Annotated in this window: 227 protein-coding genes, 4 pseudogenes, 2 riboswitches and 1 other annotated feature (1 of these 234 running past the window's edge); of the genes and pseudogenes, 17 read left to right on the top strand and 214 right to left on the bottom strand. The window is 43.7% G+C overall.

From position 1 onward, the window contains the following. Positions 1-28: 28 nt before the first annotated feature. Positions 29-586 (bottom strand): annotated as a pseudogene (locus G4P54_RS09030) (AAA family ATPase); the annotation flags it as partial. A 636-nt stretch (positions 587-1,222) separates the two neighbouring features. Between G4P54_RS09030 and G4P54_RS09025 the strand changes: the two are divergent. After that, positions 1,223-1,990, top strand: coding sequence for an N-acetylmuramoyl-L-alanine amidase (locus tag G4P54_RS09025; RefSeq protein WP_167872405.1), 768 nt, complete (start codon positions 1,223-1,225; stop codon positions 1,988-1,990). Positions 1,991-2,050: 60 nt separating this feature from the next. On the opposite strand, the gene G4P54_RS09020 is transcribed toward G4P54_RS09025, so the two are convergent. The 9 genes from G4P54_RS09020 to G4P54_RS08980 all read right to left on the bottom strand — a co-directional run bounded on the left by G4P54_RS09020 (position 2,051) and on the right by G4P54_RS08980 (position 8,901). Continuing rightward, positions 2,051-2,671, bottom strand: a complete 621-nt coding sequence (locus G4P54_RS09020) for a hypothetical protein (protein WP_167872404.1) — start codon at positions 2,669-2,671, stop codon at positions 2,051-2,053. A gap of 49 nt (positions 2,672-2,720) precedes the next feature. Then, entirely contained in the window at positions 2,721-3,710 is a 990-nt protein-coding gene (gene nrdF, locus G4P54_RS09015; protein ID WP_014113879.1) for a class 1b ribonucleoside-diphosphate reductase subunit beta, read from the bottom strand. 17 nt (positions 3,711-3,727) lie between these two features. Then, entirely contained in the window at positions 3,728-5,830 is a 2,103-nt protein-coding gene (gene nrdE / locus G4P54_RS09010; protein WP_024715968.1) for a class 1b ribonucleoside-diphosphate reductase subunit alpha, read from the bottom strand. Beyond that, positions 5,790-6,182 carry a class Ib ribonucleoside-diphosphate reductase assembly flavoprotein NrdI gene (gene nrdI, locus G4P54_RS09005; protein WP_024715969.1) on the bottom strand — a complete coding sequence of 131 codons (393 nt, stop codon included), beginning with the start codon at positions 6,180-6,182 and terminating at the stop codon, positions 5,790-5,792. Before nrdI ends, nrdE begins: the two co-directional genes overlap by 41 nt. A gap of 243 nt (positions 6,183-6,425) precedes the next feature. Then, the gene (locus G4P54_RS09000; protein ID WP_024715970.1) at positions 6,426-6,656 is read right to left on the bottom strand and encodes a hypothetical protein; all 231 of its coding nucleotides are present in this window, start codon (positions 6,654-6,656) and stop codon (positions 6,426-6,428) included. Between the two features lie 81 nt (positions 6,657-6,737). Next, positions 6,738-7,010, bottom strand: a complete 273-nt coding sequence (locus G4P54_RS08995; protein WP_167872403.1) for a YmzC family protein — start codon at positions 7,008-7,010, stop codon at positions 6,738-6,740. A gap of 173 nt (positions 7,011-7,183) precedes the next feature. Continuing rightward, positions 7,184-7,405 (bottom strand): RNA chaperone Hfq, encoded by a 222-nt coding sequence (gene hfq / locus G4P54_RS08990; RefSeq protein ID WP_003221097.1) that lies wholly within the window; start codon positions 7,403-7,405, stop codon positions 7,184-7,186. 39 nt (positions 7,406-7,444) lie between these two features. Next, on the bottom strand, positions 7,445-8,389 hold the full coding sequence (miaA, locus tag G4P54_RS08985; protein WP_024715972.1) for a tRNA (adenosine(37)-N6)-dimethylallyltransferase MiaA: 945 nt from the start codon (positions 8,387-8,389) through the stop codon (positions 7,445-7,447). A gap of 98 nt (positions 8,390-8,487) precedes the next feature. Next, the gene (locus G4P54_RS08980) at positions 8,488-8,901 is read right to left on the bottom strand and encodes a YmaF family protein (protein WP_167872402.1); all 414 of its coding nucleotides are present in this window, start codon (positions 8,899-8,901) and stop codon (positions 8,488-8,490) included. A 90-nt stretch (positions 8,902-8,991) separates the two neighbouring features. Between G4P54_RS08980 and G4P54_RS08975 the strand changes: the two genes are divergently transcribed. From G4P54_RS08975 to ebrB, 3 genes are all read left to right on the top strand, one after another. Beyond that, positions 8,992-9,291 (top strand): inner spore coat protein YmaG, encoded by a 300-nt coding sequence (locus G4P54_RS08975; RefSeq protein WP_024715974.1) that lies wholly within the window; start codon positions 8,992-8,994, stop codon positions 9,289-9,291. Positions 9,292-9,432: 141 nt separating this feature from the next. Beyond that, the gene (ebrA, locus tag G4P54_RS08970; protein ID WP_167872401.1) at positions 9,433-9,750 is read left to right on the top strand and encodes a multidrug efflux SMR transporter subunit EbrA; all 318 of its coding nucleotides are present in this window, start codon (positions 9,433-9,435) and stop codon (positions 9,748-9,750) included. 13 nt (positions 9,751-9,763) lie between these two features. After that, positions 9,764-10,117, top strand: coding sequence for a multidrug efflux SMR transporter subunit EbrB (gene ebrB, locus G4P54_RS08965; protein ID WP_167872400.1), 354 nt, complete (start codon positions 9,764-9,766; stop codon positions 10,115-10,117). Between the two features lie 11 nt (positions 10,118-10,128). Here the strand turns inward: ebrB and G4P54_RS08960 are convergent, their stop codons facing one another. The 3 genes and pseudogenes from G4P54_RS08960 to G4P54_RS21250 form a co-directional block, all read right to left on the bottom strand. Next, positions 10,129-10,581: an OsmC family protein gene (locus G4P54_RS08960; RefSeq protein WP_167872399.1), complete on the bottom strand. Its 453-nt coding sequence runs from the start codon at positions 10,579-10,581 to the stop codon at positions 10,129-10,131. A 73-nt stretch (positions 10,582-10,654) separates the two neighbouring features. After that, on the bottom strand, positions 10,655-11,362 hold the full coding sequence (locus G4P54_RS08955) for a poly-gamma-glutamate hydrolase family protein (RefSeq protein WP_024715978.1): 708 nt from the start codon (positions 11,360-11,362) through the stop codon (positions 10,655-10,657). Positions 11,363-11,612: 250 nt separating this feature from the next. Beyond that, positions 11,613-11,844, bottom strand: a pseudogene (locus G4P54_RS21250) (hypothetical protein). Positions 11,845-12,074: 230 nt separating this feature from the next. Here G4P54_RS21250 and aprX point away from each other — a divergent pair. The 3 genes and pseudogenes from aprX (at position 12,075) to ymzB (ending at position 14,737) form a co-directional block, all read left to right on the top strand. Further along, a complete protein-coding gene (aprX, locus tag G4P54_RS08945) occupies positions 12,075-13,403 on the top strand; it encodes a serine protease AprX (protein ID WP_167872398.1) in 1,329 nt (442 codons plus the stop codon). 111 nt (positions 13,404-13,514) lie between these two features. After that, positions 13,515-14,302 (top strand): annotated as a pseudogene (locus G4P54_RS21555) (MBL fold metallo-hydrolase). A 78-nt stretch (positions 14,303-14,380) separates the two neighbouring features. After that, on the top strand, positions 14,381-14,737 hold the full coding sequence (gene ymzB, locus G4P54_RS08940) for a protein YmzB (RefSeq protein ID WP_024715981.1): 357 nt from the start codon (positions 14,381-14,383) through the stop codon (positions 14,735-14,737). Between the two features lie 151 nt (positions 14,738-14,888). On the opposite strand, the gene G4P54_RS08935 is transcribed toward ymzB, so the two are convergent. After that, positions 14,889-15,506, bottom strand: a complete 618-nt coding sequence (locus G4P54_RS08935) for a TetR/AcrR family transcriptional regulator (protein WP_024715982.1) — start codon at positions 15,504-15,506, stop codon at positions 14,889-14,891. Positions 15,507-15,625: 119 nt separating this feature from the next. On the opposite strand from G4P54_RS08935, the gene G4P54_RS08930 reads away from it, so the two are divergent. Continuing rightward, positions 15,626-16,183, top strand: coding sequence for a hypothetical protein (locus G4P54_RS08930; protein ID WP_024715983.1), 558 nt, complete (start codon positions 15,626-15,628; stop codon positions 16,181-16,183). Between the two features lie 137 nt (positions 16,184-16,320). Beyond that, complete coding sequence (locus G4P54_RS08925; protein ID WP_167872397.1) at positions 16,321-16,776, top strand: regulatory YrvL family protein; 456 nt, start codon at positions 16,321-16,323, stop codon at positions 16,774-16,776. Positions 16,777-16,837: 61 nt separating this feature from the next. Here the strand turns inward: G4P54_RS08925 and G4P54_RS21245 are convergent, their stop codons facing one another. After that, positions 16,838-17,047 carry a CPBP family glutamic-type intramembrane protease gene (locus G4P54_RS21245; RefSeq protein ID WP_240939751.1) on the bottom strand — a complete coding sequence of 70 codons (210 nt, stop codon included), beginning with the start codon at positions 17,045-17,047 and terminating at the stop codon, positions 16,838-16,840. A 1,267-nt stretch (positions 17,048-18,314) separates the two neighbouring features. Here G4P54_RS21245 and G4P54_RS08915 point away from each other — a divergent pair. Together G4P54_RS08915 and G4P54_RS08910 are read left to right on the top strand one after the other, a co-directional pair. Further along, the gene (locus tag G4P54_RS08915; protein ID WP_338083798.1) at positions 18,315-18,590 is read left to right on the top strand and encodes a hypothetical protein; all 276 of its coding nucleotides are present in this window, start codon (positions 18,315-18,317) and stop codon (positions 18,588-18,590) included. A gap of 286 nt (positions 18,591-18,876) precedes the next feature. Beyond that, on the top strand, positions 18,877-19,143 hold the full coding sequence (locus tag G4P54_RS08910) for an LCI fold-containing protein (RefSeq protein ID WP_167872396.1): 267 nt from the start codon (positions 18,877-18,879) through the stop codon (positions 19,141-19,143). A gap of 655 nt (positions 19,144-19,798) precedes the next feature. Here G4P54_RS08910 and G4P54_RS08905 read toward each other — a convergent pair. From G4P54_RS08905 to G4P54_RS08295, 123 genes are all read right to left on the bottom strand, one after another. After that, a complete protein-coding gene (locus tag G4P54_RS08905; protein WP_240939749.1) occupies positions 19,799-19,969 on the bottom strand; it encodes a hypothetical protein in 171 nt (56 codons plus the stop codon). Positions 19,970-20,668: 699 nt separating this feature from the next. Beyond that, positions 20,669-22,552, bottom strand: coding sequence for a DNA mismatch repair endonuclease MutL (gene mutL, locus G4P54_RS08900; protein ID WP_167872395.1), 1,884 nt, complete (start codon positions 22,550-22,552; stop codon positions 20,669-20,671). A gap of 15 nt (positions 22,553-22,567) precedes the next feature. Then, positions 22,568-25,144, bottom strand: coding sequence for a DNA mismatch repair protein MutS (mutS, locus tag G4P54_RS08895; RefSeq protein ID WP_167872394.1), 2,577 nt, complete (start codon positions 25,142-25,144; stop codon positions 22,568-22,570). Between the two features lie 133 nt (positions 25,145-25,277). Further along, the gene (gene cotE, locus G4P54_RS08890) at positions 25,278-25,823 is read right to left on the bottom strand and encodes an outer spore coat protein CotE (protein ID WP_003231833.1); all 546 of its coding nucleotides are present in this window, start codon (positions 25,821-25,823) and stop codon (positions 25,278-25,280) included. Between the two features lie 253 nt (positions 25,824-26,076). Continuing rightward, positions 26,077-26,508 (bottom strand): regulatory iron-sulfur-containing complex subunit RicA, encoded by a 432-nt coding sequence (gene ricA / locus G4P54_RS08885; protein ID WP_167872393.1) that lies wholly within the window; start codon positions 26,506-26,508, stop codon positions 26,077-26,079. 1 nt (position 26,509) lies between these two features. Further along, a complete protein-coding gene (gene miaB / locus G4P54_RS08880; RefSeq protein WP_024715989.1) occupies positions 26,510-28,039 on the bottom strand; it encodes a tRNA (N6-isopentenyl adenosine(37)-C2)-methylthiotransferase MiaB in 1,530 nt (509 codons plus the stop codon). Between the two features lie 144 nt (positions 28,040-28,183). Further along, positions 28,184-29,362, bottom strand: coding sequence for a glycine C-acetyltransferase (locus tag G4P54_RS08875; protein WP_167872392.1), 1,179 nt, complete (start codon positions 29,360-29,362; stop codon positions 28,184-28,186). A gap of 13 nt (positions 29,363-29,375) precedes the next feature. Beyond that, complete coding sequence (gene tdh, locus G4P54_RS08870; RefSeq protein ID WP_167872391.1) at positions 29,376-30,419, bottom strand: L-threonine 3-dehydrogenase; 1,044 nt, start codon at positions 30,417-30,419, stop codon at positions 29,376-29,378. 266 nt (positions 30,420-30,685) lie between these two features. Next, positions 30,686-30,946, bottom strand: a complete 261-nt coding sequence (gene spoVS, locus G4P54_RS08865; RefSeq protein WP_003154135.1) for a stage V sporulation protein SpoVS — start codon at positions 30,944-30,946, stop codon at positions 30,686-30,688. A 199-nt stretch (positions 30,947-31,145) separates the two neighbouring features. Beyond that, positions 31,146-31,940 (bottom strand): 2',3'-cyclic-nucleotide 2'-phosphodiesterase, encoded by a 795-nt coding sequence (ymdB, locus tag G4P54_RS08860; protein ID WP_024715992.1) that lies wholly within the window; start codon positions 31,938-31,940, stop codon positions 31,146-31,148. 69 nt (positions 31,941-32,009) lie between these two features. After that, positions 32,010-33,572, bottom strand: a complete 1,563-nt coding sequence (rny, locus tag G4P54_RS08855) for a ribonuclease Y (protein ID WP_003221010.1) — start codon at positions 33,570-33,572, stop codon at positions 32,010-32,012. A gap of 274 nt (positions 33,573-33,846) precedes the next feature. After that, complete coding sequence (locus G4P54_RS08850) at positions 33,847-35,022, bottom strand: serine hydrolase domain-containing protein (RefSeq protein WP_024715993.1); 1,176 nt, start codon at positions 35,020-35,022, stop codon at positions 33,847-33,849. A gap of 168 nt (positions 35,023-35,190) precedes the next feature. Further along, positions 35,191-36,237, bottom strand: coding sequence for a recombinase RecA (recA, locus tag G4P54_RS08845; protein ID WP_024715994.1), 1,047 nt, complete (start codon positions 36,235-36,237; stop codon positions 35,191-35,193). A 171-nt stretch (positions 36,238-36,408) separates the two neighbouring features. After that, entirely contained in the window at positions 36,409-37,659 is a 1,251-nt protein-coding gene (locus G4P54_RS08840; protein WP_167872390.1) for a competence/damage-inducible protein A, read from the bottom strand. A gap of 18 nt (positions 37,660-37,677) precedes the next feature. After that, on the bottom strand, positions 37,678-38,259 hold the full coding sequence (pgsA, locus tag G4P54_RS08835) for a CDP-diacylglycerol--glycerol-3-phosphate 3-phosphatidyltransferase (RefSeq protein ID WP_167872389.1): 582 nt from the start codon (positions 38,257-38,259) through the stop codon (positions 37,678-37,680). Between the two features lie 49 nt (positions 38,260-38,308). After that, positions 38,309-39,217, bottom strand: a complete 909-nt coding sequence (rodZ, locus tag G4P54_RS08830) for a cell shape determination protein RodZ (protein WP_167872388.1) — start codon at positions 39,215-39,217, stop codon at positions 38,309-38,311. A gap of 18 nt (positions 39,218-39,235) precedes the next feature. Further along, positions 39,236-40,027 (bottom strand): DUF3388 domain-containing protein, encoded by a 792-nt coding sequence (locus G4P54_RS08825; RefSeq protein ID WP_167872387.1) that lies wholly within the window; start codon positions 40,025-40,027, stop codon positions 39,236-39,238. 129 nt (positions 40,028-40,156) lie between these two features. After that, positions 40,157-40,414, bottom strand: coding sequence for a DUF3243 domain-containing protein (locus tag G4P54_RS08820; protein ID WP_024715997.1), 258 nt, complete (start codon positions 40,412-40,414; stop codon positions 40,157-40,159). Between the two features lie 80 nt (positions 40,415-40,494). Then, positions 40,495-41,223: an elongation factor P 5-aminopentanone reductase gene (ymfI, locus tag G4P54_RS08815; protein WP_167872386.1), complete on the bottom strand. Its 729-nt coding sequence runs from the start codon at positions 41,221-41,223 to the stop codon at positions 40,495-40,497. Between the two features lie 53 nt (positions 41,224-41,276). Continuing rightward, positions 41,277-42,563 carry an EF-P 5-aminopentanol modification-associated protein YfmH gene (gene yfmH / locus G4P54_RS08810; protein ID WP_167872385.1) on the bottom strand — a complete coding sequence of 429 codons (1,287 nt, stop codon included), beginning with the start codon at positions 42,561-42,563 and terminating at the stop codon, positions 41,277-41,279. Beyond that, on the bottom strand, positions 42,560-43,840 hold the full coding sequence (yfmF, locus tag G4P54_RS08805; protein ID WP_024716000.1) for an EF-P 5-aminopentanol modification-associated protein YfmF: 1,281 nt from the start codon (positions 43,838-43,840) through the stop codon (positions 42,560-42,562). Before yfmF ends, yfmH begins: the two co-directional genes overlap by 4 nt. Before the next feature lie 174 nt (positions 43,841-44,014). Continuing rightward, positions 44,015-45,226: a bacillibactin exporter BcbE gene (bcbE, locus tag G4P54_RS08800; RefSeq protein WP_167872384.1), complete on the bottom strand. Its 1,212-nt coding sequence runs from the start codon at positions 45,224-45,226 to the stop codon at positions 44,015-44,017. A 137-nt stretch (positions 45,227-45,363) separates the two neighbouring features. Then, a complete protein-coding gene (locus tag G4P54_RS08795) occupies positions 45,364-46,089 on the bottom strand; it encodes a GntR family transcriptional regulator (protein ID WP_024716002.1) in 726 nt (241 codons plus the stop codon). 133 nt (positions 46,090-46,222) lie between these two features. After that, the gene (gene spoIIIE / locus G4P54_RS08790) at positions 46,223-48,583 is read right to left on the bottom strand and encodes a DNA translocase SpoIIIE (protein WP_167872383.1); all 2,361 of its coding nucleotides are present in this window, start codon (positions 48,581-48,583) and stop codon (positions 46,223-46,225) included. Positions 48,584-48,713: 130 nt separating this feature from the next. Further along, a complete protein-coding gene (locus tag G4P54_RS08785) occupies positions 48,714-48,929 on the bottom strand; it encodes a YlzJ-like family protein (RefSeq protein ID WP_167872382.1) in 216 nt (71 codons plus the stop codon). Beyond that, positions 48,926-49,663 (bottom strand): translocation-enhancing protein TepA, encoded by a 738-nt coding sequence (gene tepA, locus G4P54_RS08780; protein WP_024716005.1) that lies wholly within the window; start codon positions 49,661-49,663, stop codon positions 48,926-48,928. Before tepA ends, G4P54_RS08785 begins: the two co-directional genes overlap by 4 nt. Before the next feature lie 116 nt (positions 49,664-49,779). Continuing rightward, positions 49,780-51,447, bottom strand: coding sequence for a ribonuclease J2 (gene rnjB / locus G4P54_RS08775; protein ID WP_024716006.1), 1,668 nt, complete (start codon positions 51,445-51,447; stop codon positions 49,780-49,782). A 177-nt stretch (positions 51,448-51,624) separates the two neighbouring features. After that, positions 51,625-52,497, bottom strand: a complete 873-nt coding sequence (gene dapA, locus G4P54_RS08770; protein WP_024716007.1) for a 4-hydroxy-tetrahydrodipicolinate synthase — start codon at positions 52,495-52,497, stop codon at positions 51,625-51,627. Positions 52,498-52,527: 30 nt separating this feature from the next. Beyond that, a complete protein-coding gene (dapG, locus tag G4P54_RS08765; protein ID WP_024716008.1) occupies positions 52,528-53,742 on the bottom strand; it encodes an aspartate kinase in 1,215 nt (404 codons plus the stop codon). A 91-nt stretch (positions 53,743-53,833) separates the two neighbouring features. Beyond that, positions 53,834-54,874, bottom strand: a complete 1,041-nt coding sequence (gene asd / locus G4P54_RS08760) for an aspartate-semialdehyde dehydrogenase (RefSeq protein WP_167872381.1) — start codon at positions 54,872-54,874, stop codon at positions 53,834-53,836. 125 nt (positions 54,875-54,999) lie between these two features. Then, positions 55,000-55,602, bottom strand: coding sequence for a dipicolinate synthase subunit B (gene dpaB, locus G4P54_RS08755; RefSeq protein WP_167872380.1), 603 nt, complete (start codon positions 55,600-55,602; stop codon positions 55,000-55,002). 2 nt (positions 55,603-55,604) lie between these two features. After that, entirely contained in the window at positions 55,605-56,498 is an 894-nt protein-coding gene (gene dpaA / locus G4P54_RS08750) for a dipicolinic acid synthetase subunit A (protein WP_167872379.1), read from the bottom strand. Positions 56,499-56,659: 161 nt separating this feature from the next. Further along, on the bottom strand, positions 56,660-56,917 hold the full coding sequence (locus tag G4P54_RS08745; RefSeq protein WP_014664003.1) for a YlmC/YmxH family sporulation protein: 258 nt from the start codon (positions 56,915-56,917) through the stop codon (positions 56,660-56,662). A gap of 77 nt (positions 56,918-56,994) precedes the next feature. Further along, positions 56,995-58,224 (bottom strand): M16 family metallopeptidase, encoded by a 1,230-nt coding sequence (locus G4P54_RS08740; protein WP_167872378.1) that lies wholly within the window; start codon positions 58,222-58,224, stop codon positions 56,995-56,997. Between the two features lie 39 nt (positions 58,225-58,263). Beyond that, positions 58,264-59,223, bottom strand: coding sequence for a polysaccharide deacetylase family protein (locus G4P54_RS08735; protein WP_167872377.1), 960 nt, complete (start codon positions 59,221-59,223; stop codon positions 58,264-58,266). A 117-nt stretch (positions 59,224-59,340) separates the two neighbouring features. Then, the gene (gene pnp / locus G4P54_RS08730) at positions 59,341-61,458 is read right to left on the bottom strand and encodes a polyribonucleotide nucleotidyltransferase (RefSeq protein WP_024716014.1); all 2,118 of its coding nucleotides are present in this window, start codon (positions 61,456-61,458) and stop codon (positions 59,341-59,343) included. A 173-nt stretch (positions 61,459-61,631) separates the two neighbouring features. After that, positions 61,632-61,901, bottom strand: a complete 270-nt coding sequence (rpsO, locus tag G4P54_RS08725; RefSeq protein WP_003154182.1) for a 30S ribosomal protein S15 — start codon at positions 61,899-61,901, stop codon at positions 61,632-61,634. Between the two features lie 156 nt (positions 61,902-62,057). Further along, entirely contained in the window at positions 62,058-63,008 is a 951-nt protein-coding gene (gene ribF, locus G4P54_RS08720) for a bifunctional riboflavin kinase/FAD synthetase (protein WP_167872376.1), read from the bottom strand. An 18-nt stretch (positions 63,009-63,026) separates the two neighbouring features. After that, positions 63,027-63,956, bottom strand: coding sequence for a tRNA pseudouridine(55) synthase TruB (gene truB / locus G4P54_RS08715; protein WP_167872375.1), 930 nt, complete (start codon positions 63,954-63,956; stop codon positions 63,027-63,029). Positions 63,957-64,039: 83 nt separating this feature from the next. After that, on the bottom strand, positions 64,040-64,393 hold the full coding sequence (gene rbfA, locus G4P54_RS08710) for a 30S ribosome-binding factor RbfA (protein WP_009967251.1): 354 nt from the start codon (positions 64,391-64,393) through the stop codon (positions 64,040-64,042). 16 nt (positions 64,394-64,409) lie between these two features. Then, positions 64,410-64,688 (bottom strand): DUF503 domain-containing protein, encoded by a 279-nt coding sequence (locus tag G4P54_RS08705; protein WP_114150544.1) that lies wholly within the window; start codon positions 64,686-64,688, stop codon positions 64,410-64,412. After that, entirely contained in the window at positions 64,685-66,835 is a 2,151-nt protein-coding gene (gene infB, locus G4P54_RS08700) for a translation initiation factor IF-2 (RefSeq protein ID WP_167872374.1), read from the bottom strand. Before infB ends, G4P54_RS08705 begins: the two co-directional genes overlap by 4 nt. 19 nt (positions 66,836-66,854) lie before the next feature. Next, positions 66,855-67,157, bottom strand: a complete 303-nt coding sequence (locus G4P54_RS08695; protein ID WP_024716019.1) for a YlxQ family RNA-binding protein — start codon at positions 67,155-67,157, stop codon at positions 66,855-66,857. Between the two features lies 1 nt (position 67,158). Beyond that, positions 67,159-67,434, bottom strand: a complete 276-nt coding sequence (rnpM, locus tag G4P54_RS08690) for an RNase P modulator RnpM (RefSeq protein ID WP_064813803.1) — start codon at positions 67,432-67,434, stop codon at positions 67,159-67,161. 13 nt (positions 67,435-67,447) lie between these two features. After that, complete coding sequence (nusA, locus tag G4P54_RS08685) at positions 67,448-68,566, bottom strand: transcription termination factor NusA (RefSeq protein WP_024716021.1); 1,119 nt, start codon at positions 68,564-68,566, stop codon at positions 67,448-67,450. Positions 68,567-68,600: 34 nt separating this feature from the next. Then, on the bottom strand, positions 68,601-69,071 hold the full coding sequence (gene rimP, locus G4P54_RS08680) for a ribosome maturation factor RimP (protein WP_024716022.1): 471 nt from the start codon (positions 69,069-69,071) through the stop codon (positions 68,601-68,603). A 330-nt stretch (positions 69,072-69,401) separates the two neighbouring features. Beyond that, on the bottom strand, positions 69,402-73,715 hold the full coding sequence (locus G4P54_RS08675) for a PolC-type DNA polymerase III (protein ID WP_167872373.1): 4,314 nt from the start codon (positions 73,713-73,715) through the stop codon (positions 69,402-69,404). Positions 73,716-73,823: 108 nt separating this feature from the next. After that, positions 73,824-75,518: a proline--tRNA ligase gene (gene proS / locus G4P54_RS08670; RefSeq protein ID WP_024716024.1), complete on the bottom strand. Its 1,695-nt coding sequence runs from the start codon at positions 75,516-75,518 to the stop codon at positions 73,824-73,826. A gap of 32 nt (positions 75,519-75,550) precedes the next feature. Continuing rightward, positions 75,551-76,819, bottom strand: a complete 1,269-nt coding sequence (rseP, locus tag G4P54_RS08665) for an RIP metalloprotease RseP (RefSeq protein ID WP_167872372.1) — start codon at positions 76,817-76,819, stop codon at positions 75,551-75,553. A gap of 6 nt (positions 76,820-76,825) precedes the next feature. Next, a complete protein-coding gene (gene dxr, locus G4P54_RS08660; protein WP_167872371.1) occupies positions 76,826-77,977 on the bottom strand; it encodes a 1-deoxy-D-xylulose-5-phosphate reductoisomerase in 1,152 nt (383 codons plus the stop codon). 61 nt (positions 77,978-78,038) lie between these two features. After that, the gene (gene cdsA / locus G4P54_RS08655) at positions 78,039-78,848 is read right to left on the bottom strand and encodes a phosphatidate cytidylyltransferase (RefSeq protein WP_167872370.1); all 810 of its coding nucleotides are present in this window, start codon (positions 78,846-78,848) and stop codon (positions 78,039-78,041) included. A gap of 3 nt (positions 78,849-78,851) precedes the next feature. Then, positions 78,852-79,634 (bottom strand): undecaprenyl pyrophosphate synthase, encoded by a 783-nt coding sequence (gene uppS, locus G4P54_RS08650; RefSeq protein ID WP_024716028.1) that lies wholly within the window; start codon positions 79,632-79,634, stop codon positions 78,852-78,854. A gap of 130 nt (positions 79,635-79,764) precedes the next feature. Continuing rightward, a complete protein-coding gene (frr, locus tag G4P54_RS08645) occupies positions 79,765-80,322 on the bottom strand; it encodes a ribosome recycling factor (protein ID WP_024716029.1) in 558 nt (185 codons plus the stop codon). Position 80,323: 1 nt separating this feature from the next. Then, positions 80,324-81,046, bottom strand: coding sequence for a UMP kinase (gene pyrH, locus G4P54_RS08640; protein ID WP_167872369.1), 723 nt, complete (start codon positions 81,044-81,046; stop codon positions 80,324-80,326). A gap of 145 nt (positions 81,047-81,191) precedes the next feature. Then, positions 81,192-82,073, bottom strand: coding sequence for a translation elongation factor Ts (gene tsf, locus G4P54_RS08635; protein ID WP_014663986.1), 882 nt, complete (start codon positions 82,071-82,073; stop codon positions 81,192-81,194). A 101-nt stretch (positions 82,074-82,174) separates the two neighbouring features. Continuing rightward, positions 82,175-82,915: a 30S ribosomal protein S2 gene (gene rpsB, locus G4P54_RS08630; protein WP_003220918.1), complete on the bottom strand. Its 741-nt coding sequence runs from the start codon at positions 82,913-82,915 to the stop codon at positions 82,175-82,177. Positions 82,916-83,059: 144 nt separating this feature from the next. Then, positions 83,060-83,560, bottom strand: coding sequence for a Swarming motility protein SwrB (locus G4P54_RS08625; protein ID WP_167872368.1), 501 nt, complete (start codon positions 83,558-83,560; stop codon positions 83,060-83,062). A gap of 28 nt (positions 83,561-83,588) precedes the next feature. Next, positions 83,589-84,353 (bottom strand): RNA polymerase sigma-28 factor SigD, encoded by a 765-nt coding sequence (sigD, locus tag G4P54_RS08620; RefSeq protein ID WP_167872367.1) that lies wholly within the window; start codon positions 84,351-84,353, stop codon positions 83,589-83,591. 22 nt (positions 84,354-84,375) lie between these two features. Then, positions 84,376-84,876, bottom strand: coding sequence for a chemoreceptor glutamine deamidase CheD (gene cheD, locus G4P54_RS08615; protein WP_024716032.1), 501 nt, complete (start codon positions 84,874-84,876; stop codon positions 84,376-84,378). Beyond that, entirely contained in the window at positions 84,873-85,502 is a 630-nt protein-coding gene (cheC, locus tag G4P54_RS08610; RefSeq protein ID WP_024716033.1) for a CheY-P phosphatase CheC, read from the bottom strand. The genes cheD and cheC overlap by 4 nt, the downstream gene beginning before the upstream one ends. Before the next feature lie 18 nt (positions 85,503-85,520). After that, positions 85,521-85,991: a chemotaxis protein CheW gene (cheW, locus tag G4P54_RS08605; protein ID WP_024716034.1), complete on the bottom strand. Its 471-nt coding sequence runs from the start codon at positions 85,989-85,991 to the stop codon at positions 85,521-85,523. Positions 85,992-86,012: 21 nt separating this feature from the next. Next, entirely contained in the window at positions 86,013-88,028 is a 2,016-nt protein-coding gene (gene cheA / locus G4P54_RS08600) for a chemotaxis protein CheA (RefSeq protein WP_167872366.1), read from the bottom strand. 4 nt (positions 88,029-88,032) lie between these two features. Beyond that, positions 88,033-89,103 (bottom strand): protein-glutamate O-methylesterase CheB, encoded by a 1,071-nt coding sequence (gene cheB, locus G4P54_RS08595; RefSeq protein ID WP_024716036.1) that lies wholly within the window; start codon positions 89,101-89,103, stop codon positions 88,033-88,035. 1 nt (position 89,104) lies between these two features. Next, positions 89,105-90,001 carry a flagellum location/number ATPase FlhG gene (flhG, locus tag G4P54_RS08590; protein ID WP_167872365.1) on the bottom strand — a complete coding sequence of 299 codons (897 nt, stop codon included), beginning with the start codon at positions 89,999-90,001 and terminating at the stop codon, positions 89,105-89,107. Continuing rightward, a complete protein-coding gene (locus tag G4P54_RS08585; RefSeq protein WP_167872364.1) occupies positions 89,992-91,092 on the bottom strand; it encodes a flagellar biosynthesis protein FlhF in 1,101 nt (366 codons plus the stop codon). The genes flhG and G4P54_RS08585 overlap by 10 nt, the downstream gene beginning before the upstream one ends. Further along, positions 91,092-93,125, bottom strand: a complete 2,034-nt coding sequence (gene flhA, locus G4P54_RS08580) for a flagellar biosynthesis protein FlhA (protein WP_024716039.1) — start codon at positions 93,123-93,125, stop codon at positions 91,092-91,094. Before flhA ends, G4P54_RS08585 begins: the two co-directional genes overlap by 1 nt. 32 nt (positions 93,126-93,157) lie before the next feature. Beyond that, a complete protein-coding gene (flhB, locus tag G4P54_RS08575) occupies positions 93,158-94,240 on the bottom strand; it encodes a flagellar biosynthesis protein FlhB (protein WP_024716040.1) in 1,083 nt (360 codons plus the stop codon). Continuing rightward, positions 94,240-95,019, bottom strand: a complete 780-nt coding sequence (fliR, locus tag G4P54_RS08570) for a flagellar biosynthetic protein FliR (RefSeq protein WP_024716041.1) — start codon at positions 95,017-95,019, stop codon at positions 94,240-94,242. Before fliR ends, flhB begins: the two co-directional genes overlap by 1 nt. 7 nt (positions 95,020-95,026) lie before the next feature. After that, positions 95,027-95,296, bottom strand: a complete 270-nt coding sequence (fliQ, locus tag G4P54_RS08565; RefSeq protein WP_014113798.1) for a flagellar biosynthesis protein FliQ — start codon at positions 95,294-95,296, stop codon at positions 95,027-95,029. A gap of 14 nt (positions 95,297-95,310) precedes the next feature. Beyond that, positions 95,311-95,976 carry a flagellar type III secretion system pore protein FliP gene (gene fliP / locus G4P54_RS08560; protein ID WP_024716042.1) on the bottom strand — a complete coding sequence of 222 codons (666 nt, stop codon included), beginning with the start codon at positions 95,974-95,976 and terminating at the stop codon, positions 95,311-95,313. After that, positions 95,969-96,628 carry a flagella biosynthesis regulatory protein FliZ gene (gene fliZ, locus G4P54_RS08555; protein WP_167872363.1) on the bottom strand — a complete coding sequence of 220 codons (660 nt, stop codon included), beginning with the start codon at positions 96,626-96,628 and terminating at the stop codon, positions 95,969-95,971. Before fliZ ends, fliP begins: the two co-directional genes overlap by 8 nt. A 14-nt stretch (positions 96,629-96,642) precedes the next feature. After that, positions 96,643-97,005 (bottom strand): chemotaxis protein CheY, encoded by a 363-nt coding sequence (cheY, locus tag G4P54_RS08550; RefSeq protein ID WP_003220882.1) that lies wholly within the window; start codon positions 97,003-97,005, stop codon positions 96,643-96,645. A 25-nt stretch (positions 97,006-97,030) separates the two neighbouring features. Next, entirely contained in the window at positions 97,031-98,164 is a 1,134-nt protein-coding gene (gene fliY / locus G4P54_RS08545; RefSeq protein ID WP_167872362.1) for a flagellar motor switch phosphatase FliY, read from the bottom strand. Then, complete coding sequence (gene fliM / locus G4P54_RS08540) at positions 98,154-99,152, bottom strand: flagellar motor switch protein FliM (RefSeq protein WP_024716045.1); 999 nt, start codon at positions 99,150-99,152, stop codon at positions 98,154-98,156. Before fliM ends, fliY begins: the two co-directional genes overlap by 11 nt. Positions 99,153-99,185: 33 nt before the next feature. Beyond that, positions 99,186-99,608, bottom strand: coding sequence for a flagellar basal body-associated protein FliL (gene fliL / locus G4P54_RS08535; protein WP_024716046.1), 423 nt, complete (start codon positions 99,606-99,608; stop codon positions 99,186-99,188). Continuing rightward, positions 99,605-99,820 (bottom strand): swarming motility protein SwrD, encoded by a 216-nt coding sequence (swrD, locus tag G4P54_RS08530; RefSeq protein ID WP_015383665.1) that lies wholly within the window; start codon positions 99,818-99,820, stop codon positions 99,605-99,607. The genes fliL and swrD overlap by 4 nt, the downstream gene beginning before the upstream one ends. A gap of 39 nt (positions 99,821-99,859) precedes the next feature. After that, positions 99,860-100,654 (bottom strand): flagellar basal body rod protein FlgG, encoded by a 795-nt coding sequence (gene flgG, locus G4P54_RS08525; protein WP_167872361.1) that lies wholly within the window; start codon positions 100,652-100,654, stop codon positions 99,860-99,862. 21 nt (positions 100,655-100,675) lie between these two features. Then, positions 100,676-101,098 carry a flagellar hook assembly protein FlgD gene (gene flgD, locus G4P54_RS08520; RefSeq protein ID WP_167872360.1) on the bottom strand — a complete coding sequence of 141 codons (423 nt, stop codon included), beginning with the start codon at positions 101,096-101,098 and terminating at the stop codon, positions 100,676-100,678. Continuing rightward, a complete protein-coding gene (locus G4P54_RS08515; protein ID WP_167872359.1) occupies positions 101,095-102,558 on the bottom strand; it encodes a flagellar hook-length control protein FliK in 1,464 nt (487 codons plus the stop codon). Before G4P54_RS08515 ends, flgD begins: the two co-directional genes overlap by 4 nt. Positions 102,559-102,570: 12 nt before the next feature. Then, a complete protein-coding gene (locus G4P54_RS08510; RefSeq protein WP_024716051.1) occupies positions 102,571-103,185 on the bottom strand; it encodes a MotE family protein in 615 nt (204 codons plus the stop codon). A gap of 11 nt (positions 103,186-103,196) precedes the next feature. Beyond that, a complete protein-coding gene (gene fliJ / locus G4P54_RS08505) occupies positions 103,197-103,640 on the bottom strand; it encodes a flagellar export protein FliJ (protein WP_024716052.1) in 444 nt (147 codons plus the stop codon). Between the two features lie 2 nt (positions 103,641-103,642). Further along, positions 103,643-104,959, bottom strand: a complete 1,317-nt coding sequence (gene fliI / locus G4P54_RS08500; RefSeq protein ID WP_024716053.1) for a flagellar protein export ATPase FliI — start codon at positions 104,957-104,959, stop codon at positions 103,643-103,645. After that, positions 104,956-105,708 carry a flagellar assembly protein FliH gene (fliH, locus tag G4P54_RS08495; RefSeq protein WP_167872358.1) on the bottom strand — a complete coding sequence of 251 codons (753 nt, stop codon included), beginning with the start codon at positions 105,706-105,708 and terminating at the stop codon, positions 104,956-104,958. The genes fliI and fliH overlap by 4 nt, the downstream gene beginning before the upstream one ends. Next, positions 105,701-106,717, bottom strand: coding sequence for a flagellar motor switch protein FliG (gene fliG, locus G4P54_RS08490; RefSeq protein ID WP_024716055.1), 1,017 nt, complete (start codon positions 106,715-106,717; stop codon positions 105,701-105,703). The genes fliH and fliG overlap by 8 nt, the downstream gene beginning before the upstream one ends. Positions 106,718-106,729: 12 nt before the next feature. Further along, the gene (fliF, locus tag G4P54_RS08485) at positions 106,730-108,340 is read right to left on the bottom strand and encodes a flagellar basal-body MS-ring/collar protein FliF (protein WP_167872357.1); all 1,611 of its coding nucleotides are present in this window, start codon (positions 108,338-108,340) and stop codon (positions 106,730-106,732) included. Between the two features lie 45 nt (positions 108,341-108,385). Further along, complete coding sequence (gene fliE / locus G4P54_RS08480; protein WP_024716057.1) at positions 108,386-108,706, bottom strand: flagellar hook-basal body complex protein FliE; 321 nt, start codon at positions 108,704-108,706, stop codon at positions 108,386-108,388. An 11-nt stretch (positions 108,707-108,717) separates the two neighbouring features. Beyond that, on the bottom strand, positions 108,718-109,170 hold the full coding sequence (flgC, locus tag G4P54_RS08475) for a flagellar basal body rod protein FlgC (RefSeq protein ID WP_024716058.1): 453 nt from the start codon (positions 109,168-109,170) through the stop codon (positions 108,718-108,720). Next, positions 109,170-109,559: a flagellar basal body rod protein FlgB gene (flgB, locus tag G4P54_RS08470; protein ID WP_167872356.1), complete on the bottom strand. Its 390-nt coding sequence runs from the start codon at positions 109,557-109,559 to the stop codon at positions 109,170-109,172. Before flgB ends, flgC begins: the two co-directional genes overlap by 1 nt. Positions 109,560-109,916: 357 nt before the next feature. Further along, positions 109,917-110,696: a GTP-sensing pleiotropic transcriptional regulator CodY gene (codY, locus tag G4P54_RS08465; RefSeq protein WP_024716060.1), complete on the bottom strand. Its 780-nt coding sequence runs from the start codon at positions 110,694-110,696 to the stop codon at positions 109,917-109,919. Between the two features lie 39 nt (positions 110,697-110,735). Beyond that, a complete protein-coding gene (gene hslU / locus G4P54_RS08460) occupies positions 110,736-112,148 on the bottom strand; it encodes an ATP-dependent protease ATPase subunit HslU (RefSeq protein ID WP_277348621.1) in 1,413 nt (470 codons plus the stop codon). Between the two features lie 7 nt (positions 112,149-112,155). After that, positions 112,156-112,701 (bottom strand): ATP-dependent protease subunit ClpQ, encoded by a 546-nt coding sequence (gene clpQ / locus G4P54_RS08455; protein ID WP_064813768.1) that lies wholly within the window; start codon positions 112,699-112,701, stop codon positions 112,156-112,158. Positions 112,702-112,713: 12 nt separating this feature from the next. Next, positions 112,714-113,628, bottom strand: a complete 915-nt coding sequence (xerC, locus tag G4P54_RS08450; protein WP_024716063.1) for a tyrosine recombinase XerC — start codon at positions 113,626-113,628, stop codon at positions 112,714-112,716. Positions 113,629-113,694: 66 nt separating this feature from the next. Then, the gene (trmFO, locus tag G4P54_RS08445) at positions 113,695-115,002 is read right to left on the bottom strand and encodes an FADH(2)-oxidizing methylenetetrahydrofolate--tRNA-(uracil(54)-C(5))-methyltransferase TrmFO (protein ID WP_167872354.1); all 1,308 of its coding nucleotides are present in this window, start codon (positions 115,000-115,002) and stop codon (positions 113,695-113,697) included. Between the two features lie 75 nt (positions 115,003-115,077). Next, positions 115,078-117,153 (bottom strand): type I DNA topoisomerase, encoded by a 2,076-nt coding sequence (topA, locus tag G4P54_RS08440; RefSeq protein WP_024716065.1) that lies wholly within the window; start codon positions 117,151-117,153, stop codon positions 115,078-115,080. Positions 117,154-117,339: 186 nt separating this feature from the next. Beyond that, a complete protein-coding gene (gene dprA, locus G4P54_RS08435; protein ID WP_167872353.1) occupies positions 117,340-118,233 on the bottom strand; it encodes a DNA-processing protein DprA in 894 nt (297 codons plus the stop codon). 58 nt (positions 118,234-118,291) lie between these two features. Beyond that, positions 118,292-119,194 (bottom strand): succinate--CoA ligase subunit alpha, encoded by a 903-nt coding sequence (sucD, locus tag G4P54_RS08430; protein ID WP_167872352.1) that lies wholly within the window; start codon positions 119,192-119,194, stop codon positions 118,292-118,294. Between the two features lie 28 nt (positions 119,195-119,222). After that, the gene (sucC, locus tag G4P54_RS08425; RefSeq protein WP_167872351.1) at positions 119,223-120,380 is read right to left on the bottom strand and encodes an ADP-forming succinate--CoA ligase subunit beta; all 1,158 of its coding nucleotides are present in this window, start codon (positions 120,378-120,380) and stop codon (positions 119,223-119,225) included. Between the two features lie 173 nt (positions 120,381-120,553). Further along, positions 120,554-120,835 (bottom strand): FlhB-like flagellar biosynthesis protein, encoded by a 282-nt coding sequence (locus tag G4P54_RS08420; protein WP_167872350.1) that lies wholly within the window; start codon positions 120,833-120,835, stop codon positions 120,554-120,556. After that, a complete protein-coding gene (locus tag G4P54_RS08415) occupies positions 120,832-122,565 on the bottom strand; it encodes a hypothetical protein (protein ID WP_167872349.1) in 1,734 nt (577 codons plus the stop codon). Before G4P54_RS08415 ends, G4P54_RS08420 begins: the two co-directional genes overlap by 4 nt. A 29-nt stretch (positions 122,566-122,594) precedes the next feature. Continuing rightward, complete coding sequence (gene rnhB, locus G4P54_RS08410) at positions 122,595-123,362, bottom strand: ribonuclease HII (RefSeq protein ID WP_167872348.1); 768 nt, start codon at positions 123,360-123,362, stop codon at positions 122,595-122,597. Positions 123,363-123,432: 70 nt separating this feature from the next. After that, the gene (gene ylqF, locus G4P54_RS08405) at positions 123,433-124,281 is read right to left on the bottom strand and encodes a ribosome biogenesis GTPase YlqF (protein ID WP_167872347.1); all 849 of its coding nucleotides are present in this window, start codon (positions 124,279-124,281) and stop codon (positions 123,433-123,435) included. Positions 124,282-124,425: 144 nt separating this feature from the next. After that, positions 124,426-124,773 carry a 50S ribosomal protein L19 gene (gene rplS / locus G4P54_RS08400; RefSeq protein ID WP_003220825.1) on the bottom strand — a complete coding sequence of 116 codons (348 nt, stop codon included), beginning with the start codon at positions 124,771-124,773 and terminating at the stop codon, positions 124,426-124,428. Between the two features lie 139 nt (positions 124,774-124,912). Beyond that, positions 124,913-125,644 carry a tRNA (guanosine(37)-N1)-methyltransferase TrmD gene (trmD, locus tag G4P54_RS08395; protein ID WP_167872346.1) on the bottom strand — a complete coding sequence of 244 codons (732 nt, stop codon included), beginning with the start codon at positions 125,642-125,644 and terminating at the stop codon, positions 124,913-124,915. Further along, complete coding sequence (gene rimM, locus G4P54_RS08390; RefSeq protein WP_024716074.1) at positions 125,641-126,165, bottom strand: ribosome maturation factor RimM; 525 nt, start codon at positions 126,163-126,165, stop codon at positions 125,641-125,643. Before rimM ends, trmD begins: the two co-directional genes overlap by 4 nt. A 4-nt stretch (positions 126,166-126,169) precedes the next feature. Beyond that, the gene (locus G4P54_RS08385) at positions 126,170-126,556 is read right to left on the bottom strand and encodes a YlqD family protein (protein WP_024716075.1); all 387 of its coding nucleotides are present in this window, start codon (positions 126,554-126,556) and stop codon (positions 126,170-126,172) included. Positions 126,557-126,675: 119 nt separating this feature from the next. Beyond that, entirely contained in the window at positions 126,676-126,921 is a 246-nt protein-coding gene (locus G4P54_RS08380; protein ID WP_032682161.1) for a KH domain-containing protein, read from the bottom strand. After that, positions 126,921-127,193: a 30S ribosomal protein S16 gene (gene rpsP, locus G4P54_RS08375; protein ID WP_024716077.1), complete on the bottom strand. Its 273-nt coding sequence runs from the start codon at positions 127,191-127,193 to the stop codon at positions 126,921-126,923. Before rpsP ends, G4P54_RS08380 begins: the two co-directional genes overlap by 1 nt. Before the next feature lie 105 nt (positions 127,194-127,298). Further along, positions 127,299-128,639 carry a signal recognition particle protein gene (ffh, locus tag G4P54_RS08370; RefSeq protein WP_024716078.1) on the bottom strand — a complete coding sequence of 447 codons (1,341 nt, stop codon included), beginning with the start codon at positions 128,637-128,639 and terminating at the stop codon, positions 127,299-127,301. Positions 128,640-128,652: 13 nt separating this feature from the next. Then, positions 128,653-128,985 carry a putative DNA-binding protein gene (locus G4P54_RS08365; protein ID WP_167872345.1) on the bottom strand — a complete coding sequence of 111 codons (333 nt, stop codon included), beginning with the start codon at positions 128,983-128,985 and terminating at the stop codon, positions 128,653-128,655. A gap of 130 nt (positions 128,986-129,115) precedes the next feature. Next, complete coding sequence (locus tag G4P54_RS08360; RefSeq protein WP_167873846.1) at positions 129,116-129,886, bottom strand: phosphotransferase family protein; 771 nt, start codon at positions 129,884-129,886, stop codon at positions 129,116-129,118. Between the two features lie 83 nt (positions 129,887-129,969). After that, the gene (gene ftsY, locus G4P54_RS08355; RefSeq protein ID WP_024716081.1) at positions 129,970-130,959 is read right to left on the bottom strand and encodes a signal recognition particle-docking protein FtsY; all 990 of its coding nucleotides are present in this window, start codon (positions 130,957-130,959) and stop codon (positions 129,970-129,972) included. A 19-nt stretch (positions 130,960-130,978) separates the two neighbouring features. Further along, positions 130,979-134,539: a chromosome segregation protein SMC gene (gene smc / locus G4P54_RS08350; protein WP_167872344.1), complete on the bottom strand. Its 3,561-nt coding sequence runs from the start codon at positions 134,537-134,539 to the stop codon at positions 130,979-130,981. 85 nt (positions 134,540-134,624) lie between these two features. Then, positions 134,625-135,389 carry a ribonuclease III gene (gene rncS, locus G4P54_RS08345; protein WP_024716083.1) on the bottom strand — a complete coding sequence of 255 codons (765 nt, stop codon included), beginning with the start codon at positions 135,387-135,389 and terminating at the stop codon, positions 134,625-134,627. A gap of 139 nt (positions 135,390-135,528) precedes the next feature. After that, entirely contained in the window at positions 135,529-135,762 is a 234-nt protein-coding gene (acpP, locus tag G4P54_RS08340; RefSeq protein ID WP_003154310.1) for an acyl carrier protein, read from the bottom strand. Between the two features lie 83 nt (positions 135,763-135,845). Continuing rightward, positions 135,846-136,586: a 3-oxoacyl-[acyl-carrier-protein] reductase gene (gene fabG / locus G4P54_RS08335; RefSeq protein ID WP_024716084.1), complete on the bottom strand. Its 741-nt coding sequence runs from the start codon at positions 136,584-136,586 to the stop codon at positions 135,846-135,848. After that, the gene (gene fabD, locus G4P54_RS08330) at positions 136,579-137,532 is read right to left on the bottom strand and encodes an ACP S-malonyltransferase (protein ID WP_167872343.1); all 954 of its coding nucleotides are present in this window, start codon (positions 137,530-137,532) and stop codon (positions 136,579-136,581) included. Before fabD ends, fabG begins: the two co-directional genes overlap by 8 nt. 18 nt (positions 137,533-137,550) lie before the next feature. Then, on the bottom strand, positions 137,551-138,552 hold the full coding sequence (gene plsX / locus G4P54_RS08325; protein ID WP_024716086.1) for a phosphate acyltransferase PlsX: 1,002 nt from the start codon (positions 138,550-138,552) through the stop codon (positions 137,551-137,553). A 13-nt stretch (positions 138,553-138,565) separates the two neighbouring features. After that, entirely contained in the window at positions 138,566-139,132 is a 567-nt protein-coding gene (fapR, locus tag G4P54_RS08320; protein ID WP_003221561.1) for a transcription factor FapR, read from the bottom strand. A 108-nt stretch (positions 139,133-139,240) separates the two neighbouring features. Beyond that, entirely contained in the window at positions 139,241-141,289 is a 2,049-nt protein-coding gene (gene recG / locus G4P54_RS08315) for an ATP-dependent DNA helicase RecG (protein ID WP_167872342.1), read from the bottom strand. Further along, the gene (gene sdaAA, locus G4P54_RS08310) at positions 141,267-142,169 is read right to left on the bottom strand and encodes an L-serine ammonia-lyase, iron-sulfur-dependent, subunit alpha (protein WP_167872341.1); all 903 of its coding nucleotides are present in this window, start codon (positions 142,167-142,169) and stop codon (positions 141,267-141,269) included. Before sdaAA ends, recG begins: the two co-directional genes overlap by 23 nt. A gap of 23 nt (positions 142,170-142,192) precedes the next feature. After that, on the bottom strand, positions 142,193-142,855 hold the full coding sequence (gene sdaAB / locus G4P54_RS08305) for an L-serine ammonia-lyase, iron-sulfur-dependent subunit beta (RefSeq protein WP_024716089.1): 663 nt from the start codon (positions 142,853-142,855) through the stop codon (positions 142,193-142,195). A gap of 138 nt (positions 142,856-142,993) precedes the next feature. Continuing rightward, positions 142,994-144,655 (bottom strand): DAK2 domain-containing protein, encoded by a 1,662-nt coding sequence (locus G4P54_RS08300; protein WP_167872340.1) that lies wholly within the window; start codon positions 144,653-144,655, stop codon positions 142,994-142,996. A 15-nt stretch (positions 144,656-144,670) separates the two neighbouring features. After that, the gene (locus G4P54_RS08295; protein WP_003238605.1) at positions 144,671-145,033 is read right to left on the bottom strand and encodes an Asp23/Gls24 family envelope stress response protein; all 363 of its coding nucleotides are present in this window, start codon (positions 145,031-145,033) and stop codon (positions 144,671-144,673) included. A gap of 278 nt (positions 145,034-145,311) precedes the next feature. On the opposite strand from G4P54_RS08295, the gene rpmB reads away from it, so the two are divergent. Beyond that, entirely contained in the window at positions 145,312-145,500 is a 189-nt protein-coding gene (gene rpmB, locus G4P54_RS08290) for a 50S ribosomal protein L28 (protein WP_003221548.1), read from the top strand. Positions 145,501-145,571: 71 nt separating this feature from the next. Here rpmB and spoVM read toward each other — a convergent pair whose 3' ends face one another. The 17 genes from spoVM to G4P54_RS08205 all read right to left on the bottom strand — a co-directional run bounded on the left by spoVM (position 145,572) and on the right by G4P54_RS08205 (position 163,133). After that, positions 145,572-145,652: a stage V sporulation protein SpoVM gene (gene spoVM / locus G4P54_RS08285; RefSeq protein WP_003221545.1), complete on the bottom strand. Its 81-nt coding sequence runs from the start codon at positions 145,650-145,652 to the stop codon at positions 145,572-145,574. Positions 145,653-145,722: 70 nt separating this feature from the next. Beyond that, positions 145,723-146,367: a thiamine diphosphokinase gene (locus G4P54_RS08280; protein ID WP_167872339.1), complete on the bottom strand. Its 645-nt coding sequence runs from the start codon at positions 146,365-146,367 to the stop codon at positions 145,723-145,725. A gap of 71 nt (positions 146,368-146,438) precedes the next feature. Further along, positions 146,439-147,092, bottom strand: coding sequence for a ribulose-phosphate 3-epimerase (rpe, locus tag G4P54_RS08275; protein WP_167872338.1), 654 nt, complete (start codon positions 147,090-147,092; stop codon positions 146,439-146,441). Between the two features lie 4 nt (positions 147,093-147,096). Beyond that, positions 147,097-147,993: a ribosome small subunit-dependent GTPase A gene (gene rsgA / locus G4P54_RS08270; protein WP_167872337.1), complete on the bottom strand. Its 897-nt coding sequence runs from the start codon at positions 147,991-147,993 to the stop codon at positions 147,097-147,099. A gap of 14 nt (positions 147,994-148,007) precedes the next feature. Beyond that, positions 148,008-149,957: a serine/threonine protein kinase PrkC gene (gene prkC / locus G4P54_RS08265; RefSeq protein WP_167872336.1), complete on the bottom strand. Its 1,950-nt coding sequence runs from the start codon at positions 149,955-149,957 to the stop codon at positions 148,008-148,010. Further along, positions 149,951-150,715: a protein-serine/threonine phosphatase PrpC gene (prpC, locus tag G4P54_RS08260; protein ID WP_167872335.1), complete on the bottom strand. Its 765-nt coding sequence runs from the start codon at positions 150,713-150,715 to the stop codon at positions 149,951-149,953. Before prpC ends, prkC begins: the two co-directional genes overlap by 7 nt. Before the next feature lie 6 nt (positions 150,716-150,721). Further along, the gene (gene rlmN, locus G4P54_RS08255; protein WP_167872334.1) at positions 150,722-151,813 is read right to left on the bottom strand and encodes a dual-specificity RNA methyltransferase RlmN; all 1,092 of its coding nucleotides are present in this window, start codon (positions 151,811-151,813) and stop codon (positions 150,722-150,724) included. A 3-nt stretch (positions 151,814-151,816) separates the two neighbouring features. Then, positions 151,817-153,160: a 16S rRNA (cytosine(967)-C(5))-methyltransferase RsmB gene (gene rsmB, locus G4P54_RS08250; protein ID WP_167872333.1), complete on the bottom strand. Its 1,344-nt coding sequence runs from the start codon at positions 153,158-153,160 to the stop codon at positions 151,817-151,819. Beyond that, the gene (gene fmt / locus G4P54_RS08245; protein ID WP_024716098.1) at positions 153,147-154,100 is read right to left on the bottom strand and encodes a methionyl-tRNA formyltransferase; all 954 of its coding nucleotides are present in this window, start codon (positions 154,098-154,100) and stop codon (positions 153,147-153,149) included. Before fmt ends, rsmB begins: the two co-directional genes overlap by 14 nt. Positions 154,101-154,104: 4 nt before the next feature. After that, positions 154,105-154,587: a peptide deformylase gene (gene def / locus G4P54_RS08240; RefSeq protein WP_167872332.1), complete on the bottom strand. Its 483-nt coding sequence runs from the start codon at positions 154,585-154,587 to the stop codon at positions 154,105-154,107. A 26-nt stretch (positions 154,588-154,613) separates the two neighbouring features. Then, complete coding sequence (priA, locus tag G4P54_RS08235; RefSeq protein ID WP_167872331.1) at positions 154,614-157,031, bottom strand: primosomal protein N'; 2,418 nt, start codon at positions 157,029-157,031, stop codon at positions 154,614-154,616. Next, on the bottom strand, positions 157,028-158,248 hold the full coding sequence (coaBC, locus tag G4P54_RS08230) for a bifunctional phosphopantothenoylcysteine decarboxylase/phosphopantothenate--cysteine ligase CoaBC (protein WP_167872330.1): 1,221 nt from the start codon (positions 158,246-158,248) through the stop codon (positions 157,028-157,030). The genes priA and coaBC overlap by 4 nt, the downstream gene beginning before the upstream one ends. 79 nt (positions 158,249-158,327) lie before the next feature. Beyond that, a complete protein-coding gene (gene rpoZ / locus G4P54_RS08225) occupies positions 158,328-158,531 on the bottom strand; it encodes a DNA-directed RNA polymerase subunit omega (RefSeq protein ID WP_003221520.1) in 204 nt (67 codons plus the stop codon). Between the two features lie 3 nt (positions 158,532-158,534). Then, a complete protein-coding gene (gmk, locus tag G4P54_RS08220) occupies positions 158,535-159,149 on the bottom strand; it encodes a guanylate kinase (protein ID WP_003232083.1) in 615 nt (204 codons plus the stop codon). A gap of 7 nt (positions 159,150-159,156) precedes the next feature. Then, a complete protein-coding gene (gene remA, locus G4P54_RS08215) occupies positions 159,157-159,426 on the bottom strand; it encodes an extracellular matrix/biofilm regulator RemA (RefSeq protein WP_003154355.1) in 270 nt (89 codons plus the stop codon). Between the two features lie 76 nt (positions 159,427-159,502). Continuing rightward, the gene (locus G4P54_RS08210; RefSeq protein WP_167872329.1) at positions 159,503-160,378 is read right to left on the bottom strand and encodes a YicC/YloC family endoribonuclease; all 876 of its coding nucleotides are present in this window, start codon (positions 160,376-160,378) and stop codon (positions 159,503-159,505) included. Between the two features lie 82 nt (positions 160,379-160,460). Next, on the bottom strand, positions 160,461-163,133 hold the full coding sequence (locus G4P54_RS08205; RefSeq protein WP_167872328.1) for a calcium-translocating P-type ATPase, SERCA-type: 2,673 nt from the start codon (positions 163,131-163,133) through the stop codon (positions 160,461-160,463). Between the two features lie 121 nt (positions 163,134-163,254). Between G4P54_RS08205 and rqcH the strand changes: the two genes are divergently transcribed. Then, positions 163,255-164,967, top strand: coding sequence for a tRNA modification protein RqcH (rqcH, locus tag G4P54_RS08200; protein WP_205781570.1), 1,713 nt, complete (start codon positions 163,255-163,257; stop codon positions 164,965-164,967). 39 nt (positions 164,968-165,006) lie between these two features. Here rqcH and sirC read toward each other — a convergent pair whose 3' ends face one another. The 53 genes from sirC to G4P54_RS07935 form a co-directional block, all read right to left on the bottom strand. Further along, a complete protein-coding gene (gene sirC / locus G4P54_RS08195; protein WP_024716105.1) occupies positions 165,007-165,495 on the bottom strand; it encodes a precorrin-2 dehydrogenase in 489 nt (162 codons plus the stop codon). Continuing rightward, positions 165,476-166,261 (bottom strand): sirohydrochlorin chelatase, encoded by a 786-nt coding sequence (sirB, locus tag G4P54_RS08190; protein ID WP_167872326.1) that lies wholly within the window; start codon positions 166,259-166,261, stop codon positions 165,476-165,478. The genes sirC and sirB overlap by 20 nt, the downstream gene beginning before the upstream one ends. 1 nt (position 166,262) lies before the next feature. Beyond that, on the bottom strand, positions 166,263-167,036 hold the full coding sequence (gene cobA, locus G4P54_RS08185; protein WP_024716107.1) for a uroporphyrinogen-III C-methyltransferase: 774 nt from the start codon (positions 167,034-167,036) through the stop codon (positions 166,263-166,265). A 98-nt stretch (positions 167,037-167,134) separates the two neighbouring features. Continuing rightward, positions 167,135-167,728 (bottom strand): adenylyl-sulfate kinase, encoded by a 594-nt coding sequence (cysC, locus tag G4P54_RS08180; protein WP_015252120.1) that lies wholly within the window; start codon positions 167,726-167,728, stop codon positions 167,135-167,137. Between the two features lie 12 nt (positions 167,729-167,740). Beyond that, positions 167,741-168,889 (bottom strand): sulfate adenylyltransferase, encoded by a 1,149-nt coding sequence (sat, locus tag G4P54_RS08175; protein ID WP_167872325.1) that lies wholly within the window; start codon positions 168,887-168,889, stop codon positions 167,741-167,743. A gap of 48 nt (positions 168,890-168,937) precedes the next feature. Further along, the gene (gene cysP / locus G4P54_RS08170; protein ID WP_024716110.1) at positions 168,938-170,002 is read right to left on the bottom strand and encodes a sulfate permease; all 1,065 of its coding nucleotides are present in this window, start codon (positions 170,000-170,002) and stop codon (positions 168,938-168,940) included. A gap of 11 nt (positions 170,003-170,013) precedes the next feature. After that, the gene (locus G4P54_RS08165; RefSeq protein ID WP_167872324.1) at positions 170,014-170,715 is read right to left on the bottom strand and encodes a phosphoadenylyl-sulfate reductase; all 702 of its coding nucleotides are present in this window, start codon (positions 170,713-170,715) and stop codon (positions 170,014-170,016) included. Positions 170,716-170,869: 154 nt separating this feature from the next. Beyond that, a riboswitch (SAM riboswitch) is annotated at positions 170,870-170,975 on the bottom strand. A 144-nt stretch (positions 170,976-171,119) separates the two neighbouring features. Beyond that, positions 171,120-171,752 carry an orotate phosphoribosyltransferase gene (pyrE, locus tag G4P54_RS08160; protein ID WP_338083797.1) on the bottom strand — a complete coding sequence of 211 codons (633 nt, stop codon included), beginning with the start codon at positions 171,750-171,752 and terminating at the stop codon, positions 171,120-171,122. After that, complete coding sequence (pyrF, locus tag G4P54_RS08155; RefSeq protein ID WP_167872322.1) at positions 171,749-172,468, bottom strand: orotidine-5'-phosphate decarboxylase; 720 nt, start codon at positions 172,466-172,468, stop codon at positions 171,749-171,751. The genes pyrE and pyrF overlap by 4 nt, the downstream gene beginning before the upstream one ends. Further along, positions 172,437-173,372, bottom strand: coding sequence for a dihydroorotate dehydrogenase (locus G4P54_RS08150; RefSeq protein WP_167872321.1), 936 nt, complete (start codon positions 173,370-173,372; stop codon positions 172,437-172,439). Before G4P54_RS08150 ends, pyrF begins: the two co-directional genes overlap by 32 nt. Next, positions 173,372-174,142, bottom strand: coding sequence for a dihydroorotate oxidase B electron transfer subunit (gene pyrK, locus G4P54_RS08145; protein WP_167872320.1), 771 nt, complete (start codon positions 174,140-174,142; stop codon positions 173,372-173,374). The genes G4P54_RS08150 and pyrK overlap by 1 nt, the downstream gene beginning before the upstream one ends. Beyond that, a complete protein-coding gene (carB, locus tag G4P54_RS08140) occupies positions 174,139-177,354 on the bottom strand; it encodes a carbamoyl-phosphate synthase (glutamine-hydrolyzing) large subunit (RefSeq protein WP_167872319.1) in 3,216 nt (1,071 codons plus the stop codon). The genes pyrK and carB overlap by 4 nt, the downstream gene beginning before the upstream one ends. Beyond that, positions 177,339-178,433 (bottom strand): carbamoyl phosphate synthase small subunit, encoded by a 1,095-nt coding sequence (locus G4P54_RS08135; RefSeq protein WP_024716117.1) that lies wholly within the window; start codon positions 178,431-178,433, stop codon positions 177,339-177,341. Before G4P54_RS08135 ends, carB begins: the two co-directional genes overlap by 16 nt. Further along, positions 178,430-179,716, bottom strand: a complete 1,287-nt coding sequence (gene pyrC / locus G4P54_RS08130) for a dihydroorotase (protein WP_167872318.1) — start codon at positions 179,714-179,716, stop codon at positions 178,430-178,432. Before pyrC ends, G4P54_RS08135 begins: the two co-directional genes overlap by 4 nt. Continuing rightward, entirely contained in the window at positions 179,700-180,614 is a 915-nt protein-coding gene (locus G4P54_RS08125; RefSeq protein ID WP_024716119.1) for an aspartate carbamoyltransferase catalytic subunit, read from the bottom strand. The genes pyrC and G4P54_RS08125 overlap by 17 nt, the downstream gene beginning before the upstream one ends. Positions 180,615-180,759: 145 nt before the next feature. Further along, complete coding sequence (gene pyrP, locus G4P54_RS08120) at positions 180,760-182,073, bottom strand: uracil permease PyrP (protein WP_167872317.1); 1,314 nt, start codon at positions 182,071-182,073, stop codon at positions 180,760-180,762. A 180-nt stretch (positions 182,074-182,253) separates the two neighbouring features. Next, the gene (pyrR, locus tag G4P54_RS08115) at positions 182,254-182,799 is read right to left on the bottom strand and encodes a bifunctional pyrimidine operon transcriptional regulator/uracil phosphoribosyltransferase (protein WP_024716121.1); all 546 of its coding nucleotides are present in this window, start codon (positions 182,797-182,799) and stop codon (positions 182,254-182,256) included. A gap of 182 nt (positions 182,800-182,981) precedes the next feature. Further along, on the bottom strand, positions 182,982-183,893 hold the full coding sequence (locus G4P54_RS08110) for an RluA family pseudouridine synthase (RefSeq protein WP_167872316.1): 912 nt from the start codon (positions 183,891-183,893) through the stop codon (positions 182,982-182,984). Between the two features lies 1 nt (position 183,894). Then, positions 183,895-184,359: a signal peptidase II gene (lspA, locus tag G4P54_RS08105; protein ID WP_024716123.1), complete on the bottom strand. Its 465-nt coding sequence runs from the start codon at positions 184,357-184,359 to the stop codon at positions 183,895-183,897. Between the two features lie 102 nt (positions 184,360-184,461). Next, positions 184,462-184,836: a sporulation-related RNA polymerase-binding protein YlyA gene (gene ylyA, locus G4P54_RS08100; RefSeq protein ID WP_167872315.1), complete on the bottom strand. Its 375-nt coding sequence runs from the start codon at positions 184,834-184,836 to the stop codon at positions 184,462-184,464. Between the two features lie 145 nt (positions 184,837-184,981). Then, positions 184,982-187,747 carry an isoleucine--tRNA ligase gene (gene ileS / locus G4P54_RS08095; RefSeq protein WP_167872314.1) on the bottom strand — a complete coding sequence of 922 codons (2,766 nt, stop codon included), beginning with the start codon at positions 187,745-187,747 and terminating at the stop codon, positions 184,982-184,984. A 52-nt stretch (positions 187,748-187,799) separates the two neighbouring features. Then, positions 187,800-188,026: a binding site (T-box leader), on the bottom strand. Between the two features lie 62 nt (positions 188,027-188,088). Continuing rightward, positions 188,089-188,583 (bottom strand): septum site-determining protein DivIVA, encoded by a 495-nt coding sequence (gene divIVA / locus G4P54_RS08090; RefSeq protein WP_003221468.1) that lies wholly within the window; start codon positions 188,581-188,583, stop codon positions 188,089-188,091. A gap of 93 nt (positions 188,584-188,676) precedes the next feature. Continuing rightward, positions 188,677-189,450, bottom strand: a complete 774-nt coding sequence (locus G4P54_RS08085; RefSeq protein WP_167872313.1) for a YlmH family RNA-binding protein — start codon at positions 189,448-189,450, stop codon at positions 188,677-188,679. Positions 189,451-189,511: 61 nt separating this feature from the next. Further along, positions 189,512-189,784, bottom strand: a complete 273-nt coding sequence (locus G4P54_RS08080; RefSeq protein ID WP_003221463.1) for a YggT family protein — start codon at positions 189,782-189,784, stop codon at positions 189,512-189,514. 6 nt (positions 189,785-189,790) lie between these two features. Next, complete coding sequence (sepF, locus tag G4P54_RS08075; RefSeq protein ID WP_024716127.1) at positions 189,791-190,246, bottom strand: cell division protein SepF; 456 nt, start codon at positions 190,244-190,246, stop codon at positions 189,791-189,793. Next, complete coding sequence (locus G4P54_RS08070) at positions 190,243-190,935, bottom strand: YggS family pyridoxal phosphate-dependent enzyme (RefSeq protein ID WP_024716128.1); 693 nt, start codon at positions 190,933-190,935, stop codon at positions 190,243-190,245. Before G4P54_RS08070 ends, sepF begins: the two co-directional genes overlap by 4 nt. 6 nt (positions 190,936-190,941) lie before the next feature. Further along, complete coding sequence (gene pgeF / locus G4P54_RS08065; RefSeq protein WP_167872312.1) at positions 190,942-191,778, bottom strand: peptidoglycan editing factor PgeF; 837 nt, start codon at positions 191,776-191,778, stop codon at positions 190,942-190,944. A gap of 162 nt (positions 191,779-191,940) precedes the next feature. Beyond that, a complete protein-coding gene (locus G4P54_RS08060; protein WP_024716130.1) occupies positions 191,941-192,186 on the bottom strand; it encodes a YlmC/YmxH family sporulation protein in 246 nt (81 codons plus the stop codon). 77 nt (positions 192,187-192,263) lie between these two features. After that, positions 192,264-193,550, bottom strand: coding sequence for an N-formyl-4-amino-5-aminomethyl-2-methylpyrimidine deformylase (gene ylmB, locus G4P54_RS08055; RefSeq protein ID WP_167872311.1), 1,287 nt, complete (start codon positions 193,548-193,550; stop codon positions 192,264-192,266). 84 nt (positions 193,551-193,634) lie between these two features. Further along, positions 193,635-193,736: riboswitch (TPP riboswitch) on the bottom strand. 12 nt (positions 193,737-193,748) lie between these two features. Continuing rightward, positions 193,749-194,540, bottom strand: a complete 792-nt coding sequence (locus G4P54_RS08050) for an ABC transporter ATP-binding protein (RefSeq protein ID WP_167872310.1) — start codon at positions 194,538-194,540, stop codon at positions 193,749-193,751. A 138-nt stretch (positions 194,541-194,678) separates the two neighbouring features. Next, complete coding sequence (sigG, locus tag G4P54_RS08045) at positions 194,679-195,461, bottom strand: RNA polymerase sporulation sigma factor SigG (protein WP_167872309.1); 783 nt, start codon at positions 195,459-195,461, stop codon at positions 194,679-194,681. A 139-nt stretch (positions 195,462-195,600) separates the two neighbouring features. Further along, complete coding sequence (gene sigE, locus G4P54_RS08040; protein WP_024716134.1) at positions 195,601-196,320, bottom strand: RNA polymerase sporulation sigma factor SigE; 720 nt, start codon at positions 196,318-196,320, stop codon at positions 195,601-195,603. A 62-nt stretch (positions 196,321-196,382) separates the two neighbouring features. Further along, positions 196,383-197,312 carry a sigma-E processing peptidase SpoIIGA gene (gene spoIIGA / locus G4P54_RS08035; protein WP_024716135.1) on the bottom strand — a complete coding sequence of 310 codons (930 nt, stop codon included), beginning with the start codon at positions 197,310-197,312 and terminating at the stop codon, positions 196,383-196,385. Positions 197,313-197,505: 193 nt separating this feature from the next. Next, positions 197,506-201,807, bottom strand: coding sequence for a S8 family peptidase (locus G4P54_RS08030; protein WP_167872308.1), 4,302 nt, complete (start codon positions 201,805-201,807; stop codon positions 197,506-197,508). Between the two features lie 302 nt (positions 201,808-202,109). Then, a complete protein-coding gene (ftsZ, locus tag G4P54_RS08025; RefSeq protein WP_024716137.1) occupies positions 202,110-203,258 on the bottom strand; it encodes a cell division protein FtsZ in 1,149 nt (382 codons plus the stop codon). 35 nt (positions 203,259-203,293) lie between these two features. Then, the gene (gene ftsA, locus G4P54_RS08020) at positions 203,294-204,616 is read right to left on the bottom strand and encodes a cell division protein FtsA (RefSeq protein ID WP_167872307.1); all 1,323 of its coding nucleotides are present in this window, start codon (positions 204,614-204,616) and stop codon (positions 203,294-203,296) included. A 173-nt stretch (positions 204,617-204,789) separates the two neighbouring features. After that, positions 204,790-205,155, bottom strand: coding sequence for a small basic family protein (locus G4P54_RS08015; protein ID WP_024716139.1), 366 nt, complete (start codon positions 205,153-205,155; stop codon positions 204,790-204,792). A gap of 17 nt (positions 205,156-205,172) precedes the next feature. Further along, positions 205,173-205,880, bottom strand: coding sequence for a DUF881 domain-containing protein (locus tag G4P54_RS08010; protein WP_024716140.1), 708 nt, complete (start codon positions 205,878-205,880; stop codon positions 205,173-205,175). A gap of 22 nt (positions 205,881-205,902) precedes the next feature. Beyond that, positions 205,903-206,598, bottom strand: coding sequence for a DUF881 domain-containing protein (locus G4P54_RS08005; protein WP_024716141.1), 696 nt, complete (start codon positions 206,596-206,598; stop codon positions 205,903-205,905). Further along, positions 206,595-207,386, bottom strand: coding sequence for a cell division protein DivIB (gene divIB, locus G4P54_RS08000; protein ID WP_167872306.1), 792 nt, complete (start codon positions 207,384-207,386; stop codon positions 206,595-206,597). The genes G4P54_RS08005 and divIB overlap by 4 nt, the downstream gene beginning before the upstream one ends. A gap of 129 nt (positions 207,387-207,515) precedes the next feature. Then, positions 207,516-208,427: a UDP-N-acetylmuramate dehydrogenase gene (gene murB, locus G4P54_RS07995; RefSeq protein WP_024716143.1), complete on the bottom strand. Its 912-nt coding sequence runs from the start codon at positions 208,425-208,427 to the stop codon at positions 207,516-207,518. 31 nt (positions 208,428-208,458) lie between these two features. Further along, positions 208,459-209,550: an undecaprenyldiphospho-muramoylpentapeptide beta-N-acetylglucosaminyltransferase gene (murG, locus tag G4P54_RS07990; RefSeq protein ID WP_024716144.1), complete on the bottom strand. Its 1,092-nt coding sequence runs from the start codon at positions 209,548-209,550 to the stop codon at positions 208,459-208,461. Positions 209,551-209,671: 121 nt separating this feature from the next. Further along, positions 209,672-210,772: a stage V sporulation protein E gene (gene spoVE / locus G4P54_RS07985; RefSeq protein WP_024716145.1), complete on the bottom strand. Its 1,101-nt coding sequence runs from the start codon at positions 210,770-210,772 to the stop codon at positions 209,672-209,674. A 60-nt stretch (positions 210,773-210,832) separates the two neighbouring features. Beyond that, a complete protein-coding gene (gene murD, locus G4P54_RS07980) occupies positions 210,833-212,188 on the bottom strand; it encodes a UDP-N-acetylmuramoyl-L-alanine--D-glutamate ligase (RefSeq protein WP_167872305.1) in 1,356 nt (451 codons plus the stop codon). Continuing rightward, positions 212,189-213,163, bottom strand: a complete 975-nt coding sequence (gene mraY / locus G4P54_RS07975; protein WP_167872304.1) for a phospho-N-acetylmuramoyl-pentapeptide-transferase — start codon at positions 213,161-213,163, stop codon at positions 212,189-212,191. Between the two features lie 111 nt (positions 213,164-213,274). Beyond that, positions 213,275-214,759, bottom strand: coding sequence for a UDP-N-acetylmuramoyl-L-alanyl-D-glutamate--2,6-diaminopimelate ligase (locus G4P54_RS07970; RefSeq protein WP_167872303.1), 1,485 nt, complete (start codon positions 214,757-214,759; stop codon positions 213,275-213,277). 175 nt (positions 214,760-214,934) lie between these two features. Continuing rightward, entirely contained in the window at positions 214,935-216,875 is a 1,941-nt protein-coding gene (locus G4P54_RS07965; RefSeq protein WP_024716148.1) for a stage V sporulation protein D, read from the bottom strand. A gap of 116 nt (positions 216,876-216,991) precedes the next feature. Then, positions 216,992-219,133: a penicillin-binding protein 2B gene (pbpB, locus tag G4P54_RS07960; protein WP_476693168.1), complete on the bottom strand. Its 2,142-nt coding sequence runs from the start codon at positions 219,131-219,133 to the stop codon at positions 216,992-216,994. A gap of 5 nt (positions 219,134-219,138) precedes the next feature. Then, on the bottom strand, positions 219,139-219,492 hold the full coding sequence (gene ftsL, locus G4P54_RS07955; protein ID WP_024716150.1) for a cell division protein FtsL: 354 nt from the start codon (positions 219,490-219,492) through the stop codon (positions 219,139-219,141). Between the two features lie 39 nt (positions 219,493-219,531). Beyond that, entirely contained in the window at positions 219,532-220,467 is a 936-nt protein-coding gene (gene rsmH, locus G4P54_RS07950; protein ID WP_024716151.1) for a 16S rRNA (cytosine(1402)-N(4))-methyltransferase RsmH, read from the bottom strand. A gap of 69 nt (positions 220,468-220,536) precedes the next feature. Further along, positions 220,537-220,968 (bottom strand): division/cell wall cluster transcriptional repressor MraZ, encoded by a 432-nt coding sequence (mraZ, locus tag G4P54_RS07945; RefSeq protein WP_010328053.1) that lies wholly within the window; start codon positions 220,966-220,968, stop codon positions 220,537-220,539. A gap of 125 nt (positions 220,969-221,093) precedes the next feature. After that, on the bottom strand, positions 221,094-222,713 hold the full coding sequence (gene bshC, locus G4P54_RS07940; protein WP_167872301.1) for a bacillithiol biosynthesis cysteine-adding enzyme BshC: 1,620 nt from the start codon (positions 222,711-222,713) through the stop codon (positions 221,094-221,096). Between the two features lie 70 nt (positions 222,714-222,783). Then, complete coding sequence (locus G4P54_RS07935) at positions 222,784-223,680, bottom strand: 2-dehydropantoate 2-reductase (protein WP_167872300.1); 897 nt, start codon at positions 223,678-223,680, stop codon at positions 222,784-222,786. Positions 223,681-223,839: 159 nt separating this feature from the next. On the opposite strand from G4P54_RS07935, the gene G4P54_RS07930 reads away from it, so the two are divergent. Continuing rightward, entirely contained in the window at positions 223,840-224,322 is a 483-nt protein-coding gene (locus tag G4P54_RS07930; protein ID WP_167872299.1) for an N-acetyltransferase, read from the top strand. Positions 224,323-224,375: 53 nt separating this feature from the next. Here G4P54_RS07930 and gerR read toward each other — a convergent pair whose 3' ends face one another. The 3 genes from gerR to G4P54_RS07915 all read right to left on the bottom strand — a co-directional run bounded on the left by gerR (position 224,376) and on the right by G4P54_RS07915 (position 225,822). Further along, positions 224,376-224,957: a sporulation-specific transcriptional regulator GerR gene (gerR, locus tag G4P54_RS07925; RefSeq protein WP_024716155.1), complete on the bottom strand. Its 582-nt coding sequence runs from the start codon at positions 224,955-224,957 to the stop codon at positions 224,376-224,378. Between the two features lie 145 nt (positions 224,958-225,102). Beyond that, on the bottom strand, positions 225,103-225,282 hold the full coding sequence (gene rpmF, locus G4P54_RS07920) for a 50S ribosomal protein L32 (protein ID WP_003154457.1): 180 nt from the start codon (positions 225,280-225,282) through the stop codon (positions 225,103-225,105). 21 nt (positions 225,283-225,303) lie between these two features. Then, the gene (locus G4P54_RS07915) at positions 225,304-225,822 is read right to left on the bottom strand and encodes a YceD family protein (RefSeq protein ID WP_167872298.1); all 519 of its coding nucleotides are present in this window, start codon (positions 225,820-225,822) and stop codon (positions 225,304-225,306) included. 27 nt (positions 225,823-225,849) lie between these two features. Between G4P54_RS07915 and G4P54_RS21115 the strand changes: the two are divergent. After that, positions 225,850-226,035 (top strand): annotated as a pseudogene (locus tag G4P54_RS21115) (hypothetical protein). Continuing rightward, on the top strand, positions 226,032-227,279 hold the full coding sequence (locus tag G4P54_RS07910) for a nucleotidyltransferase (RefSeq protein ID WP_167872297.1): 1,248 nt from the start codon (positions 226,032-226,034) through the stop codon (positions 227,277-227,279). Before G4P54_RS21115 ends, G4P54_RS07910 begins: the two are co-directional and overlap by 4 nt. 15 nt (positions 227,280-227,294) lie before the next feature. Here G4P54_RS07910 and ddcP read toward each other — a convergent pair whose 3' ends face one another. Then, positions 227,295-228,320 carry a protease DdcP gene (gene ddcP, locus G4P54_RS07905; protein WP_167872296.1) on the bottom strand — a complete coding sequence of 342 codons (1,026 nt, stop codon included), beginning with the start codon at positions 228,318-228,320 and terminating at the stop codon, positions 227,295-227,297. A gap of 1 nt (position 228,321) precedes the next feature. Continuing rightward, positions 228,322-229,104, bottom strand: a complete 783-nt coding sequence (locus G4P54_RS07900) for a patatin family protein (protein ID WP_024716159.1) — start codon at positions 229,102-229,104, stop codon at positions 228,322-228,324. Between the two features lie 180 nt (positions 229,105-229,284). Between G4P54_RS07900 and spoVV the strand changes: the two genes are divergently transcribed. Beyond that, positions 229,285-230,511 (top strand): dipicolinic acid transporter SpoVV, encoded by a 1,227-nt coding sequence (gene spoVV / locus G4P54_RS07895; RefSeq protein ID WP_167872295.1) that lies wholly within the window; start codon positions 229,285-229,287, stop codon positions 230,509-230,511. A 10-nt stretch (positions 230,512-230,521) separates the two neighbouring features. On the opposite strand, the gene coaD is transcribed toward spoVV, so the two are convergent. Then, a protein-coding gene (gene coaD / locus G4P54_RS07890; protein WP_024716161.1) for a pantetheine-phosphate adenylyltransferase crosses the window boundary here: on the bottom strand, positions 230,522-230,686 show its final stretch. The gene runs 321 nt beyond the window's last position; only the last 165 of its 486 coding nucleotides appear in the window; its start codon lies off the right edge, out of view; the stop codon is at positions 230,522-230,524.

The raw sequence follows: 230,686 nt of genomic DNA, 5'->3' as shown, positions 1-230,686 counted from the left end.
TTAGAAGTGGCATAAAAGTTAAAACCTTGTTCTTCACGAGTGTGTCAATCGCTTCTTTTCCAAAGTCCTTTTCGCCGCCTCTTGCCAGCGAGTAAGCTTCGTCTATAAACAAAATGCCGCCTAATGACTTTTTGATTAAATCTCTCGTCTTTTGGGCGGTGTGACCGATGTATTCCCCGACTAGATCGGCCCGCTCCGCTTCTATCAAATGGCCTTTTGAGAGGACATTCATGTCAAAGAACAGCCTGCCGATCAGCCGTGCGACCGTTGTTTTGCCTGTTCCCGGATTTCCTTTAAACATCATGTGCAGCGCTTGCTTCCCCACCTTCAAGCCTTGCTCCGCACGTTTTTGGTTCACAAAAATCCAGGCGTAAATTTCCTTGATATTGCGTTTCATTTCCTCCATCCCAACCAGTGCGCTCATCCCTTTTTCGATTTCCTTCAAGATGCCGTGCTTCGCTTCGTTTTTTTGCAATGCAGCTTGATATTCCGCCTCTGCCTCAGCATTTGTCAGCACCTGCTTTTGCCCGTTCAGAATAATGTTGATCTGTCCGTTATTTTTATAAGTCACAGCGCGCTCCAACATATTCACCTCTCTGTTCTCTCTATATGATATTCAAGCGAATGCCGTTTGTGACAAACGCCTATCATGTGTCGAAACAATTGTTTTTTCGGGAATACTCAGGAATCCTGCGCTTTCCCGAGAAATACTTTATTTCTTATTGTATTCACGGACATGGGGTGGACAAACCAAGAGATTTTATTTTTCAACAATTTGTCAGGGTCATATCGCAAAGCCTCCTATCATTATTTTTCAATTCACATTGAGAATCTCTTTTCTCACTTGATTTATCCTCTTTAACAAACAGGGTGTTCTTGCTCTGATGCCTTAGCGACATCCCCCTTCTTCTTTTTCTTCTCAAAATGAAGGTGCTTTTCTGTTAATTTACGTTCCAATTGACTGCCCATCACATGAACGCAAAGCTTAAAACCAGTAGGATCAGTGCAGTAAGAACCGAATCCATAATACTTGTAAACAGATGGACATATGCACATATTCTATTTCAGATCGCATATGCTGTCGCTTCGTGTTGATTTGTGCGCTTTCCCGAGAAATAATTTCCGCATGCGGAAGGGTTAATTCCTCATTTTTCAGACGGATGATAACCGTACAAGCAGAAGCCGTTTCTTTTCATATCCTGTAATGAGGTGATGATGAAGAATGGTTAAGATTTTTATTGATCCCGGCCATGGCGGGTCAGATCCAGGCGCAACAGGAAATGGCCTTCAAGAAAAAACGTTAACCCTGCAAATTGCTTTAGCTTTACGTACGATATTGACAAATGAGTATGAAGAAATTTCTTTGCTGCTGAGCCGGACAAGCGACAAATATGTCAGTTTAACTGACCGGACAAATGCTGCAAATAACTGGGGAGCAGATTTCTTTTTGTCCATCCATGTTAATTCCGGGGGCGGTACAGGTTTTGAAAGCTATATTTATCCGGGTGTGGGTGCTCCGACGACGACTTACCAATCGATGATTCACTCTGAAGTGATACAAGCTGTCAACTTTGCAGACCGCGGTAAAAAAACAGCAAACTTCCATGTCCTAAGGGAGTCGACAATGCCTGCTCTATTGACGGAGAACGGATTCATTGATACCCTCGCAGATGCAAATAAGCTGAAAACCAGCAGCTTTATTCAAAGCTTAGCGAGAGGGCATGCAAACGGGCTGAAGCAAGCCTTTAATCTTAAAAAGACATCCATCTCAGGGTTATATAAGGTCCAGATCGGTGCATTTAAAGTCAAAGCGAATGCTGACTCACATGCAAGCAGTGCCGAAGCTAAAGGCTTTGACACGATTGTTGTTTTAAAGGACGGGTTATACAAAGTGCAGATTGGCGCTTTTTCATCCAAAGACAATGCAGACGCACTTGCTGCCAAAGCAAAAAATGCCGGCTTTGATGCTATTGTCATTCCAGAACCATAATCTAGACGCGGACGAGCATCTCAAAAAAACCCGGCTTCTCTTGATGAGAAGCCGGGTTTTTTATTCAAGAATATCAACAACAAATTGTGACCATGTTTCCAGACGGTTATAGATATCGTCCTGTTTCAATTCAGAAATTTTCATCCATTTTCCTGCAATTTGTTCTTTCTCCTTCACTTCCACCTGTGAACCTGGCTTTAACTGAAGCGCAGAAAGAATTCCGATATGCACTTTGCCGACACTGTTTTCATCATCATTAATGAGTCCCAATGTGACAATCGCCTGTTTATCCTCTTCCTTTATTTGCAGTTCCTCGTCAAGCTCCCTGTCTGTGTTCAGCTTTAAAACTTCAGCAAATGAAGCCGCCCCGTCAATGGCGTTCATATGGCCTCCAAAACCGAGAGAAAGCTTATTGTGCAGACGCGATTCTCCGCCGCCAGCCAGCCGTTCGTAAAGAAAGACTTCCTCTTCACGCTTAATGACGACATAAGGAATCGGCTGCTTGAAATGCGGATCTTCTTCTGCGTCTCCCCTTCTCATTTCACGATAGCCTGCCTCGATCTGAGCCATGATTTCTGCTACTCTGCTATCTTCACTGTATACGCCCTGGAAGGTTAAGCTTTCTTTTTTAAACACTTCATCACGCGGGGTGACCAAGATCATTTCGTCCATTTTTCCCATGGTTACTGCGTCCTCCTCATTTGAACCTTCAAGCCGAAAAGAGCAGATATTATATCTGCTCTTTTTCGTCTCCAAAATAAAAGTCGTCGTCTTTAAGCGGCTCAACTGTCGCTTTTTTATAGCCGTTCCCCTTCATAGAGAAGAAGTCATGTGATTTTGTTTTCGTATTTAATCCGTTTAAAACGATCGGATTAATGTCTTCCTCTTCGAAATATGGATCAAATCCAAGGTTCATCAGCGCTTTATTTGCATTATAGCGGATAAATTTCTTTACATCGTGTGAGAGCCCGACTTGGTCGTATAAGTCCTCTGTATACTCAAGCTCATTTTCGTATAACTCATTCAGAAGATCGATCGCAAATTCGCGAAGCTCTGCTTTTTTCTCTTCTGTCTGCTTATTATAGATTTCCTGAGCAAGGAGGCCCACGTAGACGCCGTGGATCGCTTCATCACGAAGGATCAGGTTAATGATTTCACCGCTTTGCATCAGTTTTCCTTGTCCGTAGAAATATAACGGATAATAGAAGCCGCTGTAGAACAGGAAGCTTTCCAGATAGACGGAAGCAACCATCGCCTTGAACAGTGAAATCTCGTCATCTTTTTGAATGGCTTTGTAAAGCCCGACGATGATTTGCGCTTTTTTCTGCAAATATTTATTTTGTTTCACCCATTCGAAGACCTCGTTAATCGTTTCGGTCGGTGCCAGAGTCATGAAAATATTAGAGTATGACTTCGCATGGACAGCGTTCTCCATCATCGCCATAAAGTTCAGCACCGCTTTTCGCTGGTGGCCGTCTACATGTTCAGCCACGATCGGCATGCCCGTATTCCCCTGCTCTGTATCGAGAAGTGTAAGACCGGCAAGTACCTTCATATAAGTGTCCTGCTCATTTTTCCCGAGATACTTCCATGTGAGGAGATCGCCGTTTAAAGCAATCTCTTCCGGAAGCCAGAACTGTTTCACGTTTTGGTTATAGAACATTTGGGTAAAATCATCTTCATGCTTTGACCAGTTTGCTGCGTCATAAATTTTTGTCACTATAAACTCTCCTTTAATCAAACAACACAAGAAAGGCAGCTGTCTTGCCCAGTATCTTTCGTTCTTGCATAGTAAATGGTTTTAATTCCTCTGTGATGCGCATACAGATCGATTCGGTTTAAATCACGAGTCGTCATTGTGTCTTTTAAGAACAATGTGAAGCTGATTCCTTGATCAATGTGCTGCTGGATAGTCGCGATCATATCTACAACCTTGAACATGTCCATGTCGTAGGCTTCTTTATAGAAGAACCAGTTATTCGATGCAAGCCCAGGCATTGGGTAGTACGTTTTTGAGTTGCCATATGTTCTTTCTTCAATCCGTTCCATAATCGGCATAACAGACGCCGTGCTTGATTGAACGTATGAGATAGAGCCTGTCGGCGCAATGCATAATCTATAGCTGTGATACATGCCATGTTCAGCGACAAAGGCTTTTAGCTTTTCCCAGTCCTCTTTCGTCGGGATATGCATGCCTTCGAACAGGCTGGCGATTTTTTCGTATTTGGGCGAGAAATCAGTTGAAACGTACTTGTCGAAGTATTCACCTGTCGCATAGGTTGATCCTTCGTATTGATCAAACGTTTCACCCTTCTCTTTTGCGATTTCCGCAGAACGCTGGATGGAGTAGAAATTCACCATCATAAAGAACGTGTTTGCAAAGTCACGCGCTTCCGGACTTTCATACGCAATGCCGTTTTGCGCAAGATAGCCGTGAAGATTCATAGCGCCGAGACCGATTGATTTCATCGCTTTGTTTGCCCGTCTTACAGCAGGCGCATTGCGGATATCAGTCGTTTCAGACACGTGTGTTAAAGAGTCTGTCGCAAGCTTAACTGTCTTTTCAATTGATTTGTGCTCCATAACGTTGAGAATGTTAAGCGAACCTAGGTTGCAGGAAATATCCAAACCGATTTCATCTTCTTCATCGTAGTCTGTGTATGAAGAAACCTGAGATGCCTGCAGCACTTCAGAGCAAAGGTTAGAAAATTTCACCTTGGAAATATGGTTATTCGCATGCACTTTATTCACGTTATCTTGGAACATGATGTACGGATAGCCTGATTCAGAACGAAGCATCGCCAGTTTTTCAAGCAGTTTCCGCGGGTTGATTTTTTCCTTTTTCACCCGAGGATTGTCGACAAATTTGTCATACATTTCGTTCATGTCCATCTCATCCATGTGCTGGCCGTACTCTTTATAAATCGTGTGGGGATAAAATACGTACGCCGCTTTGTCCTCACGCGCAAGCTCAACGAACTTGTCCGGAATGACAACACCGATCGAAAGCGTTTTGACACGCACATCTTCATCAGCAGAAATCTTTTTCGTATCAAGAAAATCATTGATATCGCGATGGAAAATGTTTAAGTACGCCGCGCCGGATCCCTGTCTTTGCCCCATTTGGTCAGCATAACGGAATGCGTTATCAAGAAGCTTCATGACGCCTACAACGCCTTTTGTGGCATTTTCAACATCTTTAATGGCTTCACCTTTCGCACGAAGCTTGGACAGGTTAAGAGAAACCCCGCCGCCCAGCTTAGAAAGCTGCATGGAGATATCGATCGCTCTTGAGATGTCGTTTAAAGAATCATTTACTTCGAGCAAGAAGCAGCTCACAAGTTCACCGCGGCGTTTTCTGCCGGCATTCAAAAATGTCGGTGTACTCGGCTGATATTCCTGATTGATCATCAAGTCCACATATTCTTTTGCTTTCTCCGTGTCCCCGTTTGCAAAGAACAGCGCAACAATGGAGATCCGGTCCTCATATCGCTCAAGGATTTTTTTCTTGTCATTCGTTTTCAAAGCATAGTCATTATAAAATTTAAACGCACTCATGAAGGAAGGAAAACGAAACTTCTTAGCGTAAGCTGTCTTAAACACTTCTTTAATGTCTTCAAAAGAATAAAGGCTTAAGAATTCCTCTTCGTAGTATTGGTTTTTAATCAAATAATCCAGCTTCTCTTTTAAATCGTGAAAGAAAACTGTATTTTGATTAATATAATCTACAAAATAGCTATGTACAGCCTCTTTATCTTTATCAAACTGGAATTTTCCATCTTTTTGGATCATGATTTCGTTATTTAACTGGATCCATTTTGGCACTTGATTTTGTGACAACTCTTTCTACCTCCTGAGTAAACAATTCAACGTCTTTAGATGTGCCGCTGAGTTCAAATTTGTGCAAGATCGGCACCTGATATTGTCTTGAAATGGTATCGGCGCTTTTTGCATAGTAATCGCCCCACACTTTATTGCCGCTCGCGGCGACTCCTAATAAGAGATGGGCGTATTTTTCGAGAAATGATTGTGTTGATGCCGGTACCTGGCCGAAGTTTGTCGTGTAGGTGACCAAAACAAACGGGGTGTCCAGATGGTCAATCTCGTCCACCTTGCGTATCTGCTGAAAGCCTATTTTATTCACAAACCGCTGAACATTCCCTGTTTTCGAATCAAATATGATTTGTACCACGTTTTATCACGACCTATCAGAAAATATGAATCTCTCATTACTAACACTATATATAGTATACTAACCTCTAGAAAAAACACAATATATAGATTTGTTTTTATGAAAAATTCATATTTTGATCAAATTAGGCAAATGGGCAGCCTTATAAGGGCCCAAAAAAGAGAGCAGAACGAGAATCATCTCTCGTCCTACTCGGGGTATCGTGTTTAAGCCGATGTTTATCATAACATGAAAAAAAACTGCTTAGTAGTCTAGATTTTTTTTTCTTAAGCGATCACAGCAAGTTTCGCTCTCTACTGTCTCTTCTATTTCAACGTCCGCACCGATCTCTTCTAAAACCGCCTTCAAGGCGCTGATAATTGACGCTTCTCTGATTAATTCTTTTCCGTTCACAATGATGCTTGTTCCATATTCATAGCAAGAATCATCTTCGCAAATTTCTTCCCAATGATTCACGATCACTTTATGCTTCATTTTTTCACCCTCTGTTTGATCTGTGTCTGTAATTAGTTTAGCGGGTAGCAGCCGCTTTGTAAATTCGGATGCTTGTGAATTTTATTCAAGCTCATCATCCAAGTATTCTTTCTTCAGCTTTACCTCATTGCGGGACTCATTATACTCATAAATTTTGATATAGCCGTCCTCCATAACGCCAAAATGATTGTGTTCAAGCGGGAACGAGGTAGGCTGAGGTGTTTCATCGCCAGAATAGCCGCTGTCCGTTTCAATGACGGTATCATGGTTCCCGCATGCCCCAAACAGCAAAAATACGGCTATCCACACAAGCGCAATTCTGATTCGTCTCAGTTCTGCTTCACTGTCAAACAAGATACGTCACTCCCAGATTCAGATTTTTACATGATATTCGATTTAGCCCTACATATGTCGATCTCATAAAAAAAGACCGTGCCTCAGCATGGTCAGCTTACAGAAAAACATTTTAAAAATGGCTGCCGAGATTCCCCGACAGCCTCCCCATGCCTTGACATGGCTTTTTTGATCTATTCGAGTTCAAGCTGAACGTTTTTTTGCGGCGCAAACGTTGAGATCGCATGTTTATAAATAAGCTGCTGCTTACCTTCAGATTCCAGCAATACGGTAAAGTTATCAAAGCCTTTCACTTGGCCCCGTAGCTGAAAGCCATTCAGCAAAAAAACAGTGACATACGTATTTTCTTTCCGGATTTGATTCAAAAACTGATCCTGAATATTAATCGGTTTCATGTTTCGTCCTCCTTGATTCTCTATATCATACAGTTTCGATTAAAGTTCGAGTTTTCCTGCTATATGTGTGAAAATTTCCTTTTTTTTCAGCTCCATATCAACGGGCGGTGTCATATCGAACCATGTGACCTGCATCTTGTTGCGAAACCACGTCAGCTGGCGTTTCGCATAACGCCTTGAATTCTGCTTCAGCTGATCGACGGCATCAGAAAGTGTCACAAAACCGTCAAAATATGCATACAGCTCTTTATAGCCTATCGCTTGTATCGATTGACAGTCTCTTATGTTCCTGTCATAAAGGTGTTTCACTTCAGGAAGAAGGCCAGCCTCCATCATCATATCAACACGCTGATTAATTCTTGCATAAAGCGTATCTCTATCCATTGTCAGCCCGATTAACACTGCATTGTAGAGGAGTTCTCGTTTTTGCTCCTTCAAATGCTGGGACATCGTTTTTCCAGACGTATGTAAAATTTCCAACGCGCGAATGACTCTTCTTGTATTATTCGGATGTATCGCCGCAGCTGCCTCGGGATCTGCCTCAGCAAGTTTGGCATGCAGAAAGTCAGCGCCTTCCCGCTCCGCAGCCGTTTGCATGCGCTGTCGAAATGCAGGATCGTTCGCCTCTTCCGTGAATGTATAATCGTAAAGCACAGATTGTATATAGAGACCTGTACCGCCGACAATCATCGGAAGCTTTCCTCTTTTTGCGATCTCGCTGATTTTTTTTCTGACTAAGCTTTGATAATCGGCGGTAGAAAAGGAATCCTGAGGGTCTAAAATGTCAATCAGATGATGGGGAACTCCCTCCATCTCCCGTTCGGTGATTTTAGCTGTTCCAATATCCATCCCTTTATAGACCTGCATTGAATCTCCGCTGATAATTTCCGCGTTTAAAGATTTGGCCAGCTGAATACTTAAATTGGTTTTCCCCACTGCCGTCGGTCCGACTAAAATGACAACGGGCTGCTTCGTATTATTCAATATGTATCACTCTCTTTTATAAATCTCCCCCCATTATAGCATTCATCCTATACAACCACCTATCCATTTTGCCCTTTTTTTGCCCCTGTAAACACAAGCTACCAGCCGAACGGCTCATTGCCGACAATTTCCCTCGTCTTTCCTTTCAGAGCATGACGGTGCGTTTTTCTCTCTCCATCTCCGTGATGATACACAACGCCTCCGTATTGGATCTCAATCGGCTCGTTATAGGCCAAATACGTTGTCTCCTCGATTTCATGATAATGTGTGCCGTCTGCTAAAGGAATCGCTGGCCCTGAGACTCCGTAATACCGATGAAAATGGCCGTTTTCAAAAGACGTAATCCCTGAAAAGTAATGTGTATGCTGATCGGTATTCGATCCGTTTGCCGGCTGGGTAAATCCCTCAATGAGGTGGTAATGTCCCTGTTCTCTCATCGTTTTGACATGGTAAGCATGTACGTGAGGCGGTGCTTTTGACCAATCAGACTGATACAGGCCCAATATGTTCACATCCTTTCTTTTTCCTCGATTCGCCCAATCAAATCCCGATAGGCTGAATACACTGCATCATCTACACTTTATTACAGGAGGAAAGAAAACATGAACGAGTTTGAGAATTTCAGTGCTGAAGATACAAGAATATTTGGAAGACCTGGATTCGGCTTTGGATTTGGAAGACCTGGATTTGGTTTCGGCCGGCCATTCGGATTTGGAAGACCTGGATTCGGCTTTGGGTTTGGAAGACCATTTGGATTTGGTTTCGGCCGGCCATTCGGATTTTTTGGAGGACCCTTTATCGGCGGCCTTGCAGGCGGGCTTGTAGGAAGCGCTTTGTTTAATCCTTATTTGTATGGCGGATACCCCTATTATCCGTATGCCCCGTATCCTTATTACTATTAAGCGCAAAAGACCTCTTACAAAGGGGTCTTTTTTAAGTATTGAAAATGAATCTCTTGACTCATACATAGGCATACACTAATATTTTTCTAGCTGAAGGTCTTTTCTCATCTAAAAATACAGCAGAAGTGAGGAGAATTTGCGATGTTGATAGGTTACATATTCCTCACGATTGCCATATGCTCGGAATCGATAGGGGCGGCCATGCTGAAAGTATCTGACGGCTTCAAAAAGTGGAAGCCCAGCGCTTTGGTCGTGATTGGCTATTCCCTCGCCTTTTATATGCTGTCGCTGACCTTAAACCATATCCCCCTCAGCCTCGCCTATGCGACATGGAGTGGCGCGGGCACGGTGCTGACGGCAGTGATCGGAGTGAAATGGTTCAAGGAAGAGCTGAATGTCAAAGGGCTTTTCGGGATTCTTTTATTACTATCAGGGGTCGTGTTACTTAACTGGCAGTAAAGGAGTGATAAGGATGAAAGGATTGCTTTATCTGGCTCTTGCCATTGTATCTGAGGTTTTCGGAAGCACAATGCTGAAGCTTTCAGAAGGGTTTACACAAGGCTTGCCCATTGTAGGAGTCATTGCCGGATTTCTTTCGGCTTTTACCTTTCTAAGCTTTTCTTTAAAAACAATCGACTTATCAAGCGCGTATGCGACATGGTCGGGTGTTGGAACGGCGCTTACAGCCATAGTCGGTTTTTTGCTTTTTGGCGAAACCATCAGTTTAAAGGGAGTGTTCGGGCTCACGCTTGTCATTGCAGGCGTGATCGTGTTAAATCAGTCGAAAGCTCCTGCTAAAGATAAAAAACAGACGGCCTGTGAGTGACCGTCTGTTTTTTATTCACCAGCCCGTTTTACAGCGGCTTCAAGCTGCATCTCGACATTTCCTTGAATGGCGCGGGAAATCATGCATGACGACTCCGCCTTTTCACAAAGCTTGTGCGCCAATGCGACGTCTTCTTGTGAAGCGCCATGTTTGAGCACGACAGACGGACGGTGAATGATCTTTTTGTATGTAAAGACTCCTTTTGTGACATCGACAATGCCTTCTGACTCTATCTGCAAATCTTCTTTTACCAGTCCGCTTCTTTCCATCATCGCAGCAAGTGTAATAATGTAACAGGTCGCTGCCGCCCCGAGAAGCATTTCATCCGGGTTGGTCCCTTCTCCCGGGCCATCCATTTCTTTCGGAATGGAGATCGTTGTGATTAAGTTCCCGCTTTCGATCGTACCGACGTCATTCCGGTTACCCGGCCAGTTGGCTTTTAAATAAAAATGATGATCTGCCATCGTTGTTTTGCCTCCTTTTATGATCCTTTTTCAGTCTACTAACCTTCTCTTATTTTGTCTTCTGATCTGCTTGTTACGAATACTCATTTTCAAGGACACTTTTGATTGCACGGACATAGGCATAAAATTCATTATTCTTTGTGTATTTCCTATTTTTATAATAAAAATCATCGAAAAATGCTTCTCTCTGCTCTCGGCTGATTTCAAGCTGGATACTCAGTCCCGTTTCCCCTTGGTTATTAATGTTTTCGGCATTCAAACCAGCAAGACCGCTTCCGGTCGACGCTAACTCAGCGGAAAATCCACTTCTTTTAAGAGCTCGTACGATCATTTTTGCTCGCTTTCGGTCGGTGCCTCCAACAAGTGTATTCTTGTTCTCCCCTTTATATCCATGAAAAGCGACAACATATTGATGCTCCTTGATTTTCTTTTCAGCCAATGGCTCATCAAAGTTGGTGCTCGTAATGTGCAGGGTTTGGTTATCCTGTGACTTGAAACCTTCAAACAGGTATGTAGAGTATTCATTATTAAAATACCGCACAAGTTCGCTTACTCCGCCTTCAATTCTTCCGCCATGCGGAGACATAATTAAGACTTTGCTTCCTTTTTTCTCATTATATGAAATATCATAATCAGCTGGGCTCTCATTCTCTGCCAAACTGCTGAAATTAGGATATGTATCTGGCTGATTAGATGGTTCAGGTTCTAATGAGTAATGAACATATTTTAGAAATAGGACAATTGTTAAGACAAATATGACATTTAGTAAAAATCTTCTCATGTTTAACTCCTTTCATAAGAGTAGCACGGTTCATTATATGAAGTTTAGTCAATAGGTTTTATCTTACCATTGTATACACTATATCATCAGTGAAAAAGTTCCCGGTTTCAAAAAATCAATTGATTGTCACGGTTCATAGCGGTCCATTTCAAATAGGAGTGAAAAAAGATTGAGAGGAAAGAGGAAAAGGTAGTAATAACCTCACTTGGAAATTACATGTAAATAGGTTTAAGGAAGGTTTTCCCATTCATCAGGCTATCCGATATGCTAAGACGGAAAGCCCTTTTATCGGTCTGCAAGATAGGTTTTGCTTATTTGTTCTCACAAAGTCGCAGGAGAGTATAGAGTCTAACAAAAAACGTTCTAATCTGTTGTTTCGACAAACAAAAAGCTTTGTTTTGCGTTTTGCTTTTCTGTCTTACAATCATCATTCTTTTACAAATTGTGCCGTCTTTCTTCATATATATAATGCAGATTGGCATTTAGATTTCCAAAGACCGCTGCAAGAAAGTCATACAGCTGCTCTCTTCGAACAAAAGTTTTCTTTCGATGCCCCAAATTCTTGCCACAACCCCCTGAACCCTTTTTTATCTGATTCGAAAGATTCATAAAAACCAACTCTTGTCCGTCTCTTATAAAGGACAAACAAACTTACCAAACCTTTCATCTGTTCATAGAGTATACAGAGAACCTTATAATAGGAGGAAAATGCATGTTTGGGTACTCTATGGTACAAATGGTAAGAGCAAATGCTCATAAGCTAGATTGGCCGTTACGGGAAAGCGTCTTGCAGCTTTACAAGCCCTTCAAATGGACTCCTTGCTTCTTACATCAGTTTTTTGAAACCAAATTGAGAAACAGAAAAAAAATATCTGTCATCATCGAATTTGAGGAAGGCTGTCACGAGACCGGCCTTCAAATGGCTGCAGAGGTGCTTCAAAAAGAAAAACGCAGCAAGCTGAAAAACCGTTTTAACAAAATCAATTGCTGCAGCGCGGTGGTGACACCTTCAGCGTTAGATTCACTTCTTTCTGCATGCAGCGAAATTCGCAAGGTCTATTTAAACCGCGAAGTCAAAGCGCTTCTAGACACGGCAACCGAAGCAAGCCACGCGAAGAAAGTCATCAGAAACGGGCACACCCTGACAGGAAAAGGCGTGACTGTCGCTGTTGTCGATACGGGAATCTACCCGCATCCTGATTTAAAAGGCAGGATTATCGACTTCGCGGATATGATTAATCAAAAAACAGAGCCTTATGATGATAATGGTCATGGCACACACTGTGCAGGTGATATCGCAAGCAGCGGCGCGTCCTCATCCGGCCAATACCGCGGACCTGCGCCGGAAGCCAATCTGATCGGCGTGAAGGTATTGAACAAGCAAGGTTCAGGAACGCTGGCAGATATTATTGAAGGTGTAGAGTGGTGTATTCAATACAATGAGGACAACCCAAATGAACCGATTGATATTATCAGTATGTCGCTCGGGGGCGATGCGCTTCGATATGATAATGAACAGGAAGACCCGTTAGTCAGAGCGGTTGAAGAAGCGTGGAACGCAGGAATTGTCGTCTGTGTCGCTGCCGGAAACTCAGGCCCTGATCCACAGACCATTGCCAGCCCAGGCGTGAGTGAAAAGGTGATTACGGTAGGTGCCCTTGACGATAACAATACCCCAAGCGACGATGATGATACGGTCGCTTCCTTCTCAAGCCGCGGGCCGACAGTATACGGGAAAGAAAAGCCAGATATTTTAGCGCCCGGTGTTGATATTATTTCCCTACGCTCTCCGAATTCTTATATCGATAAGCTTCAAAAGTCAAGCCGTGTAGGATCTCAGTACTTCACAATGTCAGGAACATCGATGGCAACCCCAATTTGTGCAGGAATCGCAGCTTTACTCCTTCAACAAAACCCGGACCTTACACCTGATGAAGTGAAAGAGCTTTTGAAAAACGGCGCGGACAAATGGAAAAATGAAGATCCGAACGTTTACGGAGCGGGCGCTGTCAACGCAGAAAAATCCATTCCCGGCCAATAGACAGGATCATCATAGAACCGGCAATCTCTCAGAGACTTGCCGGTTCTATGTTTTTTAATTTACATAATAATGAAATAAAATAATCAAAATAGATCAAGAAAGTGGGGAAAAGTGCCGAATTATATCTACAAAACATGCCATGTACAACATGCGGAGACTGTAAATCCGCCTAACTTATGTCTGTTTCATTCACCCAGCTGGACAATCTTTGACAGCCCTTGAATATATGCAAAAGGAAGCCTTCAAAACCTCCACAAAAAAGAAGAAGAGCATCTTTACAGCAGCAAAACTGAACCAGAGTTTGCAATCAGGCAAACAGCACATTTGATCTGGCATCAGGGTTTCAACGTGAAGTGGCATTTCATATCTTGACCAAAAGACAATTAATCCAAGCACCGAATCAAGCGGTATCAAGCCAGTGCTTTGTCTCATCCGCATTACTACTATGCTCAGGTTGAATGGGCATGAAGTACTTCAGACCCATTCTATATTCATGAGGATGACAAAGAATAGGCGGCAAAGCCAAGCCATCACATTCATTTCTGGTCAGGAGAAACGCTCAGCGCGAAACCGAGACTGGACCTTAACCATCTGGGCGGACATTTAAAAGACGGTGCTGTTCTTCATTAGATCAACGGCAATCAAGGGAAAGGCTGTCTATTGACCGGAGATATTATTACGGCTGCGGCGAATTGAAACTAGATCTGCTATATGTACAGCTATCCAAATCTCGTTCCCCTCCCCGCTTCCAAAGTTGAAGAAATAGCGGCTAAAGTAAAATCGCTTCAATTCAACCGGCTTTACAATGCTTTTTTGGTCAAAAAAATGCCGGCAAAGCAGTACAGCGTTCTGTCGTATGCTGTATCAAGGCGCTGAACAGCGCATTGTTTCATACATAAAGGGTGAGACGGCTCTTTTTCGTGTAAAAGATGGAGCAATTGGGAATAGTATCGTATAGATCAAAAGGAGGAATATTGATGGCACACACGAATACTCAGCTTTCTCAATGGCTGGAGTCAAAAGTCGGCCAGACGCTTGATATTAGAAAAGGCGAATTGACTCATGATGAAGAGATCTCAGACTTGGATCAGATTGTTCTCAACCTTCAAAAAGTAGGCATCCGCAGCACGAATCATCCTGATGATTATGTTGCGAAAGAAGAGCTCGTTTTAGAAGGAGAAGGCACGACATTCACTGAGGAGGGAAACGTACCGCTTCCGCAAAATGCCTATGAGATTCCTTTATTAGGTGATATTCATATTCACCAAGAAAACGAAGGATTGAAGGTCGTAACCGATCGTGCGGTATATACAATTGATATCCAGCACAGCTGACAGCCGCTTTCATCAAACTAATACAGGGCAGCGCCTTTGAGTTTTTTCAAAAGGCGCTGCTTTAGATGGATCTCTTCAAAAGTATAACGCATAGAGTACATAGTTTTTGCCCTCTATACTTAGTGGTTTTCTCCGTTTTTTTACAGCTTTATTAATATTCCCGCCCTTCTGTCTCATTTGTTTCTTCAGCGCAAATTGATTCTACATGCTGCATAATGACACGTGTGATTCTGTCTTTATTCACTCGCACAGGGTCAAGCATCGCATGTAAAGCCAACCCGTCAATAAGCGCGTAAAGCCTCTCAGCTTCAATGTCTTTATCGGCATCCTGCTTTAGTAAATCGAATTCATCTAAATAGGCAATGAGATTCCGTATACCGCCGTAAATCCCGTCATGATTCGCATCAAACATATCCTTTTTATGTCTGGCGTAAACCGTAAAAGCAAACCATACCTCCATCTCTCTAATTGTTTCTTCATTTGTCGGGACAATTTCAAGCAAAATGTGCAACATTTTTTCCTTGGGGGGCAAATCCTTCGTTGCAATGTCCTCAATGCGGGCTCTCGCCTTTTCTTGAACAAGTTTCATTGCAAAAACAAGCAGTTCATCCTGAGTAGAAAAATAATGGCGCAGCGCACCTAATGACAGTCCTGCTTCCTTTGCAATGTTTCGGGCTGAGGCTCCCTCCATCCCCCGTTCTAAAATCACACGCCACGTCGCTTCTGCAATTTGTTTTCTTCTTTTCTCATGGTCAATTTGTTTTGGCATAACTTTATTGTAACAAGAAAAAAAGAAGAGGGCAATTTTATAATACAGTTGTGTTGCAAAAACAAAAGTGGTAACATATTATTTAAATAATACAACTGTATTGAAAAGAGGGGAATAGATTGAACGGTATCGCATGGATGATTGTATTCTGTGAAATTGCATTTTGGGTTGTGATTGTTTTAGGGCTGGCTGTACGCTACCTATTCAAACAGCGTACATTAGGGCTGCTGGTCCTTGCCTTAACACCAGTTATTGATTTGATCTTATTAGCAGCAACTGGTGTGGATCTTTATCGCGGAGCCTCAGCGACTGCTGCCCACGGGATCGCAGCAGTTTACATCGGTATATCGATCGCCTATGGGAAACAAATGATTCAATGGGCGGATGAAAGATTTCAATATTATGTGACAAAACAAGGATCCAAACCGCTGAAACGCTATGGAATGGATTACGCCAAGCACAATGCAAAAAGCTGGATAAGGCACGTGCTGGCTTACCTTATAGGTGCGGGGCTATTAGCAGGAATGATCTATTTCATTAATGATTCTGCCCGTACCGAAGCATTAAGCGGCATTCTTAAAATATGGACAGTCATTTTAGGCATTGATTTTCTCTTTACCGCCAGCTATTTCATCTGGCCGAAAAAAGAAAAAGCCTCGGAGAATCTCAAAAGTTAACAAGATGAAAAAAAAGTCCCTTTCGCTGGAAAAGGACTTTTTTCATTTTTGAATCATGTTATACTATTGTCCGGATGATCTATCCTTATTGCATTCATATTCTGGCCTCGTTGAAGCAGGGAAAGGGAGTGTCAAACTTGAGCCAAAAAGAACAGAACGAGCAGTTTAAAGATTTAAACCTAAGCTCAAAAATAATCGTGATTGTATCTATCATTCTTATCGTTGCCATTGCACTTGCGGTGATCTTCGGCGGCTATTTCTTCGGGATGAAAGGATTATTCTCTATTTTGGGCATTACTTATGATTCCAATCAAACATTAGTTTTATTTCTTTTGGTCTGTTTTGCGGCAGGCATGATCATAGATCCACTCACAAAGATTGCCTCAATGATTCTGGCAAAATCATTTTCATTGAAAAAAACTGCACTTTTTGCTTTTATACTTTACTTTGTGAGTAATTTCATAACGATCTGTTTTGCAGATTACTTTATGCAGTCTATATCTATTCCAGATATCTTGCTTTTTGTGATATCAGCATTGATGGCACTTATTGAGCTTGCCTTTGATTACAAGCCAAATGAGCAAACTGCTTAAAACCGCCTGTAATGATTCAAGCGGTTTTTGCTTTTTTTCTCATACTCACCGTCTAATTTTGCTAGATATCTACATGAAAATGTAAAATGATGAGCGGAATAATAGAATCAATGATGATATATAAAGCGGAAAACAAAGCCCCAACCAGTGAAGTTCTGATCACTCCCTGCCACAGCCCCTGATATGTATGAGCTAATCCAAAAAGGAGCGATGAAACCAGGACGATGACCCAGTTTAAAATTTGCGGGAACAAAAACACGAGAACAAACATTAAAAACCCTCTATAAATGATCTCCTCCGTTACACTGGATGTTAAGGATACAACATTCCAAACCTTTTTCTCATTCAATGAAACAGACAGGATGGGCCGGCGGCCGAAGCCTTTACCTCTTCCGCTTTTTTCTTTGCTACTCGCCTTATCTTCGGGCTAAGTCTAAAACCGATGATACAATATATCACAAGGATTACATATAAAAGACCTAATCCCAGGTAAAGATAGGATGCAAGCGGACCGAGAGGATCTATTTGTATTGCCGGCATAGTGAACCCGACTTGAATGAAAGATCAGTAAAAGCGACTAGAGCTACAATAAACAAAGCGGGAATCCATAATCCGATCATTGTATGAACATAATACTTCACTCTTTCATTTCCATTTTCACCAGTCTTGATAATTCTTTTAGACCTTTGAAAATCAAAGTATCCAAATATCGGTTCATAAATCATTAAAAATAAAATGAGCGCTCAGAAACATATTTCCATCACGAAACACCCTCCTTTTATTTTTAAATTACTCATTTATAATATCGGGCGACAGCCTCAAATTCTCTTCAGCGCAAAATAAAACTCCCTGCTTATAAGAAACAGGAAGCAAAATAATGATGATTGAATTTAGATTCTGCATTCAAAAACAAGGATTCCTTCATTCTCAATAGTCAGTTCATCCAAAATGATAACTATCTTTGGGCTTAATGCCATGTTCCCACCTCCTTATATCCAAAATATACATTTATTTAAATTATTTGCAAATATAAGCTTGTTCTAATCTGTTATTCCAAACAGTACAAAAAAAGCATTGATCCATTCAAAGAATGTCTCAATGCCTAAATTCCCCTTGCTGCCCGCTACATCACACGTTTGAATATCTTTTCCATTCCATTTGTGATGTTATTTTTCATTGCAGAGTAACCCCTTCAAATGAAAACCATGATATTTCAGTGTTTTCTTAGACTAAACATGGACGATAATCTCTTCTTGCCCATTTTGCAATTAAAAAGTTTGATCAAGTTATTATGTGAATTTAATTCTTATTTCCTTTATAAGTTACTTATATGATCATTTTAGTTTATTAAAGAAATTTTAAGTATTTATCAGCAAAATTATGGTATCGTTGTTTGCGTTCATTGATTTACTTGGGGTGTTCACTAAGTACTTTTTTCGTTAGAACATCAATATTAAATAGGAGTTTATAAAATCGTAAAAAAAATCTTACTTTCTCTTTTAGCTTTAGCGATTATTGTTGCTGGCGTTTTTTTACTTATGCATTTTAACAGCAGAAAAGTAGCCGAAGATAAAATCGATCATTATATTTCTGATTACGGTATTCCTCAAAAAGAGATTGAGTCTGAAGAATATCCTATGTTTAATTCTTTAAGTGCACCTACAGGTTTTACTAAAGCGGTTTTTGTAAAGAATGAAAATAATAAGAGCAACTATTACATTTTTCATTATGATCCCTCCAACAAAAAAATAACTTTCTCAGGTGTTATAGACGGAAATGAAGTATCGATCAATGATAAATTAATAAAAAAATAAAGATACCAACTATCTGATAAAGTTTTAAACCAAGAGTAAAGGCCCTATCTTTGAGGGCTTTTTTTAATTCAATAGGTTTTGTTTTTGGTTCATAAAGCCCTTTCATCAGCTAGAGCCGTCTGACAACATTGCCAGTCTCACAAACGAGAGATTCAGATAGGCAACACATTCAGGCAGATTTCTATATTTCAACTAAGTTCACAAAGAATTAACAAAAATTTCCTTGTGTATTTCCCCGCCATGTGTAATAATACAGTTGTACTAAAAAACAAAGGGAGTGTTTAAAATGAGATTAAAAAAAGCTTTAACTGGTTCCGCATTGTCCCTTGCTTTACTTGTTTCCGCAACTCCTGCATTTGCAACTACTTCTTCGAGTACAAACACAACGCCTGAAGCAAAGGCATTAGAAACTTGTACAACAAAACCATTCGGTCCATATTACTCAAGAAATGAAATTCCAAATTTCATTAATGACGGCGTGAAAAAATGGTATCTAAAAGGGGTTTCTTCGTGGGATGGAGTATGGTATGGATATTATGAAAGTTGTAACTAATATTAAGGGGGGTTCCCCCCTTTTTTATGCCTTCTTCCTTTCAGTTCAAAGCCAATAATATTGCCACTTGTCAAATTCGTGTAGTTGTATTCGATCATGCTGTCACCCCCCTATCCCCGGCAGAATTGTAATTGCAAAGAATAAAACTACTGCAATCCTTCCAATGAGCCAACCATTTATTCACTTTTTGAAATGATTGTTTCATCACCAATCATTTTCAGATCGTCTGACTTTGCCACGGGCATCGGTATGTAATCTTGCATTATTATTTATTCCCATGCTTGCTAAACTGTCATCGCTTCGTCTTTCGTAGATTTAATTGCCCGCTGCAGACTACCTGTAGATTAGGCTATATTTTTATATGCAAAGCTTTAATAAACCTGCATTCTCTTTATTGATCCGCTGTATCTCCTCCCGAGTCTGCCGGAACTGACTAAACGATATATCCTGCTGACACTTGTTTACCTTGATGATTTCCATTAGCCAAAGAACTTCATCAGCAAACAGGTTTATCGTCTGCTTCTTGCAACTGGAAGGCTGTTAGAACCCAGATCGGTATAACAAACCCCTGAAATACCCTTGCGAAAAAACAACGCCCGATAATAAAGATAATTTTTTATTGATTCATATCGCAGAAAGGGCCGGCCCCTCCGCGTCACATTTTATAGCCCATTTCTAAATCAATTCTTGAAAGATTATCTTTTGATGTTGCACGATTGTTTTCCCGTGCTCCGGCGTTTCCGTTAATTTGATTGGATCTATTGTTTCCGCCAATCACAATGACGTAATTTTTGTCATTTTCAATTTGATTAAATACCTGTTTCAAATTTTCTATGTTTTGGACAGTTCTCTGTAAACGCGCACGTATGGTATATATAAATGTTTAGTTTCAATTTTCGGATGACGTCAACATCGGAGAAACCTGTAGCTTTGTTTGTGGATTTTTCAGTTGGAATGATTGGAGGTTTTTTAAATACTCCAAATGCTTTTCTTCCGTCATGACCTGTAATGGCTTCTCCATTCTGACGCGAGTTTTATATTCCGTCATGCCATCGTCTTCTTACCCTTCGTTTAATTGTTTGATGCGGCAGACTAAAGCGTCTTAATTTTATCGTCTGACTGGCATTTCAAAATGTTTTCCGTACCCGCACAAGATAGTGCATTATCAATCAAGTGCTGACGTTCTGTTCATTTCAACAGTTCCCGGACCCTCCTAACTTTATCCCAACTCCAAAGGGGAAGATTATGGACCTTAGCAATTAGTAAAATGATAGACGCGGTTGCAGAAAAAAAATGATTTACATCATATTACTCCGCATGGTCTAAGTACTCATGCAATCATTCTGTTAGAAAGTGATACAGATCTTTAATATGTAAGCCTTGTCCATACTACAGTTAATATGGCTGCAGTGTTTATATTCAATTCACCGAAAAACACAATAAAAAAAGCATTGATCCATTCAAAGAATGTCTCAATGCTAAAAAATACATGGGCAAAGGGTATACTCCCCATCGCCAAACCCCGCTACATCACGCGTTTGAACATCTTTTCCATCTCATAAGTGGAATGGTGAATGATGATCGGGCGGCCGTGCGGGCATGTAAATGGGTCTGATGTGCTTCGGAGGTCGTCCAGAAGCGCTTTGATTTCGTCATTTCTGAGGTGGCGGTTTGCTTTGATGGAGCCCTTGCAGCTCATCATGATTGCCGCTTCCTCACGCAGTTTTTTGATATCAATATGTTTGGAATCAAGGACCTGCTGAATGATTTCTTCGATCAGCTCAGCTTCTTCTCCCTTTGGAAACCAGGCCGGATGGCAGCGGACGATGTAGCTGTTTGAGCCGAATGACTCTAAAAAGACACCGACGCTTTCAAGCTCTTGTTTGTGCTGTTCAATAATGAGCGCCTCGTTCATGGAATAGTGGAACGTCAGCGGTACAATCATATCCTGCACCTCAGGCTCAACCTCTCCCACCTTTTCCCGGAAGTATTCGTATTTAATACGCTCTTGGGCGGCGTGCTGATCGATAATATACAGGCCGTTTTCGTTTTGTGCCAATATATAAGTCCCGTGCATTTGGCCGATCGGGTACATAATCGGAACCCGCTCAGACGTTGGCTGCGGCTGTTCCTCATGGTATTCTTGCTCAAATGCTTCTGGCTGTTCCTCTGAAACATCAGGCACTTCAATGCTTTGTTCCTGATCAGCGATAGGAGGCGCAGCAAATGGGAGAGGCGGCAATTCTTCCTCCGCATCAACCGGCTCTTTCACGACTGAGCTGAGCTTCATTGGTGAATAAGATGGCGCAGGCGCTTTTTCCGGAGCTTTTCTTTCCGCAGGCTTTTCATCAAAGGTGATGAACTGCTGCTCATTTTTGATAACAGGTGCCGATTTTTTCGGAAGCTGGGCACTCGGAATCAGCTGCTGCTGTTTAAATACATCTTTAATTCCGTCACAAATTAAGTCATGAAGCTCTGTTTCCTTGCTAAGACGGACCTCAAGCTTCGATGGGTGCACATTGACATCGACTAAAATCGGGTCCATCGTAATTTCTATAAAGGTAATCGGATGACGTCCAATAGGCAGAAGCGTATGGTATCCTTCATGGACCGCTTTAACGAGCGGGAAATTTTTAATGTAACGGCCATTGACCACAGACGACATATAGTTTCTCGACGCCCGTGTAATTTCTGGAAGGGCGATATATCCCTTCACTTCAAAATCCAATGAGCTCACATGCAGCGGAAGCATTTTTTTGGCGACAGCCGTGCCGTAAATTGCTGCCAGGACATGGCGCACATCTCCGTTTCCATTCGTTTGAAGCAGGTTTTTCCCATGATGGCGCAGGCGGATCGATACCTCCGGGTGAGCCAGCGCAATTCGGTTGACCACATCCGTGATGTTCCCAAGCTCTGTATGAACGGTTTTCATATATTTCAAGCGGGCCGGTGTGTTAAAAAACAGGTTGGAAACGACAATTTCAGTTCCTTTTCTGCTTGAGGAGCGTGATTCGGAGATGATGTTTCCTCCTTGGAGCACAAGCTTCGTCCCTGCTCCTTCGCCGGTGCTTGTCGTAATTTCAAGATGAGAGACTGACGCGATACTCGGCAGTGCTTCTCCCCTAAAGCCAAGCGTTCTTACCCTGAATAAATCATTTTCATCTTTTATTTTACTTGTTGCGTGGCGGCGGAAAGCACGCTTGCAATCTTCCGTTTCCATTCCTTCGCCATTATCCAGCACTCGAATGGATGCAAGGCCTGCTTCCTCAATGTCGATTTCAATGACTGTGCTGTCAGCGTCGATCGCATTTTCCACCAATTCCTTGACGACTGAGGCGGGCCGCTCCACAACCTCGCCCGCCGCTATTTTATTTGAAAGCTCATCTGACAGCTGGATGATTTTTGCCACATTCATCACCCCGTTTTAATGTAATTTCTTTTGCAGCTTGTACATTTCATTCATCGCTTCAAGCGGTGTCATATCCAATATATTAAGTGATTTAAAGACATCGAGCACTTGCTTTTCTTTTTTTGAAAGCTTCGGCGCTTCAGCCGGCTTTTCCGCTGCCTCAAAAAAGGACAGCTGTGCCGGCTCTTCTTTCACCTGAGGTTTCAGCATCGGCACTTCAGGTTTGTTTCCGGAATGCTCAAGCTCTTTTAAAATATCTTGAGCGCGCGCTATAAGATCTTCCGGCAGCTCGGCAAGCTGGGCTACATGGATACCGTAGCTTTTGTCAGCTGCCCCTTCTTTAATTTGATGAAGAAAGACAACCGTTCCGTTATATTCTTCAGCGCGAACATGAACGTTTTTCAGCTGAGGCAGCTTCTCCTCAAGAACGGTCAGCTCGTGATAGTGTGTGCTGAACAGCGTTTTGGCGCCGATATGATCGTGAACATATTCGATAATCGCCTGTGCCAGTGCCATGCCGTCATAAGTGGACGTTCCCCGCCCGATTTCGTCAAACAAAATGAGGCTGTTTTCCGTGGCATTGACAATTGCATTTTTGGCTTCAAGCATTTCCACCATAAATGTACTTTGCCCGGCAATCAAATCATCTGCTGCGCCGATTCGCGTGAAGATTTGATCAAAAATCGGAAGCACCGCTTTCTTCGCCGGTACAAAGCAGCCGATTTGCGCCATGATGGAAATGAGCGCGATTTGTCTCATATACGTGCTTTTCCCAGACATGTTTGGACCTGTAATAAGAAGCATTTGTCTGTTATCGCCCATCATACAATCGTTCGGGACATATTCCTGGCTGTCCATCACTTTTTCAACAACCGGGTGTCTGCCTTCAATCACTTCAACCTCGTCTTTAGAAAACGCCGGTTTCGTATAGCGACGATTTTCACTGATTGTCGCAAAGCACTGCAATGCGTCAAGCTCGCTCATCTGTTTGGCAAGCTGCTGCAGCCGCGGAATATATCGCTTCACTTTCTCACGAAGCTCGGTGAAAAGCTCATACTCCAGCTCGCAGATGTTATTTTCCGCTTCCAAAATGAGCGCTTCTTTTTCTTTTAATTCAGGCGTGATGTAGCGTTCCGCATTTGTTAACGTCTGTTTCCGCTCATAGCGCCCTTCCTCAAGCAGATGCAAATTCGCTTTTGTCACTTCAATATAATAGCCGAAAACTTTGTTGAAGCCGACCTTTAAAGAGCGAATGCCCGTGTATTCCCGCTCCTGCTGCTCCAAGCGGGCAATCCAGTCTTTTCCGTTTCTGCTTGCGTCACGATATTCATCAAGCTTTTGATTGTACCCATCTTTAATCAGGTTCCCTTCTTTCAACGATAAAGGAGGGTTTGCGTACAAAGCTTCTTCCAGCAATTCAAGCACATCCCCGCAAGGGTCAATCCGCTCCGCACGTTCCTTGGCCTTGTCATGAGCCAGTGAAGCAACCAGCTGTTTGATGCCGGGCACCTGCTTTAACGATTCCTTCAGCTGAATTAAATCCCGTGCATTGACATTTCCGAACGCGACGCGGCCTGCAAGGCGTTCTAGGTCATATACTTCTTTCAGCCGTTCACGCAGATCTTCCCGTTCAAAGAAATGGGACATCAAGGTTTCCACCATTTCTTGGCGCTCTTCGATTTGATTGACTCTGATAAGCGGCCGGTCAATCCACTGTTTAAGCAGCCTGCCTCCCATTGCCGTTTTTGTTTCATCCAGCAGCCACAAAAGAGAGCCTTTTTTATTTTTCGAACGGATCGTTTCAGTCAGTTCCAAATTTCTTTTTGAGTACAAATCAATTTTCATCGCTTCCTCAAGCTCATACACCTGTACGGGCTGAAGATGATCAAGACTTCGCTTTTGGGTTCTTTTCAGATACGTATATAAACGCAAAAATGTTTTTCTTACTTCTTCATGATTTAAGTGTTCAATGATCGTGACGTGTTCGTCTGTTTCACCATCTTCAATGGAGATTGTTGCACCGCACCGCTCTTTCAGCTGTGCGACCGTATCGGCATCCATGCTTCCTGAAACCACGATTTCCCGTGCGCCGACTGAATAAATTTCTGATATGACATCTTCCAGCCGTTCAATCAAAACGGCCAAATTTTCTCCCGTTGTTAAATCAGACAGCGCCAGCCCGTATCCATTCGAGCAAACGGAAACAGAAGCGATAAAGTTGTTTTCCGATTCGTGGATGCCTTTGCCGTCCATTACCGTTCCGGGCGTAATCAGCTGAACTACTTCCCGTTTCACAACGCCCTTTGCGGCTTTCGGATCTTCAGTCTGTTCACAGATAGCCACTTTGTATCCTTTTTTAATCAGCTGCTCGATATACGCGGAAGCAGAATGATACGGCACACCGCACATCGGTATTTTTTCAGCCGAACCGCCGTCTCTGCTCGTTAGTGTAATTTCCAGCTCTTGTGACGCTTTTTTGGCGTCTTCAAAAAACATTTCGTAAAAATCTCCCAGGCGAAAAAATAAAAAGGCATCCTGGTGCTCTGCCTTTATTTTTAAATATTGCTGTATCATAGGCGTATAACCGGCCATTGTTTGATCCCTCACTATGTATCAACGATTCTTATTTTCCATTCTTCATTATAACATAAACAAAAAGTGATAAAAGAATGATATATCAATATTAAAAAAGAGACTTGGGGTACTGACTCCCCTAGTCCCTTTTTTATTCTTCAGGATCTCCCACTAAAAACTCCGGGTTGATGTCTTCCAGTTCTTCATCAAGCTCATCTTCCCAATCCTCTTCGTCATCCTCTTCCCAGTCAGGATTGACCTCAACAACTACCTTTGTTTCTCCCACCACTTCCGCCAAAAACTCCCTTTCCGCCTGCACAACAATTTTATTTCCATTCGGTGAAATGGTCACTTCAAGACAGTTTGGCTGCTGAAGGACTTTGGCAATCACTTCATGCTCATCATCTAAGTAATTATTGTCTCTGTATCTGAGTTTAATGACATCTACGTATTTTACCCGTTCAGTGACAACCTCTGTTTTTGTGTTGTCCGCGTAAGAGTACCATACGTTTATATCATAATACCCTTCAATTTCTACTGTTTTCCCGATTTTTTCAGCGTCATACTTGTGGTTGATAATCCAACCTCCCAAAATGCTGCTCGGTTTTTTCTCAGGGGAGATGGTGTTGGTGCATTGGGTGAATTTTCTCCCTTTCGCTACTACCGCCTTCGTAATAATTTCTCTGTATTCAGACATTCCGGCATGCCTCCTTGTTCTTCTTCGTGTTATCTTATGCTGGGCATTTGTCTAGTGTGCATTTTTATAAATAAAATATAAAAATACAAAGTTTCTGTTCCATTGTATGCAGGCGCGCCTAGAAACTTTACTTATAAGTGCATAAAGTTTATTCGCGGCTGAGCAACGTAAAACAAATTGAATATTTAGTACATAGATTATTTAGTTCATTTAATGGATGTAAAAAAAACACGGACCTGTAAAGGCACCGTGTTTAGAAAGAACAGCTGTTATTTGAATGCTTCACCTTCGAACCGGTTTCTCCTTTCAAAAGGTCGCCTCCGGTTGACGTGATGATTTCATTTGTGACTTGGTTGGAAATGGTGTTTGCAACGAGCTGCAGAAGGTCATTAACTTCCATCTGCGAGTCTCTGAATTCCTGGATGACAGGAATCTCTTCAAGCTCTTCCTGCAACGCGTCAATTTTTGCTTCTACCTGTTTGAGCGCTTCATGCTTTTCATAATGCTTCAGATTGACAGCCTGCTTTTGCAGGGCTTTGATCTGATTAACGATTGCAGACACTTTGTCATTCTCATTGATTTGCGCTTCAGCCCGTTTGAAAAAATCAACCTCTTCTGTTTCAGAGATCATTTTTGCAAGGTTTCGTGCCTGCTGCACAATGTCTTTTTTTGAGTAGAGCGTCATCTTATTTCACCTCGATTGCTTCTCCTACCATTTCTCCGTCAAGCGACCATGTTTTCGCTTGCTGGATTTTCACGCGGACGATTTTGCCGATGGCTTCCTTCGGCCCTTTGAAATTAACAAGCTTGCTTTTTTCAGTATAGCCTGCAAGAATATCAGGGTTATTTTTGCTTTCACCTTCAACTAATACTTCGACAACCTTGCCTTCGTATTCCTTCATTTTTTTAGCGGAAATTTCATTCACAAGTGCGTTCAGACGCTGCAGGCGCTCTTTTTTCACACGCATCGGCACATTATCTTTCATTTTGGCAGCCGGAGTGCCCTCACGCGGAGAGTAAATGAACGTATAGGCGCTGTCAAACTCCACTTCACGGTATAAAGAAAGCGTTTCTTCAAACTGTTCGTCCGTTTCGTTCGGGAATCCCACGATAATATCCGTTGTCAAAGATGCGTTCGGCATTGCTTCCTTAATTTTTCGAACGAGCTCCATGTAACGCTCTCTGTCATATTTACGTGCCATCAGCTTCAGAACCTCTGAGCTTCCTGATTGTACAGGAAGATGAATGTGGTCAAGCAGGTTGCCGCCTTTTGCCAGCACTTCAATGAGATGGTCGTCAAAATCACGCGGATGACTTGTTGTAAAACGGATTCTCGGGATATCGATTTTTCTCAGTTCATCCATCAAATCACCGAGACCGTACGTCATATCTTCAAAGTCTTTGCCGTACGCGTTTACGTTTTGGCCTAATAGTGTAATTTCTTTATAGCCTTCGCTTGCGAGCCTTCTTACTTCCTGAATGATTTCTTCAGGGCGGCGGCTTCTTTCTTTTCCGCGTGTGTAAGGCACGATGCAATACGTACAGAATTTGTCACAGCCGTACATAATATTGACCCAGCCCTTAATTTTTCCGTTCCGGACTTTCGGAAGGTTTTCAATAACGTCACCTTCCTTGGACCAAACTTCTATGACCATTTCTTTTGAAAGGTATGCTTCTGACAAAAGCTCAGGCAAGCGATGAATATTATGCGTTCCGAAAATCATATCGACAAACGGATGTTTTTTCAAAATCCGGTTCACGACTGATTCCTCTTGGGACATACAGCCGCACACGCCTAAAATCAGATCGGGATTGTTTTTTTTCAGTGCTTTTAAGTGCCCCAGCTCACCAAACACCTTATTTTCGGCATTTTCACGAATCGCGCATGTGTTTAGCAAAATGACGTTGGCATCGTCAACAGAGTTTGTCGCTTCATAGCCGAGTGCCATAAAGATCCCTGCCATAACCTCCGTATCGTGTTCATTCATTTGGCAGCCGTACGTACGGATATAGAATTTTCTTCCGTCTCCCAATCCTTTAAATTGTTCAGAAATTTTAAAGTCATTATGATAAGTAACGGCTTCCTTGCCTCGTTTTTTCGCATCTTTTAAGGAAGGCGGAATGTAAACAGCTTCAAAGTACTTGCTGTAATCCTTCTCGGATTTTTTGTCCGATGGATGAACTTGTCCGCTCTCTGCTTTTTGTTTTTCATTCATGTTATGATTTCTCCTTTCAAACCAAACTTCCACCCTTCAGTATAAAGGTTATTGACGCTCTGCACAACTGGCAACCTATTATTGTACACTCACTGAGAATAACAATCAATAAGGAATCAAAAGAGGAAGAGTATTCTCTTCCTCTTACAATAGCTGGAGCTCCTTAGCCGTCTTTTCGATGACGTCAAGCGCCTGATCCAGTTCTTCTTTGCTGTGCTCAGCGGTAATAATTGTGCGAATTCTCGCTTTCCCCTTTGCAACAGTCGGGAATACGATGCTTTGCGCAAATACGCCTCGCGAAAGGAGCTGATCAGAAAATGCATTTGCCGCCCCTTCATCACCTATTAAAATAGGAAGAATCGGCGTTTCGCTCTGCGTGAGAGTCAGACCCATTTTCACAAGCATTGATTTAAAATAAGCCGTATTCTCCCACAAGCGCTCCATATGCTCCGGCTCTTCCAGCAAGACATCAATCGCTTCCATACAAGCTGCGGTCACAGCTGGCGGATGGGAGGTGCTGAATAAAAACGGACGGCCCTTATGACGCAAATAATCGATCAGCACCCTTGAACCGGCAGCATAGCCGCCGAACACTCCGATTGCCTTGCTCAGCGTTCCGACCTGAATATGGACTCTGCCATCCAGCCCGAAGTGATTCACCGTTCCCCGGCCGTTTTTACCAAGCACTCCCGATGCATGAGCGTCATCCACCATCACAAATGCATCATATGTCTCAGCGAGCTCTACAATATCAGGCAAAGGAGCTATATTGCCGTCCATGGAAAATACGCCGTCTGTCACAATCAGACGCATCCGGTAATTCATTGACTTTCTCAGCACCCTCTCTAAATCACTCATATCGACGTGCTGATACACCTTTTTATCTGCCTTTGTCAGTCTGATTCCGTCGATAATAGAGGCATGATTTAATTCATCTGAGATGACAATATCTTCTTTTGTCAGGATGCTTGAGAGTACGCCTTGGTTTGTTGTGAACCCTGATTGAAATACAAGTGCCGCCTCCGTTTTTTTAAAGGCCGCCAGCTTTTTCTCGAGCTCTTGATGCATTGTAAATGTACCGGCAATCGTTCTCACTGATCCGGTGCCTGCACCAAATTTCTGTACGGCCTCCTCTGCGGCTTTGATGAGTCTTGGATGTGAAGTAAAACCGAGGTAATTATTCGAAGAAAGCTGAATGACGTTTTTGTGATTCACTGTGACAGAAGGGCCCTGCATTGATTCAAGCTGTTTGATCTCTTGCCATGTATGATTTTCTTTCATCCTATCAAGCTCTGCTTTTAAAAACTCAAATTCTTTCATCATGGTTATCCCCCTTTTATGGAATGAAAATCACTTTTCCGCACTGGCCGCTTCTCATCAGCTCGAATCCTTTCTCAAATTCCTCTAACGGAAACTGATGAGTAATAACAGGTGAAAGATCGAGCACGTTTGAACTGAGCAATTGAGACACCTGCCGCCAGGTTGAAAACATTTTTCTTCCTGTAATTCCTTGGATCGTAAGTCCTTTAAATACCACTTTATTCGTTAAGTCAATTGTCACCGGGTGTTCCGGCAAGCTGAGAATATGAAATCTTCCGCCATTCGCAGCCATCGCAAGGCCTTGGGCAATCGCTGAGGGATGGCCAGACATCTCACAAACAAGATCGGCGCCTTCTCCACCAGTTAGAGCGCTTACAATTTGGAGCGGATCTTCTTTTTCAACAGAAACAGTACATGAAGCTCCCATTTGTTTGGCTAGCGCCAACCTGTATTCGTTTTTATCAATCGCTATCACCTGAGAAGCACCTGCTGCTTTTGCAACCGCAACAGCCATAAGACCAATCGGCCCGCATCCGATGACAGCAGTCGTTCCTCCTGCTGGCTGACTCTCGAGCACTGTGTGAACCGCATTTCCTAAAGGCTCTTGAATGGAAGCAATTGACGGGTCCATATCGGCGGGATTCTTCCACACGTTTTCAGCTGGAACTTTTACATACTCCGCAAAACAGCCTGCCGTGTCCACCCCGATAATCGCTGTATTGGTACAAACATGAGATTTTCCGGATAGGCAAGGGGCACATTCGCCGCAGACAATATGGGTTTCAGCCGAAACATACTCCCCCACGTTTACACTGCCGGCATTCTCTCCCACAGCTTCAACAATGCCGCTGAACTCATGGCCGAAAACATAGGGTGTTGTGATTCTCTGGCGTGCCCATTGATCCCAATTATATATGTGCACATCCGTACCGCATATGGAAGCGGCTTTCACTCTTATGAGGACTTCATGTTTATCGATCTCAGGAATGGGAACTTCAGTCAGCACAGCACCGAACGTCCCGTCCTTTTTCAGTAGAGCTTTCATCTTTCCACTCTGCATGTACAATCCTCCTTGAAAGATTCTTGTTATATTCGGATTGTACCATGATATGGAATAAGCGTAAACATCAGTGTCTTTGTGAGGAAGACATTAGTATCCGTCTTAAAAAATGGGCGGAATTTTTTTCTCAAACATTTCAGTCCATGTCTGATATTGTATATTCGCCCATTTATGCATCAAAAATATTATCGGAAGAAAATATCACAACAAATGAAAAACAACCTGTTTGCATCATGCAAACAGGTTGAGAATGCTTTATTTGTTTTTTAGCGAGGCTCCACGATTAATTTAATCGCGGTTCTTTCTTCCCCATCGATTTGAATATCAGTAAAAGCCGGAATACAAATCAAATCAACGCCGCTTGGCGCCACAAATCCTCTGGCAATCGCCACTGCTTTTACAGCCTGGTTTAATGCACCCGCTCCAATTGCTTGAATCTCGGCGGCCCCTCGCTCTCTTAACACACCTGCAAGCGCACCTGCCACTGAATTTGGACTCGATTTTGCTGAAACTTTTAAGATTTCCATTTCTGCTCCCCCTTAGTTTTACAATGGATAAGTGAGTGTTCATTAGAACAATCATTATTAGATGTTGCTATCCAAAAAGCCATCCCCACAATGCTTTTCAAAAATAGCGGGCTACCTTCCATTTTTACTATATTCACTAAGAAGTTGCTATATTCCTGCTTTTCTTTTTAATATTTTTATAAAATAACCATCTGTTCAATTATTCAAAGAACATGTGGTCATCATTGATTAAAATGCGTTCGATTTTAACGGCTTTTTTCGTTTGATCATCAATGTCAATGACAACTCCGCTCAGTGTTGTTTTTCCTTCAGCGACAGTAAAACGAACTGGAAGGTTCGTTTTGAAGCGCCTAATAATCGTCTCTCTGTCCATTCCCAGTATACCGTCATATGGGCCAGTCATCCCTACATCGGTAATATATGCTGTACCCTTCGGTAAAATGCGGTTATCCGCTGTTTGCACGTGTGTATGAGTACCGACTACAGCCGATGCCCGTCCATCCGTGTACCAGCCGAGTGCAAGCTTTTCACTTGTCGCTTCTGCATGGAAGTCGATAAAAATGTACGGTGTTCTTTTCGCAGCTTCGGCAATCAATTCATCCGCTTTTAAAAACGGATCATCAAGCGGCGGTAAAAACGTACGGCCCTGTAAGTTCATAACGGCAAGTTCTTTTCCGTTTGCTTTCACATAAGTCATCCCTTTACCCGGTGTACCCTCAGGAAAGTTTGCGGGACGAACCAAGCTCGGAACGTCATCTATAAAATCGAAAATTTCTTTTTTGTCCCATGTATGGTTCCCCATCGTGATTGCATCTGCGCCAGCTTGGATAAAACCGTGATAAATTTTTTCTGTCAGGCCCTTTCCATGTGCAGCATTTTCACCATTAATAATGGTAAAGTGAGGTTTATATTTTGTTTTTAGCTTTGGTACATATTCTTTTACCATGTCACGTCCCGGTGAACCGACAACATCTCCGATAAATAAAATTCTCATTTAGTAAATCCTTTCTTCTTGAAAATTCCTTAGCCGTCAAAAAAATAAAGTGATGCTTAGCGCATCACTTTATTTTGCATACTCTACGGCTCGAGTTTCTCTGATTACTGTCACTTTAATATGACCTGGATAATCGAGCTCGTCCTCAATTCGCTTACGGATATCTCGCGCCAGTCGATGAGCTTCAAGATCATTAATTGAATCCGGCTTCACCATAATACGCACTTCGCGTCCAGCCTGGATGGCAAATGATTTTTCCACACCTTCGTATGACTCAGAAATTTCTTCGAGCTTTTCGAGTCTTCGAATATAATTCTCGAGCGTCTCACTTCTTGCGCCAGGTCTTGCAGCGGAAAGCGCATCTGCTGCCGCTACCAGCACAGCGATAATAGAAGTCGGCTCCTCATCTCCGTGGTGTGATGCAATACTGTTAATCACGACTGGGTGCTCTTTATATTTGGTTGCAAGCTCTACCCCGATTTCAACGTGGCTTCCTTCTACTTCATGGTCAATTGCTTTCCCAATGTCGTGAAGAAGGCCCGCACGTTTAGCAAGCTTTGCGTCTTCTCCAAGTTCCGATGCCATTAGACCGGCCAAAAATGCGACTTCCATGGAATGCTTAAGCACATTTTGACCGTAGCTTGTACGGAACTTTAAGCGGCCGAGGATCTTGATGAGATCTGGATGGAGGCCGTGAACGCCAACCTCAAATGTCGTTTGCTCACCCATCTCACGAATATAGTCATCGACCTCGCGGCGAGATTTTTCTACCATTTCTTCAATCCGTGCCGGATGAATACGGCCATCCTGAACGAGTTTATCAAGAGCAATCCTTGCTGTCTCACGTCTGATCGGATCAAATCCGGAAAGAATGACAGCTTCAGGTGTATCATCAATAATCAGGTCAATTCCTGTCAGCGTTTCAAGCGTACGAATATTACGCCCTTCACGTCCAATGATACGCCCTTTCATCTCATCATTTGGAAGATTGACAACTGATACCGTTGTTTCGGCAACGTGGTCGGCTGCGCAGCGCTGTAAGGCGAGTGAAAGAATGTTTTTCGCTTTTTTATCCGCCTCTTCTTTCGCACGGTTTTCAGTTTCTTTTGTCATGATGGCGATGTCATGTGAAAGCTCGTTTTCAACCCGCTCAAGAATGATTTGTTTTGCTTCATCACGAGTCAGACTCGAAATTCGTTCCAACTCTGACTGCTGCATACGAATCATCTCATCCACTTTGCTTTCCATCTCTTCAATATGTTGTTGTCGTTCATTCAGAGAATGATCTTTCTTCTCCAACATCGCTTCCCGTTTATCGATCCCCTCATGTTTACGATCAAGGTTTTCCTCCTTCTGGAGTAAACGGTTTTCTTGTTTTTGAAGCTCATTTCGTCTTTCACGAACTTCCTGTTCAGCATCTATTCGAAGTTTGTGGATTTCGTCCTTTGCTTCAAGCAGAGCTTCTTTTTTCAGTGCTTCAGCATCACGCTTTGCATCTTCAAGAATTTGCTCGGCTGCACCGCGTGCGCCCGCAATTTTCGCTTCGGCAATGGTTTTACGAACAAAGTAGCCAACAACTAAACCGAGTAGAATCAGCAAAATGGAGATGAGAACCATCATAATTGGGGTCATACTTTCACCTCCTCTTGCTATGAACTTGGTTGTTGCTTAAATAAGTGTCGGCATGTACATTGTCTAGTTTTCTCAACATACAGAACCTTCACAGGGAATGAGTTTTTTCATCGCCCTTGTCAAGTTTAAATGGTTTAACAATCATGTTAAAAAAACAAATGTTACAACTTCATTGTAAATGTGTCGGAAATACTTGTCAAGCTTGCCATCTTAACGTTTACAGACCGGCTATCTTTTAACGTGACGAATGAATCCTTCAAAAGAAGATCACCGATCATTCTTGATTCAGAAGCTGGTATATTTTATTGTTCACTTGGCCCAATTTAGCATTATTTTGAATGTTTGAGAACAAAATAACAACGGTTTGTCCAGATTTGCTAAAGCTGTTCAGGATATTAAAGCCCGGCATGACGCCATGGTTTGAATAGCTTCCGGGAGCAACATAAAATCCCATGCCGTATGTGGAGCTGCTCCCCGGCGTAAACATCTTTTCGTAGCTTTTTTGCGAATAGAGTTTGCCGTCTATCAGCGCTCGGTCGAACTTATACATATCTATAGCGCTCATATAAATATCACCGGCTCCATACAGCTGAGATAGATCGGGTATATACGGTGTAACCGTTTTGCCGCTATTCAGCTTATAACCGACAGCAGAATAGGGTTCTTTATCATACGTTTTGTAAAAGCCTGCATGCGTCATTCCGGCCGGTTTAAAAATATGATTCGTTATGTATTGTTCATAGGACTCGCCGCTTACTTCAGCAACGATATAAGCGAGAACAGAATAGTTGGAGTCTTTATAGTCCCACACGCCTGGCTGACGTTTGATTCCCTGTCGTTCTATGTCTTTTATTAAATCGTCCGGTGTAATTGCGCCGTTTCCTTCAATATGTCCGTTTATTCCCGATGTATGTGTAAGCAGATTTTTCAAAGTAATCGTTTGTCCGTTAGGGAAATTAGGTAAATACGTACTTACCGGATCACTTGTCTGCAGTTTCCCTTTTTCCTCAAGCTGTAAAATAGCGGTTGCGATCAGCGCTTTTTGTGATGAACCGACATAGTAAGATGTCAACGGATTATTTTGAATGTGCTGTTTACGATCTGCATACCCAAACCCTTTATTTGTTATGACTTCTCCATTTCTGACAATCACGGCTGTTCCGCTGAATCCGATCTCTTTTAAATAATTGCTTATTTTTTGATTACGGTCCACTGTTTTGATTTGTTTATCTGTTTTTTCAGCTTTTTTCTTTTTGACCGCTTTTTTCTGATCGGTACCTGTGGCTGCTGCAGTTGCTTGAGACGGCTTGTTCTCTTCACTATCTCGCTGAAGCGCATTCCAAATCATAAAGCAAATCATTACTGCGATAAGACCAAGCAAAAGTTTGGCTCTATTATTTAGTTTTTTCCGTCTGCGTTTCGCAGTTCTTCTGCGGGTTGGGCTTGTCATTCATTTTTTCCTCCCGAAATAAATTCCATTTTGCACACGTTTTGTTAGACGAATAAAACACTGAAAAAGTTGTTAATCAAAGCAATATTTTTATCGTTTTTTTTTAAAAATACAAAAAGGCTGAGTTTTACACTCAGCCTTTTGTATCATTTCAAACTTATTTTATTTTTATTCTTCAAATTCGAGTTCTTCTTGTGCATCTTCAGCTTGCTTCTGCACTGCTCCATGATTGTCCAAACCGTAATGTTCGCGAATTTGCTCCTGGATCATCAGCATGATATCTTTATTTTCTTTCAAGAATTGCTTTGCATTTTCACGGCCTTGGCCAAGACGCTCTTCTTCATAAGAGTACCATGAACCGCTTTTTTGCACGATATCAAGTTCAGTTCCAAGATCAATGATTTCGCCTTCTTTTGAAATGCCTTCTCCATACATAATGTCAACCTCGGCTGTACGGAACGGCGGAGCCACCTTGTTTTTCACGACTTTGATTTTCGTTTTGTTCCCCATTACGTCGTTGCCTTGTTTCAGCTGTTCAGCACGGCGCACTTCAAGACGTACGGAAGAGTAGAATTTCAGCGCACGGCCGCCAGGAGTTGTTTCCGGGTTCCCGAACATAACGCCTACTTTTTCACGAATTTGGTTGATGAAAATCGCGATTGTCTTCGATTTGTTAATGGCCCCTGAAAGCTTTCGGAGCGCTTGAGACATTAAGCGCGCTTGTAAACCGACATGTGAATCTCCCATGTCGCCTTCAATTTCCGCTTTCGGAACGAGAGCCGCCACAGAGTCGATAACAACAATGTCAACTGCACCGCTTCGAACCAACGCTTCCGCGATTTCAAGCGCCTGCTCGCCTGTGTCAGGCTGAGACAGTAAAAGCTCTTCGATGTTGACACCGAGCTTTTGCGCGTATACCGGATCTAACGCATGTTCCGCATCGATAAACGCAGCTTGTCCGCCCTGCTGCTGAACCTCAGCAATCGCATGAAGCGCCACAGTTGTTTTACCTGAACTTTCAGGACCGTATACTTCAATAATCCGTCCGCGCGGATATCCGCCAATTCCCAGTGCCGTATCAAGAGCGAGGGAGCCGCTTGGGACAGTAGAAATTCTTGTATCTGTCTTTTCTCCCAGTTTCATAATGGAACCTTTGCCGAACTGTTTTTCTATTTGTTTAAGAGCCATATCTAAGGCTGCCTGACGATCACTCATTCTATTTTTTCCTCCTTTATGTTACCACTACATATACTATACCCTGTTTGAAGGGATTTGCCAAGAAAAAAGCGAACGCATATTCGGAATTTTCTTGGCGTGATTTCTATCAAAATATCATAATGCATCAGAGAAATCACGTTTTTTTAGGAGGATCCTGTGCTGAAAATATTATTTTTGCTCTAAAAGCTTCAAGATTAAATGACAGCCGTATTTAGCGCCGCGTTTTCTGATTCCCGTTCTGGAACCCGCAAAGTGAAACTCGTGAACCTCTTCTTTTCCATTTGCTGCAATGCCGATAAACACATGCCCAGGTTCATGTCCTTCTTGAGTATCAGGTCCTGCTACACCGGTAAAGCTGATGCCGATATCGCTGCCCGTGAGCTTTTGAACGCCCTTTGCCAGCTCTGATGCGCACTCCTTGCTGACCGCGCCAAATCGATCTAATGTTTCCTTCTTGACGCCCAGCACGTTCTGCTTTACGTCGTTTGTATAGCAAACCACACCGCCGGCAAATAATGTTGAAGCACCGCTAAGATCTGTCAGCCATTCAGAAAACAGCCCGCCGGTAAAGCTTTCCGCCGCGGAAATCGTAATGCCTTTTTCCTTACATGCTTTAGAGAGCTCTGTTACAAGAGAAGTATCGTCGTATCCATAGAAAAATTCACCGACACGTTCTAAGATAACGGCCTCTGTTTCTTTCAACAGACGCTCTGTTTCCTTTTCGTCAGCATGCTTGGCTGTCAGACGCAGCGTCACCTCTCCATCGGCCGCCAAAGGAGCGATTGTCGGGTTGGTTTGCGCATCAATAATATCTTCCAAATCAGCTTCAAGCTGAGATTCACCGATACCGAAAAAGCGAAGAACGGTTGATACAATTTTTTCATTTGAGCCCATCTTTTTCAGCAGAAGAGGCTTTGCCTCGTTTTCAAACATTGGACGCAATTCGCTTGGCGGTCCAGGGAGAAGCATATAAAAACGGGATTCATGCTCGATGAGCATTCCCGGTGCCATTCCAAAGTGATTCGCCAATACATCAGATCCTTCGATCACAAGCGCCTGTTTTCGGTTATTAGGCGACATCGTGCGTTTTGTTCGTTTGAAATAATCTTCTATGGATTGGAATGCCTCATCATTTAACGCAAGCGGACGTCCGAGCGCATTTGCAATCGTTTCTTTCGTCAGATCATCTTTTGTCGGCCCGAGACCTCCTGAAAAAATAATGAAGTCAGAGCGTTCTTCAGCGATGCGGATAACCTGCTTCAACCGCTCCGGGTTATCTCCGACTGCTGTATGATAAAATACGTTCACGCCGATTTCAGCCAGCTCTTTACTAATAAATTGAGCATTTGTATTGGCGATCTGGCCGAGTAACAGCTCTGAACCGACTGCAATAATTTCAGCTTTCTTTGGAAATTCCATGACGTTAGTCCTTCTTTCTTAGTTAGATGTTTTTAGCGCTTCCCAGTTTTTAGAGAAATATTCCCCCCCTGAGACAACAGTGAAAAATACAGCTACCCACAGCGCTAAGTCAGCGAACGGGAATGACACGAGCTCAAACGGAAGGTTATGAAGAAGCAATGCTGAAACCGCAATAATTTGCGCCCAGGTTTTAATTTTACCAAGCATATTAGCAGCCACGACTTCTCCTGTCCCGGCTAAGACAAGCCTTAAACCTGTCACGGCAAACTCCCGGCTGATAATCACAATGACCATCCAGGCTGGAGCAAGATCAAATTGAACAAGAATAATTAACGCTGCGGATACAAGCAGTTTGTCCGCAAGCGGATCAAGAAATTTCCCGAAGTTTGTCACGAGATTCAGTTTTCGTGCATAATACCCGTCCACCCAGTCTGTTGTGGATGCAATAATAAAAAGAATGGCTCCCGCCAGGTGCGCGACTGGAATCGATTCGTCTCCAAATTCGAGTCTGCCCCAGTCAAACGGCGCCAGCATGATGATCATGAAGATTGGGATCAATGCGATTCTTGCTAGTGTGATTTTATTTGGTAAGTTAAACATAAAACCCCTCCAATTTTATACTCGGACGTGAAGAAAAGTCATCTGGTAATCAAGATGACTTTTCTTCCTTTTTATTTACAATCTTTATCGTTTGTGCCATCACTTTTTTCGGATCAAGTTCATATGAGAGAACTTTACCGTTGATTTTTATTTTCAGATTAGGTGCATATCCAGTGCGGATGTCAACTTGTTTCTGATCAGTTATGTCTTTTTTGTAGGTTTCGTCTTTTTTCAGCGTTCCCTCTTTTAACGAGCTGCTGTTTTCATCACGCACTCGAATCCAAGAGCTGTCTAGAGCCTTCAGTTCAAGCTCGATTTTATCAGTGCCGGACACTTCATAAGTCGTTAGCGATCCTTCAGTGCCAGCCGCTTTAATTTCCAGCTTATCACTGTCGTTTTCTTCTTTTTTATCGTTTTTTGTTTCTTTTTTAGTGTCCGTCTCTTTTTCAGAGCTGTTATTCTGATTCTCTTTTAGCGTTGAATCTTTAGGAATTTCGTACTTGCTTTCACTTTGCGTAATTGATTTTTGAGATGCCGCATTGTGATCATCGCTGTTTTTATGATTCGCAAACTGAATGATTGCGTACACAATCGCAATGACGACAATCACGCCAAGAATCACAAGTATGGTTGGCAGCAGTTCCAGCGCCTTAGATGCTGGCTTTGGCATTTCTTTTTGAAGATTCATGCCGGAGATCTTTTCAGACACATCGTCATGATACGTATTCGGGATATCTTTTTTATGCTCCTCAAACAGCTGATCCGCATCAAGCCCGACGGCTTCTGCATATTGCTTGATGAATGCCCGAACATAAAACTTCCCCGGAATAATGTCATAGTTTCCTTCCTCCAAGGCGGTTAAATACCTTTTTTGAATCTTTGTTGCCGCTTGGAGATCATCCAATGACATTGCTTTTTCCTCTCTGGCTTCTTTGAGCCGGATTCCTAGTTCAGTCACAACAAACACCTTCCAATTTTAAAAATCAAAGCTTGAAAACCCGGATTGATCAAACATTTGGGGTTCCTCGGCATGTTCATATGTAATAACCTCATCTGGGTCATTTCTCAGTTCAATAATATAATCAAAGTCATCTAGTGTATACTCTGTATTTTGAACGAATATGTCCGGATGCTCCACCACTTTTGTCGCAGGCAGCCTCATAATTTCTCTGACAAGCTGAAGATGGCGTTCTGACCCTCTTCGTGTTGACACAATTCCGTCAACGATAAAGACATTTTCAGTGCTGTATTCATCGGCAATCAGCTGGCTTCTTATCGTCTGCTTCAGCAAGGTCGATGACACAAACAGCCACCTTTTGCTTGCACACACGCTGGAGGCCACAATCGATTCCGTTTTTCCGACACGCGGCATTCCACGGATTCCGATTAATTTATGACCTTCTTTTTTGAACAGTTCGGCCATAAAATCGACTAATAATCCAAGCTCGTCCCGTTCAAAGCGAAACGTTTTCTTGTCATCGGCGTCACGTTGAATATAACGGCCGTGGCGTACGGCAAGACGGTCGCGAAGCCTCGGTTCTCTCATCTTCGTTACTTTAATTGTTTCCATCGTTTTTAAAATTGATTCTAATCGTTTAATTTGATCTATATGGCGGCACCTGAGAAGCATTCCTCTTCTGGAAAGATCGACACCGTTTATCGTTACGATATTAATTGAAAGCATCCCAAGAAGAGATGAAATATCCCCGAGCAGTCCGGGGCGGTTCACTTGAATTTCATATTCAAAATACCATTCGAGCTTTGCCAAATGATATACCCCCTTCATTGTGGCAAAATTTTACCTTCCTTTATCATAAAGCATTTTTCTCTAATTAGAAAGAAGAATGTTGCTGTGATGTGGAAAACATAAAAAAGAGAGGAAAAATCCTCTCTCTTCCTAGTGAGTGCTGTTATTTTCAACAAGCTTAACCATCATATTGGCAATAGCCTGCTGTTCATCTTTTGATGCTACGCTCCAAAGATCTGCCAGCACTTTTTCCTGCTCGTTCTTAGATTCCACTTCACTAGCTAAGTAGCTGCCGATTTCTGTCGCAAGATCTGTAATCGTATCCTGGCTCATCCCTTTATCTTGTGCATAGTTCAGACGATCGCCAAGGAAATTTTTCCAGCTATCCCAGTTTTCTAATACTGACATGCTTGTTTCCTCCATTTCATGTGAAGTTACAAGATTATTGTGTCCTTCACAAAAGAAACTATACACTGATTATTTTCGGATCAGCAGTGCCAGCCGCCATTGACCGACAAAATTTGACCAGTGATATATGACGCTTTTTCAGATAGGAGAAACGCAGCTGCATCGGCAATTTCTTGCGGCCGGGCCAGCCGGCCGATCGGAATATCATCAGCGATCTCTTCTTTTTCAGACAAGGAAAATTGATTCATCATATTCGTATCAACCGCACCCGGCGCTACGGCGTTTACTCTGATTCCGCTTGGCGCGAGCTCTTTAGCCAGCCCTTTTACAAACGAGTGCTGCGCTCCCTTTGCCATGCTGTACAGCACTTCACAAGATGCTCCAGTCTCTCCCCAAATCGAGCTGACAGCCACAATTGCTCCTGATTTATTCCGAATCATGCTTGGTAGAAGGTTTCTCGTCAGCATATACGGGCTCGCCACATGAAGCTGCACCATTTCCTGAACCGTTGCATTATCCACATCCGTAATCAGCCCAAAATGGCTTCTGCCGCTATTTAAAACAATCGCATCTATCGGCTGACTAATTGAACTTGTCAGCTTATCTGCTCCTTCTGGCGCGGACAGATCGGCTTGCAATATCTCAGCATGCACGCTAAACATCTCTCTCAGTTTTTCAGCAAGCTCTGCTGCCGCGTTTTGATTTGTATTGTAATGCAGCAGCAGATTGTATCCCTCTGCCGCAAGGGTTTCGCTTATGTTTTGGCCGATGCCGCCGCTCGCTCCGGTGATTAGTGCCGTTTTGTTCATCCTCTTTCCTTCTTTCCGCAAAAAACACCCCTCACACTGGAGGGATGTTTTGTTTATGATTTAGGAACAACCTTGCAGACAGTCAGTCTATCAGCAGCAATTTCCTCTTTTATGACTTTCTGGACATCCTCGAGCGTAATTTGCTCAAGAACGGTTACGACTTCAAACAGGCTCATATCCAAGAAAGCATAACGGGTAAATTGATTGGCAATGTATTCGGGTGAATTCAGCGCTTTTAAGAATGTACCAATTTTTTTCTTTCTGGCAAGTTCAATCTTTTCGGCAGTAATCAGTTCACCGGCGCGCAAAAGCATGCTTGAAATGTTTTCAGCCAATTGATCAGGCTCCGGCGTATCACCGCCGATCGCCGCAAAACCGAAGCCGTATTCAGCAGTAAAATCAAAGCTGAACGTTTCGTCAATATACCCTTTTTCATAAAGTGATTCGTACTGGGCTGAGCTTTTGCCGAATAAAGACTCAAGCAATAAATTCATTGAAAGTTCATGTTTTAACAGCTCTTTGCCTAATCTAAACGGGTTCTTTGATTTCAGCCCGACAAGGCATTTCGGTCCCTGCACGTTCATTTTAATCTCTTTTTCTTTTCTGAAAACCGCTTCTTGCTCTTTCACTTCTTCACGTTTAATCTCCGGCTGATCAGTATACGGCTTTTTCTCCTGATTTTCTCTTACCTGAGAAATGATCGCTTCAGGATCTACAGGGCCGACAATGAAGAGGAGCATGTTGCTCGGGTGATAAAACGTTTCATAGCACTCATAAAGAAGGTCTTTTGTAATATGTGAAATGCTTTCCACTGTGCCCGCTATGTCAATTCTGACAGGATGTTCCTTGTACATGTTTTCAATGACCCCGAAATAAAGCCTCCAATCGGGATTGTCGTCATACATGTTAATCTCCTGTCCGATAATCCCCTTTTCTTTTTCAACCGTTTTTTCGGTAAAATACGGATCCTGTACAAAATCGATGAGCGTCTCTAAATTCCGTTCAACATTTGATGTGCTTGAGAAAAGATAAGCGGTTCTTGTAAATGACGTAAAGGCATTGGCAGAAGCGCCTTGTTTGCTGAAATCTTGAAAAACGTCTCCGTCCGCTTTTTCAAACAGCTTATGCTCAAGAAAATGAGCGATCCCATCAGGCACGTGTACCATCTCATTTTTTTCTAAAGGGACAAACCGGTTATCTATAGAGCCGTACTTTGTTGTAAAGACTGCATATGTCTTGTTGAAACCTTTTTTCGGCAAAACGTAAACGTCAAGCCCATTTGGCATTTTTTCATGGTACAGCGTCTCCTGAAGCTGTTCATATTTGATTGGTTTGATCAAGATGCACCCTCCGTCCCTTTTAAGAAATAAGTCGTATCAAGCTGGATTTTTTCGCCTGCTTTCACGATATCCTCTTTTGTGACCTGCTCAATATTGGCAAGAAAGTCTTCAATAGAAATATCGACTTGGGCAGCGGCCTGCTGATATAAAAATTCAGATAAACCGTACGCAGTATCAATGGTTTCCAGCACTTGATTGCGAATGACGGCCTTTGTCTGAGCGATGTCCTGCTCACTGAAGTCACCGTTTTTCATTGCCTGAAATTGCTCAGCTATGATAGAAACAGCCTGTTCGTAATTTTTCACTTCAATTCCTGACATCACCATTAACAAGCCTTTAAAACTTTCTATACGCGAAGCGGCGTAGTAAGCAAGACTGGCTTTTTCCCGAACATTGATGAAAAGCTTGGAATGAGAGAACCCGCCAAACAGTCCGTTAAACACCTGCAGAGCAGGATAATCGTGATCCGTGTAAGTGATGCTGGTGCGGTAGCCGATATTCAGCTTTCCTTGTTTGACATCTTCTTCATCAACCACTTCTTTAGGCTGGGCATTTCGTTCAGCATGATTGGATTCAATCGTACCCACGGTGCGCTCTTCTGTTTGGAAATACTTGCCGATTGCCCTTTGCACTTGATTGCTGTCTACATCGCCAACGACATAAAGGTCAAGCTGATCTTTTTGGATCGCCCTTTGGTATGTTTCATATAATTGATCGGCGGTAATGGCGTCGACATCGTCAATTTGACCGTTGACATGGAGCGCGTAAGGCTCATTTTTGCACATTTCCTGTATCAGCCTTAAATTCGAGTAGCGCATTTTGTCATCATAGACCGCTTGAATTCTTTGCTTAAGCGTCCGTTTTTCCTGTGCCACATATTGTGATTGAAAAGCGCCTCCCTCCAGAGCAGGTGAAAAGATGATTTCTGCGAGAAGCTGCAGCCCTTTTTCAAGTAGCGGCGTTTGATCTTTTAAATATTTTTCATTCGGGATTTCCAGCCTGAACGTAATGACGTGCCGCTCTCCTTTTTTTGAAAGATCCGCAGAAACGGACGTGCCGTACAGTTCATCTAAATAAGAACGCAATTCTGCAGTTTTCGGATGGCTTTTTGTTCCGCGAAGAAGCACATGCGGAAGCAGCGCTCTTTTGGTGACTTGGTCCTTTGTCAGCGGCGCAAGCATTTTAAAAATAAGCGAGACGGTTTTGAATTTTTCTGTTTTGACAATGTGTGCGGTTAAACCGCCGTGCTTTGTTTTGATTTCATTTACATATGACATATGGAACCTCCTTCGTTCATTTCTTATTAGTATGTATTATGACCAATTTTCAGCATCCGCAGAAACACTCTTTCATGTAATTATAGCAACTGTAGGATTTATAAGGAAACAATAACCTTCGTCTGACAGGTTGGACGCGGCTGTTCGCTAAATCACAGCAAAAAAGACGGTTGGCTAGACCGTCTCTACATTTTTTTCTTCCTCTTCACTTTTTTTAGCATCCACAGTAAAAAGCACTAAAAATAAAGCGATAATGCTGCAAAACGACGATAGTATGAAAATCAGCCAGTTTGCATGAGACATTAATGCCGCAAACACAGGAGGACCGAGAGCCACCCCTATAAAGCGCATGCTATTGTAAAAGGAGGAAATGGTCCCGCACTGCTCACTTTCAATCCCCTCGGTTATCAGTGCATCTAAAGCAGGAAGAGCCATCCCAATCCCGATCCCGCCAAAGCTTAAAAAGATAAATAAAAAATAAAAACTGTGGTTCCACCACAAGGCAATAAATGATAGGGTTAACAGAATCATTCCTGTAACAACGCAAAATTTCATTCGAATTTTATCTTTACCGATTTTTTTGCCGGCTATAAATGAACTGGTTGACAAAAACAACAGTGGAATTGCCAGTAATCCGCCTTTAGCCACTCCGTCAATGGCATACTTGTTCTCCAGCGTATCTGACAAATAAAATAATACGCCAAATAACAAAAACATAATCACACACCCGATAATAAAAACCGTGTAAAGCCAGCGCCCATCCTGTTTAAAGATTTTCCGCACACTTTTGATAAATTCAGAAACCGCTGGCGCATCCTCATCTTCTTCAGGCTTGGCCACCAGAAACAGCACGAGGAAAAAGCTGATCAAACAGAAAAACGGAATAAACCAAAACGGAACAAACCAGTACCAGGTAGCAAGCAAGGCGCCAAGTATGGGACTCAGAACCTTTCCTGACGTGTTAGCTGTTTCAATATCCCCAAGACCGGCGCTAACCTTTTCATCGTCTCCTTGAAACAAGTCGCCGATAAACGGCATGACGATAGGAGCCGCCCCCGCAGAGCCGATGCCTTGAAGAACCCGTCCCGCCAAAATCATAGCGTAGGGATTTTTCATATGGGTTGAGGCAAAAGCGGCCACCAACCCACCTAATCCTGCAATGAGTAGGCATGGAAGCAATATTTTTTTTCTCCCGAATCGATCCGACAAATATCCGGCAATCGGAATGCAAATAATCGCTACTACTGAATATACAGTAATGATTAAAGACACCTGAAATGAAGTCACTGACAGCTTTTTCTCCATCATCGGAAGAACAGGTATCAGCATGGAGTTCCCCAGTGTCATCACAAGCGGTACGGAAGACAATGCAATAATATTTTTCATTCCATTTTTCTCTCTCAACTTTTTCACCCATTCACTTTCTTGTCATCGCTTATATGTTGCCTCAACCGGAGTAAAAGTATGTACAAAGAAACATGAATCAGGGCAAATAAAAAAACAGACACATTACAGCGCCCGTTTTAGAATCGTTTACGCAAAACATGAAATCTGAATTTATCCGCTCTAAAATAATTTAATGAGTAAAGCACCGGTTTATCGTGCTGATCGTAATGGGTTTGTTTCAACAGCAAAAGAGCTGTTTCCGGATCGCATTCCAGCACTGGAGAAATGGTATCATGATAGCCGATTGGTTCAATATCAGTCACGGCATAGCTGATCACAGAGCCTGAATTTTTCTCAAGCAGATCAAACATAGATTCTTGCTGATGAGAAAAAGAATTCGGCAAAATATTCATCGGAATTTTGTCTATACAATATACAATCGGCTGTCCGTCAGCAGTCCTGACTCGTTCGAGGTAAAAAAGTTCCTGCCCCTCTGCCAGATGAAATCTTGCCGTATCATCTTCAGACGGCATAAGCACTTGTGAAGATAGAAAAATGGTTCCGGGCGTCATATTTGCCTGCTCTATCATCTTCGTTACACTGTTCAGCTGTTCAATGCCCGAAAGAAATAACGGCTTAGAATGGACAAAAGTGCCTACACCATGCCTTCTGATAATCACATGTTCTTCTTCTAATATCCGCAAAGCTTCTCTTAGCGTCGCTCTGCTGACCCCAAGCTTTTTAGATAGCTCAAATTCAGAAGGCAGCTTTTCCTTCTCAGTGTAGATGCCATTTTTAATATCCTCTTTAATTCGTTCAATCACTTTTAAATACAAGTGCCGATTATCAGCTTTTGTAGACATGTTTCCCCTCCGTAAACCACTTTCGATAAAAATTATTGAACAATTGGGACAACTATATCATGTTTTGTCGAAAAAATAAATAGTCAGGTTATTAGTTTACATAATGTTGTTATTGAAAACTGAACTCCCCTCATTAAGAAGAGAGCTCATCATATTTTTCTTTTGATAATAAGACTTCCCTAGGTTTGCTGCCTTCATACGGTCCGACAACGCCCCGTTCCTCCATGGCATCAATCAGGCGCGCCGCTCTCGTATAACCGATTCTGAATCTTCTTTGCAGCATTGAAACGGATGCCGTCTGCATGCCGACGATTAATTCAACAGCTTCATCATATAGATCATCCGTCACCTCGGAATGAGTTTCCGTTGTCTCCTCAGGAATCATTTCTTCCTGATATTGCGCTTTCTGCTGCGTAATCACATGGTCGACTATCTTCTCGACTTCATCATCAGACAAAAATGCGCCCTGTACGCGGACAGGTTTATTAGCTCCAACAGGCAAAAACAGCATATCGCCTCGGCCGAGCAGCTTCTCAGCGCCGCCCATGTCAAGAATGGTTCTTGAATCCGTCTGTGAAGATACGCTGAACGCGATCCGTGACGGAATATTCGCTTTGATGACCCCTGTGATAACATCAACCGACGGCCTCTGTGTCGCAATAATGAGGTGAATGCCGGCAGCCCGTGCCATTTGAGACAATCTCGTAATCGAATCTTCCACATCAGATGAAGCGACCATCATGAGGTCCGCAAGCTCGTCCACAATCACAACAATATATGGCAGCTCTGGCTGTTTCGCTCCTTCTTCACTGTTAGCGCGTTTTATATAATCATTGTATCCTTCAATATTTCTTGTGCCTGTATGTGAAAATAATTCGTACCGCCGCTCCATTTCATTGACAACCTTTTTTAAAGCCTGTGACGCTTTTTTTGGATCGGTTACGACGGGAGCAAGCAAATGCGGAATCCCGTTGTAGACATTCAGCTCTACCATTTTAGGATCAATCATCATCATTTTCACTTCATGCGGCTTCGCGCGCATCAAAATACTTGTAATAATGCCGTTGACACAAACGCTTTTCCCGCTTCCGGTTGCGCCTGCGACCAAAAGGTGGGGCATCTTGTTTAACTCAGCCAGCACAGCTTCACCTGAAATATTGCGGCCGAGCCCAATTAACAGCTTCGCATCAGGTCTGTCATTTAATTTCGACTCGAGCACTTCCTTCAGCGATACCATTGCCACTTCTGCATTTGGAACCTCGATTCCGATTGCTGATTTACCTGGTATAGGCGCTTCGATCCTGATATCCTTCGCAGCAAGTGCAAGCGCTAGATCATCGCTTAAATTGACAATTTTGCTAACCTTCACTCCGACATCAGGATACACTTCATATTTTGTGACGGCCGGCCCGAGATGAACCTGTGTGACTTTCGCCTTTACGCCAAAGCTTTGGAAGGTGCGTTCGAGCTTTCTTGCATTTTCATAAATATTCTTTTTATCAGCCTGCTGGCCGGTATGCTTCGGATCTGCCAATAAATCCAGTGACGGCATCTCGTAATCCTTATTTTCAAGCTCTGTAAAGGTCATAGGAGGGGCAGAAACAGTTTCCTGTTCACCTGGCTCAGGCTGGATGTCCCGAAGCGGCTCTGATACAGGTTCGGGACGCTTTTCAATGATTGAAGGCTCTTCTTCATTACGATCTGAAAAGCTTGAGATAATCGGCTCTGAATGAATAAGAGGCGATACCGCTTCCGAATCCTCCTCTTCATCAGAAAGCTCTTCTTCCGTTTTCTGTTTTTTGCGGACCGGTTTTTGTTTTTTGCTTGGCGTTTTCGTTTTTTTCGATTGTTTCATATTTGTTTTGACGGAGTTCATATCATCAATAAATGCAAACCATTGTTCTTTTATAAAGCGGCCAATCGGGCTCATCCACTTTTTCAGCGTTTCTTGAAGAGAACGCCCCGTGATTAAAATCATTCCGATTAAAATCATGACAATCGCCATAATCTGAGAACCAGTCGACGCAAACAAAAAGTGTGAAGCCGCAAACAGCAGTGCACCGATCATTCCTCCGCCTAAATCTGGTGAAGCGGAGCTGCCATTCATGTCCATTAAAAACAATTCCCACGTGTTGCGTACCACGCTTGCGGACTCAATAGACCCTTTGTGCGTCAAATGTTTAAACAGCTGCACGTGAGAAAGCAGCAATATGCTTGCGATAATACAGTACAACCCGGCCTTTCGTCTCGTTAAAAGGCTTGGCGTTTTCTTCTTCCAAAATAGTGAGACGCCTAACACCAATAAACCTAACAAGCATAAAATAAACCATTCTCCGGCGAAAAAGCGGAACAAGTAGATAAAAGTTTGTCCGACTACCCCCAGCTGCAGAATCGCGATAATTGAAATGGCTATACACAGCAATCCATTGAGTTCGTATTTTATATTGAGTTGTTTCGCCTGTTTTTTTCTTGATTTTCTTTTTTTCTTTGCCACACTCATCACCTTACTGCGTTAAAAAATGTAAGTTCATACATAATGAAGAAAGCAGCCGTTTACAGGCTGCGTTTTTTCTGTAGGATTCCCCTATTATAGCATATTTTACCCCTAAAAAAGGGGTCGATTCTTATACGTTTAATTTCAGTTTTTGCCCTGGTGAAATGTCCGGGTGCAGAAAATGCATTGGATTTGTGCTCATGATTTGAATAACTTCCGCTTCATTGCCTTTCATCTCGACAAGAATCGGTATACCTTTATATTCAATTTGCTCATGTAGTACGCTTGTCTCCTGGTTCTGTTCCGCAAACACAATTTCCTGCGGCATCACGGTATACAGAATCATTGAATCATCCGCCCTTCTTCTGATCTCGCTTCCTCAATGAGCTCATTCAGTTTGCTGATCGCCTGCCCGACACCGCCAGCGTGATCAATCAGCCCGTATTCAACTGCATCCTTACCGACTACATTTGTTCCGATATCGCGTGTTAAGTTTCCTTTTGAAAACATCAGCTCTTTAAACTTCTCTTCGGTGATGTTGGAATGGCTTGTCACAAATTTAACAACTCTTTCTTGCATTTTATCCAGGTATTCAAACGTTTGCGGCACACCGATTACAAGACCGGTCAGCCGAACGGGATGAATCGTCATCGTTGCTGTTTCAGCAATATAGCTGTAATCACATGATACGGCAATCGGAACGCCGATAGAATGCCCTCCGCCAAGCACGATCGAGACAGTCGGTTTTGATAAAGATGCCAGCATTTCTGCTATTGCGAGACCGGCTTCCACATCTCCTCCGACAGTATTTAATATAATCAGCAGGCCTTCTATTTTGGGATTCTGTTCAATTGCCACAATCTGCGGGATGACATGCTCATATTTAGTTGTTTTGTTTTGCGGAGGAAGCTGAACATGGCCTTCTATTTGTCCGATAATGGTCAGACAATGAATATTGGTATCTTGGGGCAGCTGCGGAAGCGTCGTTTCACCAAGCTGCTGTATTTTATTCATAATGCTGTCTTTCGCATCATTTTTTGCAGGACGCTCTTCTTCTGTGTTTTCCATACGATAATCCATCTCGCTTTCACCCTTTCCGAGTTTCTCTTTGTATTATGAACAAAGATTCTCAATTCAATCCCGGCTAAAAAGGCAAAAAAATAAAGACCGGAGCTGCTCCGGTCTTTCGTCAGATATTATACTTCCATAATAATTGGGATGATCATCGGTTTACGTTTCGTTTTTTCATATAGGAATTGGTTCAAAGCATCTCGCATTGCCTGCTTCAGCGTTGACCATTCAACATTTGATGTTTCAGTCGCTTCTGTCACGATGGAACGGACAAGCTCTGTAGCCTGTACGATAAGGCCTTCAGACTCTCTAACATAAACAAAACCGCGCGTGATAATTTCTGGTCCTGATACGAGATGTTTCTTTTGTTTATCAAGTGTAATAACTACGATTAAAATTCCGTCCTGCGAAAGCAAGCGGCGGTCTCTCAATACGATATTGCCGATATCACCGACACCTAATCCATCAATTAAAATATTGCCGTAAGGAACTTTATCCCCGATTTTTACGTTTTGGCCGCGGAATTCAACGACGTCTCCTTTTTCAATTAAGAAGATGTCACTCCGCTTCATGCCGGTTTCTTCAGCGATTTTCGAATGCGCTTTTTGCATTCTGTATTCGCCGTTTACAGGAATTAAATATTTTGGCTTAAGCAGATTGATCATCAGTTTTAACTCTTCCTGTGAGCCGTGGCCTGATACATGGACACGCTTTTGGGCAAAGATGACTTGTGCACCGGCTCTCGCAAGGAGATCTACTGTTCTAGAATAAATGAGCTCCTGCCCCGGGATTGGCGTTGACGCGATGACGACTGTATCCCCTTCTTCGATGTTCAGCTGTTTGTGGGCTTTGTTTGCCATTCTTGTCAAGGCAGCTAACGGTTCACCTTGGCTGCCGGCTGTAATAATGGCCACTTCGCGCTTCGGATATTTCTTAACATCCTGTACAGAAATAAACAGCTCATCGTCTGCTTCAATATACCCGAGCTTTCTTGCCAGCTGCAGGACAGATTGAAGATTCTTTCCGGCAACGGCAATCTTTCTGCCGTTATGAGCCGCTGCATGAATGACTTGCTGAATTCGGTTAATATTAGATGCAAAAACAGCAATAATCACTCGATTATCTGAATTATACAGCGCGTCTGAAATTTCTCCGCTGACAGCAGCTTCGGAAGGTGTATAACCCGGGCGCTCCGCATTTGCACTGTCGGAAAGCAGGGCGAGCACGCCGCTGTTGCCGATCTTGGCGATTTCGCCAATGTCACACGTTTGATTTAGAGCAGGCGTTTGGTCAAATTTGAAGTCTCCCGTGCATACAATAGACCCAAGTGATGTTTTAAAGCTCACACCTACAGAATCAGGAATACTGTGAATCGTTCTAAAGAACGATACCTTTGTCGATTCAAATGTAATGACAGATTTGGAGTGAATTTCTCTTAAATCGGTTTTTCGGTTATGTCCGTATTGTTTTAATTTTTCTCTTAACAGCGCAAGCGTCAGCTTTGTTCCGTACACCGGAACGGACAGCTTGTTTAATAAGTAAAAAACACCGCCGATATTTTCATCATGCCCGTGCGTTAAAAAGATTGCCTTGACGCGATCAGCCCGTTCAATCAAATATGATATGTCGGGAATTACCACATCAATACCGAGCATTTCGTTTTCTGGATGCATAAGGCCGGCATCAACGACAAATATGTCTGAGTCAATTTCGATGACATAAAGGTTCTTCCCAATTTCTCCGACACCGCCAAGGGCGATAATTCTAACGTTTTCTGTATTTTTCTTTTTCAAAATCTATATCCTCCTAGTCTCATACCCGTCCATCATCACTTGTTCCTATTATAACTGAAAGTAAATTTAGAAAACAAGATAAAGCAGAAGGTTTAGGGAAAACCAATATGTATAAGAAACGGTCAAACTCAGCTGAATGTGAGAATGACCGCGTTTGTTTCACTGTATGAAATTTTCTTACAGTTCGCTGATCGTGCTGCTTAAGCTCAGACGTTCATCCTCGGTTAACGGGACAAGAGGCAGACGCACTGAACCAACATCAAGGCCTTTCAGCTGAAGCGCTGTTTTGACAGGAGCAGGGTTAGGCGCTTTAAACAGTTCCTTCATAATCGGCAGCAGTTTCTGATGAATCAGTGCCGCATTAGCTGTTTGCCCATTCGTATAATTTTTGATCATTTGCTGCATATCAGAGCCTGCAATATGGCTCGCCACAGATACTACCCCTCTTCCTCCGATTGAGAGAATAGGAAGCGTCAGGGCGTCATCCCCTGAATAAACAGAGAAGTCTTCCGGCGTTTCCGCAACAATTTTTGTAATCGCCTCGAGGTCTCCGCTCGCTTCTTTAATCGCAACAACGTTCGGAATGTCTGCCGCCAAACGGATCGTCGTTTCAGGAGCAAGGGAAGCAACCGTACGGCCCGGCACATTATAAAGCATAACCGGAAGAGACGTTTCTGCCGCAATTGCTTTAAAATGCTGGTACATTCCTTCTTGAGAAGGTTTATTGTAATATGGCGTAACGAGCATGACCGCGTCTACGCCCGCTTCCTCAGCTTTTTTTGTCAGTTTAATCGAATCTTTCGTGTTGTTGCTACCAGTACCCGCAATCACCGGCACCCGTCCGTTTACTTCTTTTACCGTATATTCAAAAAGCGCAATTTTTTCTTCAGTCGAAAGAGTTGGCGACTCTCCGGTTGTTCCCGCCACTACTAAAGAATCCGTTCCGTTTTTCAACAAGTAATCAATCAGTGTAGACAGTTTTTGAAAGTCTACGTTCCCTTTATTGTCAAAAGGTGTAATCATCGCTGTAGACACATTTCCGAAATTCATTTTATTCACCTCATCATGATTCAATCACATTTACTTGGAAAGTTCAAACACTTCATGCAAAGCGTTTACAGCAGGAACCAAATCTGCTTCATGGACGAGCACCCATATCGTCGTATGGCTGTCAGCCGACTGAAGGATCGGTATTTCTTTTTCTGAAAGCGCCGAAACAATTTTGGACGTGACACCCGGAACACCCATAATACCCGCTCCGACCGCCGATACCTTCGCGCAATTTCTCGTTACCATCGGATCATAGCCCATTTCCATTAAAATGCGCTGTGCTGTTTCTGTTTTATTCCCGGCCACCGTATATACGATTTCACTAGGTGTAATGTTAAAGAAATCGACGCTGATTCCCGCGTTCGCCATCGCCTTGAACACTTCAGTCTGAACATTATACTGGCCGATTTTCGAAGGCACTTTGAACTGCGTGACGTCTTTGACATGGGCGATTCCCGTAATCAGCCTTTCAAAAACATCGCTTCCGACTTTGGAAGAGTGATGCGATGTCACCAATGTGCCTTTATCTTTTGAATAAGTCGAACGGACGCGGATCGGAACCTTGGCCTGCATTGCAATTTCCACAGCCCGCGGATGAATGACCTTCGCTCCTTGATACGCCAAGTTGCAAATTTCTGTATATGTCACGACAGGAAGCGGTTTTGCATTTTCTACCACTCTCGGGTCAGCAGTCATCACGCCTTCTACATCGGTGAAAATATCAATGTATTCCGCGTCAACTGCTGCTCCGAGTGCGGCTGCAGACGTGTCGCTGCCCCCTCTGCCAATCGTTGTTGTATCGCCCTTTTCCGTTGCCCCCTGAAACCCTGCGACGACTACAGCGTCATGATTCGCGAGCACACTGAATAAACGCTCCGGTCTCATTTCCATGATTTTCGCATTGGTATGCTGATCATTTGTTAAAAAACCAGCCTGAGCCCCTGTCAGCGCAGCTGCTTTCACACCATTATCAAGCAGCATGCTTGTAAAGACGACAGAGGAAATCGTTTCTCCGCATGATAAAAGCAAATCCTGCTCCCTTGGAGAAATCGCTGATTGATCGCCGTAAAGCAGCCCCAGCAGAGAATCTGTTGCGTACGGGTCACCTTTCCGGCCCATCGCTGAAACGACAACGACAACCTTATATCCTTCACTGATTGCTTCTTTAATATGCTCTAAAGCCAGTTTGCGGCCTTTATCATCTTTTACTGATGTTCCGCCGAACTTTTGAACAATTATCTTCACTGTTTTCACTCCAAATTATTCGGACGTAACAGAAGAGAGCAGGCTGATAGCGCCTTACTCTCTTCTATTCGTCTTTAGGAAATTCTCTCTTTTATACGAGGTTTAGTTTTTTCAGGCTTTCTGCAATTTGAACAGAGTTCCATGCCGCGCCTTTTAATAGGTTATCAGAAACAACCCATAAATGAAAACCGTTTGCTCTGTCCAAGTCTTTGCGGATGCGGCCTACAAATACATCGTTTTTGCCGACGGCATCAGCAGGCATCGGATATAGCTGCTGGCTCGGGTCATCCTGAAGGGTCACGCCCGGAGCTTCTTTTAATACATTTTTAATATCTTCAACTGTAGCGTCATCACGGTCTACCTCGATGTAGACGGACTCTGAGTGCCCAGTTTGAATTGGGAGTCTCACACATGTCGCCGCTACTTGAAGGTCAGGCATGTGCATGATTTTTTTCGTTTCATTTATCATTTTCATTTCCTCAAACGTATAGCCGTTATCTTGGAATTTATCAATTTGCGGAATCGCGTTGAAGGCGATTTGATAGTGTTTTTTGTCGCCTTTTACAGGCATGATCGCAGGCTCAATTTCTTCTTGATTTAAAATTGCCTGTGTTTGGCCGTAAAGCTCTTTTACAGCTTCATTTCCCGCTCCTGATACCGCCTGGTAAGTTGATACGATGACTTTGTTTAAGCCATATGCTTTACGGATCGGTTCAAGAGCCGCAACCATTTGGATTGTAGAGCAGTTAGGGTTGGCAATAATGCCGTTGTGTTCGCGCAAGTCTGCCTCATTCACTTCAGGCACAACAAGCGGTGTATTTTCATCCATCCGGAATGCACTCGTATTATCTATAACAATAGCGCCGCGTTTTACAGCTTCTGGAGCCAATGCTTGTGATACGCTTCCGCCGGCGCTGAATAACGCAATATTTATCCCTTCAAAGCTCTCAGGAGAAGCTTCCTGAACAGTCAGCTCTTGGCCTTTAAACGTGACTTTTGTCCCCGCAGAACGTTTTGAAGATAGCAATGTAAGTGTGTCCATTTCAAAGTTTCTGTCTTCAAGTGTTTTAAGCATTTGTTGTCCTACAGCCCCTGTCGCTCCGACAACAGCTACGTGTAAACCTCTTCCCATCTGTAAAACTCCTTCCGCCAATCAGCATCATTGAATTGATTTGACTATGATTTTACATTTTATTTTACCATAGAATATGCGGGTGATGACTGAATTTTTTAGTTTGGGAAAGATTTTCTGTAAATTTAGTCATTTCCCTGATAATTCTCAACGAGAACCGGCTGAAGCTGCTGATGCGTAAGCGCCTTTTCAATGGTTTGCGGAAGCAGATCCATTTTGGCTACCATTGAATTCGGTTTTTTAAAAGGGTCGTCTTGCCCGAATGGAATAAAAAAGATATTTTTTGTTGACATGAGCCTCATTAAATTTGTTCCATTTAAACCGAGAGCATCATTTGTCGAGATGCCAAGAACGACTGGGCGATTGTTTCGGATTGTCGCTTTTGCCGCCATCAGCACCGGGCTGTCTGTCATGGCATTTGCCAGCTTGCTCATTGAATTGCCGGTTAAAGGAGCAATGACCATGCAGTCAAGGGGCAGCTTCGGCCCAAGGGGCTCTGCCTTTACAATCGAATCAATAGCCTCATATCCAGTCAGGTCTTCAATTTTTTCAACCCATTCGGCTCCCTCTCCAAATCGAGTATTTGTTGATTTCACGTTGAATGTGACAACCGGACGGACTTCAGCCCCTTCGTTGACCAGCGCCTCAATTTGCGGAAAAACCGCTTCATATGTGCAATGCGATCCGGTCAGCCCAAACCCGATTCTTTTTCCTTTTAATGACGACATCCTTATTTTCCCTCCTCAGCTTGTATTTCAGCCAAAAGCTTGCTCAAGACGTTTGCGAGGATTTTCCCAGCCGTTTTAGGAGCGACAATCCCTGGAAGGCCGGGGGCTAGAAGTGCTTTAATCCCCTGTTTTTCGGCATATTTAAAATCCGTTCCCCCAGGGCGTGAGGCCAGATCCAATATTAAGGTTTTTGGTGTCATGCTAGAAAGTACCGTTTGATTTAAAATCATACTCGGTATGGTATTAATACAAATATCTATATCTTTTACATGCTCTTTCAGCTCATCGGTATGAAAAGGAACGAGCCCCATTTCAGTGATACGTGCCAGATGCGCTGAACTTCTTGCCCCTACTTTTACATTCGCTCCGAGTGCGGCAAATGTACGGGCAATTGTCATCCCGGTGCGTCCCAAACCGAGAACGGCCACCTGAGATCCGTGTATCGTATAATCCGTGTGCTGAATAGCCAGCATGATCGTTCCTTCTACTGTCGGAATAGAATTGTATATCGCAATGTCATCCCGCTCAAACAGCTTAACAAGTTTTCTGTTTGCTTGAGCTGCAATGCTTTCCAAATAGGCGTTAGAAATCCCTGAGAAAATGACACAGTGTGCAGGCGTTTTGTCGAGATGGTCCTGCTTTAACACAACCTCTTCGTTCGAAAATACAGTCGATACGACACCTTCTCCTGTGGTCGCAGACACTGGAAGGATGATGCTGTCTATTTGCTGAAAAGGAATTTCATTAATATTGCATTTTACTGCTCCGGTAAAACCGTGATCCAATTGGTCAAAACCGACAAGATAGATGTCAGCCTGCTGTTCAGTGAGCTTTCTTATAATTTCAAGCTGTCTTGCGTCACCGCCGATAACTGCAATTTTCAATCCGGTTAACATTCTAAACGTTCACCTTCTTTGTGTATACTGGATCTCTAGTTGTTAAGCTCCCCTTCATCTTATGATCAAAAGGAAATACCGGTGAATTAAAACATGCGCTTTTTTCATATAAAAAAACATCGGCTGTCTCAGCCGATGTTTCAAATGCTTACTTTAGAGCCTTACTCTTGTCGAGGAGACATTTCCTCAGGGACATCTAATATGATCATATCTGATCCGATCTTTTGAATATGATGCCAGGGGACACGAATGTCATGACCTTGTTTTCTCAAACCAAACCACTTAACTGTCGGAATGAGAAGTGCTGTAATCTGGCCATCCTGTTCATTGATTTCTAAATCGGTCTGGCCGAGGACTCCCAGCCGTTCAGCTCTTTTGATGTCTACGATTTCCTTTCCAGATAATTCACTGAGCCGCATGTCTGTCACCCCCTTGTACTATGTATGATCAAAGGGATAAAAAAATGCCTGCCGCGTTATGGGACAGGCTTTTCCTTCTATGAAGGCATATTACCGGAAGGGCTGATGAGTGCCAGTGCATAGTCATCAGTAAACAATTGTCTGGCGAGGCCGTTGACACGCTCTAAGTTCACGGCGTTTAATTCATTGATGATCTCATCTAATGTTTTATGTTTGCCGAGCAACAGTTCATTTTTTCCGTTTCGGCTCATTTTGCTGTTTGTGCTTTCTAAGCTCAGCATCAAGCTTCCCTTCATTTGCTCTTTGCTGTTTTCCAGCTCTTTAGAGGTAATTCCATCACGTTTTAATGTGGCGAGGGTTTCTTGAATTGTTTCTGACAGCTGCTGAAGCTGATTTGCACCCGTGCCGCCATAAATGGTAAGCATTCCGCTGTCCTCATAAGAGCTGTGATAGCTGTAAACAGAATAAGCGAGCCCTTTATCTTCGCGGACATCTTGGAACAATCGGCTGCTCATGCTGCCTCCGAGCACATTATTCAGAACGATTAAATCATAAATGCGTTCATGGCCAACCTCAAGGCCTTTAAATCCGAGGCACAAATGAGCCTGCTCCGTTTCTTTTTTTCTCGTCAGCTGTTCCGTGTAGAACTCGGGTTTCTCAAGGCCGGTTGCTTTGCCCTTCGCTTCGTATGAGCCGAACCATTTCTCTACATCCTGGATAAAACTGTCGGATATATTGCCGGCTACTGAAATCACCACTCGGTCCGGTGTATAGTAATCATGCATGTATTGTCTCAGGGAATCGCCATTGAAGGTGGCAAGCGTTTCTTCCGTTCCAAGAATTGGGTAGCCTAAAGAATGATTGCCATAAGTCGCTTTGCTCAGTAAATCATGCACAATATCGTCCGGCGCATCTTCGTACATTTTAATTTCTTCATACACTACATTTTTTTCTTTTTTCAGCTCGTTTTCATCAAATGTTGAATGAAAGAACATATCTGCTAATACGTCAAGCGCGTAATTCGCATGCTCATCAAGCACCTTTGCATAGTAGCAGGTATATTCCTTTGAGGTAAACGCATTGACCTGACCGCCAATACGATCAAAAGATTCTGCTATCTCGCGTGCAGATCTTGTGCTCGTCCCTTTAAAGAACATGTGCTCTAAAAAGTGAGAAATTCCGTTTATCTCCGGCGTTTCATGCCGCGAACCTGTGCCGATCCACACTCCGATCGCGACAGAACGAACTGTCGGGTTATTTTCCAGCACAACTCTTACACCATTTTGACACGTATATCGTTTAATCAAATTTGTTCCTCCTATTCAAAGACAAGCTGCCTGCAACTGTTACTTCAACAGTCTTGTTTCGTCCATTAGTTCAGTGACTGTTCCAAGCGCATATCCTTTATCTTTTATCTTTATAATCAGCGCTTCAAGACTTTCCGCCGTGGGATTAGTCGGGTGCATTAATATCATGGCACCATTATGTATCTTGCTTAACACTCTCGTTTGAAGGGCAGACGGAGCCGGTTTTTGCCAATCGATCGTATCAACTGTCCACATGACTGTTCCCATCTGTTTCTCAGCTGCAATGTCGACTACCGCTTTTCTGAAACTTCCGCTCGGCGGAGCGAACCACTTTGGCTTAACACCCATCGTTCGTTCTATTTGTTCATTTGTCTTGTCGAGCTGCTCGGAAATTCTTCCTGTAGTCAGTTTGCTCATATCCGGATGATTGTATGAATGATTTCCGATTTCATGTCCGTCTTCCGCAATCTTCTTAGCGAGCTGTTCATTGTTTCTCACCCAATTGCCTTCTAAAAAGAACGTCGCCTTGACCTGGTGCTTTTGCAGAATAGGAAGCATTGTTTCCAAATACTCATTTCCCCATGCCACATTAATTAAAAAAGCCACCATCGGTTTGTCTGGATTTCCTTTATAAATGGGCTCAGGCTGAAGAGACTCAAGATGAACGTTTGGTTTTACTTGGCTGTACACCAAATCGCTCTCTCGAAACTCGCCGTGCTTTTTCATTTTTTTATATGATTGTTCAATATTGACCTTCAATCCATTGTAGCCGGGAATGCTTTTCCACACTTTATCAATTCTTGCATCCTGAGGCTTAACCTCGTATTCCGGCGCTTTTTGAAGCAATTCTTCATATAACGGGTCTTTGGACGCCGTGACAGTCACCGTATCTTTTTTCATTGCACCTATATAATCAAGTGTGTGCGGATTTTTCATCATCTCAAATGAGACAAAAAAAAGAAATAGAAAAACGGCAAACGGTACAAATTTTTTGTACATGTTCTGTCCCCCCCTCCCCTCCAGATTATGAAGGAGAAGGACAAGGTAGAACCCGCCTGCGTTTTAAAAGCTTCAAAATAAAGAAGCCGGGTCTCCCAGGCTCCTTTATGTTTTCATTTAAGATTGTTGTTCTTCTTTTTCTTTCTCTTCACGGAGCACCGCTTTACGAGACAAATTGACTCGTCCTTGTTTATCAATTTCAGTGACCTTGACAAGAATCTCGTCTCCGATTTTCACAACATCTTCAACTTTTCCTACGCGTTCAAGCGCAAGCTCTGAAATGTGCACCAAACCGTCTTTTCCGCTGAAAATTTCAACGAAAGCCCCGAATTTTTCGATTCGTTTCACTTTACCTAAGTAAAGCTGGCCGACTTCAACCTCTCTGACAAGATCTTCGATGATTTTTTTCGCTTTTTGGTTGCTACTTTCATCTGTTGAAGAAATAAAGATTGTGCCGTCCTGTTCAATATCAATTTTAACACCGGTTTCTTCGATGATTTTATTGATTTGTTTTCCGCTTGGCCCGATGACATCACGGATTTTATCAGGATTAATGGCCATTGTTAAAATCTTAGGCGCATAACGAGAAAGCTCTTTTCTTGATTCGTTTAATGTCGCAAGCATGCTGTTGAGGATTTCCATTCTTCCCTTTTTCGCCTGCTGAAGCGCTTCTTCAAGAATCTCTCTGGAAAGGCCTTCGATTTTAATGTCCATTTGCAGCGCTGTTACGCCTTTTTCCGTGCCGGCTACTTTAAAATCCATGTCTCCAAGCGCGTCTTCCATGCCTTGAATATCAGTCAAAACAGTGTAATGTTCACCTGATTTGACGAGACCCATCGCGATACCAGCAACCGGCGCTTTAATCGGTACACCGGCATCCATCATTGCAAGTGTGCTTGCACAGATACTTGCTTGAGAAGTAGAACCGTTTGATTCAAGCACCTCTGATACAAGACGGACAGTGTAAGGAAAGTCTTTTTCAGACGGAATAACTGGCTCAAGCGCACGCTCACCCAGTGCTCCGTGTCCTATTTCACGGCGTCCCGGCCCGCGCATCGGTCCTGTTTCCCCAACGCTGAATTGCGGGAAGTTGTAGTGATGCATAAACCGTTTTGATTCTTCAACACCTAAGCCGTCAAGAATTTGTACATCACCCAGCGCACCTAGCGTACATACGCTGAGAGCCTGAGTTTGTCCTCTTGTAAACAGACCTGATCCGTGCGTTCTTGGCAAGAGGCCGACCTCTGAAGAAAGCGGGCGGATTTGATCGACACCGCGGCCGTCCGGTCTTACCTTATCTTCAGTAATCAGGCGCCGCACTTCATTTTTTACCATCTTGGATAAAATCTGCTTTACTTGCTTGATTGTGTCTTCATCATGCTCTTCATCCTCGAATTTTGCCACAACTGCGTTTTTCACTTCGCTAATGGCAGCTTCACGAGCATGCTTTTCATGAACTTGGATAGCTTTCAGCAGATCCTCTTCTGCTAAAGCTTTTACTTTTTCGCTAAGCTCTTCATCAATTTCAAAGAGCTTAATTTCAGATTTCTCTTTGCCGACTGCTGCAACAATTTCTTCTTGGAATGCAATCAGGCGTTTAATCTCTTCATGGCCGAACATAATGGCTTCAAGCATGGTTTCCTCAGGAACTTCATCCGCTCCCGCTTCTACCATGTTAATGGCATCTTTCGTGCCGGCAACAACGAGATTGATGTCGCTTTTTTCAAGCTGATCGACGGTCGGGTTAATGATAAATTGATCATCAATGCGTCCGACGGTCACCCCTGCAATCGGTCCTTCAAACGGAATATCCGATACAGAAAGCGCAAGAGATGAACCGAACATGGCAGCCATCTCAGAAGAGCAGTTTTGGTCAACACTCATGACAATGCTGATGACTTGAACTTCATTACGAAATCCATCGGCAAATAACGGACGGATCGGACGGTCAATTAAACGGCTGGCAAGAACCGCCTTTTCACTTGGACGCCCTTCTCTTTTAATAAATCCGCCCGGAATTTTCCCTACCGCATATAATCTCTCCTCATAGTTTACAGTAAGCGGGAAGAAATCCAACGGCTTTGGTTCTTTTGAAGCGGTTGCTGTACTCAGTACTGCTGTATCACCGTAGCGGATCATCACAGCACCGTTTGCCTGTTTGGCAAGCTGGCCGGTTTCAACTGTAAGCGTTCTTCCGGCCCAATCTATGGTAAAGACATGTTTTTCTTGTCCCATACAATTACGAACTCCTCTCTTCGTTGTGTGAAATAATCGATTACTCCTATTATGAACGAAATGAATTGAACATATCAATGTCAAAGTAGTATGTAAAAGGATTTCAATGATTTGTTATAAGAAATTTTCGCTTTAATACGATAAAAAAGCGGGAATCCTCCCGCTTTTTACGATTATCGACGTAAGCCTAGTTTGTTAATTAACTCACGGTAACGAGTTACGTCTTTATTACGTAGATACGTAAGAAGATTACGACGCTTACCTACCATTTTAAGAAGACCGCGACGTGAATGGTGATCTTTCTTATGAGTACGTAAATGCTCGTTCAAGTTGTTAATTGAGTCAGTTAGGATAGCGATCTGAACTTCTGGAGATCCAGTATCAGATTCGTGTGTTTTGAACTCGCTGATGAGTTGGTTTTTACGCTCTTGAGTAATTGCCATCCTGTTTCACCTCCAAATCATATTTAGCCCCAGTTACCTAGCAACCGTCGGTGACTTCGGATTGCCAAGCAATGGTTTTAAGACTACGAAAACTATCATACTAAAAATCGTGCCTATATGCAAATATTTTAGAATAAAATTTGTGTGCGTTGCATGTTATTTCCGCAAATCGCTGAAATAACGGATGGCCTCCTGTTTATCCTTTTCAATTTGCTCTGTTAATTCTTTGATGCCATTGAATTTCCGCTCGCTCCGAATTCGTTTATACCATTCGATTTTTATAGCGGCTCCGTATACCTCCTGATCGAAATCAAACAGATTGACCTCGATGGAAGGCTGCTCCGGACGTTTTTCATAAAACGTCGGCTTATAACCGATATTGCAAACGCCATTGTAGACTTCACCGTTGACTTCCGCTTTTACAGCATATACACCCGTCGGCGGAACGATATAGCTGTTATTTAAACCGACATTTGCTGTCGGAAACCCAATGGTACGCCCTCTTTTATCACCGTGAATAACAATTCCTTTTATAAAATAAGGCTTTCCAAGCAAGACACTCGCCAATTCAACATCTCCGTCTTGAAGCGCTGTTCGGATATACGAGGAGCTGATTTTTTTATCCTGCTCCGTTAATTTTTCTACCATTGTGCATTCAGCTTTTCCGTCTAAATCATGCGGCATGGTTTCCATTGTTCCCTTGCCGTATTTGCCGTACGTAAAGTCAAAGCCCGCCACTGCATGCTGTACATTAAGACCGATAATATACTGGTCTACAAACTGTTTAGGGGAAAGGGAAGCAAATACTTCATTAAATGTAACGATATACAGAGTCTCTGTGCCTAATTGTTCAATTTGGTTTATTTTGTCTTCCAGAGGCGTAATCAAATCCTTTGGCTCCTGATCCCTGCCTAATACATGGGAAGGGTGAGGATGAAAGGTCATCACAGCTAAGGACAGGCCCTTTTCTTCGGCTATTTGCTTCGCTGTGCCGATTACCTTTTGATGTCCAAGATGAACGCCGTCAAAATACCCTAACGCCATCACAGACTTTACCTGCTCCTCTTTCATTAAATGATGCGGATGTGTAATATGTATCGTCTTCACAGAACGGTCACCTTTTTTCTATTGTTCGCTTTTTTGCATCAATACTTTTGCCGGCTTTAACAGCCCATTTTTTGAAGGATGTGGGAAATAGATCGCCAAACAGCTGCCGGATTCAGTAAAGACAGCAATCCGGTCTTCGCTTGTCATTTCAGAAAACTGTTCGGGCATCTCAAGCAAAGCCCCATTTTCTACTTTCTTAGCTAATGTATCACTTATGGTCCATTTCGGCAAATGATTGAGCGCGCGTTCAATAGGAACTGTATGCTCCCACACGGTCCCAGCCTGTGCCTGAGCTTCCAGTTCATCAAAGGTAAAGCATTCGTCGAGAGAAAAATCTCCCGATGCCGTACGAATTAAATGAGACATATGAGCCGGATATCCGAGCTTTTCTCCAATCATAACCGCCAGCGTTCTTACATAGGTCCCTTTTGAGCATGTCACCGTAAACCGGAAGCTTGCAGTTTCTCCACTATGTTTAATCTCTGTCGTCAGCTCAATGTCTTCGATGGTAATCATACGCTTTGGACGTTCTACTTCAATTCCTGCCCTTGCGTATTCGTATAATTTTTTGCCGTTTACTTTTACAGCGGAATACATAGGCGGAGTTTGTTCTTGTTGCCCCTTTAAACTGTTTAATACCTTTTCCACTGCTGCTTTATCAATATCTTGATTGACAGGCTTTGTTTCAACCGTTTCACCGGTTTGATCCTCTGTTGTCGTTGAAAAGCCAAGCGTGATTTCCGCATCATACGTTTTAGATTTTTCAGTTAAGTATTCGACAATTTTTGTCGCCCTTCCCACACAAATCGGAAGCACGCCTGACACTTCTGGATCAAGCGTTCCCGTATGTCCTACTTTTTTTGTTTTTAACAGTTTTCGGATCTTCATGACACAGTCATGCGATGTCATGCCAACTGGTTTATGTAAAAGGAGAACTCCGTTAACCATTTGCCTTTCACTCCTTCTTTTAAGCTTTTCTCTTTAAAACGCAGAAAAGAGGACAGACGATATACGCCTATCCTCTCCATTTTTTATTCAGATGGTTTCTCTGAATGTAATTCGTGAATCAATGTTTCGATACGATTTCCGTAATCGATTGATTCATCGAACTCAAATTCAATTTCAGGCGTTTTTCGAAGTCTGATGCGGCTGCCGATTTCGGATCGGATAAATCCTTTCGCCTTTGCCAGCCCTTTCAGCGCTTCCTCCCGTTTTTTCTCGTCACCGAGTACCGAGATATACACCTTTGCAATTTGCAAATCACCTGATACACGTACATCCGTTACTGTCAGAAAACCAATTCTCGGATCTTTCAGCTTACGGCTGATAATATCACCGAGTTCTTTTTTCATTTGCTCGCCGACACGGTTTGCTCTCATACTCAATTCAATCACCTCTAAGTTAAAACCACTCTGTTCTAGTGATCGTCCGTTCAATTTCAGGAAAAGAATCGATAAACGCCAGAACGCGCTGCAGCTCTTTTTCTGTTTGAACGCGAGAGGAAGAAACAGCGGCGATTCCAAAGCTGGTTCTTTGCCAGGTGTCCTGGTAGTCAATCTCCGAAATCGAAACATTGAACTTGTTTTGAACCCGGGTTAAGATCCGCTTCAGAACGGCACGCTTTTCCTTTAGCGATCCTGCATCATAAATGATGCATTCACACTCCGCAAATCCGATCACGTTCTTTCAATTTCTTGCATGACATACGCTTCAAGGATGTCCCCTTCACGAATGTCATTGTATTTCTTAATTGTAATACCACATTCATAGCCTTGTGAAACTTCTTTCACATCGTCTTTAAAGCGTTTCAGAACGTCTACTTCGCCTTCGAAGATAACGACGCCGTCACGAATTAAACGGAGGCCGCTGTCACGCGTAATGGTTCCTTCAGTAACATATCCGCCGGCAATTGTACCGATTTTAGATACCTTGAATGTTTGGCGTACTTCTACTTGACCAATTACTTTTTCTTCATATTCAGGATCAAGCATACCTTTCATGGCTGCTTCAATCTCGTCAATTACCTTGTAAATGATACGGTGAAGTCGAATATCTACATTTTCAGCTTCAGCCGTACTCTTAGCATTTCCGTCCGGTCTCACATTAAACCCGATAACAATTGCATTGGAAGCAGATGCCAAGATAATGTCAGATTCAGTAATCGCACCAACGCCTGTATGAATGATTTTCACTTTAACGCCTTCTACTTCAATTTTTTGAAGTGCGGCTGTTAAAGCTTCAGCAGATCCTTGAACGTCAGCTTTTACGATGAGGTTGATATCTTTTACATCACCTTGTTTAATTTGCTCGAATAAGTCATCAAGACTGAGCTTCGCTTTATCGCTGCGCTGCTCTTCAAGCTGTTTCGAAGCACGGGCTTCCCCGACAGAACGAGCTGTTTTTTCATCTTTAAAAACAAGGAATTGGTCTCCCGCTTGAGGGACATCATTCAAACCGGTAATTTCAACCGGAGTTGACGGGCCGGCAGTTTTCACACGGCGTCCAATATCGTTAACCATTGCACGGACACGGCCGAATGTGTTGCCGACTACGATCGGATCACCGACATGCAGTGTCCCAGTTTGTACGAGCAATGTCGCAACTGATCCTCTGCCTTTATCGAGTTCCGCTTCAATAACCGTTCCTTTTGCCTGGCGGTTCGGATTCGCTTTTAGTTCCTCTACCTCACTGACAAGCAAAATCATTTCAATGAGTTCATCAATGCCTTTTCCAGTTAAAGCGGAAAGCGGCACAAAAATCGTTTCTCCGCCCCAAGCTTCAGGGACAAGTCCGTATTCCGTCAGTTCTTGCATGACACGGTCAGGGTTTGCGGATTCTTTATCAATTTTATTCACAGCAACGATAATTGGAACCTCAGCTGCTTTTGCATGGTTAATTGCTTCTACTGTTTGCGGCATTACACCGTCATCGGCAGCTACAACGAGAATTGTAATATCAGTTACTTCTGCACCGCGTGCACGCATTGTAGTAAATGCGGCGTGTCCAGGAGTGTCCAAGAACGTAATTTTCTTGCCGTTCTCTTCAATTTGGTAAGCACCGATATGCTGAGTAATTCCGCCTGCTTCTCCTTCAACAACCTTCGTTTTACGGATGCTGTCAAGAAGCGTTGTTTTACCGTGGTCAACGTGCCCCATGATTGTGACAACAGGAGGACGAATTTCAAGATCCTCTTCATTATCCGCCTCTTCGTATTTTTCCAGCTCGGTTTCTTCAAGCACAATGACTTCTTCTGTTTCAACACCATATTCTGATGCGATGAGCTCGATTGTGTCTTTATCAAGTTCTTGGTTAATGGTTGCCATTACGCCAAGAAGCATCAGCTTTTTAATGATTTCTGAAGGCTCTTTGCCAAGCTCTTCAGCCAGTGCGCCGACTGTTAAAGTGCCAGAGAATGTAATTTTCTCCGGAAGCTCTTTTTTCGGTTTTACAGGTTTTTGCTGATATTGGTTTTTATTGTTGTTTTGGTTGCGTTTATTTTTTTTGTTGTTGTTATTCTTCTTGTTTTTGTTAAATTGATTATTCTGCACGTCATTCTTCTTTCCGTCTCGAATTTTATTTGGTTGATTTCCAGCTGATTGCTGATTAACCCCTTGCGGCTGTTTGTTTTTGTTCGTTTCTGCAGGCTTTTGAGATGTAGCGGCTGCGCCGCCTTTTTTAAATTTGGCATCAAGCTGTTTAATGGCCTTTTCTTCAAGCATGGCCATATGATTATTCACTTCTAAATCCATGTTTTTCAGTGCGGTCAAAATTTCCTTACTTGAAACATTTAACGCTTTTGCATATTCGTATACTCTCATTTTAGCCATTCGTTCACCCCCAAAAATATTAATCGAGCAAGCTGATCAGCTTATTCGCAAAACCTTGGTCAGTGACGGCGACAACGACACGGGCTTCTTTACCTATAGAGCGCCCAAGAACCGCGCGACTCTCAACTTTTTTAAAAGGAACTTTATAATAATTGCACTTGTCGGTTACTTTTTTCGCTGTGTTAGATGATGCATCTTCTGTAAGCAGGACAAGCTTTGCACGCGCATTCCTGATTTCTTTGATTACTAAGTCCTCGCCTGACACGACCTTACGAGCTCGATTGGCCAGACCCAGCAAGGGAAACCATTCCATTCCAGACATTTTATTTTTTCACCTTTTCCGCCAGCTCCAGCAATTCTTCGAAAATCTGGTCATCGATTTGTGATTGAAATTGATTTTGCAAAGTGTTTTTCTTTTTTGCTGCTAAGATGCACTCTTTATCCAGCGTTAAATAAGCACCCCGTCCGTTCTTTTTTCCGGTCGGGTCTACTGAGACCTCGCCTTCTTTCGAACGAACAACTCGGATCAGTTCCTTTTTAGGCTTCATTTCACCAGTCACTACACATTTGCGTAACGGGATCTTTTTGTGTTTATTCACCTAAGGTCACCTCTTATTCATCCGATTCAGCAGTTTCAGGCTCCGTAAAGAGCGGCTCATCGTCATCTTCTTCAAGTTCTCTCGGATAGATTCCAAGTTCTCTTGCGTCCGTTTCGCTCTTAATATCAATCTTCCAGCCTGTCAGTTTAGCAGCTAAGCGTGCGTTTTGTCCTCTTTTGCCAATTGCCAGAGACAGCTGGTAATCAGGAACAATAACAGTTGTCGCTTTTTCTTCTTCATTAACGATGACATCCATCACTTTTGAAGGGCTGAGCGCATTTGCGACAAATTCTACAGGATCACTGGACCAGTTGACAATGTCAATTTTTTCACCTTTTAATTCATTGACGATCGCCTGAACACGCTGACCTTTAGGACCTACGCATGAGCCGACAGGATCCACGTCAGGATCATCTGTGCGGACAGAAATTTTTGAACGGTCGCCGGCTTCTCTGGCAACAGATTTCAGCTCGACAGTTCCATCATAAATTTCAGGCACTTCGATTTCAAATAAACGCTTTAGCAAGCCTGGATGTGTTCTTGACACATAGATCTGCGGGCCCTTCGTCGTTTTTTCTACTTTTGTGATATATACCTTAATGCGGTCATGAGGCTTGTAGCTTTCATTTGGCATTTGCTCATTCACCGGCAGCAAGGCTTCAATTTTGCCTAAAGACACGTAGATAAACTTATTGTCCAGACGCTGGACGATACCTGTCATGATGTCTTCTTCACGGTCGATAAATTCAGAATAAATCACACCGCGCTCAGCTTCGCGCACACGCTGTGTGACAACCTGCTTCGCTGTTTGAGCAGCAATGCGCCCGAAATCCTTAGGCGTTACTTCGATTTCAACGACATCGCCGACCATATATTCCGGATGGATGCCCTGTGCCTCTTCAATAGAGATCTCCAGTCTTTGGTCGTATACTTCGTCAACGACATCTTTTCTTGCAAACACACGGATGGAGCCAGTTTCACGGTTTAAATCCACCCGTACATTTTGCGCTTGATTAAAATTCCGCTTATAAGCAGAAATTAACGCAGCTTCGATTGCTTCAATGATAATTTCCTTACTGATGCCTTTTTCTTTTTCAAGAATCGTGAGAGCATCTAATAATTCACTGCTCATTTAACGGTCTCCCCCCTTAAAACATTTGTATTCATTAGAATGTAACAGCTAATCTCGCATTAGCTATTTTGTCATACGGAATATTGATCCGTTTCTTTCTTGTTTTGATCGTGATCTCAACTGTCACTGTTTGTCCATCAAATTCAGCCAGTTCACCTTCAAACACTTTTACACCCTCAATAGGCTCATACGTCTTAATGTACACATTTTTTCCAAGTGATTTTTCGAAATCGGCTTTTTTCTTCAGCGGACGCTCAGCTCCCGGAGATGAGACTTCAAGAAAGTAATTTTGGCTAATTGGGTCTGCCTCATCAAGCTTTTCACTTAAAGCTTCGCTTACTTTGGCACATTCCTCAATGTCCACACCGTCATCGGAATCAATAAACACGCGAAGGAACCAGCTTTGACCCTCTTTGACAAATTCAATGTCAACGAGTTCCAGCTGAAGGCTGTCTACGATTGGCTGAGCCATTTCTTGAACGGTGTCAGTCACTTTTTTGCTCATGTTCTTCCTCCTTGTGCTGTCGATCTCATATTCGTCTCGTCACTCTGCATAAAAACCCTGCTTCAAAAGAGCAGGGGCTAAAAAGTAAACGATGAACATGTCGAGACAAATTTCTCTTGTTCAATACAAAAGAGCGGGTTTCCCCACTCTTTGCCTCGGTAATCGTTAGCATTTCCAATAAAACTATACCATAACCATATTTTTATTGCAAATGGATATACGCTTACCACCATACCTAAGCAAATGACAGAAACTCTAATGTTACATTGGCACTTTTTACGCTTATATATGCATAGAAGCAGAATTTCCAAAGAAATTCTGCTTCCTATGTTAGAACAATGACAATTGGTTTTGATCTGGCAGTGATTCAAGGCAGCCATGACGATCTAAATACTCTAAAATCGTTTTTGACACTTTCCCTCTCTTTTGCAAATCTTCTTTCGAGAGGAACTCGCCTTCTTCACGAGCTTTTACAATGTTTAGAGCAGCGTTCGTCCCCAATCCAGGAATGGAGTTAAACGGCGGGATAAGACTGTTGCCGTCAATAATAAACTCTGCAGCGCTGGAGCGATATAAATCGACTTTTTGGAATGAATAGCCTCTCTCACACATTTCAAGCGCCAATTCTAAAACAGTCAGAAGGTTTTTTTCCTTTGGTGAAGCATCAAGTCCTTTAGAGTTAATATCCTCCATTACAGCCTTGATTGCTGTAGAGCCCTTGATCATTGTATCGATATCAAAATCGTCTGCACGAACAGTAAAATAAGCAGCATAATACAGAAGCGCGTGATGCACTTTAAAGTAAGCAATGCGGACTGCCATTAATACATACGCTGCGGCGTGAGCTTTCGGGAACATGTATTTAATCTTTTTACAAGAATCAATATACCAGTCTGGGACATTGTTATTTTTCATTTCTTCTTCCCATTCGGGCATCAATCCTTTTCCTTTACGCACAAATTCCATGATTTTAAAGGCAAGGGACGGCTCAAGGCCTTGATAGATTAAATAAACCATAATGTCATCACGGCAGCCGATAACCTCACTCAGCTCACAAATATTATTGTGGATGAGCTCCTGCGCATTGCCGAGCCATACATCTGTTCCGTGAGACAAGCCTGAAATCTGAACGAGCTCGGAAAAAGTTGTCGGCTTTGTATCTTCAAGCATCTGCCGGACAAACCGGGTTCCGAATTCAGGAATTCCGAGAGTTCCCGTTTTACAGCCGATCTGTTCTTCTGTAACACCGAGTGATTCGGTTCCCTGGAAGATTTTCATCACTTCAGGATCATCGGTTGGAATTGTTTTCGGATCAATTCCGCTTAAGTCTTGAAGCATCCGAATGACGGTCGGGTCATCGTGTCCGAGAATATCCAGTTTTAGCAGGTTGTCATGGATGGAGTGAAAATCAAAATGCGTCGTTTTCCATTCTGAACCTGTGGCGTCTGCCGGGAACTGAATTGGTGAAAAATCATAAATATCCATATAATCTGGAACAACGATAATACCCCCAGGGTGCTGTCCGGTCGTTCGTTTTACACCTGTACATCCCTGTACGAGCCGATCTACTTCAGCCCCGCGCATATGAAGATTATGATCTCCGGCATAGCCTTTCACATAACCGTAGGCCGTTTTTTCTGCCACCGTGCCTATTGTTCCCGCACGATATACATTGTCTTCTCCAAACAATACTTTTGTGTAATTGTGCGCTTGCGGCTGGTATTCCCCTGAGAAGTTCAAGTCGATATCAGGCACTTTGTCCCCTTTAAATCCTAAGAACGTTTCAAACGGAATATCATGGCCGTCTTTTTTCAAAGGCGTTCCGCAATGAGGACATGTCTTGTCAGGCAGGTCAAAACCGGAACCGACAGAGCCGTCATTAAAGAACTGAGAATGCTGGCACTCGGAGCATACATAGTGCGGCGGCAGCGGGTTCACCTCAGTGATCTCAGTAAGCGTCGCAACTAATGAAGATCCAACGGAACCACGGGAACCTACAAGATATCCGTCATCCAGTGACCGTTTTACAAGTTTATGAGAAATCAAATAAATAACAGCGAAGCCGTGGCCAATGATACTCTTTAATTCTTTTTCGATCCGCGCTTCGACAATTTCAGGCAGCTGTTCGCCGTAAATGCTTCTTGCACGCTGGTAGCTCATTTCTCTGATCTCTTCATCGGCGCCTTCGATTTTCGGTGTATACAAGTCATCTTTAATCGGTTTGATGTCATCGATTAAAGAAGCGACTTTTTGGGTATTGGTAACAACGATTTCCTTCGCTTTTTCTTCACCTAAGAAAGAAAAGGCTTCAAGCATTTCATCCGTCGTTCTGAAATGTACTTTCGGAAGTTCATGCCTGTTCAGCGGATTGGCTCCGCCTTGAGAGGATACTAGAATCTTTCTGTAGATTTTATCCTCATCATTCAAGTAATGTACATTTCCCGTAGCAACAACCGGTTTATTTAGCTTTTCACCCAGTTTCGTGATATTCGCAATAATTTCTTTCAGTGATTTTTCATCGCGGACGAGTTCAAGCTCCAGCAAGTGACGGTACACTTCAGGCGGCTGAACCTCAAGATAATCATAGAATGACGCGACATCTTCAACCTCTTCAGGCGATTTTTGCATCATCCCTTCAAAAACCTCTCCCCTGTCACAGGCTGAACCGATCAGAAGCCCTTCCCTGTATTTCTCAAGCTGAGATCTTGGGATACGAGGCACTCTGTAAAAATAATGAATATGGGATAGTGACACAAGTTTAAATAAGTTTTTAAGCCCCGTGCTGTTCACCGCAAGTAATGTTGCATGATACGGTCTTGATCTTTGATAAGCGTTGGACTGCCCCATATTTTCATTCAGTTCGTCATGATACTGAATACCCTTTTCCGCTGCGTCCTTCAGCATTTTCAGGAGCAAATAAGCGGTCGCCTCAGTATCATAAATCGCACGGTGATGCTGTGTGAGCTCAATATCAAACTTTTTACAGAGCGTGTTCAGACGATGGTTCTTAAATTCCGGATAGAGGAAACGGCCGAGCTCAAGCGTATCAATGACTGGGTTTTTAGCTTTTTCGACTTCAAGAAGCTTTTTATAAGCAACATTTAAGAACCCCATGTCAAAGCTCGCATTATGAGCAACAAGGATATCATCGCCGATCCATTCTCTGAAATCTCTTATCACATCTACGACATCCGGAGCATCGCGAAGCATATCATCGGTGATGCCTGTCAGCTCTATAATTGTGGCTGAGAGCGGGCGGTGCGGATTCGCAAACGCCTCAAATTTATCAATAATTTCTCCGCCTTTTACTTTTACTGCAGCCAGCTCAATAATGGTGTCGTATACAGCAGACAACCCAGTCGTTTCGACGTCGAAAACAACATATGTTTCTTCCTCAAGAAGGCGATGTGCAGCGTTATACGCAATTGGCACACCATCATCAACGAGATTCGCTTCCATCCCGTAAATCATTTTAATTCCATGCTTTTTGGCGGCAGAATACGCATCAGGGAAAGATTGAACAACAGCATGGTCAGTCAAAGCGATGGCCTCATGCCCCCACTTTTTCGCCTGTTCGACAAGTTTTCCAATCCCTGTAACAGCGTCCATTTGGCTCATTGGAGAATGCAGATGCAATTCCACTCTTTTTTCTCCTTCAGGAGCCGTATCTTCACGGGTTTTTGCTTTTATTTCGTTAACGTCATTTGCGATCATGACGAGATCTCTGACAAAAGTGTCATTTTGGATGCTTCCGCGTGCTTTTACCCACATTCCTTTTTTCAGAGACTTCATCAGTGCCGCATCTTCTTTTTCACGTGCAAACATTTTAATTAAAATACTATTTGTATAGTCTGTAATTTTGAAGATGCACAGTGTGCGTCCGCTTTTCAGCTCTCGGGTCTCCGCATCAAACACGTACCCCTGAACCGTAATTCTCCGTTCTTCATCCATGATGCTGTCAAGCGTCCGGATTTCTTCGTTATCTTTAATTTGATAACCGATGACAAGAGGCCCAGACGGCACTTGATCTTCATCACTTTCTTTATCTTTCTTCTCCATTTCAATCAAGGCCTGCATGGCCCGCTCTTGGTCTTCTGCAAGCTTTTGCTCCCGGAACTTTTGAACTTCTTGCTCTGATACAAATATTTCAGCATCAAGCTGAAGATCCGGAAAACCAAATTGCCGGTAGCCCGCTTGAATCATGGAACTGTATTTATTCTTAAGGGCAGCCGCTTCTGTGTCCGTTTTTGTTTTGACAATCAGTTTATTGCCCTTCAGCTTCGGCTTTTGCTGATTTAGGAGACTGATAATCGGCGGCGAAATGCCTTGCAATTCTTCAATGCAGCGTGACCAGTAGTCTTGAACAAGACTTTCACTGAAATCGGCATCCTGCACTTCAATTGAAGATGTCACTTTTGCTATGTGGGCAAATGATTGTGTCAGCCTTGTTGTTAATGTGTCATATAATTGAAAAGGCAGCAAAGATTTAAATTGAAAATGAAAATGCCAAGACTTAGACGCTTTGTGTATCGTCAGCTTTTTAATCTCGCCATCTTCAAAGTATGTCATGAAGGTATCATCTGTCATATTAATCTGCTGCAGAAGAATTTGAAACTGCCTTCTGTTTACTGATAACTGTTCCATTAAGACAGTATCCCTCCCTAAAAACATCATAAGTGAAGGTACCTCAGGCAATGAGGTACCTTCTATTATTTCTATTTTAACATGTTTTTTAATAAATCGTTATCGTGATTACTGCTTGCTGATAAAAGCAGATAATTCGTCAACTGTCATCTCAGTCGACTCACCTGTTTTACGAATTTTCACTTCAACAATTCCTTCGTCAGCCCGTTTTCCGACTGTAATGCGGATTGGAAGGCCGATTAGATCTGAATCAGCAAATTTCACGCCTGCACGCTCAGCACGATCATCATAGAGCACTTCATAGCCTTCCGCTTTTAAATCGGCATACAGCTTTTCAGCAAGCTCTTTTTGCCCATCGTTTTTCATGTTCAAAGCAAGAATATGAAGATCATACGGCGCAACGCTCTTTGGCCATATTAATCCTTTTTCATCGTGATGCTGTTCAGCAATAGCAGAAAGCGTTCTAGATACACCGATTCCATAACAGCCCATCAACATTGGCTGCGCGCGGCCGTTTTCATCCAAGTATGTCGCGTTCATCGCTTCTGAATAGCGTGTACCAAGCTTAAAGACTTGTCCGACTTCGATTCCTTCCGCAAAACGTATCGTGCCTTTACCGTCTGGTGAAGGATCGCCTTCTTTAATAAAACGAAGATCAGCAAATTCTTTAATTTGCGCGTCACGGTGCACGTTGACATTTTGATAATGATGATCGCCTTCATTCGCACCGGCAACGGCATTGACCATTGCTTTCACAGCTTGGTCAGCATATACTTCAACATCTTGATTGACACCGACAGGGCCGACATAGCCCGGCTCTGTCCCGAGCTGCTGAATGACCTCTTCATGTGCGGCAAGTTCCACAACTTCTGCATGAAGCAAGTTTTTCACTTTAATATCGTTGACTTCATGGTCGCCTCGTACAAGCACTAAGACAAAACGGTCATCTGCTTTAAACAAGACTGACTTGATGCAGGCGTCGGCAGAAACCTGTAAAAACGCTGTCAGTTCTTCTATTGTTTTCACATTAGGCGTGTGGACCTTCTCTAAAGCTTTAGGCTCTTCGGCAGAAGGGACTTCTTGATAAAGAACTTCAGCCATTTCGATATTAGCCGCATATGGTGATTCATCAGAATACGCAATCGTATCCTCTCCGATTGCAGATAGTGCCATAAACTCATGCGTATCCTTTCCTCCCATTGCGCCGGAATCGGCAATGACAGGTCTTACATTAATGCCGCAGCGGGCAAAAATATTAGAATAAGCCTCGTACATTTTCCGATACGTTTCATCCAAGCTCTCTTCAGATGCATGGAAAGAATATGCATCCTTCATAATAAATTCGCGGCCTCTTAACAAACCGAAGCGAGGACGTTTTTCATCTCTGAACTTAGACTGAATTTGAAACAGAGTCAGAGGGAGACGCTTATAAGATTTAACCTCATCGCGAACAAGTGAAGTAATAACTTCCTCATGCGTTGCCCCTAAAGCAAACTCACGGCCATGACGGTCTTTTAATCTCATCAGTTCAGGACCATACGTATACCATCTGCCTGATTCCTGCCAAGTCTCAGCCTGCTGCAGTGCGGGCATAAGCATTTCTACGGCATCAATTTTCTCCATTTCTTCACGAACAATCTGCTGAATGTTTTGAATTACCTTATACGCAAGAGGCATATAGCTGTATACCCCGCTCGTATTCTGTCTGATAAATCCTGCTCTTAGAAGAAGCTGATGACTTTTTGCCTCGGCATCAGCTGGAACTTCACGGAGCGTAGGAATAAGCGTCAAGCTTTGTCTCATTTCTTCGCACCTCTGATTGATTTACTTTTCGTTTACAAGAACAGCCGCTGGATATCGTTCCATGTGACGACCAGCATAAGAAGCATTAAGAAAGCTACTCCGATAAACACAACAAATGCTTCTTTTTCCCTGTTAATCGGTTTGCCCCGAATCGCTTCAATAAATAGAAATAACAATCTTCCTCCGTCAAGCGCCGGAATCGGAAGCAAGTTGACAATCCCAAGGTTAATGCTTAAAAACGCAGCAAACTGGAATAGGTTCACTAGCCCTGTTTTCGCCACTTGGTCTGTCATGTCATATATACCGACAGGGCCCGACAGCATATCAAGTTTAAATTGCCCTGTCACTAATTTGCTTAAGTTGGTTAAAATGGCTTTGGTGACATCTACTGTGGACGTCGCACCGTAGGCAACTGCTGAGAGAACGCCTTTTTCAGTCGGCGCATAGGAGCCGAAACGTCCGATTGTTTTCTTGTTCTCATCTTTCACAGCTTCAGGAGTCACAGAAATATGAAGCGTTTTGTTATCTCTTTTTACTGCAACATCCATTGCTTTTTCCGGATTTTCTTTTACAGCGGAGACAATGTCCGTCCAAGACCTCATTTTCTCTCCATTAATGCTTTGAATGTAATCTCCTTCTTTTAGCCCTGCTTCAGCCGCCCGGCCATTGTCAGTCAGCTGCCCGAGCATAGGCTCATTGGACGGAACGCCTTGAATAAGCCCAAGCATCACTAAAATGACGTAAGCTAAAATAAAGTTCATGATCGGCCCTGCAGCAATCGCTTTAATCCGCTGCCACACAGGTTTGGAACCAAATTGGCGATTATATGGCGCAATCTGAACTTCTTCTCCGTCTACAATGAAAAAGGATGTTTCGCTGACAGTAAAGCTTGAAAGCTCATCCTCTTTCCCTTGCTCATAGCCGGTGATTTTCATGTCATGCTCTAAATCCGCTGTTTCCACTTCAATGACTAGAGCATCGGGGTATTTTTCCTTTTGATTGATGATGAGTTTCTCAACTTGATCTTCTTTATTAAACAGAAGCCCGACCGTGTAACCGGGTTTCACCTCAATCATTTCCGGATCTTCGCCTGCCATACGGACAAATCCGCCGACCGGAAGCAGCCTGATCGTATAAACTGTTTCATTTTTTTTGAAGGAAAAAACCTTTGGACCGAAACCGATCGCAAATTCACGGCAGAGAATTCCCGCTCTTTGGGCTAGCAATAAATGGCCCAGTTCATGGAAGAAAACGAGCGCTCCGAAAATAATGACAAACGCTATAACTGTATTCACGAACATACCACCTTATGTGAGTATTGAGTTGACGTATCCCCGGGTATCTTTGTCCACTTCTTGAATGTCCGCCAGACTCGGTTTTTTAATCAACTGATGGCGGGATAATGCCTTTTCGATACAGTCTTCAATAGCCAAAAACGGTATCTTGCCGGCTAAAAAGGCTGCGACAGCTACTTCATTTGCCGCATTAAGCACTGTCGGCATTGTTCCTCCTATTTTACCTGATTCAAAAGCAAATTGTAAGCATCGGAACCTGTCAAAATCAGCTCTCTCAAAATGGAGGGTGCCGATTTCCCATAATTCAAGCCTTTTCGCATCCGGCAATGGCAACCGGTCAGGATAAGTGAGCGCATACTGGATTGGGACTCTCATATCCGGGGTTCCGAGCTGTGCAATCACACTCCTGTCATGAAACTCAACCATTGAATGGATGATGCTCTCCTTATGTAAAACCACATCAATTTGTTCATACGGGATATCGAAAAGCCAATGTGCCTCGATCACTTCTAATCCCTTATTCATCATTGTAGCCGAATCAATCGTAATTTTTGCACCCATTGACCAATTTGGGTGTTTTAATGCGTCCTCAACTGTAACTGATTCGAGCTCCTCCCGCGTCTTGTCCCGAAAGCTCCCGCCGGATGCCGTAATGATGAGGCGGTCAATGTTTTTAGCCTGTTCGCCTTGAAGCGCTTGAAAAATTGCCGAATGCTCACTGTCAACAGGCAGAAGCGGAACATCATATTTCTTAGCATGTTCTTTTACTATATGCCCTGCAGTGACAAGAGTTTCCTTATTTGCAAGCGCAATTGTTTTTTTCTGTTCAATTGCCTTTAACGTCGGGATAAGACCGACGCTTCCAAGCAAGGCATTGACAACAATGTCAACCTCATCCATCACCGCTGCTTCTATCAGCCCTTCTTCTCCCTGCCCGATTTGGCATTCAAAAGAAAAAGACGTTTGTTTTAATTTATGATATGTATCCAGATCAGCGACAGAGACAAACTTCGGCTGAAAGGCCTCTATCATTGGAACGGCCTTATCAATATTTCTGCCAAACGACATAGATACCAGCTGAAATTGATCCTGATGTGTACGCAATACGTCAAGAGTCTGTTCGCCGATTGATCCTGTTGCTCCTAAAAGACAAATATTTTTCAAAGTTGCCACTACTCCTATTCTTTTTGCTGCATGATCAGTCTCATACTCATATTAGACTTTTTTATGAAAAAAGGGCAAGCAGAAAGTACAAGAAAGGCATGACAAACAAGAAACTGTCAAAACGGTCTAATATACCGCCATGCCCGGGAAGAATCTTCCCAGAATCTTTTACATCGTAATGTCTTTTCAAGGCGGATTCCACTAAATCTCCAAGTTGTCCGAAAACAGACAAAAACAGTGTGATCAACAGCAGATAGATATACGGGATCGGAAGATGAGCAACAAACTGAAAAATCGTCGCCAGTATAAGTGCGATAACAATTCCGCCTGCAAAGCCTTCCACTGTTTTATTCGGACTGATTTCAGGCCAAAGTTTTCGCTTGCCAAGCGATTTCCCGACAAAATATGCACCGGAATCAGTGGACCAAATGACAACACACGCGTAAAAAATGTATGTTAATCCATATTGGTCTAGATTTCTGATTTCTATAAAATAATGAAAACACATTCCGATGTAAATTGCTGCCAGTGTAATAAACCCGACTTCATCAAAAGTAAAGGTGTTTTTCACCAGCACTGTGTAAATCAGCAAAAGCAACACCGCAAACAAAGCGATTTCCATTTTCGAAATACCATTCGCTTCCAAAAACGAATACTGGCTTGGCAATAAGAACAGCCACAATAATAAAAGACCGATCACACCCGGCAGTGAAACCAGCTTCAGCTTTTTCATCCGTAAAAGTTCAAAAAGCGCTACACTGCCCATCACATAAATTAATACGGTGAACGGCAATTTCCCGACAATAACCAAAAATAAAAATACAATTGCTGCCAGAACACCTGTCAAAATTCTTTGTTTCATGTCCACCATCCTCTAAATTCCGCCAAACCTCCGGCCTCTCTGCTGATATTCTCCTAACGCCTGTAAGAAGTGATCTTCTTTAAAGTCAGGCCACAAGACGTCAGTAAAGACAAATTCACTGTAAGCAACCTGCCATAGCATAAAATTGCTCAGTCTAATCTCGCCGCTCGTTCGAATTAAAAGTTCAGGATCCTGCAAAGATTCAGTCATTAAATAGTTAGAAAAAAGAGATTCATCAATGTCTTCAATATTTAAAGAGCCTTCCTTCACTTTTTCCGCGAGTGATTTTGCAGCAGTGACAATTTCAGTGCGTCCTCCATAATTGAGAGCAAAATTTAGGATCATTCCGTCGTTTTGCGCTGTATCCACTACAGCCTTTTCAATCGCACGTAATGTGTGTGCCGGCAAAGCCGTTTTATCTCCTATGATCCGAACCTGTACATTTTCCTCAACAAGCTCTGGAAGATACGTATTTAAAAATTCTTCCGGAAGCTTCATGAGAAAATCGACTTCCATTTTCGGCCTCTTCCAATTTTCTGTTGAAAAAGCATACAATGTCAGCACTTTGACACCTAATGCGTTCGCAAGCTTTGTTGTCCTTTTTACCACCTTCATCCCTTCGTGGTGGCCTGCAATTCGGGGAAGAGAGCGTTTTTTAGCCCAACGGCCATTCCCATCCATGATAATGGCGATATGTTCGGGAATTTCTCCCTTAAGTATGTCTTCTTTTGTATAACGTTCTAAGTTGGAAGCCGCAGTTTGCTGGTTCTTCCAATTTTTGAGTATGTTGAGCATGAGATTCCTCCGTCACCCAAAAAGGTTACATTCCCTGCTGATAATCAATGTAATCAACAGTATTAACAAAAAAACCCCCTGTAAACATGAGAGGGTCTTTTCACTATTATCTATTGTACATAGTTTTTCATTAAACTTCCATGATTTCTTTTTCTTTGTCTTTTGTGACACTGTCAATTTTTGACACATATTCATCTGTCAGTTTTTGAACGTCTTCAGTTGAAGCGCGCAGTTCATCCTCAGTGATGTCTCCGTTTTTCTCAAGCTTTTTGAGATCATCGTTAGCATCACGGCGAACGTTTCGGACTGCTACTTTCGCCTCTTCAGCATATTTTTTCACTACTTTTACTAATTCTTTACGTCTTTCTTCCGTTAATGCCGGAATCGCAATTCGAATGATATTGCCGTCACTTGTTGGCGTAAGGCCCAAATCAGCTTTCAAAATCGCTTTTTCGATATCACCGATTGCAGTTTTATCATATGGCGTTACAACAAGCATACGAGCTTCAGGCACATTAATAGAAGACAGCTGATTTAAAGGTGTCTGTGCCCCGTAATATTCAACTGTTACTTTATCTAATAAAGATGGGTTTGCACGGCCTGCGCGAACAGTAGCCAATTCGCGTGAATAAGCAGCAATCGCTTTTTCCATTTTTTCTTTTGTTTGAGTTAATACTTCTTTTGACACGTTATTTCCCCCTTACAATCGTTCCGATAGATTCACCGATAACGGCACGTTTGATATTTCCTTCTTCCATAATAGAAAAGACGATAAGCGGAATGTCATTATCCATGCATAAAGATGATGCTGTTGAATCCATGACTTCCAGGCCGTCTTTTAGAACGTCAAGATAAGAAAGCGATTCATACTTAACAGCTGATTTATCTTTTCTAGGATCAGCATTATACACACCGTCAACATTATTCTTAGCCATTAAAATAACGTCTGCTTCAATTTCAGCAGCCCGCAGTGCAGCCGTCGTATCAGTAGAGAAGTATGGGTTTCCTGTGCCCGCAGCGAAAATAACGACACGTTTTTTCTCTAAGTGGCGTATCGCTTTTCTTCTTATGTACGGTTCGGCAACTTGTCTCATTTCAATGGATGTTTGCACTCTGGACTGGATTCCGAGTGTTTCCAAGCTGTCTTGAAGAGCAAGCGAATTCATAACAGTCGCAAGCATTCCCATATAGTCAGCAGTTGCACGGTCCATGCCCAGGTCACTTCCTGTTTTTCCGCGCCATAAGTTGCCGCCGCCCACTACAACAGCGACTTCGACTTCAAGCTCAGCGATTTCTTTCACTTGCTGTGCAATAGATTGAATGACAGTTGGGTTAATGCCGTTTCCCTGTTCTCCTGCCAATGCTTCTCCGCTAAGCTTTAATACGATACGTTTGTATTTTGGTTTTTCCATGATAACCTCCAAGTGTAAACATTGCCGTTTTCTATTATGCAAGAGAAAAAAAGGTTTGTAAATATAGTTTTAAAAATAGGGAACACAAATTGTGTCCCCTATACTGCCTGAAAAGACGCGGCTTAGCCGCGGAATCTTTTCGCCATTATTTTTTCACTTGGTTCATTACTTCTTCAGCAAAGTTTTCTTGACGTTTTTCGATGCCTTCTCCAACTTCATAGCGGACATAAGTTTGAACAGTTGCGTTTTTCGCTGCAACAACTTGCTTCACTTTTTCATCTGGGTTTTTAACGAACGCTTGGTCTAAAAGACAAATTTCTTCGAAGAATTTGTTCAGACGGCCTTCAACCATTTTCGCTACGATGTTTTCAGGTTTGCCTTCTTGAAGAGCTTGCTGAGTTAAGATTTGACGCTCATGGTTTGCTTCTTCTTCAGAAACTTGATCACGAGAAATGTAACGAGGGTTAACCGCAGCAACGTGCATTGCGATATCTTTTGCAATTTCTTCGTCAGTTGTACCGTTAAGAACAGTTAATACACCGATGCGGCCGCCCATGTGAAGGTATGCACCGAATGCAGAGCTGTCGTCTTTTGTAAGAACTGTAAAGCGGCGAAGAGTGATTTTCTCACCGATTTTAGCAACTGCGCTTGTGATGTACTCTTCAACGGTAGAGCCGTTTTCCATTTTTTGACCCATTGCTTCTTCAACATCTGCAGGAGCATTTGCAAGAAGGTGGTCAGCTAACGTGTTAAGAAGCTCTTTGAAACCTTCGTTTTTCGCAACGAAGTCAGTTTCAGAGTTTACTTCTAGGATAACACCTTTGTTGCCGTCAGTTTTAATCAGAGTAGAACCTTCTGCTGCAATACGGTCAGCTTTTTTCGCTGCTTTCGCAATCCCTTTTTCTCTTAAAAGGTCAATTGCTTTGTCCATATCTCCGTCAGTTTCAGTTAACGCTTTTTTACAATCCATCATGCCTGCGCCAGTTTTTTCACGCAGTTCTTTTACTTGCTGTGCAGTAATTGCCATTTGTATTCCTCCTTATATGTTTAAACAAGACTATGTATATTACACATTTTTCTTGAAAAAAGGTGATAAAAGGCAGTCCCTCTTATCACCTTTTGAATAGGTTACGCAGTTGTTGTTTCTGTTTCTGGTGCAGTTTCTTCAGCAACTTCCGCTTCTTCTTCACCTTGCTTCGCTTCTAAGATTGCATCTGCCATTTTAGAAGTTAGAAGTTTAACAGCGCGGATAGCGTCATCGTTCGCTGGGATTACAACATCAATTTCATCTGGATCACAGTTAGTATCTACGATACCGATGATAGGAATGTTTAATTTGCGAGCTTCCGCAACAGCGATGCGCTCTTTGCGAGGATCGATGATGAATAATGCATCAGGAAGATCCTTCATATCTTTAATTCCGCCTAGGAATTTTTCAAGACGTTCTAATTCTTTTTTCAATTGAACGACTTCTTTTTTAGGAAGTACATCAAACGTACCGTTTTCTTGCATTTTTTCAATGTCTTTAAGACGTTTAATACGTTTTTGGATTGTTTCAAAGTTTGTTAATGTACCGCCCAACCAGCGTTGGTTGACATAGTACATGCCAGAGCGCTGAGCTTCTTCTTTAACAGAATCTTGAGCTTGTTTTTTAGTTCCGACGAAAAGGATTTTTCCGCCTTCAGCAGCAAGATTTTTAGTGAAGTTGTAAGCTTCCTCTACTTTTTTGACTGTTTTTTGAAGGTCAATGATGTAGATTCCGTTACGCTCCGTGAAAATGTAACGCTTCATTTTTGGGTTCCAACGGCGTGTTTGGTGACCGAAGTGAACACCAGCTTCAAGCAATTGCTTCATAGAAATGACTGACATGTTATTTCCTCCTAATATAATGGTTTTTTTTCCTCCGCTTAAGTCATTTTTGTACAGAACTGCCGCCTGCAGCACCCTCTGCATAAATCGTTAAGCGTGTGTATTTAACACCAAGACATAATATAACACAGGTTTATCCGACAATCAAGAATCCTTTACACCTTTGGAGCGAAATTTTAAAAAGAGCTCGATTTCTGTCTTTCCGCTCTTCAGTTTCTGGGCAATTTGACTGGCTGAATACCCCTCTTCATATAATTCTATGACCTGATCTTCAAATGATTGGACATCGCTGTTTACGCTCCCTTCCTGACGCTCGACTGCAGTAATCAGACCTTCAATATGTTCGGGAAGATTTTCTTCTTGAACCGCATCCCGCTCTGAATCTTTTTCAACGTGCTGAAGGTCTGGCTTTTGAGTCTCTTCATCAGTTTGGCTTGAAGGTGAATCGGAATTGTCTATCAGTTTTTCATTTTCTTCCTTTAGCTCAAGAAGAAATGCCGCCAAGGTGTTTTCCGTCTCTTCAAGTATCTTCTTTTGCTGTTTTTCTGTTTCTTTCACAGCTGCGAGTCTCGTATACAGGATCATAACAGCATACAGAAGAACGCCGTGGAGGGTAAAGCTTAAAAGCCATAATAGTGTTGACATGTTTTTCACTCGCTAACCATGAAATTCATTATTGAATCACTTTCTCAAGCAGATTCTTTAATTTAAATAGTGCTTTTGAATGGATCTGTGATATGCGGGACGTAGAAAGGTTTAATACTTGTCCGATTTCTGTCAATGTCAGCTCCTCTTTGTAGAACAAACTGACCACCAGTTGTTCTTTTTCAGAGAGTTCGTGAATTTTTTCAGCAAGTTGTGCAATCAGTTCATCCTTCATAATCTTTTCTTCAGGGGGAACATTTTTGTCATCTCTGATCATGATCTGAATGTTTTCACCGTCATCTTGATCATTAAGCTTTTCATCAATTGACAGCAGATTTGCAAAAAAACCTTCATTCATTGTTGACACTACATCCTGAACCGTCATTCCGAGTTCCTCTGCAATTTCAGCGGGCGATACGTTCCGAAGATAACGCTGCTCAAGCTTTTCAATTGCTGCTTCAACCTTCTTTGTTTTTTCACGTGAGGTTCTGGGCAGCCAATCTTCTTTACGAAGCCCGTCTATGATTGCGCCGCGAATTCTAAACGAGGCGTAGGTATCAAATTTTAAGTCCCGGCTGGGGTCAAATTTTTCAAGGGCATCATATAAACCAAGCATACCAAGGCTCATAAGATCGTCTTTATGCACTGATTTCGGCAGTCCGACAGAAATTCTGCCTACATGATATGTGACAAGCGGCATGTAACGGCGCATTAGATCATCACCGGCTTTAGGATCCTTCCACTCTTTCCAGCGCGTCCAAAGCACCTGATCTTCATAATTCAAGGATTGCATTGTTATCCCCCTAATACCTTAATTAAATCGTTTTTTCACCTTGTTTAACAGTTCGAATATGCAGCATGCAGGACTTCGGTTCAAATTCTATCGTCCGGCCGCTAGAGCCGCCCGTATCTTCACTAATAATAGGAATATGATATAAAGACAGCTGTTCCTTTATCGCTAATACATTTCTCGGTCCGATCTTCATCAAATCATTTGTCGATTTAAATTTAAACATTTCTGATCCGCCGGCCAGCTTTGCTTTTAATGCAAATTTCCGGCAGCCAGCTTCAATCAGCATATCAATCGTGGTCTTTACGGCTGTGTCAGCGTACTTAGCCCGATTGAGTTCGGCCGTTTTCGATAACGTCGAATCGGGCAGCATGACATGGACAAGCCCCGCCGTTTGCTTTTCTTTATCATAAAGCACCAGCCCCACACATGATCCCAACCCAGAGGTCCTGATGGTGTCCGGGAAGCGGGCAATCTTCACGTCGGCAATTCCAACCTTTACAACAACAGCCTCAGTTGTACTCATAATGATGCACCCAATGCGACAAAGAGCTTTTCAAATGAATCATAGTCCGGCAGCATAAACATATGCGCTTTCAGCTCCTGCTGATGGCTTTGGTCAAAAATTGACGTGTCGACAACGATAGCGTGTTCTCCAACCTGGCTTAGCTCCATCAGCCCTTCGCTGATCACAGCGCCGAACATGTCCAATGAAACTTCAGGAACACTTGGATAAAGCTGAAGCTGCGTCAAATCCGCCAAGGCTGTTAAATATGATCCTGCTAAAATATTGCCCAGTTCATGCAAAGCCGATGAGCTCATATGATCTTCACCTAAGTCCTCTATATCAAAGTCGGGGTTTCCAATCAGATCTCTGATAAACTGTTCCGCCTGGTAAAAAGGCATTATAAAGAACATCGAACCCGTCAAATCGCCTTCCATTCTTAAAAAGATGCTGGCAACCGGGGTATCGGCGCCGCCGAAAAAATCTACAAGCTCATCGAAAGACAGCAGCTTTGCAAACGGGACTTCCATATCTATCTTTCTATTTAACAGCTGGGCCATTGCAGAGGCGGAGTGGCCGGCGCCTATATTGCCGACTTCCCGCAAAATGTCCATCTGCTCTTCTTTGATTCCATTAAAAATACTCATGTCATAACCCCTTTAAGATTAAGCTTGATCGGGCACAGCGGACTGAGATGATTCTTTATCCAAAACCGCGTTCGCATCAATAATATTTAAGAGTCTGTTCTCTTGTTTTACAATCTGTTCAATCGACACATCCGTATCTTTCTGGATGCTTTCTGGAGCGGATTCGATTTCACTTTCGTGTACGGTAATCACATCATTCGCTTCATCCACAATCCAGCCGATTTCAGTATCACGATAAGCAATAATGATAATTCGTGTTTCATCAGTAATTTCATTCTCTGGCAAATTCAGACGCTTTCTTAAATCAATAACCGGAGTCACCACCCCGCGCAAATTGATTACCCCGCAAATATATGGTTCAACGCCTGGCACTCTCGTTGGCTTTTGCCATTTTTCAATTGATTTCACCTGAGCGACGGAAATGGCATACTCTTTGCCATTTACCATAAAAACAATCATTTTTTCGCCGGTTTTAATTTCTGCAGTCATGTGAGACACCTCCTCGAATGGTTAAATAATCAGTGCGTTACAATCAATAATGAGCGCTACATCTCCGTCTCCTAAAATAGTAGCTCCGGAAATGGCAAAGACGTTTGCTAAATAATCTCCGAGTGATTTCAGCACAACTTCCTGCTGACCAATAAAGGAGTCCACCACAAATGCAGTAGGTTTGTCGCCTTTTTTCACGATAATGATATGGAGCTGTTCCGCGTCTTGCCTTGTATCATCTATTTTAAACTCGTCTTTTAAATAAACGACAGGGACAATGTGCCCTCTAAAATCAATTACTTCACGGTCATGCGTTTGTAAAATGTCTTTTCTGTCAATAACTGCTGTTTCAATGATTGAAGAAATCGGAATAGCAAATGTCTCTTCTTCCAATTTGATCAGCAGAACTGAAATAATGGACAATGTCAGCGGAAGCTGGATGCTGAATAAAGAGCCTTGACCTTCAGCAGATTTCACACTTACTGAACCGCCAAGAGACTCCAATTTATTTTTCACAACGTCAAGACCGACACCGCGGCCGGAAATATCAGAAATTTGATCAGCAGTTGAGAACCCTGGAGCAAAAATCAATTCATAAATTTCATTGTCTTCTAAGGTTTCTGCTTCTTTTTCCGTAATGACCCCGCGTTCAAGCGCTTTTTCAAGAATTTTTTTGCGATTAAGGCCTGCACCGTCATCCTCTACTTCGATAAAGACATGGTTGCCGCTGTGATAAGCTTTAAGCACAACTTTTCCTGATTCCGGTTTTCCTTTTTGCAAACGTGTTTCCGGCGACTCAATCCCATGGTCAATACTGTTTCTGATTAAGTGAACGAGAGGATCTCCGATTTCATCAATCACTGTTCGATCCAGTTCAGTTTCAGCACCGACGATCGAGAGTTCGATTTTTTTATTCAGCTCTTTTTGAAGCTGACGAATCATTCTCGGGAACCGGTTAAAAACGGTTTCAACCGGAACCATTCTCATATTGAGAATAATCGATTGCAAATCTCCGGAAATTCTCGTCATTCGTTCAACCGTTTCAGTCAGTTCATTGTGCTCAAGCTCTTTTGCAATCTGCTCAAGACGCCCGCGGTCAATAACAAGCTCTTCAAATAAATTCATTAAAGAATCAAGTCTGTCAATGTTGACACGAATTGTTTTAGATCCACCCGCTGCATGCTTCGCCTGCTCATCGTTTTTAGCAGGCTGTTTTTGATTCTCCTGCTTCACAGGTACAGGTGCTGGCGAATCTGCAGGCTTAGATTCTACCGGCTTTTCAGCTGATGTTAAAGGAGCTCCTTGAATGACTTCAACATGCTCAATTTCTGAAACGCCATTGATTAATTGTTCAATCTCTTCCGCTGATTGATGTGTTAAGAAGCAAACTTGAAAGTCCGTGCCGAAATCTTCTGTTTCAAGCACTTCCGCACTTGGGATTGTTTTGGCCACTTCTCCGACTTCATTAAGCTTTTCAAACACCATATAGACACGAACTGCTTTTAGCATACAGTTTTCATTCAGAGAAATTTTGATTTCAAATCGCTTAAAGCCTTGTTCCTCCGCTTCTTGTATCACAGTTCGTTCAAATTCGTCATATTCCCAATCAGTGGCTGAATTCTGTGCTACTGCAGGTTCCGCAGAGGCAGCCGCTTCAGCGTGCGCACCATTCACATCAAGCTTTGCGCTTACTTCTGAGATATCTCTTTTACCATCCCCGCCGTCAATGATAGACTGAACCATAGCATCCAAGTGATCCAGAGCTTCAAACAAAATATCCATCCAGTCTGAGGTAACTGCCATTTCTCCGTTTCGGAATGCATCCAGCACGTTCTCAAGCAGATGGGTTAGATGTGCTAAATCCGTATAGCCCATCGTTGCGCTCATTCCTTTTAATGTATGGGCAGCTCTGAATATATCATGAACGAGCTGAAGGTCAGTCGGGTCTTTCTCTAAAAGAAGAAGCTTTTCATTACATGTTTGTAAATGTTCTTTACTCTCATCAATAAAGACATCTAAATACTGATTCATATCCATTGAATCACACCCTCTCTTTTTTCACACAGCTTGTGATGGATGCTGCGATATCTTCCACATGTTTAATCTCATGAATGAGGCCCGCTTTAACAGCTGCTTTCGGCATCCCATATACGACACAAGATTCTTCAGACTCCGCAATGGTTTTCACATTGCCTGCCGTTAGCAAATCCTTTAAGCCGGCAGTTCCGTCACTGCCCATTCCGGTCATGATAACCGCTACTTTTTCATAGTCTGCCAGTTTACCGACAGAACGGAACAAATAATCCGCTGATGGTTTATGACGGCTTGGTGTATCGACATTATCAAGAACAATCTGGAGTCCTCCGCTGTTTTTGATAACGGATATGTTTTTTCCGCCCGGCGCTATGTAAACACAGCCGTTAAGAGCTTCCTCACCATCTTTTGCTTCTTTTACTTGAATGTCAGATAAATGATTCAGCCGCTCAGCCAAAGAAGCAGTAAAACCTTCGGGCATGTGCTGAACGACAACCACTGGTGCATTCAAATCCTTAGGGAGCTTCGGTATCACCTTTTGTAATGCTCTTGGGCCGCCTGTTGATGTGCCGATACATACAATCTGTCTGCCTGTGCCGGATTTCAGTTTGCTTAATTCAGGCTTTACAGCACGCACTATAGGTTCAGGGCGGACCGCCTGCGGAACAGGCGGTTTATGCTTGCCGGAAAGTCCAGCCGCGACGACACGCTCAACTAATTGTTCTTTAATTTTGTACAAATCCAGAGATATCGAGCCTGATGGCTTTGTGATAAAGTCAAAAGCACCGATCTCTAAACAATTAATTGTGCACTCTTTCCCTTTTTCGGTCTGGCTTGACACCATGATGACCGGCAAGTTATAAATTTCAATAATTTTACGCAGTGTGTCCGTCCCATTCATGACTGGCATTTCAACATCAAGTGTAATAACGTCCGGATTTAGTAATTCAATTTTCTTAAGCGCTTCTTCTCCGTTTCTCGCAGTTCCGATTACTTCTATCTGCTTTTCCTCGGTCAGAAAATCACTTATCATTTTTCTCATAAAAGCTGAATCATCCACTACAAGCACACGAATCAAATTAAGCCCTCCTCATTAAAAAAGAAGATAATTTCTCTATAAATGTCTGTTTGTCTTCTTTGTGTCTCGTTTCTTCTCTTTCAAACAAGGCGTCCGCTAAAAGACGGACTGACCGGCTGGCTTTTGCCTGAGGACTTTTTATGAAAAAAGGAACCTGTTCGACAACTGCTTTGCTCACGATCGGATCATCAGAAACGGAACCGGCAAACTGAACCTGAACATCCAAAAACATATGAATCGTGCGGGAAAGGCGGGTAAAAGCGTCTAGCCCTTCCTTTTGATCACGGCACCGATTGACAGCCACCTTCATTGAAAGTTTACTTTCAGTCAAAACCAAATGTTTGACAGCGCTGTATGCGTCCATGATGGCCGTCGGTTCTGGAGTCGTAATAATCAAAATATCTTCTGCGGATAAGATAAAAGGCAGCTGATCTTTCGATAGGCCCGCTCCCAAGTCAAACAGCACGTAATCGAACTGGCTTAACGCATGAGAAAGTTCATTGGCAAAAAACGCCCATTTTCTCTGATCCAGCTGAAACATTACATCCAGACCGGTTCCTCCTGATATATACCGCAGACCCTTTGGCCCAACGGATAATGACTGCATCAGCGGCTTATGTTCGGTTAATACGTCGATAATCGTGGCGGACGATGTGTTACCCATCAATATATCAATGTTTCCCATCCCGATATCGAGATCAATGAGCAGCACCTTCTTACCTTTATCCTGCAGCACAAGGGCCATGTTTAAAGTAATATTGGATTTTCCGACACCGCCCTTGCCGCTGATGACAGCAAGTGTCTTCGCTTTTTGTGAATAAACCATTGGCAGAACACGCTGACGCTTTTCCATTTTCGCCCGTAAAGTCGCTGCTTGGTCCAATCTGTTCATCTGCACAGCATCCTTACAAATTCATGCGGAGACACAGTCTTTATATCCTCCGGCACATTCTGGCCGTTTGTAATAAACCCGGCGCCTATTTTTGATTCTGCCAGTATATTAAATACAGAACCTAAGGAAGCAGTTTCATCTGTTTTTGTAAAAATAAACTGATTGACAGGGACGGATGAAAACCGTTTGACAATATGCTTCATATCTTCATATTTTGTAGTTGCCGATAAAACGAGAAATGACTGAATGGCACTTCCAAAAGGAATCGTTTCTTTCAATTCATCAATATATTGCTGTTCCTTGAAGTTTCTTCCGGCTGTATCAATAAATACATGATCATACTCAGAAAACAACTCCTTCGCCTGCTGAAATTCTTCTTTTGTATAGCAAACTTCCAGCGGTGCCTGCAGCAGTTCGGCGTATGTTTTCAACTGTTCAACAGCTGCAATACGATACGTATCTGTTGTAATAAAAGCGATTTTTTTCTGTTTTTCAAGCATAGATATGGCTGCGAGCTTAGCCAGCGTTGTTGTTTTACCAGCGCCAGTTGAACCAAACAGTACAATATACTTTGAATGTATAGACTCCTGCCACTTGTCTGTTGAAGGCAGCGCGTCGCATAGTATATCCTGAAGTTTGCCGGCCACGTTTTCTTCAGTAAGACCCCCCGCTTCCACAGAGAAGCGAAGCAATTTTTTTAGAGCGTTCGTCTTTGTTGATTCTTTAATCCCCGTTTCATCCAAAAGCTTTTCTGCTTTTCTCAACGGCTCAGGAAGTACTGATTGATAAGCTGAAAAATCACCGGGCTCTTGTTGCGCCGGCATTTGAGAGAGATACGGCCCCTCCTCTATTTTCGGACTGCTGACCGGAGTTTTTAATGTTTGTTTCGGCTCAGCTGCTTTTTGGGGTGTTTTTTTCTCAAGAAAGTCTTGATCCAATACGGCAATTACTTCAACAGCAGGCTTTTTGATGAGTCCAAACCATTTTCGCTTATTAATTTTTTTCGAATTTAATATGACTGCTTCATTACCTAATTCTTTTCTGATGAGAAGTGCCGCTTCTTGCATTGAAGCAGCAGTAAATTTTTTTATTTTCATTAAATATCCACCACTCCAATGCTTTGTACCTCAACATTCGCTTCAAGTTCGTTATAAGAAAGTACCGGAAGGTCAGGGAAGTATCGTTCCAGAAGCTGTTTCACATACATTCTGACAGGCGGCGAGCATAGAAGAATTGCGGTTTCCTGACGCAATGAAAGCTGTTCGGCTTCTTTAGCGACAGAGCGCACAATGCTTTCTGAAACATCTGGTTCAAGCGACAAATAATTACCGTGTTCCGTTTGCTGTACACCGTCTGCTATTGCCTTTTCTACACGGCCCGAACAAGTCACGACCTTTAACACTTCACTTTCCTTGGCAAACTGGGCTGTAATTTGTTTAGCCAGCGCCTGTCTCGTATACTCTGTCAAAAGATCGGAATCAGTTGTTAATTTTCCATAGTCAGCAAGCGTTTCAAAAATCGTGACTAAATTTCGGATAGACACTTTTTCTTTTAAAAGCTTAGCCAGCACCTTCTGAACCTCACCGACAGACAACGGATTCGGCGTAACCTCTTCCACAAGGACCGGGTACGTTTCTTTCAAGTGATCGATCAGCTGTTTCGTCTCCTGTCTTCCGATCAATTCGTGGGCGTGCTGCTTAATTTTCTCCGTAATATGGGTTGAAACGACTGAAGCAGGATCGACAACTGTATAACCAAGCATGTCAGCTTCATCCTTTACAGCTTCGCCAATCCATTTTGCCGGCAGTCCGAATGACGGTTCAACTGTTTCAATTCCTTCTATGAGATCGTCTTCAGGCGTAGGCGACATCGCTAAGTAATGATCAAGCAAAAGCTCGCCTTTCGCTACTTCATTTCCTTTAATTTTCAATCGATATTCATTAGGCTGAAGCGCTATATTGTCTCTGATGCGCACAACAGGAATGACAAGTCCGAGTTCCAGAGCCAACTGACGGCGAATCATCACAATTCGATCTAATAAATCACCGCCTTGATTGGCATCAGCAAGCGGGATCAGACCATATCCGAACTCAAATTCTATCGGGTCTATGTGCAGAAGCTGAACAACGCTTTCAGGGCTTTTAAGGTCGTCAACCTCAGCCTCTTCCTCAAGTATTTCATCCACTTCTTCTTTTTCCTTACCTGATTTAGATAACGTATAACCGCCGAAAGCAAGCAGTCCCGCAAGCGGTCCCGTCAGAAAAATGCCAATCGGAGTGAAAATACCAAGAAGCAAAATCGTAGCTGCTGCGACGTATAAAAGCTTTGGATAAGCAAACAGCTGACCTGTAATATCATGACCTAAGTTTCCTTCAGAAGCAGCTCTTGTTACGACAATACCTGTAGCTGTAGAAATGAGCAGCGCTGGAATTTGCGAAACGATTCCATCCCCTACAGTCAGCATCGTAAAGTGTGAAGCGGCTTCTTGAATTGACATGCCCTGCTGAAGCATTCCGATCACGATACCAAAGATAATATTGATCATCACAATGATGATTCCGGCAATCGCGTCGCCTTTAACAAATTTACTGGCACCGTCCATTGCTCCATAAAAGTCTGCTTCTCTTGCCACTTTTTCGCGGCGGTGCTTCGCTTCCTGTTCGGTAATCATCCCTGCGTTTAAATCAGCATCAATACTCATCTGCTTCCCTGGCATTGCATCGAGCGTAAACCTTGCTGCCACCTCGGAAACACGTTCAGCACCTTTCGTAATGACGATAAACTGAATAATAATCAGGATGATGAAAACAACGAGTCCAACTAGTACATTTCCGCCGACAACGAAATTTCCGAAAGTCTCGACGACTTTTCCTCCCTCACCATGTGAAAGAATTGAACGGGTAGTTGAGACGTTCAAGCCCAAACGAAATAGGGTTAAAAGCAGCAACAGTGACGGAAATATCGAAAACTGAAGCGCTTCTTGCATATTCATTGTGGTAAGAAGCACGATCAACGCAAGAGAAATATTAATAATGATTAAAATACTTAACAGCCATGGAGGAAATGGAATCACCAGCATCGCCACAATGAGGACCACACTTATTAAAACGGATAAATCTCTTGTTGACATGCTGTTTTTTCTCTCCTTTTAAATCGAAAAATTCAATATACTTTTTGTTTGGTTTTATATACGTAAGCCAGAATTTCTGCCAAGACTTTAAAAAACTCTTCCGGCACTGCCTGGTCAATTTCTACCTGATCATATAACGCACGGGCAAGCGGTCTGTTTTCTACCATCATGACATCATGCTCTTTAGCGATTTTCCTGATTTTTAACGCTAAATGGTCAACACCTTTTGCAACAATATAAGGAGCGTCCATTTTTTCTTCGTCATATTTCAGGGCAATCGCATAATGGGTCGGGTTAGTGATAATCACATCTGCTTTTGGGACTTCCTGCATCATCCGCCTCATCGCCATTTCCCGCTGTCTTTGTTTAATTTTTGACCTGATAATCGGGTCTCCTTCAGATTTTTTGTACTCATCTTTTATATCCTGCTTTGACATTTTGATATTTTTCTCATAGTCAAACCTTTGATATAAATAGTCGAGACCAGCAAGTATCAACAAAGCTCCTGCACCGCTCAGCCCCATCCATAAGGTGAGTTTTGATACAAAAGAAAGTACCTCTCCGGGTGTCAGGAGCGGGAGCCGGAGAATTTCTCCATAATGCAGCCAAAGCACAGCGAAAGCCGCAAAACCGACAACTGTGATTTTCAATATAGATTTAATCAGCTCTACAATCGCCCTCATGCTGTATATTCGTTTAAAGCCTTTGATCGGGTCCAGCTTTTCAAGCTTAGGCTGTATCACTTCAGCAGAAAACAAGAACCCAACCTGCATATAGTTGCTTACGACCCCTGCAACAAGAGCGACAAGCAAGATCGGTGCAAGTATCATGCCCATATCCTCTAATAAGCTGATAAACAGCGTGTGCACATTTGATTCTGAAAGCTTCATTGTGAGCGAATCGGTATAAAACATTTCTATAAATGAAAGCAGCTTGTCTCTCATATACGGACCAATCGCAATAAACGAAAGGAATACGACTAATAAAGAAATGGCGGTATTAACATCCGAACTTTTGGCTACCTGCCCTTTTTTTCGCGTATCCTTCCGTTTTTTCGGAGTGGCTTTTTCTGTCTTTTCTCCCGCAAAAAACTGCAGGTCAATTCTAAGCTTCATTAAGAAACACCGACCAATGCTAAAAGATTCCGCATCGTTTCAATCGTCAAACCGAAAACATTCCGCACAACAACGAAAATAACGGACATACACACAATGAGCATGATAAAACTGACAGCGATCTTTAAAGGCAGACCGACCACAAATACATTTAGTTGCGGAACAGTCCGAGCCACAATACCTAATGCTAAATCAACTAGAAACAAACTGGCCACAACCGGCGCTGACATTTGAAAAGCGATAATAAACATCGCATTAAAGCTTTTCGCGATAAAATAAGCAAACTTTTCATCGCCGAAATTCGGAAATGCCTGATCAACTGAAATATACTGAAAGCTATAGTAAATACCGTCCAGAAGCAAATGGTGGGCATTGACACTAAGCATAAACAATAGTGCCATCGTATAGATAAACTGGCCGATCAACGGACTTTGTGCACCGGTTTGCGGGTCAATTACGTTCGCAATTGAAAATCCCATTTGAAAATCAATAAACGAGCCGGCAATCTGAACTGCGGCAATCATCATATAAGCGATTAAACCTAGACAGAGACCAACCAAAGCTTCCTTAAACGCCAAGAGCATATATTGCTCATCTATCTCCAAAGAGGGCGGTTTATCAATGGTGCTGAAACAAATGACTGCGAGAAAAAAAGCAAATCCAATACGATGAACAGCCGGGACATTTCGGTGTCCGAACAGCGGTATCGTTACAAAAAAAGCAGAGATTCTAATAAAAACCAATAAGAAGGCAGGAAATAAATCAATAATCGAATTCATCTCTACATTACCCTGCAAAACGATTTAAATTAGAGAACAACTCTGTTGTAAATGAAAGAATGGTCGACAGCATCCATGGACCAAAAAAAATCAGGGCCAGAAGAACCGCCACGATTTTCGGAATAAACGCCAAAGTCTGTTCCTGGATTTGAGTTGTTGCCTGAAATATGCTGACGATTAAACCGACCAGTAAAGCGATAGCCAGCAATGGCGCACTGATCATCAGCGTTACGTATACGGCTTTTTCCGCCATAGAAATTACAAATTCTGAACTCACGTTTAGCACCTACCCTAAAAGCTCTGAAGCAAAGATTTTACAATTAAATACCAGCCGTCTACTAAAACAAAAAGTAATATTTTAAAGGGCAGAGAAATCATAACTGGAGGGAGCATCATCATTCCCATTGACATTAAAACGCTCGCCACTACCATATCTATAATTAAAAATGGGATAAAAATCATAAAACCGATTTGAAACGCTGTTTTAAGCTCTGATATCGCAAAAGCCGGAACCATTGTTGTTAGCGGAATATCCTTTAATGATTCAGGTTTATCCATTTTTGCGTAATTCATAAACAGCGCCAGGTCCTTCTGCCTTGTGTGTTTACTCATAAATTCTTTGATCGGTTCCTCAGCTTTTGTATACGCTTCGTCCAAGCTGATTTTGTTGTCCATCAATGGGGTCAGCGCTTCTTTATTAATCTCTGAAAAAGTAGGAGCCATAATAAAAAACGTTAAAAACAGCGCAAGCCCGATGAGAACCTGGTTTGGCGGCATAGATTGTGTCCCCAGGGAAGTCCGGACAAATGACAGAACAATGACGATGCGAGTAAAACAAGTCATAAGAATCAAAATTCCAGGCGCCACTGAAAATACAGTTAACAATAACAGTAATTTAACAGTTGAACTAACGTTTTGCGGATCGCTCGAATTGAAAATATTTATAAACTCATTCATGATGACGTGGGCCTTTCTTCTTTCCTTCAGAACGGTTTTGTTTTAACTCCTCAAGCTGCTCTTTTAATGCTTTTGAAAATGAAGGCAGTTTTTGCTGCGGCTGATGTTCAGAGCCCTTCAGCGGCTTTACAAACTTTTTCCACTCTATCTTGCTTGACATTGCCTCTTCATGCTGGCTGAGAATAGCTTCAATCTCTTTTTCATCTTCAATTTCTTTCAGCAGCTGAATCGTCTCTCCTACACCGACGACGAGCACACTTTTTCCAACTTTGACCAATTGGATGGATCTGTTTTGACCAATCGATGTGCCGCCAATATTTTCAACATATTGGAAAGGTTTTAGAAGGCGATTTCTTTTGTTCATGAGCTTAACCAGCCCGTAAATCAGCACGACAACAAACAGTAAAGCGAAAATCATCTTCACAAAATCAAAAGCTGAGACAGAAGGAGCAGCCGCTCCCTCCGTCTCATCAGCAGTTTGTGTTGTTTTTTCTTTCTTTTGCTCTGACTTATCTGCAGTTTTTTCATCTTTCTTTTGAAACCATTCGTTTACAGTTGAATTATCAGAGCCTGCCGCGGCTGCAGCAATCGGATGTACACTGAATAAAACGAAAAAACATATAAAAGCGATGAAATATTGACTCTTTTTCAACAGTCGTACACCCTTTAACTTAATGTTTTGTTGATTGCTTCAAGCACACGGTCAGCCTGGAATGGTTTTACGATAAAATCCTTAGCGCCGGCCTGAATGGCATCAATAACCATTGATTGCTGACCCATAGCAGAACACATAATGATTCTTGCTTGTGCATCAATTTGTTTAATTTCTTTTAATGCTGAAATCCCATCCATCTCTGGCATTGTGATATCCATAGTAACAAGATCAGGAGAATGCTCTTTATACTTTTCTACTGCTTGTGCTCCATTTTCTGCTTCTGCTACTACTTCAAATCCGTTTTTCACCAAAATATCTTTAATCATCATTCGCATAAATGCTGCGTCATCTACAATTAAAATTCTGTGTGCCATAATCAATCTCTCTCCTTGTGTTTCGTTATTTTAAATTATTAATGCGCTCTGCCTGGCTTAAAATGTCAGTGACTCTTACCCCAAAGTTTTCTTCAATGACAACGACCTCGCCTTTGGCAACAATACGCTGATTAACTAAAATATCTACAGGTTCACCGGCTAATTTATCAAGTTCAATAATACTTCCGGCAGAAAGCTCCAAAATCTCTTTTACGCTTCTCTTCGTTCTGCCAAGCTCAACAGTAATCGAAAGCGGGATATCCAAAAGCATATCCAGGTTGTTTATAGGGGCTTGCGAAGCCTCGTTTGGATCAAACGCGGAAAATTCCACCGGAGAAACCTGAACAGGCGCTGCTTTTTTCGGTGTTCCCTGCCTTTTTGGCGGCTGCTGCGGCTGCTGTTCATTACGCGGCTCTGGCATGACAGGCTCTTTCGGCTGCTCATATGCAACATCAGGCTGCACCGCTGTTTCTTCCTCTGCACTTTCTGTGTTCATAAGACTTGAAATTAAATCTTTCGCAAATGTCAGCGGGTAAAGCTGCATAATGCTGGAGTCTATTAATTCTCCCACCTTTAAGTTGAAAGAAACTTTCACCAGCATTTCATCATCAGGAATACGGTCTGTTCCCTTTTCTTCAGTAACATCGAGCAACTCAACCCGAGGCGGTGAAATATCAATTTTTTTACTGAATACAGTAGACATTGATGTAGCGGCTGATCCCATCATTTGGTTCATTGCTTCTTGAACCGCACTTAAATGGATTTCACCCAGTGAAGGGTCCGCACCTTTTCCGTCTCCACCGATCATTAAGTCAGCAATGATCGCCGCGTCATTTTGCTCCACGACCAGCAGGTTGCTGCCGCTGAAGCCCTCTGTATAATTCACTTCAATCGCTACATACGGTTCAGGAAACGCATCGCTGATTTTACTTTTAGGAATGACAGTTACACTCGGAGTCGTAATATCGACCTTTTGATTTAAAAGCGTTGAAAGTGCTGTCGCAGAACTGCCAAATGAAATATTTCCAATTTCACCGATTGCATCACGCTCCATTTCCGACAAGTCATGTACTTCCGGAACCTCTGGCTCATCCGGCGTGCTGCCTGTGCCGTTAAGAAGCGCGTCAATCTCATCTTGAGATAATCTATTATTCTCCATCTTGTTCACCTCTTATGTCGTGATCTAAAATTTGCACTGCCTGTTTTCGATTCACCCGGCCGGCTTGTCCTAAAAATTTCGGCTTATCTCCGACCAATACAGTAAGAGGATCTGTGACTGATTTGTCTAAAGTTATGCAGTCTCCGACTTCTAAAATTAAAAACTCTTCTATTGTCAGTTCAGATGTGCCGAGCTCGGCCACGACAGGTATTTGTGCTGTCATGATACGTTTTTCAAGCGACTTTGTTTCCTCAGGCTTAGGCTCATTTCTATCTGATTGCATCCAATAGTGGACTGAAAGCTTCGGTATGAGCGGCTCGAGGACGATATGCGGGATACAGAGATTAATGACACCGCTGATTTCACCGATTTGAGTATTGAGTGAGATGACCACGACTGTCTCATTAGGAGATACCATCTGAACGAATTGCGGATTCACTTCAAACTCAGTCATTTCCGGTTCAATATCAGCAATTGACTGCCAAGCTTCTTTATAATTTCCCAGTGCATTTTCAAATAAATTAGAAATGATTTTTGTTTCAATTTCTGTTAAACTATCAACCTTATTATGACTGATTCCAATCCCGCCCATTACCCGATCCATCATCGCATAAGCAATCGTCGGGTTAACCTCCATCATAATTCTGCCTTCCATCGGGTGGACGTCAAACAGATTTAAAATCGTCATATTCGGAATGGATCTGATAAATTCCTCATACGGGACCTGGTCAACAGAACTGACAGATATGTGAATATAGGTTCTGAGCTGAGCAGAAAAGTGTGTCGTTAGAAGTCTTGCAAAGTTGTCATGAATTCTCGTTAAACTGCGGATCTGATCCTTGGAAAAACGCAGTGCACGTTTGAAATCATAAACCTTCACTTTCTTCTCTTTTTCTTCTTTTTTCAGCTCTTCAGCGTCCATTTCACCAGTTGATATTGCAGAAAGCAGTGCATCTATTTCATTTTGGGAGAGAACTTCTCCTGACATTTTCCTCACCTCCGTATTCTGTCAAATTGTTGTTTATTGCAGATTAAAGGAGGTAATATACACTTTTTCTACTTTTCCTTCTTGGAGGTAGCTATTTATTTTACCTTTTAGTTCCTTCTTAAAGGTTTCTTTTCCCTTGTCTCCCTCAATCTCATTAGCATTCGTATCAGCCAGCAGTGATATTACAGCGTCCTTGACTTGAAAATCGCGTTTTTGAAGTTCTTCTTTTGATTTATCAGAGTCAGTTTCGAGTTTAATAGCAAGCCGAATAATGTTATCAGACTTTAAATTTGTTGTGATCTCTTCTATATCAACAGAAGATGCAACGATTTCATCGATACTTTTGTCCGCTTCACTTTTTTCAGACTTTCCGCCAAAAACGAAATAAGCCGCCGCGCCGAGACCACCAATTACGATAAGAATAATTAGCAAAATAATCATTAATTTTTTCTTCATTCCGGTTCCTCTATTCCTTGATCCATTGCAAATATTTGTATTTTTCGGTAAAAGGATGCGATCTTTTCCAGAACAGCTTCTTCATCTTCTTTTACTACAAACTTCTTACCGTTTGACAGTGTAATTGTAGTATCCGGAAAGCATTCAATCTGTTCAATAAATAGCGCATTCAGTGTAAAGGGCTGCCCATTCAAACGGGTTACTTTAATCATAAAACAGCGGAGAAGCGATTACTCGCCTCCCCTCCCTCCTTAACGTTTAAGGTTAACCAATTCTTGAAGGATTTCATCAGATGTTGTAATAATCTTCGAGTTTGATTGGAATCCGCGCTGGGCAACGATCATTTCAGTAAATTCATCAGTTAAATCAACGTTAGACATTTCGAGAAACCCTACTTTCAGGGAACCTGTACCGCCATCACCAGGCTGGTTAGCTGCACTGGCGGCTCCAGAGTTTAATGACTGACGATATAAGTTGCTGCCGATTTTATCCAAACCATCATTGTTTGCAAATGTAACGATCCCGATTTGTCCGCCGTTTTGTGTTTGTCCGCCCGCATCAACAATTGAAACCTTTCCATCAGAACCAATACTGAAGCTTTGTGCATCAGTAGGAATTTTAATTGTTCCGCCATTCATATTTAATACATGGTAGCCATCACCTGTAACCAATGTTCCAGTGTTATCTAAATAGAAGTTTCCAGCTCTTGTATAAGCTGTTCCGGCACCTGTATCAATTCGAAAATAGCCGTCGCCATCAATTGCTAAATCAAGTGTTCTTCCTGTGCTTTGTGGTGCGCTTGTTGAATGTATTGTATCAATTGTGCCTGATGATGAACCTAAACCGATCTGCTTAGAGTTCGTACCGCCGATAGTGGCACCAGCAGCAGAGCCGCCGGCAATCGTTTGGCTTACCATATCTTTAAAAGTAACACGGCTCTTTTTGAATCCTACTGTATTCACGTTGGCAATGTTGTTGCCGATAACGTCAAGCTTTGTTTGAAAGTTTTTCATACCGCTGATTCCAGAATAAAGTGAACGTAACATTAATGTATTCCCCCAGATTTTTTATTTAGAAGACTGTGATACAGACAACACATTCGACGGACTGATTTCAGTACCATCCTTCAGCACGAGATAATAGTTTCCCTTTGACTGTTTTACTGAGCTTACTGTGCCTGTTTTTTCTGTTGCTCCTTCGTCAGCAGTCCAAGAAACTTCTTTGCCCATCCAATCAAGGTGCGTCGTAAACGGATCTTGATTTTCGACGTACTGAGTCATTGTGGTATTTAAATTCATCATTTGTTCCAAGCTTGAAAAAGTCGCCATCTGACTGATAAATTCTTTGTCATCAACCGGGTTGAGCGGATCTTGGCTTTTGACTTGAGTCATTAATATTTTTAAGAATTCATCTTTCCCCAAGCTGCTATTGTTAGTCTTCACCGTGTTGGTTTTTTCAGGCAGCTTATATTCTGAACTGATAGAAGTCATTCTTCTTCCTCCATTTCAACCATCGACACTTCTTCAAGCAGATCATCAAAATCATTTGATTGCTTTTTCTGTCTTTGTTGTCTTTGCCCCTCATGCTGCTGTTTCTGTTCATCAGCAAGCTGTCCGTATATCGGCTGATCCCCGCTTTGCACCGGGAGCGTAAAACGATCAATTTGGACGGCCATATTCGGCAATGATTGCTTCAGCTGAGGAAGATGCTGTTCAAGCAGTTCCTTTGCTGATTGGCTCGATGCAATGATTTTACTCTGAAACATCCCATTTTCATTTGTCAGCTTGATTGTGACAAACCCTAAGTGTTCAGGGTTCAGCCGAATGGTGAAACTTCCCGTCGATCTGCCAAATGGCGTATATTTCATCTGCTTCCACCCATTGATCACCTGATCAGCCACCGTTTTTGTTTCCGCAGCCGGTAAGTCAGATGACATTTGCTGCAGATCAAGTGTTTGGACTCCTCCAGTGCTCCGATACCCTGAAAACAGCATTTGCAGTCCTGATTTACTATCTACAGGCTGAATACTTCCAGAAGCATCAGATGCACCTTTACTGGATGGACTCTGTGACAGAGGTGCAAGAGCACGCTTGCCAACGTCTTGCGACGATTCGGATGATTTCGATAACAAGAAAGCTTTCAGCTGACTTTCAGCTAAATTCCATTCTTTGGTCCCTTTTTGAGGAAGCATAGACATTTGTTCCATTAAGCTTTGAAAACTTTTCAACTCTGACGCTGTCATCGAATAAAGCTTTGAACTCGACTCATCTTTAGTAAATAGTTGCTGTTTAAGATCCTGAATGAGCTGTTGAGATACGCCTTTTTTTTCTAATGCAGACAGAAATTGATCTCCATTCTGGTAAATGACATGAGCTTGATTGCCATTCCCGCGGTCAGTCAGCTTATTTCCTTCTAGAAGCTGACTGATGAACATCTGAATAAGGACAAGTTCTTTATCATCGTCAGGTACTTCATTCTCCTGATTTGATTGCTCTGTATCAGACTTCAGTTTTTCTTTCATGTCAGCAGCAGAATCATTAGCAGCCAGAGCCGTCTTACTTTTTGAAATGATTTTCTCTGTTTCTGCGAGTAATTGATCCGTCCCGCCGGACATTTTTGCTTTAACTGCTTGCAGCAGATTCTGCAGCATTTGCTGAGCAGTTTCATCCAACTGCTTTCCAGTTAGTTTGCTTAATGTTAACAGAAGCTCCGCTTTTTGTTTGTCTTGATCTGCAGGACTTGCAATTAGCCAATCACTGATCTTTTTAAGCGCATCTGCTACAGGCTGATTTCCGGAATCAGAAGTTCCTTTTCCTTGTTCTGACAGTTCCTTCAATCCAGCCTCAGACAAAAGCCAATTTTGAAAAACGCCTTGGCCGCCTTTTGTGGTTTTAGCCGCAGTACCTGCTGTGGTTTGCAGCAAAGGTCCCGCCAATTCAAGCAGCTTCACCTTCAATTCCCCCTATTCTTGGCTGGCAGCAATTTTCTCTGTATAGGTTGCTGCTTGCTCTGGAGTCATTTTCGCCAATATATCGGCAAGCTGCTTTTTGCTTAGGCCATTCAATATTTTCAGCGCTTCTTGCTCCTTTAATTGGGTAATAATTTTAGCAGCCTTTCCACTGTCCATGCTTTTATATACACTGATTACTTTGTCACTTTTAGAAGAAGAATTTGAGCCTGATGTTTTGGCCGTACTATCTTCTGGTGGCTTTTTTTGATCCTCCGCCGTCTTTTCAAGTGAACGGATCTTTTGATTGAGTCCATCAATTTCAGATTTACTCGTTTCCAAATCTTTATTCAATATACTGATTTCACTTTTTTGATCCTTAATGGTCTTTTCCAGAGCAGCTGTATTACCGCTATCCTTACTTGATGCTGTGTCTTTTTTATTTCCGGGTTCAGGAACCAACTCTTTAAGAACCGGCGTTTTTGCCGCAGCTTCCTGTATCGGCTTTAAGACATTAACACCAGCAGCCCAAAGAACAATCCCTCCTGCTATTAAAAGAAACATCAGCGGAAGGATAATGATAAGCAAAACCGAACGGAACTTACCTGATTCTTTCTTTTTGCCGGACATTACATTCGCTCCTAATAGCCTTGAATCATAAACTGCTTAATCGAAATATCGTCCATCTCTTTCATCTCTGCAGCTTTGTCTTCAAGAGCAAACATTTTAAACTGTTTTTCACGCATTTTTTCAAACTTCTTTACTTCAATATTTTTCTCAGTCAAAATTTCTTGCTTTTGATTCATTTGATTTCTTTTCATGACGACAAGTTTTTGATAGTGATAAATCGTATTCTCAAGATTTGAGACAAATTGCTGGTAATGCCTCATTTCTTGTACGCTCATGCCGCTTTTCAATTTCTTTTCCTTATTTTGTTCAAGCAATTCTTTTTTGCTCATATTCTCATATAACTTTTCTGCAACATTTTCAAATTCAGAAACTGATTGCTGATACTCGGATAAGGATTGATCTTTCTCATTTTCTTTTAGTTCCAGCAGCTTTTGAAATCTAAATTGATAAGCCACGTTTATTCCTCATTTCCTGTCAAACTAGTTAATGCAGCAATGCTTTCTTCCAATAATGCTGATTCGTCTGTTCCCTGTTTTAAAAATTGAATAAGCTGCGGATAAAATTGAATCGCTTCATCAATTTCTCTTGAGGACCCTCTTTTGTAAGCCCCAATATTAATGAGATCTTCCGAATTTTGATATGTTGATAAAAGTTCACGGAATTTATTTGCTGCATCCAAGTGTTGTCTTGTCGATATATTCGACATCACCCTGCTGATGCTTTTTAATACATTAACTGCAGGAAACTGCCCTTTATTAGCGAGCGCCCTGTCCAACACGATATGTCCGTCTAAAATTCCGCGAACAGTGTCAGCAATCGGCTCATTCATGTCATCCCCGTCTACCAATACTGTATAAAACGCCGTAATGGTACCATGCTCATTTGCACCGGTTCGTTCTAATAAACGAGGTAAAATAGCGAACACAGAAGGTGTATAGCCTTTTGTGGTCGGAGGCTCTCCTGCAGCCAGTCCAATCTCACGCTGCGCCATTGCCACCCTTGTAACAGAATCCATCATAAACATGACATTTTGGCCTTTATCGCGGAAATACTCGGCAATTGCCGTCGCTGTGTAAGCCGCTTTCAATCTCATTAAAGCTGGCTGATCTGAGGTGGCAACGACCACAATTGATCGTTTGAGCCCCTCTTCCCCAAGGTCTTTTTCAATAAACTCCCGAACCTCTCGTCCGCGTTCACCGACAAGTGCAATGACATTTAAGTCAGCCTCTGTCTGCTTGGCGATCATCCCCATTAATGTGCTTTTTCCAACACCGCTTCCGGCAAAGATGCCAATCCGCTGGCCTTTTCCGACCGTTAGTAAGCTGTCAATTGATCTGACTCCGACACCCATCTTTTCACGGATAGGCGGCCGTTTCATCGGGTTGGGCGGTGATTGCTCCGTTGATACAGGCGAAAGCCCTTTCGGCAAAAGTTTTCCGTCCAGCGGCTTCCCAAAAGCATCAATGACTTGTCCGATCAGTCCAGCCCCGACTTTAACCCGCAGAGACTCACCAGTAGCCTCTACAATGCTGCCAGGCGCAATGCTTGCAGCCTCTAAATAAGGCATAAGCAAAATATTTTCTTCCTGGAAGCCGACAACCTCAGCTTTAATGACTTTCCCGGATTGCCCTTTTGCATAAATTAAGCACACATCGCCAATTGAGCTTGCAGGCCCTTTTGATTCAATCATCAGGCCGATCACCCGTTTGACTTTTCCGTACCGTTTATACGAGTCCGTTATTTCTATACAATCTATCAGACTCTGTGTCTTCATTCAGCTGCACCCGCTTCCAGCGCTGTCAGCAGTTTATCTTTCAATTGCATCAATTGTGTGTCAACACTCGCATCTACCCTGCCAAAAGGCGTTTCGATGTAACATGAACCTTTTTGCGCCTGTTCATCAGCATATATGCCAAGCCGGCATTCTTTATAAAGAAGCTGCTGAATTTCATCTTTTTGCTGAAAGATTGTCTCATAGTAATAAGGATCCACATATATTGATATATCGTCATATTCCTTAACTTCGTTTACAACCTGTTGTACAAGCAGGCGAAAAGCCTCTTTATCATCAGATTTTTGCTTCCATACTTTTTTAGCTAGTGCGACGGCGAGCTCAACGATTTCTTCATTAGCGTCTTCAAGCTTATCCTCAACAGCTTTTCTGGACATTTCAGTTATGCTGTTCGCCTGCTCGATAAGCTCGGCATATTGTTGAAGCGCCTCGGCTTTGCCTAATGCCACACCTTGTTCAAAGCCCGCGGCTTTTGCCTCCTCGATCAGCTTCTGTTTTTCAGCCGCCCAATCAATTTTTTCCTGCTCAATTTGACGGCGAATACTTTCTATATGGCTGTTTGCCTGCTCAGAAATCCGATCAGCTTCTTCTTTCACTCGTGCCATAAGCGCTTCCGGGTTCTCTTCAGCCTGTAAAAGGTGTGAATGATCAATACGCACCTCTTGTATAGAAAGTTTTCTTCTTTCCTTTTGTGGAGAAAAAGATGTTTCTTGTTTAATGATATTAGACAATAATATCGTCCCCTCCGCCTCTTGCTATCACAATTTCACCGGCTTCTTCAAGCTTTCTGACGATGCTTACAATTCTTGATTGAGCCTCTTCTACATCTTTCAAGCGTACAGGGCCCATGAATTCCATTTCTTCTTTGAAGGTTTCAACCATACGCTGTGACATATTGTTGAATACAATTTCTTTGACTTCCTCGCTGGCAACTTTCAATGAAAGGAGCAGATCGTCATTCTCAACATCGCGAATGACTCTCTGAATCGCGCGGTTATCAAGCGTAACAATATCTTCGAAGACAAACATCCGCTTTTTAATTTCTTCAGCAAGATCGGGATCCTGAATTTCCAATGAATCCAAGATCGTCTTCTCTGTTCCTCTGTCTACCCCGTTCAACACTTCCACAACAGCTTCAATTCCGCCTGTTTGTGTATAGTCCTGAGTAAATGCAGAAGATAATTTTTGTTCTAGGATCCGCTCTACCTCATTAATAATTTCAGGCGCCGTTCTGTCCATGACCGCGATTCTTCTTGCGACCTCGGCCTGCACCTCAGGATTCAGCTCGGACAAAATTTGCCCGGCTTGCACAGGATCTAAATAGGATAAGATTAAAGCCATCGTCTGCGGATGCTCTTGCTGTATAAAATTCAAAATTTGTTCAGGCTCCGCTTTTCTGGCAAAATCAAATGGTTTAACCTGTAAAGAAGAAGTCAGCCTGTTTAGAATGTTTTCCGCCTTATTCTCTCCAAGCGCCTTTTCAAGTACTTGTCTTGCATAGCTCAGTCCGCCTTGAGAAATATAATCTTGCGCAATGGCTATATTATGAAATTCTTCTATAATTTCATCTTTTTTTTGGTGATCGACACTTCGAACACCTGATATTTCCAGGGTAAGCCTTTCAATTTCTTCATCGGTTAAGTGCTTATATACAGAAGCTGACACATCTAACCCCAAGGAAATCATGAGAATGGCTGCTTTTTGTTTTCCTGAAAGCTTATCTTGATCACGTCTCGCCATTTCTAATTCCTCCTAATCCTCGGCCAGCCAGCTTCTCAGCAGTTTCGCAAAATCTTCGGGCTTTTCTTTCGCCATTTTTTCAAGCTGTTTTCGTCTGACTGTTTCCGCTGTTTCATTTTCCTCTTCGTTGATATCAGGCAAATCGATTGGTTCTTGAGGAACGTCATACTCATATTCCTCGAATTCATCCTCTTGCGCCCGTTTCTTTCTGACAAGCATAATGATCAGAACAATGATTGCTGCGATTAAAACACCGCCTATAATATATGCCCAAAGCGGGATACCTGAGGATTTTTCCGCACTCGTATCCAAGTTGACTTTTCCGTCAAACGGCTGAACAGAGACAACAATCTTATTGTTGATATCAGTAGCAGATAAATTCTGATTTTGTAATTCATCTTTATCCAGTGATGTTCTGACTACAGTTGAAAGAATCTTTTGTATATCACCCTGTCTTTCAGTTGATAGCGACGCTGTGTTTTTGGCATCAGGCGGCTCTACCATGACTTGAATGCCTAAATCTCTAACCTTATAAGGGCTTTCAGCGATTTCTTTATGGATTCGGTTAACCTCGTAATTGATTTTATTGCTGTTTTTTTCGTAGTTCCCGCTTTCAGAATTTCCACCGTCACCTTTATAATTTGTTACATCTTCGTTTCCAGTTCCGGCAGTACCTCCATTGGCTGCACCGTCACCTTGGTATGTTTCCGATACCTTTTCCGCACTGACTGCAATACCTTCCATGTTGTCTTTATCAACAGGTTCAACAATGTCTTCTGTACGTTTTTCTTTTGTGAAATCAATGTCCGCTGTAACGGAGACAACGACTTTATCTTGTCCCATCATCGTACCAAGCAATGACTGAACATGCTTTTGGATGTCTTTTTCAACTTGAGACTTAATTCCTTGCTGAGAAGAATAACTATCCGCGTAGGACCCTGCACCGTTGTCTGATTTGTCGTAGTATGTAGAATTCTGGTCCATGATGACGATGTTATCTTCTTTTAGGTTCGGCACACTTTTCGACACCAGATGATACAACCCGTTGATCTGGCTTTGATCAAGTGTATAGCCCGGTTCAGTCTGCAAAACGATTGATGCAGATGCTGCCGACTGCTCCTCACCGACAAACACAGCGTCTTTCGGGAGATTGATCATTACTTTTGAATTTTTGATACCGTCCATTTCATTGATCAAATTTGACAGTTCTGTCTGTGTCGCTTTCACTTTCACCATATCAAACTCATTGTCTGTCAAACCAAAGCTGGCATTCTGCCCAAAAAACGAATAATCAATTGATCCGGTTTTCGGAAGTCCTTCCGCAGCCAGCTGCACTTTCAATGAATCAACCTGTTCCTCTGGAACGCTAATCACTGTACCGCCATTCGAAAGTTCGTTTGGCACTTTTTTCTTATCCAGTTCTTCTTTGATTTTCCCTGCTTCTTCGGCAGATAAATCTTTGTAAAGCGGCGCCATCTTTGTACTGGAAGCAAAAACACTAACAATAATTCCAATAATAATAATTGCCGCTAACACACTAATCATTAAAGTCTTTTGTAATTTAGATCTGTTTTTCCAAAACTCACTCGTTTTGTTTTTCATTTGCATTAGAGTACGATTCATGTTAACCCCCGGTCATTCCACTCTTTCTGTTAATCGTCAGACCCCCTACATTTGCATTCTCATAATCTCCTGATAGGCTTCCACAGCTTTATTGCGGAACTCTGTAGCAGCAGTGAGAGAGATGTTTGCTTTTTGAGCGGCGATCATGACCTCATCAAGATTTACATCTTTTCCTGCAGCCAAAGCATTAGTCATATTGTCAGAAGCTACTTGGGACTCATTTAACGAACTAATCGAGTTTTTTAAAAGCTCCGAAAAGCTTGTTTGATTTGAAGAATCTGTTTTTTGGCTATTGTTTACTTGATTTGTTGCATTTTGAGTGTTTTGAGTATTTTGAACCTGAAAAGGAGAAATTGCATTAACCACATTCATTCACCTTACTTTCCGATTTCTAATGCCTTCATCAGCATTCCCTTTGTGGCATTCATCGCCGTTACATTCGCCTCGTATGATCTGGTGCTGCTGACAAGGTCAACCATTTCTTTCAACGGATCCACATTAGGCTTTCGCACATATCCTTCAGCATTCGCATCAGGATCTGTAGGATCATAGACAAGATTAAATTCCGAACCATCTTCTGTGATTTTTGAAACCTTTACGCCGTTTCCAACATTTCCGCTTCCGCTCATTTGTGAATTGAGAATGGAAGAGAACGATTCACCTTTTGATTGAAGGGATACCATTTTCCTTCTGTAAGGCACCCACTCTCCATTCACCTGCTTAGCTCGTGTCGTATCCATATTAGCCAAGTTAGACGAAACAACATCCATTCTGACACGCTGAGCTGTTAAAGCTGATGCTGAAACATTTAAGCCTTGAAAAGCTGTCATTATTTTCCTCCTGTTAATACGGTCTTCAACGAATTAAATTTACCGTTCATTCTTTCAACTAAAGCTTGATAGTTGATTTGATTTTGCGCCAATTCTGTCATCTCTTTGTCAACATCAACATTATTTCCATTTTGCTGATACGATGTATTCTCACTCTTCACAATTGAATAATTCGAATCAGTATCAGAAAAATCAACATGACGATAGTCTGTTTTTATCGCATCAAGACGTGAGGATTCTTGATCTAATAAATTTTGAAAAGAGACTTGTTTCGCCTTATAGTTCGGTGTATCTATATTAGCAATATTATTAGTTGTGACTTTTTGCTTAATATCCGCTCTATTTAAGGCATTTTCAAGATTCTGTATCGTTCCAGAAAATAAGCTCAAATCCACTTACCTCCATTTCAGTTTTTTTCAACCTCTATATCCTTGTCGAGAATTGTAAAACTATATGCTTATTGTAAGAAATAACAGGCATAAAGTCTATGAAGTTCGTGTAAAAAAATGTCCTCACAATTATCTATTTTACAACTAGGTATATAGTCCTAGATTATTTGAACTACGTTTTCAGCACAAAATTTCTATTTTTTTATCCTTTTTTTCGGCATTTTTGAGTTTTTTTGAAGTGAAATTCAAACTTTATTAAAATTATTACAAGGAAAGACTTTTAACCCAGGAAATAAAGCTTAGCCATTTCCTTTATTTGAAATAAAAAGAACCCCGTAACAGGGGTTCTTTTTATGATTAATGGGATTTCAGATTTTCTAATTCAATTAGGAATTTGTTATTTAAGACTTTGATATAAGTACCTTTCATTCCTAATGATCTTGATTCGATGACACCCGCGCTTTCCAGCTTTCTGAGTGCGTTAACAATAACAGAACGGGTAATGCCGACACGGTCAGCAATTTTACTTGCTACTAGAAGCCCTTCGTTTCCGTCAAGCTCTTCAAAAATGTGCTCAATTGCCTCAAGCTCACTGTAAGAAAGAGAACTGATAGCCATTTGAACGACAGCTTTGCTTCTTGCTTCCTCTTCAATTTCTTCTGCTTTTTCTCTTAGAATTTCCATTCCGACAACTGTAGCACCGTATTCAGCAAGAATTAGGTCATCGTCATTAAATTGATCCTGTAAACGTGAAAGAATGAGTGTGCCTAATCTTTCTCCGCCTCCGATGATCGGTACAATTGTTGTTAAACCAGCTTGGAACAGGTCTCTGTTTTCAACAGGAAAAGCAGTATATTCACTATTAATGTCCAAGTTAGAAGATGTTTCAGGGACATTAAACAGGTTTTTCGTATATTCTTCTGGGAATTGACGATCCTCAAGCATTTTTTTCATACGCTCGTTTTCAATCTGCTGATTAATAGAATATCCAAGGAGTTTGCCTCTGCGGCTTACAACGAAAATATTGGAATCAATGACATCCCGCAACGTCTCCGCCATTTCCTTGAAGTTTACCGGTTTCCCTGCCGCAGCTTGCAGCATCGAGTTAATAATTCTTGTTTTTTGTAATAAAGCCATGATAAATAATCCTCCTAAACATTCCACTTATTAAATTTTTCACAATATAAATTGACTTAAATCTTTGTTTTTTGCTATCGTTCCGAGCTTATCTTCGACATACTGTGGTGTAATCGTTATTTTCTCCATTGTTACATCAGGAGCTTCAAAGGACAGATCTTCTAATAGGCGTTCAAGTATTGTATGAAGGCGTCTCGCACCAATATTATCTGTGTCCTGGTTCACATGATAAGCAACTTCAGCAATCTTATGAATAGCTTCGTCAGAAAATTCAAGAGATATACCTTCTGTCTCCAATAATGCCTGATATTGTTTTAGCAGTGCATTATCCGGCTCAACTAGAATCCTCACGAAGTCGTCTACCGTGAGTTTGCTCAGTTCTACACGAATCGGAAAGCGCCCCTGCAGCTCAGGAATCAAATCAGACGGTTTGGCCATATGAAACGCTCCTGCTGCAATAAATAACACATGATCTGTTTTTACTGAACCATATTTAGTGACGACGGTAGAACCCTCAACGATCGGAAGGATATCCCGCTGAACGCCTTCTCTTGATACATCGGCAGAGGATGATGCGCCGCCGTTTTTTGCAATTTTATCAATCTCGTCGATAAAGATAATCCCGCTCTCTTCTGCTCTCTGAACAGCTTCCTGGCTGACTTCATCCATATCAATGAGTTTGCTTGCTTCTTCATTCGTCAGGACTTTTCTGGCTTCTCTGACTGTCATTTTTCGCCGTTTCTTTTTCTTTGGCATTAATCCGCTCAGAGCATCCTGCATATTCATACCCATCTGCTCCATACCCGAGCCCTGCAGCATGTCAAACATAGAAGGCTGCTGCTCTTCGACTTCTACTGTTACATAATAGTCCTCGAGCTCTCCTAAAGCCAGCTGATGCGCCATGCGTTTTCTTTTTTCCTCAATGTTGGCTTCTTCCTGGCTCTCCGCCTCATCTTCGCTATTCGGCTGGCTGCCGCCAAAAAACATTTCAAACGGATTTTTAACGCCTGATTGTTTTTTCTTCCCAGGAACTAACAGACGAACAATGCGTTTGTTTGCATTTTCTTCTGCCTGCTCCTTTACATCATTCATTTTCTCTTCTTTTATAAGCCGAACAGAAGTTTCAACAAGGTCTCTGACCATTGATTCAACATCTCTGCCTACATAGCCGACTTCGGTAAATTTTGTTGCTTCAATTTTGATAAATGGCGCACCTGAAAGCTTGGCGATTCGTCTGGCAATTTCAGTTTTCCCGACGCCGGTAGGCCCCATCATTAAAATGTTTTTCGGAACGACCTCGTCCTTCAGCTTTTCATCCAGAAGACTTCTTCTATAGCGGTTTCTTAATGCCACGGCGACAGCTTTTTTCGCGTTTTGCTGACCGACAATATATTGGTCTAACCGATCTACAATCTGTCTTGGTGTTAACGGTTTTTTTTCCATGCGCCTCAAGTCCTTTCTATTCAAGTTCTTCCAGTATGATTTGATCGTTCGTGTACACACAAATTTCGCCTGCTGTTTCTAACGCGGCTCTGGCAATCTCACTTGCAGACATACTTTCACCGGCATGCTTTTTCAATGCTCTTCCGGCTGCCAAAGCGTAGTTGCCTCCTGATCCAATCGCGAGAATGCCGTCATCTGGTTCAATTACCTCGCCTGTTCCCGATACGAGAAGCAAAGTATCCTGATTCATTACAATCAGCATGGCTTCAAGCTTTCTAAGCACTTTATCGCTGCGCCATTCCTTCGCCAGCTCAACAGCCGCCCGTTTTATGTTGCCGTTATATTCTTCAAGCTTAGCTTCAAACTTTTCGAATAAAGTGAAAGCGTCTGCAACAGATCCCGCAAACCCGGCAAGAACCTTGCCGTTAAACAGTTTTCTCACTTTTCTTGCAGTGTGTTTCATGACAACAGCCTGACCAAATGTCACCTGGCCGTCTCCGGACATTGCGCTTCGTCCCTTATGCTGTACGGCAAATATTGTGGTCGCATGAAAAGATGACATAATGGGCCTCCTTTAATTTTTCTTAAAAGCTCTTGGATGGTGAGACATATATGTGTTTCTCAACATTTCCTTCGAAACATGCGTGTATATCTGTGTCGAAGACAGATTGGAATGCCCGAGCAGTTCCTGAACGCTTCTCAAATCTGCTCCTTCGTTTAACAGATGAGTGGCGAACGTATGTCGAAGCATATGCGGATGGATATGTAAAGTGCCGGACGCTTTTTGAACGAGGCCGCTTAAAATATGTCTGATACCTCGGGCCGTAAGCGGTCCGCCTCTTTGATTTACGAACAATAGATCATGAGGTTCTTTTGCTTTCATCAGCAAGCACTGTCTTCCGCTATTCATATATACCTTCAACGCTTCGCGGGCGTAAGACCCAAAGGGGATATATCGCTGCTTCTTGCCTTTACCGTGAACAAGCACAGTGTCCATAAATAAATCAACGTCGTTAACAGTTATGGAACAGCATTCACTGACCCTCATTCCCGTGGCATAGAGAAGTTCTAACAGCGCTTGGTCCCTCATTCCGGTCGGCTGGCTTATATCTGAAACTTCAAACAGTTCCTCAAGCTCTTTTTGATATAGAAACTTCGGTATCCGTTTCTCTTGTTTCGGCAGATGAACAAGCTGAAACGGATTTTCTTCAACAAGCTTTTCCCGCATCAGAAACTTATAAAAGCTTCTTAATGCAGATATCTTTTTGCTTATTGTTCTTCTCGATAAACCTTTTTCATAGGCTTCCGTCAAAAAAATCCTAGTATCTTGATATGCAGCTTCTTCAAATCCATTTATACCTTGAACGCGCAGAAAAGTTTCGAATTCTTCAATTGAATCCACATAATTCACAATAGTATATTGTGAATAATTTTTTTCAATTTGTAAATATTCTACGAATAACTTTACGAAATTCTTAACATTCTTCATGCTAATACCTCCCCAGGAAGGGCTTTTAAATGGTATCACAAATCGCGTTCAGGTTGCAATCAATACCTATATTGTTTTCGAAATTGTTTGAATTGTCTCAATTGCACGCTCCGCGTATTGTTCATTGCGTTCTTTTTTATTTTTAATTCTAACAGGCAATTCTTTTAAAAGCCCAAAGTTTGCATTCATCGGCTGGAAGTTCTTCTGGTTTGTTGTTGTAATATAGTGAGCCATACTGCCGATTGCTGTTTCTTGCGGGAAAGTAACAAGCTCTTCTCCTAAAACAAATTTAGCCGCATTAATACCTGCTACCAGTCCTGAAGCAGCTGATTCCACATATCCTTCTACTCCCGTCATTTGGCCTGCAAAGAACAGATCACTGCGGTTTTTAAATTGATAAGTCGGCTTTAACAGGCTTGGAGAGTTAATGAACGTGTTTCTGTGCATCACGCCGTATCTGACGATTTCTACATTTTCCAGCCCCGGGATTAATTTGAGAACTTCCTTTTGATCTCCCCATTTTAAATGAGTCTGGAAACCTACAATATTATAGAGTGTTCCAGCTGCATCATCCTGTCTAAGCTGAACGACAGCATATGGACGTTTTCCTGTAACAGGATGCTCTAAACCAACCGGTTTCATCGGGCCGAAAAGCATTGTTTTCTTGCCCCGTTTTGCCATGACTTCAATCGGCATGCAGCCTTCAAAGAACACTTCTTTCTCAAATTCTTTTAATGGGACTGTTTCTGCTGATGTTAACGCTTCATGAAAACGGTCAAACTCTTCTTCTGTCATCGGGCAGTTCAAATATGCCGCTTCACCTTTATCATAACGGGATTTCAAGTATACTTTATCCATATCAAGGCTGTCTTTTTCTACAATTGGCGCCGCTGCATCATAAAAATATAAATAGTCCTCTCCAGTCAGCTCCTTCAGCTGGGCAGACAGTGATTCAGAGGTTAACGGGCCCGTTGCGATAATGGTAGGGCCTTCAGGAATTTTTGTCACTTCTTCATTAATAACGGTTACGTTCGGATGATTTTTAACCCGATTTGTCACACTTGCGGCAAATTCATGACGGTCTACCGCGAGAGCGCCGCCGGCAGGCACAGAACATTCGTCAGCAGCCGCGATGATGGCTGAATCAAGCGCCCGCATTTCTTCCTTTAATACACCGACAGCGTTAGCGAGCGTATTAGAGCGCAGGGAGTTGCTGCATACAAGCTCTGCAAATTTATCTGTATGGTGCGCAGGTGTTTGTTTAACAGGGCGCATTTCATATAACTTGACTTGAATCCCACGTTTGGCAAGCTGCCATGCTGCTTCACTTCCTGCGAGTCCGGCTCCAATTACATTCACTGTTTGTTGGTTCATCTTTCACATCTCCTAGTTTATTATTCAAGGCCTTCTTTTAACACACAAAGAAGGTGAGCAAGACCCTGCTCACCGCTACTTCTGTGGTTCTTCCTTATAATCACATTCCACACATTGGACTTGTATGCCTTTTTTGAGTTTTTTCTCGACCAGCATTTTTCCGCATTTCGGACAGTTTCGTTCAATTGGTTTGTCCCAGGAAACGAATTCGCACTCCGGATAACGGTCACAGCCGTAAAAAACTCGTTTCTTTTTCGATTTTCGCTCAACAATATTTCCCTCACCGCAGCTCGGGCACTTCACGCCGATTTGTTTTACAATCGGTTTTGTGTTCCGGCAGTCCGGGAAGTTGGAGCAAGCTAAGAATTTACCGTATCGGCCCATCTTATATACCATTGGAGAACTGCACAATTCACAATCTTCTCCTGCGTATTCCGGTTCGATTTCAACTTCCTTCATTTCTGATTCTGCTTTTTTGACGCGTTTTTCAAAATCGGTGTAGAAGTTATCAATAATCTTGACCCATTCGGTATTGCCTTCTTCAACATGATCAAGGTCTTTCTCCATTTTCGCTGTAAACTCAACGTTAATGATTTCAGGGAAGAATTCCATGATCAAGTCAAGAACGATCTGTCCCAGTTCAGTCGGAACAAAGCGTTTATTATCCAAAGCCACGTAGCCGCGCCGCTGAATGGTATCAAGCGTCGGAGCGTATGTGGAAGGACGGCCGATTCCGCATTCTTCAAGAGTTTTAACGAGCCGTGCCTCAGTATAACGCGGAGGCGGCTGGGTAAAATGCTGCTCCGGTTCTATATCTTTTGATAATACCGTGTCGCCTTCTTTTAAGTCAGGCAGCATTCGGTCTTTTTCTTCCAGTTGATCGTCTTTTCCTTCAACATATACCTTCATAAAGCCGGAAAACTTGACCTTACTTCCATTCGCACGAAATGTCAAACCATTGTTTGTCAGGTCGACACTCATTGTATCGAGAACAGCTGATGCCATTTGGCTGGCAACAAAGCGCTCCCAAATTAATTTATACAATCTCAGCTGATCTCTGCCAAGCACTGCTTTTAATTCACTTGGCTTTCTGAGAACTGATGTCGGACGGATGGCTTCGTGAGCGTCCTGGGCATTTTCATTCTTTTTCCCAGGCTTTCGTTTGCCGCCTAAAAACTCTTTGCCGTATGCCTGATCAATAAAAGCTGCTGCTTCATCAACCGCTGTATTTGAAATACGGGTTGAATCCGTTCTCATATACGTAATCAGACCGACAGTTCCTTCTCTTCCAAGATCGATTCCTTCATATAATTGCTGTGCAATCATCATCGTTTTCTTCGCTCTGAAATTGAGCTTGCGCGCCGCTTCCTGTTGCAGGGTGGAAGTGGTAAAAGGCAGGGCCGGATTACGCTTGCGTTCCTTTTTCGTTACTTTTTCAACTGTATATTTATTGCCTTTAAGCTGAGAAAGAATGTCTTTTACATCGGCTTCACTATTTAAAGGAAGTTTTTTGCCGTTTTTTCCGAAAAAGCTCGCTTCAAATGTTTCCTGCCCTTTTAAGAACGTACCGTCAATCGTCCAATATTCCTCTGGCTTAAAGTCGTTAATTTCTTTCTCACGGTCAATAATCAAACGAAGGGCAACGGATTGCACGCGGCCTGCGCTAAGCCCTTTTTTGACTTTTTTCCAGAGGATAGGACTGATTTTGTATCCGACAAGCCTGTCTAAAATACGTCTCGCCTGCTGTGCATCCACTAAATCCATATTGATCATGCGGGGATGCTTAAACGATTCCTTAATGGCGTCTTTTGTAATTTCATTAAACACTACTCGGCAGTCTGAATTGAGATCTAAATCAAGGCTGTGTGCCAAGTGCCATGCAATCGCTTCCCCTTCTCTGTCGGGGTCAGCTGCGAGATACACTTTTTTGGCCTTTTTCGCAGCCGTTTTCAGCTCTTTTAATACCGGCCCTTTGCCTCGAATGGTAATATATTTCGGTTCGAAATTCTGTTCTATGTCAACTCCCATTTGACTTTTCGGAAGATCCCGGACATGTCCCATTGATGCTTTCACTTTATATTTTTTACCTAAGTAACGTTCAATCGTTTTCGCCTTAGCGGGCGATTCCACGATGACTAGATAATCAGACATTTTCATCCCCCTCAAGAGGTGTTCTCTCTCTTTTCAATTATTTAAATTTTGGTTTTGCAGCTGTCTTTAATTGGCTTTCAACATTTCATTCTTTATGATGAACGTCATTATTTAAATAGAAAACAATATGCAACTTCAAATCCTCACTATTATTAAATATTACAATGCCGTTTGTCAAACGATAATTCAAAAGGGTTCCGTATATTGAACGTTTCTCTCGGGAAGCTCCTCGAAAATATCCTCTGCTGACCATATCACTTTAGCCCCCTGCTGGATCAGTTTTATAGGACCTCCGGCGTAAGGGTCAAATAATGAACCGGGTACTGCAAATACTTCTCTTCCTTGTTCGAGTGCTTGATACGCAGTAATCAGCGAACCGCTTTTTTCTTTGCCCTGCACGACAATTATGCCTTCACTTAGTCCGCTGATGATTCGGTTTCTCATAGGGAAATGCCATTTTTGGGGTTTCGTTTCAGGTGGATGTTCTGACAGAAGGATATGATGTGTAGCCATGTGATCTGCTAACTGAAGGTTTTCCCGGGGATAAATGTGCTGAAATCCGCCTGCAATGACGCCGATTGTCCGCCCCTTCGCCTTAATACTTGCAGCATGGGACATTCCATCTATCCCAGACGCCAGTCCGCTGACAATCACCCAATCTTTACGGCAAAGCTCTTTTGTAAGATGATTGACAACTTGTATCCCGTAAGCTGTTGGTCTTCTAGTTCCTACGATTCCAATTTTCCTCCCTTTCGAAAGAAGGGTCATATCACCCTTAGCAAACAGGACAACGGGGGGATCATAAATCATTTTCAGCCAGATAGGATATCGCTCTGAAGAAATCGGGATGAGGTTAATGTCTTGCTTATGGTAAGCATCAAGCAGACGCTGAAGCTTTGGATAATATCCTTCTATTTTGTTTTTTAATGCAGATGCCTTTATTTTACCGCGAGTAACAGTTTCTAACACAGGTGATGTCAGCGACATAGATGGATCAGCTTTCCACCATTTTAATAGTAGGGATGGGGATAATAATTGATTGATTCTGCAAATCATTAAACAGGCAGCGGCCTGATCCAATATTTTGACCTCCTTTTGACAGAAAAGCAGAAACAGCCTTGACGGCTGTCCCTTCTTTTTAATGCGTTTTACACGTTTCGAACAAGTTCTTCTCTTTCAGCACTTTAATTAAGGTTTCACCCATTACAGAAGGGGTCTCTGCCACTTCGATTCCGCATGCATTAAGGGTTTTGATTTTTTCTTCAGCTGTCCCTTTTCCGCCTGAAATAATGGCGCCTGCATGCCCCATGCGCTTCCCTGGAGGTGCTGTTTTACCGCCGATAAAACCGACTACCGGTTTTGTCATGTTGGCTTTTACCCACTCTGCTGCTTCCTCTTCAGCAGTACCGCCGATTTCACCAATCATGATCACAGCGTGTGTGTCAGGATCTTCGTTAAACGCTTTTAAAACGTCAATAAAGTTTGTGCCATTTACAGGGTCGCCGCCGATTCCGACAGCTGTAGATTGTCCTACGCCCGCTTCAGACAGCTGGTGCACTGCTTCGTATGTTAATGTTCCTGAACGCGATACAACGCCTACATGACCCTTTTTATGGATATATCCAGGCATAATGCCGATTTTACATTCTTCAGGCGTGATGACACCAGGGCAGTTCGGCCCTATCAGTCTCGTTTTTTTGCCTTCCATGAAGCGTTTGACCTTCACCATATCCAAAACCGGAATATGCTCTGTGATACAAATTACGAGATCAAGCTCCGCATCTACCGCTTCCATAATCGCATCAGCTGCAAACGGTGCCGGCACATATATAACAGACGCATTAGCGCCAGTCGTTTGAACGGCTTCAGCCACTGTATTGAATACAGGAACACCTTCCGCTTCAGTTCCGCCTTTTCCTGGTGTTACACCGCCTACGATATTTGTGCCGTATTCGAGCATCTGCTTCGTATGAAATAAAGCGGTAGAACCTGTAATCCCTTGTACAATAACTCTTGTATCTTTATTAATAAAAACACTCATTATCTGGTCCCCTGCCTTTCATTCTTTCCTAAACTAAGGATACGATTTTCTGCGCGCCGTCAGCCATTGATTCCGCAGATGTAATATTTAATCCTGATTCACTAAGGATTTTCTTCCCTAGATCCACGTTTGTACCTTCAAGACGGACGACAAGCGGCAATGTCAAACCGACTTGTCTTGTCGCTTCAACAACCCCTTCTGCGATGACATCACATTTCATAATGCCGCCGAAAATGTTGACAAAAATCCCTTTAACGTTTTGATCAGAAAGAATGATTTTAAATGCTTCCGTGACTTTTTCTGCGGTTGCACCGCCGCCCACATCAAGGAAGTTGGCCGGTTCTCCTCCATAATGCTTGATAATATCCATAGTGGACATTGCAAGTCCCGCGCCGTTTACCATACAGCCGATATTTCCATCAAGAGAAATGTAGCTTAGGTCATATTTGGACGCTTCGATTTCTTTCGGATCTTCTTCATCCAAATCTCTGTACTCCAGAATATCCTTTTGTCTGTACAGCGCGTTGCTGTCGAAATTCAATTTCGCATCAAGCGCCATCACATTTCCGTCACCAGTGACAACGAGCGGATTGATTTCGGCAATTGAGCAGTCTTTTTCAACAAACGCTTTGTATAGTCCAAGCATAAATTTAGAAGCTTTTCCCACGAGCTCCTTTGGAATATTAATAGCGAATGCAATTTCTCTGGCTTGATAGCCTTGGAGGCCGACAGCCGGATCAATAACAGCTTTTTTGATTTTTTCCGGTGTTTTCTCCGCTACTTCCTCAATTTCCGTTCCGCCTTCCTCAGAAGCCATCAGAACGATTCTGGACGTAGCACGGTCAAGCACAAGCCCGACATAGTATTCCTTTTTAATATCGCAGCCTTCTTCAATAAGTAAGCGTTTTATTACTTGGCCGTCCGGACCCGTCTGATGTGTAACTAGGGTCTTCCCTAAGAGTTCTTCGGCATACGCTTTCACTTCGTCTGCTGATTTTGCTATTTTTACCCCACCAGCTTTGCCTCGACCGCCAGCATGAATTTGAGCCTTTACGACATAAACTGAGCTGGATAAGCCCTTAGCTTTCTCAACTGCTTCTTCTGCTGTAAAAGCTACCTTACCTTCAGGAACAGATACCCCATATTTTCTGAGGACTTCTTTTCCCTGGTACTCATGGATATTCATTTCCCATCCTCCTAACTTATGTAACAAAACTAAAATAGACTGCGCTTTCATTCTATAATAATACTGGAAGAATTGTCTAGAGTTCGATGCAAAATCTTTAAATCCTTCTAAACATTCAAACTTTTATTTTATTGAAAACATAAATTTCAATAAGAGGATGGGGAATATTTTAGCTATTTTTTGTTTTTTACACTTTCGTCCAGTCTGTAAATGAACGAAAAAATTTCGGCTACTGTTTCATAAAGAGCTTCCGGAATTTGATCATCCACAGTCAAATGGCGCATTAATTCGACAAGGGTCCGATCTTCTTGAATCGGGACCCCTGCCTTTTTCGCTTCTTTGATAATGTTGTCGGCTACATGGCCCTTTCCTGTGGCAATCACTTTCGGCGCCTTGTCTTTTTGTTCGTCATAGTGGAGAGCCACTGCTTTTCTCATGGGCGTCTGCTCTTTCATATTTTCACATCCACTTCCTGATCACTGATGCTTGTTATATATTGATCGATTGCAGCCTTTTCTTCGGTGTGAATCCTTTTTTTAGCGTTTACTCCCGAAAGGCTGTAGCCCATTTCTTTGAGACCATGTTTAAGCGCGGGCACCATCGGATCAATCGCAGCCTGAAGCTCGAAATCAGTCTCAATTGTAATCGTCATGACTTTTTGCTGGATCAAGCAATCAACGACGGTTTCTTTTAACGTATCCAGCTGAAGCAAAAACAAAAGGCGGCAATGGGATGGGTCAAGCTTTCCATCCGCCTCCTTTTTACCTTTAAACAGAACCGTCATGTCCTGTACTCCTGACTTCGAAAATAGCGGAAATGACATTACAATTTGGCTGTATGACGGATGGTCCTGCTGCATGAAAAGCTGGCCGTTTAATTTATGAAACAGCTGATCGGCTTCCTGTTTGACAGGTTCTGCTACCTCCTGCGACGCTCGTGCGGCATGAAGAGCCAGCTTGATGGATTGTAAATCGTCAGGTGTCACTTCGCTTCCTTGTTCTAACGCCTTAATGAACGCAAGCTCGTCCCTTGCGCCGATTGCCATTTTCACTTTGGATAAGAAAGAAAGAACATCCGCCTTATCCGCCAAATGAGGCGCTGTCTGCTGAACAGCCTTTAAAAAGACTTCGGCTTCCTGATCTGTAACTTGTGCCGCCTGTAAAACAGCCGAGGCTTCTGGTGACTTGCTATCGCCCGATGAAGCAGTCGCCGCTTTCATCCAATTTGCCGCTTCTTTCACAATTTGGAGACTGTTTTTTTCAGCTGTTTCCGTCAGCTTTGCCAGCAGCTGCCGGGCTTCTTTGATTGGAATATCTGCTGCTGTTTTAACAGGCTCTCCTTGTATGCTTCTCTGTTCCTCTGTGCGGTTTGCAAGAGGTAAGCCGGCCTTCCCGGGAGAATTTGCTGGTGCGCTAATTTCCCTGTTTCCAGCTGTAGGGCCTGAAGAAGATGCTTTAGTATTGTCCGTTAGAGAAATAAGCTTTTCGATCAGGCGTTCTGCATGAACTTCAATTTCACTATTAAAAAGTGCCGTAACGGCTTCTTTCAGCTTTGCCATCATCGGGCTCTGCTGAGGGCTTTCGTTGATTGCCTGAAGCAGCTGGGATACGTGCTGATGCAGCGGAACAGGCGATTTCACAGCATGAACACCGCTCAAAACCTCGGGGTGAATGGGCAGCTCACGCTTTAAAGCGAACAGAACCGTTTCAATCGCTTTTTTTGCGTCTGGCGCAGGCAGCGTATCCATCCAGCGGACAGCTGTTTTGATATCATTTTCTGTTACGGGTGTTTTACTTTTCAGCATCGCTCCAGTCATCATTAGAGCAGCGTTTGACGGTTTCATTGACATGGCATTTAACAGCTTGCCAGCTGCATCCTGAATGGTTTTGGGAGTCTGCTCAAAGCTTTGAACGACCTGAAGACGGCCTGTCTGTTCTGCCGTTTTTTTTTCGTAGGAAAACCAATAGTATGCTTGAGGACGAAGCTGGGCTTCAAGTTTTCCTTGGATCGTTTGATTTCCGACTTGGATCAGCGCGTGCTGGTCTCCTAATAAACGAAGCACTTTTCCTAAAAGGAGACGCTTCTCCCCATTTAGCGCTTCGCTGATAGTTGATGTCTCCTGCGGGACTGCAGTATTTCTAAAAAGGTGCTGCAGCGCCTTTTGCACATCATTCCGTATATTCATTTAAAAAAAGTGCCTCCTTGTCCATGGGTTTATCTGAACGATTGAACAGGAGCGAAAGTTTTGCGGTGCAGTTCAGTTGGGCCGTATGCGGCAAGAGCCTCCAAATGTTCTTTTGTCCCATAGCCTTTATTTTTTTCAAAACCATACATGGGATAGGTTTGGGCATAGGCGCTCATCATTCGGTCTCTCGTTACTTTTGCGATACACGCACCTGCCGCAATTGACACGCTTTTGGCATCACCTTTTATAATTGATAACTGATTCGTATCGAGCGGCAGCGTCATTGCGTCAACAAGCAAATAATCAGGTGTATCTGACAAATTGTGTATCGCTTTCACCATGGCCATCTTGGAAGCTTCATATATATTGATTTCATCAATAACAGAAGCTTCTACAATTCCTATTCCGACCGCCAGCGCTTCTTTCATAATAAGCTCGTAATATTCCTCACGCTTTTTTTCTGAAAGTTTTTTGGAGTCTGTCAGCCCAAGTATTTCACATTCCTCTGGAAGGATGACGGCGCCGGCAACAACGGGTCCAGCCAATGGCCCCCGGCCGACTTCGTCAACACCGGCAATCAAGCGAAATCCTTTGTTTCTTGCCAGTCTTTCATAGGAAGTCATATTGATCCATTGTTCTTTCAGCGCTTTTTCTTTCGCCTTTTTTTTAAGCCATTGCTCTACAAGCGTTTGAACGCTTTTTCTCGGGTCGTTTTCACATTGGGCAAGGAATGGGTCTTGTTCATCATTGACTTCCTGCAAACGGTCTTTAATGTCCTTTACGGTTAATGTATTCACTTTCTCTTCTCCCTTACTGTATGTATCGGTTGGGTCAGGAAAAAATAAAGACCCGCATTTCTGCGCGCCTTTACATAGTCGGCTGTTCAAATGACAGCCTGCCGAACTTTTCAGTGCGGATATCGCGAATGATGACTTCAGTCGTCTTATCGTAGTTAATGAGCCCTCCGCTCATGAGACAGCCGCGCTTTTCACCAATTGCATCAAACAGCTCCGCAATGTCCTCTGGTATCTCATCAAGGCTGTAGCGCTCTTTCAGACGTTCAGGATAGTGTTCTTCGAGAAAACGAAGGCCAAACACTGCCACGTCCTGAAGGTTGATAATCGAGTCTTTAATAGCCCCGGTAACTGCGAGCCTCAAGCCGACAAGCTCATCCTCAAATTTAGGCCATAAAATCCCCGGTGTATCTAAGAGCTCTAGTTCTTTTCCGACTTTGACCCACTGCTGAGAAGTCGTGATACCAGGTCTGTCTCCCGTTTTTGCTATGTTTTTCTTTGCCAGCCGGTTGATGAGCGTTGATTTTCCGACGTTTGGAATGCCAATAATCAAAGCGCGAATCGCTCTCGGCTTCACACCTTTCGCCCTCATCCGATCAAATTTTTCTTTGAGAATCTCTTTTGACGCTGGCACAATTTGATTTAAGCCTTGGCCGTTTACAGAGTTAATGGACAGAGAGGGGATCCCCTGGTTCTCAAAATGCTCTTTCCATTGCTTTGTAACTGCTGCATCTGCTTTGTCCGCTTTGTTTAACAGCATAATCCGGGGCTTATTTTTTAGAATGTCTTCAATCATTGGGTTTCTTGATGACATTGGAATCCTGGCATCTACCAATTCATATACAATATCGATTAATTTTAATTTTTCGGTTACTTCCCGTCTTGCCTTTGCCATATGGCCCGGGAACCATTGAATTGTCATGTGACACGAGCACCGCCTTTATCTCTTCAGTATACATGATTCTTTGTTGTCATTTATGTATTTTACGATGCCTGTCCGGCATTTTCAAATTCTGTATAAAAAAAGAGCTTGTTACAGGTAACAAGCTCTTTTCGTTCGTTATCATTATCGTCTGATCTCTTTAATACGAGCCGCTTTTCCGCGAAGTTCACGCAGGTAGTAAAGCTTAGCACGGCGTACTTTACCGTAACGCACAACTTCGATTTTCGCGATTTTAGGTGTGTGTACAGGGAAAGTACGTTCAACACCAACACCGTAAGAAATCTTACGAACTGTGAACGTTTCGCTGATTCCACCACCACGACGCTTAATCACAACACCTTCAAAGATCTGGATACGCTCGCGGTTACCCTCAACAACTTTCACGTGTACACGTAAAGTGTCACCAGGACGGAACGCAGGAAGATCAGTACGAAGCTGTTCTTTTGTGATATCTTCAATTAGTTTTTGCATCGTTTTCAACTCCTTCCAACAGATGCTCTTGGCCACAAAACCCGGCACAGCGGAACATCGTTTTCAAGCTTACAGCAGATAAGCCCGCTCAAGCCACAAGTAGTATCTTATCACAATTTCATAGCCTATGCAATAAAATCTATTCTTTTTCCCATTCGGAAATCCATTTTCTTTGCTGTTCTGTAAGCGGATAATCTTTCAAAAGATCCGGGCGCCTGACATAGGTCCTTCTGATCGACTCTTTATTCCGCCATTCTTTAATTTTCGCATGGTTTCCTGACAGAAGTGTTTCAGGCACTTTTAAACCTTTGTAATCTGCCGGTCTTGTATAATGCGGGTGTTCTAAAAGACCGGTGCTGAATGAATCCTCAAGATGGGAAGCCTCTTTGCCAAGCACACCCGGAAGCAGTCTGACCACGCTGTCTGCAATCATCATTGCAGGAAGCTCACCGCCCGTAAGCACAAAATCGCCAATAGATATTTCATCCGTCACCAAATGCTCGCGAATACGTTCATCATAGCCTTCATAATGGCCGCAAATAAACAGCAAATGCTCTTCCTTCGCTAATTGCTCTGCTTTTTTTTGGGTAAAACGCTCACCTTGCGGACAAACGAGGATAATACGCGGAGCCGCGGCTGCCTTTGCAGTCAGGTCCTCGACCGCGTCAAAAACAGGCTGAGGCTTGAGAACCATGCCCGCGCCGCCTCCATAAGGATAATCATCAACCGTATTATGCTTGTTATCAGAATACTCCCGAAAATTCACGACCTGGAATTGCACCGCATCTTTGTCCTGGGCTTTTTGAAGAATCGATGAATTGAGCACGCCTTCAAACATTTCGGGAAACAGCGTCAAAAAGTCGATTTTCATTCGTCTATTAATCCTTCCATGAGTTCAATCTCAATTTTCTTTTCGCTGACATCGATATGTTTGACTACTGATTCAATGTAAGGAATTAACGCGTCTTTTTTTCCCTTTCGGCCGATAACCCATACGTCATTTGCTCCCGGCGTCAAAATTTCTTTGATTTTTCCAATCAGCTCGCCGTCCTCGGTAAATACTTCGCACCCAATGATTTCGTGGAAATAAAATTCTCCCTCATTCAGGTCTCCTAAATCTTCTTCAGGAACTTTAATGATTGCGTTTTTCAGTTCTTCTGCTTCATTCAGGCTTTGTCTTTCTTTAAACTGCAGCAGATGAAACTGCTTATGCAGTCTGTGCGTGTTTACCGTTACCTCCACAGGTTCGTTACGGCCGTCCATAAACAAATACAGCGTGTTGCCCGGCTTGTACCGTTCTTCGGCAAAATCAGTTTTCGAAACCACCCGCACTTCACCTTTAATTCCGTGCGTATTTACGATTTTGCCTACATTAAACCATCGCTTTGTCATATGATCACCTCTGGCGAATTTCAATTACTTTCCCGTCTTTTATGACGATGGTGTTTGCTGCTGTCTTCTCATGCCAGTCATCCCCGGCTTCAATCGTTAGCAGCGCATCGACTTCCTTTTCTTTCATCTCACTGCCGAGCGGCAATGTATGTACTTGAGCAATTTGAAAATCGATTATTTTTATGTTATCTTTTCGCTTTTCTATTGCCTTTTTGAATTGTTCAATCATGTCTGGGTTTTGCTGTTCTTTTTCATGTTTTCTAAGCTGAAAATAGAGCTGGCTGCATTCTCGTTCAAGCATTTGTTTCTTTTCGGTAAAAGAAGCTAAAAGCTTTTCTTTGCTGTGCTCAGTTAAGACTTGCATCACGGCTACACGGTGAATAATTTGCATCGCACCAAGCTCCCCGCTTTTAAAACTTTTTGGCTCAGGCTTTTCTATTTTGCCTAAGCTTCTATCAGTTTACCCTTTTTTTGCGTGTAAAAAAAGGGGAGGTGCCGGCCCTCTCCCTTTTAGTCAAATATCTCAAATTGAACTTTCTTAGAAGACTGTGCGCCAGCTGCAAATACAGCTGTTCGAATCGCTTTTGCAGTCCGGCCCTGCTTTCCGATAACTTTACCGGTATCTGACTTATTGACAGATAAGCGCAGCGCAATCTTTTGATCGGTTTCTTCTCTTATGACGCGAATGTCATCTGGATGATCAACAAGCGGCGTCACAATTTGGACAATCAAATCTTCCAAGTGTTGATCAGTCATTACTTGCCTTGTTTAGCGTTGTGGAATTTTTCCATAATTCCTTGGCTAGAGAACAAGTTGCGAACTGTATCAGATGGTTTCGCTCCAGTTTGAAGCCATTTAAGAGCAAGCTCTTCGTCGATTTTTACTTCCGCTGGTTTTACAACCGGGTTGTAAGTTCCGACTGTTTCGATGAAACGGCCGTCACGTGGTGAACGAGAATCTGCTACAACAATACGATAGAAAGGAGATTTTTTTGCTCCCATACGTTTTAAACGAATTTTTACTGCCATTTTACTAGCACCTCCGAAAATATTTCAACAAGATAGTATATTAACAATGATAAAAGTGTTTGTAAAGTGTTTTTTCTTAACAATGGTTTTATCATGTATAACCGATTACATAAAAGGGAGCTTAAACCCTTTTTTCTTACCTTTTGACATGTTTGTCATCTGCTTCATCATTTTTTTCATTTCATCAAACTGCTTAAGCAGACGGTTGACTTCCTGCACGGATGTCCCGCTCCCTTTCGCAATCCGCTTCCGCCGGCTGGCATTGATGATATCCGGCTGTTCTTTTTCAAGAACAGTCATTGATTTGATAATCGCTTCCACGTGATTCAGCTGCTTTTCATCCACTTGGATGTTTTTCAGGCCTTTCATTTTGCCTGCACCCGGCATCATTTGCAGAAGCTCATCAAGCGGTCCCATGTTTCTGACCTGACCGAGCTGCTCCAGAAAATCGTCCAATGTGAAGCTCATCGTTCTCATTTTTTGTTCCAGCTCTTTGGCTTTGTCTTCATCGACGCTGGCCTGTGCTTTTTCAATCAATGTCAGCACGTCGCCCATGCCGAGAATCCTTGATGCCATGCGTTCAGGATGGAACGGTTCTAACGCGTCAAGCTTTTCGCCTAAACCAGCGAACTTAATTGGCGTGTTTGTGACCGCGCGAATAGAAAGCGCAGCACCGCCGCGTGTGTCTCCATCCAGCTTAGTTAACACAACACCGGTTAAACCGAGCTGTTCATTAAAGCTTTGGGCAACATTCACAGCGTCCTGACCGGTCATTGAATCGACAACCAGGAAAATTTCTTCCGGATTCGCAATTTCTTTTACGTTGGTCAGTTCGTCCATCAGTTCATGGTCAATATGCAGGCGGCCTGCCGTATCCAAAATGACATAGTCATAATGTTCTTCCTTGGCTTTTTCAATAGCCTGTTTAGCTATTTCCACAGGGCTGACCTGATCACCAAGAGAAAAAACAGGCATGTCAAGCTGTTTGCCAAGCGTTTCCAGCTGCTTAATTGCGGCTGGGCGGTAAATATCGGCAGCAACCAGCATCGGCTTGCGATTATGCTTCTTGCGCAGCAGATTCGCGAGCTTACCGCTTGTCGTCGTTTTACCGGCACCTTGGAGACCGACCATCATAATAACAGTCGGCGGTCTTTTGGCAACGGCGATTTTGCTCTCTTCGCCGCCCATCAGCTCAGTCAGTTCCTCTTGAACAACTTTAATGACCTGCTGGCCGGGCGTCAGACTTTTCATGACGTCTTGGCCTACGGCGCGTTCACTTACTTTTTTGACAAAATCCTTGACTACTTTAAAGTTAACGTCAGCCTCAAGCAGCGCAAGACGGACCTCACGCATCATCTCTTTTACATCTTGTTCGCTGACTTTCCCTTTTCCGCGGATTTTAGAAATCGTCTGCTGCAGTCGGTCGGCTAATCCTTCAAATGCCATAGTTTGCCGCCTCCTAATCTAATTTCTCAAGCGCTTCAATCAGAGCTATAATTTCTTCCTCTTCTTTTGAACCGGAAGCAAGCTCCTTCAGCTTATTAAACATCTCTTTACGCTCCTGAAACTTTTTCAAAAGGAGCAGCTTTTCTTCATATTGTTCAAGCATTGCTTCTGTTCGTTTGATGTTATCATAAACAGCTTGTCTTGAAACCTCATATTCTTCGGCTATTTCGCCTAGGGAGAAATCGTCCAAATAATAAAGCGACATATAGCTCTTCTGTTTTGACGTCAACAACGACTGATAAAAATCAAACAGATAATTCATTCTCGTTGTCTTTTCGAGTGTCATTTGAGCTCTCCCCTTTGTTAAGTCAAATCCCTTTACGATAACTTAGTTTACACGGTTTTATTGAGACTGTCAAGTTTTTATCTTGTCAAAGCATGCTGCTCTTTTTGCATAATACATTCATTTGGTTTTTTCAGAAAAATTCATATAGACCGCCGTTAAAATACTCGAATTCTTGTTTAGATACGCGATAGCGGCAATAGCCTTCGTAAAAAGCATTGAGAAATGCTTCATTTGTGACAAAGTTTCTGATCGCTAATGATTCATCATATCGTGGATCTCCCGCCGATATTCCCGCAGCATCAATAAACAGATAGACCTCTCCGTCTCTCACCAGCACATTATCAGTTGTGCAGTCACCGTGAATCATTGTCTGCTGAACAGGAACAGGCCTGTGCTGGTCCAATTCCTTCAAAAGTTCTGCGCTGCCTTCAGCTTGTCCTTTTTCGACATATTCACCGGCTCGTTTCATTTGCAGATCGAGCCAATCTATTTCCGGCTGTAAACCAGGGACAAGTTCGGTTTCATGCAGACGCTGCAGAAACTGGCCGAAGCTTTTGATCAGCTTTTTCTTTTCAGTATCTCCTTTTGCTTTTCTTAAAGCAGAAGTCAGTGTAATGCCATCTTCAAACGACATTACAATATGGCTGGAATGCTGTTCTTGGATAAACCCATAATAAACAGGGACAGGCAGACGATGCGTTTCGGTAAGCTTTTGTAAAACAAGGGCTTCTCTCCTTAACCACTCCCGATATCTCTGTTGAGAAGAACTTTTCAACAGAAATGCGCCTTGGCTTGACACTAGTTTACGAACGATTGAAGTGCCTCCCTGTTCATCCAACAGCGACATGTGTTTTATTGCGCCGATCTTCCTTTCCAATTCAGCTTTCAGCCATTTGTCCAACAATCTGCACCCTCCATTCCGATCTATTAATGCGTATAAAAAAACGAGTATAAAACTGTTCATTTTATACTCGTTTTTATTCATTAATCCTCGGCTTTTTCCACTAAATCTGAAAAGAGGCCGTATACATACGATTCAGCGTTAAATTCTTGGAGATCGTCAACTTTTTCGCCTAACCCGACTAGTTTCACCGGAATGTGAAGCTCGTTGCGGATCGCGAGGACGATACCGCCTTTTGCCGTACCATCAAGCTTTGTTAAAGCGATACCGGTAACGTTTGTTGCTTTAGAGAACTCTTTCGCCTGTGCCATTGCATTTTGGCCGGTTGTGGCATCAAGGGCAAGCAGCACCTCATGCGGCGCTTCAGGCACTTCTCTTTCGATGACGCGCTTGACTTTTTCCAGCTCTTTCATCAGGTTTACTTTGTTTTGGAGACGTCCTGCCGTATCGCAGATTAACACATCGGCGTTTCGAGCTTTCGCAGCATGTACAGCATCGTAGATGACAGCCGCAGGATCGCTTCCGGCCGTCTGCTTAATGACAGGCACTCCCGTACGCTCTCCCCATACTTCCAGCTGTTCAATGGCCCCCGCTCTAAAAGTGTCGCCTGCAGCAAGCACGACAGATTTCCCTTCTTGCTTCAATTTATAGGCAAGCTTTCCGATTGTTGTCGTTTTGCCGACTCCGTTTACACCCACCAGGAGGAGCACGTTTAAACGCCCATCCTGAATGTTCAACCCGGAAATTTGTTCATCACCGCTGTTATAGATCTCGACCAGCTTCTCAGAAATAACAGACTGGACTTCCTGCGGATCTTGAATATTTCTGCGTTTGACTTCTTTTTTCAGCTCGTCTATTAATTCCATAACGGTTGTAAAACCGACATCCGCGCTGATGAGAACTTCTTCAAGCTCCTCGAAGAAATCCTCATCCACTTTACGGTAACGGGATACAAGATCATTCACTTTGTTTTGAAAGGAGTTTCTTGTTTTTTCAAGGCCATCCTTAAACTTTTCAGATACGGAATCTGTCTGTTTTGTGATTTTCTCTTTTAATTTTTTAAAAAAGCTCATCTTTTAACCTCTTTCCTCGTTACTGAACGAATTCTTTTGTTTCTTCCAGCTTAACTGAGATTACCTTGGAAACTCCGGATTCCTGCATTGTTACACCGTACAGCACATCCGCTTCTTCCATCGTGCCTTTTCTGTGAGTAATCACAATAAACTGGGTATCGCTGCTGTATTTTTTTAAATACTGTGCAAATCGGAACACATTCGCTTCGTCAAGGGCAGCCTCTACTTCGTCAAGGACGCAAAACGGCACTGGCCGAACCTTTAAGATTGAGAATAAGAGCGCTATAGCTGTGAGCGCACGCTCTCCGCCTGACAGAAGGGTTAAGTTTTGCAGTTTTTTCCCCGGCGGCTGCGCGATAATTTCGACTCCCGAATGAAGCAGATCATTAGGGTCGGTGAGCCTCAATTCAGCTCGCCCTCCTCCGAATAAGGAACGGAATACTTGATCAAAGTGTGAGCGGATTTGGACAAAAGTGTCGTTAAAGCGTTTCGTCATTTCTTCATCCATTTCTTCAATCACTTGGAACAAAGTATTTTTCGCTTCAGTCAAATCTTCTTTCTGTTCTGACAGAAACTTATACCGCTCGTTGACCCGCTCAAACTCATCTATGCTTCCGATGTTTACGGTGCCCAGCTCTTCAATTGCGAGTTTAATCAGCTTCACGCGCTTTCTGGCTTCCTCTGGATCAGTTTCAAGCTGATATTTCTCTTTTGCGCCCTCAAAGGACAGACTGTATTCCTCCCGCAAGTACTGAAGTAAATTATCAAGCTCAACTTCCATCCGGCCGAGTTTGACTTCTTCATCTTTTAAGAGCGTTGTTTTTTGTTTATACAGTCGTTTCATTTCTTTCAGCTCACGCTCATACGTATCAAGTCCATGCTGAAGCTTGATGCGCTGATCGCGTCTTAACGCAATCAGTTCGATTGTCTTCGTTTTATCATTCAATTTATGCTTTGCGGCTTCTTCCAGTTTTTCTTCACCGCTTGTGCTTGATGACATCTCTGACGTTAAGAAGCTTAAATCTTCTTTCGCTTCTCGTAACGCAATCTCTGTTTCTGCGAGCTCTTTCTTTACTCGGGCAAGGTTGTCTTCTTCCCCCTTGCATGCCTGTTCTTTTTTGGCCGCTGTAATCTTCAGCTCAGTCAGCTCGTTGGAGAGAGACTCTTTTGTTGAGGATTGTGTTTGTTTTTGTTTGGTCAGTCTGTCAATATCCTCTTCAAGCTGTTTCATCTTTTCTGATACGGCAGAAAGCTCTTCTTCCAGCTTGCGTTTGCGCGCTTTCTTCTCTTCATCGCTTTCTGACAGAGCGGATTTTTCTTGATCATAGAGCTCTAAATGGGTGTTGATATTTTTCTCGGCAACTTGAAGTTCGTACAGCTGGCCTTTTACATCCTGCTGCTTTACTCTTAAGCCTTCCCCGGTTTCTCTTAAGTCAGCCAGTTTTTTCTCCATGTCCTGAATGGATTGCTTAAGGGTTTTAACTTCTTGTTCAAGCAGTGCTGTTTTCTCTTCCATTTCAGTGAGCCGCTTCGTCACATCTTCAAGCTCCCTGCTTCTTCCAAGCAGCGAGTTGTTTTTCTTTTTAACCGCGCCGCCCGTCATTGAACCGCCCGGATTCACAACATCTCCCTCAAGGGTTACGATGCGGTAGCGGTGCCCGAGAAGCTTCGCAAGCTCGTTTGCACCCTTTAAATCCTCTGTGATCAGCACGGTTCCCAGGAGGTTCTGGATGATGCGGCGATACGCAGGATCAAATGTGACTAGTTCACTGGCAACCCCTAGAAATGAAGAGTGCTTCGCTGCTGTTTCTGCATCGCGGCTTTGAAGCTGGCGATCTCTGATAACAGAAAGAGGCAGAAACGTCGCCCGGCCGAAGGAATTCTGTTTTAAATATTGAATCGCTTTGCGGGCAGACTGTTCATCGTCGGTCACGACATGCTGGGCAGAAGCGCCAAGTGCTATTTCAATGGCCGTTTCATACTTCTGTTCTGTTGAGATCAGCTCAAGGACCGCTCCGCGAATTCCGCCGAGCCGCTCTTTCGCTTTCAGCACTTCTTTTACACCTTGATAAAAGCCGGAGAAATCGCCCTGCATTGTCTCAAGCATGTCCTTTTTCGATCTCGCTTGCTGAACGTATTGGTATGCCTGATACAGAGCAGATTCATTTTTTTCGTATTGACGCTTTTTCTGCTCATATTTTGTCTGCATGTCACGATATGCGCCGACTTGGCTGTGAATTTCCTGCTCAATTCGGGCAAATTCCGTTTCACACGCGGCTTTCCGTTCAGAAATATCGCGCCGCTCCTGAAGATGCTTTTCATTGTTGTCCGCAAGCCTCTGCAATGTGACAGCGGATTGGGACATCTGGTCATCCAGCAGCTGGAGCTCATTGCGTATCGAAGCCTGGCTGTTTAACAGCTCAAAGTAATCACTTTTCAGCTGCTCGATTTTCTCTTCGACATTTTCATTGTGAAGACTGAGAGCCTGCTGTCTTTCTTTTACTTGAGCTCTTAGCTGTTTCACCTCTGCCTGAAGCGTTTCGAAAACAGCTTCCTGCTTCGCAAGCTCTTCCTTCAGCACCGTTTCTTTTTGCTGGTACTGAACGATGGCTTCTTCAAGCTGTTCTCGGTTTTGCACAGCGTTTTTCTTTCGTTCTTTCAAGACTTCTTTACGGCCTTCAAGCTTTTCCAGCTCTTCACTTGTTACTAATAAGACTTGCTGGAGCTCGTCTACTGATTCATCAAGCGCTTGGATTTTGTCTCGTGTATCCTCGATCTTCGCTTCTTTCGCAGAAATCGCAGACGATTCAGCGACTTCTTCTTCTTTTGCGAGCTGCACTTTCTCTTTAAGCGTCGACCATTTGCCATGCAGTTCTTCGATATCATGGGCAGTCAGCGCAATTTCAACATGCTCAAGCTCTTTCTTTTTCTCCAGATAGTCTTTTGCGATTGAAGCTTGAATTTTAAGCGGTTCAACCTGTCCTTCAAGCTCATGTAATATATCCTCTACCCGGTTTAAATTGTCCTGTGTCTCAAACAATTTATTTTCTGCTTTTTTCTTTCTCGTTTTATATTTAAGCACCCCAGCCGCTTCTTCAAAGATACTGCGGCGATCCTCCGCTTTGCTGCTCAGGATCTCTTCCACTTTCCCTTGGCTGATAATAGAAAAGGCTTCTTTCCCCAGTCCAGAGTCCATAAATAAATCAATAATGTCCTTTAAGCGGCACGGCTGATTGTTAATCAGAAACTCACTCTCGCCTGATCTGTACACACGCCTTGTGACACTGACCTCATGGAAGTCAATCGGCAAGAAATGATCATCATTATCAAGCGTAAGCGTAACTTCAGCTAGGTTTAATCGTTTTCTTGAATCACTGCCCGCAAAAATGATGTCTTCCATTTTTCCGCCGCGAAGAGACCGGGCCGATTGTTCGCCAAGAACCCAGCGAATGGCATCAGTGATGTTGCTTTTTCCGCTTCCGTTCGGGCCGACAACAGCTGTCACTCCTTTAACGAAGTCGACGGAAATCCGTTCTGCAAATGATTTAAATCCTATAACGTCTAAACGTTTGAGGAACATAGCGATCCTCCTTATGTAATAAGTATTTCAATTCTATCATAAACATGGGTGAAATAAGACGGCATACATATTGAAATCCCCCTTATCACTCAGGGGGATTTTGTTGGCTCGTATAGTGTTTTTGCAATTTAGCTAAAGCTTCCTGAGCAGCGTGCTGTTCGGCTTCTTTCTTGGAACGGCCGTTTCCGACTCCAAGTGGTTCACCTTTTAGCGATACGACGGCTTCAAATTCACGGTTATGCGCAGGCCCTTTTTCGTTGGAGATTTTATACTCCAAAGAGCCTTTGCCATCCCGCTGCACGTATTCCTGCAGCTGGCTTTTAAAATCCATCACATGAGAAAAAGCACCATCGTTAATTTTAGGGAACACATAGACTTTTAAGAAGCTTTCGACCGGCTCTAATCCCTGGTCAAGATACAAAGCTCCGATAAATGCCTCAAAAACATCCGCTAATAGTGCAGGACGCTTTCTTCCGCCTGTCATTTCCTCACCTTTACCCAACAGGACAAGGTCGCCGAATGACAGTTCGTGAGCTAATGAAACGAGAGATGGCTCGCATACAATCGCGGCTCTCAGCTTCGTCAAATCTCCTTCACTCATAGCCGGGTATTTGGCAAATAAGAATCTGGAGATCGTCAGTTCCAAAACAGCGTCACCTAAAAATTCAAGCCTTTCATTATCTTCATACGGCTTTTTCCGATGCTCATTCACATAAGATGAATGTGTAAATGCTTGATACAAAAGCTTTTCATTTTGAAAGTGAACCGAAATCCGTTCTTGAAACTCTCTAAACTGTTCTACTTTTTTATAGAACTTTTTTTTATCATTATAATGTGAGTGTTTTGACATAGTAACCTCCATAGGCACATCAGGTTCACCGCGCTTCTCTGACTAAACCGGATACAGCGCGCGTAAAAGCGGCATGCTGTAATAACTGCACGAATAAAGGGCTAAAGCCCCGCGTTTCGGCGGGACTTTTAGCATCAGCTTATTGCTGGTTTTGTATGTAGTTCACAGCGTCGCCGACTGTAGCAATCTTTTCAGCATCTTCGTCAGAAATCTCCATATCAAACTCGTCTTCAAGTTCCATAACAAGCTCAACTACATCTAGGGAATCAGCACCTAAGTCTTCCTTGAAAGAAGCTTCAAGTTTGACGTCTGCTTCATCAACGCCAAGGCGATCTACGATGATTTTCGTTACACGCTCTAATGTATCTGCCATAGCAATTCACCTCCCCTCAAGTATTATAGTGGATTCGTTTTTAAAAAACTAGAGAAACTATGATGAAATTTTTGAGAAAAAACTTACATCACCATTCCGCCGTCGATATGAAGCGTTTGGCCTGTCATGTAACGGGCCCCCTCAGAAGCAAGGAACGTGACAACGCTGCTGATGTCACCTGGTTCGCCAAATCGCGCGAGCGGAATTTGTTTCAGCATTTCGTCTTGAACATCTTTTGCAAGCTTATCTGTCATATCAGTTGAGATAAATCCAGGCGCAACCGCATTCACCGTAATATTGCGGCTTGCGAGCTCTTTAGCAGAAGATTTTGTTAAACCGATCACGCCGGCTTTTGCAGCCACGTAGTTGGCTTGTCCAGGGTTTCCGCTGACGCCGACGATAGACGATACGTTAATAATCCGGCCTGAACGCTGTTTCATCATTTGTCTTGTAACGGCTTTTGTGCAGTTGAAAACACCCTTTAGGTTAATGTTAATGACATCATCCCATTCATCTTCTTTCATTCTCATGATGAGATTGTCTCTTGTAATTCCGGCATTATTTACTAGAATGTCAATTGTAGAAAAAACAGACAGTGTTTCTTTTATCATGTTTTGTACATCTTCGGCATTTGATACATCCGCTTTGACAGCAATTGCTTTTCTGCCCATTGATTTGATTTCATCAACGACTTCATTTGCTTTCGCCTCATTGCCGGAGTAGTTCACGACGACATTTGCGCCGCTTTTTGCAAGGTCAAGGGCGATTGAACGGCCAATTCCGCGGGATGCGCCAGTGACAATAGCTGTTTTGTCATTAAGCATTTTCATTCTCCTCCTTGAGCGTTTGAATTGCCAGCTCGATCGTTTCTGGATCTGATACAGCAATTGTTTTTAATCGTCTGTTCACTTTTTTCACAAGGCCTGAAAGCACTTTTCCGGGACCGATTTCAATAAAAGTCGTCACACCCTCTGCAATCAGCTTGTTAATGCTTTCCTCGAAACGCACCGGAGAGTAGAGCTGCTCAATGAGTTTCTCTTTGATATCTGCTTTATCAGTCATAACATCAGCAGAAACATTTGAGATAACCGGAACGCCAGCATCCTTTACGTCACAGGAGTCAAGTACTTCCTTCAGCTTTTCAGCAGCAGGCTTCATCAGTTCAGAATGGAACGGACCGCTTACGTGGAGCGGAATCGCTCGTTTTGCACCGTTCTCTTTCGCCTGTTCAGACGCAAGCTCCACCCCTTTAGCTGTTCCGGAAATGACGATTTGTCCGGGACAGTTGAGATTCGCAAGCTGAACTAGATGGCCTTCTTCCGTAACTTTATCAGTTACTTGCTTTAATGCTTCAGCATCCATGCCTAGAATCGCAGCCATAGCTCCTTCACCAGCCGGCACCGCTTCATTCATAAATTCTCCGCGTTTTCTGACGGTATAAACAGCATCTTTGAAAGACAGTGCGCCAGACGCAACCAGCGCAGAGTATTCACCAAGGCTGTGCCCCGCTGTGAAATCAGGTGTAATGCCTGATTCTTTAAATTTCTCTAGAACAGCAATGCTTGTCGTCAGCAAAGCAGGCTGGGCATTGTATGTAAGTGTTAATTCTTCAGCATCACCTTCAAAAATCAAAGAACTGAGTTTTGTTTCCAATGTTTCATCCGCCTCATCAAACAGACGCTTTGCAGCAGGCACCTGTTCATAAAGCTCTTTTCCCATGCCGATAAATTGTGATCCCTGTCCCGGGAATAAAAACGCAATCTTACTCATGATGTAAAAACCTCCAGACTACTCATCTGTATTTTCTTCTTTAACTTCTTTCTGAATGAGTTCAGCCACATTTTGGCTGACCATCTCTCTTGCTTGTCGAATCGCATGAAACACAGCATTAGAATCTGAAGAGCCGTGCGCCTTGATCACAGGCGCTTTTAAGCCAAAAAGACTTGCTCCGCCATAATTCGAATACTCCATTTTCATTTTCATTTCTTTCAACTTTGGCTTTAGCACAGCTGCTGCAAGCTTCGATGTGAAAGTAGACGTCATGACCTCTCTCATCATTTTAAAAATAGATAACGCAGAACCTTCCAGCGTTTTGAGTGTAACATTCCCGGTAAAGCCGTCCGTTACGACAACATCCGCCACATCATCTAAAAGGTCTCGCGCTTCCACATTACCGATAAAATTGATGTTTGCTGTTTCTTTCAGCATTTGAAACGTCTGTTTCGTCAGTTCGTTTCCTTTTTTATCTTCTGTTCCGACATTTAAAAGCCCGACTCTCGGTGAATTGACACCGCGCACTTGCTGAGAATAAACAGAGCCCATAATGGCGTATTGAACAAGGTGCTCCGGTTTGGCATCGACATTGGCGCCGACATCAAGGAGAAGAAACCCGTCTCCCGAAACGGTCGGAAGTGTCGGTGCAAGCGCCGGCCGGTCAATTCCTTTAATTCTCCCGACAATAAACAGACCGGCTGTCATTAATGCGCCGGTATTTCCTGCTGAAATGCAGGCGTCGGCTCTGTTTTCTGCAACTTCCTGCGCCATAAGGACCATAGATGAATTCTTTTTTCTCCGCACGGCGCGGACTGGTTCATCCGTAGGCTCAATCACTTCATCCGCGTGCAGCACCGTGATGCGGTCTGATGTTGTTGTTAAATGTGATTCTATCGTTGTTTTGTCACCGACAAGTGTGATATGGAGATCCTCAAATGCCTCTATACCCTTGATAACTCCGTCAATAACAGCTTTGGGAGCGTGGTCTCCTCCCATTGCATCTACAGCTATTCTCATGCATGCTCCACCTTTATGAATGTTTTGAACGGTACATGTCAAAATGTCCAGAAAAAACAATTTCTTCGCCAACGTAGCTGTTCACTTCGACAACCGTTCTTCCTTTTTCTTTTTCGACTGCCGTCACTTTCGCTTTCGCTACGACACGTTCACCCTGCTTTACCTGTCTTGTAAAACGGATGTCTGCACTTGCAGTCAGCGCCAGCTCGTCATCAATGACTGCAACAGCCAAAGAATTTGCCTGCGCAAATAAATGGTGTCCTCGTGCAATCTGATTCCGGCTGAACACATGCTCCTGTTTTATTTCTAAAATGGATATCGCCTGATCATCCAGCTCAAGGTCAATAATTTCTCCGATAACTTCGTCCAGTGACAGAGATTTCACTTCATCTTCAAGCGTTTTTTCTGCCACATTCTTAATTCTTTCTCTCAGCTCCGGTATGGAAAGCTCTAAGCGGTCCAAACGTATTGTCTGGATGCTCACCCCAAATTTACCCGCTAATTCTTCATCTGTAATAAAGGGGGTTGCTTGAATCGTCTGCTGAAGTAATTCCTGGCGTTCTCGCTTATTTCTTCTCATATCTAAACACCGTCCGGACAATTAAGACTAGGTACTAATAGTAGTATATAATTTCATAGATTGGAATGCAACGATTGTTTCTGGCTGGATACCAAAAACTTCTGTTGCTCAGCTTAATTTTTCCCCGTCCATTATTCCGCTCTTCAGCAATTCCTCTCTCAGCGCACTATATTCCGGCTCCTTCCAGAATGCGTCAGAAGCCACTAGATTTGCAGCATCCTGTCTTGCCGTTTCAAGCGCTCTGTAATCATGAACCATATCCGCCACCTTAAATTCAGGCATTCCGCTTTGTTTTTTTCCGAAGAAATCCCCCGGGCCTCTCAGTTCCAAGTCCTTTTCAGACAACTCAAAACCGTCATTGGTCTCGGACATGATTCTCATCCGTTCTTTACCTGTTTCTGATTTAGGATCAGCCATCAGTATGCAGAAAGATTGGTGCTCGCCCCGTCCGACACGGCCGCGAAGCTGGTGAAGCTGGGACAGACCGAAACGATCAGCGTCATAAATCACCATAATGGTTGCATTCGGAACGTTTACGCCGACCTCAACAACAGTGGTTGATACGAGGATTTGACAGTGATTTGCGCTGAATTCTCTCATGACCTGATCTTTTTCATCGGAATGCAGCTTTCCGTGCATAAGGCCGACATTCCATTTCCCGCGGAAAATATCAGAAAGCATATTGTACACGTCAATGGCGTTTTGTACATCAAGCTTGTCCGATTCTTCAATCAGCGGGCAAATGATATAAGCCTGTCTGCCCTGCTTTAATTCTTTTTCGACAAATGCCAAAATACGGTCCAGCATGTCATGCTTCACCCAATAGGTTTCGATTTGCTTTCGTCCCGCCGGCATTTCATCAATGACAGATACATCCATTTCCCCGAACACTGTAATAGCTAACGTTCTTGGGATTGGGGTAGCTGTCATAAAGAGAACATCGGGGTCCTGTCCCTTGTTCCGAAGCTTTTTGCGCTGCTCAACTCCAAATCGATGCTGCTCATCTGTAATGACAAGGCTCAGCGCCTTAAACTCCACCTCGTCCTGGATTAAAGCGTGAGTTCCTACAAGAATATCAATCTCTCCCGCAGCAAGACGCTCCAGCAGTTCTTTTCGCCGCTTCCCTTTGACAGAGCTTGTCAAAAGAGCGACGCTGACATCCCACTTTTCAAATAGTGAAACAAGCGAATCTGCATGCTGTTCGGCCAGAATTTCTGTCGGCACCATGAGCGCCCCCTGGTATCCGGACAGGATCGCGGCATACAGCGCAATGGCTGCGACTGCCGTTTTTCCTGATCCGACGTCCCCTTGAAGAAGACGGTTCATTCTGTATGGAGAAGACATATCTGCTGTGATTTCGCGAAGCACACGCGTCTGGGCGTTTGTGAGGGGAAACGGGAGGCTTTTGACAAATCTCATGAGTTCGTCGTTTGAAAAATGCTGCCGTATCCCTTGAGTCTGCTCTCTTTCCGCCTTTCGGAACGCCTGCATTTTCAACTGAAACAACAGAAATTCTTCGTAAACAAACCGTCGTCTGGCAAGCTTTAACGCTTCTCTTGTTTCTGGCTGGTGCATGGCTGTTAGCGCCTGTTGATAGTCCGGCAGCTTATAGCTTGTTCTTAGCTTTTCCGGAAGAGGATCTGAAAGAGTGTCTGCATATTGAGTCAGCGCCTGCTGAATAAAACGTCTCATCATTTTGACGGTAACATTTTCTTTCACAGAATACACTGGTTCAATGCTTTTATCCTCTTGATGGGGTCCGTTTTTCAACTCCTGAACAGAGATGGTTTGGCGATGTTTGTCCCATTTACCGGAGACCGTCACGACAGAGCCCAGCGAAAGCTTTTTCTTCAAATAAGGCCTGTTGAAACATACGGCTGTGATTAAATAGTTGCCGACAAGAACCCGAAATGTCAGCCTGTTTCGTTTTTTTCCGTAATAGGTAAGAGAAGGCTCTGAATGAACCTTCCCTTCGACTGTCACTCTTTCATCATGCGCTACTTCTTCTAAATCCCTCAGCTCATAGTCATCATAGCGATAAGGGAAATAATTCAGAAGATCAGAAATGTCATAAATACCGAGTTCATTCAATGTTTTTTCTGTTTCCGGCCCAATACCCTTCATGTTGGCTATACTAATTTGCTGATGTTGTTTCACGTGAACCTAGCGCTCCTCCGAATATTTTTTTCTCTAATTCTCTTCCAGTCGGTGTTGCTGCTAAACCGCCCTGGCCTGTTTCTCTAAGAGCAGTTGGCATCGTTTGGCCAATTTTATACATGGCATCGATAACCTCATCACATGGAATGCGGCTTGTGATGCCCGCCAATGCCATATCAGCAGCAATCATTGCATTTGACGCACCCATCGCATTCCGTTTCACGCAAGGCACTTCAACAAGCCCAGCAACGGGATCGCACACAAGGCCGAGCATATTTTTCAGTGTGATGGCCATGGCCTCCGCGCTTTGCTCAGGTGTTCCGCCCGCCATTTCAACAATCGCCGCAGCAGCCATACCTGAGGCTGATCCAACCTCTGCCTGGCATCCCCCGGCGGCGCCGGAAATACTTGCATTATTGGCCACGACAAATCCGAAAGCACCGGCTGTAAACAAAAAGCGGATCATTTGTTCTCTTGTCGGGTTCAGCTTTTCTTTTACAGCAAATAACGTGCCAGGCACAACACCGGCGGAACCCGCAGTCGGTGTCGCACAGATGGTTCCCATCGCTGCATTTACTTCATTTGTGGCAACAGCTTTTGATACCGCATCTAAAATCAGCGGGCCAGACAGGCTTTTACCTGACCGAATATAGGCCTGCATTTTAACGGCATCCCCGCCTGTTAAACCCGTTTGGCTCGTCACTCCATCGAGTCCCTTCTGAACCGCCGCTTCCATAACGGTCAGATTGTGATCCATCTGCTGAAAAATCTCTTCTTTTGTTTTTTCTGTTACGTCCATCTCCTGCGCGATCATGATCTCTGAGATGGATACTTGCTTTTCTTTAGTAATCTCAATTAATTCTTTTACATTACGAAACATAACTGGCTCCTCCTGACCTTTCGCTAGTCAGCAATCTTTGTCACTTGAATAATATTCGGCAGCTTCGACAGCTCGTCGAGAACATGGTCGTCAATATTTTGATCGACCTCTATTGTCATTAGCGCAAGCTGGCCGATATCTTTCCGGGCTACTTCCATATGGCCTACGTTGATTGAAAATTTCGCCAGAACATTGGCAACACCGGCAATTGTGCCGAACTTGTCATTATGAACAACTAATATGGCCGGGTGATTTCCTGACAGCCGGAGTTCAAAACCATTTAATTCTGTGATTTCAATCTTTCCTCCGCCAATCGAAATACCCGTCAGCTCAAGCTCTCCCTTTTCATCAAAAATGGTGATTTTGGCTGTATTCGGGTGGACTGGGACTGCGTCTTCAACTCGAAACTCTATAGCAATTCCTTTATCTTCTGCAATTTGTATAGCGGTTTTAATCCGCTCGTCGAATGTATCAAAATCAAGCAATCCGCCGATAATCGCGACGTCTGTGCCATGACCCTTATACGTTTCCGCAAAAGAGCCGTAAAAGGAGACCACGATGCGCTTTGGCTCCCTGCCGAATAAACTTCTGGCCACTCTCCCGATTCTCGCTGCTCCCGCGGTATGCGAGCTGGACGGACCGATCATAACCGGGCCGATAATATCAAAAACGCTTCTGTATTTCATGTTATTCCTCCTTATGAACCAGAGCTTATGAGCGCTTTGCTTCTAGACTAATTGATCAGATATAAAATGGCAAGCGGGCACGTCACAGCGCTGCTGCACTTAAAAGCAGACATAAGAATAGAAGGGCAAATTGCCCTTCTATTCTGCAGAAATGATATACGAATACAGCGGCTGTTTGCCGTTGTGGATCTCAATCTCAATCTCCTCGTACTTCCCACTGAGAAACGCTTCAAGCTCCTCAGCTTCTTCCTGAGACGCATCCTCTCCATAGAGGATAGTGACAATTTCGTCGTCTTCTCCGATCATTTCTGACAGCAGCATTTTCGCGGCTGACAGCTGATCTTCAGCAGTGCCGATAATCGTTCCGTTCAAAATTCCCATAAAGTCGCCTTTTTTAATATCTTTGCCGTCAATATGAGTATCTCTGACTGAATACGTTACCTGCCCGCTTTTCACTTGCTGAATGGCGCTCTGCATATTAGCTTCGTTGGCTTCAGCTTCTTGGTCCGGATTAAATGCCAGCAGGGCTGACATCCCTTGCGGAACCGTTTTGGCCGGAATGACCAAAACCTGTTCATCGATTACGCTGGCCGCTTGATTAGCCGCCATAATAATGTTGGAATTATTCGGTAAGATAAACACCGTTTCTGCATTTACAGACTTCACAGCCTCGACGATATCCTCAGTACTCGGGTTCATCGTCTGCCCGCCTTCGATCACCACAGAAGCGCCGATGCTTTTGAACAAGTCAGAAATGCCTTCACCCATCGCCACAGTCACAATGCCATACGGCTGTTTTGCCGGCGTTTTTTCGTTGCCAGCAGGCTTGCTTTCTTGGCTGATAATGGAGGTATGCTGTTCCCTCATATTATCTATTTTAATTTTGATCAATTCACCGTACTGCTGGGCATAGTTTAAGACGTTTCCCGGTTCTTCCGCATGAATATGAACCTTCGCCAGCGATTCATCCGCAATGACTAACAGAGAATCACCGTACTGGCTGAGGTCTTGCCTGAATGTGCCTTCGTCGAATTCTCGTTTTGTCTGATCGAGCCTCACCATCACTTCGGTACAAAAACCAAATTCAATATCTTCGGTATGCATCATGCTTTGCGCGCTCTTATGATGCTCTGCGCTGACCATGTCATCAAGCGACGGAAGAACAGCTTTCTGAGGCACGGCTTCACCTTTTAATGAAGCAAGAAAACCTTCATACACACAAAGCAGGCCTTTGCCGCCGCTATCGACGACTCCTACTTCCTTCAGGACAGGAAGCAAATCAGGCGTCCGGTTTAAAGAAGCCTCTGCTTCTTCTGTCACCGCAGCCATCAGCGCTGTGATATCGGTTTCTTTTTCCGCCAGGGCCACCGCTTTTTTCGAAGCATCTTTTGCAACTGTTAAAATGGTGCCCTCTACAGGTTTCATGACAGCTTTATACGCCATATCAACGCCTGCTTGCAGCGCTGCGGCAAACTCCGGCGCATTAATTTCTTTTTTCGTTTCAATGCTTTTACTGAAGCCTCGGAACAATTGGGACAGGATCACTCCTGAATTTCCGCGTGCTCCCATGAGCAATCCTTTAGATAACGCGGAGCCCACCTTACCGATATCATCCGTATCCATTTGATCCACTTCTCTTGCTCCGGAAGTCATTGACAGGTTCATATTTGTTCCCGTATCGCCGTCCGGCACCGGAAACACGTTCAGCGCATCAACCGCACTCGCGTTTTGAGACAGATTCTGCGCTCCCGCAAGAATCATCTCGGCAAAGGTTCTGCCGTCTAATGTTCTGATAGACAATCCTACTCCTCCTAACTACGGGTTCGTCACACGTACGCCTTGGACATAAATATTAACAGAGTCCACGGCCAGTCCGATCGTTTGATTTACTGTGTACTTTACTTTCGTTTGGACATTATGTGCCACTTCAGAAATTTTCGTGCCATAGCTGACAATGATGTACATGTCGATATGTATTTGTTCTCCTTCTTGGCGAACTTGGACACCCCTGCTGAAATTCTCTTTCCGAAGGATTTCAGTCAGTCCGTCTTTAATCTGGTTTTTAGAGGCCATGCCGACAATGCCGTAACAGTCAATCGCCGCGCCCCCTGCAACCATCGCAATGACTTCATTAGATATATCAATCTGTCCGTACTTCGTTCTTAATTCAATGGACACACTAGTTCCTCCTTCGAATGCATAGAGTTACAGCTATTCTACTATATGGTTTCCATTCTGAAAAGAAAAGACCCGGCAATTGCTGCCCGTCCCTCTACATATACTATAGCGCCGCTGTTTCTGCAAGATGTCAAGTGAATTTTCTTGAAAGATGATGAAACAATAGTTGCAAACGTTTTTTAGCTGTGGTAAATTATTTAAAGTATCCATATCGAAAGCATCTAAGATCATATGAATGTTAAAAAGTAGATGTTTTGTGCAAGTGAGGAGGGAAACAAATGGCACGTAAATGCGTTATCACAGGTAAAAAAACAACAGCTGGGAATAACCGTTCTCACGCAATGAACGCTTCTAAGCGCACTTGGGGCGCGAATCTTCAAAAGGTTCGTATCCTTGTGAACGGAAAACCTAAAAAAGTATATGTATCTGCTCGAGCTTTGAAATCCGGTAAAGTTGAGCGTGTATAACAAAATGAACGCCTGCCTCATATGTGGCAGGCGTTTTTATGTGGTGAAAGAGGGCTTTGAACCCCTGGGCATTAATCTTTTCTAAATGAGCCCAGCATCGCCCGGACGATTCCTCCTAAAAACTTCGGCAATTTAATGGTGTAAAATTTCATTATTTGTCCCCTCCTATAACGTCCCGTAACCGCCTGTTCATTGATCTCACCAAATGAATGAAAGCACATGCTAATCCGTGCTTCTTATCATTATTATTATGCCTTTTGCAAACGAAAAAGTACCTCGTGAATGAATGAGTTCGTTACTAATACATAGTGTTGAACCGAGTGTAATATGACACTTATTTAGCGGATATTTAAAACCGGTCAGGGTCAGCTCATGTATGTCTTCGGAAAACGGTATGAAGGAGATATATCGCTTGTTTTCATCCTTCTCAATATCATATTCACCGGGAGGGAACAATTGAATATGATTTTGTTTGTCTATCAGCCTAATTTTTATATTGGTTTGTATGCCTCTATACAGCAGCTGAATGTTTCCTAAAAAATGATCCGCTCTGCCGCCTGTAGTGCCGAAGATCTGAATGACATCCGGCTGCTTTTCCAGCGCCCAATCAAGGGCGAGATCTAAATCAGTTTGGTCTTTTTCTGCTTGAAACACATGGAGTGCGGGAGCGGCTTTTTCAATTCGTCGGCGTTCTTGCTCTGTTATGCTGTCAAAATCCCCAAAGGCTTCATGAGGAATGATCCCGGCATCTAAAAGAGTGACGGTGCCTTTGTCAACACCGATCCAAAGAATGTGCTCAGCCCTATATGGGGTTAGATCGGGAATGAGATCTTTAGGGCCTCCCGCAACAATATTGATTGTTTTCATCTCCGATTCCTTTCTCTGCATACAGGAAAAAGAGCTTAGGCTCTGTACGCCCAGCTCTCTTTTTCAGCATTTTATTTACTTCCTTTGATCTCAGCGATCGCTTTTTGGCGGTCTGGCTGGCCATAAACTGCTGAACCGGCAACGAGTAAATTTGCACCCGCTTCAATGACCAGCGGAGCGGTTTCTTTGTTGACGCCGCCGTCTACCTCAATTAACAGACCTGTTTTTCCTCTTTCATCCGCCATTCGCTTAACCTCTTTTATTTTAGGAAGGACTGAATGAATAAATTTCTGCCCGCCAAATCCCGGGTTCACCGTCATTAAAAGAACAAGATCAAGATCGTCGAAAACGTGCTCGATGACTTGAACAGGCGTATGCGGGTTTAGAACAACACCGGCCTTCACGCCTTGTTCTTTCATAAGCTGGATGGTCCGGTGCAGGTGCGGGCATGCCTCGGCATGAACAGACAGGATATCCGCGCCTGCTTTCGCGAAAGCAGGGATATAACGATCAGGCTCTTCTATCATTAAATGAACATCAAGCGGCAGATCAGTCACCGGGCGAACTGCCTCTACAATCAGCGGGCCAATCGTAATATTCGGGACAAAATGGCCGTCCATGACATCAATATGAATACAATCGGCTCCGCCCTTTTCTACATCTTTAATCTCATTGCCTAAAGCGGCAAAATCAGCGGAAAGAATAGATGGTGCAACCTTTATCATTATGCTAATACCTCGGCTTTCTGTCTTTAATCTCCGTCATAAATTCAACATAATGGTCATAGCGGTACTGCTTTAATTCCCCGTCTTCAACAGCTTGTTTCACCGCACATTTCGGCTCTTTTAAATGCAGACAGCCTCTAAATTTGCACGAAGAACTTTTTTCTCTGATATCAGGGAAGGTATATCCCAGCTCTTCTTCCTCAATGTCTGTAAATTCTAGCGAGCTGAATCCCGGCGTATCCGCAACCAAGCCTCCGGACGTGTGAATCAGTTCCACGTGGCGGGTTGTGTGTTTCCCGCGGCCCAAATGCTCCGAAATTGCGTTTGTTCTTAAACCGAGCTCAGGACTGATCGCGTTGAGAAGCGAGGATTTTCCAACCCCCGATTGACCGGCAAATACGGTAGTTTTGTCTTGAAAATGGGGGATGATGTCCGCTAAACTGTCTTGGTCCTTAGAAGAAGTGAGATACACGTCATAACCTATATTCCGATAGTCTTCTGCATAGGCTTGAATGGCATCTTGTGTATCTTGATCTTCAATCAAATCCATTTTTGTAATGCATATGATCGGCTGAATATCATTGGCCTCAACGAGAACGAGAAAGCGGTCGAGCAATGCCGTGCTGAAAGAAGGCTGAACCGCAGAGAAAACAAGGACCGCTTGATCTACGTTGCAAATTGGCGGCCTGATAAGCTCATTGGTGCGCGCTTTAATTTCTAACAGATATCCTTCTTTGTCATTTTCAGCCTGATACACAACATAATCACCGACAAGAGGGGTAATTTTGTTCTTTCTGAAAATGCCTCTTCCTCTGCATTGTATAACTTGATCTGAATCTCCAGATTCATCCAGTACATAGTAAAAGCCGCTTAGCGCCTTAATAATTTTGCCCTCAGGCATATTTTCCCTCCTTGTTATTCATCTTTCGGATACTCAATGGTTTTGTAGCTGACGACCTTATTGTTTACCATTACTTGATAGTACCCTTTTTGGCCGGATTCAATCTTTAGTTCGATCGTCCGTTCAGTCGGTTCTTTTATCTTAAATTCTTCGTAAGTGTCAGAAATGCTGTGATCCGCATCGTCAACCGCGATTTGCACTTCAAGCTCATCCCCTTCATTTTCTGGTTCGTAGGGGATTTCAACCTTTTCTTTCACTGTTTTCGCAGGCTTTTTCTCAGGTCCGAGAGAGAATGTCACTTCAACTTCGTTTCCCGGTTTTACTGCCGTGCCTGCTGCCGGCTTTTGTTTGACAACCTGTCCTTCTGGAACATCATCTGAGTACGCCTCTTTTTCTATCAGCTTCAGTCCGTTGTCTTCCAGATATCCAGACGCTGCTTCTTTACTGTAGGTTTTTAAGTCTCTAAGCGTAATGTCTTCGGGCCCGATACTGACGGTGAGCTTGACTTGATCATCACTCGGCACAAGTTCAGTCCCTGCCGACGGATTCTGGTCAATGACAGTGCCCGCACTTTTCTGGTCATTTACTTCGTCCACCGTCACATGTTTAAACCCCTGATCCTTTAATGCTTTTTTTGCCCGATCGATCGTTTGGCCTGTCACATCATTGATCTCCGTTTTGGCTTTTCCGGTGCTCTTATAAAGCGTAACCGTTGCCCCTTCTTTGACAGTGGATTCCGCTTTAGGATCCGATTTTACGATCAAGCCCTCGGCAATTTTCTCATCCGAGATTTCCAACACCTCGGAATCAACCTGCAAACCGTCTTTTTCCAAGAGGTCTGCCGCCTTTTCGTATTCCATCCCGGAAACATCAGGTATTTTGACATCTTTAGGCATAAAAAGCGACGGAAAAACAGTGACAGCAAGAATTCCAGCCGTGATGAAAATGATGCATATCGTGAGCAAAACCCATGGCCACTTTTTTCTTTTGCCGTTTTTCTTTGTTTGATTCTCTTGGCCGGAAGTCTTTTCAGCTTCTTTTCCGCCAGCAGCAGCTTTTGCGAGCTCCTCATCTTTGATGATAGGAATGGCTTTTGTCATTTCTTCATCTTCTTGAATGGTAAATCTCTTTTCATTGAGTCTGTCTGCGTCAAAAGCTGTTTGTATGTCTGCTTCCATGTCTTCAGCCGTTTCGTAGCGATGAAAAGGATCCTTTGCAGTTGCCTTTAGGATAATGTTTTCAACACTTTGGGGCACTGAGGGGTTCCACCTTTTCGCAGAAGGGGTTTCCGCCTGAAGATGCTTTAAGGCGATGCTGACTGCCGATTCTCCATCAAACGGGATGCGGCCGGTTAAGAGCTCAAACAAAACGATTCCAATCGCATATATATCCGATTTTTTTGTTGCCAAACCGCCCCGCGCCTGTTCAGGTGATAAATAATGGACTGAGCCAAGCACAGAATTGGTGTGTGTGATTGTCGTCGAACTGAGTGCCGTCGCAATTCCGAAATCCGTCACTTTGATATTTCCCATGTGGTCAATCAAAATGTTATGCGGCTTAATGTCTCTGTGAACAATCTGATTTTGATGGGCATGAGCGATAGCTGAGACAATTTGTTCCATAATGTTCAGCGCTTCTTTGGGGTGAAGCGGCCCGTTTGCTGTTATGTATTCTTTGAGCGTCATGCCCTCAACGTATTCCATGACAATATAATAAATATCATCTTCCTCGCCCACATCGTAAATACTGACGATATTCGGGTGATCGAGGCTTGATGCGGATTGGGCTTCTCTGCGGAATCGCCTGATAAACTCATTGTCATTCACATAGTCAAACCGGAGGATTTTGATTGCGACTTCACGGTCTAGAATGATATCCTCAGCTAAATACACGTTGGCCATTCCCCCGCCGCCTATGACGCGGAGAATTTGGTAACGCCCGCTGATTCGCTTGCCGATTAGCACTGATCTTCACCCTCTTCAACATGTAAAGCAAGCTCAAGCAAAACTGCTGTAATGTTGTCTTCTCCGCCATTCTGATTGGCTTTGTCCACAAGCAGGTTTACTTTTTCCTGAGGAGCTGTATTGCTTTGCAGGATGTCTTTTAACTCAGTGCCTTCCACTTTATTCGTCAGTCCGTCAGAACACAGAAGCAATTTGTCCCCGGGCTCGATGTCAAATGAACGTGTGTCAATACTGACTGACTGGTCTGTTCCAAGAGCCTTCGTCAACACATTTTTTCGCGGATGATGTTCGGCGTCTTCTCTGGAAATCTCTCCAGTGCGAACCAGTTCATTTACAAGCGAGTGATCTTCTGTCACCTGAATGAAATGATCGTCTTGAAGCAAATAACACCTGCTGTCACCTATATGGGCAACAGAAACCGTTTTCCCCGTAACAAGCGCACATACAATCGTCGTCCCCATGCCTTGGCATTCTTCGTGGGCTTGGGCATGATCGTAAATTTTGCTGTTTACCGCAAGAATCTGTTCAATAAGCCATTTTTCACATGCTGCGGGCGCAGCTGGAATCGCCTCTGCTTCATTCCATTTTTCCCCCATGGCTTTCACAGCCATCTTGCTTGCAACATCTCCAGCAAGATGGCCGCCCATGCCATCAGCGACAACCGCTAATACAAATTCATCTTTCCCCTTAAATATCCCCGCATCATCTTCATTATGCTGGCGGATTTTTCCTGTGTCTGTTTTTAAGGCTGTTAACAACCCTCATCACCTCGTCTCGTCTTGACGCTCCTTCGCGCGAAGCTGACCGCAGGCTGCGTCAATGTCATGTCCTTGCTCTCTTCGGATTGTGACATTTACTCCGCGGGATTTCAGCGTTTTTTCAAAAGCAAAAATCTGGTCACGCGGTGTGCGCACATAGTCCCGCTCCGGCACGTAGTTTACCGGAATCAAGTTCACGTGGCATTTGATTCCTTCCAGCAAGTCGGCAAGCTCTTCAGCGTGCTCAACCTGATCGTTCACACCCCCGAACAGACCATATTCAAAGCTGATCCGCCGTCCCGTTTTATCAATATAATATTTAACAGCTTCCATTAAATCAGGCAGCTTGTACGCTCTGTTAATCGGCATCAAACGGCTTCTGATTTCTGTATTCGGCGCGTGCAGAGAAATCGCAAAGTTAATCTGCATTTGCTGGTCTGCGAATTCGTAAATTTTCGGGATGATTCCGCTTGTGGAAACGGTAATATGGCGTGCGCCGATATTCAGGCCCTTGTCATGGTTAATGATTTTCAAGAAAGCGAGCATTTCATTAAAGTTATCAAAAGGTTCACCGATCCCCATGATCACGACAGAGCTGACGCGTTCATCGGTTTCATCCAGAGCTTTTTGAACTTTGAGTACTTGAGCGACAATTTCACCCGCTTCAAGGTTTCGTTTTAAACCTCCGAGCGTTGACGCGCAGAACGTACAGCCAATACGGCAGCCGACTTGTGTCGTTACACATACAGAATTGCCATACTCGTGTCTCATTAAAACGGTTTCGATTGTATAACCGTCATGCAGTTCGAACAAAAACTTCATCGTACCGTCTTGAGAGGTTTGTTTAACAGCCGTTTTCAGCGTTGTCATCTCAAAATGAGCGCTTAATTTCTCACGCAGATCTTTTGACAGGTTTGTCATGTCTTCAAAAGAAGATACGCGTTTTTCATATAGCCATTCAAAGATCTGTGCCGCACGGAACGGTTTCTCTCCGTTGTCTGTCAGCCATTGTTTGATTTCATCTAATTCAAAAGAATAAATAGACGGACGCTCTGTCCGCAATTCTTTTCTTCCTTTTGTTTTTTTAAGTTCTGCCATTGCTTATCCCTTCTTTCTCATGCTGCAAATAAAGAAACCATCTGTTCCGAAATAATGAGGAAGGATTTGGACCCTTCCATCCCGAACAAAGGGTCTCGCCTTTTCGGGCAGCCGCTTTTCAAGAGACAAATCGGGTTCAAAATCAGGATGTTCCTGTATAAACGCATGTATTACTTCTTCATTTTCTGTCCGGTCCATTGTACACGTACTGTAGACAAGAGTGCCACCTTTTTTTACTAATGGTGCGATTTCCCTTAAGATTGACAGCTGAATTTCAGCAAGCCGCGCACTGTCTTCAGGCTTTTTCGTGTATTTCATGTCAGGCTTTCTTCGAATGACACCAAAACCTGAACACGGGGCATCGACCAATACCCGGTTAAATTGTCCATTTTCAAACGTTTCTCCTGCTTTTCGCGCATCCATTGTTTCCGCATGAATAATGGAAAGGCCAAGACGATCTGCCGCTTCTTTGATCAGCTTCACTTTATGTTTGTGAAGATCAAGCGACGTAACACTTCCCTTGTTCTCCATTAATTCTGCGATATGAGCCGACTTTCCGCCAGGTGCTGCACACGCGTCAAGCACCGCTTCACCAGGCTTAGGGTCAAGAGCACGGGCGACGAGCATGGAGCTCTCATCCTGAATGGACACTTCGCCGTTTTGGAAGAAATGAGTTCCGGCAATTGATCCCTTTAAAAGCTTCAAAGCGTCTTCAGCCAGATCGCCTTTTTCAATTTCGATACCCTCAGCAGCCATTTGATCAAGCAAATCCGATCTGTCTGTTTTCATTTGGTTGACGCGCAGTGTCTGCTTCGGCGGAATGAGGTGGATACGGCAAACCTTTTCAGCCGCATCAAATCCATATGCGTCTGCCCATTCTTTCACGAGCCATTCTGGATGACTTGTTTCTGTCGCCAGCCGGCGGACAGGATCTTCGATGGCGTCAAAGGATGGAACACCTTCGCGCTGAATAGAACGCAGCACGCCGTTGACAAATGATGCAATGCCCTTATGTCCGCGAATTTTAGCAATCTCGACCGCTTCATGGATAACAGCCCTGTCCGGAATCTTCTCCAGATACTCCATTTGATACAGGGACAGGCGAAGAAGCTGAATCACCCACGGCTTTACTTTTTGAGGCTTATTAATAAACGGTTTGAGCATATAATCAAGCGCGATCTTGTTTTGCAATGTACCGTAGACAAGTTCAGTCAAAAGGCCTCTGTCTTGATCGCTCAATTCATTTGATTTAATGACCGATTTCAGGAGCAGGTTGCTGTATGCTTGGTTTTGTTCCAGTTTGACCAGCGCCTCAAGAGCGATATCACGAACACTATTCTTTTTCATTGTTTGCTCCTAACATATCGCCTGCTGCAACATGAGCGCCGCGAACAAAGTCCTCGCCCTTCATGCGTTTTTTACCTGCCGGCTGAAGTTCGGTCAATAGCAAAGCCGTCTCGTTACCTGTCGCAACGATAATCCCTTCCTTTTCAACCGCAACGACTGTGCCGGGCTCAGCTTTGGCTGGTGCGGATGTTTTTTTCGACGCCCACACTTTCAAGTTTTGCCCATTAAGAGTCGTATAGGCAACAGGCCAAGGATTTAAGCCGCGAATCTGGTTGTAAAGCTCTTCTCCTGTTCTAGACCAGTCGATCAGCTCTTGCTCTCTTTTGATGTTAGGCGCATATGTCGCTTTCTCTTCATCCTGCTTTTCAGGTGATATGCTGCCGGCAATGACGTTAGGAACCGTTTCAGACAATAGCTTCGCGCCAGCTACGCTTAATTTATCGTGCAGAGTTCCGACATTGTCGGTTTCTTCAATGTCCACTTCCACTTTTGAGATCATATCGCCTGCATCCAATTTTTCTACCATATACATAATGGTAACGCCGGTTTTCTTTTTTCCCTGCAGGATGGAATAATGGATCGGAGCACCTCCGCGCAGTTCCGGCAAAAGAGACGCGTGAACGTTAATGCAGCCGTATTTCGGGCTGTCGAGAAGCTCCTTAGGCAAAATTTGCCCAAATGCCGCCGTTACAATCAGGTCAGGCTTTAATGCGAGCACTTTCTCAATTTCTTCTGCCAATCTGACTTTTTCCGGCTGAAGAACCGGGATGCCGTGACGCATTGCCTCTTCCTTTACCGGAGGAGGTGTCAGCACTTTTTTTCTGCCCTTCGGACGGTCCGGCTGTGTGACGACCCCCACTACTTCATATCCATCCTCTAAAAGGGTTCTTAAAACAGGAACCGAAAAATCCGGTGTTCCCATAAATACGATTCTCGTCATCAAATCATCCTTCCATATCCGCTAGTTCATCTTCTGTATAGTATTTACTTATTTTAGATGTAAACAGGACACCGTCTAAATGGTCCATTTCGTGCTGCACGGCTCTCGCTAAAAAGCCTCTTGCTTCCAAAATGAACGGTTTTCCCTGACGGTTAAACGCACGCACTTTGACATAATCGGCACGTGTGACATCACCATAGACGTCAGGAAAGCTCAAGCATCCTTCTATTCCGGTCTGCTCACCGCTTTTTTCTAAGATCTCGGGATTCACAAGATCGATTCTTCCGCCGTCATCCCCGATATCGACGACAGCCGCTCTTTTTAAAATGCCGATCTGCGGCGCTGCCAGTCCGACTCCATCCATTTCAAGCATGGTGTCGTACATATCATCAAGCAGTTTTTTTAGCTTTTTATCAAAAACAGTCACGGTTTCCGTCGGTGTTTCCAAAACCTCCGCAGGATGTGTGACGACCTTTTTTACCGCCAATTTGTTACCCTCCAAGACGTGAGATCTTACATCATCATATAAGGATTCATATCAATTGAAATCATTACATGCTTTTGTTCAATTTCGCGTTTATAATGTTCCAGTATCTTCTTCAATAAAGCTGATAACTGGGTCTCCTGTTTGTATTTTATCACGCATTGATAGCGATATCTATCTTTGATCCTGGCTATCGGCGACGCGCTCGGCCCGAGAATTTTCGTGTCAGCTCCGCAGTTTCCTTTCAAGAAGTGAGCGATTTTTTCAGCCGTAACAGCTGCTTTCGCCACTTCCTCATGGGAAACAGTCACAAGAGCCAAATAATAATAGGGCGGATAGGATTGCCCTCTCCTGTGCGCCATTTCATGCTGATAGAACGTCTCATAATCGTGTGTCTTCGTCAGCTGGATGCTGTAATGAGACGGCGTATACGTTTGGATGATGACATGGCCCGGCTTTTCATGCCTGCCTGCCCGGCCGCTGACTTGCGTTAACAGCTGAAATGTTTTTTCGGCCGATCTAAAATCGGGAATATGAAGTGTTGTATCGGCACTTAGTACTCCGACAAGTGTGACATTTGGAAAGTCAAGCCCTTTGGCAATCATTTGCGTTCCGAGAAGAATATCCGCTTTTCCTTCTCCGAAAGCTGACAATAATTTTTCATGGGCGCCTTTCCTTGAAGTCGTGTCAACATCCATCCGAATCACTCTCGCATTTGGCAGCACTTTTGTCAGCTCTTCCTCCACTCTTTGTGTTCCCGTTCCGAAAAAGCGGATATACTCGCTTGCGCATTCGGGACACGTATGCGGAACAGGTTCTTCATGTCCGCAATAATGGCATTTCAGCCTTTGGCCGTAACGATGGTACGTCATGGAAATGTCGCAGTGCGGACATTGCGGGACATATCCGCAATCCCTGCACATCACAAAGGAGGAATAGCCTCTTTTATTTAAAAATAGAACTGCCTGCTCGCCCTTTGCAATCGTTTCTTCAAGCTTTTCCATCAATTCAACTGAAAACATGGAGCGGTTGCCGCTTCTAAGCTCCTCTCTCATATCGACAAGCGAAACCTCAGGCATCACCCGGTGGTTCACGCGATGCTTCAGCGAAAGGAGCTCGTAAACGCCCTTTTGCGCCCGTGCATATGACTCTAATGTCGGTGTAGCACTGCCCAATACAACAGGGCAGCTGTGATGCTCAGCCCGCTTGATCGCCACCTCTTTCGCATGGTAGCGCGGCATTTCTTCTTGTTTATAAGAGGACTCATGTTCTTCATCGATGATAATCATTCCGAGATTTTCAAACGGAGCAAAAATAGCGGATCGGGCGCCAACGACAAGGCGCACTTCCTTCCGGTGGATTTTACGCCACTCGTCATATTTTTCTCCTGTGGATAAACCGCTGTGCATGACTGCCACCTGAGAGCCGAAACGGCCCTTGAAGCGATTGACCATCTGCGGTGTCAGCGATATTTCCGGCACGAGGACGATAGCTTCCTTACCTTTTGCCAGTACTTTTTCAATCGATTGCAGATAAATTTCTGTTTTTCCGCTTCCTGTTACGCCGTGAAGAAGGAACACTTTATGTTCATCATTGTCCAATGTCTTGCGGATTGGCTCAAAGGCAGCGCTCTGTTCGTCTGTCAGCGGGAGCGGCTCGGTTTTTTTGAACATTTTGTCCTGATAGGGATCTCTGTAAACCTCTTCATAGCTTTCCTTCAACAGCCCCTTTTGAATAAGGGTTTTAATGGTCGCAGAGCTCGCGTCCGTTTTTTTGCACAAATCCGCGGCAGGGATGTTTGCACCTTCCGGCTCAGCGATGAAAAAGCGGAGAATCGCCTGCTGCTTGGCTGCTTGGCGGGATAATCCCTCAGCCTGCTTACTAAGCTCTTCTTTACTCGCATTTGCCTGAATATACCTGACCATTTTTTTATTGGCTTTTTGCGCAACCTTGTACGTTACGTCAATGCTGCCTTTTTGAACATGCTTTTGAATCAGTTTCAGCATCTCGTGATCCGGTATGTCTGAATAAAGCAGCGTTTTCGTTTCAGAAAACAGCCGTTCCACTTGCGGCGGAAGATCAGCGCCGTGTGCGATTTTTAATTCTTTTTCATATTTTGCCTTTAATGCGGCAGGCAGCATCGCTTGAAGCGCCGTTATTTTAAAAGACAGCGTTTTGTCGGACAGCCATGATGACAGATGCATAAGCTCCTCTGTTAAAACAGGTGTAAGATCTAATAAACCCTCTACCTCCTTGACAGATTTCCCCGAGAGATCAGACGTTTCTTTCACAGCTGTCACAAACCCTTGAATTTTACGGGGGCCAAACGGAACAATAACTCGCATGCCTGTTTTGATCATGCCTTTGAGATGGTCCGGGATTTTGTAATCAAAAGGCCTGTCTATATTTTTGGTGCTGACATCAACGATGACTTCGGCAAAATTCATGAGTGCTCTCCGGTTTGTGTTGAGCGGGCTGCGATTTCTTGAAGGATTTCAAAAGAAACATCGAGCTTAGACATGATCGGAAGCTCGCGCTTATGCCCGTCTTTAAAAAAGATTGTTACGATATTCGTATCAGCACCAAAGCCGGCCCCATTTGCTTTCACATCATTTGCCACAATCATATCAAGATTTTTGGCGGCGAGCTTTTTACGTGCATAGTGTTCAACGTCCTGTGTTTCAGCGGCAAATCCGACTAAAATCTGCTCGTTCTTTTTCTCGCCCAATTCTTTCAAAATATCGACTGTTCTATTCAATTCAAGTGTCATACTGCCGTCTTGTTTTTTCATTTTATGATCAAATACTGTTTTCGGCGTAAAATCGGCCACCGCAGCTGTTTTGATGACAATATCACTCGTGTCATACACTGAGAGCACCGCTTCACGCATATCCGCAGCCGATTGAACCGGGATAAACTGAGCAAGGCCTTTCGGCTGATCCAGCGAAACAGGGCCAGAAATTAAGGTTACCTGTGCACCGAGCTGGACAGCAGCCTCCGCTAATGCGTAACCCATTTTGCCAGTTGATTTATTGGTGAAAAATCGGACAGGATCAATCGCTTCCCGTGTCGGGCCAGCTGTAATGACCACACGCTTCCCTTCTAAAGGAGCGGTTTTTTCTTCAGCAAAATGCTCTTCGGCAAGCTTCACGATATTTTCAGGCTCTTCCAGTCTTCCTTTTCCCACGTAACCGCATGCTAAATAACCCTCGCTCGGCTCAATAAAACGATAACCATCCTGATAAAGAACAGAAATATTTCGTTTAACTGCCGGATGGTCATACATGTGAACGTTCATCGCCGGGGCGATCCACACGGGAGCCGTTGCTGCAAGCAATGTTGTCGTCAGCATATCATCAGCGATGCCGTTTGCCAGTTTGCCAATCACATTGGCCGTAGCCGGCGCCACGATAATCAAGTCGGCCCAGTCTGCGGCATCAATATGTGAAATGACGTTTGGGTTTTGTTCTTTAAATGTATCTGTATATACTTCATGGCGGCTCAATGCCTGAAATGTCAGCGGTGAGACGAATCGGCAAGCTGATTCAGTCATAATCACTTTGACGTTGGCTCCTGCCTGAACCAGCTTGCTCGTTAGCGCGCAGGCTTTATAAACAGCGATGCCTCCGCTCACGCAAAGCAACACATTTCGATTGTTAAGCAATGACTTCTCCCCCTTTTTACTTTAAAAACCGCACGGAAAAAAATAACAACCTACATGATATAGGTTGCTACTTGTGCTACTATTCGCGGTCTTCCTTTTCAAACGAAAGCAGGCCTGCATCAATTTCTTCCAAAGCTTTGCCTACATATTTGTGTGAAATCGTATGTTCAATCATTTGGTCTTTTTTGATTTGCATTTCACGGGCACGTCTCGCAGAAACAGTCACGAGCGTGTATTTGGAATCTAATTTATTCATTAAAGAGTCAATTGACGGATCTAACATTTGTTATTCAACCTCCAGCATTTTCTTATATCTAGGCGCAACGCGCTCGCGCTTCAAATGCTCAGCGAGAACGATTGCCTTGATTTTATCGCAAGCCGTTTCGACATTATCGTTTTCAACGACATAATCATAAGCATCCATCATTTCAATCTCAGCTTTTGCGGCTTTCATGCGATTTTCAATCAGAGCATCTGTTTCCGTTCCTCGTGTCACGATTCTGTTCTTCAGTTCAGAAAGACTTGGAGGCGCAAGGAAAATAAACAGGCCTTCCGGAAAAGCATTTCTCACTTGAAGAGCGCCTTGAACTTCAATTTCTAAAAAGACGTCTTTTCCATCTTGAAGTGTCTGTTCAACATAATCGACAGGCGTGCCGTAATAATTGCCGACATACTCTGCCCATTCAAGCAGCTTGTTGTCCGCAATCATTTGCTCGAATTCGTCTCTTGTTTTGAAAAAATAATCGACTCCGTTTACTTCGCCCTCTCGCGGACTTCTTGTCGTTACTGAAATCGAATATTCAAATTTTGTGTCTTCCTGCGAAAAGATCGCTTGCCGAACCGTTCCTTTACCAACTCCTGAGGGACCTGAGAGAACGATTAATAACCCTCTTTCTTTCATGCGGCAATTATCCCTGCCCTTCATCCATAATTTCTTCTTTAACAGAAAGTCTGTGTGCAACTGTCTCAGGCTGGACGGCAGATAAGATAATGTGATCACTATCCATGACGACAACTGCACGGGTTCTTCGTCCGTATGTAGCGTCAATTAGCATTCCGCGGTCTCTTGCATCCTGAATCATTCTTTTGATTGGCGCAGACTCCGGGCTGACAATCGAAATCATCCGATTAGCGGAGATAATATTGCCAAATCCGATATTAATCAGTTTAATCGTCATCTTCTACGTTCCCCCTGTAAAATAGACGTCTCTAGTTTAGCCTAGCAAGAGCGTCTGTAAACAACACGCACAGTCACTATTCTATATTTTGCACTTGTTCTTTTATTTTTTCAATAGAACTTTTCATTTCGACGACAAGCTTTGTGATCTGGTGATCATTTGCTTTTGAGCCAATTGTATTGGCTTCCCGGTTCAGCTCTTGAACGAGAAAGTCAAGTTTGCGCCCGACAGCTCCGCCCCCAGCTAATATATCACGAAACTGGGCGAAGTGGCTCTTCAGCCTGGTAATCTCCTCAGTGATATCAGAGCGGTCTGCAAAAATAGCGCATTCTGTTACAAGCCGGCTTTCGTCTAATACGTCTTCAGTCCATTCTTTGATTCTGGCGTACAGCCGTTCCCGGTAACGAGATACGACGTCTGCTGCCAGCAATTCAGTTTCTTTCACCAGCTCTTCAAGCTGATCAATATGTGTCAGGCAGTCTTTCGCTAAAAGCTGCCCCTCTTTTTCACGCATTTCACAGAGCCCTTTTACAGCTTCCTCTGCAGCAGCGGTGATTAACGCCTCCAGCTTGTCATTTTGCGTCTGTTCTTCATGAATCTGGACGACATGGTCAAGCTTAAAGAAATCCATTACATCAGGATCTGAAGACAATTGATACCGCTTCTTCATATCTCCCGCAGCTGCGACAAACTCATCGAGGAGCGGCCAATCAATTTCAAGCCTTTTCTCCACAAGCATATCGCTGTCAACGGAAACGAAAAGCTCAATCCTTCCGCGCTGGATATGCTGCAGAATGGTTTGTTTCAGCTTATCTTCAACATATAGCAAAGGCCTTGGCAAACGAGCGTTCACTTCTTTAAACCTGTAGTTCACAGATTTAAGTTCTACGCTTACAGAGAGATCATCTTGTGTTTTGCTTGCACTGCCGAAGCCCGTCATACTTCGTATCATTTTAAAACACCCAATTCTTCCCTGTTCTCATAATAAAAGGGCAATAGACATGCTATTACCCCTAAGATTATATCATATGAATTTATTTTTTTCTTGTCAAAAGTGACCCAGCCAGTAAAAAAGTAGGGATGGCAGACATGCCGATGACAAGCATCCAGTCTCCCGGCGTGATGGAAACCGTATGGAAAATCGGCTGAAGCGGCGGATAGTAGATGACAACAAGCATCAGCAAAGTGGATGACAATACCGCACCGATTAAGTACAGATTTTGAAACGGATTTCTGGAAAAAACAGATGTCTCGCTTCGGCAGTCAAAAACGTGAATCAGCTGAGCCAGCACCAATGTGGCAAACGCAATCGTCTGAGCATAAGCCAAATTCTCCGGATTCCGATGATACACAATGATAAACGCTAGAATAGTGGCGGCGCCGATTAAAAACCCTCTGGAGACGACCTTCCACCCAAGCTTGCGGGCAAACACTCCTTCTTTCGGATGACGGGGCTTCCGCTTCATCACGTCTCCTTCCGGCTGATCCATGCCGAGTGCCATCGCCGGCAACCCATCCGTCACCAAGTTCACCCATAAAATCTGAATTGGGACGAGCGGCAAGGGAAGGGCAAGCAGCATTGCAAACAGCATGACAAGAATTTCTCCGACGTTAGAAGCCAGCAGGTATCTAATAAACTTTCTGATATTTTCATAGATGTTTCTGCCCTCTTTTATCGCTGATTTGATTGTCGCGAAATTATCGTCCACAAGCACAAGGGATGACGCTTCTTTGGCCACATCTGTCCCGGTATTGCCCATAGCGACCCCGATGTCAGCCTGTTTAATGGCCGGGGCGTCATTGACGCCATCTCCAGTCATTGCCACAATATGTCCGTTTTCCTGATAAGCTTTCACGATTTTCAGTTTATGCTCAGGAGAAACGCGGGCAAAGACATACACGTCCTCCACCACATGAGCAAGCTCCTCTTGAGTAAGTTCATTCAGCATCTTGCCGTCCATGATTTTTCCCTTCTTCGGAAGGAGGCGCAAGTCTTTCGCTATCGCTTTAGCGGTCTCTACATGATCGCCTGTAATCATGACGGTCTTGATTCCGGCTTCACGGCATTCTTTAATCGCCTGTCTGACCTCCGGCCGCGGCGGATCGATGATGCCTGAAAGACCGAGCATCGTCAAATCTTTTTCCGCCTGCTCCATAGACGGTGTTTCATTTGCTTTTATCCGCTTGTAGGCGACTGCTATCGTTCTGAGCGCCTGTGATGCCAAATGTCTTAATACCGCCTCTGTTTCTGCTTTTCTCTCATTTGAGAAAAGAGCCGCTGAACCGTCATAAAAAATACGGGAAGAACGCTGCATCAGCACATCTGGTGCACCTTTAGTAATGATATACCGCTTTCTGTCCCGATCCTCGACAATGACTGTCATCATTTTCCGGGCGGAATCAAACGGAAATTCTTCGATTACCCGGTAATGAGATTCAACAAATTCTTTTGAAAAACCGCCTTTTCTCGCCGCAGTGAGGAGCGCTCCCTCTGTCGGATCTCCATCAAGCACATATTCGCCGTCTCTTTCCTCAATATTGGAGTTGTTACAAAGCGCTCCGAACAGCAGCATCTGCTGAAGCGGCTTATGTTCATTGACACTGATCTCTTTTTCGTTTAGCGTGAAGCTTCCTTTCGGCTCATAGCCGGCTCCTGCCACTCTCCACGTTTTCCCTCCGGACCAGACATGTGTCACTGTCATTTTGTTTTGCGTCATCGTCCCTGTTTTATCTGAACAAATGATAGACGCACATCCCAGCGTTTCAACCGCAGGGAGTTTTCTTACGATCGATTTTTGCTTAATCATCCGCTGTACGCCTAGCGACAGCGCCACTGTCACAATGGCCGGGAGCCCCTCAGGAATAGCGGCAACCGCTAACGACACACCCGCTAAAAACATGCTGTACAAATCGTGACCCTGGATGACACCGACGGCAACGACAAGTACGGTCAGAAGCAATGCAACAACAATTAAAATCTTTCCGAGCTGCTCGAGTCTTCTTTGCAGCGGGGTTGAGAGTGTCCCTGCCGTTTCAAGCATGTCGGCAATTTTCCCCATTGCCGTATTCATTCCTGTGCCGACGACGACTCCGATACCGCTGCCGCGGGTCACAATCGTTCCCATAAATGCCATATTCGTAATATCACCGAGGGAAACATCCGGTTTTTTCAATTTATCGGCATGCTTCACAACCGGGATTGATTCCCCGGTTAGTGCTGACTCCTCTATTTCAAGGCTTCTCGCTTCGACAATTCGAACATCCGCGCCAATCCTGTCCCCGCTCGTAAATTTCACAATATCACCCGGCACAAGTTCTTTAGAAGGAATCTTTGACCAGCTTCCTTCCCTGAGCGCCATGACATGCGGTGTTGAAAGCTCTTTTAAAGCCTGAAGAGATTGCTCAGCACGCCTTTCTTGAAAGAAGCCGAGTATGCCATTCACAAACACAATCGCAATAATTGCAACCGCGTCTACGTATTCACCAAGAAAACCTGAGATTAACGTTGCCGCCAAAAGAACAAGCACCATAAAATCTTTGAACTGCGCGAAAAACAAGAGAAGCGCTGATGTTTTTTTCCCTTCTTGCAGCTCGTTTGGCCCATGCTTGTCGAGGCGTTTTTTCACCTCTTTTTCTGTTAATCCTTGTTTCATGGACGTATTGGTTGCCTCTAGTAAATCTGTTTGTCCCATTTCATGAAACTTCATTCCGCTCGTCCACTCCCCTGCTCTCATATAGAGATATCACTCTATAAGCATGCTTATTCTGACTCGTCCCATTTCATGCTATAATTATCGAATGCAGGAAGAATGAGAGGGTGTATTGCATATGTCGTTTGATGGCATGTTTACATACGGAATGACACATGAACTTAACGGGAAAATAACGGGCGGACGAATTACGAAAATCCATCAGCCATATAAACACGATGTGATTTTTCACATCCGCGCCAATGGAAAAAACCAAAAACTATTGTTATCCGCACACCCGAGCTATTCACGGGTGCATATTACAACGCAAGCTTATGAAAACCCGAGCGAACCGCCGATGTTTTGCATGCTGCTGAGAAAGCATATCGAGGGCGGATTCATTGAGAAAATTGAACAAGCGGGCTTAGACCGCATTATGATTTTTCATATCAAAAGCCGGAACGAAATTGGCGATGAAACCACTCGAAAGCTATATGTAGAAATTATGGGCCGCCACAGCAATATCATTTTGACAGACGGAGAAGACAATGTGATCATCGACGGGCTTAAGCATTTATCACCGTCAATGAACAGCTATCGTACAGTGCTGCCCGGACACGATTATAAGCTTCCGCCGGCACAGGACAAAATTTCGCCGTTTAAGGCGACAGAAGACGATATTTTGCGTCATCTCAGTTTTCAAGAAGGACGCCTTGATAAACAGATTGTCGACCACTTTTCAGGGGTGTCTCCGCTCTTTGCCAAAGAAGCGGTTCACAGAGCGGGCCTCGCTAACAAAGTCACACTTCCAAAAGCACTGCTGGAGCTTTTCGCGGAAGTAAAAGAGCACCGCTTCATTCCTAACATTACGACCGTAAGCGGAAAAGAATATTTTTATCTGCTGGAGCTGACACATCTAAAAGGCGAAGCGCGCCGTTTTGATTCATTAAGCGAGTTGCTCGATCGTTTTTATTTTGGAAAAGCGGAACGAGACCGGGTCAAACAGCAGGCTCAGGATCTTGAACGATTTGTTGTCAATGAACGAAAGAAAAATGCCAACAAAATCAAAAAATTAGAGAAAACACTGGAGTATTCAGAAAGCGCGAAGGAATTCCAGCTATACGGTGAGCTGTTAACAGCGAACTTATATATGCTAAAAAAAGGCGATAAACAGGCTGAGGTCATCAACTATTATGATGAAGAAAGTCCGACAATCACGATTCCTTTAAATCCGAATAAGACGCCTTCTGAAAACGCACAGGCCTACTTCACAAAATATCAAAAAGCGAAAAATTCGGTCGCGGTTGTCGAGGAGCAAATCAGGCTGGCACAGGAAGAGATCGAATACTTTGACCAGCTGATTCAGCAGCTTTCATCCGCTTCTCCCCGAGATATCAGCGAAATCAGGGAAGAGCTTGTGGAGGGTAAATATTTACGACCTAAACAACAAAAAGGGCAGAAAAAACAAAAGCCGCACAACCCGGTTTTAGAAACATACGAATCTTCTTCGGGCCTGACGATTTTAGTGGGAAAAAACAACCGCCAAAACGAATACTTAACGACAAGAGCGGCAGCCAGAGATGATATTTGGCTTCACACGAAAGATATTCCCGGCTCCCACGTTGTCATTAGAAGCAGCGAACCGGATGAGCAAACAATTCTAGAAGCAGCCACAATTGCAGCTTATTTTTCAAAAGCGAAAGAATCAAGTTCAGTGCCTGTCGATTATACAAAAATCAGGCATGTCAAAAAACCGAACGGCGCGAAGCCCGGCTTCGTCACCTACGACAGCCAGCATACCGTCTTTGTCACACCTGATGCCGATACTGTCATCAAGCTAAAAAAAAGCTGAGCCGCACAAAAAAAAGCCAGAGCATTATGATGCTCTGGCTTATTTCTTTCTTCTTACCTGATAAAGCCTGTCCACTTCAGCGACAAAATCGCCGTCAATCAGCTCATCCACTTTTCCGGCCAGCTCCTTTGTGTGCTTCGGGCTGGCTCCGTTTGTCGAGACAGACACCGTGACATGGCCTTTTTTTACGATTTTCGGCATGTATACATTGCCAAGTTCAGCATGACTGGCACAATTGACAAGCTGAAAAGGCGCCGCGGTTTGAGCAATCTCTTTGTTCACTGCCGGATGATCAGTTGCGGCAATAATCAAAAAAGCATCGAGATAGTCTTCTTTTTCAATCGTGCGGCTGACCCACCTGATGCGGTGATTGTCTGCCATTTGCTTGATTTCCGGTTCAACATCCGGACTGACAAGCGTAATATCAGCTCCCTCAGAAAGCACCGTTTTCAGTCTTCTGAGAGCGATGCTGCCGCCCCCCGCAATGACAACCTTTTTCTTTTCCAGACTAATGTGCAGCGGAAGCATATGAACCTCCGTCAAAATCAAATGCCCCTTCCGGATTTGCGGCGGTTTCTCTCACGCGGTTCAAAAATGCGTTTTTCACATGAGGATGAAAACCGATATAGGAAGAGAGGTAGACATTCGGATTATCAGCTTTTAATTTCTGAACCTCTCGTTCAATTTCATTCATCAGCATACCGGTAAAGAGCAAGTATGGAACGATAAAGGTTGTTAGGCCGTCATCTTTTTTCAGCTCTGAAAAAATCTCTTTATAGTTCGGACCGCATGCTGTCAAAAAGCACGGGATGACTTCCTTGACCGGAAGCATATTTTGAAGAAGATGGGCAATCCCGGTTACGTCTCTTTTTACATCAGGATCTGAACTTCCCCTTCCAATAAGCACAACTCTGGCATTTTCATACGGAACACCTATGTCTTTCATTCGGTGATATACGGCTTTGACTACTTCTTCGTCAATTCCGATCGGCTTTCCGTATGAAAGGCGGACCGAAGGATACCGGAATGCCGCGCGCGCAATTTCTTCCGGAATATCATGCTTTGCATGCGCAGCTGTTAAAAGAAGCAGAGGCACCACTGCGATATGAGTGGCGCCTTGCTTCACACATGCTTCAAACCCTGTCTCAATTGTCGGCTCCTGAAGCTCCAAAAAGCTGATTTCCTGTATAGGCGCAGAGATGTGCGCCTTGCATCCTTCCAAAAAGGCTGCCGCTTCTTGCTGTGCCTTTTTTATCCGGCTGCCGTGACCGACATATAAAATGGCTTGTTTCATTTTACAACGCCTCGCTTAAATCTTGTTTTTTCAGTTCAGGTTCAAACCAATCCAGCTTATAGTGATAATTTACAACATTTCCAATGACAATTAAACTAGGATTTTTAATGTCTTCTTTTATCACCGTTTCTGAAAGGGTCTCAACCGTACAGAAAACAGATTTTTGCTTATCCGTTGTTCCCCAATGAATAAAGGCTGCCGGTGTAGAACCGTCCCGGCCGTTTTCAAGAAGTTTCCTTTCAATCTGCTGCACGTTTTTGATACCCATATAGATGACAAGTGTATCAATTCCAGTGGCGAGCGCTTTCCACTTTTTATCAAAATCTTCTTCTTTTTGATAATGACCCGTTACAAATGCGACGTTAGAGCCTGCGTCCCGATGAGTAACAGGAATCCCGGCATAAGCGGCTGCCGCGATTCCTGATGTAATGCCGGGGATGATTTCAAACGGAATTCCGTTTTCAGACAGACATTCCGCTTCCTCCCCTCCTCTTCCGAACACAAATGGGTCTCCGCCCTTTAATCTGACAACGTTTTTTCCTTTTTGCGCATACTTCACAAGAAATCGATTGATGGTTTCCTGCTTCATTGTATGAAAATCTGGAAGCTTCCCGCAGTAGATCAGGTCTGCTTGCTCTTTGGCATATTGTAAAATCTCTTTATTTACTAATCTGTCATATAAGATGACATCCGCTTTTTCAATGGCTTTCAACGCTTTGATTGTCAGCAGATCAGGGTCTCCGGGACCCGCTCCTACAATATATACTTTCCCCATCGTATTTCCCCCGATCTATTCGAGTTCTTCCAGAACATTTGCTGTGGTGCTGTTCTCGCTTGCATTCCGGCATCTGAGAAGAACACAGCCGATCATATTCAGCTCAATTTTTGTTTGACAAACTCGATCAGCTGGTTTTTGCACGCTTCACGGTCATGCTGTCCTGAATCAAGAACGAGCTCCGGTGCTTCCGGCTCTTCATAAGGAGAATCAATCCCTGTAAAAAACGGAATCTCCCCGTTTCTTGCTTTTTTGTAGAGTCCTTTCGGATCTCTTTGTTCACAAATATCAAGGTCGCATTTAATGTATACTTCATTGAATTCGCCTGCTTCCACAAGCTCGCGAACCTGTTGTCTGTCCTCTCGGAAAGGAGAGATAAAAGCAGTAATCACAATGGTGCCCTGCTGAACAAAAAGCTTTGCCACCTCTCCGATTCGGCGGATGTTTTCTTTCCGGTCTTCATCAGAAAAACCAAGGTCCTTATTTAAGCCGTGGCGAATATTATCCCCGTCCAGCACAATGACTTGGTAGCCTTGCTCAAATAATTCTCTCGCAGCAGCATTGGCAATCGTTGATTTACCTGAGCCGCTTAACCCTGTCAGCCAGAGAATTGAGCTTTTGTGCTTGTTTTTTTGCTGGTACTCTTCTTTTGTAATAGAGGCTTCATGCCATACAATATCGCGATTTGTCACTGCCAGTCCTCCTTAAGATACGCCTGCTTCTTCTTTATTCTTCATCCCTCTGATTAACACTTCTACGACTTCTGCGCGGCTGAATTCTGCAGGAGGCAGCACACCGTCTCTCAGCATGCCTCTTACCTTAGTGCCTGATAAGATGACGTGATGCTCTCTGCCGTGAGGGCACGTTTTCGCTGTTCCCATATTTCCGCATTTTTCGCAGAAGAAGCTGTGCTCGAATTTAAGCGGTGTAATCCCAAGCTCTTCAGGTTTAAATGTGTCAAACAGCTCCTGCGCCTCGTATGTTCCGTAATAGTCACCTACACCTGCGTGATCGCGGCCGACGATGAAATGCGTGCAGCCGTAGTTCTTTCTGACAAGCGCGTGGAAAATTGCTTCTCTCGGTCCTGCATAACGCATCGCGGCTAAGAAGACGCCGAGGAACACACGGTCTTTCGGGTAGTAATTGTCAAGAAGCACTTGGTAGCTTTCCATCCGCACATCAGCTGGGATGTCATCAGATTTTGTTTCGCCTACCAGCGGGTTTAAGAACAAGCCGTCTACTGTTTCAAGTGCTGTTTTTTGAATGTATTCATGCGCTCTGTGGACAGGGTTTCTTGTTTGGAAACCGACAATCGTTTCCCAGCCTTTTTCCGCAAACTGGCGTCTTGTTTCCGCCGGTTCAAACGTAAACTCAGGGAATTGTTTTGAAGCTTTTTTAATCAAAGTGATCGGTCCGCCGACATATGTATCGCCTCGGCTGAACAGCTTTTTAACACCCGGATGCTCCTGCTCATCCGTTTTGTACACATTGACCGCTTCTTTTTGTTTGTCAGGCACGTACAGGTCTTCGATTTGGATAACACCGTATGTTTCTCCTTCATACGTTAACTTTACCGTTTCACCGATTGACAGTTCCGCTGCTTTATGCGCATTGACCGGAAGCGTGATTGGAAGGGACCAGACAACGCCGGAAGAAAGACGCATATTTTCGACAACTGATACGTAATCTTTTTCATTAAAGAAGCCTTCGATCGGACTGTATGCGCCGATTCCGATTAATTCCAAATCCGCAAAAGAAATCAAATCAAGTTCAATTTCTTTTTGAATGCCGCTCACATGATATGATTCATCTACTCTGTTTACTAATGTTCCTCCGTGTGGTGCTAAGCTCATAATATTTATTTCCTCCCAGTTAACATATAAAATAACTCAGATTAATGATTAAATTCCCCCGCCTTGTTCGTGGACAGAGCGTCTCTCTTTACGAATGGCCTTCATCAGGCTGACGGCACCGCCAGCCGCTAACAGCACGCTTACCATGATAAAGATTGAGTAATAATCCGCTTTTAAAAACAAGGAAACAAGCAGATAAGAAATCGATAAAGATAAAAACGGCGAGACGATCCATACCTTCAGCATCGTTTGAACAACTTGTTTATGAAACACGTTCGGACCGTTTTTCGCCATGCCTATTCCGATAATAGACGATGACGTGACTTGCGCTAAGGGCACCGGCATCCCAAATACAGAACTGATGATCACCAGTCCGGCTCCTGTACCGGATAAGAGAATGCCTTCTCCTTTTGCGAATCTCGTGATTTTCTTCCCGTTTGTTTCCAACACCCGCCGGCCTAATAAAAGCGCGCCAAGGGAGACAAAAATCCCCCCGTACAAGGTTCCTTTCGCGACATCAAGCACACCGGCCGCTACTAATGGACCTACGGCGTTCGCCACGTTATTCATGCCGGCAGAGAACGCTTCAAAAAATCCGGCAACTAACAAAACAGCACCAAGGATTTTTTGCTTTTTTGAAGACTTAATTTCAATCTTCAAATAGCTAAACAGCTTTGAAACGAAATAGGTGAAGCCGAAAGCAAAGAGCGGGACAAAAACCCAAAACGCCACGATGACCAGAAGATTGTTCACAAACAATACTTTGTAAGCCACTCCCACTCCGACAACCGCGCCAACTGTTACTTCACTCGTCGACAATGGAATGCCAAGGAGATTAGCTGTAAAGAGCGACAGTGCAGCGGCTCCAATAATGATGCAAACAATTGTCAGGGTTATCGTCTGCTCGGGGATAATCCCGGAGCTGATGGTTTTGACAACCTCGCCTCCGCCAATGACCGCTCCGGCAAGCACACCGACCGCGCACAGGATCAGAGCGTACGTTTTCTTTTTGATGGCTCCGGAGCCGTAAGCAACTCCCATCGAAGCTGCAGCGCCGCTTGCACCAATATTCATCGCAAAAAACAAGCTAAATAAAATAGCGGCTAGTTCCATTTTGCAGCTCCTTATTCATGCAGTCCGCATTCTGTTTTCGCCATGCCATTCCATCTGCCTGAGCGTAAATCCTCAGCGGTAAAAGCAGGAGCCGTACAAGGCGCACAGCCAATGCTTGGATACCCTTGATCATGAAGCGGGTTGTAGTCCAGCTCATTCCGGGATGTGTATCTCCAGATGTCTTTCCACGTCCAATGGATCAGCGGGCATACTTTTACTGATTTGAACTTTTCATCTTTGTTTAAGAAATTCGTATTGGCACGGCTTGGCCCTTGATCGCGTCGCAAACCGGAAAGCCAGGCCGGATGTCCTGAAAGCGCCTCTCTTAAAGGAACGATCTTTCTAAGATAGCAGCACTGATTCGGCTCTCTTTCCCACAGTTTGTCACCATATTCTCCAGCTTGCTCCTCAAGGGTAAGGTCTGGTTTCTTCAGGATGATATTCAGACCCGGATAACGCTCTTTCACTCGTTCAATCGTTTCATAGGTTTCTTTAAAATGCAGGCCTGTATCAAGAAACACAATCTCTGCGTCTTTTTTCACTTTATAAATTAAGTCAATCAGAACGATTCCCTCAATTCCAAAACTGCAGGCATAGACAAGTTCATTGCCGTAATGGCCGTATGCCCACTTTAAAACTGACAGCGCTCCTTTATAAGGATCGTCATCCGGAAATGTAATCGTTGGTTCTTCCCAATTATCGTACGTTAACATTTCTTCTTTCCTCCTTTCGGAGACAAACAAACAGTAGCTTTCTGCCGGTTGTCTTTTCCTCATTGTAATGGCTGCCGTTAACGCAAACAGCCTTTTTCCTCGTAAAATAAAAAACTTTCAATCCAGCGGAAAGAAAGACAGGAACAGCATATAGCCCTTATCTTTCAAAATGGAATTCATTTTGCTGGAAGTAGCACCTTACATACTATGCAGGTTGCCGGGCTTCATAGGTCCAGTCCCTCAGCCGCTCTTGATAAGTTTTTAGATTTGTAGTAAATTTTAGCACAATTCTAACATAAGTCAACCCGACTTTTTTGATAGGATTAATAAAAAAACAGGCTTCAAGGCCTGTTTTCAAGCATAGCAAGGCTTTTAAACCCCTATACATCAGCAAAAATTAATTTTTATTTTTTAAACCAATCTTTTGACTCGGGATTTCGTTTCCACGTTTTCAGCTTTTCCAGATCGTCTGAATGAATATTTCCGTTTTCAAGCGCGACCTCTGTCAGCGTATCATAATCAGTTAATGAGTAGTATGGCAGTTCTGCCTTCGAAAATGCTTCCTGCGCCTTAGGTAGCCCGTACGTAAAGATTGAGACGACACCGAGCACTTCACAGCCAGCCGCTCGCAAAGCTGCCGCAGCTTCAAGCACGCTGCCTCCTGTGGAGATTAAGTCTTCAATGACGACCGTTTTTTGGCCTTTTTGAACTGCTCCCTCAATCTGATTTCCTTTTCCGTGCGCTTTCGGCTTGCTTCTTACATAACACATCGGAAGGTTCATACGGTCTGCCGCCAGAGCCGCATGCGGAATACCGGCGGTTGCTGTGCCTGCAATCATTTCTGCTTCCGGAAAATGCTCTTTGACAAGCCTGCTGATGCCTGAGGCGACATCATTTCTGACCTCTGGGAAAGATAATGTAAGGCGGTTGTCACAGTAGATTGGCGATAAAATGCCGCTCGCCCATGTAAATGGCTCGTTCGGGCGTAAAAAAACAGCTTGGATGTCTAATAGATGTTTTGCGATGATTTGTTTCATTGATTGATTCCCTCCCATTCAAGTCTGACAGCTTCATAGGCTTTTACCGGGTCTGCCGCTTTTGTAATCGAACGTCCTACTACAATCGCTGATGAACCCTTCTCTCTTGCAATTGCCGGTGTCGCTATGCGGATTTGGTCATTCACAGCGTCCTCTGACATCCTAATCCCCGGCGTGACAGTCAGAAATGAAGGAGAAACTGCTTGGTAAATAGCTTTTGCTTCATGAACAGAGCAGACCACTCCATCCAGCCCGCTTTCTTCCGCCAGTTTGCTGTAGTGCACAACCGTGTCGATCAGAGGCTTTTGGATCAGCAGTTCATCCTTCATCATTTGTTCAGATGTGCTTGTCAGCTGGGTTACCGCGATAAGCGACGGGCGTTTTTTTCCAGCCTGCGTCCCTTCTTCTAAACCTTCCAGCGCTGCCTGCATCATTTTTTTTCCCCCGGCCGCATGAACATTGACGAGATCTACTCCGAGACCAGCAAGACGTTTCATTGCTTTATTTACAGTGGTCGGGATGTCATGAAGTTTTAAATCTAAAAACAGCTTGCAATTACTTTCTTTTAGCTGTTTCACGATAGATGGTCCTTCTTGATAAAAAAGCTCCATTCCAACCTTTACAAATAACGGTTCTTTTTGAAAAGGCGCTAAGAACGCAAGTGTTTCTTCAGCTGATGCAAAGTCAAGCGCGATGATGGGCAGGTTGTTTTTCATGGTTCCAGCTCCTTCCGATGCATTCTTCAATGGATTGATAGCCGTATTGGCGCAAAACAGATGGGAGCTGGTCAATGATGTCCGGGCATGCAAAAGGATTCACAAAGTTTGCTGTTCCGACAGCAACCGCGCTTGCTCCCGCGAGAAGAAATTCCAGAGCATCTTCAGCCGTCTGCACACCTCCCATGCCGATAATCGGGATATTGACAGCCTGGCTGACTTCATATACCATGCGAATGGCAACCGGCTTCACAGCAGGACCGGAAAGTCCCCCTGTTTTATTCGCTAATATCGGCTTGCCTGATTGTAAATTGAGCCTCATGCCGATTAATGTGTTGATCATCGTAAGACCATCCGCTCCGGCCTCTTCAATCGCTGTTGCAATTTCTGTGATATTTGCTACGTTCGGGGAAAGCTTCACATAAACAGGGACATCTGAAACCTCTTTAACGGCTTTCGTTACATCAGCCGCCATTTCAGGATTCGTGCCAAAAGCGATTCCGCCTGTTTTCACATTCGGGCAGGAAATATTCAGCTCAAGTGCATGTACATTAGGCGCTTTGCTGATATGTTCTGCGACTTCAACATAATCCTCGACTTGAGAACCTGCGACATTGGCAATGATCGGCGTATCAAACTGCTCAAGCCACGGCAGCTCATTTTGCAAAACGCTTTCCAGGCCCGGATTTTGCAGGCCGATCGCATTAAGCATTCCAGCGCCAGTCTCAGCTACCCTCGGCGTTGGATTCCCGAAGCGCGGCTCCTTTGTCGTCGCTTTGATCATGATTGCTCCGAGACAAGATAAATCATAAAAACGCGCAAACTCTTTTCCAAAACCGAAGCAGCCTGATGCCGGAATGATCGGATTTTTTAAATCAAGTCCCGGCAATTTCACCTCTAGCATTACAGCGCCACCTCCTGAGCTTTAAATACAGGCCCGTCGAGACATACTTTTACGTACGATGTCTCACTTTCGTTTGTATGGCACACACACGCGAAGCATGCGCCGATTCCGCAGCCCATTCGCTCCTCCATGGACAGGTAAACTTCTTTATGGGCATATTCTTGTTTTAACGCCCTCAGCATCGGGGTCGGCCCGCAGCTGAGGAGAATATCAAACGCTAGATTTTTTTGTTTCATCACATCTGTAACAAACCCGGTTTCCCCGTAGCTTCCGTCAGCTGTTGCCACGTATGTGTCTCCGTACTGACGGCATTCTTTCTCGTAAAACACGTCCTTTTTTGATTGAAATCCTAAAACGTGGATGACCTTGACCCCTTTTTCGTTCAAGCGTTTCGACAGCTCTTGAAGAGGGGGGACACCTACACCGCCTCCCACCAGCAAAGCCGTCTTTCCGGGTTGGACTTCATTGACAGGAAAACCATTCCCCAAAGGCCCGAGGACATCCACAAGCTCACCTTGCTGCTTTAGAGACAACAGCCTTGTACCTTCCCCATCTACACGATAAATGATGGTGACTTCACTTTTTTCAAAATTGACATCGGCGATGCTGATTGGCCTCCTTAAAAGAGGCGTAACCGCTTCGCTCACTTTAAGATGAAGGAATTGTCCCGGGGTTGTAAACCCTTGGACAAGCTCCCCTTTCAAAACCATTTGATACACCCGGTCTGCAATTTGCTGGTTAGAACATACTGTCAAATACGCTTTTTTCATAGAGTGACTGCCGCCTCCTGATTTGTGTTGACTGCCGGCATTTGATCAGCACGGAATGTCATGCTTTCCAGCACTCGCAATATCGCTTCTGCCGTATCTAAAGATGTTAAGCAGGCAACACCATTTTCTACTGATTCACGTCTGATTCTAAATCCATCCCTTGCCGGCTGCTTTCCTTTTGTCAGCGTATTGATGACAAACTGCGCTTCTCCATTTCTGATGACATCAAGCAGGTTCGGGCCGTCCTGGCCGATTTTTCCGACGACCTTCGCCGGAATCGAAGCTTCTTTCAAGTAACCTGCCGTTCCTTCTGTCGCTAAAATGTTGTAGCCGATCGCGTGGAACCGCTTAGCGATGGCAAGTCCTTCTTCTTTGTCTTTATCAGCCACTGTTAAAAGTACGGAACCGTAGTTCGGGATTTGAATGCCTGAAGCAATCAGGGCTTTATAGAGCGCTTTTTCAAGTGTTGAATCTTTCCCCATAACCTCACCAGTTGATTTCATTTCAGGCCCTAACGTAATGTCCACTCTTCTCAGCTTAGCAAAGGAGAAGACCGGCGCTTTTACAAATACACCCTGCTGTTCAGGCTGAAGGCCCTCTGTATAGCCAAACGCCGCCAGCTTTTGTCCGAGAATGACTTTTGTTGCGAGATTTGCCATTGGGATACCCGTAATTTTGCTTAAGAACGGTACAGTTCTGCTTGATCTCGGGTTCACTTCGAGTACGTACACCTCGCCTTGTGATAAGACGAATTGAATATTGAGCAAACCGACAATGTTCAGTCCTTTGGCTAATGCAATCGTGTATTGTTCAATTTTTTTCTTAATGTCCTCTGTGAGAGACTGAGGCGGATAAACAGCGATCGAGTCTCCGGAGTGAACGCCCGCACGTTCAATGTGCTCCATAATTCCCGGAATGACGACTGTTTCACCATCAGATATGGCATCCACTTCAATTTCTTTCCCCGTTAAATATCTGTCAATTAATACAGGGTGCTGCGGATTGATTTTGACTGCATTTTTCATATAATGAAGCAGTTCTTCTTCTTGGTATACAATCTCCATCGCCCGGCCGCCAAGCACATAGGACGGACGAACCAGTACCGGATAGCCGATATCACTTGCGATGCTTACCGCCTGGTCAACGGATGTCGCTGTTTTGCCTAGCGGCTGCGGTACACCAAGTTCTCCAAGCGCTTGTTCAAATTTATCCCGGTCTTCCGCGCGGTCTAAATCTTCTAAAGAAGTCCCAAGGATTTTCACTCCGCGTGCAGAAAGCTCGTCAGCGAGGTTAATCGCAGTTTGTCCGCCGAACTGTACGACAACGCCCATTGGCTGTTCGAGGTCAATAATGTGCATGACATCTTCAATCGTAAGCGGTTCAAAGTACAGCTTGTCTGAGATACTGAAATCAGTTGAAACGGTTTCCGGATTGTTATTGACAATAATGGCTTCATAGCCTGCCTGTTTAATTGCCCACACAGAGTGAACAGTCGCGTAGTCGAATTCAACACCCTGACCGATTCGAATCGGACCGGAGCCAAGCACGATCACACTTTTCTTATCCGTAACGACAGACTCATTTTCTTCTTCGTATGTGCTGTAGAAGTATGGCGTTTCTGATTCAAATTCCGCAGCGCACGTATCTACCATTTTGAATACCGGTACAATTCCCGCTTGCTTTCTTAAGCTGTAAAGCTCCGATTCTTTCATTTCCCACTCGCGGCTGATGTATTCATCAGAGAATCCGAGTTCCTTTGCCCGTCTCAGCACATCTGTATCGCCCGCATTTGCCTTCAGTTCTTTTTCAAACTGTACGATTCCGAACAGCTTATGCAGGAAGAAGACATCGATCGCGGAAAAACCATGGAGGTCTTCTACCGTGTAGCCTCTTCTGTACGCTTCAGCTAAGTAGAATAAGCGTTCGTCACCGGCCTTTTTAATTCGTTTTTCCAACAGCTCATCGGAAATGTCAGCGGCATCCTTTAATTCAAGATGATACACATCCGCTTCAAGTGAACGCACAGCCTTCAGCAATGACTCCTCAAGCGTGCGGCCGATCGCCATGACCTCTCCTGTCGCTTTCATTTGCGTGCCGAGCTTTCTGTTTGCTGATTCAAACTTATCAAACGGCCAGCGCGGAATTTTGGATACGACATAGTCAAGAGCCGGTTCAAATGCTGCATATGTTTTTCCTGTCACAGGGTTCATCATTTCATCTAATGAAAGGCCGACTGCAATTTTAGCAGCGAGCTTCGCAATCGGATATCCCGTCGCTTTTGACGCAAGAGCTGATGAACGGCTGACACGCGGATTTACTTCAATAATGTAGTATTGGAAGCTGTCGGGATCTAAAGCGAGCTGTACGTTACATCCGCCTTCGATTCCAAGCGCGCGGATCAATTTTAACGACACGTTCCTTAAGAGCTGATATTCGCGGTCGCTGAGCGTTTGGCTCGGCGCAACAACAATACTGTCCCCCGTGTGAATTCCGACTGGATCAATGTTCTCCATGTTACAAACGACGATGGCGTGATCCTGGCTGTCTCTCATGACTTCATACTCGATTTCTTTATAGCCGGCGATGCTTTTTTCAAGCAGACATTGGTGAACCGGGCTTAATTTTAAGCCGTTTTCAACAATTTCTTTCAGCTCAGTTTCATTCAAGCAGATACCTCCGCCTGTCCCGCCTAGTGTATATGCCGGGCGGACAATGACAGGGAATCCAATTTGATTGACGAAGTTTTCTGCTTCCTCCAGAGAGTGGATGATCTCACTTTCAGGCACCGGTTCATTCAATTCGTTCATTAATGTTCTGAACAATTCACGGTCTTCAGCCTGCTGAATCGCAGACAGCTTCGTGCCAAGCACTTCGACGCCGCACTCTTCCAGCACACCTCTTTCAGAAAGCTCAACCGCAAGATTCAACCCGGTTTGGCCTCCAAGAGTAGGAAGAATGGCATCTGGGCGCTCTTTTCTGATGATTCGCGTCAAGAATTCAGGAGTGAGCGGTTCGATGTAAACCCGGTCAGCCATTTCTGTATCTGTCATGATCGTGGCAGGGTTTGAGTTGACAAGGATGACTTCATAGCCTTCTTCTTTCAAAGCAAGACAGGCTTGCGTTCCCGCATAGTCAAATTCTGCTGCTTGGCCGATGATGATCGGCCCAGATCCGATCACTAAAATTTTGTTAATGTCTACGCGTTTTGGCATACCGCTTCCCCTTCTTTCTCTGTTGTGTCAATCATTTCGATGAATCTGTCAAATAGATGGTTGGCATCCTCAGGGCCAGGTGAGGCTTCGGGATGATATTGAACCGTAAATGCCGGTTGTGTTTTATGCTTCAGCCCTTCAATCGTATCGTCGTTAATTGCGATATGCGTCACTTCCAGTTCTGTTTCGCTGATGGAGGACACTGTATAGCCATGGTTTTGAGATGTTAAGGCGACTTTTCCGGTAGCCAGCTCTTTTACCGGGTGGTTTGAACCCCTGTGGCCGAATTTCATTTTTTCAGTATTCGCTCCGCACGCCAGCGCGAATAATTGATGGCCGAGACATATTCCGAATAATGGCACTTTTCCGAGAACACCTTTAATCATTTCAATCGCTTCAGGCACATCTTTCGGGTCTCCAGGTCCGTTAGAAAGCATGATGCCGTCCGGTTTCAGCTGAAGCATCTCTTCCGCTGTAATATTGTAAGGCACAACGATAACGTCACATTTCCGTTTGTTCAGCTCTCTGAGAATACCGTGCTTCATGCCGAAGTCAACCAAGACAATGCGTTTGCCTCTTCCCGGGCTCGGATATGCTGTTTTGGCAGATACTTGGGAGACTTGATTTCTCGGCAGTTCCGTTTCGTTCAATCTTTTCAGCACTGCTTCTATATCTTCATCAGGTGAAGCGAATGTTCCTTTCAGCGCGCCTGCCGTGCGGATCATTCTTGTCAGCTTTCTCGTATCAATCCCCTGCAGTCCCGGAATGTTTTTCATTTGTAAATACTCGTCTAATGTGTATGCTGAACGCCAATTGGAAGGAAGTTCACATAATTCTTTGACGATCAGCCCTTTTACAAAAGGCGTAATGGATTCAAAATCATCACGGTTGATGCCGTAATTTCCGATAAGCGGATACGTTAATGTTACGATCTGCCCGCAGTAAGAAGGATCAGACAAAATTTCCTGATAGCCTGTCATTCCAGTGTTAAAAACGACTTCTCCCATGCTGTGTTCTAAGCTTCCGAAGGCTTCTCCCTCGAACACCGCTCCGTTTTCCAGTACTAATCGTCTTTTCAATTGACAAGTCTCCCTTCTTCATAAACAAGCTTCCCCGCCGCCATTGTAGCGACCGGCCAGCCGGTGCAGTTCATGCCGTTGAATGGTGTGTTTTTTCCTTTTGATAAAAATGTTTCTTTGTCTATCACTGCTTCTTTTTCTAAATCGATTAACGTAATGTCTGCAGCCTGACCCGTTTGTAAAGTTCCGTATGGGAGACCGAAAGCTTCGCAAGGCTTGATTGTCATGTAGTCAATCAGCTGTTTCAGAGACCAGCTGCCATTTTTAACAAAGTGTGTGTATAGAAGCGGAAACGCTGTTTCTAAACCGACAATCCCGAATGGTGCCAGCTTCATGTCTGTGTTTTTCTCTTCTTCTGTATGCGGCGCATGGTCTGTTGCGATAAAATCGATCGTTCCGTCTAAAAGGCCTTCGATTAAAGCCGCTCTGTCTTCCGCACTGCGAAGCGGAGGATTCATTTTATAGTTTGTGTCCAGACCTGGAATGTCCTCATCACTAAGGAGCAAATGATGCGGTGTCACTTCTGCTGTCACCCTGATTCCCGCTTTTTTCGCATCGCGTACGACCCTGACAGATTCTTTTGTACTGATATGGCATACATGGTAATGGCAGTTTGCCGCCTCAGCCAGCAATACATCGCGGGCAATATGAACCGATTCACATACAGAAGGAATGCCGTTGAGGCCGTTTGCTTTGGAGAATGTCCCTTCATGCACGCTTCCTCCATAAATTAAGGAGTTGTCTTCACAATGCGCAACAACCGCTTTGTCAATAGCAGCTGCCTGTTTCATCGCTTCATACATCATTCCTGCAGTCTGTATACCGACGCCGTCATCTGTAAAGGCAAATGCCCCTGCTTCTTTTAACGCTTCAAAGTTTGTCATCTCATCGCCAATTTGCCTGATCGTAATGGATGCATATGGAAGAACCCTGACGCATGAAGTTTCTTTTATTCGGTTTTGCACCCATTCCATCTGCTCCTTCGTGTCAGGAACCGGACGCGTATTCGGCATTGCCGCTACTGTTGTATAACCGCCGCGTGCTGCTGCTTTTGCTCCGGTTTCAATGGTTTCTTTTTTCTCTCCGCCCGGCTCTCTAAAGTGTACGTGGAGATCCACAAACCCAGGTGAAACGAGCAATCCTTTTGCGTCAATGACCGTTTCTTCCTCAGCTGCATCAAGCTTGCCGATTTCTGAGATGATTTCTCCTGTCACTCGAATGTCCGCTTCTGTTTTTTCACCGTTTTCGTTAAGTATCCAGCCGTTTTTAATGAGATATGACATACGCTGCTTCTCCTCTTTTCACTTTGGTTTGTAAGGCACGCTGTATCACTGCCATTCTGATAAAGACGCCATTTTGCATTTGCTTGAAGATTCTTGATTTTTCACTTTCTACTAGGCTGTCAGCAATCTCCACTCCTCTGTTTACCGGAGCAGGATGCATAATGATCGCATGCTGCTTCATGCGCTCAGCCCGTTCTGCGGTCAAGCCGTATTGATTTAAATAACCTTCCTGGCTGACAGCAGACTGATGTCTTTCATTTTGAATGCGCAGCAGCATGACGACATCGGAAGCCTCAACCGCTTCATCCATTGAGACATATGTGCCGAATGTATTCTCTTCATCCTGCCATTCAGAAGGACCTGAAAACAGGACGCGGGCACCCAATCTTGTCAACACCTCCGCATTAGACCTTGCCACTCTGCTGTGCTTGATATCGCCGTGAATGGAAACGGTAATCCCTTTGAACGTATTAAACTCTTCATAAATCGTCATTAAATCCAGCAGTGATTGTGTCGGATGCTGGCCGCATCCGTCTCCCGCATTCAGAATCGGGATATTCACCTGGCTGACAAGCGCTTGATAGTATTCATCCTCACTGTGCCTGATGACACAAACGTCCACACCGATTGATTCAAGCGTCCGGATGGTGTCATATAAGGTTTCGCCTTTTTGCACGCTTGTGCTTGTTCCATCAAGATTCAGGACATTCATGCCGAGCTTTTTCTCCGCCACTTCAAAGCTGAATCGCGTTCTCGTGCTTGGTTCAAAAAACAGGTTAGCTGCAAACGTTCCTGTCAGCTGATTGTCTGTTTTTCCGCTTTTGAGATCTTGTGCTGTTTGAAGCAAATCTTTGATTTCCTCAATACTGAGTTCGCTCATCGTCGTTAAATGCTTCATGTTCTTTCCCCTCTCATTTCAACTTTTAGGCTGAAAAAAACCCCGGTCTTAGATAGACTCGGGGTGCGGTTAAATAGAGGGCAGCATTGAAGCTTCCTTCTCTTCATAACCCTTCCAAGCCTCTCTGGACTTTCATTAAAAGGTTTTAGATATGATGTTGTTCAGATGTGTCAGCCTGCTCCTGCTCCTCCTTCGCCTGCGGAAGAATCAGGTTTAAGATGACACCGACAATTGCGGCAAGCGCCATTCCTGACACTTGGAATCCTCCTTGAGACACTTGGATAAAAGCGCCTCCTACGCCGATCACCAGGATGACCGATGTAATGATGAGGTTTCTGTTGTTTTCATAATCAATTTTGTTGTCAATCAGCATTCTCAGACCGCTCGAAGCGATGATTCCAAACAGCAGGAAGGAGACGCCTCCCATGACCGCTGACGGCACTGAACTGATCAGGGCTGAGATTTTGCCGATAAAGCCGAAGCAAAGGGCAATCAACGCTGCGCCGCCGATAACAAAGACGCTGAATACTCTTGTGATGGCCAGCACGCCAATGTTTTCCCCGTAAGTTGTCGTCGGAGGGCCGCCGATCAGGGAAGCAAGGATTGTCGCCACGCTGTCACCCATAATGGAGCGGTGAAGCCCCGGCTTTTTAATGAAATCTTGTCCGACAACTTTGCTCAGCACCATTTGGTGGCCGATATGCTCTGACATTGTCACAAACGCGACGGGTACCATTGCCGCTGCGATGCCGAGTGTTACTGTTGGTGAATAGTCTTTGAACGGGATGACAAATTCAGGCACTGCAAACCATTTCGCGTCAAGCACCGGCTGAAAGTTGACAATCCCTTGAGTAAGGGCGAACAGGTATCCGCCAATAATTCCGATCAAAACCGGAATCAGGCTTAGAAACCCCCGTAAGAAAATCGCGCAAATAATCGTGATGGCCAGCGTAACCCCTGCTACACTGAAGTGCTTTAAGCTGTAGACCAATTCACTCGCATTTGGATCAGCGTACATCGCCATATTTACCGCAGTGCTTGCCAGCCCCAGCCCGATAACGATAATAACAGGTCCTACGACAACAGGCGGGAGAATCCCCATCAGCCATCCTGTTCCAAGCTGCCTGATCAATAAGGCAATCAGCCCGTACACTAATCCTGCCAGAAACGCTCCGACCATTGCCGCTCCCGGCCCGCCGGTCGCTTTTACAAGTATGATCGGAGAAATAAAGGCGAAGGAAGAACCGAGATACGCCGGAATTTGCCCTCTCGTAATCAGAAGGTAAGCCAGTGTCCCGATGCCGCTTGTAACCAATGCTACAGCAGGACTCATTCCGACCAGCTTCGGAACTAATATTGTTGAACCAAACATGGCAAACAAATGCTGCAGGCTGAATGAAACCCAAGAGAAAGGTGTCGGGACATCTCTGACTCCTAAATTTACTTTTTTCTTACTCATGATGATTTTCCCCCTGATTGTGAACTTTTATATTAGGATGACTCAATGACTGCATAAAAAAACCTCTTTGCTGTTTTTACGCAAAGAGGCATACAAAGACCTGCCGAATTCTTTCGGGGCTGGATCTTCGTTGTGCACCTCTTTGCAACCTCTCTGGATTGCCTTTAAAAAGGTGATCTATTATTCATTTTCATAAATGGCGACGAGATCGTTTTGATCCACCTCATCAAGCTGAACCATAACCTTTTCAGCTTTTGATGTCGGGATGTTTTTCCCAATATAATCCGCTCGGATTGGCAGCTCCCGGTGTCCTCTGTCAACAAGCACAGCCAGCTGAATGGAGGAAGGTCTGCCTACATCAACAAGCGCATCCATACCCGCTCTGACCGTTCTTCCGGTGAACAAGACATCGTCAACGAGAATGACTTTTTGATCTGTGATGTCTACCGGAATATCTGCACCTTTCACAAGCGGTTCTTCATTGCTCGTTTTTTTGGAAAGATCGTCTCTATAAAGAGTAATATCGATTTCACCGACTGTTACAGGGTTTCCTTCAATCTGTTCGATTCGTTCTGCAAGGCGTTTGGCCAAGTAAATCCCTCTTGTCTTGATGCCGACCAGGATGCAGTTATTCATTCCTTTATTGCGTTCAATCATTTCGTGGGCAATTCTGGTCAGCGCCCGTCTGATTGCCTGTTCGTCGAGAATGACAGCTTTTTGATTCAATGTGTGACACCTCACAGTTCATATAGAAGAAAAAACCCCTCCTGCCAGAGCATAGAGGGGTTTTAGGACAAGGTGCGTGCACATACACGCATCCCGTCTATCCGTTATCCTTCTCAGCCTCTCTGGACTGTTTTAAAGAATCTATTCAGCTTCGTTTATTATTTCAGAAAAGGAACAGTCTGTCAACCGTTTTTCCTGAGGTTTTCGATTAATTCTGCCATATCCTCCGGAAGCGGCGCTTCGAATTCGACATACTCACCGGTGCGAGGGTGATCAAAGCCTAAAATTCCGGCGTGAAGTGCCTGTCCGTTAAAATCGATCGTTTTTCTTGGACCATATTTTGGATCACCCGCTAATGGAAATCCGATATATTTCATATGCACACGGATTTGATGGGTTCTTCCTGTTTCAAGCTGGCATTCCACCAACGTAAAATCTTGAAAACGCTCAAGCACATGAAAATGAGTGACGGCGTTTTTGCCATCACGCGTGACAGTCATGCTTTGACGGTCTTTCTTGTCCCGTCCGATTGGCGCATCAATTGTGCCGTCATCGTGAGAAATAAGCCCGTGGACAACCGCCGTATATTTCCGAGTAACCGTTTTGTGGACCAATTGGTTTACGAGTGACTCATGCGCCATATCATTTTTCGCCACCATTAATAAGCCGGACGTGTCCTTATCGATTCTGTGAACGATTCCCGGACGCATCACGCCATTAATTCCAGATAGATCCGTGCAATGAGCCATAAGGCCGTTTACAAGTGTGCCGGTAAGATGCCCGGGAGCCGGGTGCACAACCATTCCGCGAGGTTTATTGACGACCAGCACATCCTGATCTTCATAGTAAATATCCAGATCCATCGGTTCTGCCAGTACGTCGAGCGCTTCCGGCTCAGGCACAGTGACGGTCACCTGATCACCCGGCTGAATTTTATAATTCGCTTTTACAGGATTTCCGTTTACGACAACTTGTCCGTCTTTCACCCATTGCTGCACCTGGGTTCTCGACCAATCATTTTCGGCCGATGCCAGAAATTTATCAATCCGCTCACTTTTTTGTTCTTCTGAAGCGGTTATATCAAATTGATTCATGCTATTGCTCCTTTTTCTTTTTCCCGCTGTCCAACAGCATTTGTATAAATAAAAGCATGACGCCGACACATAGTGAAGAGTCCGCGATGTTAAAAATCGGGTAATTGTAATCCACAATCATCACGTGGATAAAGTCAACAACTTCCTGTCTGACAGCCCGATCGATAAAGTTGCCGATGGCACCGCCAAGCATAAGTCCGAGGGCAACGCCAAGAAGCCTTTGTCCTTTTGTATAACGCTGTATGTAATAAACAATGCCAATAATAACCGCGGTTGTAATGAGGTAGAAAAACCACATCTGACCGGCTAATATCCCCCATGCAGCACCCGTATTGCGATGGGAGGTGATATAGAATACCTGATCAATGATCGGAATGCTTTGGCCAAGCTCCATGTTCTTAACGACAAGCCATTTTGTCAATTGATCAGCTGCAATAATAAGTAGTGCGATCACATAATACAGCACAAACGTTCCTCCAGTTTACGGTTACTTTAATCCATTATGCATTTTATCAATAAAAAGCCCCGGAGTAAAGATATATCAGGCATATTAGCCGGCCAGACACTGTTATTCATACAGTGCCTGACCATATTCGATATCCGTTGATTTCCACAGCGGAAGCGTTTTTTTTTCAAATTGGACAGAATAAACAAAATCGTTTGCTGTTCGGGCAGTCGGCAGAACCGCCAGCTTTGAGAGAGGAATGGCATCCCCGGTTTCTTCACAGTATCCAAATGTGCCGTTTTCGATTTTGGACAATGCCAGGAGAACATCTTGAAGCTCTTCTTTAATGTGATAGATCAGAGTTGCTTTTTGTTTATGATTGATTGCGGCTTGCGGGCTTGTTGAAACTTGAAAGCAAGAATACTCAAATAACCTCGACTGTAGTTCTTCTTTCATTAGAAGAAGTTCCGTATAAATTGCGGTCAGTTGATCATTCATTCATCACAACTCCTGCTCTTAACGTAGTACCTATATTGTTGCCTGTGAATGATGATCTAAAGCCCATAAGATTTTTCCTGCCGTTCTAAACGATGTCACTCTTGGCACGAAAAAAGCCCGGCTTTTTCCGCCGGGCCCTTTTCCATTATTTTTGATAGTATTTTTCAACGATTTCAGCGTTTCGCAGTGAAAGTGTAGGGTATTTCGGATTTACACCCACATCTTTTGAAATCACACGCGATCTCTCACACATTTCGCCTTCTGCTTTTTCGACAATGATTTTGCCCGTCGCAAAGCTTTGCGCATCGTTCGGCGCTTCATTTTCTTCGCCGATTGTCAGTTCAGAAACAATAAACAGCTGAGAAAGATTTTCTTTAATGGAAGCCAAGAGCTCTTGGTTTTCTTTGTTCGGATACAATTTCAGGTTCGCTTCCAATGATTTACCAATGATTTTTTCATTCCGCGCAGTTTCTAACGCTTTTAGCACATCATCACGAATAGCCATAAAGCGATCGAACTTTTCTTCAGTCGCTTCGCTGTTTGGAACCTTAGTTGTTTCCGGCATGTCTGTCAGCTGCACGCTCTGCTCTTCTACAAATGTTAAATGAGACCATAGCTCGTCAGCCGTATGCGGAAGGATAGGCGCTGACAGCTTCACTAATGCGAGAAGCGTCTCGTAGAATACGGTCTGCATGCTGCGTCTATCCGGATGATCGGCATGCTCGATGTATACAACATCTTTTGCGAAATCAAGATAGAATGAACTCAATTCGATTGTGCAGAAATTATGGATGCTGTGATACACAACCGCAAATTCGTACTCATCGTACGCTTTTTTCACTTTTTCAATCAGTTTGTTCAGCTTAATCAGCATATACTGATCCACTTCACGAAGATCTTCGACAGCCACCGCATTCGTTTTTGGATCAAAATCGAATAAGTTGCCATGAAGGAAACGGAACGTGTTGCGGATTTTGCGGTATACTTCAGCAACCTGTTTCAAAATCGCGTCAGACACACGAACGTCCGCCTGGTAATCAACTGAAGACACCCATAATCTCAAGATGTCGGCGCCAAGCTGTTTCATGACTTTAGCTGGAACAACGACGTTACCGATTGATTTACTCATCTTGCGCCCTTCTCCATCCAGTGCAAATCCATGGCTGAGCACGCCTTTATACGGCGCTTTCCCTGTCACGGCTACTCCTGTAGAAAGAGATGAGTTGAACCAGCCGCGATATTGGTCTGATCCTTCTAGATATAAATCAGCCGGACGAACGAGATCTTCACGTTCTTCAAGCACGGCTTGGTGGGAAGATCCCGAATCGAACCACACATCCATGATGTCCTGTTCTTTTGTAAATGTACCGTTCGGGCTGCCAGGGTGCGTAAAGCCTTCCGGAAGAAGATCTTTCGCTTCTTTTTCAAACCAAATGTTTGATCCGTGCTGTCTGAATAATTCAGAAACATGTTCAATGGTTTCATCTGTAATAATCGGTTCTCCGTTTTCAGCGTAAAATACCGGAATCGGAACACCCCATGCGCGCTGTCTGGAAATACACCAGTCTCCGCGGTCACGCACCATGTTGTGCAAACGCTGCTCGCCCCATTCAGGAACCCATTTGGTTTCTTTAATGGCATCCAGGAGATCTGATCTAAAATCTTTAATAGACGCAAACCATTGAGCTGTCGCTCTGAAAATGGTTGGTTTCTTCGTTCTCCAATCGTGCGGGTAAGAGTGAGTAATGAATTCAAGTTTTACAAGCGCGCCTTTTTCATCAAGCTGCTGTGTGATCGCTTTGTTCGCATCATCATAAAACATGCCTTCAAAGCCGGGCGCTTCGCTTGTCATAACACCTTTTGCATCAACAGGACAAAGCACGTCTAAACCGTATTTTTGGCCGATGATAAAGTCGTCTTCCCCATGTCCCGGGGCTGTATGAACGCAGCCTGTACCGGCATCAGTTGTTACGTGTTCACCAAGCATAACGAGAGAGTCTCTGCCATAGAGCGGGTGTTCAGCGACAATATTCTCAAGGTCTTTCCCTTTAATCGTTCTTGTCACTTCATATTGATCAAATCCGCATGCAGCCGCAACATTTTCAACTAAAGCACTGGCTACAACAAAGCGGTCTTCACCCACCGCAATCACACTGTACTCAAGATCAGGATGCACTGAAATTCCGAGGTTCGCCGGAATTGTCCACGGCGTTGTTGTCCAAATGATGATACGCTCGCCGTTTTCCAGAACGCCTTTTCCGTCTTTCACACCGAAAGCAACGTAAATAGATGCTGAACGTTTATCTTGATATTCGATTTCGGCTTCAGCCAAAGCAGACTCACTTGAAGGTGACCAGTTGACTGGTTTAAGGCCTTTATAAATGTAGCCTCGTTTTGCCATCTCACCAAATACGCGAATTTGCTGCGCTTCGTATTCCGGTTTTAAAGTCACATACGGGTTTTCCCAATCACCGCGGACACCAAGGCGTTTAAACTGCTCACGCTGTCCCTCGATTTGCTTCCAAGCGTACTCTTCGCACAGTTTGCGGAATTCCGCTACTGACATTTCTTTGCGGTTGACTTTTTTATTTTTTGTGAGAGCCGTTTCAATCGGCAATCCATGTGTATCCCAGCCTGGTACATACGGCGCGTTGTAGCCGCTCATTGATTTGTAGCGGACAATGAAATCCTTCAAAATTTTGTTAAGCGCGTGACCCATATGGATATCACCGTTTGCATACGGAGGTCCATCATGTAAAACAAATTTCGGGCGGTCTTTCGTCCGTTCCTGCACAAGACGGTAGATCTCCTCTTCCTCCCATTTCTTTTGGATGTCAGGCTCACGGTTTGGCAAATTTCCCCGCATCGGAAAATCTGTTTTCGGCATTAAGAGCGTATCTTTAAAATCCATTTTCATTCCTCCACTGCATTTTTTCAGAAAATAAAAAAAGCCCTCTCATCCCATAAGGGACGAGAAAGCTTATCTCGCGGTACCACCCTTTTAGAAAAAGCCACCATACGCTTTTTCCTCTCGAGCATCGTAACGTGATGAACGTCCTAACCTACTGTGAGTTCAGAAAGGAAACTTAAGGGCTGATCTACATGATTCCGGCCATCCCGGACTTTCACCATCTCCGGGTCGCTATGAAGGCCTGAATGAAACATGACTGTCCCTTTCAACCGTTTTTTCATCTGAATTTATGAACGTATTATATTCGACAAGCTAAGAAAATGTCAAGATAATCAGAGAATTTATTCCTTTTCCTCAAATACTGCGTCGACTTCATACTCAAGCAGATGATCCCAATCGTCATTTTTCAGAAGATCAAGCTGCGCTTCAATCAGCATTTGGAAACGTGTTCTGAAAACTTTAGACTGTTTTTTCAGCTCTTCAATTTCCATAGCGATTTTTCTGGATTTTGATAAAGACTCGTTGATAATGCGATCAGCATTTTTCTCCGCTTCCCGAACGATCAGCTTTGCTTCTTTTTGAGAATTGCGTTTTACGTCTTCAGCCGCTTCTTGGGCAACTAAAATTGATTTATTCAACGTTTCCTCAATATTGGCAAAGTGTCCGATTCTTTCATCAAGTTCATTGACTTTCGCTTCAAGCTCAGTTTTCTTACGGAGAACAATTTCGTAATCTTTTCTGACTTGCGCTAGGAATTCATTTACTTCATCTTCATCATATCCGCGAAAACTTTTTGTAAACGTCTTGTTGTGAATATCATTTGGCGTTAATGGCATGATGCCACCTCCATTTTTACATTTCAGTACGGTTATCTAGTTCACATTATAAAACAAATTTCGCACAGATGGAGAAAAAAACTGAAAAACCGACTATTTTTGTCGTTCAAACGTCACTCTCCATTTGTCTTTTTTGGTTTTTCCTTCGATTTTTGTTAAGCTGCAGCGGCCAAAACCTCTGATAGACAGCATGTCCCCTTCCGCCACCATATAGGAAGGATCTTCAACTACCTTCCAGTTCACTTTTACGAGCCCGTTTTTTACGAGCGTCTGCGATTTCTGGCGGGATTGCCTGCTCATAGAGGCGCAGACGGCGTCAAGCCTCAAAGAAGAAACCGTGTCATCCCTTATTTCGACATCAACTGCCGGAATGTTAAGGTCTGACAAGTCAATTTTCTCTAAGCTGACCGCCGCTTTGCCTGCTTGGGTCAGCTGCGCAGCCACAAAATCAGCGGTATCGGCTGAGACAATCAATTGCACTGCTGTCTCAGAAAAAACAATATCACCAAACTTTTGCCGCTTTAAGCCTATGCCCATTAATGCACCAAGCAGAGAACGGTGATCTACTGAGACAAACTTTTCTGCATAGCGGACGTGAAAAGCCTGCAGTTCAAAATCCGCCTCTTCCGGCGTCATGTACTCCGGATAGAGAATCGCCCGTTTTCGCTCCGCTCTGTCATAGCCGCCGGAAAAAGCAAGCCCGACATCGGCCTGTCCCGTAACAGCAGAGAGGATGACCTGCTCTCGGGGGTCTAAAAAGTCGGTCAGCTTCATCCTGTACTGCTCCTGGACAATACTTTTCCATTCGAGCGCCTGATCAACAAAGGCCCGCTCGTCTTTTCTGAAGTGCTGATAGATATCGCTCATCGTCTTTCCCTTCTATGTAAAGAGGCTTGGCTGCTGCCAAGCCCCCTATCAAACTGTCACATTAAAACGCAATCATGCGATAGAGCCCCCACAAGCCGGTTGTCGCAAACCGAAGCACAAGAATGGCTACAATCGGTGAAATATCCAGCATTGCGATCGGAGGGATGATTTTTCTAAATGGTTCGAGATATGGTTCACAAATCGAAGCTAAAAAACGCCCGACTGCTGTTTCCCTTGTACTCGGCACCCATGACATAAAAATATATATAATCAGGGCAAATGAGTATATTGTGATTAATAAGCTTAAAACTGAAAAAACTTGATAAAGGATCATCTCGCTTTACCACCTCTGATGTTCGTCTTCAGATATGAGCTCAGAAATTGTGCCTGATACATCTACGTTGTCAGGCGTGCAGAGAAAAATATCTGAGCCGATTCTTTGAATATCGCCGCCGATGGCATAAACGGTTCCGCTTAAAAAATCAACAATCCGCTTAGCTTGGTCATGCTGTATCCGCTGAAGATTGACGACAACTGCCCGCCGATTCTTCAAATGGTCGGCTATTTCCTGCGCCTCCGCATACACGCGCGGCTCACTCAACACCACTTTAGAGGATTTCTGAACACTTTGCAAGCTCACTACATTCTGTTTGCCCGCAGGTTTGTTTGCGGTATAAGCCGGCTTTTCTTTTTGCTCCTGCTCTTCATGAGACTCCCGCTCTGTCTCAATATATTCATATTCGTATTCTTCATCATCCATTGAGAAAAAGTTTTTCAGTTTATTTTTCATACTCATTGCTGTACACCCCCTGTTTCATTTCCGACTAACGATGAGCCGATCCTAATATAAGTAGCCCCTTCTTCAATTGCAATTTCAAAATCATTTGACATGCCCATCGACAGTTCAGTACATGGAGCGTTTGGCTGTTTCAGCTCCTGAACCTGATCGCGGAGCTCTCTCAGCGCCCGGAAACAGCTTCTGATCTGACCTTGATCATCAGTCAGCGGAGCCATTGTCATCAGTCCGGCCACAACGATGTGTTTGAAGCCGGAAAGCTCCTGTATGAATGGAATGACTTCTTCTTTTTTCATGCCGTGCTTAGAAGGTTCAAGCGAGGTATTGACCTGCACAAAGCATCGGACAGTACCTTCAGCACGTTTTTCAATTTCTTTCGCTAATGAGAGCCGGTCTAAGGAATGGATATAGGAAACAGAATGGACGACAGCTTTTGCTTTTCTTGATTGCAGACTGCCGATAAAATGCCATTCCGGATTCCCTTTGATTATTTCCTGTTTGCGGAGCAGTTCCGCATCCCTGTTCTCTCCGAGGCAGGTGATGCCCGCATCCACTGCCTCCTGTGCTCTTTCAGGCGATACATATTTTGTGACTGCTATAACCGTAACTTCATCGGAGCTGCGGCCCGATCTGTTACATGCTTCGTTTATTCGCTCGTTTATATGTCGTAATTGATCAGCAACACGCACGATCTTTTATGCCTCCTTCATTCCGATAAAGGACATCATCCGTCCAGTTTTCCCCTGATCGCGGCGGTGAGAATAGAAAAGAGACGGCTCACTTTCCGTGCATAAAGCGCTGACAGAAATCTGTTCATTTGCCAAACCGCTATCGATCAGTATAAGCCGGTTCAGCTCTTTCAGATCAAGCTGATATTGTGCCTGTCCCGTCTGATTCACGGCACGGTCTGCTGAAATCGGCAATGCCCGGACAGCATCCATAACACGGTCGTCTACTGTATAGCATGCCCCGCTGATAGACGGCCCAATAACTGCATGAATATCTGAGAGATTTGACCCTTCCTTCTCAGTCCATTGCTTCACCATTTCTCTGCCAATCTGTTTGACGGTGCCTTTCCACCCGGCATGGGCGACCCCGACAAGCGATTTAACCGGATCATAAAAGAAAAGAGGCACACAATCAGCAAAGCATAATGCCAAGAACACATTTTTTTCATTTGTGTAAAGCCCGTCCGTTGCTTTTAGAGCCGTGTGATACTCACGTGCGCCTTTTCCACTATCCCTCTGCGTCACTTTCTGAACGCGGTTATCATGTGTCTGATCAGCAAATACCCAAGACTGCAAATCAATATTAAACATATCGGCAATATATTCGCGATTTTTAACTACATCTGCATCTTTGTCATGAACGTGCAATCCCGTATTTAACGATTCAAAAGGCTTTTGGCTGACACCGCCGTTTTTTGTCGTAAATCCGGCAATGACTTCCCTATTGTTTTGATTCGTTTTTGTCCAGTCTTGTATCATGAGTGTCGAGGGTGTGGTAAGACTGAATGGGTGATATGTATTCATGATGATCCAACCTTTCGACAAACATTTAAAAAAGCGAAATTTCCCACTTATTTTACCACATCTTTCTGCATTCGTTGAGCGCCGATTTACATATTTCTAAAATGAAATGTGCCGGAAGAATCGAGACTTCCGGCAATTTCCAATCGGCAGCAAACAAGCAGGTTATGTATGCGGTTCATTTAATCGGACCAAGATGACATCTTCCCCGATTTTTACTATATTTCGCCATGGAATGACCAATTCCTCTTCTTTTCCAAAAAATCCGAGAATTTTCCCATTTCCCCCTAGTATGATCGCCTGAATTTTTCCAGTGGTCACATTGATATCAATATCACCAATACTTCCAAGCTTTTTTCCGTTTGAGACATTGACGACATCCTTCACCTGAAATTCTGAAATGCTGATCATTCCATCACGTCCCTTTCCCGTCCTTTTGTTCAAGTATATGAACGGGCAGGCTGAACCTTGTCAGCAAGAAGAAATTTTCATGGCCGCTGTTCTTTTTTACTGCTGCACCAGCTGATGATAAAATCAAGTATGATTTTTGTATACTCTACCAGGTGCTCAATCGCTACCTTCTCGTTCACGGAGTGTGCATTGTGCAGATCGCCAGGGCCGTATATCACGCATGGAATACCGGCATCATACAGCCATCCGCCATCTGTAACCGATTGAGAAACGTCAATAATTGGACACTCCCGTTTCACTTTCTCATGGGAGGCAGTAAGCGCTAAGACGCCCGGGTAGCCATGATCAACTTCCAGTGACGGAAAAATTTCTCCCCTGTCTTCAATTATAGAGGAGCCTCCCCACCTGAAGACAGGGCGGTTTTCCCTAAGCCAAATGTCACTGTCACTCAGCCGATTGATGTAATCTTCTATTTCCGCAGCCACTTGGTCATGGGTTTCATTCGGATAAAAATGGACTGTGATCCACAGCCGGCATTCATCCGCTATAAAAGCCGCATGTCTGCCGCCTTCTATAACAGCCGGGTTAATTGTATTTGTGCCCGGTGTAAAGCCGGGATAACTTTTCATAATGGACCAGTGGCGTTCAAGTTCACCGAGCCCCGCAATGATTTTCGCCATTTTTTCAATTGCGCTTGCTCCGAATGTTCCTCCGCCTGCATGAATCATATTCCGTCTCGTTCCATCATGAAATGTTTGACTGCTTTTAATTTCAATCCAGCCTGTAATGACACCGCCTTGGCCTTGAATATGCATATCGCTCGTATCCGCGACAATTGCAAAATCAGCGTTGTAGCCCCTCTTGCAGCATTCAAGCGTGCCGGCTTCTCCAACTTCCTCCCCGATAACCGATTGCAGAATCAGATCACCGGGAAGTTCAATGCCAGCTTCACGAATCAGTTTGACAGCAAACAGCACACACGCCATCCCGCCTTTCATATCAGAAGCGCCTCGCCCGATTAAGAGACCGTTTTTTTCAATTGGATGGAACGGGGCATGCTCCCATTCTTCATCCTCTTTTACCTCTGCCACATCTACGTGACCATTGATGATCAGGCTATGATAATCTGCTGAGCCAGTTCCCTTTAGGCGGCCTACAACATTGGGATCTCCAGGGTACACATCCCATTTGTCGATCAAGAATCCTAATTTATTTAAAAATCCCGAAATCCATGACTGAATCCCCTCTGTATTTCTTGCAGGAGGAGCAGGTGTTTGATAAGAAATCAGCGTTTTAGCCAGCTGAATAAGCTCCTCCTTTTGTTCTTCCACTTTTTTGAGCAAAGAGTCTATTTGTTGATCCAATCGAATCCGCTCCTATTTCTAAAAATAAAAAGCCGTTTCACATGTTGTGAAACGGCTTAATCAAAACAAACAGAGTCCTTTGTACTCTGCTTTTCACCGCTTCCCTCCGCTGGCATGATCCAGATCAGGTCATAAGGGTTGAGACACTGTCTCTCTCAGCTTCGCAAAGCACCCCTAGGATGAATCGATATGTGTTTGTCAGGCATTTATCGGCTCGGCTCTTGTTAAAAACGGCCGATCCCGGTTCCATAATACATGGATTGGCGTATCAAAAAAAGCAGAAAGTATGTGATCAGTAAGCATTTTCTTTATTTCCCCTGATCTAAAGACCTCTCCCTGTTTTAGCAAAAGGGCTTTGTCAAAGACCGGCAAAATTTCTTCCGCATGATGTGTCACATAAAGGATCGATGGCGCATTTTCTTTGTTTGCAATGTATGTAATCGTATCTAACAGTTTTTCCCGGGCAATAAAGTCCAAACCTGTGACTGGTTCGTCAAGTATCAGCAGCTCTGGATCAGCCATTAGCGCTCTTGCGATCAAAGCTCTTTGTTTTTCTCCTTGAGACAGGGTTTCATAGCGGCGGTCGGCGTATTCAATCGCTCCCAAGTCCTCTAACAAACCAATCGCTTTTTCCCTCGTTTCCGCACTTGGTGTTTCATATAATCCTATCGAAGCGTAAGCTCCGCTCAAAGCAATTTCAAATGCTGAGTCTGCGGGATAAAATTTTTGCTGAAGAGCCGCAGAGACGAGGCCGATTTTCCGTCTGAGTTTCTCCCCAAGCTCCGTTTTGCCAAATTCATGGCCAAGCACCTGCATCTCGCCTGCTGTTGGAAAATAATAAGAACAAAGCATATTTAACAGTGCTGTTTTTCCAGCGCCATTCAGCCCGTAAAGCACCCAATTTTCCTTTTCTTTCACCTTCCAATCAATATCCTTTAATATCCATTTCCCATTTCGTTTTAGTGAGACATTGTCTAGCTGCAAAATCATCTTGAGTTACTCCTTTTATAATTGTTTTAATTTTCGTAAAACTCTGTATGGACTAGGATACCTCATTTTTCCCAAAACGTAAACCGCCCGAAATCAATAGAAAAGCCTTTAAAACAAAAATGTTTTAAAGGCTTTTCATTATTGATGAATGTTCTTATTCATTTGTTTGATAGCCGCTTTTTCAAGCCTGGACACTTGCGCTTGGGAAATACCGATTTCTTCGGCTACTTCCATTTGTGTTTTCCCTTGGAAGAATCGCTTTCTCAAAATCATTTTTTCCCTCTCGTTCAGCCTTCTCATGCCCTCTTTTAAAGCAAGCTCTTCAATCCATTGTGAATCTTTATTGCGCTCATCGCTGATTTGGTCCATCACATAAATCGGGTCTCCGCCGTCGTTATAGATCGGTTCAAATAAAGAGACCGGATCCTGGATGGCATCAAGCGCAAATACGATTTCCTCATGCGGTACTTCAAGAACTTTTGCGATGTCTTCGGCAGTCGGCTCCTTGCTTGTCTCACTAATTAACCGCTCTCTGACCTGAAGTGCCTTGTAAGCGATATCTCGGAGTGATCTTGAGACGCGGATCGGGTTATTATCGCGCAGATACCTGCGGATCTCGCCGATAATCATAGGTACAGCGTATGTTGAAAACTTCACATTGTGGCTTAGATCAAAATTATCAATGGATTTCATTAGTCCGATACAGCCGACCTGAAATAAGTCATCAACATACTCTCCTCTGTTATTAAATCTTTGAATGACACTTAAGACAAGACGCAAGTTCCCGTTTACAAGCTTTTCTCTTGCTGAATCATCACCTTCATCCTGCAGCTGCCGAAACAGCTTTCTCATCTCTTCATTCTTGAGTACTGGTAACTTGGAGGTATCAACCCCGCAGATTTCGACTTTATTTCTCGACACTTTTTTCCCTCCCTACAGGAGCTGCTGTACAACGTTAAGTATCTCCTCGGGTGGGAAAAATATGCACTGCACTCAGACCGAAAAATAATCGAAATTGGGAAATCCCTGTAAAATAAAGGGGTTCTAACCATAAAAATTTTTACACCATTTTGTTGAACTCTTTTCTCAATCTTTTTATAATTCTTTTTTCCAAACGCGAAATATAGGATTGAGAAATTCCCATCATATCTGCTACATCCTTTTGGGTTTTTTCTTCTTCGCCGACTAGCCCAAACCGCAGCTCCATGATTTGCTTTTCTCTTTCATTGAGCTGTTCAAGCGCTTTTTTCAAAAGCTTTTTATCTACGTTAGCTTCTATGTCCTTTGTGATAATGTCGTCGTCAGTGCCGAGCACATCAGAAAGCAAAAGCTCATTTCCGTCCCAATCAATATTTAGCGGCTCATCAAAGGAAACCTCTGAGCGTATTTTGTTGTTTCTCCTTAAATACATCAGGATTTCGTTTTCTATACAGCGGGAGGCATAGGTCGCCAGCTTGATTTTCTTTTCTGGATTGAACGTATTTACAGCTTTGATTAATCCGATGGTGCCGATGCTGATTAAATCCTCTATATTGATTCCCGTATTTTCAAATTTACGGGCGATATAAACAACCAGACGCAGATTGCGTTCAATCAAAATGGCGCGAGCCGCCTGATCGCCGTTTGGGAGCTTCGCTAACAGTACCTGCTCCTCATCCTTAGATAATGGCGGCGGCAGGGCTTCACTCCCGCCTATGTAATAAACTTCATCACTTTTCAGCCCCAGTTTCATCAGCAGCTTATACCAGAGGTGCGTCAATCGCAATTTCAGTTTTTTCATCTTCCTCTCCCTTCTAAATGTCACGCCGTTTGAGTATGATAAGTAACGGACATTTGCGAACTTTATGAAACGTGTTTGATGGCCTTGCCCGAAAGCATTTTCGGATGAATAATCGCATCAAATTCTCCATCTGCCGATAGCTTTGTTGCGCTGATGCCAATTAAACATTTATCTGCAGAAATCATTTCTTCTTTTGTCATAATCGTTACGTGATCCGGTTTTATGCATAATAAAAATTGATTTTGCTGACCTACTCCCCTGTACGGAATCAGCCTCATTTTATCTAAAAAGCGAAACGAATCATCGAGCTGTTGGATGGCTTCCAATGGATCTGTGTTTTTGATGATCATCGTTTCTGCTGCTCCGAATATCGGCTCCAGCTTATCAATGTAAATAATCATAACCGGCGTTTTTGTAAGAGGATCGTACAGCTGATTACCGGAATCAATCAGCCCTCTGACATGAAGTGTTTGGCCTCCCAAATCCGCCTGTACGCTGACTCGTTCCTCATATTGAATGTTTTTTGTTTCAATATCATCAATTCTTCTTTTAGAAAAAAACCATAACGCCGGGAAGCCAGCAACAATAAACAACCAGCTGATTGGGTCTCCAAATCCGGTTTGATTCGTCATCATAACACCATTGCGCACGATCGAATTTGACTGCAGCAAAGAATGGGCTCCAATCATTCCTCCCCCCATTAAAAAAGTGGCAAAATAAAAGGAAAACAAATTTTGAAAGAAATAACGGAATCTCTTAAAGCCAAATGTCACCATCACAATAACAACTGAAAAAGCCAGCTTGCCTGCCGGGTGTTCAACGATCGGCGAAAAAGGAGTAAACATCAAAAGGACAATACTGGAACCGATGAACGCTCCGCCTATCAGTCTTCTTTTTTTCACATGCCGTTTTAAAATAAATGCCGTGAGCAAAAGCAAAAGTGCATCAAAACAAAAGTTTAACAGCCAAATGACATCTAAATAGATTTTCACATCTGACTCCCTTCTTTCTCGCGTCACGCTGTTCCTCTTCTTATTTCATAAGTATAAAGCAAGCTCTGTGGGAAAGTCTGTCAATTAATGTTGAGAGATAAATACAATTTTTAAGGGATATCTGCTTAATTTGTCGAGGAAATAAATGAGAGTATATATGAAAAAGCTGCCTGTGGCGGCAGCTTTTTCATACTTACTTTTTAGTATTGATATAAAGTTTTCCATTCGCTGTTTTTCTCGTTTCATTTCCATAAGCATCACGTGCAATCACTTCTACTTTTGCTCCGTTTGCATTAATAGAAGATGTGGCTGTCCAATAGCCTTCATATCTCCCTGGAGACACTTCTCTCAGCGGGAGCTCGGTGGCGTTTTGCACATTCGCTCTTGCATTTGTCAGCGGCAGGCGAATGACAAATGTTGCATCCAAATCTTCAGCGCTTGAGAAAGCGATTTTCACAGATTCACCGGCTTTTAAGGTTTTGTCCTCCCCAGGAATCAAGCCGGAAATGACGGGCTGGTCAAAGTTAACGTCAATGACAGCCTTTTTCGTCGTTTTGTTGCCGGCTAAGTCAGAGGCAGTCACCTTGACTTCATTGGTTCCGTTCTCCAAGAGAATACGGGCTGAGTATGAACCATCTGTAACTGTCGCTTTTTTGCCGTTCACCTTGACTTCTTTCAGGTGTTTATCTGATACAGACCCTTTGACAGTCAGTGTTTCTTTATTTGTTTTTTCGCCATCCTTTGGATTGTCCAGCGTCACTTCAGGTTTGTCTTGATCAAGCGTGACTGTGACTGGACTGGAGGCATCCGTAGTCCCGTTGTCTGTTGATGCAGCGGCCGTCAGCTCATTTTCACCCTTGCTGAGTGATATGTCTGCCTGGAACGTTCCATCCTCAGCAGCTTTCGTTTCTCCTGCTTCTTTCTTTCCATTATAAAGGTGTACCGTTGTGCCAGGAGAGGCTTTTCCTTTTACCGTAACATTCTCTTTATTTGTGTATGATTTGTCCGCCGGTGAAGTAATTTCAGGTACAGCAGCTTCATAATCAACTAAGGCGCGAATCATATAGTTGCCGTCAGCTTTGTCACCTGGCTGCCATTGGCCGCCTATATACTGCCAGTTGCGGCCGGAGTTCTTACCGTTTTCATCCAATGCCAGTCCAGGTGAATATGGATCAGGTTTGGACTGGATATACACGAGATAAAAGTCTTTATCGACCATAATCCCTTTTGAACTGAGATCTACCTTTGTCCATTCGCCATTGCGAAGGGCTTCAGCGTTAAATGGCCCGGCAATTTTTTTGCCTGGTGCGCCGTCTTCTCCTGTAGCATCATATACCTCAACCTTAAACTCCGTACCGCCGGGATCAGGGAACTCCGAATCCCAGAATCTGAACAGCCCTCCTGTAAGCATACCTTTGTCCTTGCCGTCAGCAAGCGTCATTTTGACCGCCCATCCGTTACCGGCTGCAAAATAGGAATTGGCATTCTCCGCCGTTCCGTCATCATATGCTATCTCACCAGGATAACCGACGAAAGGCTTCAGTACAGTCTCTTTAGTCACATCACCTTTTAAATCAACGGAAAATTCATCGCTGTAATAACCCGGTGCAGCGATTTTAATCGTATAAGCGCCTTCATAGGCCTCAAGCGTATATTCACCTTTGTCGTTTGTTGCAGCCGGTTCAACCGCAGCATCCTCCACCACATAAACGGAGGCGCCTTTTACCGGCTCACCTGTCGTTTTACTAATGACCGTGCCTTTTAATGTGCCCTTCTTCATTTCTTCTAACGTAAAATGAGCTTGTGTCGTCTGATCTGCTTGCAGAGAAACTTTTTGTGTTTTTGATTGATAGCCGTACGCTTCTGCCATCAGTGTATAGTCGCCGGCTTTGTGCATCAGCTTGTACTGGCCTGTAGATTGATCCGAATATGTTGATTTTCCTGTTTCCACCACACTGACTTGTGCTCTCAGCGGCAAAACTTGAGGCTGTATATCTTTACTCTCGGTTTTTACAGCTGTATGTTGAGATGGCTTAGCTTCTTTCGGATTCACTGCTTTTTTCTTTTTCTTTCCAGACGGCTTTTCAACACCCAGCTTATTCTTTTTAGCTGTTTTTCCGGACGATTTGTCAGAAAGCACCACATCATCAATGTACCAGCCTTCTTTTTCAATGCTTTCATCAGATTGAAGATTGAACATCACTTGAATGTTCTGGCCTTTATAAGCTGTTAAATCAATTTCTTCGTCCGTCCAGCTTGCTGTCTTTCCATTATAGACACCAGCCTGCTCCCAATTCTTTTCACCTTCCGGAAGAACAAAAACATAGCCGTAATCAAAATCTTCCTCTAAATTGTGCCAGCTCTTAAATTGCAAAAACAGATTTCCTGAATCCAGCACTTTAACAGGAGGCATGATGAGATTCATGTTTGCTGAACTGGAATAGTTTCCCGCCAGGTTTGTTCCGTACACTTTTTCTCCTGATGCCGCTTTATTTGGGCCTGAAGACGGAACTCCCCATTCCCAGTTATTATTGGTTCCGCTCGTTATCCAGCCGCCGGGGGCAGCTTCAAAGTCCTGCTTATATCCCACCGTGATGCTTGGTTTCACTGTTACATCGTATGTGTCAGACTCAACGACATGGCCGCCAAAATCCTGAATCATCCACTTATAGCTTAGTGCAGCCCCTTTTATGTTTGGGATCTCTGCCTGATACGTTCCTTTCAAGTGATCACCGCTGACTCGTTTAGCCGTTACTTGTGTCCATTCACCTTGATCCAGCTTATAGGACAGCTTTACTGATGTCACACTTACATTATCCTCAGCTGTCAATGTCAGCGGCAGGTTCGCGCCTTCATAGGCTTCTGTTACCTTCTCGTGCTGATAGACAGGGGGCTCTTGATCATTGCCCTCAACAGAAACTTGTCCTTCTGCTTTTCCTAATCCGTCTGTAACAGCGGATACAGCATCAAAAGCGTTCACCAAACCATGGCCGTATCCGTTATTCGGTGAATCAGGAAATGTAGAATCCGTCAGCGGTTCAGCTGTACTGGTTAATATATCTTCCATCTCATCGACAGAAAGTGAGGCATCCGCCTGTTTCAGCAGTGCGGCAACAGCGGATACGTGCGGACCTGCCATTGATGTGCCGTCCCATCCGTCCTCATATGTCTGACCGGGAACGGAAGAGCGGATATTGACGCCCGGTGCAGAAATTTCCGGCTTTATTTCATCATATGGAGAGGGTCCTTGAAGAGAAAAGTCAGCGAGCTTTTTATTGATATCAGTCGCTCCAGTTGCAAACGACTCCGGATAGTTGGCAGGATTTGCGATAGAACCAGGTCCGCCCGGAATGAAGAGATCCGTATTTCCCGCTGAAAACTCAGGAAAAATATCGGCCGCACGCCAGGCATTGACCATTTCTCTGTACCATTCATCGAGTCCTGATCCCCCGCCCCAGGAGTTATTGACAACATCAGGAGCCATCTCAGGATGTGGTTTGCCCTCTGCGTCCTTTGGAGCTAAAACCCATTCGCCAGCCTTCAAAATGTCAGCATCAGTGCCGCCATCTTCAGAGAACGCTTTAACCGCAATCCATTTTGCGCCAGGCGCTACACCGATTTGATTTTTCCCATCCTGTTCAGATCCCACCATCGTACCTGTTACGTGGGTTCCGTGAGCCAGATCATCGTAAGGGCTTTCTTCCCCTGCTACTGCATCGTACCAGTTCATTTCATGATCAGGCTTATCAGGATTTGCCGGATCATATCCGCGATATTTCTCTTTTAACGCCGGATGGTTCCATTCCACACCGGTATCAATGGACGCAACAACTGTGCCAGTTCCATCGTATCCAAGTGCCCAAGCTTTCGGGGCATCGATTTGGTTTATATTCCACTCCACACCGTCAGTTGCTTTGACAGCTTTTTGCGTTTTTTTCATATGAAATGGTGAGGCTGACTTAAACAGCTGCCGTTTCTCATTTGGAAGCACCTTTTCCACTTCAGGGAACTGCGCCACTTTTTCCATCACCTCTTTTGAGGCATGGACAGCGATCCCATTCACGATATAATAAGAGTGAATCTGGTCTGCATTCCCCTTATTTTTCTGGCTGTTCAAGTATGTTAAGACGTCACTCTGGGATTCATCGGCTGTGACTTTTAAAGATGACACAACGGCAGAGCGCTTTTGATATTCTGTCTTAGCGGCAGTCAGCTTCTTCGCTTTCGCTTTTTTAGCAGCTGTTTTTGCCGCTTTTTCTGTGTCGGCTTGATCTTTAAATTTAATCAGAAAGGTCATTTTTTCTTTCTTTTTAAAGCTTTTCTTTAATGAACTTGAGATCTTGTTCTGAATGGTTTCAGCAGATTGAAGCTCCTGTTTAACAGAAGTTGAGGCATCTTTGCTGCTTGCTCCGGCTGCACCCGGAAATAGCAGTGAACCAATGACAACCGTACTTAAAACAGAGCTGATGAGTCTGTTTTTCGTTTTTTTCCTCATTTTTATCCCCCTTATTCAACATGCGTTGTAAAAAATATGTCGTCCCTCCTTTTAAAAATATGTGGTTTGTCAGAACATCGCTGTATGTTAACTGTAGACAATCTGCATTACAGATATTGTCGTTTTATGTCACCGAATTTCCAAATATATGAAAATGATAAAATCGTCATGAAATAACAATAGGTCTAATAGCCTGATTTGTTGCTATATGAAGGAAGACATGGAGAAAAAGATTTTACAAGAAGAAAAAGTTTTGGAGAAAAACAAAAAGGACAAAATCGGAAACGATTTTGTCCTTTACATTAGCCGCGTTTATTACGGTTTCTTAAGAATGTCGGGATGTCAAGCGTATCATCAGCCGGCTGTGAAGTATGACGGCTTACTGTGTTTTGCTGCTGAGGCTCCTCACGTTTTGGCTCACGCTTTGGAACACTTTGATTATGTGTTTTGCTGCTTTGGTTTAAGCTTGGACGCTGAGGTTTTGTCACGTCCTTCTCTTGTTCGATAAAACCAGTCGCAATCACTGTCACCACAATCTCGTCTTTTAGATTCTCGTTAATAACAGAACCGAAAATCATGTTGACGTCTTGGTCAGACGCTGAAGCGACAATGTCAGCTGCTTCCTGAACTTCATATAGGCTGAGGTTTGTTCCCCCAGTGATGTTCATGAGGACGCCTTGTGCACCGTCAATGGCCGCTTCAAGAAGCGGGCTGGAGATCGCTTTTTTCGCTGCCTCTGCCGCGCGGTTTTCTCCAGTTGCAATACCGATGCCCATCAAAGCAGATCCCTTGTTTGACATGATTGTTTTCACATCAGCAAAGTCAAGGTTGATAAGACCAGGCGTAGCAATCAAGTCAGAAATCCCTTGAACCCCTTGGCGGAGTACGTTATCTGCTTCACGGAATGCTTCAAGCATCGGTGTGTTTTTATCAACAATTTCAAGGATACGGTCGTTCGGGATCACGATCAGTGTATCCACCGCTTCTTTCATTGCCGAGATTCCGCCTGCAGCCTGAAGCTGTCTTTTGCGTCCTTCAAATGTAAACGGTCTTGTGACGACTCCGACTGTTAGTGCGCCTAAGTCTTTCGCGATTTGCGCGATAACCGGTGCGGCACCTGTTCCTGTTCCGCCGCCCATACCAGCTGTCACGAATACCATGTCAGCGCCTTTTAACGCTTCTTCAATCTGCTCTTTGCTTTCTTCAGCGGCTTTTTTTCCGACTTCCGGATTCGCACCTGCTCCCAATCCTCTAGTCAGCTTTGCACCGATTTGCATTTTCACTTCTGCTTTTGACAGGTTAAGAGCTTGAGCGTCTGTATTTACCGCGATGTACTCTACTCCTTGCACTTCATTTTCAATCATTCGGTTAACGGCGTTGTTACCGCCGCCTCCTACTCCGATTACTTTAATTGATGCTAAGCCGTCTATGTTTGTTTCGAACTCCAACATGCTAAATCCTCCTAATCTGCCGAATGACTATCTATCTATTCCCAAAACATGCTTAATAGTTTTTTCATTTTGCTCTGTTTATGTTGTTCGGCTTGTGTTTTTTGTTTTCCTTTTGGCCGCTGCTGCACCTTATTTTGGTGATGATGCTGCTCTTGTTCCTCTGATGATGAGACTGCAATTTCCTGCACCGCTTCTTCAGGCATCTTGAAGCCTATTGCTCTGCCTTGGATTCTTGCATTTCGGCAGGCGAATTGGATCAGGCCCACTCCCGTCATATATTGAGGATCTCTTACACCGATATAATTCGGGCTTGCCACCCTGACATTGTTTTGCAGCACATCCTGTGCCAATGACATGACACCCGGCATTGCTGCTTGTCCTCCTGTCAGCACGAAGCCTCCCGGCAGATCGGTAATTCCCATACTGCGAAGTTCTTCTGAAACAATTTCAAGAATTTCTTCTACTCTTGCTTCAATGATATTCGCTGCTTCCTGCTGTGTAAATGTTTGTTTTTGATTGGTGCCTATAACGGTTACCTCAAAGACTTCATCTTCAGAAGCTTCGTCATAGTAGGCATGTCCAAATTGCTTTTTCACTCGTTCTGCTTCTTCTGTTGACGTTCTCAATCCGATGGAGATATCTTTGGTGATATTTTCGCCTCCGAGAGGAATGACACGGGTAGAAGTGAGATGTCCGTTCTGGAATACGGCAATGGTTGTTGACCCTCCCCCTATATCAATGAGAGCCACACCAAGGTTTTTCTCGTCCTTTGATAATGCAGCAGAACCGGCTGCCAGCGGCTGAAGACAAATGTCAGTTATTTCAATACCGGCTCTTTCAACACAGCGGAGCAAGTTATGTAAGATTGTTTTTGAACCGGTGATCAAGGTGCCCTCTACTTCTAAACGCACACCCAGCATTTTTTTCGGATCGTTGATTTCATCTCTTCCATCAACGATAAACTGTTTAGGTACGACGTCCACAATCAGCTGTTCATGCGGTATTGAAACCACCTGGGCCGCCTCCATGACACGGCGCACATCTTCAACTTGAATTTCTTTATTTTCACTGGAAACTGCTACAACACCATTTGTATCTTGAATATTGATATAATTTCCATTAACGCCGACAATCGCTTTTCTTAGCGGAAAACCTACCATTCTTTCAGCTTGGTCAAACGCTTTTCTTATAGAATGAACGGTCTCATCTATATCAACGATTGAGCCTTTTTTTAACCCTTCGGACGGTACATTTCCCACACCGATAATATTAAGGGAATCATCTGTCATTTCTCCGACGATCACTTTTGTATTGGACGTACCGATGTCAAGACTGACGTAAAGTTCATTGTTGTTCATTCTATGGCACCTCCTCACATTTCGATCATTTCTATTCTATTATTTGCGGAACAACAATACAATGAATGTGGCTTTACAAGTGTGTAACAAAAAATAACAACGGAATATTCCTATGTGTTTTTCACATTTTATGTTTATTGAAAATATTCGTTATATCCTATGTATATCCTCTTTTATATCACATTTTTTTTATTTTTTTTAGTCAGAGACCACTTTGTTAGTAGATTTCTTCTGATAACGGCTATATTCTGAAATAATCTGACTCCAAATGCGAAAATACCTGCTAAATACAAGTCTACACCAAGATGGACTCCCAGAAAAGCTAAACTTATTGCCAATATAATATTAAAAAAGAAACCGGAAACAAATACCATTTCATCATATGTACCTTGTAAATGCGCTCTGATTCCGCCAATTAATGTATCAAGTGCGGCAAGCACGGCAAGCGATAAATAGTTTGAGTATTCACTCGGTATCGTTAAGTTTGTCATCAGTCCAATCGCAATTCCGAGCACCAGTCCCAGCACGGGCAGCCACATGACAACTCTCCTCCTTTTCAGTCTTTAAGCGGTTTCAGCTGTTGTACGTCCAACGGTCTGTCATATGCTTTTAATGTCAGTTTGCTTTTAGATTGACCGGCTTTTAATGCTAAATTTTCAGATGCAAAGAGATCCTCAAGGCCTGACCCCTTTACTCTGCTGTACAGCATGTCCGGGTCTTCGGCAAGCACTTTTACTGTTAAAGGATAATCGTCAAGGCTGTATCCGTCTATTTTTGTTATGCCGTTTATATCTCTTATGACTGTATGATTTACAACTCTTCGCTCATTAATCGAGATATGCTCCGCACCGAAAGAGTTAAGTTCATTGATCAGCTTCTTCAGCAAATCCGGAGGCGGATGTTCGATCGGCTCTCCTGTTAAGCTTTCCGAAAAAAGCGGGGAAATGGTGATGACAATTCCGCTACCTGTTATATCGGTCATGCCGGCTGTTTTTTTTAAGGTTTGCAATGTATTATTGATCGCGGTTTCTTTTGTCATTTCTTTCGTTTGCGAATAGCTATTCAGCAATTTGTCATATTTGTTTATTTCAGCCAGAAGCTTTTCCTGCTTCTTCTGTTCTGAAGTCAGCTCTTCCCTTATATCCCACATATCTCTTGTGTCTCTGACTTTAGGGTGCTGTAACGAGTTAAACTGAACAGCTATCATGAGGCCGAAGATGACCATAAGCACACTGATGCTTATGAAGGAACGCTTTATTTTCAATCTGTTTCACCCGCTTTTTCCGTCATTCCTTCGTTTTCAGAATGGGTTTCATTTGTACGTTTTTCTCTTTTTCTGCGGAAACAGAAATATGATCGATTGACAGCTGATCAACCAGGCCTCCTGCTATATTTAACGAGGGCAGCAGGACATCAGGATCTCCAATAGCAGATATCGTAAACGGAGCGGGATGCTGAACCCCGTCTACCGTTACAACAGGGCCGTTGCACTTGATATAGGAGTCATGTGTCAGACGCTGTCCATTCACAGCGACGGCCGCCGCACCCGAGATATACAGTTCGTTCACCACTTGAAAGATATGGCTTTCGTGAACGATGTAGCTGTTCACATTCTCTCCTTCCGGTATGTACGACGCATCTTCCAGGGTCACTTCAACGCCCTCTCCCTGTACACCGACTTCGCCAATATACATTCTGTATTTTTCTGTATCTTCGAGATCATTATAGTATTCCGTCTTTTCTTTCTTCAGCTTGTTTTCCGCCTGACGGACTTTGTTCTGCTTTTGATATAATTCTTTTTCAAGATTTTTATTTTCTTTCTCCTGCTTGAGCAGTTCATCTCTCAGCGTATATTCTTTTTTCCACTCTTCCGTCTCAGCCGCGCTTTTGTTGTTTTGCTTTGTCATTTGAAACGAAAATGAAATCAAAAAGCCTGCGACAAGCATAATCAAAGAAAGAAGGACTGCTGATTTGCCTCTCAATTTTCCTCTTCCTTTTTAGCAGCTTTCTCATTTTTTCCAAACTCTTCAAAATAGGTTGCAACTTCTAAATGAATAATTCCTTTCTTATTGCTGCTAAGCTGTGAAATGATAGAAGGATACGTTTTCATTCGGTCTGCAAAAGTTTTAATAGACGCAGTGACGACATAACCGTCGTTCATATACAATTTAATGCGGTTTTTATCCATTTTTACAGGTGTATAATAAATTTCTGAAATCGACTGTTTTAAAGAATTCGAAAGAGCATCAAGCTGCTTGGCCATTTGAGATCGTTTTTTCGCGTTTGTCCAATTGACCAAAATCGGTCCGGCATCATCCGGCGTTACTTCGTTTGGCAAAACTGAACCGTTTTCAAGCACTTCATAGTATACTTCGTCTTTTTCTAAATAAGCAATCGCTTTATATTCTTCGATCGCAATGTTGATTTTATTAGGAAGCGATTTGCTGATTTCCGCTTTTTTCACTAATTTATTTTGCTGAATCTTCTTTTCTGTTTTTTTCTTGTCCAAACTCCAAAACTCAGTATCTCCGCTGTTAATATCGGAAAGATCGATAATTTCCTTTTTGGATACATTCTCATTCCCTGTAACAGAAATTGTTGATACTTTGCTGATTGGCGTCTGCAGGTACACGATGACCAGCACCATCACAAAAAAGAGCATAATAAATGAAATGAGACGGCGGTTTGCCTTCTGTTTCCGCTGCTCTTTAATTTTAGGAATCCGTTCTTCAATGTTTACGATTTTTTCTCGGTCATGACCTGGGTTCATTGCCTGTTCACCTCATTCAAATGAAACAGCTGTTAAAAGTCTGTCTACTCCAAAACAAACGGCATACTATGATGCCGTTTGTCGTTTGCTTACAGTATATCACATGAACTGCTTCAGTCAGAACTTGAATCAGCGATTGTCTCCGATGATTTCAACCTCTGTGTGCATATCAATCTCGTATTTTTCACGGATTGTCTTTTTCACATGGTCGATGAGATCAAGCACATCTTTTGCTGACGCTCCGCCCGCATTGACGATGAAGTTTCCGTGCATCTCCGAAATCTTTGCACCGCCGATTTGATATCCTTTCAAGCCTGCTTTTTCAACAAGGTTTCCGGCATGATTTGGTAGCGGGTTTCTGAATATGCTTCCCGCACAAGGGCTTGAATACGGCTGTGTATTTTTTCTATAGTCTTTGTTGCTTTGCATTTGCTGAACGATTGATTCCTTATCCTTCTGCTCCAGCTGCAAAACAGCTTCAAGGCAAACGCCCGGGCGTTTCTTTTGCAATACAGATGTTCTGTAGCTGAAATCCATTTGCTCATTTGTCAGCCACTCAATCGTGCCGTCTTCAAATAAAATATGGGCTTTAACTAGGATTTCGCTCATATCAGAACCGTGAGCGCCGGCATTCATATAAACCGCTCCGCCGACTGATCCCGGAATACCCGCAGCAAATTCCAAGCCAGAGAGGCCTTTTTTGCTCAATGATGTAGCAAGACGAACCACTGAATAACCGCCTCCGACCGTCACTTGTTCCCCATCAAGCTCCAAATGATCAAGGCCCGCGCCAAGCTTGATCACTACGCCTCTGATTCCTTCATCTAAAACAAGAAGATTTGATCCGCGGCCGATGACTGTCCACTTCATATCATGTTTTTTAATAACGTCCATGATATCTTTGACAGCATCTACACTGCTTGGAATGACCAATACATCCGCAGGTCCGCCGATTTTCATCGTGGTATGATTCGCGAGCGGTTCGTTTGCAAGAACCTTGCCGACTTCGCGTTCTTTTAATTCCTGTATCACTTTCTCCATCGTAAACCTCCGCATTCCATTTGCTTTTCTATTATTTTTTCAATTCTTCGAGTACGCTGTATAAACGGGCAGCCGCGTCAGGAACACCGAGTGACTTTGTCCGTTCGCTCATTTCCTTTAACGTTTGCTCATTCAGTACAATCCGGTCAAGCGCATCAATCAGTTTTTCCCCGCTGAGCTCTGTTTCTTTTAGAACAATCGCCGCATCATGCTGGCCGAGAGATCTCGCATTGACCTCCTGGTGATTCGCTGTTACATACGGGCTTGGGATCAGCACACTTGGGATTCCAAGAGCAGTGATTTCGGCAATCGTCGTCGCACCGGCTCTGGCTACAATGACATCAATAGCTTTTAGATACTCAGGCATTTGGTGAAGAAACGGCTTTGTGACCATATTATCAGCGGCACCCTTGCTTTTCAGCTCATTCATCACTTTGTCATAGTGAACTTCGCCTGTGATATACAGCACTTGGTAGTCTCTTGTTTTCAGCGCATCCTGCATCTCAATGACAGCACGGTTAATCGGTGCTGCACCTCGGCTTCCGCCAAAAATCAAGACCGTTTTCTTCTCCTCAGCAAGCCCAAATTCAGCCATTGATCGGCCCGTCTTTATTGAGACGACTTCAGAGGCTCTCGGGTTTCCTGTAAATACAACTTTCTCGCTAGGAAAATGTGATTTGGCTTCTTCAAAACAAATCGCTACTTTATTAACATATTTTGAAAGAAACTTATTCGTGATGCCCGGCAGGCTGTTTTGTTCATGAACGATAGTCGGAATGCCCATTTTCGCAGCGGCATAGACAACCGGCCCGCATACGTAACCGCCCGTTCCAATCACGGCATCAGGCTTAAATTCCGCTAAATACGATTTGCTCTTTTTTACGCCCTTCAGAAAACGCATTACAGTCTTGACGTTTTCAAATGACAGCTTTCTTTTAAATCCTGTAATTTCAATTGACCGAAACGGAATATTCTCCCGCTCAACAATTGTTTTCTCCAGCCCGTTTTCTGTTCCGATATATAAAAATTCCACATCAGGATGACGGCGCTGCACTTCTTTAATAAAAGCAAGCGCAGGATAAATATGTCCTCCTGTGCCGCCTCCGCTTATTGCAATACGCATATCTCTTCCCCCAGTCTAAGTTTCTCTATAACATAGCGATAACCCTGTTTAGTTAGACAGGGTTATCACATCAATTGTTTCTCAGGCCCCCTGTTTCACAAAGAGCTTTGCAATCCATTCATTAATACCTCGAGTAGCGGCTCACGTTCAGCAGCACACCGACAGCCATCAGCATTAGGGTCAAGGAAGAGCCTCCGTAGCTGAGAAACGGGAGGGTGATCCCTGTTACCGGAATCAGGCCAGTGACTACACCGATATTAATCATGACTTGAATGGCAATCATTGAAATAATACCGACTGCGACAAAGCTCCCGTACAGATCAGGCGCACCGAGCGCGATTCTGATCCCTCTCCACAGCAGAACGCTGAAGAGGAGCAAAATAAGTGTTCCTCCGATAAAGCCAAGTTCTTCAGACAAGATGGCAAAAATAAAGTCTGTCTGCGGCTCAGGCAGATAAAAGAACTTCTGCCTGCTTTGTCCGAGTCCCATTCCGAACAATCCGCCGGGCCCCACTGCATAAAGCGATTGAATGATTTGAAAACCGCTTCCGAGCGGGTCTTCCCACGGATTTAAGTATGAAGTAATCCGCTTAATCCGATATGGAGCCGATAATACGAGCCCGACAAATCCGCTGAGGCCAATCAGCCCTAGAAAGGCGAAATGGGCGATTCGCGCGCCGGCTACAAAAATCATGACAATACAAGTTCCGACCATTACGGTCCCCGTTCCAAGGTCAGGCTGGCACATGATAATCAAAAACGCTGAAAACACGATACCAAGTGCCGGGATGAATCCCCGTCTGAACGATGTGATGTTTTTTTGTTTTTCAGAGAGAAATTTAGCAAGGAATGCGATCATCGCAAGCTTCATAAACTCTGAAGGCTGAATGCTGAATGCCCCGACCCCGATCCAGCTTCTTGAACCGTTCCGCACCATGCCGACGCCCGGTATCAAAACCAGCACAAGAAGGAAAAAACAGATAACCAAGAGCATTTTGGACCATGTCCTCCAAGTCCAATAATCGACATTCATGATAAAAAACATGGCAATGACGCCGATTCCCGCAAACAGCAGCTGCCGTTTCGCGAAAAAGAATGAGTCGTCAAATTTATAATCCGCCCAAACCGCACTCGCACTGTACACCATAATTAAACCGATTGTTAATAATAATAGCGTAATGATGACCAATAACAAATCAGGCGATGTTTTTTTAGTAGTCAAAGCAATCGACACCCCAAGCTTAAAGTCATTAGGGCTGCTGATTCACTTCAAGACAAGCCCTTACTTAAGCATATGCACGGCATCTATAAACATGTCACCGCGTTCTTCAAATGTTTTGAATTGATCCCAGCTCGCACACGCAGGTGAAAGCAGGATAACATCTCCCTCATCTGAGAGCGCAAACGCCGCAGATACTGCTTGTTCAACATTATCGACACGTTTGACATGTTGTATTCCCAGCTCATTGCCGATCTTCTCGAGCTTCGGTGCTGTCTGGCCAAATGTAAGCACCGCTTTGACATGCTTCATATACGGTTTTAAGTCGTCAAAACCATTTCCCCGATCCAGTCCGCCCGCAAGCAGAATGACCGGTTTGTCAAAAGCGGAAAGCGCCTTGCTTGTCGCCAAAATGTTTGTTGCTTTACTGTCATTATAAAACTTGCGGTCTTTCACTGTTGTGACATATTGGAGACGGTGCTTCACGCCTGTAAAGCTTGTCAGCACCTTTTTGACTGCTTCGTTGGACGCTCCAGCCGTTTTCACAACCGCTATGGCAGCTAAAATGTTCTCCATGTTATGAGCGCCGGGCAGCACAACCTCTTCAAGAGGAAGAATGGCTTCGCCGTTGAACATAATCACACCGTCTTTTACATAAGCGCCCTGCTCAAGGGTTTCACTGACAGAAAACGGGACGATTTCGGCTTTTCCAGCTTCAGCCAGACGCACGACGGTTGCATCATCCTGGTTCACAATGGCTTTATCTGAAGCAGTTTGATGAAGGTACACTTTCTGTTTCGCTTTTTCATAATTTTCTCGCGTATGGTGATAATCCAAATGGGCGTCAAATATGTTTAAAATCAAGCTGATTTCCGGTCTGAAGGCGTGTGTTCCCATCAGCTGAAACGAAGACAGTTCAGTAACGATCCATTCATCCCCATCAGCATGATGGGCAACCTCACTTGCGACTGTGCCGATGTTGCCGGCAATCAATGCTTTTTGCGAGTCGGCTTTTAGCATTTCATAAATCAGCGTTGTCGTGGTCGTTTTTCCGTTTGATCCGGTGATCCCGATAAACTTTGCGTTTGTCAGGTAGTAAGCAAGCTCAATTTCCGTCCAAACCGGGATCCCTCTTTTTTCCGCTTCCTGAACCATAATGTTTTCATAAGGAATTCCCGGGTTTTTGATCAGAACCGTGATTTCATGCTGATCGAACAGAGAGATCGGATGCTCTCCGCAAACAACCTCAATTCCTTTTTCAGAAAGCTTTTGCGCTGGTTCGTTTTCTTCAAAAGGCTTTTGGTCGTTAACTGCCACATACATGCCTTTTTCATGAAGAATGGATGCCGCCGCATACCCGCTTTTCGCGAGCCCAAGGATTAAAAAATGCTGATTCTGTAAAAATTGATCGTTTTCCACTTATAACCACACCTCGATGTAAATTCCTAAAACGGCAAGCAAAAGTCCCGCAGCCCAAAATGTCACGACTACTCTCCATTCAGACCAGCCGACAAGCTCATAGTGGTGATGAAGCGGACTCATTTTAAAGATTCGTTTACCCGTCGTTTTAAAGCTGATAACCTGCAGAATAACGGATAGTGTCTCGATAACGAATACACCGCCGATGATAACCAGCAGGATTTCTAATTTCGTTAAAATCGCAATGGTAACGATAGCTCCTCCCAATGCAAGTGATCCCGTATCTCCCATAAAGACTTTGGCCGGATGAGCATTAAATACAAGGAAGCCCAGCACTGCGCCGACAACTGCAACTGAGAAAATCGCTACATCATATTGGGACTGATTCCATGCCAGGATGGCAAAGGCGCCAAAAGCAATCGCAGCCGTACCCGATAATAAACCGTCAAGGCCGTCAGTCAGGTTAACCGCGTTCGATCCTCCGACAAGCATAAAGAGCACAAGGATAAAGTAAGCCCAGCCAAGATCAAATGATAAATCAGTTCCAGGCACGCGAATATCCGTCGCGAAATTGTAGTAATGGTACACGGCATAAAATACAACCGCAATGATAATTTGTCCGATTAGCTTTTGCTTTGACGTCAATCCAAGGTTGCGCTTCATGACGACCTTGATGTAATCATCTAAAAAGCCAAGCAGACCGTAGCTTAGTGTAACAAACAGAAGCAGCACCATTTCCGGGCTTATTTCTGAAAACTTCTGTGTCATCACAATTGTTGTCACAATGATAGAAAGTATGATCATGACCCCGCCCATTGTCGGCGTCCCTGATTTTTTTTGATGTGATTTCGGTCCTTCTTCTCTAATACTTTGGCCGAATTTTAATCTTCTTAAAAACGGAATAAGAATCGGAGAGAGCAGAACACTAATTAAAAACCCCATTAAAATTGTAAATAGAATGACTTGCTCAAGCATTGTCCTTTTCTCCTCCTGTTTCTTTCAAACGACATACGTAGTTATCATATTCATGATTTTTTTCCATATGAAAAATCTTTTCGAGCTCCATTATTCAATAACATCTCTTTCCTATGAATTCGTCTTATTTTTATTGAGTTCGACAATGGCTCTCGCCGCCACCTCAGCATCATCAAAATCGAACGTTTTGTTTCCGATCTGCTGATAGGTTTCATGCCCTTTTCCGGCTATGAGGACAACGTCGCCTTTTTTAGCATTGGCAATCGCGAAAAAGATCGCCTGCTCGCGGTTTGCGATGCTGTGGTAGTATGCGTTCTCTACTCCAGCTTCCATATCTCTTAAAATCGCGCGAGGATCTTCGCTTCTCGGGTTATCTGAAGTGAAAATCGGCTCGTCAGCGAGCTCTACAGCAATTTTAGCCATTTTAGGGCGCTTCGTCTTGTCTCTGTCCCCCCCGCAGCCGACAACGACGAAAAGTTTTCCTTCCGTCATGTCTCTGCAAGTATTCAGCACATTTTCAAGGCTGTCCGGCGTGTGCGCATAATCTACAATGACCGGAAACTCCTGCTGCTGATTGACCAATTCAAATCGGCCTCTTACGCCATGCAATTCTTCAACAGCTTCAGTGATAATTTCAAACGGGACGCCTGCTGCAATACATGTTGCGACCGCTGCCAGCACGTTATACACGTTAAATTGTCCGACGAGCGACATCGTAATGTGCTTAGTGCCTTTGTTTGTCACAAGATCAAAGCTTGTGCCCTGTGCAGTGATCGTGATGTTCTTCGCCATCACATCAGCGTTGTTTTTAATTCCGTATGTAGAGATATGCGCTGCTGTTACCTTTTCAAAATAAGCGCTCGCCTCATCGTCAGCGTTCAGCACGGCACGCTTTGGATGTTCATGGTTGAAAGCTCCGCCAAGCTGAGAAAAGAGCAGGCTTTTTGCATGTCGGTACTCATCCATCGTTTTATGATAGTCCAGATGGTCCTGCGTTAAATTCGTAAACACGGCAATATCGTAATCGCAGCCATGAACCCGTCCTAAAGACAAAGCGTGAGAAGAAACTTCCATGATGGCAGTGTCTACATGCTTGTCATTCATTTTCTTAAACGTTTTCTGCAGCGTGACGCTTTCAGGCGTTGTGTTTTTAACAGGAAGTGTTTCATCGCCGATTTTCATGTACATAGTGCCGATTAAGCCTGTTCGTTTTCCCGCTTTTTTCAGAATCTCATCGACCATGTGGGTCGTTGATGTTTTGCCGTTTGTGCCTGTGATTCCGATCAGCTGAAGCTTCTTTGTCGGCTGTCCGTAAAACGCATCAGACAAAACGCTGAGCGCACGCAGAGACTGGCGGACAATAATGACAGGCACATCCACATCGAGCTCTCTTTCTGCCACAATAGCCGCTGCGCCGCTTTCTACTGCTTTTTGGGCAAAATCATGGCCATCCACCGTATACCCTTTTACACATACAAAAAGACTCCCTTTCTTTACTTCCCTGGAGTCCATCTCAATTGAAGTTATGTCAGGGTCTTGTGTGTCGTTTACAGAAGGTTCGGTTGTTAAGTATGTAAGCAGCTTTGTAAGTTTCATCGTATCAAACCTCTCAACATTCTAATTCGTTCTCTTTATCATTGAAGTCACGTCAAATGAAGTGATAATGATTTTAAGCATACAGTTCATATTTTAGCGTAAATAAAAGGATACATCCAGCTAATCTTGAAAGATATCAGCATTTTTTCTGCAATAAAAGAATAGGCAGCCCAAATCAATCGGCTGCCTCCTTTTCATCTTCTTCAGTCAAATAAACGCGTATCTTTGAGCCCTCTTTTACTTTTGTTCCGGCAGCTGGCGATTGTTTTACGATTTTGCTTCCTTTCCCGGAAGCATCGACATTAAGATTCACCAAAAGTGACTCAAGATCTGAGACAGACATCCCTACAACATTCGGAACTTCTATTGTTTTTGTGTCGTTCCATTGATATTTTTTCTCGATTTGGTTTTTCCGAGGCTTCACACCAAGCTCCGGCAGGCTGTCTCTCATAATATTCCCGACAATAGGCGCTGCAACGGTTCCGCCAAATTGAATCGTGCCTTTCGGATTATCCACCGCAACATAGACGACAAGACTAGGATCGTCAGCAGGCGCGAAACCGATAAATGATACAATGTGGTTGTTTTCGAGATATTTCCCGTCTTTAACTTTTTGTGCAGTTCCCGTCTTTCCGCCGACACGATACCCTTCAACAAATGCGTTGCGGCCGGTTCCTTCTGCGACGACGCTTTCTAGTGCATAACGGATTTGTTTAGATGTTTCCTCAGAAATGACTTGTTTCTTAGCGATCGGTGATTGTTTTTTGACTGTTTTTTTCGTTACAGGGTCGATCCATTCCTTTGCAATATAAGGTGTGTAAAGCGTCCCTCCGTTTACTGCGGCGGATACGGCTGTAACCTGCTGAATCGGCGTGACAGATACCCCCTGCCCGAAAGCCGTAGTCGCTTGCTCGACCGGACCTACTCTGTCAAGCGGGAATAAGATTCCTGTCCCCTCGCCTTGCAGATCAATTCCTGTTTTTTGGCCGAAGCCAAAGCCTTTGATATATTTAAAAAGCTTATCCTTCCCTAAACGCTCGCCCAATTCCACAAACCCCGGGTTGCAGGAATTCTGCACAACTTCTAGATACGTCTGCATCCCGTGTCCGCCTCTTTTCCAGCACCGCAGCCTCGCTCCGTCCACTTCCGCGTGCCCTTTATCATAAAATTGATCACGTTTTAAATTTACTTTTTGTTCTTCAAGGGCTGCTGCCAGTGTAATAATTTTAAATGTAGATCCAGGCTCATACGTGCTCCACACCGGCAGATTCCGATTGTAGACAGACGGATCGACTGATTGATAATCAGCCGGGTCAAAGTCAGGCCTGCTTGCCATTCCCAATATTTCTCCGTTTTTCGGATTCATGGCCACAGCAATCATACCGTCCGGATGATATTTGGCCTCAGCGTTATCAAGCTCTCTTTCCAGTATCGTCTGAACTTTTGAATCAACCGTCAGCTTCATATCAAGCCCATCCTTAGGCGGCGTGTAGTCATCCGCTTCATCAGGCATTTTCTTCCCCTTGGCATCTGTATAAAACTTAACAGAGCCCTTTTCTCCTTTTAGATCATCATCGTAATAGGCTTCAAGTCCAAGAAGCCCTTGGTTGTCAATGCCGGCAAATCCAAGCACATGAGATAAAAAGCTGCCGAACGGGTAATGGCGGATACTGTCCTCCGCAACATACACACCTTTTAAATCCAGCGCTTTGATTTCTTTCGCCTTCTCATTGGAAATTTTTCTTCCTTCCGGCGTTATCTTTTCGATTGACGCTTTTTTTGTCACATGCTTATATACTTTTTCTTCTGACATGTTTAAAACCGCCGCAAGCTGCTTGCTCGTTTTCATCGGATTCTGAACTTGGCGCGGCACGACGAATACGGTCGGCGCGCTTTTGTTTGTTGCAAGCTTTACACCGTTCCGATCCAGAATTTCGCCTCTCTCCGGCTCAAACGGCAGGTTCCTGCTCCAGGAATCTTTCGCCAGCGAAGTCAGTTTCTCACCCATCACAAACTGAACATACCCCAGCCTTGTATCAATGATCAGAAACACGATCACGCCAAAAAGCAAAACAAATAATAAACGTTTTCTAACCGTTACATTCGAGACGCGCAAGAGACCGTTCACTCCTTATTTAGGCTTGTTTCATTTTATGCCTGTCATTGGACAGGTAGAACGCTGCTCCTCTGAAGGCATAAAAAAAGAAAGCCTGCATATCGCAAGCTTTCTTTTTAATCAGGATTTTTAAACTTAACCTTGATTACGGTTTTGTCTTTTATTTCTTTGTCTTTCTTTACGCTTTGGCTGACAGCGTAGCCTTGTCCGCTTACTTCGATATGAATTCCCGCCAGCTCGCCGTACTGAAGAACCTCTCTTCTCGACCAGCCTGTCATATCAGGCATTTTGATTTTGCCGCCCGTTTTCAGGAAAATCTTCTGATTGGTGAGAACTTCCTCATCCGCTTTCGGATACTGCTCTTTTACAGCGATATCACTGCCGATGACGATCGGTGTGAGATTCTCTTCTTTTGCTTTCTTTTGGGCATTGGCAATGGTTTGATCCGTTAAATCAGGCATCGTCTGCGCTTTTGTTTCTTCCTTATCTGAATCAGTTTTTTCAGTTGGTTCAATGTTCAGGTAATGCAGGCTGTTTTTCATTGTCGGGTTAAAGATTTCAGATACTGGTTCTGAACTGCTTTGTCCCGCCTTTAACTGCGGCTGCTGTACTGCAACATAAATTAAAAGCTCAGGATTATCCTTTGGCGCCATTCCCATAAACGAGAAGATATAGTTATCTGTTCCGTCTAAATATCCGCCTTTACCTGCTATTTGCGCAGTACCGGTTTTCCCGGCAACATCAAAACCTTCGATTTTATAGGCTTGACCTGTTCCGATCTTCGATGTAACGACTTCTCCCAATATATCCCGCACCTTTTTCGCCGTGCTTGCAGATATTGGAGTTCCGGCTGATTCCGGCTTATTTTGATAGACGGTTTTATCTTTATCGGGATCAACGATATGGTCAATGACATAAGGTTTCATCATTTTGCCGTCATTCGCAATTGCCGTTGCGGCCTGAAGCTGCTGGATCGGTGTGACTGCAGACGCTTGGCCATATGCGGTTGACGCCTTATCAAATTCATATTTAAAGTTGATTTTACTGGAGACTTCTCCAGGCAAATCAATACCTGTTTTTTGATAAAAATTGAATTTGTGTAAATATTGATTGAGGCGGTCGTAACCCAGCTTTCCTTTCGCCAGTTTCGCAAATGCGACATTTGACGATCTTAAGACACCGTCATGATAGGTTGTCGGCCCCCAGCCTATACCTCTATTATGGTCTCTGACAGGTTCCCCGCCAACTTCAAACGTACCTGATTTATATTTTTCATTCGCAGGAAACGCGTTTTCCTGCATCGCGGCAGCGAGTGTAAAAATCTTCATCGTTGATCCGGGTTCATACGCATATGAAATCAAATCATTATAGTAGTTTGTCACATCGCGTTTGTTCGGATCAAAGCTTGGGCGCTGCCCCATAGCAAGCACTTTTCCTGTTTTCGGATCGACGACTGCGGCCATGATTTTTTTCGGTTTATACTTTTTCGCCACTTTTGTCATGCTGTCTTCCAAAAAGGTTTGAATTTTCTGGTCAATGGTTAAATATACTTTGTCACCATTTTTTGGCGCTGTAATTTTATTTTTGCTGTTCGGGAGCTCCCAGCCGGATTTGTCGCTTTCATATGTCACATATCCGTCCCGCTCCTTCAAATACTTATCCAGCACTTTTTCTAATCCCATCGCGCCGGAAATTTCATTTGTTTTTTGGTCAACCTCGGCATAGCCGATTAAATTGGATGCGAAAATACCATTCGGATAATACCGTTTCGTATCCCGTAAAAATGAAATGCCCGGGAGTTTCATCTTTTCGATTTTTTGCTTTTGCGCATACGTAATATCCCGGCCCGCTGAGCCGAACTCAACTTGTTTTACATCCTTATTTAAGATATCAAGGATATCGGCCTTGTCCATGTTTATCACTTTAGACAATGCTTCCGCTGTTTTTTCTTTGTTTTTGACATGCTGAGGATGCTTTTGATCAGTGGTCATTTTTTTATCGAGAATCGCGATCAGCTTATACGTCGCCGTATCCTCTGCAATCACTTTTCCTTTTCGATCTAAAATCGAGCCGCGGCTTGCTTCGATGGTCCGTTTCTTTTCATGCTGCTCTGTCGCTTTTGTTGCAAGCACTTCGCCGTCCACTTTTCCGGTTATTTGAATATATGCCATTCTCCCAAGGATGACAAAGAAAAAGAGAGCGAAACAAATACTTAGAATCGCCGCTCCTCTATTCATAAATTTATTCTTTTTTGGCATTTGAATCATTCCTGTATGTTTTTCACTTTTTTATCTTTTAAATTCAAGCCCTTCTTTTTCGCAATGTCCATCATGCGCTGCGGTTTGCTTAAATCAGCAACGGTTTTTTCGAGGTCACCAATTTGCTTGTTTTCGGATGAAATTTGCTCTTCAAGCTTTTGCACCTCAATATTGGTCTGATATGCCGCATACGCCTTTGATACGATCAAAAGCGATACGCTGAGCACCGCCGCAGCAAAGAGGACAAGGAGCACTTTTTCTCCGAGAGTAATGGAAGCCCTTTTCTTGACAATCACTTTTTTCTCAGGACTGATCGCATGCCGCTGCTGTTTCTCTGGTTGGTAAGCTAAATTGCTCATAGGCTGATGACCTCCTTTTAAATATTCGTTCGCATTGTGTTATTTTCTTTTTTCGGCAATCCGAAGCTTCGCAGAACGAGCCCGGTTGTTTTCTTCAAGCTCTTCTTGAGATGCAGTAATCGGTTTTCGTGTGATGAGCTTCAGCTCCGGCTCAAACTCTTCCGGTATGACTGGAAGACCCGGAGGAAGTTCCGGAAGTGACGATTTTTCTTTAAAAGTGGTTTTGCAAATTCTGTCTTCAAGCGAGTGGAAGGTAATGACTGATACCCTTCCCCCTGGCTTCAGAACCTCAATTGCCTGCTCCAATGCCTCTTCAAACACCTTAAGTTCATCGTTCACGGCAATTCTGATTGCCTGAAACACGCGTTTAGCGGGATGTCCGCCGCTCCTTCTGGCCGGAGCGGGAATCGCGTCTTTTATTAGATCGACCAGTTGGCCCGTAGTTTGAATAGGAGATTTGATTCTTGCCTCCTCAATTTTTCTGGCGATCTGTTTGCTGAATTTCTCTTCGCCGTATTTAAAGAAGATACGGACGAGATCCTCATAGCGCCACTCATTCACGACTTCTTTCGCCGTAAGCGTGGCCGACTGGTCCATCCTCATGTCCAACGGTGCGTCATGATGGTAACTGAATCCGCGTTCCGGTGTATCCAGCTGCGGAGAAGACACCCCTAAGTCAAATAAAACACCGTCTACTTCTGTAATGCCTTGTTCATTCAAACATTCTTTTAAATACCTGAAATTGCTTTTCATCAGAATGAGCTGCCCTTTGTAATCGGACAGCGTTTCTTTCGCATGCTGTAATGCAGTATCATCTTGGTCAAAAGCGATTAAACGCCCCTTCTCTGATAACTGCTGCAATAAATATGTACTGTGCCCGGCTCCGCCGAGTGTGCAGTCTACATATGTACCGTCCGGTTTAATATTGAGCCCGTCTACGGTTTCACGAAGAAGTACTGTCTTGTGTTGAAACATAATGTGTTGGTCCCACCTTTTATCAGGATGAATTGAAATTGTTTTTAGAGTGTTATACACGAAGAATCATTATATATCAAACCCAATCATGTTTTCAGCAATTTCAGCAAATGAATCTTCTTGCTCTTCTGTGTATTGTTCCCAAATTACTTTACTCCACAATTCAATTCGATTAGAAACCCCGATAACAACACATTCTTTTTCCAGTTTGGCGTAATTCAATAGAGATGATGCGATATTTACCCTGCCTTGCTTATCCAGTTCGCATTCGGTAGCCCCTGAAAAGAAGAAACGGGTAAAGGCGCGCGCATCTTTTTTAGTGAGAGGAAGAGCTTTTAGTTTCTCTTCAATTTGTTTCCATTCGTGCATAGGGTAGCCGAAGAGACATTGGTCAAGGCCTCTGGTCAGCACAAACTGCTCACCAAGTCCATCTCTGAATTTAGCGGGTACGATCATGCGGCCCTTCGCATCGATGGTATGCTGATATTCACCCATAAACATGATCTCTTGCCCCACTTTCTCTCCTTGACTCACCACTATCCACCACTTCTCTCCACAAATTCATTTTACACTGTTTACCCATAAAAAAAAACCCTGAACTATTCAGGGTTTTTTAAAACTTTATTTCAAAGTTTGACAACTTGGTGTTGATTTTGAAAAGAAAATGGCATATTCTTGAATGATTTGAAGAATTTTGGACCATATCTGTTCAAGTAATACATAATATTCCAAATCCGTTCTTGCGGAGCAAGGAGCGGCCTAATGCTATTTTGGATTCTCTCATAATCCTTCAGGACATAGCCTTCTTTTTCTTCAATTCGCTTCGTCACCGTACGCTCTAAAAATTGAAGCTGATCCTGAATAAAAGCGGCATTCTTCAAGAGTAAAGGCTCCAAGCTTTGATCAACCTTTAATGCCTCTTGCCGAACCGTTTGGTGAATCGCTTCAATTTGGCTCTTCGCCTGATCCATCACCTCGGTAAACTCTTCCGGGATCTGGCGCTCAAAGTATGTCTCTCTTTGATTCTCCGTTCCGCGTTCTATAGCATCTTGTAATGAGATATTCCGTTCCAGCAATTTTTTCTCAATATGGCGTTCAAGTATCGTAATGTTCAGCCTCGGCATCACAGGCGGCATTTTAAAGCCCATCACCGCAAAAGCCTGTTTGAGCTCACCCCAATAATTGATTTCTCCGGGCCCCGCAATAAATGCTAAAGTCGGAATGAGGTACTCCTGCATTAACGGTCTCGTGACAACATTGTTGCTGAAGCGCTCCGGGTTTTCTTCCATGTGTGTAAAAAGTTCATCCGGCGTCCATTCGAGATTAAGCTCATTGATGACAAAACGGCCGTTGTCTTTTTCAATTAAAAAGCGCTCTTCTTCATATTCATAAAACAGATTCGCCTGCTCTTTTCCGGACTCGATAATCGGTTTGTAGCCTGCTTCACGCATAAGGGCCTGCTGATCTGAAACAGCGCTGGCGAGTTTATCATTTTCCCGGAGAATCTTTTGGAACATGGCCGTTTCCAGCTTTTTAATTCCCGGATCTCCAGAATTTAATAAAACTAGCCCCTCCTCTTGGAACAGATCCGCGACCAGCAGTTCAAAGAAGTCGGTGAACGTCACAGATTCCCTTAAACATCGCTTTACATTGTCTAGTAATGAATTCGTGTGGTCTGTTTCTTCAAAAGCGGCAAATACATCATCTATCCATGCGGCACATTTTTCCTGATTAAGCGATGCGCTCGCTGCCGAAGACTTCTTCCAGTAAGACTGAGGCAGCTTTTTTTTCACAGGCCCATTCTCTTCAGATGTATGGATAAAATTAATCTCATCCAAATCGTGGTCTTCTCCGGCCACCCAGAAGATCGGTACAACGGGCACTTGCAGTTGCTTTTCTTGTTCCTTTGCTAACACAATGATTGAAATGATTTTATGTATGGTGTATAGCGGTCCTGTTAAAAGTCCTGCCTGCTGTCCGCCGACAACAGCGGCGCTTGACGGGTCCTTCAGCTTCTCAATAGCAGACTGCATCGCACTTGATCCGAATTTGTTATGGTAAGAGGATAAGTACGCCGCCAATTCCTCTCTTGCGAAAAACCGCGAAGACAAGTCTTGCAGTCTTTCGCGCCACATGTCCTTATGATGAATGCTGTAATCAAAAAAAGAAGACATTTCTTCTTTGCCATCTATATAGTGCTGTACAAACACATTTTGATTTTTGATGGAAAGTTCAGTTAGCTGCATCTTCTAGAACTTCCTTTCTCCAATAAATAGTTAGTGATCCGAAATGAGTATAGCATGTTACAGAAAAAGCTCAAAAGACTTTGTTTGTATTTCGCTCCAAAGCTTTGATGCTGCCGTATAAAAACTCCAAATGGACGGCATCAAGGCCGTGAAGGCTTGCTTCTTTCAATAAATATCCGATAATGGCATCAACTTCTGTCTGACGGCCTTCAGTGACGTCAACCAGCATTGAAGAGCGATTCTCTTTCGTTTGCCCGCAAACGGTCCGAACCTTTTCCCAAGCCTCTTCTTTGTCTTCAAGTCTTAAAATGCGGCACGCCTCCTGAAAAACCAGCCTCATAAAAGCAAGATAAGCGGGTGTTGTCAGCAGTTCCCCATTTTTCACCTGCAATAAAGCGGTTAACGGATTGATACAAGCATTTACAACCAGCTTGCCCGTCAGCAGGCGATACCACTCCGTTACATAACGAATCGGAAAATCCGCGTGGATATGCTGAATTAAACCATTCAGACAATCAGGTTCAGCATTGTCGAACGCGCTCCATTTTATCGCACCTAAGCCCGTATGATCAACAGCTGTATCTGATATTCTTACAGCTCCGTGTTCAACGATTCCAACATAAATGGAATGCTTGACGCGCCAGTCTTTTAGGTCGTGGATATGCCCCATGCCGTTTTGCAAAAATAATATATTCGTTTTCGCAATCCGTTCAAGCAGCGGAAAAACAGACTGAAGCTGATGCTGCTTCACCGTCACGACAAGAAGATCAAAATCCGAATTGATACTCGTGTCCGCACTGCAATCAGCACTGAATTCTTTCCCGCCTTTATAAAGCCGGATCCCTTCAGACTGAATAGCAGCAGCCTGTTCTTTTCGTCTTGTCACAACCGTCACCTCGTGATGAAGCGACAAATAATAGGCGCATAAAAGACCGACGGAACCTCCGCCGATAATTCCAATTTTCATGATGTCACACCCAATTTAGCATTTACGTATTATCATAGCAGAAGTACGAAGAAATTACTTCTCAAAGATTCTGTGTGGTTAAAATTAAAGTTTAAATATTTGGATTTTTTAAATAAAGCGTTTACAATATAGGTAGTAACAACAAAGGGGGAGATTGAAGTGGTAAAGGTAGAACGTCTGCTCATTAACTATAAAACGCTGGAAGAATTCAAGGAATTCAAAGAATACGGCATTCAGGAGCTTTCAATGCTTGAAGATCTTCAGGATAATATTATTGAAAATGACAGCACATCGCCTTTTTACGGGATTTATTTTGGCGATAAACTTGTAGCGCGAATGAGCCTGTATCAAGTTAACGGCAAATCGAATCCTTATTTCGACAGCCGACAGGATTATTTGGAGCTGTGGAAGCTTGAGGTTCTTCCAGGCTATCAGAACCGGGGTTACGGGAGATCCTTGGTTGAATTCGCAAAATCATTCAAAATGCCGATTCGAACAAATCCGCGAATGAAATCAGCGGAATTTTGGAATAAAATGAACTTTAAAACTGTTAAGTACGACATGGCGCGGGATAAAGGGGAAAACCCGCTCATCTGGCATCCTGATATGGATCACGAAATGACGCCGGGAGAGTCTGCATAGAAATAAAAACAACCGGCCTATTTTCACTCTAGGGCCGGTTCATTTCAGGCGTCTTACGTTTCTTGAGCCGCTTTTTTCATTCTTCCATCTTCTTTTGAAACAACCATTTTTCTGGCCCGATCCATGATATCGATCAGTGCCTTGTAATCCTCTTCGGTCATTTCCAGCTGGTTCCTCAATGTTTGATTTTCACTCCGTAAATCCTCTAGCTCTTTTTGAAGCGACTGAACTTGCTCCTTCAATTTTTCCCTTTCAAGCTGAAATTCTTGTGCAGACGGTGTTTCTTTGAATTGTTCAAGAAATTGAATCACATCCTGAATGGACAAATCTCGTTTTCCTTCTGAAGCTGCCGCGGCAGTCTGCTTCACGGAATTCGGCATATTGACCGAATGAACGCCGATTTGCTTCCTCAATTCTTTCCTCTGTTTTTTCGCAAGCTCTATGCCTGACTGGTATTGTTTTCTCACATACGAGTTCCATCTGAAACCACAGGCTGCCGCAGTTCTGGTCAGCGCCCTTCCCACCTCCTCAAAGGCGGAAAGCTGTGTTCCTCCCTCTCGAATATGGCGAAGCACAACTTCTGCCAGTAGCAAATCCTCATCCTGAGTCCAAGCATCTTGTCTTGTAATGGTCAAATTCAATCTCCCTCCATATCAGCTTATTTATCTCATACATATGCCGGTAATAGATTAGATAGACTATTTGCACTCACAAATTTTCCGCAAGCTGACAGGAGGAGAAAAAGAAAAAGCGCAGGGTTTTCACCCTGCGCTTTTCTTATTAGTTACTTTTTACATTTATGTCTTTGCCGTTGTATGATCCGCATGCTTTGCATACACGGTGAGACAATTTCATCTCTCCGCATGACGGACATTCTGTCATACCAGGTACATTAAGTTTGAAATGTGTACGGCGCAATCTTTTCTTCATTTTAGAAGTTCTTCTAAAAGGTACAGCCATTATTCCCACCTCCTTAAAGAGTTAAGATTCATCATCTTGTTTTAAGAGCTTCTCGAGGGCTGCAAGTCTCGGATCAACTTGTTTCTTCTTATCTTCCTCCGAAATGACTTGCCAGTCCCTTCCTTCTTGAGGAGCAGCTCCTTTTTCTTGTTCAGATTCACAAAAGATTTGCATAGGGATTTCTAAAAGAATTTCTTCTTTCACGATCGGAGTTAAGTCGACAGTATCGTCCTCGACAACGTGAACGTCCTCATCTTCTATATCATCCGTCTGATGAAATATAAACAGTTCTTTTGTTGAAATTTCAAATGGATACGGAACATCAACGAGTGTTCTTGAGCATGGCAAAATCATTTCGCCTGAAATTGTAAAATCAAACGAAACCTGTTTTGATTTGATATCCGCTCTGCCCTTCACCCGGACGGGAGAAATGCGGCGAATGTCAGAATTCAGCTTTGTCAGCTCGTTTAACTCAACTGTTTCATCAAACTCAAAACTTTCTTTCGACATTTGATGCAGCTGATAAATCGTCCATTTCATTTGTATCACCTCAGGAAAGCAACAAACATGATTATAGCTTTTAAGATTGTTTTTGTCAATATTTTTTCTTTACAGCATAATGCTGCCATTCAAGTATCGTTGACAGCGGAATAGGCGATGCATACACTTAAAATAAAAATAAGACGTAAGAGTTTTCATTTGCAAATGTACCATACGTTTTTAAACATAGCAAGAAAGGCGGAAAAAATATGAAAGCTGTCGGACTGGTTGTTGAATATAATCCCTTTCATAACGGTCACCTTTATCATGCCCAAACAGCTAAGCGGCAAACCGGATGCGACATAGCTGTCGCGGTCATGAGCGGACATTTTTTACAGCGCGGAGAGCCTGCCGTTGTGTCAAAATGGGCCCGAACCAAAATGGCGCTGCAAAGCGGAGTCGATCTTGTCATTGAGCTGCCTTATCTTTATGCGGTGCAAAAAGCGGAGATTTTTGCACGCGGCAGTGTTTCCCTCCTCAACAAACTCGGATGCGAGGCGCTGTTTTTCGGAAGTGAACATGGTGATATTGAGCCGTTTTTACAAACAGCAAAGCTTATTGATGAGCAAAAACTTACATTTGATGAGCGCATTAAAGAAGAACTTAAAAAGGGTGCCAGTTATCCGGCTGCGGCAGCTATCGCCTTCAGCTCCATTTTACATACCGAAAATGCACTTGATTTGTCAAAACCAAATAACATTTTGGGATACCATTATGTGACTTCCATTCTTTCTGGAAGCTATCCGATGAAACCATATACGACAGCGCGCGTCTCCTCAGACTATCATGATGCCGATCTCCCTGAAAGCGAAAACCATATCGCAAGCGCAACGGGCATCAGAAAAGCGATGATTGAACAGAATCTAGAAGCCTGCCTTCGTTTTCTTCCGGCTGCATCTGGGCGTGAATTAGCACATTACCGCAAATCTTTCGGATTGTGGCATACGCTTGAAAGCTATTTTTCTTACTTGAAATACAGCCTTTCAACTGTAACAGCACAGGAATTACAGCAAATATACGAGGTGGAGGAAGGCCTTGAGCACAGAATTCTTCGCTCGATCAGAAATGCCAGCTCCTATCAGGAATTTATGAAGCTGCTGAAAACGAAACGTTATACGTGGACAAGGCTTCAGCGAATGAACACACACATTTTAACCAGAACGAAAAAACAGGATATGCATAAACTGCTTGATGACGAAGAAGCGCCTTATATCAGGCTTCTCGGCATGACGAAAAAAGGACAGGCTTATTTATCCCAAAAGAAAAAAACGCTGTCCGTTCCGCTTGTCAGCAAACTGTCCTCATTCTCCCATCCTGCTCTCGATCTGGACATAAAAGCAAGCAGAATTTACAGCCTGCCGATAGAAGAGCCGCGGAGAACTGAGTTTGACCTGCAGGAATATGGACATACGCCGATTCGATATGACGAGGATGAAGAGTGTTTTTTAAGCATATAGAAAAAGCACCTGGTATCAGGTGCTTTTCGCTTTCAGCTTATTCAAATAATCAATCGCATCCTGCATCGTGTCAACAGGCACAATCTTCATATGTGAATCAATATCTTTTGCTGTTTTTACTGCGTTTTTATAATCTGAATTGCTGGCGCCGTTTTGATTTGGCGCGAAGAAAATGTCTTTTCCGGCTTTGTCTGCAGCAACGACTTTTTGATCAATGCCGCCGATCGGGCCTACTTTTCCGTCAACATCAATCGTTCCTGTTCCTGCAATATCGTAGCCTTTTGTTTCGTCTGGTTTTGTCAGCTGATTATAGATTTCAAGTGACATCATTAACCCTGCTGACGGGCCGCCGATATTTTCAATTTTAAAATCAATATCAGGCTCTACCTTCACGTTTCTGTCCGTATAAAGCGAAACTCCGATTCCTGCCCGATCCGGTTCGTCAGGAAATTGTTTTAACGTAAGAGTGACACGCTTTTCTTTTTCGTCTCTTTCCATTTTTAACGTGACTTTATCTCCCGCTTTTTTGCTGCTGATATAATCAATCAGCTTTTCAGCAGACTGATAGTTTTTGCCGTCTGCGCTGATGATTTTATCGCCGACTTCTATTTTCCCTTTTGCAGGCATGTTTTCAACGACTGAGCTTGCGTATATGCCGTTAAAGGAATAGCTGACTTTTTTTCCTGCCTTTTGATAGGCGGCAATAATCGCGTTTTCCTGCGAGCTTTGCATCATTTGGAGCTGCCTTTTCATATACTCCTTATCTGATTCGCCTTCTTCCTTGATGCTCTCATCAGGAACAATTTCATAATAAGGGTGCATCTTTGCCCACACATATGTGAACGGATTAGCCGGCCCCACTTTGACAGTCATTAAGGACAGACTCCCTGTTTCCGGGTAGCCTCCCTCCACTTTTATCAGCGAAGCAAGCTCTGTCGCTTCTCCCGGTTTTGTAATATAGTATGGAAGTTTTATAAATGATAAAACGGCAATCAGAATGAGGATGACAAGCATCCAGCTAAAATGTTTTTTACGTAGCAAATTATGAGCCCTCCCAATTCTCTATTTCTTTTTTTATCTTGCTGATCATTCGGTCTGTGGCCTCCTCGCCTGCCGATATCATTGCTTCAATATTGGCAAACGAGCTTGAGCTGTATGTTTCAAGAGAAGGGCGAATCATGATATCCGCGGCGATCGTTTGATGTCGCACCAATTCATTTTGCAGTATATCCATACTTTGCATAATCACATCAAAAATATGCGCCGCCGTTTCGGTTTTTCGAACTTTAGAGACATCCGAGGCAATGATGATATCAGCCCCCATGTCTTTTACAACAGAAACCGGAATTCGGTCAACGACCGCTCCGTCTACAAAAAGCCGTTCGTCCAGCCTTTGCGGAATAAAGATACCCGGTATGCTGATGCTGGCCCGCACCGCATCCGACACTGATCCTTTGCGGAACACTACTTTTTCTCCCGTCCGCAAGTCACAAGCCACAATGCCCAAAGGGATTTGAAGCTCTTCGATCGGTTTTCCGAAAGTATAAGCATGCACAAGCTGCCTGACACGGTCACCTTTTAGAAACCCAAGTCTGGGAACCGTATAATCAGCATAAAACCGCCGTTTAAAGGCTTTGGCCACTTTTTTCATCGTTTCCACATCATGGCCCGCGGCATAGAAACTGCCCACCAAAGCGCCCACGCTGCTCCCCGCAATCATATCCACTTCAATTTGATGCTTATGTAAACTGGAAAGCACACCGAGATGAGCAAGCCCTCTGGCCCCTCCCGATCCTAACGCTAACCCGATTTTAGGTTTGGCCAACACGTTAACCTCCTGCCTGAATTCCCTGTATACCGAATTCTATGGTCTAAACTGAACCCCTATGCTCGTATATTAGTACAAAGAATCAAGCGGACAGGTACTGCTTGGCCGGTTCGTGTCATACATTATTTTATCATGATATACATGTCATTGGGCATTTTTAGCATCGGGGAGGTAAGAATGAACTTGTCGAAGATTCATACACTTTTGATTGCTTCGTTTTTTCTTTTTTTAACAGCAACTGTCATCTCACATCCGCAGGCCTCATTCGAAGCCTCTAAAACCGGGCTTTCTATGTGGTGGGAGGTTGTATTTCCGTCATTGCTGCCATTTTTTATTCTGTCTGAACTGTTAATCGGTTTTGGCATTGTGCGGTTTGTCGGTGTTTTGCTTGAGCCTTTTATGCGGCCGATCTTTCGCGTACCAGGGGTCGGCGGCTTCGTCCTCGCTATGGGAATGGCATCAGGAAACCCAGCTGGAGCAAAACTCACCGCCCGTCTTCGTCAGGAAAAACAGATTTCAAGAGTAGAAGCAGAACGGCTTGCATCGTTTACTAATTCTTCAAACCCGCTCTTTATTTTCGGCGCTGTTGCCGTCGGTTTCTTTCAAAACGCATCACTGGGCATTTTATTAGCTTCTGCACACTATTTGGGGAACCTGGCTGTCGGTTTAACGATGCGTTCCTACGGCCGCAAGGAAGAGCAGCAGCTCAGAAGGAAGAAAACGATACCTTTTCCTTCGCTCAAAGATGCTTTACATGCTTTACATACCGCCAGACTTGCGGAAAAACGGCCTCTGGGCAAAATTTTAGGCGACGCTGTGACGTCTTCTGTTCAAACACTTCTTATGGTGGGCGGCTTTATTATTTTATTTTCTGTCTTTAACCGGCTGCTTTCGGTTGTTCAGATGACTGATATGCTGTCTGTTTTTACAAAAGGAGCGCTGACTTTGTTTCAGCTCCCGGCTCAACTGGACATTCCCCTTTTATCAGGAATGTTTGAAATCACGTTAGGGAGCAAGCTCGTCAGCGAGACAGATGTGTCTCTTCTGCAAAAAGCCATTGTCGTCAGCTTTATTCTCGGGTTTAGCGGCTTTTCCGTGCAAGCACAGGTGGCGGGTATTTTATCGGATACCGACATCAGATTTAAACCGTTCTTTATCGCCCGATTGCTTCAAGGCGTTTATGCCGCCGTCTTCGTCATGCTTTTATGGAAACCGCTTTACACCGCATGGCATGACCCGTATCGGTATGTATTCAAGTCTCTTCATAGCGACGAAATGCCAACTGCTTTTATACACGGCTGGAATCTGCTTGTGCAGATTGGACCTGCTGTCACATTATGCGCGCTGTTTGCGTACATTATCATTTTCTCTTACAGACTGACAAACGGTACAAAAAAAGGATGAGTTAATCTCCTCATCCTTGTCTGAATTTTTGCTGAAGCGCAAGCTCTACTTCCGGCGGCACAAACTCTGATACCGGGCCATTGTATTTTGCCACTTCTTTTACAATGCTTGAACTTAAAAATGAATATTGGTTATTTGTCATCATAAAAAACGTCTCAATGGATTCATCAAGCAC

Source organism: Bacillus tequilensis, from assembly GCF_012225885.1.
Lineage (GTDB): Bacteria > Bacillota > Bacilli > Bacillales > Bacillaceae > Bacillus > Bacillus tequilensis.
This window is presented reverse-complemented; position numbering and strand designations above follow the sequence as displayed.

Bases quoted from the DNA above. Each gene is read 5' to 3' on its own strand.
- smc (WP_167872344.1), bottom strand. From the start codon at position 134,539: ATGTTCCTCAAACGTTTAGACGTTATAGGATTTAAATCATTTGCAGAA.
- sucD (WP_167872352.1), bottom strand. From the start codon at position 119,194: ATGAGTGTTTTTATTAATAAAGATACAAGAGTTATTGTACAAGGGATT.
- cheW (WP_024716034.1), bottom strand. From the start codon at position 85,991: ATGACTGCAGAAATTAAAACCGGCGAAAAAATGATTGTTTTTATGGTA.
- G4P54_RS08060 (WP_024716130.1), bottom strand. From the start codon at position 192,186: ATGATCAGCATTTCAGAATTTCAGGTGAAGGATGTCGTCAATGTCTCA.
- G4P54_RS08695 (WP_024716019.1), bottom strand. From the start codon at position 67,157: ATGTCTGGAATGGAATGGTTTCCCTTGCTGGGTCTGGCCAATCGAGCT.
- ylyA (WP_167872315.1), bottom strand. From the start codon at position 184,836: ATGAATGATCAACTGACCGCAATTTATACGGAACTTCTTCTAATGAAA.
- G4P54_RS08960 (WP_167872399.1), bottom strand. From the start codon at position 10,581: ATGGCAGATCATCATTTTTATTTAAAAGCCAACTGGCCGGGTAACCGG.
- G4P54_RS09000 (WP_024715970.1), bottom strand. From the start codon at position 6,656: ATGAAGCATAAAGTGATCGTGAATCATTGGGAAGAAATTTGCGAAGAT.
- sucC (WP_167872351.1), bottom strand. From the start codon at position 120,380: ATGAATATCCATGAGTACCAGGGAAAAGAAGTCCTCAGAAAATATGGG.
- G4P54_RS08150 (WP_167872321.1), bottom strand. From the start codon at position 173,372: ATGCTAGAGGTGAAATTGCCGGGACTTGATTTAAAAAATCCGATCATT.
- flgC (WP_024716058.1), bottom strand. From the start codon at position 109,170: ATGACAGCTTTTCAAGGCTTAAATGTTTCAGCATCAGCTTTAACAGCT.
- pnp (WP_024716014.1), bottom strand. From the start codon at position 61,458: ATGGGACAAGAAAAACATGTCTTTACCATAGATTGGGCCGGAAGAACG.
- rpoZ (WP_003221520.1), bottom strand. From the start codon at position 158,531: ATGTTAGATCCGTCAATTGACTCTTTAATGAATAAATTAGATTCCAAA.
- ymzB (WP_024715981.1), top strand. From the start codon at position 14,381: ATGGCACACACGAATACTCAGCTTTCTCAATGGCTGGAGTCAAAAGTC.
- rlmN (WP_167872334.1), bottom strand. From the start codon at position 151,813: ATGGCAGAACTTAAAAAAACAAAAGGAAGAAAAGAATTGCGGACAGAG.
- fliP (WP_024716042.1), bottom strand. From the start codon at position 95,976: ATGAATGAGTTTATAAATATTTTCAATTCGAGCGATCCGCAAAACGTT.
- G4P54_RS07910 (WP_167872297.1), top strand. From the start codon at position 226,032: ATGAAAGCTGTCGGACTGGTTGTTGAATATAATCCCTTTCATAACGGT.
- remA (WP_003154355.1), bottom strand. From the start codon at position 159,426: ATGACGATTAAACTGATTAATATCGGATTTGGCAATATTATCTCCGCT.
- pyrP (WP_167872317.1), bottom strand. From the start codon at position 182,073: ATGAGTAAGAAAAAAGTAAATTTAGGAGTCAGAGATGTCCCGACACCT.
- G4P54_RS08280 (WP_167872339.1), bottom strand. From the start codon at position 146,367: ATGAAAACAATCAATATTGTTGCGGGAGGCCCTAAAGATCTCATTCCC.
- pbpB (WP_476693168.1), bottom strand. From the start codon at position 219,133: ATGCCAAAAAAGAATAAATTTATGAATAGAGGAGCGGCGATTCTAAGT.
- rny (WP_003221010.1), bottom strand. From the start codon at position 33,572: ATGACCCCAATTATGATGGTTCTCATCTCCATTTTGCTGATTCTACTC.
- G4P54_RS08165 (WP_167872324.1), bottom strand. From the start codon at position 170,715: ATGTTAACGTACGATAATTGGGAAGAACCAACGATTACATTTCCGGAT.
- rncS (WP_024716083.1), bottom strand. From the start codon at position 135,389: ATGTCAAAACACTCACATTATAATGATAAAAAAAAGTTCTATAAAAAA.
- fliG (WP_024716055.1), bottom strand. From the start codon at position 106,717: ATGGCGAGACGTGATCAAGATAAGCTTTCAGGAAAACAAAAAGCAGCC.
- fmt (WP_024716098.1), bottom strand. From the start codon at position 154,100: ATGACGAGAATCGTATTTATGGGAACACCGGATTTTTCGGTTCCTGTT.
- fliR (WP_024716041.1), bottom strand. From the start codon at position 95,019: ATGAATTCGATTATTGATTTATTTCCTGCCTTCTTATTGGTTTTTATT.
- asd (WP_167872381.1), bottom strand. From the start codon at position 54,874: ATGGGAAGAGGTTTACACGTAGCTGTTGTCGGAGCGACAGGGGCTGTA.
- G4P54_RS07935 (WP_167872300.1), bottom strand. From the start codon at position 223,680: ATGAAAATTGGAATTATCGGCGGAGGTTCCGTCGGTCTTTTATGCGCC.
- bcbE (WP_167872384.1), bottom strand. From the start codon at position 45,226: ATGAAAAATATTATTGCATTGTCTTCCGTACCGCTTGTGATGACACTG.
- rsmH (WP_024716151.1), bottom strand. From the start codon at position 220,467: ATGTTTCAACACAAGACAGTACTTCTTCGTGAAACCGTAGACGGGCTC.
- flhB (WP_024716040.1), bottom strand. From the start codon at position 94,240: ATGAAGCTTAGAATTGACCTGCAGTTTTTTGCGGGAGAAAAGACAGAA.
- clpQ (WP_064813768.1), bottom strand. From the start codon at position 112,701: ATGTCATCTTTTCATGCGACCACAATATTTGCCGTACAGCATAAGGGA.
- pyrF (WP_167872322.1), bottom strand. From the start codon at position 172,468: ATGAAAAACAACCTGCCCATCATCGCGCTTGACTTTGCATCAGCTGAA.
- spoVM (WP_003221545.1), bottom strand. From the start codon at position 145,652: ATGAAATTTTACACCATTAAATTGCCGAAGTTTTTAGGAGGAATCGTC.
- G4P54_RS08915 (WP_338083798.1), top strand. From the start codon at position 18,315: ATGCATTTTAACAGCAGAAAAGTAGCCGAAGATAAAATCGATCATTAT.
- G4P54_RS08415 (WP_167872349.1), bottom strand. From the start codon at position 122,565: ATGAATATACGGAATGATGTGCAAAAGGCGCTGCAGCACCTTTTTAGA.
- nusA (WP_024716021.1), bottom strand. From the start codon at position 68,566: ATGAGCAGTGAATTATTAGATGCTCTCACGATTCTTGAAAAAGAAAAA.
- mutS (WP_167872394.1), bottom strand. From the start codon at position 25,144: ATGGCCGGTTATACGCCTATGATACAGCAATATTTAAAAATAAAGGCA.
- rsgA (WP_167872337.1), bottom strand. From the start codon at position 147,993: ATGCCTGAGGGCAAAATTATTAAGGCGCTAAGCGGCTTTTACTATGTA.
- dapA (WP_024716007.1), bottom strand. From the start codon at position 52,497: ATGAATTTCGGAAATGTGTCTACAGCGATGATTACACCTTTTGACAAT.
- cheA (WP_167872366.1), bottom strand. From the start codon at position 88,028: ATGGATATGAATCAGTATTTAGATGTCTTTATTGATGAGAGTAAAGAA.
- fabD (WP_167872343.1), bottom strand. From the start codon at position 137,532: ATGAGTAAGATTGCGTTTTTATTCCCGGGACAGGGATCACAATTTATC.
- cheD (WP_024716032.1), bottom strand. From the start codon at position 84,876: ATGAGTACAACTGAGGCTGTTGTTGTAAAGGTTGGAATTGCCGACGTG.
- gmk (WP_003232083.1), bottom strand. From the start codon at position 159,149: ATGAAAGAAAGAGGGTTATTAATCGTTCTCTCAGGTCCCTCAGGAGTT.
- hfq (WP_003221097.1), bottom strand. From the start codon at position 7,405: ATGAAACCGATTAATATTCAGGATCAGTTTTTGAATCAAATCCGGAAA.
- rpsP (WP_024716077.1), bottom strand. From the start codon at position 127,193: ATGGCAGTAAAAATTCGTTTAAAACGTATGGGAGCAAAAAAATCTCCT.
- dpaA (WP_167872379.1), bottom strand. From the start codon at position 56,498: ATGTTAACCGGATTGAAAATTGCAGTTATCGGCGGTGACGCAAGACAG.
- sepF (WP_024716127.1), bottom strand. From the start codon at position 190,246: ATGAGTATGAAAAATAAACTGAAAAACTTTTTCTCAATGGATGATGAA.
- G4P54_RS08420 (WP_167872350.1), bottom strand. From the start codon at position 120,835: ATGAAAGAGCAGACGCCCATGAGAAAAGCAGTGGCTCTCCACTATGAC.
- G4P54_RS08585 (WP_167872364.1), bottom strand. From the start codon at position 91,092: ATGAAAATAAAAAAATTTACTGCTGCTTCAATGCAAGAAGCGGCACTT.
- sirC (WP_024716105.1), bottom strand. From the start codon at position 165,495: ATGCTTCCGCTGCACATTAGTCTGGAAAAGAAAAAGGTTGTCATTGCG.
- cotE (WP_003231833.1), bottom strand. From the start codon at position 25,823: ATGTCTGAATACAGAGAAATTATTACGAAGGCGGTAGTAGCGAAAGGG.
- acpP (WP_003154310.1), bottom strand. From the start codon at position 135,762: ATGGCAGATACATTAGAGCGTGTAACGAAAATCATCGTAGATCGCCTT.
- rseP (WP_167872372.1), bottom strand. From the start codon at position 76,819: ATGTTCGTGAATACAGTTATAGCGTTTGTCATTATTTTCGGAGCGCTC.
- cheY (WP_003220882.1), bottom strand. From the start codon at position 97,005: ATGGCACACAGAATTTTAATTGTAGATGACGCAGCATTTATGCGAATG.
- ymdB (WP_024715992.1), bottom strand. From the start codon at position 31,940: ATGAGAATTTTATTTATCGGAGATGTTGTCGGTTCACCGGGACGTGAC.
- ebrB (WP_167872400.1), top strand. From the start codon at position 9,764: ATGAAAGGATTGCTTTATCTGGCTCTTGCCATTGTATCTGAGGTTTTC.
- ileS (WP_167872314.1), bottom strand. From the start codon at position 187,747: ATGGATTTTAAAGATACGCTCTTAATGCCGAAAACAGATTTTCCGATG.
- plsX (WP_024716086.1), bottom strand. From the start codon at position 138,552: ATGAGAATAGCTGTAGATGCAATGGGAGGAGACCACGCTCCCAAAGCT.
- G4P54_RS08210 (WP_167872329.1), bottom strand. From the start codon at position 160,378: ATGATACGAAGTATGACGGGCTTCGGCAGTGCAAGCAAAACACAAGAT.
- G4P54_RS08955 (WP_024715978.1), bottom strand. From the start codon at position 11,362: ATGAGAAGATTTTTACTAAATGTCATATTTGTCTTAACAATTGTCCTA.
- mraZ (WP_010328053.1), bottom strand. From the start codon at position 220,968: ATGTTTATGGGTGAATATCAGCATACCATCGATGCGAAGGGCCGCATG.
- fapR (WP_003221561.1), bottom strand. From the start codon at position 139,132: ATGAGAAGAAATAAGCGAGAACGCCAGGAATTACTTCAGCAGACGATT.
- rpsB (WP_003220918.1), bottom strand. From the start codon at position 82,915: ATGTCAGTCATTTCTATGAAGCAATTGCTTGAAGCTGGTGTTCACTTC.
- spoVS (WP_003154135.1), bottom strand. From the start codon at position 30,946: ATGGAAATCTTAAAAGTTTCAGCAAAATCGAGTCCAAATTCAGTGGCA.
- tepA (WP_024716005.1), bottom strand. From the start codon at position 49,663: ATGGATTATCGTATGGAAAACACAGAAGAAGAGCGTCCTGCAAAAAAT.
- fabG (WP_024716084.1), bottom strand. From the start codon at position 136,586: ATGCTTAATGACAAAACAGCTATTGTCACTGGCGCATCCCGCGGAATT.
- divIVA (WP_003221468.1), bottom strand. From the start codon at position 188,583: ATGCCATTAACGCCAAATGATATTCACAACAAGACGTTTACAAAAAGT.
- cdsA (WP_167872370.1), bottom strand. From the start codon at position 78,848: ATGGTGGACATGAAACAAAGAATTTTGACAGGTGTTCTGGCAGCAATT.
- rpsO (WP_003154182.1), bottom strand. From the start codon at position 61,901: ATGGCAATTACTCAAGAGCGTAAAAACCAACTCATCAGCGAGTTCAAA.
- ftsL (WP_024716150.1), bottom strand. From the start codon at position 219,492: ATGAGCAATTTAGCTTACCAACCAGAGAAACAGCAGCGGCATGCGATC.
- pyrC (WP_167872318.1), bottom strand. From the start codon at position 179,716: ATGTCATATCTCATTAAAAACGGCTGGATACTTAACGAAAACGGTGAA.
- topA (WP_024716065.1), bottom strand. From the start codon at position 117,153: ATGTCTGATTATCTAGTCATCGTGGAATCGCCCGCTAAGGCGAAAACG.
- rsmB (WP_167872333.1), bottom strand. From the start codon at position 153,160: ATGAAAAAGAATAGTGTTCGTGATATCGCTCTTGAGGCGCTGGTCAAA.
- codY (WP_024716060.1), bottom strand. From the start codon at position 110,696: ATGGCTTTATTACAAAAAACAAGAATTATTAACTCGATGCTGCAAGCT.
- rpmF (WP_003154457.1), bottom strand. From the start codon at position 225,282: ATGGCTGTACCTTTTAGAAGAACTTCTAAAATGAAGAAAAGATTGCGC.
- G4P54_RS08975 (WP_024715974.1), top strand. From the start codon at position 8,992: ATGAACGAGTTTGAGAATTTCAGTGCTGAAGATACAAGAATATTTGGA.
- mraY (WP_167872304.1), bottom strand. From the start codon at position 213,163: ATGCTTGAGCAAGTCATTCTATTTACAATTTTAATGGGGTTTTTAATT.
- flhA (WP_024716039.1), bottom strand. From the start codon at position 93,125: ATGTCAACAAGAGATTTATCCGTTTTAATAAGTGTGGTCCTCATTGTG.
- murG (WP_024716144.1), bottom strand. From the start codon at position 209,550: ATGCGTATTGCAATAAGCGGAGGCGGCACAGGAGGACATATTTATCCT.
- fliF (WP_167872357.1), bottom strand. From the start codon at position 108,340: ATGAATCGTACTCTAATGCAAATGAAAAACAAAACGAGTGAGTTTTGG.
- sdaAA (WP_167872341.1), bottom strand. From the start codon at position 142,169: ATGTTTCGTAATGTAAAAGAATTAATTGAGATTACTAAAGAAAAGCAA.
- G4P54_RS08910 (WP_167872396.1), top strand. From the start codon at position 18,877: ATGAGATTAAAAAAAGCTTTAACTGGTTCCGCATTGTCCCTTGCTTTA.
- G4P54_RS08030 (WP_167872308.1), bottom strand. From the start codon at position 201,807: ATGAGGAAAAAAACGAAAAACAGACTCATCAGCTCTGTTTTAAGTACG.
- G4P54_RS08675 (WP_167872373.1), bottom strand. From the start codon at position 73,715: ATGGAACAGTTATCAGTAAACAGAAGGCAGTTTCAAATTCTTCTGCAG.
- tsf (WP_014663986.1), bottom strand. From the start codon at position 82,073: ATGGCAATTACTGCACAGCAAGTAAAAGAACTGCGTGAAAAAACTGGC.
- carB (WP_167872319.1), bottom strand. From the start codon at position 177,354: ATGCCAAAACGCGTAGACATTAACAAAATTTTAGTGATCGGATCTGGG.
- G4P54_RS07970 (WP_167872303.1), bottom strand. From the start codon at position 214,759: ATGAAACTTACAAAGCTGCTTACATACTTAACAACCGAACCTTCTGTA.
- tdh (WP_167872391.1), bottom strand. From the start codon at position 30,419: ATGCAGAGTGGAAAGATGAAAGCTCTACTGAAAAAGGACGGGACGTTC.
- G4P54_RS08365 (WP_167872345.1), bottom strand. From the start codon at position 128,985: ATGACACTCGAAAAGACAACGAGAATGAATTATCTGTTTGATTTTTAT.
- sat (WP_167872325.1), bottom strand. From the start codon at position 168,889: ATGAGCTTAGCACCACACGGAGGAACATTAGTAAACAGAGTAGATGAA.
- sdaAB (WP_024716089.1), bottom strand. From the start codon at position 142,855: ATGAAATACAGAAGCGTTTTTGATATTATCGGCCCGGTTATGATCGGT.
- ftsZ (WP_024716137.1), bottom strand. From the start codon at position 203,258: ATGTTGGAGTTCGAAACAAACATAGACGGCTTAGCATCAATTAAAGTA.
- ftsA (WP_167872307.1), bottom strand. From the start codon at position 204,616: ATGAACAACAATGAACTTTACGTCAGTCTTGACATCGGTACGTCCAAT.
- aprX (WP_167872398.1), top strand. From the start codon at position 12,075: ATGTTTGGGTACTCTATGGTACAAATGGTAAGAGCAAATGCTCATAAG.
- divIB (WP_167872306.1), bottom strand. From the start codon at position 207,386: ATGAACCCAGGTCATGACCGAGAAAAAATCGTAAACATTGAAGAACGG.
- rqcH (WP_205781570.1), top strand. From the start codon at position 163,255: ATGTCGTTTGATGGCATGTTTACATACGGAATGACACATGAACTTAAC.
- G4P54_RS08110 (WP_167872316.1), bottom strand. From the start codon at position 183,893: ATGAATCAATTTGATATAACCGCTTCAGAAGAACAAAAAAGTGAGCGG.
- rpmB (WP_003221548.1), top strand. From the start codon at position 145,312: ATGGCACGTAAATGCGTTATCACAGGTAAAAAAACAACAGCTGGGAAT.
- G4P54_RS08080 (WP_003221463.1), bottom strand. From the start codon at position 189,784: ATGATCCTTTATCAAGTTTTTTCAGTTTTAAGCTTATTAATCACAATA.
- ffh (WP_024716078.1), bottom strand. From the start codon at position 128,639: ATGGCATTTGAAGGATTAGCCGACCGACTGCAGCAGACGATTTCTAAA.
- infB (WP_167872374.1), bottom strand. From the start codon at position 66,835: ATGGCTAAAATGAGAGTATACGAATATGCAAAAGCGTTAAATGTTTCA.
- G4P54_RS08795 (WP_024716002.1), bottom strand. From the start codon at position 46,089: ATGTCTACAAAAGCTGATAATCGGCACTTGTATTTAAAAGTGATTGAA.
- G4P54_RS08785 (WP_167872382.1), bottom strand. From the start codon at position 48,929: ATGATTCTGTATACCGTGATGCCGCAGGAAATTGTGTTTGCGGAACAG.
- G4P54_RS08205 (WP_167872328.1), bottom strand. From the start codon at position 163,133: ATGAAGTTTCATGAAATGGGACAAACAGATTTACTAGAGGCAACCAAT.
- G4P54_RS08875 (WP_167872392.1), bottom strand. From the start codon at position 29,362: ATGATGAAAGAATTTGAGTTTTTAAAAGCAGAGCTTGATAGGATGAAA.
- spoVV (WP_167872295.1), top strand. From the start codon at position 229,285: ATGAACTTGTCGAAGATTCATACACTTTTGATTGCTTCGTTTTTTCTT.
- G4P54_RS08050 (WP_167872310.1), bottom strand. From the start codon at position 194,540: ATGATTTTGCAGCTAGACAATGTCTCACTAAAACGAAATGGGAAATGG.
- pyrK (WP_167872320.1), bottom strand. From the start codon at position 174,142: ATGAAAAAAGCGTATTTGACAGTATGTTCTAACCAGCAAATTGCAGAC.
- G4P54_RS08015 (WP_024716139.1), bottom strand. From the start codon at position 205,155: ATGTGGCTGCCCGTGCTGGGACTGGTGCTCGGAATTGCGATTGGACTG.
- pgsA (WP_167872389.1), bottom strand. From the start codon at position 38,259: ATGTTTAACTTACCAAATAAAATCACACTAGCAAGAATCGCATTGATC.
- priA (WP_167872331.1), bottom strand. From the start codon at position 157,031: ATGAATTTTGCCGAAGTCATCGTTGATGTCAGCACCAAAAATATAGAC.
- murB (WP_024716143.1), bottom strand. From the start codon at position 208,427: ATGGAGAAAGTGATACAGGAATTAAAAGAACGCGAAGTCGGCAAGGTT.
- rimM (WP_024716074.1), bottom strand. From the start codon at position 126,165: ATGACAAAGCGATGGTTTAATGTAGGCAAAATCGTAAATACGCACGGA.
- G4P54_RS09025 (WP_167872405.1), top strand. From the start codon at position 1,223: ATGGTTAAGATTTTTATTGATCCCGGCCATGGCGGGTCAGATCCAGGC.
- rpe (WP_167872338.1), bottom strand. From the start codon at position 147,092: ATGATAAAGGTTGCACCATCTATTCTTTCCGCTGATTTTGCCGCTTTA.
- swrD (WP_015383665.1), bottom strand. From the start codon at position 99,820: ATGATTAAAGTAACCCGTTTGAATGGGCAGCCCTTTACACTGAATGCG.
- yfmF (WP_024716000.1), bottom strand. From the start codon at position 43,840: ATGTCATATGTAAATGAAATCAAAACAAAGCACGGCGGTTTAACCGCA.
- trmFO (WP_167872354.1), bottom strand. From the start codon at position 115,002: ATGAACCAACAAACAGTGAATGTAATTGGAGCCGGACTCGCAGGAAGT.
- G4P54_RS08380 (WP_032682161.1), bottom strand. From the start codon at position 126,921: ATGACTGATCAACACTTGGAAGATTTGATTGTCCAAATTGTGACGCCG.
- G4P54_RS08735 (WP_167872377.1), bottom strand. From the start codon at position 59,223: ATGTACAAAAAATTTGTACCGTTTGCCGTTTTTCTATTTCTTTTTTTT.
- G4P54_RS08085 (WP_167872313.1), bottom strand. From the start codon at position 189,450: ATGAGCGATATCTATCAGCACTTCAGAAAAGACGAGCGGGCCTTTGTT.
- sigE (WP_024716134.1), bottom strand. From the start codon at position 196,320: ATGAAAAAACTGAAATTGCGATTGACGCACCTCTGGTATAAGCTGCTG.
- fliI (WP_024716053.1), bottom strand. From the start codon at position 104,959: ATGAAGACACAGAGTCTGATAGATTGTATAGAAATAACGGACTCGTAT.
- fliY (WP_167872362.1), bottom strand. From the start codon at position 98,164: ATGGAGAATAATAGATTATCTCAAGATGAGATTGACGCGCTTCTTAAC.
- cysP (WP_024716110.1), bottom strand. From the start codon at position 170,002: ATGGAACTAGCCGCTATTTTATTTAGCTTGTTTTTTGCGATGAATATT.
- pyrE (WP_338083797.1), bottom strand. From the start codon at position 171,752: ATGAAACAAATCATCGCAAAACATCTATTAGACATCCAAGCTGTTTTT.
- G4P54_RS21245 (WP_240939751.1), bottom strand. From the start codon at position 17,047: ATGTTTGTTCTCGTGTTTTTGTTCCCGCAAATTTTAAACTGGGTCATC.
- sirB (WP_167872326.1), bottom strand. From the start codon at position 166,261: ATGAAACAAGCCATTTTATATGTCGGTCACGGCAGCCGGATAAAAAAG.
- uppS (WP_024716028.1), bottom strand. From the start codon at position 79,634: ATGCTCAACATACTCAAAAATTGGAAGAACCAGCAAACTGCGGCTTCC.
- ebrA (WP_167872401.1), top strand. From the start codon at position 9,433: ATGTTGATAGGTTACATATTCCTCACGATTGCCATATGCTCGGAATCG.
- fliM (WP_024716045.1), bottom strand. From the start codon at position 99,152: ATGTCAGGAGAAGTTCTCTCCCAAAATGAAATAGATGCACTGCTTTCT.
- fliL (WP_024716046.1), bottom strand. From the start codon at position 99,608: ATGAAGAAAAAATTAATGATTATTTTGCTAATTATTCTTATCGTAATT.
- pyrH (WP_167872369.1), bottom strand. From the start codon at position 81,046: ATGGAAAAACCAAAATACAAACGTATCGTATTAAAGCTTAGCGGAGAA.
- rimP (WP_024716022.1), bottom strand. From the start codon at position 69,071: ATGAGCAAAAAAGTGACTGACACCGTTCAAGAAATGGCTCAGCCAATC.
- G4P54_RS08385 (WP_024716075.1), bottom strand. From the start codon at position 126,556: ATGCAAATTATTCACCGTGTAGCCGTGATGCAAGTCTTAACTGAGCAC.
- rplS (WP_003220825.1), bottom strand. From the start codon at position 124,773: ATGCAAAAACTAATTGAAGATATCACAAAAGAACAGCTTCGTACTGAT.
- pgeF (WP_167872312.1), bottom strand. From the start codon at position 191,778: ATGAATACATATCACCCATTCAGTCTTACCACACCCTCGACACTCATG.
- dpaB (WP_167872380.1), bottom strand. From the start codon at position 55,602: ATGTCGTCATTAAAAGGAAAAAGAATCGGGTTTGGGCTGACCGGATCG.
- G4P54_RS08935 (WP_024715982.1), bottom strand. From the start codon at position 15,506: ATGCCAAAACAAATTGACCATGAGAAAAGAAGAAAACAAATTGCAGAA.
- sigD (WP_167872367.1), bottom strand. From the start codon at position 84,353: ATGCAATCCTTGAATTATGAAGATCAGGTGCTTTGGACGCGCTGGAAA.
- proS (WP_024716024.1), bottom strand. From the start codon at position 75,518: ATGAGACAAAGCTTGACGCTTATTCCTACGCTCCGTGAAGTTCCAGCT.
- ftsY (WP_024716081.1), bottom strand. From the start codon at position 130,959: ATGAGCTTTTTTAAAAAATTAAAAGAGAAAATCACAAAACAGACAGAT.
- bshC (WP_167872301.1), bottom strand. From the start codon at position 222,713: ATGCAGCTAACTGAACTTTCCATCAAAAATCAAAATGTGTTTGTACAG.
- G4P54_RS08625 (WP_167872368.1), bottom strand. From the start codon at position 83,560: ATGTCAACACTATTATGGCTTTTAAGCTTTACCCTCCACGGCGTTCTT.
- ricA (WP_167872393.1), bottom strand. From the start codon at position 26,508: ATGACGCTCTACTCAAAAAAAGACATTGTGCAGCAGGCACGAAACCTT.
- G4P54_RS08745 (WP_014664003.1), bottom strand. From the start codon at position 56,917: ATGCGGCTCAGTGAATTATCTGGAAAGGAAATCGTAGACATCAAAAGA.
- miaB (WP_024715989.1), bottom strand. From the start codon at position 28,039: ATGAATGAAAAACAAAAAGCAGAGAGCGGACAAGTTCATCCATCGGAC.
- recA (WP_024715994.1), bottom strand. From the start codon at position 36,237: ATGAGTGATCGTCAGGCAGCCTTAGATATGGCTCTTAAACAAATAGAA.
- flgG (WP_167872361.1), bottom strand. From the start codon at position 100,654: ATGTTACGTTCACTTTATTCTGGAATCAGCGGTATGAAAAACTTTCAA.
- G4P54_RS07915 (WP_167872298.1), bottom strand. From the start codon at position 225,822: ATGAAATGGACGATTTATCAGCTGCATCAAATGTCGAAAGAAAGTTTT.
- flgD (WP_167872360.1), bottom strand. From the start codon at position 101,098: ATGACTTCTATCAGTTCAGAATATAAGCTGCCTGAAAAAACCAACACG.
- cheC (WP_024716033.1), bottom strand. From the start codon at position 85,502: ATGAGTATTTTTAATGGAATCAAAGAAGAGCAGATGGACATTTTGCGG.
- xerC (WP_024716063.1), bottom strand. From the start codon at position 113,628: ATGAAGAATGTTAAGAATTTCGTAAAGTTATTCGTAGAATATTTACAA.
- G4P54_RS08510 (WP_024716051.1), bottom strand. From the start codon at position 103,185: ATGTCCGGCAAAAAGAAAGAATCAGGTAAGTTCCGTTCGGTTTTGCTT.
- G4P54_RS08850 (WP_024715993.1), bottom strand. From the start codon at position 35,022: ATGACAAGCCCAACCCGCAGAAGAACTGCGAAACGCAGACGGAAAAAA.
- truB (WP_167872375.1), bottom strand. From the start codon at position 63,956: ATGGTTAACGGAGTTCTCCTTTTACATAAACCAGTTGGCATGACATCG.
- G4P54_RS08840 (WP_167872390.1), bottom strand. From the start codon at position 37,659: ATGGAATTTCCAAAGAAAGCTGAAATTATTGCAGTCGGTTCAGAGCTG.
- ylqF (WP_167872347.1), bottom strand. From the start codon at position 124,281: ATGACAATTCAATGGTTCCCGGGCCATATGGCAAAGGCAAGACGGGAA.
- G4P54_RS08125 (WP_024716119.1), bottom strand. From the start codon at position 180,614: ATGAAGCATTTAACGACGATGAGCGAACTCAGTATTGAGGAAATCAAA.
- G4P54_RS08820 (WP_024715997.1), bottom strand. From the start codon at position 40,414: ATGTCAGTATTAGAAAACTGGGATAGCTGGAAAAATTTCCTTGGCGAT.
- G4P54_RS09020 (WP_167872404.1), bottom strand. From the start codon at position 2,671: ATGGGAAAAATGGACGAAATGATCTTGGTCACCCCGCGTGATGAAGTG.
- trmD (WP_167872346.1), bottom strand. From the start codon at position 125,644: ATGAAAATCGACTTTTTGACGCTGTTTCCCGAAATGTTTGAAGGCGTG.
- ymfI (WP_167872386.1), bottom strand. From the start codon at position 41,223: ATGAACAAAACGGCACTAATCACCGGAGCGAGCGGCGGCATCGGCCAA.
- cobA (WP_024716107.1), bottom strand. From the start codon at position 167,036: ATGGGGAAAGTATATATTGTAGGAGCGGGTCCCGGAGACCCTGATCTG.